The sequence below is a fragment of the Roseibacillus persicicus genome, assembly GCF_014651675.1.
GTDB classification, from domain to species: Bacteria; Verrucomicrobiota; Verrucomicrobiia; order Verrucomicrobiales; family Akkermansiaceae; genus Roseibacillus; species Roseibacillus persicicus.
In genome coordinates, this window is record NZ_BMXI01000010.1 from 57672 (window position 1) to 230599 (window position 172928).

Annotated in this window: 147 protein-coding genes and 2 tRNA genes (1 of these 149 only partly in view); 76 read left to right on the plus strand and 73 right to left on the minus strand. The window is 56.5% G+C overall.

The window, feature by feature from the left end; all coding sequences use genetic code 11:
• The 6 genes from IE099_RS12290 to IE099_RS12315 form a co-directional block, all read right to left on the minus strand.
• Positions 1–3069, minus strand: the 5' portion of a protein-coding gene (locus tag IE099_RS12290; RefSeq protein WP_189570240.1) for an error-prone DNA polymerase. It extends 411 nt beyond the left edge of the window; only the first 3069 of its 3480 coding nucleotides appear in the window; it begins with the start codon at positions 3067–3069; its stop codon lies beyond the left edge, outside the window.
• A 222-nt stretch (positions 3070–3291) separates the two neighbouring features.
• Complete coding sequence (locus tag IE099_RS12295) at positions 3292–4743, minus strand: DinB/UmuC family translesion DNA polymerase (protein WP_189570242.1); 1452 nt, start codon at positions 4741–4743, stop codon at positions 3292–3294.
• 637 nt (positions 4744–5380) lie between these two features.
• The gene (locus tag IE099_RS12300) at positions 5381–6007 is read right to left on the minus strand and encodes a hypothetical protein (protein WP_189570244.1); all 627 of its coding nucleotides are present in this window, start codon (positions 6005–6007) and stop codon (positions 5381–5383) included.
• 260 nt (positions 6008–6267) lie between these two features.
• Entirely contained in the window at positions 6268–7272 is a 1005-nt protein-coding gene (gene hemA, locus IE099_RS12305; RefSeq protein ID WP_189570246.1) for a glutamyl-tRNA reductase, read from the minus strand.
• 10 nt (positions 7273–7282) lie between these two features.
• Positions 7283–8050 carry a cytochrome c biogenesis protein CcsA gene (gene ccsA, locus IE099_RS12310; protein WP_189570248.1) on the minus strand — a complete coding sequence of 256 codons (768 nt, stop codon included), beginning with the start codon at positions 8048–8050 and terminating at the stop codon, positions 7283–7285.
• Positions 8051–8071: 21 nt separating this feature from the next.
• Entirely contained in the window at positions 8072–8275 is a 204-nt protein-coding gene (locus IE099_RS12315) for a hypothetical protein (RefSeq protein ID WP_189570250.1), read from the minus strand.
• A gap of 134 nt (positions 8276–8409) precedes the next feature.
• On the opposite strand from IE099_RS12315, the gene IE099_RS12320 reads away from it, so the two are divergent.
• From IE099_RS12320 to IE099_RS12335, 4 genes are all read left to right on the plus strand, one after another.
• Positions 8410–10350, plus strand: a complete 1941-nt coding sequence (locus tag IE099_RS12320) for a RecQ family ATP-dependent DNA helicase (protein ID WP_229809501.1) — start codon at positions 8410–8412, stop codon at positions 10348–10350.
• 342 nt (positions 10351–10692) lie between these two features.
• Positions 10693–12186, plus strand: coding sequence for a sugar transferase (locus IE099_RS12325; RefSeq protein ID WP_189570254.1), 1494 nt, complete (start codon positions 10693–10695; stop codon positions 12184–12186).
• A 334-nt stretch (positions 12187–12520) separates the two neighbouring features.
• On the plus strand, positions 12521–12721 hold the full coding sequence (gene infA / locus IE099_RS12330; protein WP_189570256.1) for a translation initiation factor IF-1: 201 nt from the start codon (positions 12521–12523) through the stop codon (positions 12719–12721).
• A 91-nt stretch (positions 12722–12812) separates the two neighbouring features.
• Entirely contained in the window at positions 12813–14627 is a 1815-nt protein-coding gene (locus IE099_RS12335; protein WP_189570258.1) for an SLC13 family permease, read from the plus strand.
• Here the strand turns inward: IE099_RS12335 and IE099_RS12340 are convergent.
• The 5 genes from IE099_RS12340 to IE099_RS12360 all read right to left on the minus strand — a co-directional run bounded on the left by IE099_RS12340 (position 14624) and on the right by IE099_RS12360 (position 18606).
• Positions 14624–15757 (minus strand): alginate lyase family protein, encoded by a 1134-nt coding sequence (locus IE099_RS12340; RefSeq protein ID WP_189570260.1) that lies wholly within the window; start codon positions 15755–15757, stop codon positions 14624–14626. The two genes, IE099_RS12335 and IE099_RS12340, sit on opposite strands and share 4 nt — an antisense overlap.
• Positions 15758–15812: 55 nt before the next feature.
• Positions 15813–16787, minus strand: a complete 975-nt coding sequence (locus IE099_RS12345) for an endonuclease/exonuclease/phosphatase family protein (RefSeq protein WP_189570263.1) — start codon at positions 16785–16787, stop codon at positions 15813–15815.
• Between the two features lie 43 nt (positions 16788–16830).
• Positions 16831–17055 carry a Sec-independent protein translocase subunit TatA/TatB gene (locus tag IE099_RS12350; RefSeq protein ID WP_189570265.1) on the minus strand — a complete coding sequence of 75 codons (225 nt, stop codon included), beginning with the start codon at positions 17053–17055 and terminating at the stop codon, positions 16831–16833.
• 115 nt (positions 17056–17170) lie between these two features.
• Positions 17171–17746 (minus strand): DinB family protein, encoded by a 576-nt coding sequence (locus tag IE099_RS12355; protein ID WP_189570267.1) that lies wholly within the window; start codon positions 17744–17746, stop codon positions 17171–17173.
• A gap of 92 nt (positions 17747–17838) precedes the next feature.
• Positions 17839–18606: a PEP-CTERM sorting domain-containing protein gene (locus IE099_RS12360; RefSeq protein WP_189570269.1), complete on the minus strand. Its 768-nt coding sequence runs from the start codon at positions 18604–18606 to the stop codon at positions 17839–17841.
• 394 nt (positions 18607–19000) lie between these two features.
• Between IE099_RS12360 and IE099_RS12365 the strand changes: the two genes are divergently transcribed.
• On the plus strand, positions 19001–19960 hold the full coding sequence (locus IE099_RS12365; RefSeq protein WP_189570271.1) for a calcium-binding protein: 960 nt from the start codon (positions 19001–19003) through the stop codon (positions 19958–19960).
• 39 nt (positions 19961–19999) lie between these two features.
• On the plus strand, positions 20000–22207 hold the full coding sequence (locus IE099_RS12370) for a right-handed parallel beta-helix repeat-containing protein (protein ID WP_189570273.1): 2208 nt from the start codon (positions 20000–20002) through the stop codon (positions 22205–22207).
• A 60-nt stretch (positions 22208–22267) separates the two neighbouring features.
• Here the strand turns inward: IE099_RS12370 and IE099_RS12375 are convergent, their stop codons facing one another.
• The gene (locus IE099_RS12375) at positions 22268–24802 is read right to left on the minus strand and encodes a M16 family metallopeptidase (protein ID WP_189570275.1); all 2535 of its coding nucleotides are present in this window, start codon (positions 24800–24802) and stop codon (positions 22268–22270) included.
• Positions 24803–24921: 119 nt separating this feature from the next.
• On the opposite strand from IE099_RS12375, the gene IE099_RS12380 reads away from it, so the two are divergent.
• Positions 24922–25338, plus strand: a complete 417-nt coding sequence (locus IE099_RS12380; protein WP_189570277.1) for a hypothetical protein — start codon at positions 24922–24924, stop codon at positions 25336–25338.
• 12 nt (positions 25339–25350) lie between these two features.
• On the opposite strand, the gene der is transcribed toward IE099_RS12380, so the two are convergent.
• The 6 genes from der to IE099_RS12410 all read right to left on the minus strand — a co-directional run bounded on the left by der (position 25351) and on the right by IE099_RS12410 (position 33521).
• Positions 25351–26727 carry a ribosome biogenesis GTPase Der gene (gene der, locus IE099_RS12385; protein WP_189570279.1) on the minus strand — a complete coding sequence of 459 codons (1377 nt, stop codon included), beginning with the start codon at positions 26725–26727 and terminating at the stop codon, positions 25351–25353.
• A 95-nt stretch (positions 26728–26822) separates the two neighbouring features.
• Positions 26823–28205: a D-alanyl-D-alanine carboxypeptidase/D-alanyl-D-alanine endopeptidase gene (gene dacB, locus IE099_RS12390; protein WP_189570281.1), complete on the minus strand. Its 1383-nt coding sequence runs from the start codon at positions 28203–28205 to the stop codon at positions 26823–26825.
• Positions 28198–28785: a CDP-diacylglycerol--glycerol-3-phosphate 3-phosphatidyltransferase gene (gene pgsA, locus IE099_RS12395; protein ID WP_189570283.1), complete on the minus strand. Its 588-nt coding sequence runs from the start codon at positions 28783–28785 to the stop codon at positions 28198–28200. Before pgsA ends, dacB begins: the two co-directional genes overlap by 8 nt.
• 153 nt (positions 28786–28938) lie before the next feature.
• Positions 28939–30255, minus strand: coding sequence for an NAD(P)/FAD-dependent oxidoreductase (locus IE099_RS12400; protein WP_189570284.1), 1317 nt, complete (start codon positions 30253–30255; stop codon positions 28939–28941).
• A gap of 67 nt (positions 30256–30322) precedes the next feature.
• Positions 30323–32533, minus strand: coding sequence for a DUF1553 domain-containing protein (locus tag IE099_RS12405; protein WP_189570286.1), 2211 nt, complete (start codon positions 32531–32533; stop codon positions 30323–30325).
• Between the two features lie 139 nt (positions 32534–32672).
• Complete coding sequence (locus tag IE099_RS12410; RefSeq protein ID WP_189570289.1) at positions 32673–33521, minus strand: RNA recognition motif domain-containing protein; 849 nt, start codon at positions 33519–33521, stop codon at positions 32673–32675.
• Between the two features lie 432 nt (positions 33522–33953).
• Here IE099_RS12410 and IE099_RS12415 point away from each other — a divergent pair, with 432 nt between their 5' ends.
• The 4 genes from IE099_RS12415 to IE099_RS12430 all read left to right on the plus strand — a co-directional run bounded on the left by IE099_RS12415 (position 33954) and on the right by IE099_RS12430 (position 37325).
• On the plus strand, positions 33954–34937 hold the full coding sequence (locus IE099_RS12415; RefSeq protein ID WP_189570291.1) for a D-alanyl-D-alanine carboxypeptidase family protein: 984 nt from the start codon (positions 33954–33956) through the stop codon (positions 34935–34937).
• A gap of 44 nt (positions 34938–34981) precedes the next feature.
• Entirely contained in the window at positions 34982–36052 is a 1071-nt protein-coding gene (locus IE099_RS12420) for a 6-phosphofructokinase (RefSeq protein ID WP_189570293.1), read from the plus strand.
• Between the two features lie 278 nt (positions 36053–36330).
• A complete protein-coding gene (locus IE099_RS12425) occupies positions 36331–36852 on the plus strand; it encodes a YetF domain-containing protein (protein ID WP_189570295.1) in 522 nt (173 codons plus the stop codon).
• A gap of 83 nt (positions 36853–36935) precedes the next feature.
• Positions 36936–37325: a type II secretion system protein GspG gene (locus tag IE099_RS12430; protein WP_194598389.1), complete on the plus strand. Its 390-nt coding sequence runs from the start codon at positions 36936–36938 to the stop codon at positions 37323–37325.
• A 285-nt stretch (positions 37326–37610) separates the two neighbouring features.
• On the opposite strand, the gene pyrE is transcribed toward IE099_RS12430, so the two are convergent.
• The gene (gene pyrE / locus IE099_RS12435) at positions 37611–38168 is read right to left on the minus strand and encodes an orotate phosphoribosyltransferase (RefSeq protein ID WP_189570299.1); all 558 of its coding nucleotides are present in this window, start codon (positions 38166–38168) and stop codon (positions 37611–37613) included.
• A 124-nt stretch (positions 38169–38292) separates the two neighbouring features.
• Here pyrE and IE099_RS12440 point away from each other — a divergent pair, with 124 nt between their 5' ends.
• Complete coding sequence (locus IE099_RS12440) at positions 38293–39006, plus strand: glycosyltransferase (protein WP_189570302.1); 714 nt, start codon at positions 38293–38295, stop codon at positions 39004–39006.
• Between the two features lie 7 nt (positions 39007–39013).
• Here IE099_RS12440 and IE099_RS12445 read toward each other — a convergent pair whose 3' ends face one another.
• Both IE099_RS12445 and IE099_RS12450 read right to left on the minus strand, forming a co-directional pair.
• Positions 39014–39379 (minus strand): hypothetical protein, encoded by a 366-nt coding sequence (locus IE099_RS12445; RefSeq protein ID WP_189570304.1) that lies wholly within the window; start codon positions 39377–39379, stop codon positions 39014–39016.
• Between the two features lie 126 nt (positions 39380–39505).
• Complete coding sequence (locus tag IE099_RS12450) at positions 39506–40705, minus strand: phosphoglycerate kinase (protein ID WP_189570306.1); 1200 nt, start codon at positions 40703–40705, stop codon at positions 39506–39508.
• Between the two features lie 163 nt (positions 40706–40868).
• Between IE099_RS12450 and IE099_RS12455 the strand changes: the two genes are divergently transcribed.
• Both IE099_RS12455 and IE099_RS12460 read left to right on the plus strand, forming a co-directional pair.
• Positions 40869–41210, plus strand: a complete 342-nt coding sequence (locus IE099_RS12455; RefSeq protein WP_189570308.1) for a hypothetical protein — start codon at positions 40869–40871, stop codon at positions 41208–41210.
• Positions 41210–41560 carry a hypothetical protein gene (locus tag IE099_RS12460; protein WP_189570310.1) on the plus strand — a complete coding sequence of 117 codons (351 nt, stop codon included), beginning with the start codon at positions 41210–41212 and terminating at the stop codon, positions 41558–41560. The genes IE099_RS12455 and IE099_RS12460 overlap by 1 nt, the downstream gene beginning before the upstream one ends.
• Here IE099_RS12460 and IE099_RS12465 read toward each other — a convergent pair.
• The 8 genes from IE099_RS12465 to IE099_RS12500 form a co-directional block, all read right to left on the minus strand.
• A complete protein-coding gene (locus IE099_RS12465; protein ID WP_189570312.1) occupies positions 41545–41997 on the minus strand; it encodes an SRPBCC family protein in 453 nt (150 codons plus the stop codon). The two genes, IE099_RS12460 and IE099_RS12465, sit on opposite strands and share 16 nt — an antisense overlap.
• Positions 41998–42036: 39 nt before the next feature.
• Positions 42037–42540: a 2-amino-4-hydroxy-6-hydroxymethyldihydropteridine diphosphokinase gene (gene folK, locus IE099_RS12470; RefSeq protein WP_189570314.1), complete on the minus strand. Its 504-nt coding sequence runs from the start codon at positions 42538–42540 to the stop codon at positions 42037–42039.
• Between the two features lie 136 nt (positions 42541–42676).
• Positions 42677–43276 (minus strand): transposase, encoded by a 600-nt coding sequence (locus IE099_RS12475; protein WP_189570316.1) that lies wholly within the window; start codon positions 43274–43276, stop codon positions 42677–42679.
• 139 nt (positions 43277–43415) lie between these two features.
• Positions 43416–44150: a 4-hydroxy-tetrahydrodipicolinate reductase gene (dapB, locus tag IE099_RS12480; RefSeq protein WP_189570318.1), complete on the minus strand. Its 735-nt coding sequence runs from the start codon at positions 44148–44150 to the stop codon at positions 43416–43418.
• 70 nt (positions 44151–44220) lie between these two features.
• On the minus strand, positions 44221–45321 hold the full coding sequence (gene alr / locus IE099_RS12485) for an alanine racemase (RefSeq protein ID WP_189570320.1): 1101 nt from the start codon (positions 45319–45321) through the stop codon (positions 44221–44223).
• 121 nt (positions 45322–45442) lie between these two features.
• Positions 45443–47128, minus strand: a complete 1686-nt coding sequence (locus IE099_RS12490) for a hypothetical protein (RefSeq protein ID WP_189570322.1) — start codon at positions 47126–47128, stop codon at positions 45443–45445.
• Positions 47129–47245: 117 nt separating this feature from the next.
• Positions 47246–48811 carry an alkaline phosphatase PhoX gene (locus tag IE099_RS12495; RefSeq protein ID WP_189570325.1) on the minus strand — a complete coding sequence of 522 codons (1566 nt, stop codon included), beginning with the start codon at positions 48809–48811 and terminating at the stop codon, positions 47246–47248.
• Positions 48812–49031: 220 nt separating this feature from the next.
• On the minus strand, positions 49032–49544 hold the full coding sequence (locus IE099_RS12500; RefSeq protein WP_189570327.1) for a PEP-CTERM sorting domain-containing protein: 513 nt from the start codon (positions 49542–49544) through the stop codon (positions 49032–49034).
• Between the two features lie 225 nt (positions 49545–49769).
• Between IE099_RS12500 and IE099_RS12505 the strand changes: the two genes are divergently transcribed.
• From IE099_RS12505 to trpB, 3 genes are all read left to right on the plus strand, one after another.
• Positions 49770–51272 carry a ligand-binding sensor domain-containing protein gene (locus IE099_RS12505; protein WP_189570329.1) on the plus strand — a complete coding sequence of 501 codons (1503 nt, stop codon included), beginning with the start codon at positions 49770–49772 and terminating at the stop codon, positions 51270–51272.
• Between the two features lie 84 nt (positions 51273–51356).
• Positions 51357–51773, plus strand: a complete 417-nt coding sequence (locus tag IE099_RS12510) for a hypothetical protein (protein WP_189570331.1) — start codon at positions 51357–51359, stop codon at positions 51771–51773.
• Between the two features lie 83 nt (positions 51774–51856).
• Complete coding sequence (gene trpB, locus IE099_RS12515; RefSeq protein WP_189570333.1) at positions 51857–53041, plus strand: tryptophan synthase subunit beta; 1185 nt, start codon at positions 51857–51859, stop codon at positions 53039–53041.
• A gap of 39 nt (positions 53042–53080) precedes the next feature.
• Here the strand turns inward: trpB and IE099_RS12520 are convergent, their stop codons facing one another.
• The 3 genes from IE099_RS12520 to IE099_RS12530 all read right to left on the minus strand — a co-directional run bounded on the left by IE099_RS12520 (position 53081) and on the right by IE099_RS12530 (position 54994).
• Complete coding sequence (locus IE099_RS12520) at positions 53081–53584, minus strand: hypothetical protein (RefSeq protein ID WP_189570335.1); 504 nt, start codon at positions 53582–53584, stop codon at positions 53081–53083.
• An 18-nt stretch (positions 53585–53602) separates the two neighbouring features.
• Positions 53603–54037: a nucleoside-diphosphate kinase gene (ndk, locus tag IE099_RS12525; RefSeq protein ID WP_189570337.1), complete on the minus strand. Its 435-nt coding sequence runs from the start codon at positions 54035–54037 to the stop codon at positions 53603–53605.
• Positions 54038–54163: 126 nt separating this feature from the next.
• The gene (locus IE099_RS12530; protein ID WP_189570339.1) at positions 54164–54994 is read right to left on the minus strand and encodes a hypothetical protein; all 831 of its coding nucleotides are present in this window, start codon (positions 54992–54994) and stop codon (positions 54164–54166) included.
• Between the two features lie 82 nt (positions 54995–55076).
• Here IE099_RS12530 and IE099_RS12535 point away from each other — a divergent pair, with 82 nt between their 5' ends.
• The 4 genes from IE099_RS12535 (at position 55077) to IE099_RS12550 (ending at position 58562) form a co-directional block, all read left to right on the plus strand.
• On the plus strand, positions 55077–55475 hold the full coding sequence (locus tag IE099_RS12535) for a DUF3147 family protein (protein WP_229809503.1): 399 nt from the start codon (positions 55077–55079) through the stop codon (positions 55473–55475).
• Positions 55476–55600: 125 nt separating this feature from the next.
• The gene (locus IE099_RS12540) at positions 55601–57721 is read left to right on the plus strand and encodes a hypothetical protein (protein ID WP_189570341.1); all 2121 of its coding nucleotides are present in this window, start codon (positions 55601–55603) and stop codon (positions 57719–57721) included.
• 20 nt (positions 57722–57741) lie between these two features.
• A complete protein-coding gene (locus tag IE099_RS12545) occupies positions 57742–58128 on the plus strand; it encodes a hypothetical protein (RefSeq protein WP_189570343.1) in 387 nt (128 codons plus the stop codon).
• The gene (locus IE099_RS12550; RefSeq protein ID WP_189570345.1) at positions 58125–58562 is read left to right on the plus strand and encodes a hypothetical protein; all 438 of its coding nucleotides are present in this window, start codon (positions 58125–58127) and stop codon (positions 58560–58562) included. Before IE099_RS12545 ends, IE099_RS12550 begins: the two co-directional genes overlap by 4 nt.
• A 35-nt stretch (positions 58563–58597) precedes the next feature.
• Here IE099_RS12550 and IE099_RS12555 read toward each other — a convergent pair whose 3' ends face one another.
• Positions 58598–60232 carry a vWA domain-containing protein gene (locus IE099_RS12555; RefSeq protein WP_189570347.1) on the minus strand — a complete coding sequence of 545 codons (1635 nt, stop codon included), beginning with the start codon at positions 60230–60232 and terminating at the stop codon, positions 58598–58600.
• Positions 60233–60302: 70 nt separating this feature from the next.
• Positions 60303–60833: a Uma2 family endonuclease gene (locus IE099_RS12560; protein ID WP_268244917.1), complete on the minus strand. Its 531-nt coding sequence runs from the start codon at positions 60831–60833 to the stop codon at positions 60303–60305.
• A 35-nt stretch (positions 60834–60868) separates the two neighbouring features.
• Between IE099_RS12560 and thrS the strand changes: the two genes are divergently transcribed.
• The 3 genes from thrS (at position 60869) to IE099_RS12575 (ending at position 64260) form a co-directional block, all read left to right on the plus strand.
• Complete coding sequence (gene thrS / locus IE099_RS12565) at positions 60869–62749, plus strand: threonine--tRNA ligase (protein WP_189570351.1); 1881 nt, start codon at positions 60869–60871, stop codon at positions 62747–62749.
• Between the two features lie 189 nt (positions 62750–62938).
• The gene (gene infC / locus IE099_RS12570) at positions 62939–63571 is read left to right on the plus strand and encodes a translation initiation factor IF-3 (RefSeq protein WP_268244919.1); all 633 of its coding nucleotides are present in this window, start codon (positions 62939–62941) and stop codon (positions 63569–63571) included.
• Between the two features lie 2 nt (positions 63572–63573).
• Positions 63574–64260: an HAD family hydrolase gene (locus IE099_RS12575; RefSeq protein WP_189570353.1), complete on the plus strand. Its 687-nt coding sequence runs from the start codon at positions 63574–63576 to the stop codon at positions 64258–64260.
• Positions 64261–64325: 65 nt separating this feature from the next.
• Here IE099_RS12575 and IE099_RS12580 read toward each other — a convergent pair whose 3' ends face one another.
• The 3 genes from IE099_RS12580 to IE099_RS12590 form a co-directional block, all read right to left on the minus strand.
• On the minus strand, positions 64326–65315 hold the full coding sequence (locus tag IE099_RS12580) for a bactofilin family protein (RefSeq protein ID WP_189570355.1): 990 nt from the start codon (positions 65313–65315) through the stop codon (positions 64326–64328).
• Between the two features lie 251 nt (positions 65316–65566).
• Positions 65567–66139 carry a bactofilin family protein gene (locus IE099_RS12585; protein ID WP_189570357.1) on the minus strand — a complete coding sequence of 191 codons (573 nt, stop codon included), beginning with the start codon at positions 66137–66139 and terminating at the stop codon, positions 65567–65569.
• 40 nt (positions 66140–66179) lie between these two features.
• Positions 66180–67142, minus strand: a complete 963-nt coding sequence (locus tag IE099_RS12590) for a tetratricopeptide repeat protein (RefSeq protein ID WP_189570360.1) — start codon at positions 67140–67142, stop codon at positions 66180–66182.
• Positions 67143–67221: 79 nt separating this feature from the next.
• Here IE099_RS12590 and lpxB point away from each other — a divergent pair, with 79 nt between their 5' ends.
• The 4 genes from lpxB to rsfS all read left to right on the plus strand — a co-directional run bounded on the left by lpxB (position 67222) and on the right by rsfS (position 69740).
• Positions 67222–68328 carry a lipid-A-disaccharide synthase gene (gene lpxB / locus IE099_RS12595; RefSeq protein ID WP_189570362.1) on the plus strand — a complete coding sequence of 369 codons (1107 nt, stop codon included), beginning with the start codon at positions 67222–67224 and terminating at the stop codon, positions 68326–68328.
• 4 nt (positions 68329–68332) lie between these two features.
• Positions 68333–69148: a hypothetical protein gene (locus IE099_RS12600; protein WP_189570364.1), complete on the plus strand. Its 816-nt coding sequence runs from the start codon at positions 68333–68335 to the stop codon at positions 69146–69148.
• A gap of 91 nt (positions 69149–69239) precedes the next feature.
• Positions 69240–69312, plus strand: a tRNA-Ala gene (locus IE099_RS12605).
• A gap of 56 nt (positions 69313–69368) precedes the next feature.
• The gene (gene rsfS, locus IE099_RS12610; RefSeq protein ID WP_189570366.1) at positions 69369–69740 is read left to right on the plus strand and encodes a ribosome silencing factor; all 372 of its coding nucleotides are present in this window, start codon (positions 69369–69371) and stop codon (positions 69738–69740) included.
• Positions 69741–69872: 132 nt separating this feature from the next.
• Here the strand turns inward: rsfS and IE099_RS12615 are convergent, their stop codons facing one another.
• The 6 genes from IE099_RS12615 to IE099_RS12640 all read right to left on the minus strand — a co-directional run bounded on the left by IE099_RS12615 (position 69873) and on the right by IE099_RS12640 (position 73447).
• On the minus strand, positions 69873–70175 hold the full coding sequence (locus IE099_RS12615; protein WP_189570368.1) for a hypothetical protein: 303 nt from the start codon (positions 70173–70175) through the stop codon (positions 69873–69875).
• Between the two features lie 30 nt (positions 70176–70205).
• A complete protein-coding gene (locus IE099_RS12620) occupies positions 70206–70592 on the minus strand; it encodes a hypothetical protein (protein ID WP_189570370.1) in 387 nt (128 codons plus the stop codon).
• Between the two features lie 79 nt (positions 70593–70671).
• Positions 70672–71250: an outer membrane protein gene (locus IE099_RS12625; RefSeq protein WP_189570372.1), complete on the minus strand. Its 579-nt coding sequence runs from the start codon at positions 71248–71250 to the stop codon at positions 70672–70674.
• A gap of 18 nt (positions 71251–71268) precedes the next feature.
• Positions 71269–71841 (minus strand): hypothetical protein, encoded by a 573-nt coding sequence (locus tag IE099_RS12630; RefSeq protein WP_189570374.1) that lies wholly within the window; start codon positions 71839–71841, stop codon positions 71269–71271.
• A gap of 37 nt (positions 71842–71878) precedes the next feature.
• Positions 71879–72754, minus strand: coding sequence for a DUF6268 family outer membrane beta-barrel protein (locus IE099_RS12635; RefSeq protein WP_189570376.1), 876 nt, complete (start codon positions 72752–72754; stop codon positions 71879–71881).
• Positions 72755–72847: 93 nt separating this feature from the next.
• Positions 72848–73447, minus strand: a complete 600-nt coding sequence (locus IE099_RS12640; protein WP_189570378.1) for a 3-isopropylmalate dehydratase small subunit — start codon at positions 73445–73447, stop codon at positions 72848–72850.
• A 138-nt stretch (positions 73448–73585) separates the two neighbouring features.
• Here IE099_RS12640 and IE099_RS12645 point away from each other — a divergent pair, with 138 nt between their 5' ends.
• The 4 genes from IE099_RS12645 to IE099_RS12660 all read left to right on the plus strand — a co-directional run bounded on the left by IE099_RS12645 (position 73586) and on the right by IE099_RS12660 (position 78943).
• Positions 73586–74275 carry a hypothetical protein gene (locus tag IE099_RS12645; RefSeq protein WP_189570380.1) on the plus strand — a complete coding sequence of 230 codons (690 nt, stop codon included), beginning with the start codon at positions 73586–73588 and terminating at the stop codon, positions 74273–74275.
• A gap of 132 nt (positions 74276–74407) precedes the next feature.
• Positions 74408–76822 (plus strand): serine/threonine protein kinase, encoded by a 2415-nt coding sequence (locus tag IE099_RS12650; RefSeq protein WP_189570382.1) that lies wholly within the window; start codon positions 74408–74410, stop codon positions 76820–76822.
• A 45-nt stretch (positions 76823–76867) separates the two neighbouring features.
• Positions 76868–78070 carry a NupC/NupG family nucleoside CNT transporter gene (locus IE099_RS12655; RefSeq protein ID WP_189570384.1) on the plus strand — a complete coding sequence of 401 codons (1203 nt, stop codon included), beginning with the start codon at positions 76868–76870 and terminating at the stop codon, positions 78068–78070.
• A gap of 69 nt (positions 78071–78139) precedes the next feature.
• Positions 78140–78943 (plus strand): TIGR00282 family metallophosphoesterase, encoded by an 804-nt coding sequence (locus IE099_RS12660; protein ID WP_189570386.1) that lies wholly within the window; start codon positions 78140–78142, stop codon positions 78941–78943.
• Between the two features lie 26 nt (positions 78944–78969).
• On the opposite strand, the gene IE099_RS12665 is transcribed toward IE099_RS12660, so the two are convergent.
• A complete protein-coding gene (locus tag IE099_RS12665) occupies positions 78970–79956 on the minus strand; it encodes a ThuA domain-containing protein (protein WP_189570388.1) in 987 nt (328 codons plus the stop codon).
• Positions 79957–80197: 241 nt separating this feature from the next.
• Between IE099_RS12665 and IE099_RS12670 the strand changes: the two genes are divergently transcribed.
• The 36 genes from IE099_RS12670 to IE099_RS12840 all read left to right on the plus strand — a co-directional run bounded on the left by IE099_RS12670 (position 80198) and on the right by IE099_RS12840 (position 116498).
• Complete coding sequence (locus tag IE099_RS12670; RefSeq protein ID WP_189570390.1) at positions 80198–82807, plus strand: DUF7133 domain-containing protein; 2610 nt, start codon at positions 80198–80200, stop codon at positions 82805–82807.
• A gap of 66 nt (positions 82808–82873) precedes the next feature.
• Positions 82874–83662: a 3-keto-disaccharide hydrolase gene (locus IE099_RS12675; protein WP_189570392.1), complete on the plus strand. Its 789-nt coding sequence runs from the start codon at positions 82874–82876 to the stop codon at positions 83660–83662.
• A gap of 74 nt (positions 83663–83736) precedes the next feature.
• Positions 83737–84231, plus strand: a complete 495-nt coding sequence (locus IE099_RS12680) for a hypothetical protein (protein ID WP_189570394.1) — start codon at positions 83737–83739, stop codon at positions 84229–84231.
• A 422-nt stretch (positions 84232–84653) separates the two neighbouring features.
• Entirely contained in the window at positions 84654–85385 is a 732-nt protein-coding gene (locus IE099_RS12685) for a hypothetical protein (protein WP_189570396.1), read from the plus strand.
• Between the two features lie 30 nt (positions 85386–85415).
• Positions 85416–86666: a transporter substrate-binding protein gene (locus tag IE099_RS12690; protein WP_229809505.1), complete on the plus strand. Its 1251-nt coding sequence runs from the start codon at positions 85416–85418 to the stop codon at positions 86664–86666.
• A gap of 200 nt (positions 86667–86866) precedes the next feature.
• Positions 86867–88555 carry an urea ABC transporter permease subunit UrtB gene (gene urtB / locus IE099_RS12695; protein ID WP_189570398.1) on the plus strand — a complete coding sequence of 563 codons (1689 nt, stop codon included), beginning with the start codon at positions 86867–86869 and terminating at the stop codon, positions 88553–88555.
• A gap of 3 nt (positions 88556–88558) precedes the next feature.
• Positions 88559–89704 (plus strand): urea ABC transporter permease subunit UrtC, encoded by a 1146-nt coding sequence (gene urtC / locus IE099_RS12700; protein ID WP_189570399.1) that lies wholly within the window; start codon positions 88559–88561, stop codon positions 89702–89704.
• Complete coding sequence (gene urtD, locus IE099_RS12705; RefSeq protein WP_189570402.1) at positions 89704–90495, plus strand: urea ABC transporter ATP-binding protein UrtD; 792 nt, start codon at positions 89704–89706, stop codon at positions 90493–90495. The genes urtC and urtD overlap by 1 nt, the downstream gene beginning before the upstream one ends.
• Positions 90492–91202, plus strand: coding sequence for an urea ABC transporter ATP-binding subunit UrtE (gene urtE / locus IE099_RS12710; protein WP_229809506.1), 711 nt, complete (start codon positions 90492–90494; stop codon positions 91200–91202). The genes urtD and urtE overlap by 4 nt, the downstream gene beginning before the upstream one ends.
• A 6-nt stretch (positions 91203–91208) precedes the next feature.
• Positions 91209–91511: an urease subunit gamma gene (locus IE099_RS12715; protein WP_189570404.1), complete on the plus strand. Its 303-nt coding sequence runs from the start codon at positions 91209–91211 to the stop codon at positions 91509–91511.
• 5 nt (positions 91512–91516) lie between these two features.
• Positions 91517–91825 (plus strand): urease subunit beta, encoded by a 309-nt coding sequence (locus tag IE099_RS12720; RefSeq protein WP_189570405.1) that lies wholly within the window; start codon positions 91517–91519, stop codon positions 91823–91825.
• 190 nt (positions 91826–92015) lie between these two features.
• Positions 92016–92981, plus strand: a complete 966-nt coding sequence (locus IE099_RS12725; RefSeq protein ID WP_345778123.1) for an ABC transporter substrate-binding protein — start codon at positions 92016–92018, stop codon at positions 92979–92981.
• Between the two features lie 83 nt (positions 92982–93064).
• Positions 93065–94522, plus strand: coding sequence for an ABC transporter permease (locus IE099_RS12730; RefSeq protein ID WP_189570408.1), 1458 nt, complete (start codon positions 93065–93067; stop codon positions 94520–94522).
• Entirely contained in the window at positions 94519–95415 is an 897-nt protein-coding gene (locus IE099_RS12735) for an ABC transporter ATP-binding protein (RefSeq protein ID WP_189570410.1), read from the plus strand. Before IE099_RS12730 ends, IE099_RS12735 begins: the two co-directional genes overlap by 4 nt.
• A gap of 4 nt (positions 95416–95419) precedes the next feature.
• On the plus strand, positions 95420–96226 hold the full coding sequence (locus tag IE099_RS12740; protein ID WP_189570412.1) for a creatininase family protein: 807 nt from the start codon (positions 95420–95422) through the stop codon (positions 96224–96226).
• Positions 96227–96248: 22 nt separating this feature from the next.
• Complete coding sequence (gene glnT / locus IE099_RS12745; protein WP_189570414.1) at positions 96249–97610, plus strand: type III glutamate--ammonia ligase; 1362 nt, start codon at positions 96249–96251, stop codon at positions 97608–97610.
• Between the two features lie 16 nt (positions 97611–97626).
• Entirely contained in the window at positions 97627–97878 is a 252-nt protein-coding gene (locus tag IE099_RS20820; protein WP_229809507.1) for a hypothetical protein, read from the plus strand.
• Positions 97879–97914: 36 nt separating this feature from the next.
• A complete protein-coding gene (locus IE099_RS20825; protein ID WP_229809508.1) occupies positions 97915–98169 on the plus strand; it encodes a carboxymuconolactone decarboxylase family protein in 255 nt (84 codons plus the stop codon).
• 57 nt (positions 98170–98226) lie between these two features.
• Positions 98227–99561: an aromatic ring-hydroxylating oxygenase subunit alpha gene (locus IE099_RS12755; protein ID WP_189570417.1), complete on the plus strand. Its 1335-nt coding sequence runs from the start codon at positions 98227–98229 to the stop codon at positions 99559–99561.
• Positions 99562–99570: 9 nt separating this feature from the next.
• Positions 99571–100329, plus strand: a complete 759-nt coding sequence (locus tag IE099_RS12760; protein WP_189570419.1) for an SDR family NAD(P)-dependent oxidoreductase — start codon at positions 99571–99573, stop codon at positions 100327–100329.
• Complete coding sequence (locus tag IE099_RS12765) at positions 100330–100989, plus strand: formylglycine-generating enzyme family protein (protein WP_189570421.1); 660 nt, start codon at positions 100330–100332, stop codon at positions 100987–100989.
• On the plus strand, positions 100989–101855 hold the full coding sequence (locus tag IE099_RS12770; protein ID WP_189570423.1) for a sugar ABC transporter substrate-binding protein: 867 nt from the start codon (positions 100989–100991) through the stop codon (positions 101853–101855). Before IE099_RS12765 ends, IE099_RS12770 begins: the two co-directional genes overlap by 1 nt.
• Positions 101855–102832, plus strand: a complete 978-nt coding sequence (locus IE099_RS12775; RefSeq protein ID WP_189570425.1) for a D-2-hydroxyacid dehydrogenase — start codon at positions 101855–101857, stop codon at positions 102830–102832. Before IE099_RS12770 ends, IE099_RS12775 begins: the two co-directional genes overlap by 1 nt.
• Complete coding sequence (locus IE099_RS12780; RefSeq protein WP_189570428.1) at positions 102829–103638, plus strand: sugar phosphate isomerase/epimerase; 810 nt, start codon at positions 102829–102831, stop codon at positions 103636–103638. The genes IE099_RS12775 and IE099_RS12780 overlap by 4 nt, the downstream gene beginning before the upstream one ends.
• 63 nt (positions 103639–103701) lie before the next feature.
• Positions 103702–104163 (plus strand): nickel-responsive transcriptional regulator NikR, encoded by a 462-nt coding sequence (gene nikR, locus IE099_RS12785; RefSeq protein WP_189570430.1) that lies wholly within the window; start codon positions 103702–103704, stop codon positions 104161–104163.
• A gap of 4 nt (positions 104164–104167) precedes the next feature.
• On the plus strand, positions 104168–104890 hold the full coding sequence (locus IE099_RS12790; RefSeq protein ID WP_189570432.1) for an urea amidolyase associated protein UAAP1: 723 nt from the start codon (positions 104168–104170) through the stop codon (positions 104888–104890).
• A 1-nt stretch (position 104891) separates the two neighbouring features.
• On the plus strand, positions 104892–105539 hold the full coding sequence (locus tag IE099_RS12795; protein ID WP_189570434.1) for an urea amidolyase associated protein UAAP2: 648 nt from the start codon (positions 104892–104894) through the stop codon (positions 105537–105539).
• Entirely contained in the window at positions 105532–109089 is a 3558-nt protein-coding gene (gene uca, locus IE099_RS12800) for an urea carboxylase (RefSeq protein ID WP_189570436.1), read from the plus strand. Before IE099_RS12795 ends, uca begins: the two co-directional genes overlap by 8 nt.
• Entirely contained in the window at positions 109089–110825 is a 1737-nt protein-coding gene (atzF, locus tag IE099_RS12805; protein WP_189570438.1) for an allophanate hydrolase, read from the plus strand. The genes uca and atzF overlap by 1 nt, the downstream gene beginning before the upstream one ends.
• A gap of 58 nt (positions 110826–110883) precedes the next feature.
• Entirely contained in the window at positions 110884–112656 is a 1773-nt protein-coding gene (ureC, locus tag IE099_RS12810) for an urease subunit alpha (RefSeq protein WP_189570440.1), read from the plus strand.
• A gap of 3 nt (positions 112657–112659) precedes the next feature.
• Positions 112660–113088 carry an urease accessory protein UreE gene (locus IE099_RS12815; RefSeq protein WP_189570442.1) on the plus strand — a complete coding sequence of 143 codons (429 nt, stop codon included), beginning with the start codon at positions 112660–112662 and terminating at the stop codon, positions 113086–113088.
• An 11-nt stretch (positions 113089–113099) separates the two neighbouring features.
• Positions 113100–113786: an urease accessory protein UreF gene (locus tag IE099_RS12820; protein ID WP_189570444.1), complete on the plus strand. Its 687-nt coding sequence runs from the start codon at positions 113100–113102 to the stop codon at positions 113784–113786.
• Positions 113783–114400, plus strand: a complete 618-nt coding sequence (ureG, locus tag IE099_RS12825; protein ID WP_189570446.1) for an urease accessory protein UreG — start codon at positions 113783–113785, stop codon at positions 114398–114400. Before IE099_RS12820 ends, ureG begins: the two co-directional genes overlap by 4 nt.
• Positions 114390–115208 carry an urease accessory protein UreD gene (locus IE099_RS12830; protein WP_189570447.1) on the plus strand — a complete coding sequence of 273 codons (819 nt, stop codon included), beginning with the start codon at positions 114390–114392 and terminating at the stop codon, positions 115206–115208. Before ureG ends, IE099_RS12830 begins: the two co-directional genes overlap by 11 nt.
• 7 nt (positions 115209–115215) lie before the next feature.
• Positions 115216–115416: a fibroblast growth factor gene (locus IE099_RS12835; RefSeq protein WP_189570449.1), complete on the plus strand. Its 201-nt coding sequence runs from the start codon at positions 115216–115218 to the stop codon at positions 115414–115416.
• Between the two features lie 116 nt (positions 115417–115532).
• The gene (locus IE099_RS12840; protein WP_189570451.1) at positions 115533–116498 is read left to right on the plus strand and encodes an alpha/beta hydrolase; all 966 of its coding nucleotides are present in this window, start codon (positions 115533–115535) and stop codon (positions 116496–116498) included.
• A gap of 35 nt (positions 116499–116533) precedes the next feature.
• Here the strand turns inward: IE099_RS12840 and IE099_RS12845 are convergent, their stop codons facing one another.
• The 11 genes from IE099_RS12845 to IE099_RS12895 form a co-directional block, all read right to left on the minus strand.
• Positions 116534–119530 carry a sulfatase-like hydrolase/transferase gene (locus IE099_RS12845; RefSeq protein ID WP_189570453.1) on the minus strand — a complete coding sequence of 999 codons (2997 nt, stop codon included), beginning with the start codon at positions 119528–119530 and terminating at the stop codon, positions 116534–116536.
• A complete protein-coding gene (locus IE099_RS12850; RefSeq protein WP_189570455.1) occupies positions 119527–122754 on the minus strand; it encodes a discoidin domain-containing protein in 3228 nt (1075 codons plus the stop codon). The genes IE099_RS12845 and IE099_RS12850 overlap by 4 nt, the downstream gene beginning before the upstream one ends.
• 4 nt (positions 122755–122758) lie before the next feature.
• Positions 122759–123268, minus strand: a complete 510-nt coding sequence (locus tag IE099_RS12855; protein ID WP_189570457.1) for a hypothetical protein — start codon at positions 123266–123268, stop codon at positions 122759–122761.
• Between the two features lie 3 nt (positions 123269–123271).
• Entirely contained in the window at positions 123272–124711 is a 1440-nt protein-coding gene (locus IE099_RS12860; RefSeq protein ID WP_189570459.1) for an SGNH/GDSL hydrolase family protein, read from the minus strand.
• Between the two features lie 4 nt (positions 124712–124715).
• Entirely contained in the window at positions 124716–127859 is a 3144-nt protein-coding gene (locus IE099_RS12865; RefSeq protein ID WP_189570462.1) for a sulfatase-like hydrolase/transferase, read from the minus strand.
• 98 nt (positions 127860–127957) lie between these two features.
• Complete coding sequence (locus IE099_RS12870; RefSeq protein ID WP_189570464.1) at positions 127958–128620, minus strand: PEP-CTERM sorting domain-containing protein; 663 nt, start codon at positions 128618–128620, stop codon at positions 127958–127960.
• A gap of 36 nt (positions 128621–128656) precedes the next feature.
• Positions 128657–131887 carry an autotransporter outer membrane beta-barrel domain-containing protein gene (locus tag IE099_RS12875; protein ID WP_189570466.1) on the minus strand — a complete coding sequence of 1077 codons (3231 nt, stop codon included), beginning with the start codon at positions 131885–131887 and terminating at the stop codon, positions 128657–128659.
• A 460-nt stretch (positions 131888–132347) separates the two neighbouring features.
• The gene (locus IE099_RS12880) at positions 132348–135551 is read right to left on the minus strand and encodes a discoidin domain-containing protein (RefSeq protein ID WP_189570468.1); all 3204 of its coding nucleotides are present in this window, start codon (positions 135549–135551) and stop codon (positions 132348–132350) included.
• 3 nt (positions 135552–135554) lie between these two features.
• A complete protein-coding gene (locus tag IE099_RS12885) occupies positions 135555–138866 on the minus strand; it encodes a DUF5107 domain-containing protein (RefSeq protein ID WP_189570469.1) in 3312 nt (1103 codons plus the stop codon).
• A 21-nt stretch (positions 138867–138887) separates the two neighbouring features.
• Complete coding sequence (locus IE099_RS12890; RefSeq protein ID WP_189570471.1) at positions 138888–140432, minus strand: solute:sodium symporter family transporter; 1545 nt, start codon at positions 140430–140432, stop codon at positions 138888–138890.
• Positions 140433–140654: 222 nt separating this feature from the next.
• On the minus strand, positions 140655–141836 hold the full coding sequence (locus tag IE099_RS12895) for a XylR family transcriptional regulator (protein WP_189570473.1): 1182 nt from the start codon (positions 141834–141836) through the stop codon (positions 140655–140657).
• Positions 141837–141975: 139 nt separating this feature from the next.
• Between IE099_RS12895 and IE099_RS12900 the strand changes: the two genes are divergently transcribed.
• A complete protein-coding gene (locus IE099_RS12900) occupies positions 141976–142623 on the plus strand; it encodes an HNH endonuclease (protein ID WP_189570475.1) in 648 nt (215 codons plus the stop codon).
• A 189-nt stretch (positions 142624–142812) separates the two neighbouring features.
• Here IE099_RS12900 and IE099_RS12905 read toward each other — a convergent pair whose 3' ends face one another.
• On the minus strand, positions 142813–144339 hold the full coding sequence (locus IE099_RS12905; RefSeq protein WP_189570477.1) for a type I restriction-modification system subunit M: 1527 nt from the start codon (positions 144337–144339) through the stop codon (positions 142813–142815).
• A gap of 72 nt (positions 144340–144411) precedes the next feature.
• A complete protein-coding gene (locus tag IE099_RS12910; RefSeq protein ID WP_189570479.1) occupies positions 144412–145827 on the minus strand; it encodes an AAA family ATPase in 1416 nt (471 codons plus the stop codon).
• A 110-nt stretch (positions 145828–145937) separates the two neighbouring features.
• Here IE099_RS12910 and IE099_RS12915 point away from each other — a divergent pair, with 110 nt between their 5' ends.
• The gene (locus IE099_RS12915; protein WP_189570481.1) at positions 145938–146129 is read left to right on the plus strand and encodes a hypothetical protein; all 192 of its coding nucleotides are present in this window, start codon (positions 145938–145940) and stop codon (positions 146127–146129) included.
• A 60-nt stretch (positions 146130–146189) separates the two neighbouring features.
• Here the strand turns inward: IE099_RS12915 and IE099_RS12920 are convergent, their stop codons facing one another.
• The 7 genes from IE099_RS12920 to IE099_RS12950 all read right to left on the minus strand — a co-directional run bounded on the left by IE099_RS12920 (position 146190) and on the right by IE099_RS12950 (position 153828).
• Complete coding sequence (locus IE099_RS12920) at positions 146190–147119, minus strand: M78 family metallopeptidase domain-containing protein (protein WP_189570483.1); 930 nt, start codon at positions 147117–147119, stop codon at positions 146190–146192.
• A 19-nt stretch (positions 147120–147138) separates the two neighbouring features.
• Positions 147139–147612 (minus strand): helix-turn-helix domain-containing protein, encoded by a 474-nt coding sequence (locus IE099_RS12925; RefSeq protein ID WP_189570485.1) that lies wholly within the window; start codon positions 147610–147612, stop codon positions 147139–147141.
• A 5-nt stretch (positions 147613–147617) separates the two neighbouring features.
• The gene (locus tag IE099_RS12930) at positions 147618–148220 is read right to left on the minus strand and encodes a GNAT family N-acetyltransferase (protein ID WP_189570487.1); all 603 of its coding nucleotides are present in this window, start codon (positions 148218–148220) and stop codon (positions 147618–147620) included.
• Positions 148217–148411 (minus strand): hypothetical protein, encoded by a 195-nt coding sequence (locus IE099_RS12935; RefSeq protein ID WP_229809509.1) that lies wholly within the window; start codon positions 148409–148411, stop codon positions 148217–148219. Before IE099_RS12935 ends, IE099_RS12930 begins: the two co-directional genes overlap by 4 nt.
• Positions 148412–148527: 116 nt before the next feature.
• Complete coding sequence (locus IE099_RS12940) at positions 148528–149904, minus strand: restriction endonuclease subunit S (RefSeq protein ID WP_189570491.1); 1377 nt, start codon at positions 149902–149904, stop codon at positions 148528–148530.
• A gap of 88 nt (positions 149905–149992) precedes the next feature.
• Positions 149993–153532 carry a DEAD/DEAH box helicase family protein gene (locus IE099_RS12945; protein ID WP_189570493.1) on the minus strand — a complete coding sequence of 1180 codons (3540 nt, stop codon included), beginning with the start codon at positions 153530–153532 and terminating at the stop codon, positions 149993–149995.
• Positions 153533–153753: 221 nt separating this feature from the next.
• Positions 153754–153828 (minus strand) — tRNA-Asn (locus IE099_RS12950).
• Positions 153829–153993: 165 nt separating this feature from the next.
• Here IE099_RS12950 and IE099_RS12955 point away from each other — a divergent pair.
• Positions 153994–155070 carry a sugar kinase gene (locus tag IE099_RS12955; RefSeq protein WP_189570495.1) on the plus strand — a complete coding sequence of 359 codons (1077 nt, stop codon included), beginning with the start codon at positions 153994–153996 and terminating at the stop codon, positions 155068–155070.
• Between the two features lie 268 nt (positions 155071–155338).
• Here the strand turns inward: IE099_RS12955 and IE099_RS12960 are convergent, their stop codons facing one another.
• Positions 155339–156448: a nucleoid-associated protein gene (locus tag IE099_RS12960; RefSeq protein ID WP_189570497.1), complete on the minus strand. Its 1110-nt coding sequence runs from the start codon at positions 156446–156448 to the stop codon at positions 155339–155341.
• A gap of 208 nt (positions 156449–156656) precedes the next feature.
• Here IE099_RS12960 and IE099_RS12965 point away from each other — a divergent pair, with 208 nt between their 5' ends.
• Positions 156657–157664 carry an NHL repeat-containing protein gene (locus IE099_RS12965; protein ID WP_189570499.1) on the plus strand — a complete coding sequence of 336 codons (1008 nt, stop codon included), beginning with the start codon at positions 156657–156659 and terminating at the stop codon, positions 157662–157664.
• Positions 157665–157772: 108 nt separating this feature from the next.
• A complete protein-coding gene (corA, locus tag IE099_RS12970; protein ID WP_189570501.1) occupies positions 157773–158831 on the plus strand; it encodes a magnesium/cobalt transporter CorA in 1059 nt (352 codons plus the stop codon).
• Here corA and IE099_RS12975 read toward each other — a convergent pair.
• The 7 genes from IE099_RS12975 to IE099_RS13005 all read right to left on the minus strand — a co-directional run bounded on the left by IE099_RS12975 (position 158809) and on the right by IE099_RS13005 (position 168400).
• Positions 158809–159294, minus strand: coding sequence for a thiol-disulfide oxidoreductase DCC family protein (locus IE099_RS12975; RefSeq protein WP_189570503.1), 486 nt, complete (start codon positions 159292–159294; stop codon positions 158809–158811). The genes corA and IE099_RS12975 overlap by 23 nt on opposite strands.
• 27 nt (positions 159295–159321) lie before the next feature.
• Positions 159322–159708, minus strand: a complete 387-nt coding sequence (locus IE099_RS12980; RefSeq protein WP_189570505.1) for a hypothetical protein — start codon at positions 159706–159708, stop codon at positions 159322–159324.
• 211 nt (positions 159709–159919) lie between these two features.
• Positions 159920–161824 (minus strand): ABC-F family ATP-binding cassette domain-containing protein, encoded by a 1905-nt coding sequence (locus tag IE099_RS12985; protein WP_189570508.1) that lies wholly within the window; start codon positions 161822–161824, stop codon positions 159920–159922.
• A gap of 64 nt (positions 161825–161888) precedes the next feature.
• On the minus strand, positions 161889–164927 hold the full coding sequence (locus IE099_RS12990) for a choice-of-anchor Q domain-containing protein (RefSeq protein ID WP_189570510.1): 3039 nt from the start codon (positions 164925–164927) through the stop codon (positions 161889–161891).
• A 151-nt stretch (positions 164928–165078) separates the two neighbouring features.
• The gene (locus tag IE099_RS12995) at positions 165079–165861 is read right to left on the minus strand and encodes a 3-keto-disaccharide hydrolase (RefSeq protein WP_189570512.1); all 783 of its coding nucleotides are present in this window, start codon (positions 165859–165861) and stop codon (positions 165079–165081) included.
• Between the two features lie 51 nt (positions 165862–165912).
• Positions 165913–166563 carry a PAQR family membrane homeostasis protein TrhA gene (trhA, locus tag IE099_RS13000; RefSeq protein ID WP_229809510.1) on the minus strand — a complete coding sequence of 217 codons (651 nt, stop codon included), beginning with the start codon at positions 166561–166563 and terminating at the stop codon, positions 165913–165915.
• Positions 166564–166654: 91 nt separating this feature from the next.
• Positions 166655–168400 carry an ankyrin repeat domain-containing protein gene (locus tag IE099_RS13005; protein WP_189570514.1) on the minus strand — a complete coding sequence of 582 codons (1746 nt, stop codon included), beginning with the start codon at positions 168398–168400 and terminating at the stop codon, positions 166655–166657.
• A gap of 128 nt (positions 168401–168528) precedes the next feature.
• On the opposite strand from IE099_RS13005, the gene IE099_RS13010 reads away from it, so the two are divergent.
• Positions 168529–169128, plus strand: a complete 600-nt coding sequence (locus IE099_RS13010; RefSeq protein ID WP_189570516.1) for an RNA polymerase sigma factor — start codon at positions 168529–168531, stop codon at positions 169126–169128.
• Positions 169129–169133: 5 nt separating this feature from the next.
• Positions 169134–171212 (plus strand): serine/threonine-protein kinase, encoded by a 2079-nt coding sequence (locus tag IE099_RS13015; RefSeq protein ID WP_189570518.1) that lies wholly within the window; start codon positions 169134–169136, stop codon positions 171210–171212.
• On the opposite strand, the gene IE099_RS13020 is transcribed toward IE099_RS13015, so the two are convergent.
• On the minus strand, positions 171204–171650 hold the full coding sequence (locus tag IE099_RS13020; RefSeq protein WP_189570520.1) for an arsenate reductase ArsC: 447 nt from the start codon (positions 171648–171650) through the stop codon (positions 171204–171206). The genes IE099_RS13015 and IE099_RS13020 overlap by 9 nt on opposite strands.
• 929 nt (positions 171651–172579) lie before the next feature.
• On the opposite strand from IE099_RS13020, the gene IE099_RS21015 reads away from it, so the two are divergent.
• Entirely contained in the window at positions 172580–172702 is a 123-nt protein-coding gene (locus IE099_RS21015) for a hypothetical protein (RefSeq protein ID WP_268244918.1), read from the plus strand.
• The last annotated feature ends 226 nt before the right edge of the window (positions 172703–172928 follow it).

The window sequence follows — 172928 nt, forward strand, 5'->3', positions numbered from 1 at the left end:
GGTTTGGCTTTGGGTTGCGAAGTCAGAGGCAATGCGTTCCCACGCGGTCATCATGGCGAGGGCTTCCGCTCCCTCTAACGCGCGCTGTTCATCGTTCGGAGTTTGGTGTGGTAGGTGCGTGAAAAGCTCGAGCTGAAGGGGGCGTTCGACTTGCCAGAGAGCATGGCGGCGGTGTTGGACGTCGGGGAGATTGTTGAGGGCACCGGTTTCGGCCAAGAGGCGGCGCTCTCTTTTGTTGAGTCGAGCTCGTTGGAGGAAGTCGGCGAGGCTGGTGAAGGGCGATTTTTCGCGTTCTGTTAGAATGCGTTCGGCGGTGGCTTGGGGGAACCCTTTTAAGCGGTGAAGTCCGAGGCGGAGGGCTTCCAGGGGGGGATTTGGGGATGACGGGATTTTGTGATTAACCGCAGAGTCGCTGAGGTCGTTGAGGTGCGCAGAGTTTGGCTTGGTTAGAGTTTTTCCAACAGGAGATGAGGAGGAGAGGCGAGGTTGGATGGATGAGGGTTTGCTTTGGTTTTTGAGTTTTTGAGTTTTTGGTTTTTGCGGGCTAGTAAGAGAACGATGTTCGATTGCTGGCTCTTCTTTCGTTTTTGGTTTTTCCGAATCCTCAATCGTTGTCTCCCAGAAGCTGTTCACCACACAGACTGGTCGCGCGCGCACCCCGTGGCGCTTGGCATCCTGCAGGAGGGTGTTGACGTTGTAGAATCCCATGGGCTGGTTGTTGATGAGTCCGGCGTAGAATTCCACCGGGTGATGGACTTTGAGCCAGCAGGAGGCATAGGCGATGAGGGCGAAGGAGATGGCATGGGATTCCGGGAAGCCATAGAGGGCGAACGACCCGATGGAATGAACGACCTTTTCCTGAACTTCCTCCTCAATGCCCTTGGCAGTCATGTTGTGGCGGAGCTTGTCGGTGACCGCTTGCATCTTTTCATCCGAGCGCTTGAAAGCCATCGCGCGGCGGAGCTCGTCGGCCTCGGTTCCCGAGAAGTCGGCGATGAGCATGGCCATGCGGAGCACTTGTTCTTGAAAGAGCGGAACGCCGAGGGTGCGCTTGAGGACGGGCTCGAAGAGGGGATGAATGTAGTCCACTTTTTCAAAGCCCTGGCGCCGATTGAGATAGGGGTGAGCGAGCTCGCCTACGATGGGGCCGGGCCGGATGATGGCCACCTCTACCGCGACATCATAAAAGCAGCGGGGGCACAGGATGGGCAGGGTGTTCATCTGGGCGCGGGACTCGACCTGAAAGGTGCCCACGGTATCGGCGGCGCACATCAGGTCGTAGGTGGCGGGATCGTCTTTCGGGATTTTCGCGATATCGATCTTCTTTCCACGCTGGTGGCAGAGCCGAATGGAGTCTTCCATCGCTGCCAGCATCCCGAGCCCTAACAGATCGATTTTGACGATGCCGAGGTCTTCGCAGTCGTCCTTGTCCCACTGCACGATGGTGCGGCCGGGCATGGTGGCGGGTTGGAGCGGGACGACGGCATCGAGCCCGTCGTCGCAGATGATCATCCCGCCGGAGTGCTGGCCGAGATGGCGGGGTAGGGATTGGAATTGCTCGAATAGATAGGCCAGGGCCTTGAAGCGGGGATGGCTTTCGGGGACCCCGGCTTCGATGATGAATTGGTGGTGGGGAGTGTGTTCGGCGATGCGTCCCTCGGGGACTTCTTTCGCGGGATCGGAAGCGCGCGGGGAGGCGTGCACATCGGAGAAGCGGTTGGCGGTTTCTTCGGAAAAGCCGAGGACTTTGGAGACTTCGCGAAAGGCCGAGCGCGAGCGGTAGGTGATGACGTTGGCGGTCATGGCGGCCCCGCGGGGAGCATACTTTTGGAAGACATATTGAATCACGGATTCGCGGCGTTCGCCCGAGGGGAAGTCGATGTCGATGTCGGGCCAGGACTTGCGGTTCTCGGAGAGGAAGCGTTCGAACAAGAGGCCGGACCCAATGGGATCGGCGGCAGTGAGTCCGAGGAGGTAGCAGACCACGGAGTTGGCCGCCGAGCCTCGTCCCTGGCAGAGGATGCCCTGCGAGTTGGCGAAGGAGACGAGGTCGTGAACGATGAGGAAGTAGCCGGAGAAGCTGAGCTTGCGAATGAGGGCAAGCTCTTGGGTCAGTTGAGCGGTGACTTTTCTACTAGATTTCCCGTAGCGGCGGGGGATGCCTTGGTGGCAAAGCTGAGTCAGCATAGCGTGGGCGGCATCGGGGTCGTCGCGATGTTCGGGGAGGAGCGAGGGGAAGCGGTAGCCGAGATTTTCGAGAGAGAACTCGAGGCGTTCGTGGAGGCGGAGGGTTTCGTGGAGGGCTTCGGCATGGTCGGGGAAGAGGGCGGCCATGGCACTGGAGGACTTGAGGTGGCGCTCGGAGTTCTGGCCCAAGAGGGTTCCGGCTTCGTCGAGGTTGGTGTGGTGCCGCAGGCAGGTGAAGACGTCGGCGATGAGCTTGTCGTGCCGGGTGGCATAGAGGGGGGCGTTGGAGGCAAGGAGGGGAATGCGATAGCGATCGGAAAGCTCGCGCAAGCAGCGGTCGAGGAGTTGGTCGTTTCGGGTGAGGTGGCGGGTGAGGACGAGGTAGAGGTTTTCGCGGCCAAAGACTTGGAGGAGGGTTTCGAGGTGGGCGCGGGCCGCTTTGTTTTTCCCTTCTAACAGATAGCGGTGCAAAGGGGTGCCGGGGTGTCCGGTGAGGGTGATGAGGTCGCGCACGCGATGGCGCGCGAGGTCGAGGTCTTCGCGAAGGAGGGTGGTGGCGAGATGATGATCGGTGAGGAGGCGGGAGAGATTTTGATAAGCGAGTCGACTGGGGCAGAGGCAGGCGAGGGTGAGAGGATGCGGGTGGGGAGAGTAGTCGGGGTGAGGAACGGATAGCTCCAGACTGGCGCCGACATGAGCCTTGAGCCCGAGGCTTTGCGCCGCCTGATGGGCGCGGGCGGAACCATGAAATCCCAAGTGATCGGGCTGGGCAAAGCCGGGTTGCCCCAGGTCTGCCACGCGTAGGGCGAGGGCTTCGGGGTGGCTTCCGCCGCGGAGAAAGGAGAAGGCGGAGAAAGCGAGGTGTTCGACGAAGGGGGGCATTGTTCAATAATCTGGATGCTGGTTTTTTGAGGGGTTTGGGGTTGTTCGTTTTTTGACGCAGAGGCTCAGAGTTGCGGAGTGAACGCAGAGATTTAGGATTTGAGATTTGAGATTTGAGATTTGAGATTTGTGTCTTGTGTCTTGTGTCTTGTGTCTTGTGTCTTGTGTCTTGTGTCTTGCTCGAACGGAGCCATTCGATTTTCGAACCATCAGTAGTGCCCATTAGTAGTATCCCTCAATTTGCCAATGATGCGGAGGCTGGTGCGTGAGGCGGGAGAGGGGGCCGCGATGGAGTTGCACGTCCCATTCGTGACCCGTCCAGCGCTGGGCGCTTTCCCACCAAGTGCTTTGCAAGATGAAGGGGCCGGAGACTTCGCGGAGGGGGCCGGGGTAGGGGCCGTCGAGGAGGACTTGCGGAGTTTTTTCCGGAGTGGTGAGAACTTGCACGGCGAGGGGCGGACGGAGTCTGCGCAGGGGAAGGGTGCTGGTGAAGAGAGCGTGGGCTGCGGTGTCGCCGGGCTTTTCCCGCGAGCGGTCAAAGAGAGATTCGGGAGGCAGAAGTTGGTAGCAATCGGGGCGAAAGCTATCAGTCGCTTGCGGCACCCCGAGGGCGTCGCGGCCGAGACAGGCGGAGAGTTGATTGAGGGTGTGGGCGAATTGGTTGGGATCGCGCAGGGCCTTTTGAAAGAGATCGTGCTGGGAGCGGGAGGGACGGGTGACGGAGGCATCAAGGGTGAGTGCGATGACCGGGGCGGGAGCGGTGAGACCGTTGAGATGGGTCTCGATAATGCGCAGGAGTTGGTCCTGATCGGTGGTGGGTTCGGGGATACGTAGGGTCGAGAGATGGTGGGTGTGATCTTCGAAATGAAGGGTGAGAAAGAGTCCGTCGGGGACGCGTTGGTGGGCTTGCAAGCGGGCGGCGAGAGTGTGGAGAAAGCGCCGGAGCAAGAGGAGCAAGGAGTCGAGGGTCTCGAGTGGGTAATCGAGGTCGAGGTGTTGGCGGTAGTCTTTGGGAGGGCGATAGAGGGTGAGGAGGCGATGATGACGACCGGTTGCGATGTCGTGCAGGAACGCGGCCTGGCCTCCGAGCCGTTCCTGCAAATCAGGACGTGGCAAAGTGGTGAAGTCGTTGATGGAACGGAGTCCCCAGGAGGCGAGAGTGTGGGCGAGGTCGTTGTGTTCAGGGCCAGGAGGGAGAAAGGTGGCAAGCAAGAGGGGGAGGGGGGCGTTCTGAAAATTTGAGCCTGCGATGACGCTGAGGTGGGCGAGGTCGGGGGTGGGGGCGATGGCTTGTTGTAGAGGGAGGCTGGTGAGGGCGGAGAGAGTCGGGGGAGTGTTTTTTTTCCAGCCTAAGAGCAGGGTGTCGGGGCGAGTGACTTCGAGGTCGGGGGAGAGGTTGCGGGCGACGTGAAGTAATTCTTGGCGAAGGAGGATTTCGTTCTCAGGTTTGGGTTCAAGGATTTGTAAGGTTGGGCAGCGGGCCAAGGCTCGTGGAGTGGGAATGCCGATGAAGAGCCCCCATTGCAGGGCCGCGGAATTGAGGCAGGTGAGCTGAGATTTTTTTGCGGCGAGATCGTGGCCGTTGCTGAGGGCCAGGGGGTGTTCCCAAGCGTCGGGTAATCCCCAAGTCGCAGCCCGGAGGGGAAGGGCGGGGAGATGGAGGGCGAGGAACATGGGGGGTGGTTGTCGGTTGTCAGTTGTCAGTTGGGCAGGAGGCAGTTTTGGTTGTTATTGGGTGATTGGGTGATTGGGTGATTGGGTGATTGGGTGATTGGGTGATTGGGTGATTGGGTTATGGACGTGGGACGTGGGACGTGGGACGTGTTTTGTTAGAATTAGAGAAAGAGGCGTTCCGTCAGCCCCAACGGGGCGAAAGAGCAAAGCCCGGGGTGAAACCCCGGGACAAAGGCTGAACCGATGATTGAGCGAGGTAGTGATCCGAAAGTTCTGAGGGGTGGACACGAAGCGAGAGGAGGTTGCGTTGGGGTTGGCAGGGTTGGGTGTTGAGAGGTCGGTCGCAGGCTGGCGCTGGGGCGGGAGTTTTTGAACAGACTTCGAGAAGGGGAATGAACTGTCGGATCATTGGCTCGTCTGGAATTTCTGGGTGGGTGAGATCTCGGGGTTGCACCCCGGGCTTTGCTCTCTCGCCCCGTTGGGGCTGGGGGAGGTTGCGGTATTTGGGCTGGGGCTGCTTGAGCTGGGGCGATTGGTCTTTGGTCTTTGGTCTTTGGTGATTGGTGATTGGTGATTGGTGATTGGTGATTGGTGATTGGTGATTGGTGATTGGTGATTGGATCTTCTTTCCCGGTTTTCATCCATGACTTGTTAGGATGGTTTGGGTTTTGAGGGGGTGGCTTTGGAGTTTGGTGAAGAGTTGGTTTCGCAGTTGGCTCAGGTCGTGGAGGGAGAAGCTGTTTTCCAATTCATATCGAGCGGCAGCGGCGGCGATGAGCGGGGCGGGAGTGAGGGCGAGAAGGGAGGTTCCCGAGCTTTCCGCCAAGGTGCGGAGGCGATACCAGGAGGAGGAGGGAATCTGACGGAGTTCGCGCAAAGGGGTGAGCGAGCAGTCGAGCAAGACGAGGGGAATGTTACCGTCGCGAACTAACAAGTCGGCGGCTTGAAGTGATTTTTTGGGATTGGCCGAACGGAGCCAGAGCAAGGGCCGTCGCGGGCGATAGGAGGCGGGGTCGAAGTGATCGCCGGGGTCGATGAGGGCGAGAGGGAGTTCGCGGTTTTCCGGTTCGTCTTCCAGTAACTGCGAAAGGAGTAAGGAGGATCCCGAAACCGAAGGTGGGGTTACCAATTCGGTAATTGTTCCCTTTGGTAACGGGGGCATTCCCCGGAGTTGGTAGCTTTCCGCTGCCGGGCGATCCTCGTGCGCAGCCGGAAAACGCTCGCGCAATTGGCGGCGCAGCTCGGAAATGGGCACGGCAGACATGTGTTCAAAAGAACATTTAAAGAGGGGGTAGTCAAGAGGATTTCAAGGGGGGAGTTGCTTTGAAATTGGACCAGGATTGATGAGATAGATTAGATTTGGGTGGCCGAATTGAGAAGGGGGCTTGGCAATAAGCTGGGGTTGTTTATTGGAGCGGTGGGGGCTGGGTTCGTTTCCGCTTGGTTAGGGCCCGGGTGTGTTGGGCCTGTGATTTCGTGACGACTGAAGTCGACACTCCGTGACGGTGTTAGGTGGGGGGCGCGCTAGAGGCCGGGTAGTTGCGTTTTGCCCAATTCTTCTTCGATGATCGCTTCGCAGATGCGGATCTGTTCTTGTCTGCGTTTGCGGGCTTCGGCGGCGAGGACCTGGAGGCCGTCGACGTCGTAAAGATAGACTTCGTCGATGTCACCGACGAGGGGATCGATGTCGCGGGGGACGGCGATGTCGACCATTAGAATGGGGCGGTATTTGCGGCGGCGGCGCACCTTTTCGATGTGCTCGGGCTTGATCACGTGGTGGGGCGCGCCGGTGGAGGAGATGATGATGTCGACCTTTTGCAAGGACTCTTCCCAATCGTCGAAGCGGATGGCAGAACCCCCCATTTCGTCGGCGAGCGCGACGGCTTTGTCGTAGGAACGGTTGGTGACGAACATGCTGTGTGCGCCGCGCGAAAGGAGGGACTGGGCCGTGGTGCGCGACATTTCGCCCGCCCCAATGACCATGACCTGGGAGTCCCGCAGGTGGCCGAAAATCTTTTCCGCCAAGTCGACCGCGACACTGCCGACCGAAGTCTGGCCTTCCTGAATGCCGGTGGAGTTGCGCACTTTTTTCCCGACCGAAAAGGCGCGCTGAAAGAGTCGGTTGAGGACCCCACCGGTGACTCCGGCTTCCAGTGCGGCGGCATAGCCTTTCTTCACTTGGCCAAAGATTTCGGTTTCGCCGAGGACCATGGAGTCCAGTCCACTGACCACGCGGCAGAGGTGGAAGGCGGCTTCGCGAGCGTGCTTTTCGTAAAAATGCTCGTCGGTGGTGAGCCCGAAGCGGGTCTGCAGGTGGTCGGCGAGGGCGACGGCGGCAGCCTCGATGGACTCGGCAGCGAGGTAGAACTCGGTGCGGTTGCAGGTCGAGATCACGACCCCTTCCGCGATGGTGTCACAGGCGACCAGCGCGGTGGATTCCTCCCCGAGGTGGGTGTTGGCGATGGAGACTTTTTCCCGTAGCTCGACGGGAGCGGTCTCGTGGTTCAGGCCCAAGCAGAAGAGTTTCATGGTCGTGCTGCTAGAGGATGCCAAAGGCGAAGATGGAGACGAGGAAGAGGACCACCGATGAGAAGGCGAGCTTGTGGGGGGGCAAACCGCGAACGTAGGCGAGGGAGACCAGAACCGCATAAGCGATCCAGACAATCGAGGCGACCACGAGGTGGACGTTGAAGCCCAAGTTCGGCGTCAGGAAGCCGGCCACGATCCCAATGGTGAGAATGACGAGGCCGATCAGCAACAGGCGTTTGGTGGAGTCGATGAGGTTGTGGACCGAGGGGAGGTTGTTGAAGAGGTTGCCGGTGAGCTTCTTCTCCTTCAGCAAGTGGTCGAGAATCACGAACATGATGCCCGAGACGGCCGCGAGGGTGAGGGAGCCGAAGGAGAGGACGGAAAGGGCGGCATGAGCCTCGCGCCAGGCATCGGTGCTTTCGACGTGCGGGGGATTGGGCGTCATGAGCTCCGGGATGAGAGCGATGAGCTGCAGAATCACCACCAGAGGGGCGGTGAAAAGGCCGAGCAGGGACAGGCGATAGGTCGGGCCGACCATCAGGTAGAAGAGAACGAGGGACCAGGAGAGAAAGGCCAGAATTTCGCCCGGGTCGGAGAGAGGGCAGGCGCCTCGCATCTCGCCCCGCAGACCGAGAGCCATCAATTGGGCGATAAAGGTGAGGCCCAGCAGGGGCAAAGTCCATCGGCTGCGGTGCCCGCCGAGAAGGGAGCGCCAGGCGTTAACAGCCGCAAAGGCAGCGAAGGCGGTAGCAAGGGCAAGAAGCCAGCGTTCGGTCATGGGTAAAGGCGCTAGGAGGGGTTAGTCGAGACTGAGGGAGGGTTTTCCCTGCGTCCGATACTGGGCGCGTCGCTCTCTTTTCTCACGAGAGTCACTGTAGTAGTGATCGTCTTTGTCGCGATCATAGCCAAAAAGACCTTCGACGGCGGATTCCGCAATGGCAGCGCAACTGGTTAGGAAAAAGGGCAGAGCCATCGAGCAGGAGAGTAAGAGAATTCTTTTCATCCGAAGGGCGAGGGAGCGAAGCTAACATGGCGCGAAGTTAGGTGCAACCGATGGAAGCGATTAGATTTCAGTCCTCACTGGTGAACTCTCTTTAGCGTTTTGGGATGGGGAGGAGGCTGCTAGGGATGGAGGTGATGACCCCTTCCTACCCCGACTATCCCACCGCATTGCGCGAGGTCTTCGGCTTTGATTCCTTGCGTGGGGGGCAGCAGGAAGTGGTGGAGACTTTGTTGGAGGGGCGCTCGGCCCTGGCGATTTTTCCCACCGGGGGTGGCAAGAGCCTGTGTTATCAGTTGCCGGCGCTGATGTGGCCGGGATTGACTCTGGTGGTCTCGCCCCTGATGGCATTGATGCGCGAGCAGGTCGATGTGTTGCGGGGACGGGGAGTGGCGGCGGAGCGGTTGGACAGCTCGCTGGATAGGGACGAAGTGCAGGAAGTCTATCGCAAGCTGGGCGCGGGGGAGATTCAGCTGCTCTACGTGGCGCCCGAGCGTTTTGCCAACGAGCGCTTCCGGAATGCGCTCAAGGGAAGCTCCATCGAGCTGCTTGCGGTGGATGAAGCCCACTGTATCTCGGAGTGGGGCCATAATTTTCGACCCGATTATCTGAAGCTGGCGGAAGCGGCGGTCCAGTTCGGGATCAAGCGTTGTCTGGCCCTCACCGCGACCGCGACCCCCGAGGTGGCCAAGGATATTCAGAGGGCCTTCGGGATTGCGAAGGAAGACGCGGTGCAGACCGGTTTTCGCCGCGAGAACCTGGCGCTCCATGTCACCCCGTGTTCCTTGGCCGAAAGAGACGAGCTGATTGCGGAAAGAGTCGCGGCCACCGAGGGCCCGGCCATTGTCTATGTGACGCTGCAGCAGACCGCCGAGATAGTCTCGGGGATTCTTCAGCGGGCGGGGATTTCCGCACGGGCCTACCATGCGGGGATGCGGGCGGAGGCTCGCGAAGAAGTTCAAAGCGGCTTCATGGAGGATAAAGTGCGTGTCGTGGTAGCCACCATCGCCTTCGGGATGGGGATCGACAAAAGCGGGATTCGTGCGGTCTTTCACTACAACCTGCCCAAGACCTTGGAGAATTATGTGCAAGAGGTCGGACGGGCGGGGCGTGATGGCCAGCCAGCCCACTGCGAGGTGCTCGCCTGTCTGAATGACCTCATCGTCTTGGAGAATTTCATCTATGGAGACACTCCCGACCAAAAGGCGATCAAGAGCGTGGCCGAACACGTTCTCCTGGTAGGGGAGCATTTTGACCTCAGTCTCTACGACCTCAGCCGCAGCTGTGACGTCAAGCCCGTGGTGATGGAGACCTTTTTGGCCTATCTCGAGCTGGAGGGCTGGATTGAGGCCTTGGGAGCCTTTTACGCTGAGCGGGCGGTGCGTTTTCTCCGTGGGCAGGCGCAGACTCTCTCCGGACACAGCCCGGAGCGGCAGGAATTCTTGCAAAAGCTCTTCGTGACTGGTCGGGAAGGCCGTAGCTGGTTGTCGTTCTCGCTGGAGGACTCGGCAAATACGCTCGGGGAGCCTGTCGACAAAATCGCCAAGACCTTCGATTGGCTCGAGTCCCATGGCGACATCATCGTGAAACCCTCCAAGGTCCGCAAACGCTACCGCCGCTTGAAGGAGGCGAATGCGACCATCGTGCGTGAGCTTGCAGAGAAAATGGCCCGAGTCTTCACCGGACGGGAAGAACGCGATGTCGCCCGCCTCGAGAGTGTCGTTGACTTTCTGGGAGAGACCGAGTGCCTCACGACCCACCTCTTGGGTTACTTCGGAGAGAAAGATGCTGAGCGTTGTGGAAAGTGTAGCGCGTGTCTCGGCCTGGCCCAGCCTTTGCCGGAGAGAGCCTATCCGGAGCTCAGTTTGGAAGATTTGGAACTGATTCAAACTCTGATGGCAGAGCGGCAGGCGGCTTTGCGAAATCCGAAACAGATGGCTCGCTTTCTGTGCGGAATTGCCAGTCCGGCGAGTGCAGGAACGGGTCTCAAGAGGCATCGAGCCTTCGGGATTTTCGCAGATTTGCCCTTTCAGGAGGTATTTCTTGCGGTGGAAGCACTTGGGAATCGACGAATATAAAGGCCGGTTTTCGCCCTTTGTTCTTCAAAGATGGGCTCCCAATCGGGGTGAGAAGGCCTCTGTTTTTTCTCGGGAGAGTTCGTGTGGTTGGCTCTTAACTCTCTGTTTTTCAGCTTATTGCTCTTCTTTTTGAGAGGAAGTTGACTGGGAGAAATTATTTAAGATTAATTAAATGTCATGATATTTAGAACCTTAATCTTATAAAATTAATAAGAGCGCGTTATTAAGAATTTATAAAAACTACTTCCCTTTCCGGATAATTTTTATAAAACAGATGTGGCCTTTGGAACGAAACACTGCTCTAAAGCGCCGAACACCCGTTCAACCCGTTCACCCTGTTTAATGAATTCTGCGAAAATTGTTCCCTTCGAGGCCGCGTGTCCCGAACCCGAGGAGAAGCCGCTCTATGAGCTTCGGTCTCGGAAGCGGCCGGGCATGGCTCATCAGAAGTTAGTCGTCACCAGCTTCATGGGCGATCTGTTGGCGATCATCCTGGCGCTTTGTGTGGGCTATCTCATCCGTTTTGAAACCGTTTTGGGCTCGATTGGAGTCGAAGACTTGAGCCTGACGTTGAAAAGTTACGTTGGGCACTTGGTCTTTGGAACCGTGGTGATGATGGCTCTGGCGATCAACTATCGTCTCTATGACCCCAAGCGCTTTTTGACCTTCCGTCCAATGGTGAAAGCGATCTTTCAGGTCTGTGTTTCCTGGTCTGTTCTTTTCCTTTCGTTGGCTCTGGTGCTGAAGATTGACCCTGCGATTAGCCGGATTTATTGCGTAGTTGCCGGCAATGCTGCGATGGTGGCCCTTTTGGGATGGCGCTATGTTTTCCACACCGTCATTCGCTCTTGTGCATGGGGCAAAGCGCTTCGCCAGAAAGTCGTATTCCTCGGATGGAACGAGGAGTGTGAGGCCGCTGTGAGCCGCATGACTGGTGGAAGCACGGAGTTGATTCAGGTCGCTGGAGTGATTCGCCCGCAGGACGGCAAGTTCGAAAGCGAGCCTCCATTCAATGTTCCGGTTCTGGGTGAGTTCGCGGACTTGCGTCAGGCGATTCGCGCTGAAGACGCTGACATGCTTATCGCCGTTAACGGGGCCGCTGACCGTGTTACTTTGATGGAGGTTTCCGAAATCTGTGGTCGCGAGTTCATCGATTTCAAGCTGGTTCCGAGTTGCTTCCAGGTTCTTGTTTCCAGCCTCAAGCTCGAGACCGTCAACGGCATGCCACTTCTCGGAGTGGGCCAGCTTCCTCTTCACCATGCCTTGAACAGCATCATCAAGCGTGCCTTCGATATCGTGGGAGCACTTGCTGGTCTCGCAATCTTTGGCCCAGTGATTGGTCTTTTCATGGCCATGGTGCGTGCCGAATCCAAGGGACCCCTCATCTACAAGCAGGTTCGCCTTGGATTGGACGGAAAGCCCTTTGAAATCCTGAAAATTCGCAGCATGAAAATCGACGCCGAGGCCAGTGGTTCTCCCGGTTGGACCGTCAAGGACGACCCTCGCTGCCTGAAGGTCGGAGCCTTCATGCGCCGTTGGAACATCGACGAGCTGCCTCAGTTCTGGAACGTTCTTCGTGGCGACATGAGCCTGGTCGGTCCTCGTCCCGAACGCCCTGAGTTGATTCAGGACTTCAAAGAAGAAATTCCGCACTACAACTTGCGCCACAACATCAAGCCAGGCCTGACCGGCTGGGCTCAAATCAACGGCCTTCGCGGTGATACCTGCCTGAAAACCCGTATCAAGTTCGACCTCCACTACATGGAGAACTGGAACTTCCTCTGGGACCTTCGCATCATGGCCCTGACCTTCTTCAAGCGCAGCGGAGCCTGTTAATCTAATCTCAAGGAACAAGTAGCAAAAAAGGGGCGGTCTGGGTAGGCCGCCCTTTTTGTGTCCGAGAAAAAATCCAGGGCCGAAGAGTTTCAAACCCAGACAACAAGGGGATTTTGCAGCTTCTCTGCCGAACTTTTCGATTGTCATTACATGGTTTTGGGGCCATCTTATCGACGCGCGCCGCTCTGGCCGCAGTTTAACTAACCAAAGGAAAATTATCGCAGGACCGCCAAGAAGACGAGGAGGGGGAGGCCGCAGACGCGGCGGAAGAGGCCGTGGAGGCCCGGGGTTTAAGAAAGACAACATCCGCGCCAAGGATGGTGAAGCTAAGGCCGTGGAGGTCGAAGGAACCGTTAGCGCGGTATTGGCTGGCACCATGTTCAAGGTGGAGTTGCCGAGCGGTCACGAAGTTCTCGCCCATATCTCGGGCAAAATGCGCAAGCGATTCATTCGTCTGGTCATCGGGGACAAAGTCAAAATGGAGATGTCTCCCTACGACACCTCCAAAGCCCGTATCGTCTACCGATTGGGTTGATAGAGGCGAGGCGGCTTCCGCTGGTCCTCACGACTTCTTCAGAATTGAACTGACGAAAAGAGCAGTTCCAGGTTAAGACTGAAGCTATCGAATGCCGCAACACTGGGAATACTGGTTTCTGGCGATCCTGATTGCGGTCGTCTTTCTTTCTTTCATCAAAGAATGGGTGGCCGTGGAGGTCGTTGCCATTCTGGGGATGTTCCTTTGCGTTGCCGTTGGCATCCTTCCATTGCAGGGGATTGCGGGGGCGTTGAGTGTCTTTTCCCACCCCGCGCCGCTGGCCATTGCCTGCATGTTTGTGCTTAGCGCCGCGCTGGAGCGAACCGGTGTGATCGAAACTCTGGGGGACTGGTTTGAGGAATTGGCAGGCAAGACGGAGAAGACGATGTTGCTCTGGCTCATTGTCATTGTCGCCTTGCTCTCCGGCTTCGTGAACAACACGCCGGTTGTAGTGGTGTTCATGCCCATCATTTTGGGAATCTGTCGGCGAAAGGAGTGGAAGGCTTCCCGCTTCCTCATTCCGCTGAGCTATGCGGCGATTGTGGGTGGGACGGTGACCATCATTGGAACTTCGACCAATCTCATCGCAGCAGGCATAGCCGAGGGACAGGGATTGGAGACCTTTGGAATGTTCGAGGTCACCAAGATGGGAGTGATCTACTGCGTCATCACTGCGGTCTATCTCTACTTTTTCGGTCGCAAGCTCCTCCCTGATCGGACGACCTTGGCCTCGCTCATCGACACCGAGAGTTCCCGCGAGTTCATCACCCATGCTTACCTCAGCAAGGGTTCTCCCTTGGTCGGGAAAGAATTTGGCGAGACTCCCTTTGCCAAGATTAAGAAGCTCAGGCTCATTGAGGTGCGCCGCAACGGTCTGCGGGTTCGTGTTCCGCTGAAGGAGATACGCTTCCGCGAGCTCGACGAATTGTTCTTCAAGGGAAGCCCGGATGGTGTGCTTGACGTCTCCAAGACCGAAGGGATCGAAGTGAAGGGGAGCCAGGATGAATTCGGGCTCGAGGGGGTTCAGACTGAGTCCGCCATGCTGATGGAGGGAATTGTGGGCCCGGAATCGACCTTGGTTGGCAAGTCTCTTTCCGAAATCAAGTTTCGCCAAAAGTTCGGGGTCATTATCCTGGCGGTGCACCGCCGCGGAAAAAACCTGCAGGAGAAGTTCGAGGATACGAAGCTGGCCTTTGGTGATACTCTCCTGGTCCAGGGATCTGCGGAAAAGATGCGGCGCCTCTTCGAGCAGCGTGACTTTGTCAACTTGAGTGCTCCGACGACCAAGGAGTTTCGGACCAAGAAGGCTCCTTGGGCCATTGGTTCTTTGCTGGTTTTCGTTCTTTTGGGGGCTCTGGGTGGCTTTGGAGTCATTGACAAGATCCCGACGGTGCAGCTGGCCCTGGGTGCGGTTATCTTTGTGATGCTAACGGGCTGCTTGGATCCCAAGGAGGCATATGAGTCCATCGACTGGCGCATCATCTTTCTGATCATGGGCATGCTGGGAATCGGTCTGGCGATGATCAACTCCGGTCTTCTGGGGGCAATCGCCACTCAGGTTGAAGCCATCTGCGGAGGGATGGATCCACGCTTGATCATCGCGTTGATCTATCTGCTGGCTGCGGTTCTCACCGAGTTGGTTAGCAACCAGGCGGTGGCGGTCTTGCTGACTCCTCTGGCAATGCAATTGGGAGTTCAAATGGGGATCGAGCCCCGGGCGCTCGTAGTTGCAGTGATGTTTGGGGCCTCGGCCAGCTTCTCGACCCCGATTGGTTATCAAACCAACACCTATGTCTTCGGGGCTGGGGGATACAAGTTTGGCGACTTTTTCCGGATAGGATTCCCGCTGGCCGTCATCCTCTGGATCACCGCCAGCTTCCTGATTCCAATTTTCTGGGGGATCTAGTTTTGAACGGCTGGGCCGGGATTGTTGGCATACATCAATGTGCACCAGGGCAGGCAGCCGCCAGCTCTGGATTCAGGACGATTTTTGAGAGCGGCTTTCTTTGTCCAAGGCGCATCGAGAGATCGGCGGTTATGATAGTGGTTATAGACCTTCTCATACATTTTGCGGAGACGGCCGCGCGAGTCGTCAGAGATTTTCTTGTAGTGATATCGACCCTCGAAGCTCTTGTAGGGCTCGTAGGGGACCTCTTCGCCCAAGTTGTATTTGGCGGTGTATTCGAAGCCCTTGAGTAATCGGTTGTCTGCTTCGCCGTAGAGGTCGACTCCTTGAAGCCATGCAGTCTCGGCGGTGTTGGCAAGGAACTCGAGACCCATTTGGGTGTGACCCTGATCGCGGCCACTTTCCTGACATTGCCCGGATTCCTTGAAATAGTTGCGGATTGCTCCATTTCCCTGACCCTTCCGGTAGTAATCGACGGCGCGGTCAAAGTATTCTTGGTCGTCGAGGTAGACGCCCATCGCGATCATAGTTTGCATCATGGAGGCATCCCAATTGCCATTCGCGGAGGGGTAGAAGTCTTGAATGATAGGATAGAAAATCTCGCGAAGCATTCTGGAGAACTGCTGCTGATTACTCTCAGGCCAACCGTCCCAAGTGTGCTTGAGTAATTCGGCGGCATTGACGAACTGATGACCTGACATCCCAACGAGGAGGCGGGCGTCCTTGTTGGAGATCGACTCGAGAGTAGACGACCAAGCGTCTAGAATCTCGGCAGCTTTCTTGGCGTGGGCGGCCTCGCCCGAAAGGGTCCATTGAAGGGCGTGGGTGTAGGCGGCGGAGCCATCGGAGGTGAAGTCGCTGGAGCCGATGTTTGGGTTGTTATAGGAGCCCCGCTCGACGTGGGGGTAGGGCTGCGGCTTCCAAGCGAGACTGGCAAAACGCGAATCCTCGAGCTCCTCCCAGGCCTGCTTCCATGGTTGTTTCTCTTCCGCGATCATGCGGCGGACAAAGTCGAGGCTATCCTGACTGTGAGCGACCCCGGGATGGGTAAAGTTGGCCTTGGCCAGAGTAGAAAACAGGAAAACGCAGAGAAGGCAGCGGATTGGGGTGATGCAGAAGCGAGCGGACATGACGGGTCGCCATGTCTACGTCTCTTCTCAAAAAATCTCGCAGGAGCCGCTCTTTTTATGGCCGAACGACAAAAAGCAGAGCGCGGTGATCGGAGGCTTCGCCCCAGCGAGGATCGTCTACGATGCCGCAGGCCTTGCCATCCAATTTGGACTTCAGGCTTTCAGAGAAAAGAACGTAGTCGAAGCGAGAATAGACGTCCTGATAGTCCCAAAAGTGGGTCCACAATTCACCGCGCGAGTCCTTGAAGTAGAAGTCCGGCATGTGAGTCTTGGAATTGCGCCTCCCACGCACGATGGAGAGGGTTTTCGAGCCAATGGTATCGTTGAAGTCGCCGTAGGCGATGAGCATGGTCTCTGGTTTCTCTCGCAGAATGGCGTCGGCGTGTTCGCGCAGAAGGCGTCCCTCCGCCTGGCGGATCAGCTCTTGGTCCGCATCTTCAATTTCGCGCTTGGACTTCAGGTGGGCTCCGAGGAATCGCAGTTCACTGCCGCCAATATCGACCGTAGCATCCAAGATTCCACGACCAATGACCCGGGACTGACCAGTCAGTTCGAAGCTGAGGTCGCTCTGCGAATCGGTCGCGACAATCGGGTAGCGGGATAGGAGCGCGAGGTGGCGGGTATCGTCGGCTCCGCCGGTGTGTTCATAGTGAGGGAGGTCGATCCCGACATTTTTGAGGCGGGTTTGTAGGTCGAGAAGGTCATCTTCTTTGCCAATCTCACAAATGCCCAGAATGTCCGGCTTTTGGCGGGCAATAATGCCGATCAGGGCGTCGATTTCTTTCTCAGGCTTGGGCAAATACGATTTGCCACGGCGCATCGTCAGATAGTTCTCCAAATTGTAGGACAAAAAGCGAACGGTCTCTTCGCCAGGCGCAGTCTCTGGAGCCGCTTCCTCAGCCTTTTCCACTTGTTCAGTGGGAGAAGCGGCGAGCTCTTTTTCGTCCGGTTTACTGATCCATTTGTCGGTTTGCCCGGACTGTTCCTTGCAGCCAACATTGGAAAAAAGCAAAAAAAACGCCCCAGCCATGAGGGGGGCGTTTTTGAAAAATGGAATCAAGGAAGAGCGCATCTTAGCTTTGGCGAGGTTCGCTTTTTGCTGGAGAATCAGATTTCTTGTCGAGATCCACATCGTCCGCAGCGCGCTTGATTTCGTCCTCGAACTCTTCACGAGCTTTCTTGAATTCGCCCATCGACTTTCCAAGTCCACGTGCAAGTTCAGGAATCTTCTTCGCTCCAAAGAGAAGAAGCACGATCACGAAAATGATCAGAATTTCAGGTCCACCTAGGTTTGGCATGTCGGTAAGTTAGCTGGGGGTTGACCAGCTTGCAAAACAATAAACGGATTCGTGGCGGTGCCCCTTTCAGGCGATTTGGTTTTAGAAAGCCAACTGCTTTCGTTCTTCGCTAGCCTCAACAAGAGGCCGGCGCGAGAATTCGCTCGATCTGCTTGCGGTGCAGGTCTTGGTGAAAGGCGATGAGCCGGAGCCAGTCGAGGGAGGTGAGTTCGCCGAACCACGGGTGATGGTGGGTGGCTTGGGAAGTGAACTCGAACTGTGCAATCTTTTTGGGAGTTTCTTCCAAATACTGTCCAAAGGAGCGCAAGCGGTCCAACCCGATGCCGCCGGACGGCTTGACGTCCTGCGTGCGGACCGGCAAGTCGAGCGGGCGATTGGATTCGAGTTTTTTGATGATGTAGAGCGCAGCCGCGGTGACGATCTGAATGTGCTCGAGGGTTTGCTCGACGGACCAGTTGCGCGAGGAGTCTTCTAATCCAGGCAATCGCTTGATGAGAACCGGCGTGGTGAAGGTCGTCAAATCCAGGTCACTCACGAGCGGGAGAATGGTTTCGCCTGATTTCTTGAAAAGCTCCAGCGAGCGAGATTTGGAGAGTCGCATCTGCAGGACTGGAAAAACCAACCGGCGAATGACGAAGGCTTCTGGTGCTGGCAGGCCTGCGCCGGGCGGGGCGAGGGTGGGTTCGCTCATTGCCAGAGTCTGGCACAGAAAGCGGTCGTTCGGCAAAAAAAATGCGCCCTCGCGTGAGGACGCATTTCTGGAAGGAGCAAATGTTTGCGATGCTATCGGCGTCGACGCAGCATGCCCAGGAAGGCGAGTCCGCCCAAAAGCGCCGTAGAGGGCTCGGGGATGACATTCAGGCGAACATCATCGACTAGAACTCGAGTGCTGCCAGAGGAGTTCCCAAGCCGCATGGTGAGATTGACGGTGCTGTAGGAGCCGGTGGAAATGTAGCTCTCGGAGATGGTGTTTGCTCCGGTGCGTGAGGTTCCGGCAAGAGACCGTGTGGTGAAGGTAATGGCCTGTTCGCTGGCCAGACCACTGTCGAGAGTGAGAGTGGCAGTGGATATGCCGCCGGCGCTGTCGGAGCCCAGCAGATAGGTCAGATCGAAGGCGTCCCCAGCTCCACCAGTGTGATTGATGGTATCTGCAACGAGGTCAATAGTGGCATTGGAGTTTCCGTTTTGAAAAGCCTGCCCGGAGCCTGTGTTGGCGGGCTCGAAGGTCGCGTCATCGAATCCGAAATTACCGTCCAAACCAAAGGCATTGTTTCCTCCACTGTAGGAGACGCGGACAAAGGTCCAGCCGGAGATCGTGATGCTTTGTCCAGTGGTAGGGGTGCCAATCAAAGCTCGATCGCGGGGAATGTTCTCGTTCACCGTAAGAGAGCTCGGATTGGTGGTAGCTCCTCCCGCATAGTTGAAGTCGCCGTTGCCTGCTCCAATTTCTGCCCCGATTAAGACCGCGCCTGACGCTTGGGGTAAGGTGGAGAGGGCGCATAGGGCCACGAAGGCGGTAAGCTGGGACTGGGTTTGTGGTTTTTTTTTCATGGTTTGATGTTTTGTAGGTCGGAGTTCTTGACCCCTGCGCCCGGGAGTGAACCGAGGTGCGCGCTGAAAAAATATTATCTCCAGCGCGAGGGTTAGGATGTCTCCTTCTAAGTAACTGACGTTCAGGTGTTTTTTTGCCCAAATTTCTTGCGGGAGATTTTTTCGTGCCCTGAGAAGTGTGCAAGAAAGATGGAGGAACGGATTTTTCTGGCTGTTAGAAACTCTTGGTCTTTTTTTGGACGATTTCGCTTTTGCGGTGGAGTAGAGAGACGGAGTGAAATTTTTACCAAGAACATTCAGCTGTGGAGCCCTCATCTTGGGGGCGGTATTTTTCGGGGGAGTGCACCAGTCTTTCGGAGAGGTTAAGCCTGGGGATCCATTTGATTATCCTGCCATGGCTTTTTATCCCGAGAGATGGGAGGCCAAGGGGCTGAATGTTCCTATGATTCCGTGGGCCAGTGAACGAGTGACCTTGGTCACTACCGAAGGCGATTTTGATCGCGAGACCTTGACGGCATTTCTTGGCCACTTGGACGACGGCTGGGCGCTCTACGAAAAGTTGACGGCTGGCAAGCCACGGCCGCTGAAGGTTCATGAGGGCAAGCCCACGATTGTCGCTCTGCCTGCCAACGACCTGAGTTGCGGCTATGGCTGTGGTTATGTGGGAGCGACCGGAATTGAGATGACCCGCTTCTACGATGGTCACTATCCGGCTTTGCAGAAGAACCCGAAAGCTGTTCCGCACGCCTACTTCTATGAAATGGGGCGGAATTTCTATACTTTCGGCGACCGGCACTCTTGTTTCACCACCGGTTTCGCGGTCTTTATGCGTTATGTGTGCGTGGAGACCCTCGGGTTGGTCGATAACGACAAGCGGACCAGGGACATCATTGTGGGAGCCGTCGATGGATACGAAAAGAGTGACTTGGACTTCGTTGAGGCATTCACCACCCATGGTGGTCTCTCGGAGAAAGTGAACCGATTGAAGGATGAAAACGGGAAGGCCATTGGTCCCACCGATCAGAATGTGATCTACGCCTCCTTGTTGCTGAAGTTGCGGAAGGAAAATGGCGGGAACGATTGGGTGGCCGCTTTCTTCAAAAATCTGCGAACCATACAACCCGAAAGAGCGAAAGATGGTGATGGCGCCCTGCGGCAGTGTGTTTCGATGTTGGTTTGCTCATCGGTCGCGGCCAAGAAGGACTTGAGCCCGCTCTTCTGTGACCGATATCGTCTGCCCTTGGACGGGGAAGCGAGAGAGGTTTTGTCAAAGGTCGACTGGTCGGCAGGGAAGGCGAATGCGGGGGAGATCATCTCTCTTCTTCCGAAAAAGTATCAACAAGGGGCGAAATAGGGGACGGGCGGCAGTAGTTTTCCCGAACTACACCGACCCATGAAAACCCCTCTATTTCTCATCCTTTCAGCTCTCACCCTTATCCCTGCGGAAGGTCGCTTCCGCGTGGGACCGGAGGTGTTTCCGAGCCTCGAAGCCGCCCGCGACCATGTGCGGAGCCTTCCCAAAACCAGTCCCATCGAGGTTCTGGTAGACGGAGGGAACTACCAGATTGACCGTCCCATCACATTCGGTCCACAAGATAGCGGGACCTCCGACGCCCCGATTACCTACCGTGCGACCGGTCCGGTGACTTTCGGTGGTTCGCAGGCGCTTTCTTTGGAGGGGCTTTCGTTGGTCAAGGAAGAGTCCGAGCTGGCCCGACTTTCCGAAGAAGCCCGTGGAAAGGTCGTGCGATTGCCCATTCGCGACGAGGTAGCGATTCGGACCTTGCAGAAGGCTTCGCCGACTTCTTGTCTTCTAACGCAGGGAGAGGAGCTTCTTCATCTTTCGCGCTTTCCCAACGTGGGCTTCGCTCACGCCAAGGAGCTGTTAGAGGCTGATGAAGGCACCCGCTTTCAGAAAAATCCGGTGATGGGGACTTGGGATGAACCCAAAGGGGCCCTGATCACTCTCCGGGAAAAGCCGGCTGGAAGTTTTTCCCAGTGGGCGAAGGAGTTGGAGGAGAGCCGCAAGGTGATGACCTACGGCTACCTTTCCGCGCAGTGGTATCGCTCCCAGCTACAAGTCCGCTCGGTGGACCCGGCGACGGGGGCCATCCGCTTCGTGCGCCAATCCCGCTACGGATTGGACGAAATGGTGCACAAGTTTCAGTCCCGTCAGGCCTACTATCATCTACTCTGCGAAATCGATGAGCCTGGAGAATGGTACTATGATTCTAGTAGCAAGGCTCTCTACCTTTGGCCGGTCGATGAGATTTCCCCCGAGACCCGTCTCGCCATCAGTGCGGGGAGCGGTTTCCTCCATTTGGAAAATGCCAGTCATCTCAGATTCCTGGGATTCAGCGCGCAAGGCTTCGCCAGTGGTCATATTGTCAAGATTGCGGGCGGAACCGACAATCTGGTTGCGGGCGGTAAGCTCTTCAACTCCACCGCTTCTGCGATTTCCGTGAATGGACAAAACAACACCGTAACCGGCTATGATGTCTTTGACGTCACTCGATTCGTAAGCTTGTCGGGAGGCGTCGCCAGTCCGACTGAGATCACTCCGGCGGGCAATGAGGTCTCGAATTGCCACTTCTATCTCGACGCTCTCAATGGAGTTTCTCCGGCGGCTGGGATTAGTGGAGTGGGGAATGTTTTTCGGAACAACCTGATGCACAATATTCCGGGGCAGGCGATTGTCTTCCGGGGAAATGATCACCTCATTGAGCGCAACGAACTTTTCAACATCGGTTTCGAAGAAGGGGATGGTGCGACCATTTATTCTGGGGCGGAGTTTTGGGGCTATGGGGTGCAGTTGAAGCACAACTTCCTTCATCACATCATGTCGACAGATGGTCTCATGACTCGTTCAGGCATCATGCTCGACGACCATCAGTCAGGAACGGAAGTCATCGAAAACATTTTCTATAAAACCGGGCATGGCTCGCTCGCCATCAACGGGGGCACCGGTCTGAAGGTGTATGGAAACATCTTTCTCCATGGGAACTATGGAGTGTGGGTGCGGATCATTGGGGATTGGAAGGGAAGGGTGAAGAACCTGGCCCGCTTTGACTCGGGGGAGCTGAAGCGTGGTGACAAGCATGATTACATTTGGCGCTGCGAGCAGGTCGTTGGAAAGGAGGGCTGGAATCAGGAGCCTTGGATCAAGTACCCCACCTTCGCCAAAGTGATGAACCAGCCCAATGAGTGGCGTTTTCTTCCAATCGAAAATGATGTGCGCGGCACCTTGGGGCATGGGATGCGCAATCAATTGACCTATCGTCATCCCCAGATTCCAGAGGACCGCTTGCAGTTCCATGATACTCGTGAGATCGAGCCACGGGAGATCTTCGCGGATGTGGACGAGTTGGACTTTTCCTACAGAGGCGAGCGCGAAGATTGGATGCCTGCGATTCCATTTGCGGAAATCGGTTTGGTGGCGGACCAGTATCGCCATGCGGTTCCTGACAAGTCGAAATACCGAAAGCTAGTGAAGGAAAGATTTGAGGAAAGGCCGTCCTCCGAACCACGCGCGAAATACGATTTCGATCACGTCAACGAGACCATCTACTGGAATAGTGGATCTGTCTTGAAAAAGCTCTGAAGAGCAGAGTTGATGAAAAAAGACCGGCTTGTCGCCAAGCCGGTTTCGATGCGAAAGCTCTTAGGCCTTGTTGTCGTCGGGCCTAACGATCGTGGTTACGGTTGTCTGGCTCAGGAGCTCCTTGGTGAAGGCATTGACTTCCTCCAGTGGGATAGACTTCAGTTTTTCCAAGCTTTCCTTCGAGTGCTCCAAGCCCAGCCCGAGAACGCTGTCCAGGGCGGCTTGACGTGCTTGTGAGGAGATCGATTGTTCATCCAAAGCGTGTCCGGAGAGTGCCGCGGTGCGGGAACGTTCCAGCTCCTCGCAGGAGAGGCCTTGTTCGCCAATCTGCTCCAGGGTGGCTACCAACTCGCGGTGGGCGAGGTCGAGTTGATCCGGCGAGGTTCCCAGGTAGGTCGCGAACATCCCGGTTCCTAGTCCATGGAATTGGCTACTAGACACATAGTAGGCCAAGCCCAATTCCTCACGAATACGGGTGAAGAGAGGTCCGGCCATGTTGGAGGTGTGCTCTTGCAAAAGCTCCGCCGCAACCGCTTGAGGAGAATCAAAGGAGAGACCGGGAACCGCCATCGCGAGAACGGCCTGTTCACGGTCAAGTCGGTGGATGTGTTCACCCGCCGCGAAGGGGATCCGTGCGATCTCGGGGGAGAAGGCGAGTTTTTCTCCTTTGGGAATGGCGGCGAGGTTTTCTTCCAAGAGAGCAAGCACCACCTCGTCTTCGGGCAAATCCCCATAAAGCGCCATGACGGTATTCTGGGCGTGGAAGGCCCGCTCGTGATGGGCTATGAGGTCGTCGCGACCGATTCCGGCAACCGATTCTTCCAAGCCGAGCTTGGGGATACCGTAATGCTGTTCGCCAAAGAGATGCTTCCGCAGGTGGTAGAATGCCATGCGGGCGGGATCTTCCTTGGCCTCTTGAATCGCTGCGATCTGAGCTGCCTTTTCCCGTTCGAGGGCTTCGGCGGGGAAGAGGGGCTGGCAGAGGCTTTCCCCTGTCAGCGAAAGGAAATCCGGCAAGTCCATACTGAGACAGAAACCCGAGAGGATGGAGGTGTTGTTGCCGGTTGAGAGCCTGAGCTTGGCACCCAGTGATTCCAGTGAGCGGTTGAACTCAAGGGCGCTCTGCTTGCTCGTGCCCTTCAGAAAGTTGCTGGCATGAAGCTGCCCCAAGCCTGCCTTGGACATGGTTTCGCTCGGAAGGCCGGCTAGGAAGGGGCTTTGTAAGAAGACTGCCGGAATCCGCTTGTCACGCTTTAGCAGGACTCGCAGGCCATTGCTGAGAGTGTGTTCCGAGATTGGCTCGGCGGCCGCGCCGGTGATGACGTGGAGATCGCGTTCGAGTTCTTTTTCAGGATCCAGGGATGTGACCGTGAGGAGTTCTTCGCGGAGATATTTGCGGGCTACGTTCTTCAGGTCGGCAAGGGTGACCTTCGAAAGAGCGGTGAGGTAATCGCGGGTCAGATCCAAGTTGCGGCCTTCGTGCCAGTTGGAGCCCAAGTCTGATGCCCGCCCCGAGGCCGTGGTGAGTGAACGGAACTGGGCAGCCGCGATTTGGCGAAACGCCTTCGAGAGATCCGCTTCGGTTAGATTCTCGATCATCGCTGGCAATTCGGCGAGAATCTCCTCCTCGGTCTGGTCCCGCTTTTCCAAATCGACTTCTGCCGAGATGGCAAAGAGCCCGGGCGGGTCCTTGGGGGTCCAAGCCCAAATCCCGATGTGGTGGGTGAGACCGCTTTCCTCGCGGAAGCGCTGATAGAGCGGACTGGAAACCCCGCCGCCGACTGCCTGGGCGAGGAGTTCCAAGGCCGGACACTCGGGATCGGCACTGGTCGGAATGGGCCAGGAAAGGGTGAGGTGGGAGACTGCGGTTGAGAAGGTCTTCCGTTCCGTGCGACGACCTAGCGCGCGGACTTCGGTGGCGTCATGGAACTCGTCCACCGGCAGATTGGGGATATCCGAGGTGAGCTCGGTGAGCTTTTCCAGAATCGCTTCGGTTTCAAAGTTACCAGAGAGAACGAGGAAGGCGTTGGACGGGCGATAGCGCGCGGCATGGTAGGCCACCATCTCGGTGTGGGTGATGGAATTGAAGCGGTCGAGATGCCCGATGACAGGGAAGCGCCGGTGATCGTGTTGGAAGGCGGTGGAGAAGAGCAGCTGGGAGGCCACGCTATCGGGGTCGTCGAGCCCCATATCGATCTCGCGTCGGATGACATCTTTCTCGGTTTCGAAGTCTTCCAGAGGGAAGGTGGGAAAGAAGACGAGTTCGGTGAGGGCCTGGAGGAAAAACTCCGTCGAGCTATCCGGTCCATCGATGTAGTAGACGGTGCGGTCGAATGAGGTGTAGGCATTCCAGTGTCCGCCCTTTTCCTGCACGGATTGGGCGAGAGTCGCACAATCAAAGGACTTGGTGCCTTTGAAGACCATGTGCTCCAGTAGGTGGGAGATTCCTCCGCCCGCGTGCTGACGCTCCCGGCGGGAGCCTGCTTCGATCCAGATTTGGGCCGAGACGACTGGCGCGCTGGCATTGGGATCGAGGATTACGGTCAGGCCGCATGGCAGAGTATGGCGGGTGGCGGAAGTGGCGGGAAAGGTCATGGAGGATCTTGGTGGGCGGGAGGCTGGACGACTTCCGGACGAAATTGAAGCCGTTTTCTTGCCGCGCTCGGCAAAGGAATCGCTTTACCTCAGGTTGGGGCCGGCCTTAAAACAATTCCGTGAAGGCATTTATCGCGTTTGTTGTTCTACTGCTGCTGGTTCTCGGTGGAGTGGGAGGCTATCTATTCTTGGGAAAGATGAACCGGATTGAACCTCGCGGGGTGGGCCTGACTCTTTCCAATCCCATTCCATCCGAGGAGATCGAGTTTCAAAAGCAGCGCTATAACGAAATTCTGGATCGCGATGAGGTTTTGCTGAATACCGTTACGAAGCATGGCTTGAAAGACTACTACGGGGTTGCCAGTGATGAGAAAGCGCTCGAACTGTTTCGCGATGACTCTTTCATCGAACTGCCCGGAGGAAAGAATCTCCATGTCTTGTTCCGTGGCAAGCGTTCGACACGGAAAGAGCGTGAATCGGCAACGCGCACTCTGGCGGAAGACTTCGTGAAAGCCGCCCAACTGATGGGGAACTAGACGGGGGAAGCCCTAACCCTTCTTATCAGGCCTCCGTCGTGAGCGAGCCGACAAGTTGAGCGGTACTCCGGGGTGGGGGTAGCGTTCGCGAATCTGGTTTTCCAAATACTGGGAGTAGTTGTCGGAAAGCAGCCTTTTGTCGTTCACGAACAAAATGATCTCCGGAACGGGAATCGCGCGGTATTTATCGTTCACGGCCGGGGTCGCATATAGGATCTTGAGTCGCTTCTTCAGCGACTTGTTCTGCGGTGGAGCGTTCTTGAGCAGGGCATCTCCGAGTAGACGATTGAGCTGTCCGGTGGTGATGTGCTTCTGGGCCTCGCGGCGGATCTCGTTGATCATCTTGAAGACCAGACCGAGGGACTGGTTCTTCATTGCGGAGACACAGGTGAAGGGCGCGTAGTGGAGAAAGAAAAGTTCGCGTTTGATGTGGTCGGTCGCCTTTTCCAAGCGCTCGTGCTTGGGGAGGTCGGGGTGATAGAGGTCCCACTTGTTGGCCACAATCAGGCAGGGCTTGTTTTCCTTCTGGATGGTGCTCGCGATTTTGCGGTCCATGGCCGTGATGCCGGCATCCAGATCGATGACCAGGAGGCAAAGGTCGGCCCGTCGGATAGAGCGCTCGCTGCGCATGGCGGAAAAGACTTCGACCGAGGTGTCCATCTTCGACCGCTGCCGCAGTCCGGCGGTGTCGATTAGGGTGTGGCGTTCGCCGTCGCGCGAGTAGGGGATGTCTACTGCGTCGCGGGTGGTGCCGGCGATGTCCGAGACGATGGTGCGCTCGTCTTTCAAAATGGCATTGATCAGCGAGGATTTGCCCGCATTAGGCCGTCCTACCACGGCGATCTTGAGTCCATCGCGTTCGGTGGATTCCGCAACTTCCTCGATCTTCTCCTGGATGGGGGAAAGGTGTTCGTCGACTAGATCGGCGAGGGCCTGAATATTACGTCCATGCTCGGCCGAGGTCCGGAGACCGGTTCCGAAGCCCAAGCGTGCGAATTCGCTGCCGTCGTCTTCTTGGGCGTCGGTGTCGGACTTGTTGATGATCAGCTCGATGGGAGTTTGGGTTTTGCGCAAGACCCGCCCGAGAGCTTCGTCGACCGAGGTCAAGCCCGAGCGGGCGTCGACGACGAAGAGAATGAGGTCCGCCGAAGCCATCGCCAATTCCGCCTCGGTCTGCACGGCATCGGAGAATGAGGCATCAGCGCCTTCACCGATTCCGCCGGTATCAATCAGCTCGCAGGGAGTCTGTGGCAGAGAAGCCGGCGCAGAAATGCGGTCCCGCGTCACACCCGGTTGGTTATGGACGATCGCGATCCGGCGACCAGCCAAGCGGTTGAAGAGGGCGGATTTGCCGACGTTGGGTCGGCCTACGATAGCAACAGTGAGCACGGTGGGAGAGGGGTTGGGGCCATGGAGCGGCCGGACCCCTAGCCTTTATCAAGGAAGACTCTTTTGTCGAACCTTTTACCGAGAGCCCCCGCCAATCACTCTTCGCATAGTTTCGCGAGAAAGCGGGAAGCAGCGCTCCGGACCGCGGAGTCGGATCCGTTGTAGTGGTTGATGAGGAGGGCAAAGGCAAATCTCTTGTTCGACTCGGTTTTCAGATAACCCGCCCAGGCCCTTACGCGTTCCATCGAGCCGGATTTGGCCATGACGCGTCCTTCCGCAGCGGTTCCCCGGCCAAAGCCACGCATGGTGCCCGTGCGGCCCGCAATGGGAAGAGAGGCTCGAAAGGTGGCGGCGTGCTCGGACTCATTGGTGAGCTTGAGAATCGCTGCCACCTGTCGCGCGGTGAGGGTGTTTTGTGGCGAAAGTCCGGAGCCGTCGTGGGCGAGGAAGCCAGTGAGGTCCACTCCCTGCTCTTTCCAATGGGTATGGAGGGCCTTCTGTGAGGACGTGGTCTTTCCCTCTGGGGTCAGCGCTTTGAATAGGCACTCCGCGTTCAAGTTGACGCTCTTCATGTTGGTCGGGACGATGATTTTCGCGAGAGAGGGGCTTTCCACCGCGAGCAAAAGGTCCTCTTCCTTTGGGGCTGTTCCCCGCTTCACTTCGATGTCATTGACGGGAAAGTCTTTCTTTTTCAGATAGGAGCGAAAGGCCGAAAGGCAGGAGAGCGCCGGATTGGGGAGGGAGCCCTTGATGGAAAACTGACCACCTGCGGGAACTGTCCCGCGGAGGGTGATGAGGTCGCGCTCCGGACCACTGTAGGCGTAGCCTTGGTCGCCGCTGCCGCTGGTTCCGGTCTTCATGTGGTTCCGGAAGGTCACCCGGGGCGGCCGGGGATAGGCCGAGAGCATCTTCGCTTCCTGTCCCACTTCGCCAGGCTGGAATGTGATCTCGAAGCTGTTTCGGTGAAAGCATAGTCCACAGGCGCCAGCCCCGTAGTAGTTGCCGATATCTCCCCAGAGCCACTGATTGGGGGTGGTGCAGTCTTCAAAGAAAGAAGGGTCGGCGATGAGCGAGCCTTCAATGCTGGTCATTCCGGCATCTAACAGGGCTTGGTGCCAGGCGGGGAACTCGGCGTCGAGACTGGTGGAAGCCAGCAAGGGGTCGCCCCCACCCATGATGATGACATCGTCGCCCGAGCGATAGAGTTTGGTGACGAAGCGGTAGTCCGGACCCAAAATTTGCAGGGCGGTCGCGGTAGTGATCGCTTTTTGCACCGACGCCGGGGTTAGGGCCTGATCGGGATTGTGCAGAACCTCGGACAAGGGATCTTCTCCTTCTTCCGGGGGATCCAGGGGGACCATGGCGAAGCCAACCGAAGCCGTCTTGAGGGCAGGCGACTTCAGAAAGTCATCCAGCGGTTCCGCGGCGCCGATTCCGTTGAGAGCGAACGAGGCGATGAATCCTAAAAGTCTATTCATGGTTGGATGGCGCTTTGCGGATGAGGGTGAGCCCCAACTGGAAGTAGGAGACCCCGGACCAGATGGTGAAGATGGAGGCGAGGACCGCAGGATAGAGAGGTGAAAAGGGGACCCACTTCAGCATCACCCAACCCAGCGCGATCATTTGGGTCACGGTGCAGACCTTGCCCGACCAGTGAGGCTTGATTTGAACGCCGGTTTGGTAGTGGTGGAGAATCCAGAGTCCCCCGACGATGATGATGTCGCGCACGACTACGAGCACAATGAACCATACCGGCAAGCGCCATCCTTCCGGTCCCCATGGAAAGACTGCCAAGGTCGTCAAGGCGAAGAGCAAGAGGCACTTGTCGGCCAAGGGATCGAGGAAGGCACCGAGCTTCGAGAATTGCTTGAGCTTTCGCGCGAGATAACCGTCGAGGGCATCGGAAACCGAGGCGATGATGAAGATGGCTACAGCAGACCAACGCAGAGTTTCGTCCGCCGCTCCATCCTTAACACTCAGGCTGTAGCAAATGGCCAGAGCGACGAAAAACGGAATACACAGAAGCCGAAAGATGGTGATGTAGGTGGGAATGGTCACCGGGAGAAGTGGTAAGGGGCGGAGCGAAATTCCTGCTCAATATGTCGATGAAAGCGAGGGAGGACAAGAGCGGGCTTTAGCCAAAGAGCTCGGGTTTCCCATGCTCCGGAGCGGAGGAGTAAGGGAAGTAGCTTGTCCAACGAGATACTCGATTCAGTCGCGGGAACCCCGGTTGACAAACACGCGGGCACCAGGCTTGTCGACGAGGTAAGCATAGGCCCACTGGAGCAAGACAAAGAGTTTTGCCCGGAATCCCACGAGGAAAGCCACGTGCACCAGAAGCCAAGAAATCCAAGCGAAAAGGCCTTTCATTCGGATTCGTTGGGTTTGCATCACCGCGACGTTCTTGCCGATGATGGCCATCGTGCCTTTGTCCCAATAGGCGAACTTCGGACGGAGAGAAACCTTGCGACCGGCGTGGGTGGTGGTCTCGAGCCGGGCCTCCTCTTTCAGGAGCTTGGCGATGTGCTTGCCCGCTTGGGCGGCGGCCGGGGACAGCCCCGGGACCTGCACTCCGTTCTTGTCCACCAGGTTGATGATATCTCCGGCCGCGAAAAGGTCGGGGTGACCGGGGATGGAAAGGTCGGGTTTGACCGAGATTCGGCCGCCGCGATCGGTCTCGACACCGATTTGCCTCGTGAGGTCGTTGGCCTGCACTCCGGCGGCCCAGATGATGGTCTCCGCCTCGATCCAATTGTCGTCCGATACCAGAGGAGAGCTGGAGCCCTCGTTGAGGTGGGCGCGGCCGGGTTGAATATCATCCACGCGCGGCCCCAGCAAGATCTCCACCCCGAGGTCTTGAAGGCGGTGTTTTGCATAGGCCGAGAGCTGGGGGTCGAAGGGCTTGAGCAACCGATCGCCGGATTGAACGAGAATGATGTTGAGCTCGGCGGGGTCGATGTTGCGAAAGTCAGAGCGCATGGCGCGACGCACCAGGTCGGAAAAGGCACCGGCCAACTCAACGCCCGTGGGACCGCCTCCGACTAGGAGGATGGTCATCAGGCGTCGTCGTTCGGCCAGATCGGTCGTGATCTCGGCACGTTCCAGAGCGGAGAGGACCCGCGCCCGAATGCGATGGGCATCTCCGAGGCTTTTGAGTCCAATGGTGTGTTCGGCCCATTCGTCTTTCCCGAAAAAAGAGGTCCTCGCCCCACAGGCCAGCACGAGATAGTCGAAGGGGTATTCCCGCCGGTCGGAATAGGCGATCTTGGCATCGGGATCGACCTTGTTGATCGAATCCATGAGGACCTTCACGTTCTCAGCTTTGGACAGAATGCCCCGCAGCGAACGGGCAATGTCCGGGGCGGCGAGGGAGGTGGTCGCCACCTGATAGAGCAGGGGCTGGAAGAGGTGATGGTTCTCGCGATCGATGAGGGTGACGCGAAATCGCGGGTCATCAGCCAGCTTTTGGGCACAGGCGAGTCCGGCAAAACCGCCACCGATGATGAGAATTTGTTTAGGGCCAGGCACGGCGGAGCATAACGTATTTTGAGAAGAAAGAAAGGGCCTGTCGTCGCACCCGTCCTGATGGCTGATTCTAGATGGCTTCCTCGACTGCGTTGATCACGGAGGAGGCTTGGGGAGGGTGCAGTAAAATCGTGCGGAGGATGCCGCGGAGGTTCCAATCCTTCACCAGAACATCACGCGCGAGATAATCCAGGAGCGCGGGGTCGGCAGGGACCTGCCACGGGTCGGAGATGTCTTTCTCGGGCAAGAGGTTCACTCCGTGAATCATTTGATAGAGCCGCGCGGCCATTACGCGGGGGGTGATTGGGTTGCGATCGTCAAAGAGCCATTGCGCGAAACCCAGGCGGTCGGGGTCCGCCGTGAGAGGGAGTGGGTAGAAGGGCAAGGTGGGACGAACTTCAGGGGAGGGAGTCGCCTCGGCCACGGGCACCAGGAGGGCGGTGTCTTGCAATGTCGCCACCTCATTGGAGGCCGAAACCGCTCGTTGGCGGTTGCTTCGGGCGGCCTGACTCTTGCTACGCAGATAGTAGTTGAAGAGCAGGTCCTCGCGCGGAAATTCGTCCCTCACCGCCTCCAGCAGGGCGCGGCCATCCCGGAGGTGCGCGATTTCGATTTCACTCAAGACATCGCGATAGACTTGTAGCTCGTCGATAACGGTGGGGGCAAGTTCCTCCATCGCCGGGAACTGAAAGCGCATTTCACCGCCCTTGGCTCGTGCGATGCCGTAGAGCTCGTCGTGCACGATGGTCAGGGGAATCGGCTTGGCATCGATCCAGAGCTGCAGTCCCTTTGCCTGCCGGGAGCCGTCGTATCCGATTGCCAAGTGATGCCAGTGGCCCGGCTGAGGCAGAGTGAGGGCGTCGACGGCCAGGCAGTTGGTGGCCGAGCCTTTTAGCAGCGCGATCTCGAGGCCCCGGGTCGAGATATCCAGGCGAAACCCTACTGGAGCACCCTGTTCTGTCTGAGCCGAAAAAAGAGCAGTGGGGTGCTCGGGCAAGTGCGAGAGCTTGAGAAAAAACGAAAGCAGGAAGGCCTGGGCCGAGGCCAGGGGGAGACCTTCAAAGACTGCTGGGGCCGCCAGCCCCATTCCTTGCACCCCTTCCGCAAGAGCGAAGGGGGCTCGCAGTCTCGCCACGGGAGCAGGACTGTGGTCACCGGGCTCCGCTTCATCGAAGGCGAAAGCCACCGCGAGGTCGGGAATCTCGACCGCAGGCGTTTCTTCCGCAAACCACGCGGCAAAGTTCGCGGTTGCAGTTTCCGGGGCGGTCTCTGTGGCCGCCCACGCATCGGGCTCTTTGGTGAGAGCCTCTTTGAGCGCTTCGCGTTGTATCGGGGTGTGCACGGGGAGGAAGGGGGGATTGGCAATCTCGCCCCGGGCAGCAGGAGGGAAGTCGGGTAGGAACAGCGGCAAAGTCTCACTCGCATTGGCCCAGAGATCATTGGGGCTGTCAGGTCGGGTCAGGTCGATTGCCAGGAGACCGTGCGCAACCCGTGCCGCGAGGGAATCAAGGCCCGCACGATGGGGCAGGCGGACCCAAGCGGTCGCGATCGTTCCCTGCTGGCCAGCTTCCGAAATCAGGTCGCCCGCTAAAGAATCGGTGAAGAAGTCGTTGAGGGAAAAGCTGGGGTTGCTGATTTGCGTCTCCAGCCAACGCAGATAGGGCGCGAAAGGTCCTTTCGGTGAAACCGGGCTGGCACCCGATAGGAGCAAGAGACGGGTTCCGAAGTTTTGACCGAAGTCGCGGTGGCGCATCATGCTGTCGATCAGGTCGCCCCGTGCCGGCTGGTGCTGCTTGCAGTATGCCATTTCCGCAGCGGTGGCCTCGCGCCCAAAGAGAGAACGGGCGAGAAAGGCCAGCTCGCTGTCGGTTACGGGTTCGCCGGGTTTGAGAGAGGGAGGAATCAGGGAGGTGGAGGGGTCGGTCAGCGGAAGGGCCGCCCAGTGACCCTCCGTGGGAGTACCTTGCTTGATCCAGCGCCACAGGATTGCCTGCTCGCTATTGGGAAGCGCCACGGGATGGTTCTCGACGATCTTTTCCCAGAGGCGGGACTTTTTCGGGCTATTGTCGCTGGTCACCGAAGCGACTCCCGACGGCCGATCCAGGCGGAGCCCGCCATCTGCTCTTTCTGCCCCATGGCACTGGAGACACTCGCGGGTGAGCAGCGGCCGGATGTGTTGATTGAAGGAGATGGTCTGCGGGACCGAGGGATCTCCGGCCCACGGGTCTTTCTCCCGACAGGAGGTCAGGCAGAGCAGACTGAGTAAGAATAACCAACGCACGGAAAGAGAGGGAAGCAGGCTCGGGCCGGGGAGAGAAGGGGGCTTTGAGTCAGTGTGTCCGCTTGGTCTCAACGAAAAAACCTCCCCCAGCGTGAGCCAGAGGAGGTTTTTTTGAGAAATGACAAGAGTGGGAAGCCCCTTACTCCTTGTCGGGGGCCAGAGAGTGAACTTCCTCTTCAGCGGGGACCTCGGCCGGGGCCTCGGTTGCTGCAGGCTTGGCTTCCTCTTGGGCCTGTGGTTGGGGGGAGTCTCCTCCCTCTACCTTCTTCTTCGCTCCATCATTGGGTCCCTTGGAGCGTGCTCCATTGACGATGAGCTTGCGTCCCATGAAGGGCTGGTCATGGAGGACCTCCACCGCGCGTTCGGCTTCTTCCATATTGGCCATGTTGACAAAGCCGTAGCCCTTGGACTTGTGGGTGTGGCGGTTGTAGACCAATTCCACTTTCCGCACCGATCCTACGCCTTTGAAGAGTTCTTCCAGATCATACTCGGTGGTGTCATAGGACAGATTGCCCACGTAGAGTCGGGGAGTCTCCACCTTGGTGGGGGGCGCCGGCTTGCGCTCGCGACGAGGCTTTTGACCGCTCTTCTTGGCGGTGCCGCCTTTTTGGTCGACCCGTCCGCCGCCTGCCACGCGTCCGGACTTCTTAGCTGCGGTTTTTTTCGCGGGGCCGCGCTGGTTGCCTCCGGCGGGCTTTGCGGTTGGCTCCTTGTAGATACCGATCGCTTTCAGGATTTTCTGCCAAAAGGTCAGCGGTTTGGGCTTTGCGCGGCGACCTCGGGAGGGCTGCAGCTCATTGCGCTGTTGGCTCGGGCTTCGGTCTCCTCCGCCATTCCCACCGCCGCCATTGCGATTGCGGTTCTTTCCGTTTCCGTTGCGGCCGTTGCCATTGCGGTTGCGTTGACCTCCATTCCCGCCACTGCGGTTTCGGTTCCGGTTCCCGCCATTGCGGTTCCGACTGTTTCGATTTTCGTTTTGTTCAGACATTGTCTTGTTTCGGTTCGTTCGTTCGAACCGGGAAGACTGCCTCAGGACAAGCTAGGAAAAGGCGTAGCCGTCGAATCCCCACTGGCCCCGGATGCCCCACAGGACCTCCGGGTGCGGTTCTTTCGGCGGAAGAATTTCCAGAAAATTGGCAGCGATCCCGGCGAACGGATCGTGGGTATGTCGTTGACCTATTGGGTGCGAATCCAGCAGTTCCCGCTGCGACTTTCTCCCCGACTGGGGGCGCGGGCATCCTGACAGATAGAAACGACTCCAGCGGAGCAAAAGTGCTTGGGTAGTCGTTATTTTGCATCAATCTTAGTCTTCCGACAGCGCGACGCTAGGCCAAGAACGCTCACCCGGCAAGGGTGTAATCGGCGCGGGGAGGCATCATTTTTCTTGCGAAAAAATGCTGGTAACCTTGCATTCGCCCCGATGAAAAAAGTTTTTCAAGTGTGCACATTGGGACTGCTGGCCCTCTTGACCTGCAGCTGTGCCGGCCTGGGTGGAAGCAGAATGGGGGGCGGACCGGACTCCGGTGGCGAGGCCTACATTGCGGTGGAGGCTCACTCGGGGAAAATCCTAGCCAACCGGAATTCCCGTGCCACCCGTTCGGTGGCGAGTCTCAGTCAAGTCGCCACTGCGGTTGTCGCCTTCGATTGGTCCACCGCGACGGGAATCAGCCTGGCGCAACAAGCGATCGTGCCTCCGGATGTCGCCACTTTGACCGGCCCCAACCCGATGGGCCTGCAACCCGGTGACCAGATTGCTCTGCGCGACGCCCTTTATTCCATGCTGATGGGCTCGGATACCGCCTCTGCTCAGACCGTAGCCGTCTTCATTGGCAACGAGCTTCAGCAGAGACGTGGTTCTCGCTACGGTTCCGTCAGTGGGACCTTCGTCAATGAGATGAATGAGCTCGCCCGCGCTCTGGGCATGTCCCGCACCCGCTTTGCCAACGCCCACGGCAGCGACGGGGGAACCTCAACTGCCGAGGACATGGCTCGCCTCGCCATCTATGCCATGCGTCATCCTGGCATGGCCTTTTACACCAAGCAAAAGTCCCGTCAGATCGGATTTCAGCGGGCCGGGCAGGCGGTTAGCTTTCGGGTCTCCAACACCAATCAACTGGTTGGCACGCAGCGTATCGATGGACTGAAGGCAGGCCAAACCCCACTCTCGGGACCCTGCATCATGATTTCCGCCGAACGGGATTCCATTGTGGAAAAGCTTCCCGATGGACAAGCACGCATCACTCCGCAACGAATGATCGTCGTAGTGCTCAACAGTGCTGAGCGCGAAGGGCGGGCGCTAGGGCTGCTCAACGCCGGCTGGGCTGGTTATGATCAGTGGCGCACGATGGGGGGCGCTGCCATCAGTCAACCAGAAGAAATCCTTTCCGTACCCAATCTTCAATGATTGGATGCGGTCTCACACCAAACTTTTACACAAAATAGCAAAACATGCGCATTGGAATTCTAAATAGCGGAGGCGACTGCCCTGGGTTGAACGCGGTCATTCACGGAGTCGTTGGAGCTGCCAGCGAGAGAGGTTGGGAAACGGTTGGATTCCGTGACGGCTTCGAAGGTCTTTTGCCTCCCGGCGACTTCAAGTTTCTCAAACGTTCCGACACCGCTGGCATCCTGAAGCTGGGCGGAACCATTCTTGGGACCACCAACAAGGGTAACTTTGCGGCGAAAGTCGGTGCCGGCGATGTCGCCAAAGTGCCGCAAGAAATCATTGATAAGGCCAAGAAGACCCTCGACCAGCTCGAAATCGGGGCCCTTGTCATTGTGGGGGGGGACGGCTCTCTCACGACCGCGCATCAGCTCTTCGAAGATGGCTGGCCCGTTATCGGCGTGCCCAAAACCATTGATAACGACCTACAGGCCACGGCGATGACCTTCGGTTTTGACAGTGCCGTGACTTCCGTCGTGGATGGGCTCGACCGTCTCAACACCACTGCCTCCAGCCACAAGCGCGTCATGGTCCTCGAGGTCATGGGTCGTCATGCCGGTTGGATCGCCCTTTGGGGTGGCATGGCTGGCGGTGCGGACGTGGTCCTTCTTCCCGAGATGCCCTTCAGCATGGAGAAGGTCGCCGACTTCATCAAGCTACGCGAAGCTCAGGGTCATCACAGCTCCCTCATAGTGGTAGCCGAAGGAGCCAAGATGCCCGAAGGCCTAATTGCCAAGGAGAACGAGCACGGCGGCGAACTCCGGCTCGGTGGAATTGGAGCCATGGTTGCCGAACAAGTGGAAAAATTGACCGGCAAAGAGACCCGCTCCTGCACCCTCGGACACCTCCAGCGGGGCGGGGGACCAACCGCTCTCGACCGCATCCTCGGATTGCGTTTCGGCGTGATGGCAGTGAAGCTCGCCAGCGAAGGCAACTTCGGCCAAATGGTGAGTTATCAATCCTACCACGTGGGCTCCGTCCCCATCCTGGACGCCGTGCACAAAATCCGGACCGTTGACCCCGACGGCGAGGTCGTCAACGCTGCCAAGGCGATCGGCATCTGCTTCGGTCAATAGGCGAAACCCAATCTTTCGCCAGAAATCATTTCCAAGGCCGACGGATTCACCCCGCGGCCTTTTTTGTGCACTCCAGTCTCAACCAAATGAGTGGGGGAGTGGTGCCGAACAATGCAAAATACCAAAGGGTCTGTGGCAAAGGCTTACTGGCGCTTGACTGGAATGAAAGCAGTGGTAGGGGTGACAAAGGCGCGCTGAGTTGATGAGATTGAGTGGGCTGGAATGTCATTCAAGATGCAGCTGAAAATTCAATCGAGAACCAGTCTCCTAGTATCACTATGTTCGTAGAGGAACCAACTATAGATTTATTCGTGCGCGGATTTGCCCTTACTGCGTTGGGGATGCTCTGGGTGGTCGTCTTGGTGCGAATCAATGGACTGAGGTCGTTTTCGAAGATGACCAACTTTGATTTTGTGATGACTGTGGCGGTTGGGTCTTTGCTTGCAGGGGCAAGCCAGTCGACGAGTTGGGAATCCTTCGGCCAAATCTGTGCCGCGATGACCGGTCTCTTTCTCGTTCAATATACAACCGCTCGCCTCCGGCAAGCTTCCGACCGCTTCGAAAACCTGATGCAGAACGAACCAGTCATTTTGATGCGTGATGGTCAAATTATTGAAGAGGCTCTTTCCCGGACCCGGGTGGCGCGAAGTGACTTGTTCGCAAAACTCCGTGAAGCGAATGTGCTCAATCTGTCCAAAGTTCGAGCTGTGGTTCTCGAAACAACAGGAGACATCTCTGTTCTTCATGGAGATGAGTGTGCGGAGAACCTCTTGTCTGGAACCAAGCGCATCGACCAATAGGACTCGGTTGCCATGATGGGCGAATGAGAGTTTTCTGATGAATAGTGCCGACAGTTCATGTGGTCTACTCCGTTTTAGAGTCAATGAATGCTCAAGAAATTGTTTTTGCGCAGTGCCTCTGTCTCCCTGGATTCTTGTTTGATGGCTGTCGGTCGGATGTGACTGCAAATGAGATGTCCGAAATGCTGGTTGGGGGAGTTTCCGCAAAGGTGAGAGAATACGAACTCTTGTGTGGTGAACTTCCTTCCGAGGAAGATGGTTTGTCGGCCTTAGTGACGAGACCAGAATCCTTGGCTGAGGATGCGAAATGGATGCAGCTGTATCCTGAAGTTCCCACAGACCCTTGGGGTGCGCCTGTTAGGTATTTTGTCGATGAGGAGCTTCCACAAGGATTTGGAGTCTATGTCTGTGGTCGCGATGGAATCACTCGTTCGAGGGGGAACGACCCGGATGACAGCAACAATTGGGACTAAGTGGGTCCCCGATGATGGGGTGGAGTTGCGACGGTCTCCCGGCAACGGGAAATACGAACTGGTAACGTGGCTTCAAGCGGCGACTGGGCTCCCAGTCACGGTGGAGACCAACCCGGGCTAGCCCTTGTGGTGTTTCATTTCGAAGATCGGATTTTCTGCCTCAGCCTGCTTTGTTGCTGAGGAAGGGGTGATTGTTCTTCTGCAGTTGTGCGGACCACCCGGGGCTGTTCTTTCGAGCTATGCTGACTTGGAATTGGGGACGTTACGATAAAGGTAGGTGCCCTTTTATTGAATCAATTCTGCTTTGCCGTAGACGCTGACGACTTCCACGCCGCGTGCTTCGATGACTTCTTTGGCGCCTTCCTGACGGTCGACGAGGATGAGGACGAAGGCGACTTTGCCTCCTTCGGCTTCAATTGCGTCCATGGCCTTGATAGTGGAGCCGCCGGTAGTAGCGGTGTCTTCTACTAGAATGATAGTATCTCCCGAATTGAAGTTGCCTTCGACTCGTTTGCCGGTGCCGTATTTCTTGGCTTCCTTTCTTACCGAGAACATTTGGAGAGGATTGTTCTGGCGGGAGGACTCCATGGCGATGGCGAGAGAAATAGGATCGGCACCCATGGTCATGCCTCCGATGGCAACCGGCTTTTCAGAGAGTTCGGCAATCATTTCCGTCACTGCAGCATAGCCGACTTCACCGACGAGAATGGCTCCGCGGCAGTCCATGGTGGTGACCCGGCAGTCCACATAGAAGTCACTCTTTTTACCGGAGGCGAGGGTGAAGTCACCGGTTCGGATGGATTTTTTTTGGAGAATGGCTTTGAGCTCGTCGCGTGCGGTCATGGGGCCAGTCAATCGTTCGGTCTGGGCGAGGGCCAACAAAATTTTCGGTCGGGAGACGAATTTTGTTTGAGGCCGGCGGCGGGGGCGCGGGTTGCTTCTGGATGAAGTCGGGCTAGTCTTGGACATGGCTGAAATCTCGATTGTCATTCCGGCGCACAATGAGGAGCGCTTTCTCCCGAAGTGTCTGGCGGCCTTTCGCAGAGCAGAGGCTTATGCCGGGATCTCGATTGAAGTGATTGTGGTGCTCAACCGTTGCAGCGACGGCACTGCCAAGTTGGCGGAAAAGGCTGGCGCGGTCTTGGTCCATGAAGATGAGGCGAATTTATCGAAGATACGAAATGCGGGGGCGGCGGTTGCGTCGGCTCCGGTGCTCTTGACTTGTGATGCCGATAGCGTGCCGCACGAGCGGGTTCTGGCGGTCATCTTGCGCCGGCTCCAGTCAGGGAAAGTGGTCGGGGGAGGGTGTCTCACCTTGCCGGAGCGTTGGTCGCTGGGGATTGTCTGCAGTGTGGGTGCGGTGATGCCGTATTTGATTTGGCATGGGGTGTCCTTTGGTTTGTTCTGGTGTCGCACCGAGGACTTTCGGGCGATTGGAGGCTTCAATGAAGCGCTGGCGTCCATTGAGGATCTGGATTTCGCCAAGCGCTTGAAAGCTTTGGGGAAGCAAAGGGGGCAAAGATTTGGGACTGTGCTGCGGGCTCCTTTGGTGACCTCGTGTCGCAAATTTGATCAGTTTGGCGACTGGTATCTCTTCCTGAATCCGCGTTTCGTGTGGAGGGTATTTCGAGGGACGGATCGCGCGGCAGCGGATCAGTTCTGGTATGAGGTGGGGAGGTAGGGCTCTGTTAGAGAGGACCCTCGGCCCACTTCAGGTCACGGGGCTCGGCGGCGAGGTCGGGCCAGATGGCCTTGGTCAAGAGCATGGACCCGGTGACTGTGATGATGGTAACGAGAATAACGGCCAGAAAGGGCATTACGAGCTTGGCTGCAAAGCGGAGACCACCGAGAAAGCCCTTTTCATCCTCATCTTTTTCCAGAACGCGGATTCGAATCTGGTTTTGAACAATCGCAGAAATCAGACCAATGAAGAGGCCGGCAATTCCCAAGAGGGGCCAGGCCCACCATGGCGCACGAAAGGTATAGCCGCCAGCGACAGCTCCTCCCAACCCTGCGATTAGGGTGAGGACAACAGCGACATTCAGACTACTCACGGTGGGGAGCCTAAGGAAATTGAGAAAATAGCGGTAGATCCTTTTCTGCCATGACTGTTTCAGACACCAAAAAAACCGATCAACGGACGGGCCGCTGATCGGTTGGAGATCTGAGGGAGGGCGAGACTATGCTTCGCTGAGCGCGGCTACGCCTGGGAGTTCCTTGCCTTCGAGGAGTTCGAGGCTGGCACCGCCTCCGGTCGAAATGAAGGTCATGTCGTCCGCAACGCCGAACTTGACCGCGGCCGTAACCGAGTCCCCGCCACCGACGATGCTGAGGGAGTCGCTAGCAGCCACTGCTTCAGCAAGCTCCTTGGTTCCGTTGGCGAAGCTGTCGATTTCGAAGACGCCCATTGGACCGTTCCAGAGAATGGTTTTGGCTTCGGCGACCACTTTCTTGAATTCCTCAATCGCGACCGAACCGATATCGATTCCTTCCCAGTCGTCGGGGATTTCTCCGCCTTCGGCATAGGGGGCGATGTTCTTGGTCTCGGCCCCGTTCTTGAATTCCTGGGTGATGAGGGTGTCGGCGGGGAGGAGGAACTTGACGCCTTTTTCCTCGGCCTTCTTCAGAATGTCAAGGGCGAGCTCCTGCTTGTCGTCTTCCACGAGGCTCATGCCTACCTTGTGGCCCTGGGCCTTGCGGAAGGTGTAGGCCATGGCGCCACCGATGAGGAAGGTGTCGGCCTTGTCGAGCAGGGCGGTGATGACCTGAATCTTGTCGCTGACTTTAGCTCCGCCCATGATGACGAGGAGGGGACGCTCCGGGTTGCCGACCTTGCCGACGAGGTATTCGAGCTCACGCTCCATGAGGAAGCCCATGGCGCTCTGGCTGACGTGGTGGGTGACGCCCTCGGTTGAGGCGTGGGCGCGGTGAGCGGTGCCGAATGCGTCATTGACGAACACTTCGGCGGTTGCGGCGAGGGCTTCGGCGAAAGAAGCGTCATTGTCGGTCTCAGCCGCGTGGAAGCGGGTGTTTTCCAAAAGGAGGATGTCGCCATTGCCGAGGGCGGCGCGAGCGCTGGTGGCAGCTTCGCCAATGCAGTCGCTGGCGAAAGCAACCTCGCAACCGAGCAACTCGCTCAGGCGGGTGGCGACGGGCTGGAGAGAATACTTGCTGTTCGGCTCACCCTTGGGGCGACCCATGTGCGAGCAGAGGACCAGCTTGACTCCCATTTCCTTGAGATGCTGGATGGAAGGGAGGGCGGCCCGAATGCGGGTGTCGTCCGTGATCTCACCAGCATCATTCAAAGGGACGTTGAAATCTGCCCGCATCAAAACTTCCTTTCCTGCCGCGTCTAGATCGCGAATCGATAGTTTGTTCATCAGGGCGTGGTATCGCCCCAGCTCCGCCTGACTGTCAAGAGTGGGTTCGTTTCAAACCGGTCGTCGGTTAGGAACTCCTTAATATTACGTGGTCTTCATGGTTTGAACATCCGTTGTTCAATCTGATTGTGATGACCCAGCTTTGTCGATTTAGTGTCATTTAATGTTACCTCAATTTGCAGACTATCTGGAAGTGTTCGGCTCCGATGAGCGCTTTTTCGTCTTTGCAAGTTCGTCCTTTGTTCTCGCCCTGGTGATTTGCCTGTTTCTGAAAGGGGCGTGTCCTGCCACTCGGCTGCTTTTGCTCAGTGCTGCTTTCTTGATCGCTTTCGCCTTTGTGGTCCTGGCTCCTCTGGCCGCCCTATCCACCGTTCAGCAGACTGCAGAGCTGAGTCCGGTGAATTTGAATTTTAACTTTGGCTTTTTGGCCCTCGGGCTGGGATTGATGCTGAAGTTCCGCGACCTGCCCAAGAGCAAAACCCCAACCCCCGTAGAAAACGACTAATGGAACATCTTTTGAATTCGGGTAACCTCGCTGGTATCTGTGGGCTCCTGCTGATGGTGGGAGTTGGTTTTCGCCTGGTGCGGCATGGGCATCGGGGAGGGTGGTTCCTATCGATGGGCGCGAGTTTGATTTGTTTCTCCATTATCTTCCGCCTCTATCTGGAGCCACTTTTGGAGAAGCCTTTGCATCTCACCTTCGGGCGTTCGTTGATTACCATCGTCACGATGACTCCGACGATGACCCTTTCGCTGGGATTCATTCTGATTCCGCTGGGGCTCCTAATGGTGGCGGCCCGGCAACAGGCTGAGCAGAAGATGATCCCGGTGCGGAACCGCTACTCGGAGAAGTAGTCGGTGAGGACCTGCTTGCGGTGCTCGAAGATTGCGAGGGTCCTGGGTTTGACGAATAGGGCTTTCACCGGAGCGGAAAAGGGCTCGAACGGAGCCTTCCAATGAACCTCGTCGCGAATGAGAACCCCTCCCTCGGTCTCTTCGAATGAATGACGATGGTGCCAGAAGCGATAGGGGCCGAAGCGTTGCTCATCGACAAAAGAAAAGCCCTCGTCCACCGCTTTGATCTCGGTGACCCAAGGGATGGCGAGGAAAGGAGCGAGCTGGAGGCGGTGAATAATGATTGCGCCAGGGTAAATGGCACCGTCGGGACAGCTGGCGGTTGAAAAGCCGAGTTCGTCAGGGGTGATCTTGTCGAGATTGAGCGGGTGGGAGAAAAATTCCCAAGCTTCGGCACGGGAGATGGGGAGAAACTGTTCCTGAACGATGTGTTCCATGGTGAGGCAGTCTCGCCCTGAAACGCTGAAATGCAACGACTACCATTTCTCCTGCAAGAGGATGGGGGGGAGCTCCGGGGACTCGCAGAGCTCCAATAGAAAGGATACAGGATTGGCGTGTGTGGGCGGCACGAGTGTGGGGGCGAGGTCGCGGAGGGGAAAAAGTACGAAAAGTCGTTCGTGGAGTCGGGGGTGGGGCAGGGTCAGTTCACTTGTCGCACGGATTTCCTCGTCGCAGATCAGTAAATCGATGTCGACTGGGCGGGGGGAGTTGCGGGCCCGTGTATCTTGGGATTCGCGACCTAGTTCTTGTTCGATTTCCTGGCTCTTCGTGAGAAGTTCCTCGGGAGAGAGAGCGGTCTCAAAGGCGATTGCGGTGTTGAGAAAGGCTGGGGAATCAGGAGGGCAGTCGAAGGGATCGGTTTCGTAGAGACCTGCTGATTGGATCGGGTTGAGCGCGAGGGAAGACAGGAGTTCTCGAGCTTGCCGCAGGTTGGCAAGCCGGTCGCCAAGATTGGAGCCGAGGGCGAGGAAGACTTTCATAGCGGATTCGGAGCGTGGCTTTGTAAGCCGCTGGGGTTGATATCGTGAGTGGGGTGGTGGAGACGTGGGTCTGAAGCTTAGAAGAGGTCTGTCTTTGACGGGGATCTATGCGGCTTACAAAGCCACGCTCCGTAGTCTAGGGCCTCTGGTAGATTTTGTATGTTTGGGGAGGGAGTTTTTTGGGATTTCGTTCGATGTAGCTGCGAGCCCAAAGGAAATGATCATGATTTCGGATGAGTCGGTCCCAGTATTCTGGTTGCCAGAGCGACCCTGTGGTTTTGTTGCGTTTGTTGATTTCGCGGGCGGAGAAGCGCTTCCAAGAGTGGATCACCTGGGAAATAGATTCATTCTCGAAGAGAGAAAAGAGGATGTGCACGTGGTTGGGCATGACGATGAAGCTATCGATGAGATATCGTTTTTCGTCAAAGTGTCGGAAGGCATTTGCCACTATTGATGAGTTCTCAGGATCTCTAAGGCAGCAGCATCCATGTCCAGCATCGAGCCATTCGTCAACTTTGCTCCCGAAAAATCGATGGAACTCCTCTTCCTGTCGCTCATTCCAAGGTTTGGGATTGTGATGAAGCCATGCTTCGCGATGTTCTTTTAGTTCGGATAGAAGGTGTTTTGGAAGCGAGTCCGAAAGGCGGTAAGTGACAAAGGTCCAAACCTGTTCTTGCTGCCAGTGAGGAAGTTTATGAGAGGTTTGGAGCTTCTCTTTCTCAGGTTCGTAGAACATGTCAGGAGCGTGGCTTTGTAAGCCGCTGGGGTTGATGTCGTGAGTGGGGTGGTGGAGACGTGGGTCTGAAGCTTAGAAGAGGTCTGTCTTTGACGGGGGGTTCTTGACGGGGCTCTATGCGGCTTACAAAGCCACGCTCCTAAGATAGTCCGAGGACATCTTGCATCGAGTAGAGGCCGGCGGGCTTGCCTTGCAGCCAGAGAGCGGCGCGCACTGCACCGGAGGCGAAGGTCATGCGGGAAGAGGCTTTGTGGGTGAGCTCAACTCTTTCGCCATCGGCGGCAAACATTACGGTATGATCTCCGACAACATCACCTCCGCGCAGGGTGTGCATGCCGATCCGGCCTTGGGGACGGGGGCCGGTTTCGCCAACTCGCCCGTGGTCGATGTCGTTGTTGTAAGAGGTGTTGGTTTCTTCGTTGAGGATTTCCAACAGGGTGCGGGCGGTTCCGGAGGGGGCGTCGACCTTGTGGCGGTGGTGCATCTCCGTGACCTCGATGTCGAAGGTCTCGTTGCCCAGAATGCGGGCCGCGTGGCGGGTGAGCCAGAAGAGGGTATTGACGCCGACCGAGTAGTTGGAGGCAAAGACAATGGGGAGAGTTTCCGCAGCTTTGGCAATGGCCGCGCGTTGCTCGTCACTGTGGCCGGTGGTGCCGATGACGAGTGGAGTGCCCGCGGCGAGGGCTTTTTCGAGAAGGTCGTCGGTCAGCGAGGGCAGGGTGAAGTCGATCACGCCCTCCGAGCCCTGCAGCGCGGCCACGAGGTCCTCGCCCTTGTCGTGCGAGGAATGAAGCTCGGCATTGGCCTCTGCCTCGATGGCTGCGATTACCGATTGGCCCATGCGGCCGGAACGTCCTGTGACTGTCAAGTTCATGGCTTCCTTCTAGCGGGGATTTGAGAATCTAAAAACGAAAAATCCAAAAACGAAGACCCTGCGAAAGGCGCTAGGTGGAGTAGATGCGGGTGACCCGCGGGGTGATGCGGGTGAGGACTTCCCAAGGGATGGTGTCAGCCCATTGCGCCACCTGGGTGACGGACAGGTTGGGTCCAAAGAGCTCGACCTCGTCTCCCGGTTGGCAGTCGGGCAGATGGGAGACGTCGGCCATGATTTGGTCCATCGTGACTCTGCCGAGAATTGGGGCCGCCTTTCCGTTGATAAGGATATGGGCTCCTTTGCCAGAGATATTGCGGGGATAGCCGTCACCATAACCGACCCCGATGGTGGCAACGGCACTGTCTTTCTCCAAAATACTAGTGCGACCGTAGCTGACGCCGTGGCCCTTGGGCAAGTTGCGGACGAGCGAGACCCGGGACTTGAGGGTCATCACCGGTTGCAGTTGGTCTTGCCATTCCGCGAGAGGGGAAACGCCATACATGAGGAGCCCGGGGCGAACCAGATTGGTGGTGGTGGAGCGGTAGTCGAGAAGGCCTGCGCTATTGGCGAGATGGACATGGAAGTTCTCGCGTTGCGCAAAGTGCTCCCGGACGAGATGGTCGAAGGCCGCGAACTGGCTTTTGGTAAAGTCCTCATCCTCGTCGGCAGAAGGAAGATGGGAGCCGATTCCTTTGAGTTCTATCGACTTGTTCTGCGGTAGTGCGAGGTGATTGAGGGCGGAGGGGATCTGGTCGGGTAGAAAGCCTCCCCGACCCATCCCGGTGTCGACCGACAGATGGGCTGTTAGGCTGCGGTTGTGCTTCGCGCAGAGGCGGACGAAGTCGTCAATCTCACTCAAAGAGGAAAGGCAAGGCGTCCATCCGCATTGCACGATTTCCTCCCGCTCTTCGGGAAAGGTGGCTCCCAATAGGTAGATGGGAGTTTGGATTCCAGCATCGGACAATTGTCGTGCTTCGTAGACGTTGGCGACTCCGAAGTAGGGCAGGCCCTTGCTATCGAGATGGCGCGCAAAGTTGACCAAGCCATGTCCGTATGCCCCCGCCTTGAGGATCGCCATCGTTTGTTGCCCCGAGTGCTGGCGGGCAAAGGATAGATTGTGGTCGAGGGCCTGAAGGTTGATCTCGGCGCAAGCGCGGGGGGGGGATGGCATTTCTGGGCGGCAGTGGTTCGATTCGGAGTCGAAGCTTAACCACGGAACCGCCAAGGTCACGGAGTATCAAAGGGCTGACGAGATTAGTCGAGCCCGGGCGGTGGAAGTCAACCAGGCGGCGCTATTTTCGCGAAAGGGAGGGCGGCCTGTTCCAGTCGAGGAGAATATTCCAGCGATACTGCTTGTCGGCAGGGAGGGACTCGGTGGTCTCGTTGTCGACCTGTTGAAAGACGTTCTTGGGCGGGACGACGGTGGCGTCCTTGCCGTAGATGTAGTCCTGGTCCTCGACGATGCACTTGTATGCCTTGTTGAGCATGAGGGCCCGCTCCCGCGAGGGGGTGATGAGCTCGTAGACATCTTTGGCTTGCGCGATTTTCTCATGGTCGACGGAGCCATCGGGCTTGAACCAGCGTTCCAGCATTTCGGGATTGTGGCGGAATTCGCTGCCTCCTCCCACGCGCTCCAGATAGGTTGCGATTTCGCCTTTTTGTTCTCCTTGGGTCGGTACGTCGGGCATGCCTTTCAGGTCGAGGTAGCCCCAGCCGGCGGCACCGTCGACTTTGCGGGGAAAGCTGAAGGTCTTGTCGATGGTGGAACCGATGGAGTTGTGGCAGCCCATGCAGGAGAAGTTCTCCTCGTGGGTGAGGGCGCGGAGACGTCCGTTGTAGCTTTCGATGAAACCCGAAATCGACCAGCCATTGCCGTTGTCGAGACCGTGTTCCCGCAGGTTCATGTAGGCGGGCAAATTGCCGGCTTCTTTCTCGAAGCCTTCCAGTTCGTATTGACGGCCGTAGACGGGCTTGCTGTAGGCGCGCCATTTTTTCATATAGCGCACTTCCTTCATCCGGGTGGAGGGCTGGATTTGTCCTTCATCGTCGATTCCAAGATAGCGAACGGTGTGGAGGAATTCCGTGCCGGCTGGGTAAAGGTGGGTCTCGATTCGGTCCTTGGAAGCGGAGCCCACATACTGGTTGATGCGGGTGACTTTGTGAATGGTGGTCAGCTCGCCGTCTCCATTGAGGTCTTCGCCTACCGCTTTTTCATCGACGGGGAGGCAGGTGATTTCGGAGAGGCCCTTGAGGTTGGCTTCCACGATGGCGAGATTGGCGCGGTAGGTGTCGGCGCAGGGCGAGCCTTCCAGATTGGAGCGAAAGGGTTCCGCGAGGCGAATCATGACGTCGTCAGTCGCTCCATTGGTGGGCCAAAAAGTGGAGGGAAAAGGTTTGTATTGAAAGGCCACCCATTGACTGCCGTCCTTGGCAAACCCCTGTTCATCGAAGGCTTCCGCACCAAGCTGAAGATTCGCGAGCTCGGGAATCCAGCCTTTGAACTCGGCCTCTTTCAAGCGACCGGCAAGCTCGCTGTAGTTGTCTTCGTTGACGTAATTGGTGATCTCCTCGTCGGTGATCTTTTCCACCCGACTGCTTCGGTCCTCGAAGAGATTTTTCCAGTGATTGGCCAGTCCGACATCGGAGAAGCTATAATCGGCCTGAAGGTCGTCGTCGTTCATCACATTTTCCCGGCCGGGAATAGCTGCTTGGTGGCAGACGTAGCAGGCGTTGTAGGTTTGGTCGTGGCGGGTGTAGCACTGGGGTGGAATGACGGCCTCGCGGTTGGACATGTTGCCGCGAGGAAGTCCTTCGGGAGCGGGAGGAATCACCGCGTCGGTCTCACGGAGCTGGGCGATGAGTTCCTCGTGGACGGGGAGGGACGCAGTCTTGTCCGAAGAGTGTTTGGGTGAATTGTTTGCCAGAGAGTAGGCCACGAGCAAAGAGGAGAGGAAAAAAAGCGGTTTTCGCGGAGTCATATCGGCAGAAAGTGAAAAGGTGAAAAATTGGGAAAGGGTAGGGTGAAACAGGGAAATGCGGGGAAGAGCACGAAGCCCCTCCCCGCATACATCGAGCAGCTATGGGAAAGCAGATGACTACTTGGCGCTGGCGTGCGCGTAACGAAGCTGGTTGAGGAACTGCTCGTTAGGAATGTTGGTTAGGTTGAACATCCACACGGCATCACCCAGACCGTTGGGGACGTTGGAGAGGTTGGTGCTGTCGGGGTGCTGAACCGCGATCACGAACTCCTCGGGATAAGCTGGGTTGAAGACCATTCCTGTCGCTTCGGAACCATCGACACGGAGGCTGAGGAAGTGGTCGTAGGACTCGGCCACGCCATCGTTGTCGGTGTCGCGAGCGAACCAGATGTCACCACCAGTTGTGCTGCCATTGGGAGCGTCTTCGATGATGTAGATGTTGCCGAGAGCATCCTGCGCGAGGTTGTCGGGAGAGCTCATGGTTCCAGTGGTCGGTTCGAAGCCGAGGTTCTTCGGAGTGCCGTCATTGTTGCCGTTGACGAAGGTGCGGACGATGGTTTTGTCCATGGAGGTGTGGGCAGGAGTCCAGACCCAACGACGTCCTACGCGGTTCCAGCGAGCGGGAACGGTGGTTTCCAAGATCTCGATGGTGTAGACGGTTTTCTCGGAAGTAGCGGCGAAGTAGACCACCTCATTGCCGTTGGCGAGGGTGCCGATTTCCATGTCCTCGGGGCGGCCATACGGGGTCGCGTTGACGTCGTCCGCTGCAGGGCGCCCGCCGCGACAAGTTGGATCGGTGCGAGGATCGGAGGTCGGGCCATTGCGGAAGGGATCCGTCACACCGGGAAGAGGAGTGCCATAGGTGTCGGTCAAAGGAACCCAGGTAGCGGCTCCTACGCGGGTCGCGCTGGCATTGGCTCCCTCGTTGTAGTTCAACTCGGCATTCCCGCCGGTCGAAGCGAAGTCATCGACTGAGAGAGCAAAGGTCTGGCCAGTGGTGTAGACACCAGGAGTGCTCATGACGAATTTGTAGAGCGACCCTGAATTGTACTCGTCGACGAAGTAGACGGTGTCGTTGTATTTCTTGGAGAAGGAGATTCCTTCGTGAGCCACGTTGGCGATGCTGTCGAGCTCGCGGATCTCGATTTCCTCGGGCTCGGCATAGGGGTTCATGATCTCGATGATCCGGCCTTCAGCAGTCCACTCTTCCCCGGCGATGACGGTGCCGTTGGGAGTGAAGCGGCAGGGGTCGAAAGCACCGTAGTCATTGCTCCAGTCGCCGACGGATCCACGATTGTCCCCGCTGAAGAGAATTTGGCTCTCGCAGCTGTAGAGGTTGAGGCGGGTGACGCCGGCGCCATAGGGCGATTCGTGTGGAATGAACAGGAAGTTGCCCGAAGGATCGTAGTCGATCATGTCGAACATGGAGGCCGAGGTGCCCGCGCCAGGCGCACGCACGATGCTCTGACCGGGGCTGAGGACCGCGTCCTCAACCTCACGGAGGCTCAGAATATTCTTCTGGTGGATTCCTTCGGGGGCGACCCAAGGCTGGCTGAGCTCCTCGATGGAATTGGGAGTGGTTACAGGTGCTGATTCAGTCAAGGGAGTGAACCAGGTGTCGGTGCCAGCTTGCGCGGAAGTGGCGTAGGCGGCGAGTGCGAATGATATAGATAGCTTTTTCATCTTCTTTGGTTTCGCTGAAGAAAGGATGGTGAGATGCCTTTGTTTCAACGCTTCTACGAGTTATACTTTCGGGTGGGGTTTTGAAGGGTGAAAAGGTGACGAGTCCGTGACTCGGTGACAGCTTCGTTTCGAAAAAAGAGTTCCGGTTTTTTGAAGCGAAAAAAAGCCGTCTCCGCAGCGGGAGACGGCCTCATTGGAAGGTCGATTGGAGAGTCGGTGCCTAGCGGCGACGATAGAGAGTGGCAAGTCCCAAGCTGCCAAGAAGCAGGAGGGCGGAGCTGGGCTCGGGGACGACTGTGGCAGTCAGGGTTGCAGGGTAAGAGGGTTGACCGCTGGCTGCAGGCGCGATGTCGATCATGAATTCGACGATGCCGGGGGCATTGATGGTGATCGGATTGCTGGTTGTAGGTAACTCGCTGGCAATGAATGTGAAAGCCAGTTCGCCGGTTGGGGCGAAAGAAATCACAGGGAAGAAGCCAAACTCGGATTCGTCCAGCTGGGTGAAGGTCTGTCCGAAGACCTCGAGGGTGAAGGTGGCATCGGGAGAGAAGAGGTCATTGGGCGCCCCGTTGATGAGAAGGCTTTCGTCATAAGTAAGTGTTCCCGTGGCAGAGGAGCCATCGTAGGGAGTGCCGGTGCCAACCACTGGAGCCGTGAAGTCAAAGGTGGTGACGGCTTGGGTCGTGGCGAGAGAAAATCCGAGTGCGGCTGAAATGAGAGCAGTGAGTTTCATGAGATGGTTTCTAGTTCCGCGAGGGTTCTGGCTAGGCATCGAAAATAAATCGATAAAATATAGAGTTCGAGAGGTGACGATTTCGTCAGGAGAGATGATGGTTTTTATCCTTGTAAGAAGCCGAAGGGAAATTGGGCGATTGGAGGAGGCGGTATTTCTCGCAAGCGAGGAAAAATTTTTCCAAAAAGTTGGTAATGTCTTCCCAGAGTCAGGCTAGTCCCTGATATGATGGACAAACGCGTGGCGAAATTTGGGGTAATTGGCATGGTGGCTTCGGTCTGCTTGGCGCCAATTGGAGAGTCAGCCTTCCTGCCGGAGGATGTGCACTGGTTCTACAAGATGGGAGGACCTCGGCCCGAGCCTTTTGCTTTTGCGCAGCAAGGACGCTATCTCTACACAGGCGGCATCTTTACCGATACAGATGGACTGACTAATGGGAAGAATCTGGTTCGATTTGATATGGTCACCGAGGCTTGGCAGGAACTCCCTGGCTTGAGTCCTGAAATCAATGGCAGTGTGAGAGCGCTGCATGCCGGAGACGACGGCCGAATCTATGTCGGGGGCAACTTTTCCAATGTGGCTGAGGTGCCGTCTTCGCGGGTCGCTGCCTACGATCCCCAGACTGGAACCTTTGAGGGGCTGGTCGGAGGAGTGGGGGACCTCGTGTCAGTCGGGCAGGAGAATGGACCGACCAATGGCGATGTGCGGGCGATCCTAAAGGTGGATGATTTGGTCTATGTGGGAGGATTCTACACTGGGCCTTCCGGGTCGCCGGCCAATGAGAAATACATTCGAGCCTTCAATCTGGATACCAACACTTGGCTGCGACTAGGCGATGGATTGGATGGGCAGGTGAACGCGCTCAAGTTGCTACCGGATGGCAGCATTCTGGCTGGAGGAGAGTTCAGTGAAGGTCTAGCCCGTTGGGACGGGGTGTCATGGGCCGCCTACGGGGGCGGGGTCGGGGGAGAAGGGGTCGTGCGCGACATTGAACTGACTTCTTCCGGACGAGTTTACATCGGGGGCAGCTTCAATGAAGTCGGGTCGGGAGCGAATCAGATTTCGGCCAATTTTATAGCCTACTATGAACCTAGTAGTAACAGCTGGAACGACATGGCGGGAGGCTTCGACGACGAATACATCCAGTCCAATAACACAAACTTCTCTGCAGATGGGGTCTATGACTTGGCGTTGGCGGGCGATGGAACCCTCTATGTTGGCGGGGACTTTCAAGCCGATGTTACCCGGACTAATACGAATCTCGACCATGTGGCTTGTTGGGATAGCACCGGCACCTGGCAGTCTTTGGGCTCAGGTGCCGGTACTAGCGGAAGTCAGATCGTCAATTGCGTTGCAGTGGGGCCGCGTGGCGAGGTCTATGTGGGCGGGACCTTTTCCGAAGGTTATCGCAATGCTTCCTCCGCGAACTCACAGTTTGCAGTTTGGGATTCGACGATTGACTTTCGTGGCGAAGCGTCGGAGCGCAACTATGACTACGTTCCCGGAGCACGAAACAATACGACGGTGGAATTTGTCCCCGGCGCTTCTCCAAAATTCCAATTTGAGAGTCGTCCCGGGACGGATTATCGTCTGGAAGTGACCACTGATTTGGCTTCTTCGCTCTGGACCCCGACCGGGCCAACGGTGGCGGGTGATGGCGGGGTGAAAACTCTGGACGTGACGATGAGTGGGGAAGCAGAGTTCTACCGCCTGCGAGCAATAGACTAGTCAGGTGGAGCCACGAAATGAAGTGGGGGAGGCGATTTTCGAAAATAATCTGAATAGAAGACCAGCTTCGACCGTCCTCCCGTCATGGCCAACAATCGTCACCATCCGCTATTGCTCGCTTTTCTTTCCGCATTCTTCCTTGCTGGTTCGCTGGTGGGGTCGGAACTTACCCGTAGTCCGCTCAATCCGCCGGCCACTCCGTCTAAAGATCTGGCGGTAGAATTGCTTAGCCTTCGGGATGAGCGGTTTGCCAAGGACTACACCGTGGCGCTCATTGTGCCGGGCGAGGCGAAGTTCAAGGACATCACAGTCAGCAATGCGGCCAGCGTCACCTACTTTGGCCCTGAGATTGAGAATGGGAAAAAGAAGCGGCAGCTTCTTTCCGAGACGTTCCTCTGGAATGAGGAGTATGGCTGGTTCCTCTACGAATTCGGCGAGCGTCTGAGTCTGACGACCGTCTTCATCTGGAGCGAGTTGAAAGGGGAAGTCGAAATCGACTGACCCCGATCTTTATGCGTTTCGATTGATTTTGGGTTTTGCCTTTTCCAAAGACGTGGCATCTTGCGCGCGTGACTTTGGAAGAGATGAAAGCATTGCCGGATACCACCGGTCATTATGGTGATTTCGGTGGAATGTTCGTGCCCGAGACGCTGATGGCTCCCCTGCGGGAGCTGTCGGAGGAATACGCGAAGGCGAAGGCTGATCCAGAGTTTCAGAAGGAACTTGATGGCTTGCTGAAGGATTTTTGTGGGCGCGAAACTCCTCTCTATTTTGCCGAACGCCTGACGGAAAAGCTCGGAGGCGCGAAAATTTATCTCAAGCGGGAGGATCTTCTCCATACTGGAGCGCACAAGATCAACAATGCTCTCGGGCAAGTGCTGATTGCCAAGCGGCTCGGCAAGACCCGCATCATCGCGGAGACCGGCGCGGGCCAGCACGGGGTAGCGACCGCCACGGTCTGCGCCCGGTTCGGCATGGAATGTGTGGTCTACATGGGCGCGGTGGATATGGAGCGGCAGGCGCTCAACGTGGCTCGCATGGAATTAATGGGCGCGGAGGTCCGCGGGGTCGAGGCGGGGCAGCGGACGCTGAAGGAAGCGGTCAACGAGGCCATGCGCGACTGGGTCGCTTCAGTGGAGAACACCCACTACATCATTGGCTCCGCCCTGGGGTCGCATCCTTTTCCGATGATGGTGCGGGACTTTCACCTCGTGATCGGCCGCGAAGCTCGCAAACAGATTTTGGAGAAAGAAGGCCGCTTGCCGGACCTGTTGGTAGCTTGCGTGGGGGGAGGATCGAATGCGATCGGACTTTTCCACCCCTTCCTCGATGCGCCGGACGTGCGCATGGTGGGTGTGGAAGCTGGTGGCGATGGCATCATCCCGGAACGTCATGCGGCACGCTTCCAAGGTGGCAAGCTGGGAGTGCTCCAGGGAACCAAGACATGGTTGCTGGCCAACGATGATGGTCAAATCGAGCTCACCCACTCGGTGAGTGCGGGTCTCGACTACGCTGCGGTGGGGCCGGAACACGCTTTTCTTCAGCACGAAGGTCGGGTGGAATACACCTACGCCACCGACGACGAAGCCTTGGCTGCCTTTAAGGAGTTGGCCCAGACCGAGGGGATTCTTCCCGCGTTGGAGACCAGCCACGCCATTGCCTACGGGATCAAGATTGCGGGGAGTCTGCCGAAGAGCGACATCATCGTGATCAACTGCTCTGGCAGGGGAGACAAGGATGTCGCGACTGCGGCGAAGCATCTGCTTTAGCACTGCACTTCGAGGAAATTCTCGCAGGCTTTTTCGGGTCTACTTCGTCGAGGTGGTCCACCCCGTCTCGCTCGCTGAATAGTTCATCTGATGAGGGGGGATGCTCACGAATCCCTCTTGAGAGACTGACTCCAGGGTTACTTCTAGAGCACCTCTGTTTTGGACGATTTTGACGGCTCCTGTGACAACGAAGCTCTTCTGTTTGGGCGAATACCTGAGGTCTTCGCCTGTAATGACAGTGCCGTCGGGGCTAATCACCTTGAGAGCGCCTTCCGCACTGCTCGGGGTGATACGCGTGGCCGAAATCTTAAAGCCGAAGTCGCGGAGGTGCTGGAGAGAGAAGTTTGTCTGGTTTAGTGGCTGATTGCTTCGGCCTCCGTTTTTTTCCTGAGAGTAGAAGCCCGCAGCTTTTTGATTGGCGGGGTCTTTCTGTCGGGACTTACTTAGGGTAAGGGGAAAAGCTTCTCGTTTGAGAAAGGTCAGGAATACTGCGGCTAGACACAAAAAAACCGCGACTACGGAGTAGGCACGGTTTTTTGACATTTGAGAATCGGTTGAAACTTAGGCAAACACTTCGCCTTCGCCGAAGAAGCGCTTGATCTCAGCGGCGGCTGCTTCCGTGCTGTCGGAGGCGTGACAAACGTTGCGCATCTTGGAGTCTCCGGATTTGTCGCCGAAGTCGCCACGGATAGTTCCGGCGGCAGCTGCGGTGGAGTCGGTTGGTCCGAGGAGGTCGCGCACCTTGGCGATGACGTCTTCGCCTGCGAGGGCGAGGGCGATCACGGGAGTCTCCTGCATGAAGCCACGCACCTCAGGGAAGAATGGCTTGTCAGCGATGTGGGAGTAGTGCTCGGCGAGAATCTCGTCGGAAAGGGTCATCATCTTGATGCCTTTGATCTGGAAGCCAGCAGCCTCGTAGCGAGCAAGGACAGTTCCGACATTGCCCTTCGCTACTGCGTCGGGCTTGAAAAGGATAAGTGTGGTTTCTTGTGCCATGTGATGCGGGAGGTAGCGGGAAAATGTCCTGCTGGCAAGGCTGGGATCCCCGATTTTTTACGATTCTGCCGCGATGAACGGACCCGGCGCGAGTGATTGCACCGCGCGGTTCCTCTCGTCCGATTCCTACAATGGCTGGGCGTAGGTCGCGCAACGGTTTTGCCAACCGGCGTGCCAGCGCTGGTCCTTTCCGCCGGAATTGGCGACTCGGCGAGCCATCACGCGCATGGCGGCTTGGGAGAATTCCACTGCGGCTGCCTTGCCGGTGGCGGTGCCATTCATCTCCTGGAGGACCTGAAGGAGTCCCCAGCCCTGACCATTGTAGCGCTCGTTGGGGTTGATGCCTTCGCCCTTGAAGTTCACGTAGTCGATGAGCGCATATTGGCCACTCGCGCTGGTGGCGGTGCGATTGTAGTTGGCCTGCACCCTGGCGGCGTCGCTGCCGGCTGCTTTGAGGATCTTGGGAAGGGAGGCCCGAGACTTGGCGATGATGAAATCGGTTTGCAGAGAGACATTGCTCGCGAGCCAGTCACGCAGGGAGGTCATCGCCGCGCTATTGAATTCGCGCTGGAAGGCGATGCGGGTGGGCCATGGACATCCCCGGTTGGAGGCGATGGCCGGGGGATTGGCGCCGCGCTGTTTGGCGAAGGCGATGAACTGGGGAAAGGATTCGGTATAGGGGCCAGTGGTGCCGGTAGGATACCAGATGAAGTGACCGATCCCGAGGGAAGGGAAGGCTTCGCCCGCATTCCACGCGGTGAGGCCATTGCGTGAGCCGCCGGACTCGTTTTGCCAGATTTTTTGGCCGATGGCTGCTTTTTGCGCAGCACTCAAAGAGCTTTGTGAAGTGGCCACCGCGGCCGGGCGATTTCCGGTTGGGGACTGGCCCATGCGGGGCTCGTCGACGGGGGTGCAGGCCGCGAGACTGGCGAGGGGGAGGAGGAAAAGAGCTTTCATCGTTTGAACAGTAGCAGAAGGAAATCTGCCTGTAGAGTCAAGACGGCTTGAGGACAGTCATTATTCAGCTAGATTCCTGCCCATGAAGATTGATTGGGCGGCACTGGGCCGTGAATTGACGACGTGGAGTTGGATGGACGGGGCCAAGCTTTTTCTAAGTGCCCTGATTATCGTGCTGGTCACCAAGGTGCAGGTCGTGAACGACAAACTCTCGGCCCTCTTAATTGCACTGCCTCTGACCTCATTGTTAGCAATGATTTGGATGAATGCCGAAAAGCAAAGCAATGAGCGCATTGCCAATCATGCGGAGGGGACCTTCTGGTTCGTGCTGCCGACTCTACCTATGTTTTTGGTTTTACCCTGGATGTTGCGCAAGGGCTGGAGCTTTGGGTGGTCTTTGGCGGCCAATTGCCTGCTCACTGCCATTCTTTTTTGGGTCACCGTCTGGTTTCTACGCAAGGCTGGGCTCAAGGTGATTTAGGTTTATCGCCTAGTCTGCCAATTCGCAGGCGATATCATCTCTTTCTCTGGGCAGTTATAATCTGCCTTTAAATTTCGAAGGCGAAGTTCTTGTCCTTGGGGGTGGGACTGCTATGCCTCAATGCGATGAAAAAATTAGCATTTTCGCTATGGGGGGGGCTTTTCTTAACCTTGTGTTCCGGGGCGCAGGGGGACGACAACACGTTTGCTAAATATCTGCCTGGCGATAGCGCGGTCTATTTCGAGGCGTTCAACGAGCAAGGGGTTTTGCCTGATTCTTTGGTGGGGCTAGTCCTCAACCAAGCAACGATTACGCTCGATGAAGCGGGGAATGCGGAAAACGAGGAGATTCCGGAAGAAATGGAAAACTTCTCCGAGCTGATTAGTAGCCTCGGAAACCATATCGCAATTGGGATTGGGAACGAGGCCAATGGTTTCGTGCGTGAGAGCGGCAAAGTGTTCCAAGAGTTCAGTGGAGTGTTGGCGGGGGCCCAACTGGATATGTTGCTTTCTTTTGTGGATACTTTGCAAGAGAGCGGAGAGTTCTCTCCTGAGGCGATAGAAGACTTGGACGATCCGGGAGAATTTTTTCAAGGAATCAACAAGTTTGAGTTAAGTGGTTTGCTGGATACTTTGGCCGAGGAAGGCCAGTTGGCGATGCCGTCCGCATACCTAGCCGTCAAGCCGTCAGCTGAAGGGATGGCCGAAGGTTGGACCTCCTTGAATGAATTACTGGAGTTGGCCCTGGAGGAGGAGGGAATGGAGCGAGTGGTGACAGCTGGCAAGTGGCCTGCCAAGGGCTTTGCGCTCGCGGGCGACGAGACTATGGCCAGCGAACTCGAGGAGTGGTGGCAGAATGCGAGCGAGGACGAGCGCGGACCTTTGGATGAAAAGCGTTTTGAAAAGCTGAAGACCGCCTTGGCCAACTTCAAGCTCACCGTGATGTGGGCGAAGGTAGATGGTTGGCTGGTCTTCTATCTGGGGAATGGGAAGGAGGGATTCCGCTTGGTTGAGGATGTTGCGGACTCGGTTGCCGCCGATGGCAAGTTGGCCGAGTTGACCGAAAACGGCAGCAAGGGTTCGGGTTGGATGCGGTGGCGAGTGAGTGAGGACTTTCTGAATGGGCTTCCGGTTTGGTTAAATGATTCTCCATCCGTGAGAGCCCAGGCGATAGCGATGTCCAAGCATGTCGAGCTGAAGAAGCAAAAGGAGATGACGGATGCGCTCTACGAAATGGCGAAGACCCGGAGTTTGCTTTCCCGTCGTGAGGTGACCGGGGACTGGTATGGTGTCGGGTGGCTGGAGGACGGAGTGCGAATCGAGACCGTAGGCGGAATGCGTATGCCCGGGGTGGACTATGAAACAGAGTGGACTCTGGGCGGAGGGGCCGCGGCAGCGGGAACCTTTTTCAAGGCCCATTGGGTCGCGGACAAGTCGCGCGTGCGGTGGAATTGGGAGCAGGGGGAAGCGATCGTCGAACTGGTTGCGGCAGGATTAGCGGAGTGGATGCCGGAGGAGTTGCCACTTTCCCGTGACTTTGTGACTGAGGGGGTCTCCTCTTGGGCCAAAGAGATGATGTCTCTGGGCAAAGAGATGCAATTGGAGGGCTTGGGTGGTGAACGGGTAGTGGCTATCGATTTGTTAGGAGAGATGCCTCAAGTGCCGGACGCGCCCAGCGCGGTGCTTCGCGATGGTCGCATTCCAAGAGTTCTGATGGCTTATACCGTGGAGGACCGGCCCAAGGTCGAAGAGTCAGGAAAGGCGATGTGGGCGAGCACGGAAAATCTTTTCAAGAAGTTGGAGGCTGAGTTGGGAGAGGGGATTCCCTTGCCCGGGGTGATGACGAGTGAGGACGAGGGATTGAATTCGTCTTTCATCTTACTTCCTTTCTCGAACGATGATTTCGTCTTGAATGCAGGTTTGAATGATGAGGTATTCATTCAAGGAACCTCCCGCACACAGGCCCGTCTCTTTGAGTTGGGGCGCAAGCGGAAGGGAGAGAAGATGACTGGCTACCTCTTCGAAATGGATCTCAAGCGAGGGGGCAATTATCTCAAACTCTGGAATCAGTTGAGCGACTCGGCTTTGCTTCCCTTTGGGCAAGCGGAGATGCTCTTGGATGATGCGGGTCTGGGCGGTGAGGAAAAGCTGGAAGACCAAATGGCAAAGGTCGGGAAGCTGCGTTACCACCATCGGGAAGAGGGCGGCGAATTGCGCTCCTCCTTCGTTCTGGAAATTGCCAAGTAGCAGGAGAAAGAGAAGCGGTTATGGACGAAGAGACTATCTACAAGATTCTATTCTTTTTTGTGGTCGTTGCATCGGGCGTCTTTATGGCGAGCGGCATGAAGGCTGATTCCGGTCAATCGACTTGGGCCACCAAGTGTCAGCTCTTCGGGGGGCTGGGGCTCTTTGGCCTCATGGGGCTTGTCTTTTTGCTGGTTATCGGAGAGGAGTTTTTTGACGAAGCGGGAAGTATCGCGCTCGCCTGCGGGGTCGCGGCGTCAGCTTTGGTCTTCACCATTGGCCTCTTTGGATTCTGTGCGCGTTACGGGGCGACTTGCCGGAGAGTGACCCAGTTGGAGGAAATCGAGAGCGCTTTGGAAGCCGCAGTAGCTCACTCCCAGGCTCAAGACAGGGGAATGGGGAGTCAATGAACACTCAGATTATTTTTTCGATCCTCGTGTTGCTCGGGTTCATTATCGTTCCCATCGTGCCACCCTTGCTGATTCTGCGTGGACAGCGCTTTTGGGCTCCTTGGTTGATGTTGGGGTCTGTTGGTCTTTTTATTTTGGCGGCGGGGACGAATCTTGGGCTTCAATATTACTTTAGCCAGCAGATCCAAAAGATTACGGCTGCTTCAGCGACGGGGGCTCTCATCATGGATTCGCCTGAATGGGGGAAAATCTTCGCGCAAATGAGGCTGACTGCTGTTCTTTGTGGGGGAACCAGCGTCCTTTCGCTTCTCACTTATAGTGCGGGCTTGTGGGGTGTTGCTTCGCGATGGGGAGCACTTTCGCGACGAGCCAAGAGCTTGGAGGCCGTGACCGCGAACTTGGCGCAACGTCGCGAAGGGGTTGCGAGTCGCTGAGCAGGCTGTCCTCGCGGGCGAGCTGTTTCTGCAGGCTACGAACTGGCTCGTTTCAACTCGGAGAATTTCGCTTTTTTGACGAGTGAGATTAACTCCTTGCGCATGCCATTCGGATCGTAGTTCAGGCCTGGTCGGGCCCATTGCAATACGTTCTCCCGAGTGGCGCTTCCTTTGTGGCCGGAGTCACGGAGAAGCATTCCGAAGGCGGCGACCGAGGAGGCGAACTGGAATTCGCCCGAGGCTTCGCGAAAGGTCTTTCCGGTGTCCACGATGGGCACGGTTTGCAGCTGGCTGCGGGTTGATTTGGGGGCTTTGTGGCGAATCTTCAGGGTGAAGAGTTTGCCGGTCGCTTGCTCTCTGGGTTCGATTTCGTAGAGGGCGGTGACGCGGTGTCCGGCCCCCATCTCGCCGGCATCCTTGCGGTCGTTGCTGAAGTCGACGTTGGTGAGGAGCCGGGTTTCGTAGCCGATGAGACGGTAGCTTTTGACCTTTGTGGGATCGAAGACCACCTGAATCTTCACGTCCTTGGCCACGGTTTGCAGCGTGGCGCCCAGTTCGGTGACGAGAACTTTTTTGGCTTCTAACAAGGAGTCGATGTAGGCGGCCTGACCATTCCCGTTCTGGGCGAGGGTCTGCATGGTGTCGTCGCGATGATTGTTCATTCCGAATCCCAGCGCGGTGAGATAGATTCCGCTTTGGGCCTCTTTCTTGATGAAGGTTTTCAATTCGTCTTGATCGCTGAGACCGACGTTGAAGTCTCCGTCGGTGGCGAGAATAATGCGATTGATTTTCTCGGGGCTAAACTCGCTTCGCGCAATGCGGTAAGCTCTCTTCAAGCCCCCTTCGCCATTGGTCGATCCCGCAGTCTCCAGGTCGTCCAGGGTGCGGAGAATCTTGTTGCGTTCCGAACAAGAGGTGGACTTTAAAGCCACTCTATCATCTCCAGCGTAGGTCACGATGGCCACCCGATCGCGGTCATCGAGTTGGTCGAGTAGGAGACGGAAGGATTTCTTGAGAAGGGGAAGCTTGTTGGGATTATCCATCGAGCCCGAGATATCGAGGAGAAAGACCAGATTGGCTGGGGGACGCTCAATCGCGGGAACTTCCGCCGCACGGAGACCGATTAGGGCTATCCGGTTGTTAGCCCGCCAGGGGCACGCGGCAACTTCTGCGGCGATGGCGAAAGGAGCATCGCCCTTTGGCAGGGGATAGTTGTAGTCAAAGTAGTTCACCATTTCCTCAATTCGAATGGCGTCCGCAGGGGGGGCCTGCTTGCGCTTCACGAAATTGCGCAGGTTGGAGTAGGAAGAAGTGTCCACATCAACGGAGAAGGTGGAGGTCGATTCTTTGTTGGCTTCGATGAAGGGGTTTTCCTGAATCTTGGGATATGAGCCTCTCTCCGGAGAATCCAAGGGAACTCCCATCGAACCGATGAAGTCGCCGCCGTGCCGGTTGGGATTGTTGAGGATGGCATCGATACTATTTCTTGAGACCGCATAGTCACCTGACCGCAGACCAGAAGTGATCGTCCCTCCTACTGTTATCGAGGGAGCCGGAGCCACCGATGCGGGCACTGGAACGCTGGCCGGGGTGTAGCCTCCCGTGGTTCCATTTTGCGAACAGCTGGTGGCGAAGAGTATGGCAACAAGAGGAAGGCGCTGAAAGTTCATGGCTAGAGAACTAGCATTTAACGAAGCTGTGAAAAGCTGAAAATTTAGCATTTTCGAGTTGGGTTCTTTCTCAGCTTTTAGTCGGGGTGATCCGATCGTAGAGGCGAGTCATCGGCAGTGAAACGTCAATCTCGGGGAGGGGAATTTCAGTTTCGAGGGATTTGAAAACCTCTATCGTAAACTCGCCGGAGGAGTTGCGACGATGAAGTGTGACGTGAGGGAAATCGGGTTCGATTAGAAGAATCGCTCGGAGAGAAGGAAGGGAGAGGTAGGCCTCAAGTTTTTCTCCCAAGTCGACTCGGCGGGTTGAAGGCGAGAGAATCTCGGCAACAACGATGGGATTGTCCAAGTAAGTAGAATCTCCTTCAATCTGATCGCATGAGACCATTGCGTCAGGGTAATAGAATCGAGTCTGAGACTTGAGGTCGATTCGGACCTTAAAGTCGCAATTGAAGGGGCGGTATCTCTTTCCACTCAGTTTTGCATAAAGCTCGCCAGTCAAATTGATTCCCAAGGTAGAGTGATTTGCGCTTCCTGTCCTTGCTGGTTCCTCGTGACCTAGAGCCCTTGAAAGGCCAGCTTTCGCGCTTCGGGCTTGCAAGAGAGGCGGTGGAATGGTTTTTCGGCGGGAGCAAGATGGCAGACGAGAAACAGCGGAAAACTTTGGAAGAACGGCATGGCATGTCGGACTTGGAGCGATTGCGGCATTCCTGCGCCCACGTGTTGGCGACCGCGATCGCGCGAATTTGGCCTGATGTGCAGTTCGCAGCGGGGCCTCCGGTCGACGGAGGGTTCTACTATGATATGCAGTTGGAGCACCGCATCTCGCCCGATGACTTTGAACAGATCGAGGCGGAGATGAAGAAGATCGTGAAGGAGAATCAGACCTTCGAACGCATCGTGGTTTCCCGTGACGAGGCTATGGCCATGGCCAAGAGCGGTCGGTTGGCGGCGAATGGCGAGCGCGAGGTGGAGTCGATTTTCAAGGTGGATTTGCTCAATAGCATTCCCGACGGGGAAGAGATTTCGATCTTCAAGAACGGCGACTTTTGGGACCTTTGTGCCGGACCTCACGTGGGACGGACTGGCAACTGCAAGGCCCACAAGCTGATGAGCGTCGCCAGTGCCTTTTACAAAGGGGACAAGGACAATCCCCAGCTTCAGCGAGTTTATGGAACTTGTTTCCCGAACAAGACCCAGCTCAATGAGCACCTCGAGCGCCTGGAGGAGGCCAAGAAGCGTGACCACCGCAAACTGGGTCGCGAGATGGGTCTCTTCACTTTCGACGAAATGGTGGGGCAGGGGCTTCCGCTGTGGAAGCCGAAGGGTGGTCTCGTGCGTCGCGAGTTGCAGAACTTCATTACGGCGGAGCTCGACAAGCAAGGTTACTCGCAGGTCTTCACTCCGCATATAGGTAAGCTGGACCTCTACCGCACCAGCGGACACTTTCCCTACTACGAGGACAGCCAGTTCCCGCCCATGGCCGACCGTGATGTCTGGCAGAAACTGGCGGAGGAAAAATCCGATTGCGGAACTTTGCTGAACGGTCTGCGCGATGGCGAGATTGACGGCTTCATGCTGAAGCCCATGAACTGCCCGCACCACATCAAGATCTACGCCAGCGACCGTCACAGTTACCGCGACCTGCCGATCCGTCTGGCGGAGTTCGGCACGGTTTATCGCTGGGAGCAAAGTGGCGAGCTCGGGGGACTGACCCGCGTGCGGAGCTTCACCCAGGACGACGCCCACCTTTTCTGCACGCCCGACCAAGTGGCGGCAGAGATTCAGGGATGTCTGGGACTCGTGAAGACCGTCCTCGGCACTCTCGGGATGGAGGATTACACCGTGCGCCTTTCGCTGCGCGACCCGGATTCCGACAAATACATCGGCGACCCGGCGAATTGGGACAAGGCTGAAGATGCCTTGCGCGAAGCGGTCAAGGTGATGGGAGTCGAGGCCATCGAGGAGCCGGGAGAAGCGGCCTTCTACGGGCCGAAAATCGACTTCGTGGTCAAAGACGTCATCGGTCGCGAGTGGCAGCTAGGCACCGTGCAGGTGGACTACAACTTGCCCGAGCGCTTTGACCTTTCCTACATCGGAAGCGATAACAAGCCGCACCGCCCTGTCATGATCCACCGCGCGCCCTTCGGTTCGCTGGAGCGCTTCACCGGATTGCTCATCGAGCACTTCGAAGGGAAGTTCCCGACGTGGTTGGCGCCGGAGCAAGTTCGCGTTTTGCCCATCTCCCAGCAGTTCAATGAGGAGGCGGAAAAGATAGTGGAAAAGCTCGCTGAGATTGGCGTTCGGGTGAAGCTGGACGGCAGCGGCGACAAGGTGGGGGCCAAGATTCGCCTTGCGAGGCTGGATCGAGTGCCTTATATGTTGGTCCTAGGTGCACGCGAGGTTGAGAATAATCAAGTGAGTGTGCGCCACCGGGACCGCGAGGACCTCGGAACCCAATCGGTGGATGACTTTGTTGCAAGTATACAAAAAGAAATTTCTGAACGGTCACTTTGACCGTGTCGTCCACTTTTGCGCTCAACGATGAACACTCTATTGTTAATCGGGTAGCCTTTCGAAATCCTGCAGGGTTACGTTTTTCTTAAAAAGAGGAACATATCCTGCGGTTTCAACAACTGAACCAAAACCACAAAAGCCATAGCTAAGAAAAAGAGACCGAAAAGACAGCGGAGAGAAATCATCCGGATTAACGACAAGATCCGCGCCAACCGGGTGCGAGTACTTGCCCCCGATGGAGCTCAGCTGGGAGTGATGGACCTGCGCGATGCCGTGAAGGCGGCGAAAGAACGGGGTCTAACTTTGGTGGAAGTGGCAGGAAAAGTAGATCCTCCGGTCTGCCAAATCGTTGACTACGGCAAGTGGCGCTACGATCAGTCCAAGCGGAAGAAGAAAAAGGATACCACCACCAAGATGAAGGAGGTGAAGTTCCGCGTCCGGACCGAAGAGCACGACTACAATATCAAGATGGGTCGCCTCGAGGAGTTCTTGGATTCTGGTTTCAAAGTTCGGGTTCAGCTGCAATTCCGTGGTCGCGAAAACGCGCACAAGGAGTTGGGTGTGGAAGTTCTCAAGAAGGTTAAAGAAGATGCCAAGCTGATGGGCAACTGCGACCAAGAGCCCCGGATTGCGGGACGAGCGGTCAATATGGTGCTTTCTCCCTTGCCGAAAGGGCAGCGCAAGCGCCGCTTCAAGCTCATCCACGGTGACCTCATCGATCCTGATGAAGACTACGAGGATGAGGATGAAGATTTCGAAGATGACGACCACGCTGACGACGATCACGCGGAGGACGCCGATCACTCCGACGACGAGGATTAGTCATGGCCGCGAGCGACCGGCTCTTACTTTTCGACATTGACGGCACTCTGGTTGATACCGGAGGGGCCGGAATGGCGGCCTTGGTGGATGCCACCCGTGAGATCTTTGGAGACGATGGTCCTCAACTGGATTTGGCGGGGGCCACCGATAGCGGCTTGTTGAAAAACATCTATCGGGCCTTTGGTCGCGAAGAGGATGAGGTGACCACCGCGCGCTTCTTTGACCTTTATCTCGCTCGACTGGAGCTCAATCTGCAGGACGCTTGCTTCGGCGGGCGGGTCTTGGATGGGGTAATCGAGATCCTGAAGGAGGTCGAGGCGGCGAAAGTCAGCAAAGGTCTTCTAACCGGGAACATCGCTGCCGGTGCCGAGGTGAAAATGAGGCACTATGGGATGGATGGGCACTTCGCCTTTGGCGCCTACGGCGACGATCATCACGATCGCAATTTGCTGGGGCCTATCGCTCTTGAGCGGGCGAAAAGTCTCTTGAGGCGAGAGTTCGATGCGAGCGAGACCATCGTGGTGGGGGACACGCCGAAGGATATTTGGTGCGCTCAAGCGTTTGGCGCCAAGTCGATCTGCGTGGCCACCGGCAGTTTCACCGCTGAGGAGTTGGAAAAAGAGGGAGCGGATGTCGTCTTTGAGGATTTTTCAGAAGTAGAACCGGTTCTATCCCAGCTGTTAGGGTAGCCCAGTCGATTTTCAAATTCACGGTGCCTCTTGCCGGCGAAAAAACTTGGCAATCACCCTAGGCTCTAAAGCAATCCTGTCATCTGGATGTTGCCGGTGTGGCGGGCACCTTCTTCGATGGAGAGGGAGGCTACGGTGAGATCTCCGTCGAGAGTAGCGCGCTTCTTGAGGGTGAGTTTTTTACAGGCGACTGAGCCGGTGACATGGCCATCGATGATGACTTCGCGGGCGGTGACGGTGCTCATGAAATCCACCTCGGCGCGGCGCTCGATGATCACTCGGTCGCTGGTTACAGGGCCATTGATTTTGCCCGTTTTCCGCACGATGAAGTCGCCCGAACACTCGGCTCCTCCCTGGATTTCTCCTTCAATGGTGAGATTGTGGCACTGGATGGTGATGCCGGTGATGTAGCCCTTCTTGTGAACAAAGACGTTGCCCCGCGTTTGGATGCGCGAGTTCACTTGATCCTTGATGTCGTAATGCTTGAGGCCGATGTAGGCGCCACAATGAGGACAAAGGGCTGAGGTCGAATCGGCTAAGATTTCATGTTCCTGGTCGCACTCAAAGCACCTCACGCTGCGTTTCTTCTCGCGATTGATGAGCGGGACGATGGCAGGCTTGGAGGGTTCAGGAGGGGCTGCGGCCGGACGGTAGCGTTCGGTCGGAGGAGGGGTTGGGACAGGTTTAGCTGCTTCGACCGGAGTGCGCTCTTCCGACTCCTGAGGAGGGAGGGGGGCCGGCTTGGGAGGGGGAGGCGGAGCCTTCGGTTTGTTAGGTTTCCTGCGAAGCGGGTTGCGAGGTCCAGTCTGCGGGATGCTTGCGGCGGGAGCAGCTTCCTTATTCGGCGAAGTGGCCGGGACAGGGGGGAGTGGTGTTTTGGGACCGGGCTTCTCCTTGGCTGGTGCTTCGTTTGTTGGCGGAAGAGTAGTTAGGCTGGGCTTGGAAGCTGGTTTCGCTGCCGGTTGGCTGCTCTTTTTTACTTCAGGCTTCGGTTGGGTCGCCTTCTTCGACTGAGTGGGGCGGGCGGTTGGTGGAGAAGTCTCCGTCTTTGGCAAGGCTCTGCTTGCTTCCGTGTTTGGGAGGTAACGAGGCTGCTCGTGATTGACTGAAGGCGAGATGGCCTGCCCTTTTTCGATCTTGAGGTAGCTATGACAGCCCCGGCAGTTGGTCGACTGCACCAACGAAGACTCCCGCTGTGTATGCCCACAATTGGGACAGCTGAGATCAATGAATTCAGGAGCTCGACGTTTACCGAACAGAGAGGTGGGGCGGATGGTGGTTGAGGCGCTCTGCGAGCGCCATATCCTTAAGCGCTTTTAGCGACTTCCTTTTGTTGGCCGTTGGATTGCGGCTTGCTGGCACCCTGCTGGGGAGCCTTGGTCGAATTGGCAGGCTTGGCGCTTGGCTGGCTGGAGGGAGCTCCAACTTCAGACTTACCTACAAAGATTGCGCCCGCTTCCATCGTGAGGATAGCGGCCTTGATGTCGCCGACGACTTCGGAACCCGCACGGAGTTCGACCGTGGAGGTTGCGGTGATGTTGCCGTGGACCTTGCCTTGGATAACTACGGAGCCGACTTTGACTTCAGCTCGGATGCGAGCATTTTCCTGGATGGTCAATGCGCCGGTAGAGGTGATTTCACCCTCAACTTTGCCGTCGACGATCAACTCGTCCTTGAAGCGGATCGAGCCCTTGATCTCCACATCGGATGAGAGGCGGTTACGATGTCCACCACCGGATTGCGGCTGGGGTGCAGCAGCGGGTCGCTGAGGTGCAGCGGCAGGCTGGGCTGCTTGTGGAGCTTGCGGGCGATTGGGGAGGTGCGGGGGCTTGTCCGCATTCGCATTCGCTTCGTCGTTATTGATGATCTTTTGAAACATTTGGTTAATAGAATAAATTTAGAATTCAGGTGTCAACGCCTTACTCTGCATCCGTGCCCAATTCTTCGGTCTCATTGGAAGCGTCGCCGTCGGTCTCGGAAGTGGAACTTTCTTCCTCTTTTTGTGTCTCGTCAACTGGAGCTTCGAAGGTGGGAGTTTCTCCTTCCGGAGAGGAGGGGGGAGTGGACTCGGCTGGAGTTTCTTCCGCGGGAGTTTCGACCGCTGGCGCAGCGGGTGCGGGAGGGGTTACGGGGGAAGCGACTGGAGGTGCGATCGGTGTGGTGAAAGATGATGGCATTCCGCTTTCCGCTCCGGGAGCAGTGGGCTCGGGTGCTGGTGGCGGAGAAACTTTTTCGGGGGCGTCAACTCCAACTAGGTTGAGGCGGGTGACGGCAATTCCCTGGTCGGCGTATTCCTGATAGTCGTCAATCTTGCGCTGGTAGTATTCCTTTGCCTTTTCTTCTTCGCCGGCAGCCTTGGCGATATCGCCGAGGGCGATGAGCGAGAGAGGATGCAAGTATTTGGCGGAGCTGTCGGCTACGATCGCTTCGTAGCTTGCTTTGGCTTCCTCGACTTTCCCTTGTTTGAGGAGGATGCTGGCGAGGGAGAATTTCGCCTGCATGGCGGCGGGGTGATCGCTGTCGCTGGCGAGGGACTTGAGGGTCTCGATCGCTTCGCTTTCTTTTCCTTCTTCCCAGAGCTGTCCAGCCATGAGGATTTGGGCGGAACCGGAGGCAGCACTGCCGGGATAATCGGCAGCGACTTTCTTGTAATCAGCAGGGCTCTCGGCTTGGGAGAGGGCGTTGCCGGCTTCGCGGTGCTTGGCCTCCTTCAGCTGGCTGGTGATAACAAAGGCGGCAACCGCGACCACGATGAGAAGAGCGAGAAGAATCAGCTTCTTCATGTTCTTCTCCATGAATTGATCGAATTTTGAGGGGCCGTGCTCAATTTCGCCGAGCGGCGAGGGAGTGGCGTCTGAGATGGACTTTGATTCTTCCGACATGCGAGGTGTGGAATTAACGTGTCAGAGGACAGGACGCAAGCTCTTGTCGGTGCGTGTTTACAGGTTATTGTCGCCGTGGATGGCGTTGATTTATCTGGTAGCAGGGGAAGTGAGTGGTGATTTGCACGGGGCGGAGTTGGTCTCGGCGCTGAAAAGTGGCGGCAAACATGAGTTTGCAGGCTGGGGCGGTCCTCGCATGGCGGAAGTGGGGGGCACGCGCGATTGGGTGGAAAAGGCGGGGGTGATGGGGGTCTGGGATGTCTTGAAGCAGTATTCATGGTTCAAAGCCAGGTTTCGTGAAGCTATGGAGGAAATCGAGCGATTGAAGCCGGCAGTCCTCGTGCTCATTGATTACCCGGGCTTCAATCTTCGCTTGGCGAAGGCTGTGCGGGCGCGTTTTCCCGAGGTCCGAATTTTGCAATATGTTTGTCCGCAGGTTTGGGCTTGGAAGCAGAGTCGCATTCCGAAAATGGCCAAATGGCTGGATCAGGTCGTCTGTCTTTTCCCCTTTGAGGTCGAGGTGCTGGCGAAGGGTGGGTGCCCGGGTATCTATTTGGGTCATCCCATTGTGGAGGAGTTGCGGGAGAAGGAGGAGGACCTTGTCCGTGAGGAGAATCTCATCGGCCTTTTTCCCGGTAGCCGGGGACGTGAGGTGGATCGGCTCTTTCCGGTTCTGGTTGAGGCGAGTCGCCTTCTGCGAAGAAGTCATCCAGAGCTGCGCTTCGAGGTTCCCGCGATTTCGGAAAAGCTTGCCGAGACCATGAGGGGCATGCTGGGGGAGGGGGACGACATCACAATCAAGGTCGGATCCAGCCAGAACCTGATGCAGCGGGCGACTTGTGCGGTGATGGCCAGTGGAACCGCGACGCTGGAAGCTGCTTGGTTTGGGCTGCCGTATTGTGTGATTTATCGGGTGGCTCCCTTGACCTGGCAGGTGGCCAAGATGGTGGTGAAGGTGGAGCACATTGGGATCGTCAATATTCTAGCTGGTCGTCAGGTGGTGCCAGAGTATCTCCAGCATGACTTGAGCGCTGAAAAGCTGGCGCAGTGGGTAGTTGGTCAGATGGAAGACCCGGCAGGCAGGGAGAATCTGAGTCAGGACTTGCTTGCGGTTGCGGCAGAGCTGGGCGATGGAGGGGTGCATCAGCGGGTCGCCGGTGAGGTGGAGAAATTACTAGAAATATAGTAGGATGAAGGAAGCAAAGGAAAATGTGGAGAAAGCCAAGAGTCCTTGGATTTGGAAGGCTGCGGTGGTGGCTCTGCCAACGGGATTGTTGCTATCCATTGTCATCGCCGTCGCGCTGCGTATCAATCGTGGTCCTGACAATGGGATGTTGAATCTCAGCTATACAGCTGCCGAGTTGAATGTGGCCAACTTGCGCGATGCTGTGGGCAAGGCCGAGGATCTCATTGGAGTGCGGGACTTTGATACTCCGGCTGGTCAAAAGGCGATGCAGATGATGACTGCCTTTATCGAAGGCTCCATTGGTCCCAACAATATGGGGTATCAGGTGTATACCGACGAAGGAGAAGTGAGTGGTGGTCGAATTTGGAAGAACTACTGGATCGATAGTAGCAAGGAAAGGGGGGATGGCACGGTCTTGGTTGCATGTGAGTATGGTGCGGAGGATAGTTCGGCTACGGTGGCGGCGCTCATCAGTCTGGCCGAGTGGCTGCGTGGTCGCACCTTCGAGCGGCGGGTTCGGGTCGCCTTTTGTCGAGACCTGGAGTTGACAGACTTGCAGGCGGACTTTTCTGACAAGGGACGGAATACGGTGATTAGGGTTGGGCCCCTGGGGCAGGGAACCGAAGGATTGCTCAAGACCGGAGGGGCTACCAAAGACGCCAGCGTTCCGGCCTACTATGAAATCGTGGGCAACCCCGGGGTTTCCTCCGCAGCTGATTGGAAGATGACTACCGCGTGGGAAGAGTATGAGAGTCAAGTTCGGGCGCTTTGCGAGGAAGTGCGCGACGAGGCAGTTGAGAAGGTTGTGGTGGAGCGATAGAAAAGCCGACCTGAAAAAAAACTCGTTACCGAGTAAAACAAGGCTTGCACGCCTGACGAGTCTCGGGTAACGCTCTGCGCCCGCAAGTGAAGGGGCATTAGCTCAGTTGGTAGAGCACCTGCATGGCATGCAGGGGGTCAGCGGTTCGAATCCGCTATGCTCCACTTTTCCGAATACGTTTTTCGCAAAAGAGGATTCTTGCGGAAAATCATTCTCACTTGTGAACCCCGCAGAATCCAAAGGTCTGGCTCTCGCCATCGAATGTGCGAAAGCTGCTGAAGAAATCCAGGCAGAAGATATTCGTATCCTCGACGTGCGTGGGATTTCGACCCTGACTAATTATATGGTAATCTGCTCAGGGAGTTCCATGCCCCACTTGAAGGCGATTCTTCGTGAGGTGAACAAGGGCGTTGTCTCTCGCACAGGCGATATGCCGTCTCACAGCGAGGGCAAGGCTGTCACCCGGTGGGTGGTGCTCGATTACTTCGATGTGATGGTGCATATCCTACACCAGGAGATGCGCGAAACCTACGCTCTGGAAGAGTTGTGGGGGGACGCCAAAGAGGTTTCCTGGGCCACCGTCGAGGAGTAGTTAGTCGATTTGTAGTGAGAGTCTATCTCTCTTCGGAATCGCTATCTTGAAAAGGCTGAATGGTTCCCACCAAAAAAAGCGAACCCTCTGTCGAAGGTCCGCAATAGGTGAAAAGGTGTGGGCGAGATTGCTTTACTCGGACGCCTCTTCTGCGATTTCTTTAATTTTGGCAAAAGCGGCATCACCAACGTGGGTGCCTGCCACGACCGTGTTTCCGTCGCCATCAATGAGATGGTATTCGGGCACTGAATTCGTGGTCTTGTAGGCGCTCAGACCGCTTTTTTCCGCATCTTCGGGAAGGACCGTAAGCCAGGGAAAGGACTCTTTGGCGGCCCATTTTTCAGCTTTTTCGGCCCCGTCATCCCCGTTTTCCAGAGAGATATGAATGAATTCGACGTTGGGAAGGTCGGCGATGTGTTTCTTGTATTTTTCCACTAACTGTGGAGCTCCCGCGCGGCAGGGGGGTCACCAGGAAGCGGAGAAATAGAGGAGGTAATACTCCGGCGCTTTGGTCATGGAAACGCTCTCGAATTTTTTCCCATCGAGGCGGCTGAGGACTTTGTCGGTGAGCTTTTTGCCAATCTTTTGGTCTTCCAGGGATTCAGCAGGGGAAGGGGCCTCTTTCTTGGTCTGCCACTCTTGAATGTAGGCTCGATCGTCTTCCGAGAGCTTGTCTTGGGAGAAGATGAGGTTTTGTCCGCCAGCGAGCACGGTCACTTTGCCAGTGGCTTCGTCGAAGTTTTTGAGGTCGCCCTCAAAGGTCCGGGTTCCATCGGCGCTGGTCCAGGTGCGGGCCGAGGCCCAACCCAAACTCGCCAGAAGGCACCCCATAAGGAGGTATTTGCGTTTCATATCATTCAGTTAACGGGTGGCACCGGAGCCTTTGTTCATTAAAGGGTTCATGCCACTTTCCACCCGATTCTGACAGAAACTAGAATTGGAGACCAACGCCAATTTCAAATGCCCAGGAATCCTCAGTCACAAACTGGTCTCCCAAGAGCGAAAAATCCTCCCGCATGAGGTAGCGGGCGCCTGCTTGCATGAGGAATCCGTTTTGAAAGTCCGCGCGGAGGCCCATGAAGACTTGCGCAACAAAGTTTGTGTCGGAATCCAGTTCGATATCAAAACGGTCGTCTACCGTCACGATTTCAGCTCCGATACCCGCTCCCGCGTATACCGAGATGGGGCCGAAGAGCTTGGCTTCCAGCTCATAGTTGGCAGTGATGTTGATGAAGGTAACGTCGCCGTCCTCGAAAACGGTTCCTCCAGGGGTGTTGAAGGAGAGGGTGGCGTCGTCCGTGTGCCCTAGAATTTCCAAGAAGGCGGTGTGGGAAAAAGCGTCGTCCTCGTAGAAGGTTCCTCGAAATTGGCCGAAGAGGTAGGCTTTCTCCGGATCTTCCAGATAGCCTCCCCCGAGCATCAATCCTCCGGAGACATTCGAGAGTTGGGCTTGTGCCGAGCTTGCGAAGGCGACTCCGGCGATGATAGCGGTAGTAATCGTTTTTTTCATGTTGTTGAGAGTTTGGTTCTAGTTGCTCTTGCGATAGGAATCCGGGCGAACCGAGACTGACCGCGAAGGGGGGCGCGAGTGATGGTGACGATTATAATGCCGTCCGGAATGCCAATAGCCTCCATAGCCAACCGCAGAGCCAACCACGACAGTGCCGCCAGGGCCGGGATTGGGGCTTTCGGCATCGGCTGGGAGAAGTTTGCGGAAGCGGTCCTGAAAAAGTTGGCGGGCATCCTCGGCGGGGACTACCCGGACTGAATTCAGCTTTCTCACATTCGGATAGTTGGCTCCGGGCTCTGCGTAGATGGTGCTGTTCGCCGCTCCTTTGAGAAAGCCGGACAGAGTGGAGCCGGAGGTAAGAAAGAAGCGGTTTCCAGAGGCATAATTGACCTGTAAGACCGCACCGTCCTCCAGCAGAACATCACTATCAATCAGTGAGCCGACGGCATGTTGGCCGGGCTCAAAGACGCGGTCCTGATCCACAAGCCGCGAGGTCGAGCAGCTGATCAAAAGGAGTGGAGCAACCAGGATGGAGAGAATAGCGGGAAATCGCACGGTCGGTGAAACGATAATTGCGGTGAGAATATTCATCCTCTTTCTCCTTTGTCTGAAGGCGATTGGAAAACAATCAAAAGCGGAGGGAGCCTTCCAAGCCAAACACGAGGCTGGAGTCGTAATCTTCTTCCGTGAGGGTATCGCCAGACTCGTTCTGGAGCTCCAGTTCGCCACCTATGGTCATCCCCAGATGACCTGTTAGGCTGAAATTTTCGCTGAAGCGGTAGGTCGCGGCCAGGGCCACGCGGCTTTGGCGGGTTTCGCCCACTCCGTTGGCGGCAGCAAGAGAGTCTTCATCGAGTCTTTGTTGGTCCCGCTGATAGAGGTAGACGAGAGAGAGGCTCAAGTCATCCCGAAGGTCCCAGCGCAAGGTGGCCCCCGGCCCCAAGTTGAATCCTTCGGGCGGGATTGTAGAGAGGGTCAGGGTGTCGGTGATTTGCCAATCGAGCACGAGGATTGGAAAGACGCTCAAGTCATCCTCAAGCTGCGTGCTAAATCCCGCTCCCAATCCAATGGAAAGGTTGTCGCTGTAGCGATACCAAGCTGCCCCCAAGCCGCCATACCTCAAGGATTCCCCCCAGTCGGCTCCACTTTCGGCATTGGTTCCAACATAAGAGAGAGCAAGCCAAGTCCAATCGTTGGCGAGGTCTTGTTTGGCGATCAGGCCAATGCGGGCGCGATGAATGTCCCCCCATGGCTCCGTGGTGCGATCGTCGAACTCGAAGCTATCGAACCGGTAGCTTCCACTGACTCCAATGATGGTGTCTTCACCGAGGAAGAGAGGAGCGCTCAGACGAGTGCGAACACTGCTGCGGGAGAAGCTGCCTCCGCCATCCAAGTCGGAAGAGAGCTGATGCTCACCACCCAGAAGAAAAGGGGCGGGGGCGAGTTGTCCGTGTGCGGCGGTAAGGGAAGTCAACAAGGAAGCAAAGAGGGCGGTGCGTAACATGACGCGCCAAGTTGAACCCTGTTGCCAATCAGTCGAGGAGTTTTTCAGGCTGTCGGGCAATAATTTTTGCCCTCCTTCTCGAAATCCTCTGTTCTAAATGTAGGCGAGGTTAGCCGCAGTGTTTTCAATCGCCTCATTGTTTTCTAGCAACTCGGCCAAGGGATCGTATTTGGCAGTTGTGAGGGCGCTGCGCGCTGAATCCGGAAGGGTGATGGGGAAAGAGATATCGGCGTAGTGAACCTTTTGAGCGTCAATATCGATGGTGATCCGCGTTTCGGGGGCCTTGGAGACCAACTCGGCGAGGGCGGCAATATCGGCGGCACTGGCGCAGACACAAGGCATACCAAGGGTGGTGGAGTTCCCGAAGAAAATCTCAGCAAAAGACTCGGCAATGACCGCGCGGTAACCAGAGCGGTAGATGCTCTGGGGAGCGTGTTCGCGGGAAGAACCGCATCCGAAGTTGGAGCCGGAAAGAATGATGTTCGCTCCGTCGAAGCGGCTGTCGTTGAGAGGATGGTCGGTCTTTTCGCCTGTCTCGGGGTTGACTTTGACGTCATAGAACATGCCCTCGGCGAGGTCGTCGAAGGTTACGCACTTCATAAAGCGGGCGGGGATGATGCGGTCTGTATCAATATCATGACCGAGAACAGGAACAGCAGTACCGACGACTTGAGAGATTGCAGGAAGAGACATGGACGCGGGAGCGATAAGAGGTTTTCGGCTTTTGAGCAAGCCTGCTTTGTCGCGAAACGGCTTGCAGATAGGGCCGGAACGGGGTGGGCCGGAATATTTTCGCTCGTGAAATGATTGGGTCGAGATATGGTCGGCGGGGTGAAGGTTCGGTCCCTGTGTTTCTTCTCGTGCTTAGCTTTTGCCTCGGTCGGAGTCTCGGAAGAAAGAACCTTTCGGACGATTCATCAGACGGTTTCGTTTGAAGGTGAAGCGGTCGGTTTCGATCCCGACGCCAATACTGTCACCATCCGTCGGGAAGGCGGTCGGGAGGTGAAGTATCAGTTAAGTTTTCTTAGCAAAGAGGATCAGTCCTACATTCAGAAGCATCGTGAAACGCTCATACTGGCCGCTTCAATTCAGATTGGTCTGACAGAGGTTGCGGGAGAGGCGAAGGCAGCCGAAGCGAAGGATGGGGAGGCGACCAAGCCGGTCGGATTCACGATTTCTGTTCAGAATTCTGCCGAGGTGGTGAGGAAAGGACTGAACGCGGAGTATACTCTCTATTATCGCAAAGGATTGAAGGCCGGCATGGGGCCGATTTTGCAAAAAAGCGGCAGGATCAGCTTGGGTGACATTCATCCCGGGAAGTCCGTATCTGCCTCCACGGCGGCAGTTGATTTAGCTCGGGAGGAGGAATTGGGCGATGATTGTTGTAGCGGTCGCGTCATGCCGGGAGGGGGCTGGCCGGATATGCTGTTGGGATGCAAAATCGAGCTCAAAGTCGACGGAGAGGTGGTTAAAGCTTACTACAGCAAAGGAAATCTCCCTGCTTTGCTCGCGGAGGAATGACCCTGCCTAAGGTCATTGCGCCGCTCTCCGAAGGGGAGAAAGGGGCTTGATTGCTGGTTTCTCGGCAGAATGAGAAAACTTTGCTTTGATGTTTTCCCGTGTTTTTTGAAGAGTCCCACGGGTTCCAATATAATGAGCGACGAGCGATACGAAATTCGGGGGAAAATTGGTCAAGGAGGGGTTGGTGCTGTTTACCGGGCATTCGACCGCAATTTGAATCGTGAGGTTGCGATTAAAAGAGTTCTCACTGAGGAGGGGTTTGACCCGAAGAATAGTGAGGACGAGGCCACCAAAGCTCTCCTGAAGGAAGCGACCGCCCTGTGTTCGGTCCAGCATCCGCACATTGTGACCGTTTATGATGCGGGGGTGGACGATGATGGTCCCTATGTTGTGATGGAACTGCTTTCCGGTCGCACTCTCGACGAGATGGTCGAGCGCGGGACGATGACGTGGCCGGACTTTCGGGAAACGGCCATTCAGAGTCTGGAGGCACTGATTGCAGCCCAAGAGCTGGATCTCGTTCATCGCGACATCAAGCCCTCCAACGTGATGGTCACCTGGTTGCCGTCCGGAAAGTTTCAGGTCAAGCTGGTGGATTTCGGTCTCGCCAAGTTCTCGGCCAAGCCTTCTCTGCAGACCATTGACCATGGAGATGCCGTATTTGGCTCCATACACTTCATGGCGCCCGAGCAATTCGAGCGCATTCATCTGGACCAGCGGACTGATATCTACTCGCTGGGTTGTGTCTTTTTCTTTTGCCTGACAGGGCAGTATCCCTTCGATGGAGAAACCGCTCCCATGGTGATGGCCGCGCACCTCCAGAACACCTTTACCCCACTGCAGACCTATCGTCCTGACTTGCCGGACTGGGTTTGTCAATGGGTGGAGTGGCACATCGCCCGGCAACCGGATGATCGTCCGCGCGATGCGCGTGAGGCTCTGGAGCGCTTTCTGGCCTTCGAGCAACCGGTCTCCCAGACTGCGCCAGTGGCAGTGCAGGCCGTCTCCGCCGCCAGTTTGCAAAGTCCGATGTCGCCTCAGCCGATCGATCCCAACCTGCCTCCCAGTCGTTTGACTGGTCCAGTGCCGCTACATGCAGTGGCCTCCATGCAGGCATCCCAACCGGAAGCGGCCCCCGTGCCCGCACCCCAGGGAGTGCGTCTAATTACCGGTGCTCCCATCCCCGCGAACGAAGTGCCAACGCGGACTGATGCGGGGAATAGCGCTGCCCCTGGTCCTGTCGTCCCGCAACCCATCACCCCTCCAGAAGGGGCCAAGCCTTCGGTCGAAACTGGAGCGCAGATGGTCCGAGAACTGACCGGACCAGTCCCGGTTCACGCCACGAGTCCGATTTCCGATTCCCCGCCGTTCCAACAGCCTGGAGCCGCCCAATCCGTCCCCCAAGCATCATCCCTCGATCCCACCATGTCAGATTCCCCCCAAGTCAATATTCCGAAAAAAGGTTCCCAGAACAACGGTATCAAGGTTGCCATCGCAGCGGTCCTTTTGGTCGCCATTGTGTTCGCCACCATCTTTTTGATCGATGCTGCCGGTAACAGTAAAAAGAAAGAAGAGCTGCAAGGGCTTATGAACCTGGCGGCGGATCCAACCACCAGAGAGATTCCTATCACGGAGGAAAACTTGGAAGGATTTCTCGCTGCTGCGGCCAGCATCGACTTTGATACTGAAAAGGGCGCGGTCTACCAGACCCTCTATCTATCGAAGGCCAGTGATGGAACCGATATTGATCGCCGCATTGCGGAATTTGCCGCCACGGAGAAGATCAGCGAGCAGATTCGAAGCAAGTTGTTTCAGGTCCTTGGGAAGCGTGGGAATGAGTCGTCCATTCCTTTCCTGGTGAAATATGCCAATGAAGGAGGCGACGAGAATTCGGTCGTTGCTGCCATTGACGCGACGGGGGAAAATCTTTCTTCGCGGTATCTCACTGACTTTTACAAGATCATCGCAAATTCAAAGTCAGCCAACGTGCGGTCTGCCGCGGAACGGGCGATCAAGCGCCACCTGGTTTCGCAGACCAGCAACACGGCGGCGGCGAAGGATTTGCTGAAAGCCTTTGAGAACACCCTGGAACCAACCGTCAGGGAAGCCTACCTTCGTCTTCTCGGCGCGACCGGGACAGAGGAAGCCGAAGAGGCAGTGGAAATTGCGCTGAATTCGGAAGAGAATACCCTGAAGGTCTCGGGTTATGCCGCCCTCGCCAACTGGCGGGACGATTCCATGTTCGAGCGTCACTTCAGCGCCCTCCAGTCCGAGAATACCCGCTTCCTTCGCACTCACGCATTCGATTCCATGATCGCCTTCCTCAAGGGGGGAGCGGACTTCGACGAAGATAGAGAGGAAAAGATGTGGACCCAGCTTTCCAAGGACCTGCGCGATGAGCGGGAAAAGAAGGAATTCATCAGCACTCTGGCCCGGGGATCGGAAGATTGGGCCATTGCTTTGATTGAGCCTTTCACCACGGACGAGAACGAAAGGACTTCCTTTTTGGCAGAAAAAGCGCTCGAAGCGATGGAACGGCGCAAATAGTGCTCCACATTCCGACGGAATGGAGGTCCTTTAGAATCGTATCGTATGACTGGACTTCTAGGGATCGCTGTTTTGCTCGGGTTGGGCTACTTGTTTTCGAAAGATCGGAAGGCCATTAAATGGCGAGCGGTGGGGGGCGCCTTTGCGATCCAGTTTCTCATCGCGGTCATCGTTCTCTTTGTCCCATGGGGGAGGGCCGCCTTACGCTGGATGAGCGAATTCGTCAGCGCCATCATCGGGGCGGGGCAGGAGGGGATAGATTTTCTTTTTGGCAATTTGGGGAATGGCTCCATCGGGTTCTTCTTTTTCATCAATGTCTTGCCCGTCATCATTTTCTTCAGCTCGCTCATTGCGGTGCTCTATTATTTGGGTGTGATGAATTGGGTCATCACTCTGTTGGGAGGCCTCGTGAGCAAGCTTCTCGGGACCAGTCATGCGGAATCCCTCTCGGCTACGGCCAATGTCTTTGTCGGTCAGACCGAGGCACCGCTTGTCGTCCGTCCTTACATTTCGGGTATGACCCGTTCGGAGCTCTTTGCGGTCATGGTGGGAGGACTGGCAAGCATCGCCGGCTCGGTGATGGCTGGATATGCCAGCATGGGGGTGGAGCTGAACTACCTCATCGCCGCGTCCTTCATGTCTGCGCCCGGTGGCTTGTTGTTTGCCAAGCTGCTGCTGCCTGAGACCGAGCAGCCGGTCCGCAAGGTGGAGGTCTACAAGGATGACGAGCGTCCAGCCAACGTCTTCGACGCTGCCGCGCAGGGGGCATCCAGCGGATTGAATCTGGCGCTCAATGTGGGTGCGATGTTGTTGGCTTTCATCGGGTTAATTGCGGTCATCAACCTGGGATTTGCCGAGGTGGGTTCGTGGTTTCAGGCCACTTGGTCGCTGGAAGGGCTCTTCGGCTGGGTCTTTGCGCCGGTAGTCTGGTTGATGGGGGTTCCATGGCACGAGGCTGCCAACGGCGGGAGCTTGATTGGCACGAAACTGGTCGCCAATGAGTTCATCGCCTTCAAGTCCTTGGAGGGCTTTCAGGAAGCTGAAGCGATTTCGGGGCGTTCCCATGGTATTCTGACCTTCGCGCTTTGCGGTTTCGCCAACCTTTCTTCCATTGCCATTTTGCTGGGTGGACTCGGTGTGATGGCTCCCAACCGGCGTCCGGAAATTGCTAGGCTGGGGCTGTTCGCGGTCTATGCCGCAACCTGCTCCAATCTCATGAGCGCCTCGATCGCCAGTCTCTTTCTCTAACATTACGCTCACGGGTTAGCATTGCGAATCCCGCCGCAATGCGGTTTGCTTTCTTCCATGGGCGAGGTGATGAGAATTTTTTTCTTGGGTGATATCGTGGGTGAACCAGGGCGCGAGGCGATTTACAAACGGTTGCCCAGTCTTCGCAAGGAGGAGGACATCGACTTTGTGATTGCCAATGGGGAAAACATCGCCGGAGGCAGGGGGATCACTCCCAAGCTGTCCATCGATCTTCTTCGGGCTGGGATCGCAGTCGTGACGACGGGAGATCATGTTTGGGACCAGAAAGAGATCGTGGATTACTTTCCCACGGAACCGAGACTGCTTCGACCAATCAACTGGCCGGAAGGCACCACCGGTTCGGGAAGCGTGGTCTTGGAAACGGCAAAGGGGAAAGTGGGAGTGATCAATGCGCAAGGTCGCGTCTTTATCCAGCCTCCGCTGGAAGATCCATTCACCCGCACCGAGCGGGAAGTCCAACGGCTGCGCGAAGATGGGGTGAAGGTGATTTTCGTCGATTTTCACGCCGAGGCCACGAGCGAGAAGATTGCCTTCGGGCATCATCTCGACGGAAAAGTCTCCGCTGTTGCCGGGACCCATACCCACGTGCAAACTGCCGATGAACGAATTCTCCCCGGAGGCACCGCCGTGATTACGGATGCCGGAATGTGCGGGCCCCACTACTCGGTTCTCGGACGGGCAGTCGACAGCGTGGTCTGGCGTTTCCGCACCGGTATGCCGACCCGCTTTCCGATTGCGAAAGGACCGGTCGAGCTTGGAGGCCTCATCGTCGATGTGGATACCGAGACAGGGCAAGCGCTTGCCGTGAAGCGCTTTCGCGAAATCATCGACGAGGCTACGCCCGCAACTTAGGTTCAGCGATTTGCCGGACTGGGGCTCTATTTCTTCGGCAGATTGGGCAAGTCGATTTCCGCGCTGGGGGTGGTGTCCGCCTTCAAATCGCCGAGGGCGAACTGTAGTCCGGCTAAGTAGTGTTTGAGAACCAGAGGGTTCCAGTAGACCTCGTCGTTGTGGCCGAGGCTGCTATAGAATACCCTGCCTTTCCCCACCGATTGAACCCAAGAGACCGGGAGATCTCCCTTCTCCCGCTTTGGTTTCCCTTTAGGTTTATCGCTTTGTTCCGGGTCTAGGTTCAGGAGGATGCGAAGTTTGTCCCGGGTGGCGGTGCCTTCCGCAAATTGATAGATCTCGTCCTGAATTTGGAATTGCTCCATGCCCTCAAAGACAGGCTTGATGACGGCATGTTCGGGATCTTCGACCACGATGGTGACGTTCGAGCGGGCGTTCCACGGATGGCCGTCGAAAACTCCGCCAATGGTCTCGGTATAGCGATGGTTGCCTTTGCAAGAGTCGGTGGCGGCGTGGATGCCTGCCAGTCCGCCTCCTTGTTCGACGTAGCTGACCAGGTTCTCGACCAAGCGATCGTTCTGTTCCTGCAGTTGCTTCCACTGCTCATCGCTAAACTTTTTGCGCTGGGATTTGGCGTTGGGCATAAAGACGTCGCCAGTGGTGTTGAACATTAGAACGGTGTCAAAAGTCTGGAGGGCTTCGGGCTCGAAGTTCTTCAGGTCATCGCTTACGACCGCTTCGTAAGCTCCAGTGCTCTCACCGAGCCTTTCGAGGGCGACTTTGCCGACTGGTATACAGCCATGGCGGAATCCGGAGGTGGCGCTGTAGACGAGTAATCGCCGTTTGGCCGTGGGCTCGACAATGGGTTGATCCGGAAGAGCATTTTCAATTGCAGAGAGGCTCGATTCTTTGGGAGCTGGCTCATCGTGGCTAGGGTTCCAGTCTACGGTTTGGGCTTGGAGGGGAAGGAGGAGGGAGGGGAGAGTGAGGAGCAGGCTGATGCGGGTGATTTTCATGGATATTTTTTGAGTCAAAGACTGTTTAGTGAACGTCTGAACTGCAGAGGAGTTTGCAAACATTAGCTCGCGAGCGGGAGCGGTAGACGTCGAGACGGGGGACTTAAAGGGCTTGTGCCGATTTTCGTCAAATGGTTGCGGAGAAACGCCTAGGGGAAAGGAAGAGGAGTGACAGAACCGTGCCGAAATTCGCGTTTTTCTAGTCCATTTTCTCGACAGAGAATTCAACCACTTTAGTCATTTGAATAAGAACACAATTTCTCTCACCGGTCTTGCTCTATCGCTTCTGTCTCCTTGGACTTTCGCCGAGACCGTAGCTACCGGCGGCAATCCCGCTGGAACCGAAATCTATCAGCGCGGTTACTTGAGCCAGGAACAGGCCCTCGAATCCATCGAACTCCAAGAAGGATATTCCCTGAAGCTCGTTCTCTCCGACCCCGATATTAAAGAGCCCGTCGCGATGGCTTGGGACGGCAATGGGGTGCTGTATGTGGTCGAGATGCGCACCTACATGCAGGACGCGGATGCCACTGGAGAGCAAAAGCCCACCTCACGAATTTCGCGCCACGAGGATGTGGATGGGGACGGAATCTACGAGAAGCATTCGGTCTTCGTCGACAACTTGCTCTTGCCCCGCTTTGTTCTTCCCTTGGACGATCGGATCTTGGTGGGAATTACCAACACGAAAGACCTTTGGACCTATCGGGATACGGATGGCGACGGGGTGGCGGACGAGGACGTCAAGGTCTTCGAAGGAGGCCCGCGCGGTGGCAATATGGAGCATCAGGCCTCGGGCATGATATGGAATATTGATAACTGGCTCTACTGCACCTACGAGCCCTATCGCTTGCGTTTTGTGAACGGCAAAATGGAAAAAGAGGTTTTGCCCAAGGGCGAAGGTCAATGGGGATTGGGGAAAGATAATGTGGGGCGAATTTTTTATTCGAGAGCCGGTGGTGAACGTCCCGCAATCTCATTTCAACAGCCCATGATCTATGGCCCTCTCGAATTGGATCCGAAGCTCCAGGAGGCGCCCGGATTCCGCAATGTCTACCCGATCGCGGCAGTCCCGGATGTGCAGGGCGGATTGCGCCGAGTTGGCGAGCATGGTGGTCTCAACCAGTTCACCGGAGGGGGCGGACAGTCCATCTATCGTGGCGACCGCTTGCCGGAGGATTTGCAGGGCAACCTCATCCTTCCCGAGCCTGTAGGCCGTCTGATTCGCCGGGCGAAAGTCACCCGCGAAGATGGCTACAGCGTGGTGAGTAATTATTATGAGGAGGACGAGTTCGTTCGTTCGACTGACGTGAACTTCCGTCCGCTCTGGTCGGCGACTTCACCCGATGGCGCGATCATGCTTATCGATATGCACCGGGGAATCATTCAGCAGGGCAACTGGACCCGTCCGGGCTCCTACCTGAGGGGGGTGATCGACGAATGGGGATTGGCTGAGAATGTTGGGAAGGGGCGCATCTATCGCTTGGAGCACACTTCATACGAGCCTGATGTGAAGCCTCGGATGTTAGACCAATCTACTAGCGAGCTAGTAGCCCACCTCTCGCACCCCAATGGTTGGTGGCGCGATACCGCCCAAAAGTTGATTGTTCTTCGCGAAGATGGGGCTTCGACTATTCCTGCGCTGGAGAAGCTGGCTCGGGAAGGACGCTCCGAGCTGGGTCGTCTGCATGCGCTCTGGACCTTGGAAGGTCTGTCGGCCGCCAAGCCTGAGTTGCTCTTGGACGCACTGAACGACTCGTCCTCAATCGTTCGCGTGGCAGCTGTGCGAATCTCCGAGCCCTATCTCAGCAGGGACCACGAAGTCTTGGCCGGAGCGATCCTGGGGAACTCTTACTTGCCCAAGGATATCGAGATGCAGTTGCAGGTATACAATTCTATCGCTTACTCAGCGACAACCCAAGCCAAGTTGGTTGAGTTTTCCGCAAAGCTTGAAAAGGCCAAGGCGGAGCACCCGGTCTTCAAGCGCCTGGCCGGAATGCATCGCGAAGTGGCGACTGCTAGAGCAGCTTCGGCGGCGATGCGAGCCCGCAACAAGTCCTTCGGTGAAGCGATGGATAGAGGGAAGGTTGCTTACGAGCAGCTCTGCTTTGCATGTCATGGCGCGGATGGCAAAGGGGTGCCGATGCCAGGCGCGGCCGGCCAGCTCTTGGCTCCCTCTTTCGTAGGAAACCCACGCGTCGTGGGTTCGGATCACACTCCAATCCGCACTCTCCTTCATGGCCTGACAGGCGATCTGGATGGGAAGGAATATGAAGGTCTCATGGTAGGGATGGGCAATAATTCCGATGAGTGGATAGCTGATGTCGTGACCTATGTGCGCAATTCATTTGGGAACGAAGCCCCGCAAACAAGTCCCAAGACTGTTGCCGGTTTGCGTTCCCTGCACAGCAAGAGAACAGAGCCGTGGACCCAATCCGAGTTGGAAGCCATCGCACCCAAACCTTTGTCCCGAGAAGGGTGGAAACTGACAGCCAGTCATAATCAGGAGTCCTTGCCGGAAGCCATCGATGGGAAAGGCAAAACCCGCTACACGACAGGAGTCTCCCAGAAGAAGGGAATGTGGGTTCAGGTGGAGCTGCCCGAGTCGACTTGGCTCTCGGGCGTTAAGCTCGACTATGGCCCGTCCAAAAATGATGGGCCGGAGTATTACGCTCTTTACCTCTCTGAAGATGGCAAGAATTGGAAAAAGCCGGTAGCGGTAGGCAAGGCCCTTCAAAACAAGACCGACATCTTCTTTGCTCCCCAGAAAGCCCGCTTCGCAAAGATTGAAATTACGAACGCGACCACTCGTCTCTACTGGTCTATTCACGAGCTGGAGTTGCTGGGAAATTGAGATTGTTGGGTTGCAGTGTGAGAAGATCGGTATTGCGCTGAGACCCACAAGCTGGTTCTGTAAAGCGTGATTAGTTCATCTCTTGTTCTTCTCGTTTCGAGTTGGGTTGCCGCCACCGGTGAGGAAGTTTCGTTGTTCAACGGAAAGGACTTTGAGGGGTGGCGACTCATCACGCGGAAGAGTGAAGCAGGGCTGGGCGAGAAGGTTTTTTCCATCACCAAGGAAGAGGAGATCCACGTTTACCGGGATTTTCCGGACGGGTATCAGCTCGACGAGGGGAAGGATGAGACACACGCCATCATGCTCACTGACAGGTCGTTCGAGAATTACCGCTTCAGCTGGGAGTATAGGTGGGGAGCGAAGAAGCTGAATAACTTTGGCAAGTATCAATACGATGCTGGCATGTTCTATCACGTGCAGAAGGGCAAAGTTTGGCCTCAGGGATTCGAGTATCAGATCCGTTACGATCACCGTTCAGAGAAGAATCACACTGGAGACGTTTGGAACTGCGGGGTGGGTTTCGAGTGGAGCAAAGGACCAAAGAATTCCTGGCTTTCCGAAGAGGAAGGAGGACGCCCGACTCCTCATGGGGGAGGAGAGCATTTAGCGAAGGCGGATGCTAAATTCCATGCGCTCGACGGGGAGTGGAATCAGTGTGAGGTCGTCGTGATGGGAAAGGATTTTGCGATTCATAAATTGAATGGTGAAGTGGTGAATGTGATCACCAGGTTGGCCTTTTCATCGGGGCCAATCGCAATGCAGGCGGAAACCGCCGAGATCTTTTATCGGAATATGCGAATCGAAGAGTTCGAGAAGCCACGGTCTATGGATGAGTTCCTCGTGCAGAAGGATTGAAGCAGGCGAAGGAGCATCAAGAGAGCGAATGGAGTAGAGTCGGCCGATTAAAGTGCGTCCAGTATTGGAAGATCATGAAATTCCTGCCCTTTCTGTTAATCGGATTCACTTCAGTGGTTTTCGGTTCTGAACCGATTGTTGAAATTGATACAATCGGTGAACTTGCGAGCAGCGTCGACAGAAGGGTTGTTCTGGAAGGAGTTTACCTCAATCCGGGGAAAGGATTTCGAAGTGTTGATTGTGGCTTCATGCGGCTGAGGATTCGGGATCACAGCTTCATGACCGAGTCAAAGGGAGGGGTCTCGATCGAAGAAATCAAAAGCGGGCAGAAAATAAGATTCGAGGCTGTCGTTCGGTTTTTTAAAGGGAGAAAATCGCCCGTGAAGAACCATCCTGTGGTTCAGGAAGAACGACCGCCAAAACAGACCATCGACGGTGTGGATTACTACGTCTATCCGCCATCATACAGTATCGCTGAGGCCAAATTAATAGAGGTCGTCGAATCCGACGAAGAAGTTCACCTCCAGGTAGTTCCCAACCCGAAGTCGGAGGAGAAGGCCGAGCCTTAATTCCGATTCACTAGTCCAGTCCACTCGTTCAGCGCAGCCAACGAGCGTCTCCGCTGCTGAGAGGCGAGATGGGTGCTTGAACGAGAGGGAGGGAACTAAGGCTGCGGAAGCTCTCCGATAGTGTGGCTCAGCTGGACTGAACCGATGGAGGTCTCCGGGCCTGCCTTTCCCAACTAGACCTGACTTCATTCTAATGGTCCGCCACAAAGTCTTCTTTCCGAGAGCCCGGAGAAATCTTTTCGACTGTCGAAAAGCATAACTGGAAAGTGCAATCGAAATCGGAATTGCTTAATAATTCCTCGAATGATTTTAGTGATTTTGATTAGTCAAGTGTTTTTTTTGACGTCGTGATGCTTTGGCACACCAACTGCCCTGTCTCTTATTATCCGGACGAGTGTTCCGTAATAATAGACCAAACTACGATGAAAAAAACTATCAGTATCCTTGCCTTAGTCGGTGTCGCCGCAACATCTGGAAATGCACTTGCTGGGGACCTCAGTGCTACCCTCGCGCTTGATGCGAACTCACACTTTATCTCTTATGGTTTTGATGTTTGGGGTGGAGGGGATGAACCCGACTTTATCTTCAACCCTTCGTTGAATATTGATTATGCGGTTAACGATACCTTGACTCTGAATGCGGGGATTTGGATGGATGTGAACAATCAGACTGGTTCTTTCGAGACAGTCGAAACCGATATCTGGGTTGGCGCGAGCTATGACCTGGGATTTGGCTCGATTAGTGCGACTTTCCAGAACTGGCAGTATGGTGGAACCTCGGAGGAAATCCTGGACGTAGGTCTCTCATTCGATACGATCTTGAGCCCATCCATCACTCTCCACAAGCGCTTGGGAGCAGGTGCTAGCGGCGGAAACGAGGGGCTTTTCGTAGTGGGTGGAATCAGCCACGATTTTGAGCTGTCATCGTCTTTGAGCTTGGGTCTGTCTTCATCTTTGGGGATTGCAGCCACCGAGTTTCATACTGATGAGACCGGATTTGGTTTCGCTTCCTTCGGGGCGAGTTTGACCTATGCGGTGTCCGAAACGGTATCTGTTTACGGAAGTTTGACCTACTATATCACTGATGATGAGGTGGTAGGCAACGCAACCGATGATTTCCTCACTTTCGGAACCGGCATTTCTTTCAGCTTCTAAATCCGGAGTTCAAGCTCACCAATCAAAGGTATGAAAAAATTCACAAGCGCCCTCGTGGCAGCGACCCTCGGTTTCGGGGGGATCGCGGCGGCGGAAGATACAGTTAAGGTCGGAGTGCTTCACTCATTGAGTGGCACGATGGCGATCTCGGAGACTTCTCTTCGTGACATTTTGTTGTTCACCTTCGACGAAATCAATGCCGCTGGTGGCGTGATGGGTAAGAAGATTGAACCGGTTGTCGTGGACGGAGCTTCCGATTGGCCTCTCTTTGCAGAAAAGGCGGAACAGCTTCTTGCTCAGGACAAAACGGCGGTGACTTTCGGCTGTTGGACCTCGGTTTCACGAAAGTCCGTGCTTCCCGTATATGAGAAATACAACGGACTGTTGTTCTACCCGGTGCAATATGAAGGTGAGGAGATGTCGCCAAATATCTTCTATACAGCGGAGGCGGTAAACCAGCAGGCGATTCCCGCGGTCGACTTTCTCTTGGAAGATGGGTATAAGAAGTTCTATCTGATTGGAACCGATTATGTTTATCCCCAAACGACAAACCTGGTTCTCTTCGAGTATCTTCTTTCGAAGGGGATTCCTGTCGAGAATATTGGTGGGGGACTCCGCAAGGACGCGGATGGAGAGGTGATTTCCGCTGGTAATTACACTCCTTTCGGTCACAGCGATTTCCAGCAGATTGTCGCAGACATCAAGAAGTTCTCCGCTTCGGGTGACGCGTGCGTGATCAACACGATTAATGGCGATGCCAATGTTCCTTTTTTCAAGGAGTTTGCGGCTTCCGGCCTGACTTCCGAGGATTGCCCGGTGGTTTCTTTCTCGCTCTCAGAAGATGAGTTCCGCTCTCTGCCAGCCAAGGATTTGGTTGGTCACTTGGGCTGCTGGACCTACTTCATGTCCAATGAGTCTGAGGCGAACAAGAAGTTCATTGCCGACTTCCAGGCGTGGTTGCAGAAGACTGAGGTGCCCGGTATCGTGAAAGAGAACCGGGTCACTTGTTCTCCCATGGTCCTCTCCTACAACGGAGTGTATCTCTGGAAGGCTGCGGTGGAAAAGGCCAAGTCTTTTGAGCCGGAGAAAGTCATGGCTGCCCTGAAGTCCGGAGTCAGCTTCGATGGCCCGGGTGGCACAGTGACTTCCCAGTCGAATCATCATCTCACTAAGAACGTTTATATTGGAGAAACGCTCGAGAATGGACAGTTTTCAGTCATCAAGTCGTTCGACAATGTAGTAGGTGAGCCCTTTTTGAAGGGAACATTTATGAAAAAGTAGTAGTCTGTCTGGTAAACGAACTCTGCACGATTCAGAGCCTACTCTTTGCCGGATTTGATGCTGATTTGACCCCTGTTGATCACGTTCGCGTGTGAGGCAGGGGTTATCTCTTTCGAGATAAGAGTGATGATGAATTTTACTAATGAAAAACAAGGTTTGGCATCATTGATGCTGACTCAGGGTTGGGGGTTAATCACGATTTGAAACGTTTACTATTCATTGTGGCGCATCTGGTGCTGGTGGCGTCCGCAGTTTCGCAAGAAATACGGGATCCAATAGTGCCAACGACTGAGAATGAGGAAGCAGCGTCGATGGATCAGAGGCTAAGCAAGCTCTCGACGCGAGCTCTTCTTATTCAGGTCATTTTGTCGACGGGCGAGTCCCAGACTGCAGCCATCGATGTCATTCGGGAGCGGGGGGAACCGATTATCAGTGAAGTGGTCGAAGCTTGGCGGATCGGACGAATTTCGACTCTTGGGGAAGGGGAAGAGGTTCAGGTTTTGATTCAGGTTTCGGAAGGCCAGTACGAAGACCTTTTAACGGGCAGCGCGCTGACTCCTTCTGGAGAGCCGAAGATCAATCGGGCGACCCGGAGTCTACGTAAGGTTCTCAAACGCATTGTGGACTTGCTGGATCTAAAGTCCCCGGACATGTCGAAGCGGATTGCCGCTGCTGAGAAGCTCGGTCTCAGTCAAAATGAAGAATATCTGCCGGAACTACGTGAGCTTGTTCCCAAGCAAAGTGACAAGAAGGTCAAAGCGGCATTTCAGGAGGCAGTGTGGATTTCGGAGCTCAAGAATGGCAGAATCGACGAGAAGATTTCAGCGGTTACGAGCTTGGGTGAGGTGAAGAGTTATCCCGCCCGGGACTTCATCGAGGCGCTTCTGAAAGAGTCGCGCGAGGCAAAAGTCGAGCGGTTGGATGAATTGGAAGCGGTAGCGGAGATCGCACTGAAGAAGATCGATGACCACCAGAAGTTGGTGGAGGTTGCGAGCACCTTGGTCCGAGGTCTAAGCACCGGGTCTGTTCTGCTGTTAGTCTCCTACGGGCTGGCAATTACCTTTGGCCAGATGGGTGTGATTAATATGGCGCACGGGGAGTTTATTGCGATTGGGGGGTATACAACCTACGTAGTGCAGAATTTCTTTGTTGGTGTCTTCGGGGTGGAGTCGGCGGGATTCGGTTGGTATTTCATTGCAGCTCTGCCTGCGGCCTTTGTGGTCTCGGCTCTTTGCGGAGCGATTTTGGAGAAAGGCTTGATTCAGTTTCTCTACAAGCGGCCGTTGGAGTCCTTGCTCGCGACGTGGGGGGTGTCCATGGTTCTTCAGCAGGTGTTTCGTCTTTGGTTTGGGGCGGCGAATGTCGCGGTGGCTTCTCCCGAGTGGTTGTCGGGAAGTTATGAGCTGGCAGGGATCTCTCTTTCCTACAATCGGATCTCTCTCATTGTCTTTGCGTTGATTGTTGTTCTGGTGACCTGGTTGTTGTTAGCCAAGACCAATTGGGGACTTCATGTGCGGGCTACGATGCAGAATCGTCAGATGTCATCTTGTCTTGGGGTTCCGTCGTCGCGGGTCAATATGCTAACTTTTGCGTTTGGTTCGGGCTTGGCCGGTTTAGCTGGGGCCTTTTTGTCGCAGATCGGCAATGTTGGGCCCTCGATGGGGCAAACTTATATTGTGGATAGCTTCATGGTGGTAGTTGTCGGAGGAGTTGGCAACTTGTTGGGAGCGGCTCTTTCCTCAATGGGAATTGGAATGTTGGACCAAGGGCTGCAGCCTGTTTTGGGGCCGGTGATGGGAAAAATCACGGTTCTCTTCGGGATTATTCTATTTTTGCAATTTAAGCCCGGTGGCTTGTTTGCCGCACGCTCGAGAAGCCTTGATGATTAGACTATGAGTGGACGAAATTCATTATCGAGTCTCGCCAAACCGTTCGATAGTCGGACGGAGTGGGTGACATTCTTTCTCTTGGCTGCTTTCGTAATTATTTTTCCCATTCTAAGCCAGATGGGGATGATTTCCTCGTTTCAGGTAGGGGTGTGGGGCAAGTATCTTTGCTACGCGGTTCTAGCCATGAGCTTGAATATTCTTTGGGGGTATACCGGATTGTTATGTCTCGGGCAGTGTCTTTTCTTCGCCTTGGGGGGATATGCCTTTGGGATGTATTTAATGCTGATGATTGGGGAGGACCCGGTCTACAAGACTGCCTTACCCGACTTCATGGACTTCCAGGGATACAAGGAACTGCCTTGGCACTGGAAGCCATTCTACAATCCGTTTTTCGCTGTCTTCGCGGTGGTAGCGGTCCCCGGGGTGGTGGCCTTTATCTTCGGTGCTCTGGCCTTTCGCTCGCGGATCAAGGGGGTCTACTTTTCTATTTTGACCCAGGCATTGACCTACGCGGCGACCCTTCTCTTCTTTCGCAACGAGTTTACCTTCGGGGGGAATAATGGCTTTACTGATTTTAAGTTTATCTTCGGTGCGGACATTCGGGAAGAGTCTACCACCTTGGCTCTGTTTGTCGCTTCGGGGATCCTCTTGTTAGTGGTTTACTGGGGGTTGGCCTGGCTACTCAAAACAAAGTTCGGTAAAGTCCAGCGGGCGATTCGCGATTCGGAAAACCGGGTTCGCTTTTCCGGATATTCGTCCACCCACTACAAGGTCTTCATCTTTGTGCTGAGCGCAATCATTGCGGGGTTGGCGGGAGCGCTCTATGTTCCGCAGGCTGGGATTATCAATCCTGAGGAGATGAAGCCCTCGAAGGGGCTCGACATCGTGGTCTGGGTCGCGGTGGGCGGGCGCGGAACAAAGTTTGGCCCTGTGATTGGAGCGATTCTCATCAGCTTGCTGAAGAGCTGGAGCACACGTGCCTTTCCTGAATATTGGCTAATCATCCTCGGGCTGGTCTTTGTTTTCGTAGTCCTCTTTATGCCGGATGGAATCGTGGGATTATTTGAAAAAGCAAAAGCCTATCTGCGGGCGCGCAAGGGAGGGGAGTCGGACTCCGGAAGCTCTAACATTCCAGTAGAGGCAAAGTAATGGCAGTTCTTTATCGTGATACAGACCTGACTCTGTCGGCGGAAGGTGTGAGTAAATCCTTTGATGGTTTCAAGGCCATCAACGACCTCAATTTCTACCTGGGGGACGGGGAGTTGCGCACGGTCATCGGTCCCAATGGCGCTGGTAAGAGCACCTTCATGGATCTCATTACCGGTCGCACCACGCCTGACGTGGGTTCTCTGACTTTCCATCAACCAGATGGCCATGATGTCGATTTGTGCAAACTGCGGGAGTATCAGATTAATCGTCTCGGCATTGCGCGCAAGTTCCAGACCCCGAGCGTCTATACCCAGCACACGGTGCGGGATAATATTCTCCTTTCCCTTAACCGTGATCGTGGGGTTCTGAGGGCGCTTTTTTATTCCGAGACACAACAGGACAGGGATGAGATCGATGAGGTGCTGGAGATTATTCGCCTGGGCGACCGGCGTGATGAGCTGGCGGGCAGTTTATCCCATGGTCAGAAGCAGTGGCTGGAGATCGGCATGCTACTGGCGCAAAAGCCGAGGGTACTTCTCGTCGACGAACCTGCAGCCGGGATGAGTGACGAAGAGACCGAGCGCACCGGTGAGTTGCTACTGAGTCTGGAGGGCAAGCATAGCGTAGTGGTGGTGGAGCATGATATGGAGTTTGTGCGACAGATTGCGCGAAAGGTTACGGTGCTTCATCAAGGGCATGTTCTGAAGGAGGGGTCCTTCGATGAGGTGGCAGGTGATCCCACTGTGAAAGAAGTTTATTTGGGAAGGCAAAAACACACCGACGCCGCATGATGACCGAACCGCAATTGACTCTAGAGGGAGTCCAAGTCTCCTACGACGAATCACTCATTCTTCGAGGTGTGGACATCTCTGCCCCGAAGAATTCCGTGGTGTCTCTTCTGGGCCGCAATGGAGTGGGGAAGACGACCGCGCTGAAATCCATCATGGGGATTGTGCCATTGACTGCGGGCGAGATCACCTTCGAAGGAAACTCGCTCACAGGCAAAAATACGGAGAAACGTTCACGGTCCGGGATTGGCTATGTGCCCCAGGGGCGCGATATTTTTCCCAATCTCAGTGTCTGGGAAAATCTCAAGGTTAGCATCAGTGTTCACGGACAGGCGGCGCGGGATCGCTTGGACGAGGTCTATGAGCTTTTCCCGGTTCTCGCTGAAATGAAGGAACGAAAGGGTGGCGTTCTCTCAGGTGGCCAGCAGCAGCAACTCGCCATTGGTCGAGCTCTTTTGACCAATCCCAGTTTGCTGATTCTGGATGAGCCAACGGAGGGGATTCAACCCTCGATTATTGACCAAATCGAAGACGCCATTTTGCACCTCAAAAAGACCAGCGAAATGACCATTCTCCTGGTGGAGCAGTATCTTGATTTTGCAAAATCAGTTTCCGACCATTTTTACATTATGGAGCGTGGGTCAGTCGTGGAAAGGGGAGAGATTGCGCTTCTCTCCGATGAACTTGTCGCGCAGTATCTCAGTGTTTAGAAGCCTATGCACCTCACTCCCAGAGAACGAGAAAAACTGATGGTTGTCGTCGCGGCCGATTTGGCGCGTCGTCGTCAGGCCCGCGGATTGAAGCTGAATTATCCTGAGGCCGTTGCAATCATCACCTACGAGGTATTCGAGGGTGCCCGCGATGGCAAAAGTGTCTCGCAATTGATGGATGAAGGAACGCGCATCCTAACGCGCGACGACGTGATGGAGGGCGTTGCAGAGATGATACACGAGGTCCAAGTTGAGGCCACCTTTCCGGACGGGACCAAGCTGGTGACCGTCCACAACCCAGTCCAATAGCGAAGATGAAGCCGGGAGAATTGATTGTGAAGAAGGGGGACTCCCTCCTGGCCAACGAAGGGCTTGCGACCTTGCGGTTGGAAGTTGCGAACACGGGAGATCGGCCCATTCAGGTGGGCAGCCACTTCCATTTCTTTGAGGTGAATTCCAAGTTGGCCTTTGATCGGGAAGCAGCTCGTGGATTTCGTCTGAATATAGCTGCTGGCACAGCGGTGCGATTTGAGCCCGGGGACGAAAAAGAAGTCGAGCTTGTTGCCCTGGCCGGTAATCGAGAGGTCTGGGGCTTGAATGGCAAGGTGAACGGTCCGTTGTAGTTCGTGCGGCCGGAATTTCCGGGGACGGCTGCTGCTCCAGGTGGAGTGGAGGAGGGGGAGCAGAAAAGATGCACGTCGGTAGGTGAGCTTTGTTCGAGGTGGCACGTTGGTTGCTGACTGCCTGTAGTACGATATTGGAAAATCTTAATATCGGTCACTGAACAAACTCAAAAACACTACCATGAAATTGATGAAAACAATGCTCTGCGGAGCACTCGCAATGGGCCTCAGTGGCTTTGCGCCAGCCGACACTCTGAAGATCGGCTATAGTGATTGGCCCGGTTGGGTTGCCTGGGAAATCGGAATCAAGAAAGGTTGGTTCAAGGAGGCGGGAGTGGATGTGGAGTTCGAGTGGATGGACTATGTGGCCTCGATGGAAGCCTATGGTGCTGGCCAGATTGATGCCGTTTGTATGACCAACGGTGATGCCCTGGTCACTGGAGCAACAGCGAAGCCGTCAGTTTGTATTGTGATCAATGATTATTCCAATGGCAACGATATGGTTGTTGGCCAGCCCGGGATTGAATCGATGAAAGACATGAAGGGTAAGAAGATCGCCTTGGAAGAGGGCTTCGTGCCGCACCTTCTTGTTTTGAAGGGGCTGGAAGCTGCGGGGATGTCCGAGTCCGATATTGAGATTGTGAATACTCCCACTGACGAGACTCCCAGTGTGCTTGCTTCCAAGAAAGTGGATGCCATCTGTGCGTGGCAACCGAGCTCTGGAACCGCATTGAAGGAGGTGGAAGGCTCCAAGCCAATCTATACTTCCGCAGAAGCTCCGGGCCTGATTTATGACTGTCTGTTTGTTAGCCCCGAGACCCTCAAGAGCAATCGTGAGGATTGGGTGAAGGTTGCCAAGGTGTGGTATAAGATCGTCGATTTCCTCAAAGATGAGGATAACATCGATGAAGCTTTGGAAATTCTTTCCGGTCGGGTCAATGTGAAGCCTGACGAGTATGAGCCATTCCTCGATGGCACCTACATCATGACTATGGAAGAGGCTCTCAAGGTGTGGGAAGAAGGGGAAGGATTGAAGTCTATTTATGGCTCCACCAAGATCTCCGACGACTTCAACGTCAAGTATGAGGTCTACGAGAAGCCTCTCGAGATCGGCGTCTATCTCGACCCGAGTATCACAAAAGAAATCGCGAAGTAGGGTCTCTGCCCCCAATGATTTTTTCACAGGGGTCGGGAGTGTTTGATGAGATCTTCCGGCCCCTTCTTTTCTCACAATAGATGATGAGCAAACGAACGAAACCTCGTGAACCATGGTTTGCGGTCGGCAAGCCACTCAGTGGCTATCAGGCTGCGATCCCAATGGCGCTTTCGTTTGTGATTCCGATTCTCATCTGGTGTTTTGCGGCTTATGCCCCGTTTCTCTGGCATGTTGATTATCGCATCACCATGACCTCCGAGCCATCTGACAAAGAGGCTTTTCCGGCTACCTATGTGGTCGACGATACGATGGAGGAGAGCTTCTTCGAGAGCTTCCAGGATTCCATCAGACAGGATAACAAGATCTTAAAAGAGCAACGTGAGGCTGGGACCGTCGAAGTTGCCAGTGCGCGGGCAGGCCGCCGGGCAAATCAAAAGGTTCTCAAAAATTTCGAACCGGTCATGCGGGCGAACGGTTGGTTCACAACCGAGAAAACGGAGGAGAATGTGAGCGCCTATTTCAAAGCCTACTTCGCAGCCACTTACGAGACGTGGGGCAAGTTGGCTGCGGGAGAGTTGAAGCCGGCTTCGGGTACTCTTTCGAGAGAGAACCTGGCGATCGTAAAGGACAATTGGGCGCTCTTGAGTTCGGTCTCGCCAACCTATGATTCCGGTAACTTTCTAAGCGAACCCATCTACCGGCTGATTCCCGAGGGTAAGAAAGTGGTGGGGCGTCCAGCCTATCTTCCGGCACCGCACGAGGTTGTCGTGAGGGGGTGGCAGGATTTTCGCGGGGAATCAGAACTGGGTGAACTGAATGTCTGGGAGAAGTATGCATCCTCCCTGCGGGTGGTAATTAGTGGCTTCTTGCTCTGCGTTTTGATCGGAATTCCGTTGGCTCTTCTGGCGGGGACTTTCTCGTTCTTCGCCAGGCTCTTCGAGCCTTTCACTGATTTTTTCCGCTACATGCCAGCCCCGGCCTTCGGGACGGTTTTAATGGCCATCTTTGGCGTGGATCAGCAACCCAAAATTGCGCTCGTGTTTCTCGGCACTTTTCCGCAATTGATTCTGATGGTGGCCAACACCACTCGGCTGTTGGAGCAGCCTATGCTGGATGCGGCGCAGACCCTTGGGGCCCGCAAGGGACAGTTGGTCTGGCGGGTGGTGGTGCCGGGGATCCTTCCCAGTCTCTACAACGATCTGCGCATCCTATTGGGCTGGGCTTGGACCTGGCTGGTCGTTGCGGAGTTGATTGGGACAAAGAGTGGCCTGACTGAAATCATTGATACCCAGGGGCGCCGTTTCCACTTCGATCACGTGTATCCCATTATCCTTTTGATTGGTCTAACAGGTTTTCTAACCGATCAGGTTTTGGCCAACCTGCGGGACATCTTTTTTCCTTGGGCCACAGAGGGTAAGAAGTCTCCCTTGGCCCGTCTTTTCCGATGGGTTGGCAGCCGGGTGCAAGCTTGGCGCGATGTCGATCCCCCCGTTGCGCCTGTGACTGTTGAAGCCTCAACCGAAGGAGAATCTCACCCATGAACGAGCAGATCGAACTACCCAGCTACCTCGAGCAATCACCGGAGGTCGCCGCTCGCTTTCAACGGATTCAGGCGCGCCCGGAGGTGCTCAAGGTTGCCAATATGGGGAGGGTCTTCGACTCTAACAAAGGGCCGGTGCAGGCGCTCAATGACATCAACTTTTCAGTAAGGCGTCGTGAGTTCGTGTGTGTGATTGGCCAGTCCGGATGTGGCAAGTCGACCTTGATTCGTATTCTGGCGGGGCTCGACCAGCCGACGTCCGGGCAAGTTCTCTGTGACGGGGAGCCGGTAACTGGGCCGGGGAAAGATAGGGGAATGGTCTTTCAGGGCTATACCTTGTTTCCATGGTTGACGGTGAAGCAGAATGTGATGTTCGGGCCTGCGATGGAAGGGCGCAAGGGGCAGGCGGCTGAATCCGAGGCTCTGCAGTGGATCGAGATGGTGGGCTTGGAGAAATTCGCGGAATCCTATCCAAGCGAACTTTCGGGGGGCATGAAGCAGCGGGTGGCTATTGCCCGAGCGATGGCGAATCAGCCACGTATTCTATTGATGGACGAGCCCTTTGGCGCGCTTGACGCTCAGACTCGGGCGCAAATGCAGCAGCATCTTTTGCAGATCTGGCGAGCCGTTGATGCGACCATTTTGTTCATCACTCACGACTTGGATGAGGCCGTTTTGCTGGCGGATCGGATATTGGTTCTGGGGGCGAATCCAAGCCGGGTGCAGGAGGTGATTGAGGTTCCCGTGCCACGGCCTCGCACACTTGACCAGTGCCTTTCCCCCTCATTTCTGGCGACCAAGAAGAGACTGGAAGAGCTCATTCATCCCCAGACCGAGCGGAAGGCTTCGTTCAAGATTCCGCGTTTGGTAGCCGCTGACGACGACGTGCTCTAAGGTGATGAAAGATTCTCTCTATCAAGACCCCACTGTGTCTCAGTCCTGCCGACTGGAAAGGCTTTCGTGGACGGAAATTGCCGAGTTGCAGAAGAAAACCAACTGCCTTCTGGTTCCGGTTGGGGCGACCGAGCAACATGGTCCTCATTTGCCGATCAACACCGATTCAGTGATTGCGGAGAAGGTTTGTGATTACGCCTCGGGCAAGACCGGGGTGCCGGTGCTTCCAGTGATGGCTTACAGTGTCTCGGCGGGGCATACCACGAAGTGGACCGGAACGTTCTCGATGAGTCACGCGACCTTCATTGAGGCGATTAAGGATTTGGTGGGCTTTGCGGTAGAAACTGGGTGGCGGCGGGTTGTTCTTTTAAATGCGCACATGGGGAATGATGCTTCGCTACGAGTTGCGGTCGATGTGCTGCGGGTCAAGTATCTGGGGCAATTGCAGATTGTGGTCGTTAATTCCTTCACCCTGAGTGACGAGATTTGGCAATACTTTATCAGCGACGCAGCTGACCTCCACGCCAATAAGGGTGAGACAGATCTCATGTTACATCTTGCGCCGGATACGGTGCGGATGGAGGTGGTGGAAGACGATCCCGACCGCACCACGGCGACCGTTTTTAGCTACCCTGTCTCTCAGACCAGCCTCAATGGTGTTACCGGGAATCCGAGTGAGGGGAGTGCTGCACAGGGAGCCTGGCTTTTTGAGATGATGGGGGAGGCTCTGGCTTCCCTGCTGGAAAGGGCGCTTGAGGAAGAGCCTCCCTTGCCGAAGTCCGCCTGGGAGGGGACCGGTTTTTCTTTCTAACAAAACTAATACTTTTAAAACTATGAAAACGGACGAAGAGATTCTAGCCATTCAGGCCGACCTGAAGGCCCGGGGAGTGAAATATTGTGTGGGCGCCTACGTGGATATTCATGGTGTGCAGAAGGGGAAATTTGTCCCCATTGACCACTTCCTTCACTTCGCCCATGGGTCGGAGCTTTACACGGGCTATGCCCTCGATGGTCTGGGGCAAGGGCCGAGTGATGATGAGATTTCTTCGGTGCCGGACTTGGATCACATCATTCAATTGCCCTGGCAAAAGGAAGTGGCGTGGATGCCGGCGGACAATGCCTTTCAAGGGAAACCGTATGAGGTCAATACCCGCGTGGCTTTGAAAAAGCAGCTCGCTGCCGCCGCAGAGATGGGTTTGGGGATGAATTTGGGAATCGAGTGCGAGCTCTTTATTCTCAAGCAAGAGGAGGATGGTTCCCTAGCGATTCCGAACTCCGACGACAATCTCACCAAAGCTTGCTATGACGTGAAGCGCTTCATGGATAGGTATGAGTGGATCGACAAGATTTCCACCACGATCAACGATCTGGGCTGGGACCTCTACAGTCTCGATCACGAGGATGCCAATTCCCAGTTCGAGTTCGACTTTCAATACGCGGATGCTCTCACGATGTGTGATCGCTTCATCTTCTTCCGGTATATGGCCAAGCAATACGCGGCTGAGGAGGGTCTGATCGCAACGTTTATGCCCAAGCCTTTTGCGGACAAGACGGGAACGGGCGCGCACTTCAATATGTCCATGTTTGACTTGGAGAGCGGCGAGAATCTGTTCAAGCGTGATCCGGCTGATGATCCGAGAGGGTTGGGAATTAGCGAAATGGCCTATCACTTTGTGGGTGGAATTCTGAAGCACGGTCCGGCCCTGTGCGCAACCTTCGCGCCTACCGTGAATAGTTATAAGCGGCTTGTTCGGAGGGGGCTGATGCCCTATTACTCGTGGGCTCCGGTTTTCAATAGTTTTGGTCGAAATAATCGGACGAACTCCATGCGGGTGCCGATGGGTGGGGGGCGCGTGGAAAGTCGCAATGCGGACGCGGCCTGTAATCCGTATCTGGCAGCGGCCTTGGCCTTGGCAGCTGGGCTGGAGGGGATCAGGGAGAAGATTGATCCGGGTCAGGCGCAAGAGGACAATCTCTATGAATTGTCTCATGAAGAATTGAAAGAACGGGGGATTTCCGAGCTTCCGCAAACTTTGAAGGAAGCGGTGGCGGCCTTTGCAGGTGACCCCTTTGTTGAGCAGGCTCTGGGCAGCGAGTTGCGCCAGGAGTTCATTACTTACAAGAGTGAGGAGTGGTTGCAATACCACCAGCGGGTTTCCCAGTGGGAGATCGAACAATACGCGCGGCTTTATTAGTCACCTCAGCACTGCGATGAAAAGCGAACGCCGCGATTTTCCGGTTCATTATCTTGCGACTGCTCCAGGGGAGTCGCGGCCCTTGTTGGCGAAGACCGAAAAGGCTTTTGGGATGATTCCCAACCTCGAGCGAACGATGGCGGAAGCGCCGGTTCTGTTAGAGGGTTATGGTCAGCTTTGGGAGTCTTTTGGGAAGAGTTCTTTTTCTGCGATTGAACAACAGGTGGTGATGCAGGCGGTGAATGTGCGCCATGCCTGTGACTACTGAGTGCCGTGGCACACTTTTCTGGCGCGTGACGTCGGAATGTCTGAGGAGGATGTTCAAGCCTTGGAGGCTGGGCGGCCTTTGACTGACGCTCGCTTGGAGGCGTTGCGTTGCTTTACGAATGCCTTGGTGGACGGTCGGGGTCATGTTTCCGAGGAGGAGTGGAGTGCTTTCGTGGATGCGGGTTGGGGTCATCAGCAGGCTTTGGAAGTTGTTTTTGCAGTTGGGATGAAGGTGATGAGTAATTTCACGAATGCGCTGGCGGGTGTTCCGCTGGATGAGGCGGTGAAATAGAGGCGGCATGGAAGTTGCTCGCTCGGAGTGTGAACTATTTCTCGAATCGTAATAAAAATGAGACTGACTGAAGAACGGGTGAGAGAGGCGTGTGCCATGGGGACCAAGAGACCTGCTGTGGGGGGTGCTCAGTCGAATTTGGAAGAATTGTTGGCTCAGATTGAGGAGTCGGCGGACCTTCCGCTTCCGCAGGCCATGTCTCTGCCTTCCGCAGCCTATACTTCAGAGGAGTTCTTTCAGTGGGAGAATGAAGAGGTGTTTCGCAAGGAGTGGCTTTGCGTGGGCCACGTTTCGCAGATTCCGTTGGCGGGGGATTTTCTGAATTTGGATCTTTTGGGCGAGCCTCTCATTGTGGTGCGTGGCAAGGACGAACAAGTGCGTGTACTCTCACGGGTTTGTCCTCATCGGGCGATGGACATCATGCCAGAGGGTTTTGGGTATGATGGTCACGGGATTGGGGATCGACGCGAGGAAGGGGGGCCGGATTGTGGTCATGCGCGGCTGTTTCTTTGTCGTTACCATTCGTGGACTTTTGAACTGGATGGGGGACTGAAGGCCTGTCCTGAGATGCAGGAGGCGGAGGATTTTTGTCGAGATGAGGTGGGCTTGAAGGAATTCCGAAGTGAAGTTTGGGAAGGGTTTGTCTTTGTGAATCTGGATGGGGAGGCACCCATCAGTGTCGGGGAGCAATTGGCAGGATTGCAGGAGAAGGTAGCGAAGTGGAACTGCGGGGAGATGGTGGTGGTGAACGCGCAGGAGTGGGATTGTCCTTTCAATTGGAAGGTGATGATTGAGAACTTTATGGAGAGCTATCATCATGCGGGCGCGCATGCAAAGTCTCTCCAGACGATGATGCCGGCTAAGGACACTTGGACGGAGGAGGAGAAGGCTCACTACATCCGATGCCATTTGCCGATGAAGGAAAAGGTGCGCAAGGAGATTGCGGAACAGGAGGCGAAAGGTGGTCAATGGGATGCTTTTCCTAAGATTGAAGGGCTGAGTGATGAGGAGCGGCATGAGTGGGGTCTTCATCTTGGGTTCCCGACCTTTATGTTTGTGGTGCTCGCGGACTGCGCGATTTGGTATCGCTTGCAGCCAGAGTCGGCGGGACGCTGCAAGTTGGTGACGACCATGCTGGTGCCTGGCGAGACGGTTAAGGAGGAGGGTTTTGCCGAGATGTTAGAGCGGGGCGTGCGGGAGGCGACGGAATTTCATTTGGAAGATATGGAGGTCTGCACGGCGGTGCAGCGGGGGCATTATTCGCGAGTGACGAAGCCCGGTCGCTTGAGTCACTTGGAGATGCCGGTGTGGTTGATTCAACGCTATCTGGCCGCGCGTTCGCGGGGAACGTGGCCCACTCAAGATAGGGAGCCGGCGCAGAGCCAGAAGTGAAAAGGGGATATGAACGCGGCGAACTTCGAGGGTAAGGTGGTGGTGGTGACGGGGGGCGCTTCGGGGATTGGGGCGGCGATTTGTGAGGTTTTTCAAGAAGCGGGAGCGAAGGTTTGGTGTGCGGATTTGGAGTTGGCGGATGGCAAAGGATGGGAGTCGCGGGTTTGTGATGTTTCGGATGAAACGCAGGTGACGGCTTTCTTTGAGGAGGTCTTTGCGGAAGAAGGTCGTTTGGATGTGGTGGTGAATAATGCGGGGATTCAGCCGCTGGGAGTCAGTATTGCGGAGACCACGCCAGAGTTGATGAACAAGACGCTGGAGGTGAATGTGTCGGGAGCTTTGTGGGGGGTGAAGCAGGCTGCGGCCCGGATGACGGCGGGGGGAAGCGTGGTGAATTTGGCTTCCTTTGTGGGAACTCTGGGAGTGCCGGATGGGATGGCCTATGCGGTGTCGAAGGCGGGAGTAGCTCATCTGACGAAGTGCGCGGCGCTTGAGTTGGCAGGGAAGGGGATTCGGGTGAATGCGGTGGCGCCGGGGACGATTCGCACGCCGGCGGTGGAGGGGATTCCGGATAACCCGGAGATTCCCTTTGTGGAAGGTCGCACGCCGTTGGGGAGGTTGGGGGAGCCGGAGGAAGTGGCTCGGGTGGTGTTGTTTTTGGCTTCGGAGGCGGCGTCTTATATTACGGGGGCGATTGTGCCGGTGGATGGAGGAATCTCGGCTGGATGGGAGCGATATGAACTCAAGTTGGGGGACTTTCCGTTGTAGATGAGAGAGATTTCGGAATTGGTGCCATTGCCTGCGGGCGAGTTTTGGATGGGTGGGGAGCAAGATGATAAGTTCGTCACCGACGTGGAGCGGCCTCGTCATCGGGTGACGATTTCGGCAGGGACTTCGCTGGGTCGGTTTCCGGTCACAGAGGGAGAGTTGTTAGGAAATGGAAAAAGGATTCCTGCAGTGGGGATTTGTTGGGAAGAGGCCAAGGAATTTGCGCAGTGGGTGGGTGAGCAGGCAGGCGGGCGGGGGCGTTTGGCAACGGAGGCGGAATGGGAGTGGGCTGCGCGGGCTGGGCAGACGGTGGCAAGGACTCCCACTGCGGAGGAGGCTAATTTTCTCTATAGTGAAGATGGGGAGAAGGTGGGAGAGGGGGCGCTGAGCGAGGTGGGGAGGTATTCTCTGAATGAGTTTGGGTATGGAGATTTGTTTGGGAATGTTTTGGAGTGGGTGGAGGACTGTTGGCGGCCGAGTTATGAAGGCGCTCCCAAGGATGGGAGTGCTTGGGTGGGGTCAGGAACCCGGAAGGTGGTTCGGGGAGGGGCTTGGGACCACTTGCCGCGATTGCTGAGGGCGAGTTGGCGTGATGGGATGCTAGCGGAGGCTCGTCAGGATAATCTGGGTTTTCGAGTGGCAGTCGATTTTCGAAAGTGATGAAGGTTGATTTTGTTCCGTTTCTGCCACCCGGGTTGCATCCTGGGATGGATGCTTTGGCTCGAGGCTTGGCGAGAGGGGTTTCTGAGCGAGGGGGAGAGCTGCGGTTACGGACTGGGACGATGGGGGAATCCGTGCGGGCGAGTATTGGGGAGGGGGTGGATGCGATTTATCTCTTTGTGACCGATCCGTTGGAGGCTGAGGAGGAGGTGAAGGAAGCGCTGGCGGAGGGGATTCGAGTGATGACCTTTCATCTGCCGGCCTACGAGGTGACGGCTTCGGTGTTGGTGCCGAATTTCTATCAGGGCGTGGAGCTTGCGACTCAATTGGCGAGGAGGCTTGAGAAGAGGGCTCGCGTAGCGATTTTGGGTGGGCCGGAGATTCTCGATGACGAGGAGCTTGTGCTGGGATGTCTTGATGGTGCGCGACGAGCGGGCTTGGAGGTATTGAATGATCCTTTTGCAAGCCAGTATCGCAATTTGGAGGATGTGAAGGGGGTTTCGGGTGCGGTTGTTGAGCGGTTGATGGGGGACCTTTATCCTTTTGATGGTTTGATTGTTTTCAATGATGAGACCCTTCATGATGTGGTGGCTTATCTGAAGGAGAAGAGTCTCGCGGGGAGCTTTCCCATTGTTTCGCGCAATGGCAGTCCGGCGGCGATTGAGTGTATTCGGCAGGGTCTGTCGACTGCGACTCTTGATTATCATTTGCCTGAGATTGGAGCGTTAGGCGCTGGTCTGTTAGATGGCGGGGGGGCGCTTGTGATGGCTCCGGCGGGTCAGGTTTATGATTCCTCGAATCTGGAAATGGCCATTTCGTGGGAGGTGCGGGCTCCATTCGATATTTCTTTGAATGTTATTTCTTGATGAAAAAATCAGTTGTTATTCTTGATTTGGGCACGGTTTACCTCACCGAGAGCCAGCAGGCTTGGCTGGCAAGGATGGGGGAGGCTGTGATTTACGACCGTACTTCGTCGGAGGAGATGCTGGATCGACTTCATGGGGTGGAGATTGCGTTGACGACCAAATGTCCCTTTGATGCGGCGCTGCTCGATCAGCTTCCGGATTTAAAGTATATTGGGGTGTTAGGAACGGGTTACGATATGATTGATGTCGCGGCTGCCCGTGAGGGCGGGATTACCGTTGCCAGTGTGCCGACTTATTGCACCGCCGCGACGGCACAGCATGTTTTCGCGCTTTTGCTGGCGATGACGAATCATGTCGGTTCGTTATCGACGGGAGTTCGGCAAGGGCGATGGTGTGAGGCGGATGATTTTTCCTATTGGGATAAGCCGTTGGAAGAGTTGGAGGGAATGAGCCTAGGAATTGTGGGCTTTGGGCGCATTGGTCGGAAGGTGGCGAAGTTGGGGGATGCCTTTGGGATGGAGGTCATTGTTCGGTCTCGGTCGGGAGAGGAGTTTCGAGAGGGCTATGTGGCGAGACCGCTAAATGAGTTGTTGGGCATGAGCGATGTGGTGACCTTGCATTGTCCCCTGACCTCCGAGACGCATCAACTGATGAATGAGGAGCGGCTCGCGTTGATGAAGAAGGGGAGTCGGCTTATTAATGCGGGTCGTGGCAAGTTGGTGGATGAAGCGGCATTGGCGGAGGCGTTGAGGTCGGGTCATCTTCGGTCTGCGGCCGTCGACGTTTTGAGTTCCGAGCCGCCGAGTCCTGATAATCCGCTTTTGAACGCATCTAACTGTATCGTGACGCCTCATGTGGCTTGGGCGACCACGGCGTCGATTGGGAGGCTGTTAGATGCGGTGTTGGACAACCTTGAAAGCTATTTGAAGGGAGAGCCGAAGAACGAGGTGCTCGACTTTGAGAAGGAGGAAGGATGATGAAACTTCGAACTTTTCAAACTCTGTGGGGATGGGAGGGGAGTGCGGAGGAGGCTTTGTTGGCAGCTCGTGGTAGAGGCTTTGATGGTTTGGAAGGACGGATGCGAGAGGGGTGGGAGGATATCTTTTGCGAGAGCGATTATATTGCCGAAATCGTGACTGGGGATGATTATGCGCCAAAGATTCGAAAGGGAATCAGAGAACATGGGGATGACTTGCGCCGAGGAATCGAAGCGAGTTTGAGAGGGAAACCCCGTTTTGCGAATGTGCTGGCGGGGTGCGACTGGTGGTCTTTTGCGGACAAGGTGGCTTTTGGAGAGATGTTTCTCGAGATGGAGAAGGAGTATCAGTTGCCGCTGTCGTTGGAGACTCATCGCAGCCGGATAACCTTTCATCCTTGGGTCACGCGAGACCTGTTGGCTGAGCTGCCCGAGTTGATGCTGACTTGTGATTTTAGTCATTGGTGTTGTGTGACGGAGCGGTTGGTGATGGATGAGGAGCCAGAACTATTACGGCTCTTAGCTTCCCGCTGTCGGCATGTGCACGCTCGAGTGGGCTACGACCAGGGGCCACAGGTTCCGGCTCCCAGATTGGAAAAGTATCGCGAGGAATTGGAGGCGCATCTGCGTTGGTGGAAAAGCTTGTGGGATTTCTTGAAACTGCATGAGCGAGATGAGTTCACGATGACCCCTGAGTTCGGACCCGATGGCTATCAGCAATCGAGTCCAGAGTCCGGAGAGGTCTTTGCTCCGCTGGGGGAGATCAATAGCTGGATGGGAGACTGTCTCCGGGCGGTCTTTCGCTAGCCGGAATCAGGTTGGTATGATTAATGCTGGATTTCGTATTACGCGTCAACTAGCGTAATCACCATGGCAGAGCGGGAACAAGTAGACCGAATTAGCTTATCGTTACCGGCAGGGTTGCTGGAGAGATTTGATATGCTGGTAGATGAAAGAGGCTTCGATAGTCGTTCGCAGGCGGTAGGGGAACTGATCTCGCGCGAGCTGGATCGTTACTCGGCTTCGCAGGGGCGGCAGATCATGACGGGGACCATTGTATTGGTCTACGGCCATACCAACGGTGATCTGAAGCGACGCTTGGCCGATATTCAATACGACCACATCGCGGAGGTGATTGGGTCTCTGCACATCTTACTCGAGAAAGAGCATACCATGGAGGTGGTGATTGTGCAGGGGAAGGCCAACAAGTTGCGAAAAATTGCCAATGAGTTGATTACGTGCAAAGGGGTGACCAGTGGGTCGATGACCCTGACCTCGTCGCTGATGCCGCCGGTGCAATATCCGGCAGAGGTGGATGATCTCACCGTATAATGCCATGGACTCAAATATCATTTATCAAGAAAAGCTGACTGGCGCGGGGATGTGGTCCAAGGTTATCGGTCGAGGCAAAGTCTTGCGCCTGACGGATCTGGAAGGAGGGGCCAATGTCGGGATGTTACTCTACAACGCGCTGGAGCGAACCGAACGCTACAACATGCCGGATACCTTGAAGGGGCAGCAGGTCTTTTACCTGACTGAAGGAGTCTGTCTGCATTCCGATATGGGAAGGTTGCTGGGCTCGGTGGTGCGGGATACCATGGGCTGGCATGATACCGTCTGCGGAGTGACCAACGAGGGAGTGGTGCGGGAGAAGTATGGCGAGTTGAGCTATCAAGAGGGAAAAAACGATTTTTACCGAAGTGGCTTCGAGTGCTTCCTGATTGAGTTGTCCAAGTGGGGACTGAGCGAACGCGACTTGGTTCCGAATATCAATTGGTTCAGCAAAGTCGTCTCGAATGAGGAGGGGGGGCTTTCCTTTGTGCCAGGAGCTTCATCGGCAGGTGCCGTGGTCGAGATTCGTTTCGAGCTCGATACTCTAGTGGTGCTGAACACTTGTCAGCATCCCTTGGACCCTGATCCAAACTATGCACCCAAACCAGTTTTGATGGAGGTCTTTCCTGCCGAACCGGTGGGTGAAGACGATCCTTGCCTGAACTCTCATCCGGAGAACGGACGCGCGATGGAGAACACCGTGAACTACAACACCCTACGATTCTAAGATGAAACAGGTCGCAAGCAATTTGAATCCAGATCAAGCGGTGATGCGCGAGGTTATTGGAGCGGGAGACTATTGGTGGGAAGTGGTGAAAGCAGGTCAGGTGATTCGAATCATTGATTCCGAAGGCAATCAGGCCGCCGATACTCTCTTTTATTCGGCCTTGGATTCAGCTGAACGCTACAGCGCGGCGGATACTATCCAGCGGCAGGGAGCTCTTTATCTGACGGCTGGTTCGACGCTCTACTCGAATCTAGGAAGCGAGATGTTAGAGATCATAGCAGATACCTGTGGTCGGCATGATACCGTGGGAGGAGCCTGTTCACGGGAGAGCAATACGATGCGCTATTCATTGGAAAAGGAGCCGATGCATGCTTGTCGCGATAGCTTCATCCGGGGCGTGCAGGAGATGGGCGGAGACAAGCGGGATGTGACCTGCAATATTAATTTTTTCATGAACGTGCCAGTGACTCCTGAGGGAGGGCTACGATTCGAGGATGGGATTTCAGCGCCGGGTCGCTATGTGGAGTTGAAGGCGCTGATGGATGTGATCATTCTGATTTCCAATTGCCCTCAGCTCAACAATCCTTGTAACGGGTGGAATCCGACGCCGATAGAGGTCGTGATTTGGGAGGGAGGCGACGATGTTTAAGAAGGTTCTCATTTCCAATCGCGGTGAAATTGCGCTCCGCATTAGCCGTACCCTCCGAAAGATGGGGATTCAGGTGGTGGCTGTTTATTCCGAGGCTGACCGCAGCGCGCCACATGTTTTGGAGGCGGATGAGGCCTATCTCTTGGGCCCCAGTCCGGTGTCGGAGAGTTATCTCAATGTTGAACGTCTGTTGGCGGTCATTGCTGAGAGCGGCGCTGAGGCTGTTCATCCCGGTTATGGTCTTCTGAGTGAGAATTCGGCTTTTGCCGATCAGGTGGAGGCTGCTGGCTGTGTCTGGCTGGGGCCTACTGGCCAGCAGATGGAGCAATTCGGAAAGAAGCATGCCGCGCGTGAGTTGGCGGAACGGACCGGAGTGCCTCTTTGTCCGGGGACAGATTTGCTGGTTTCGGTAGGTGCTGCGGTGGAAGCGGCGGAGGAACTGGGCTATCCCGTAATGCTGAAAAGTACTGCCGGTGGAGGGGGGATCGGAATGCAGGTCTGCGCGAATCGGGGTGAGTTGGAGGCCGCTTTCGCAACCGTGGTCAGGTTGGCGGAAAGCAACTTTGGCGAAGCCGGGGTCTTTCTCGAGCGCTATGTGGTTGATGCCCGGCATATTGAGATTCAGATTTTTGGCGATGGAGCAGGCAAGGTGGTGAGTTTAGGTGACCGGGATTGTTCGGCGCAGAGACGGAATCAAAAAGTGATCGAGGAGACCCCGGCGCCCGGGATTAGTTCTGAGCAGCGGGCTGAAGTGACAGCGGCGGCAGTGAGCCTGGGGAGTGGAGTGAACTACCGTTCTGCGGGAACTGTGGAGTTCATCTATGATACCAAGCGGCAGGAGTTTTATTTCTTGGAAATGAACTGCCGTCTTCAGGTCGAGCACGGCGTGACCGAGCTGGTGACGGGGGTTGATATCGTGGAATGGATGGTGCTGCTCGGAGCGGGAGACAGTCCTATCGCAAATGTGGAAACCGTTCCTTGCAAGGGGGCGGCGATTGAGGCGCGAATCTATGCCGAGGATCCTGGCAAAGACTATCGGCCGAGTTCGGGGATGATCACCGAGGCAATCTTTCCGCATGGGGTACGCTGTGATACTTGGATTTCCGCCGGAACAGAGGTGAGTGCTTTCTATGATCCACTGCTGGCGAAGGTCCAGAGTTATGGGAAAGACCGGGATGAAGCGGTAGCGATTTTGGCGCAGGCGATCTCTGAAACTCGCATCGGAGGAGTGCGCACCAATTTGGCCCTGGTGGGTGAGATTCTGGAAAGTTCAGCCTTCCGTGAGGGAGGGGTAACAACCCGCTGGTTGCCAACGCTGACCTATGCCCCAAGGACCTTCGAGGTCTTGCGAGGAGGAACCATGACAACCGTGCAGGACTGGCCTGGACGCTTGGGCTACTGGGATGTGGGAGTGCCGCCCTCGGGGCCCATGGATTCTGTTGCCTTTCGCTTGGCTAACCGCTTGGTGGGGAACGCAGAGGGAACTGCCGGTTTGGAGATCACGATGGCAGGACCAAGTTTGCGATTTGGTTGCGGGGCGACGGTGGCTCTCACTGGGGCGGAGATGCAGGCGACCTTGGATGGCGAACCGGTAGAATTCTGGAAAACCTTCAAGGTGGAGGCCGGTCAGACACTGGATATTGGAGCTTCAAAGGATGCGGGTTGTCGAAGTTATCTCGCGATTGCCGGCGGGATTGATGTGCCAGAGTATTTGGGGAGCCGTGCCACCTTCACCCTCGGGCAATTCGGCGGGCACAGTGGTCGGGCGTTGGTGGCTGGCGATGTGTTGGATATCTTTGAGGAAGGATCGGGTCAGGCTGAGAAAGTTGAGCCTTTGGTCTACCCGAATCATTGGGAGATCGCGGTGCTATATGGTCCCCATGGTGCGCCGGACTTCTTCACGGAGGAGGATATTGAAACTTTCTTCGCTACGGATTGGGAAGTGCATTTCAACTCAGCGCGCACCGGGGTCCGCTTGATTGGGCCGAAGCCCAAGTGGGCCCGTCCCGATGGCGGGGAAGCCGGATTGCATCCTTCGAATATTCATGACAATGCCTATGGCATCGGGGCGGTCGATTTCACTGGAGACATGCCGGTCATCTTGGGGCCGGATGGACCGAGCCTGGGTGGATTTGTCTGCCCTGCAACCATCATCGAAGCTGATGTCTGGAAGATGGGGCAGCTGCGCCCGGGCGATACCATTCGTTTCTTGCCTGTCTCCATGGCGGAGGCCGACCGGCTGCGCGGCGAACCAATTGGTCAAGCTGTGGTGGCACCCGATTCGATCGAGTGTGAGAACCCGGTCATCGCGACTACCGAAGTGGACGCCGTGCCGGTTGTGGTGAGGCGAACCGCCGATGAATATGTCTTGTTAGAGATTGGGGAGATGGAACTCGACTTGCGGCTGCGCTTTCGGGTTCACCTTCTTTATGAATGGTTGAAGAAGGAGCCGCGCTCCGGCTTTGTCGATCTCACGCCCGGGATTCGCTCCCTGCAGGTTCACTACAATCCAGGCGCAACCTCGGAGGGTGAAGTGGTGGCCCTTTTGTTCAAAGGGTTGCAGGAATCGCCGCCGCTGGCCGAGGCCGAGGTGAGCTCGCGGGTGGTTCACTTGCCGCTTTCCTGGGATGATCCAAGCACCCAGTTGGCGATTGAGCGCTATGCCTCCGGGGTTCGTCCCGATGCTCCCTGGTGTCCGAGCAACATCGAGTTCATCCGGCGAATCAATGGCCTCGACTCCATTGATGAGGTGAAGGAAATTGTCTACGACGCCGATTATCTGGTGATGGGATTGGGCGATGTCTATCTGGGGGCTCCGGTGGCGACTCCTTTGGACCCACGGCATCGTTTGGTCACGACCAAATACAATCCGGCACGGACGTGGACTCCTGAGAACGCGGTTGGAATTGGTGGAGCCTATTTGTGCATTTATGGGATGGAAGGTCCGGGAGGATATCAGTTTGTGGGGCGAACGGTGCCGATCTGGAATCGCTATCAGTCCACACCGGTTTTTGTGGAAGGAAAGCCCTGGATGCTGCGCTTCTTTGACCGGATCAAGTGGTATGAAGTTTCGGCTGATGAGCTGATGACCTTGCGAGAACAGGTTTTGACTGGTCAGTTCGTGCCGAAGGTCGAGGAAGGTCGTTTCAACCTCGGTGAGTATATTGACTTTCTAGAAAGAGAAGCGGATTCCATTGCGGACTTCAGGACCCATCAGCGAGCGGCCTTCCAAGAAGAGCGCGAGCGTTGGGAGGCGGCGGGGTTGAATGTGGTAGATGCCGAAGAGGTCATCGAGGCCAGTGCGGAAGTGGTTGTGCCAGAAGGCTGCGTGTTGGTGGAAGCTCCCATGGCAGGCAGCGTCTGGAAGATCGAGGCTGAAGAGGGTGATACGGTTTCCGCTGAGGAGACGGTGGTCATTCTCGAAGCGATGAAGATGGAGATGGCGGTTCCCTCGGTGGGGGCTGGAAAGGTGGAACAGGTTTTAGTGACAGCGGGTGGTCAAGTGAAAGCTGGCGACGGGCTGATGATTGTGAGAGTGGAGGCAAGTTGATGAAGACGATAAGGGATTACCGCGAAGCGTATCAAGAAGGGCAGTCAGCAAGCGAAGTCTTGCGCCCGGTTTGGGAAATTGAGGCCGAGGCTGTTTTCATCCGTAAGGCGACTTGGGCGGAAGTGGACGAGCAGATTGCGGCCCTGGGTCCTCCTGAGGAGTGTCCCTTGTGGGGGATTCCTTTCTTGGTGAAAGATAATATCGATGTGGCGGGATGGGAGACCACGGCTGCGTGCCCGGACTATGCCTACGTTGCCGAAGAAGATTCAGCAGTGGTTGCGCTTTTGCGAAAGGCGGGGGCCATTTGTTTGGGAAAGACGAATCTCGATCAGTTCGCCACAGGATTGGTGGGGGTGCGCACACCCTATGGAGTTCCAAAGAACCCTTTCGACGAGGGTTACTTGCCCGGGGGCTCCAGTTGTGGTTCGGCAGTAGGGGTGGCGCTCGGAATGGCGGCGTTTTCTCTGGGCACTGATACCGCCGGGTCTGGAAGGGTCCCCGCGGCATTCAACGAACTGGTAGGGCTGAAACCTACGCGGGGTTTTCTTTCTACTAGAGGAGTCGTAGATGCCTGCAAGTCTCTCGACTGCGTTTCCATATTTGCCAATAGCTGTGGGGATGCGGACGAGGTTTTGCGAGTGGCGGCGAAATTAGATTCGGAGGAGGCCTGGAGCCGGGAGGTGCCTGCGGAGTGGCCTCGCATCGGGCGGCAGTTTCAATTCGGAGTTCCAGCCCTTTCCCAATTGGAATTTTTTGGATGGGACGAGGCTGCGGATCTTTTCACCAATGCGGTGGCGGAGCTCGAGGAAATGGGAGGGACTGCGGTCGAGATCGATTTGGAGCCGTTTGTGGAGGCTGCCAAGTTGCTCTATGAGGGGCCGTGGGTCACGGAGAGATTCGTCGCCATCGAGGAATTCTTGAAAGACAAGCCAGACTCGGTTTGGCCAGTCACGCGTGGAATCATCGCAGGGGGCGAGAAGCCCTTGGCGTCTGATTTCTTCAAAGCCAGTTACCGTTTGGCCGACTGCAAGCGTCGCGCCGATCAGGCGATGGACGGTTTGGATTTTGTGGTGCTTCCGACGACTCCGCGGAACTTTACTTTGGAGGAAGTGGAAGCCGAACCGGTGCTGCGCAATTCGCAATTGGGAACCTATACGAACTTCATGAACTTGCTGGATTACTCGGCTTTGGCCTTGCCTGCAGGACGATATCAGGGGCGCTTGCCGTGGGGAATTACGCTCTTTGCTCAGGCGGGGCTTGACCGGGGTTTGTTGGAGTTGGGTGCGCTCTACGAAGAACATATCGGGAGAGATGAAGCGCCCTATTTCGGGGATGACTGGGATGAGGTGGCGGTTGCGGTTTGCGGGGCTCACTTGGAAGGTATGCCGCTGAACTGGCAGCTGACCGAGCGCGGAGGGCGCTTCGAGTTCGCGGGTAAGACAGCGGACTGTTACCGGATGTATCTGATTCCTGCAGGGGATGGTTTGCCTGAGCGTCCGGCCTTGGTGCGAGTGGCGGAAGGGGAGGGTGCGGCTATTGACTTGGAGGTCTGGTCTTTGACCAAGAATGCCTTTGGAGAATTCGTTGCGGGGATTCCGGCACCCTTGGGTATGGGGAAGGTGAAGTTGGAAGACGGGAGTGAAGTTCCGGGCTTCATTGCGGAAGCACGCGCTAGCATAGAAGCGCGAGACTTGACCGAATTCGGAGGTTGGCGCGGATGGGTGGCCTCGAAATAGTCAATTGCGGGATTTATTCCAAAGGCCCGATGGATTAGAAGCTGCTTAGGAAAACGTTATGCCACTGAGAATATCGAGACAGACCTACGCCGAGCACTACGGACCCACTGTGGGTGACCAGGTGCGATTGGGTGACACCGAGTTGTTTATCGAGGTTGAGCGGGACTTCATTGCGGAGGCCGCTGGCTATGGCAATGAGGTCAAGTTCGGTGGCGGGAAAGTGATTCGCGATGGCATGGGGCAATCGTCGACCGCGCTGGATGCCGAGTCGCTCGATCTGGTCATCACCAATGCCACCATCATCGATGCTGAGTTGGGGATTATCAAGGCGGACATCGGGGTGCGGGGCGGTCGCATCGTGGGGATCGGGCACGCGGGAAATCCGGGGATTCAGGACGGAATCGGTTCCTTGATTGCGGACCCCGCGACGGGAGAATTCGATTCCATGATCATTGGGGCGGGCACCGAGGCTATTGCGGGGGAAGGGGCCTTGGTGACAGCGGGTGGAATCGATGCCCACATTCACTTTATCTGTCCCCAACAAATCGACGAAGCTCTCGCCAGCGGGGTGACCACGATGTTGGGCGGCGGAACCGGTCCCGCAACGGGAACGAACGCCACCACCTGCACCCCGGGCAAGTGGAATATCCACCGCATGATCGAGGCCGCGGATGAGTATCCCATGAACTTGGGATTTTTAGGTAAAGGCAATTGTGCGACGCCGGAGCCTTTGCGCGAACAGATTTTGGCCGGAGCGATTGGATTGAAGCTGCACGAGGACTGGGGGACGACCCCGGCCGCGATTGATGTCTGTCTCTCGGTAGCCGACGAACTCGATGTGCAGGTGGCGATTCACACCGATACGCTCAATGAGTCGGGCTTTGTGGAAGATACTATTGCCGCGATCGGAGACCGGACGATTCACACCTATCACTCCGAGGGCGCGGGTGGGGGCCATGCTCCCGATATCATGAAGGTGTGCTCCTTCTCCAACGTGCTGCCGTCTTCGACCAATCCGACCCGACCGTTCACGGTCAACACGCTCGACGAGCACCTCGACATGTTGATGGTTTGCCATCACCTCGACTCCAAGATTCCCGAGGACGTCGCTTTCGCTGAGTCCCGCATCCGTCCCCAGACTATCGCGGCGGAGGACATTCTTCACGACCGGGGAGCCATCTCCATGATTGCCTCCGACAGTCAGGCCATGGGCCGGGTGGGGGAGGTGGTCTCGCGCACGTGGCAGACGGCGCACAAGATGAAGGTGCAGTTTGGAGCCCTGAGCGACGAAAGCGGAGAGCATCCGGCGGCAGACAACTTTCGGGCACTGCGTTATGTTGCCAAATACACCATCAACCCGGCTCTGACCCACGGAATGGCAGGGGAAGTGGGCTCTTTGATGGTCGGGAAGCTGGCGGACATCGTGCTTTGGAAGCCGGCCTTCTTTGGGGTTAAACCGGAGTTGATTCTCAAGGGCGGAATGATCGCGATGGCCAATATGGGTGACCCCAATGCCTCCATTCCCACCCCGCAGCCGACTTTCTATCGACCGATGTTTGGCGCGCAAGGAAAGGCGAAGTTTCGCACTTGCGTAACCTTCGTGAGCCAAGCTTCTTTGGACGCAGGATTGGAGAGCGAGCTTTCCGTCGGCAAGAAGCTGGTCGCGGTTAAAGAGACGCGTTCAGTGAAGAAAGAGGACATGCTCTTCAACGCGAGTTGCCCCCGCATCGAGATCGATCCGGAGAGCTATACCGTGATGGCGGATGGAGAGATTTTGACTTGTGAACCCTTGGAAGAAGTCCCTCTCGGACGCCGTTACTTCCTCTTCTAAAAGATGTCGAAAGCTATTCTGTTAGACCAAATTGCGGAGGAAGAAGTGGCGGACGCGGTCGCGCTCCCTGTCGCTCGCATTGTACTGTGGACGCGGCGTTGGCGGGGGACGGCGAAGGATGGCACGGTAGTGGCGGTTGCGTTGGAGAAGGCCGCCGCCAATGGCAATATTCTGCTGGGAGGCGGGCGGGCTTTTCGCATTGAGCAGATGGAGGAGGAAGTGGTGGCCATCGCCATGCCGCAGGACCCTTCCATGGCGGCCAAGATTGGATGGTATCTGGGAAATCGGCATCTTCCCATCGAGGTGCGCTCGACCGAAATTTTATTGGAGCTCTTTCCTACCCTAACAGATTCGCTGGACCGAATCGGAATCGCCTATCAGGTCCGCACCGATCTCTTGAACTGTCGCCCGCACTCGGAGCACACCCACTGAATGAGCGCAAGATGAGCACCACCAAACCAGATACCAGTTGGCTCGGTCTCGTGCTGCCCTTTGCCGATACCGCTGCACCGGTCGGGGGCTACGCGCATTCCTACGGGTTGGAAGGGCTGGTTCAAGATGGGGCGGTGAGAACCTTGGAGGAGTTTCGCCTGTTCCTGCGCCGCGACGTGTGGGCCTCCCTGCAGAAGGTCGATCTTCCTCTCATGGAGCTGACCTACGCTGCGGCAGAGTGCGAAGACTGGAGCGAAGTGCGAGCTATTGATGAGCTGGCGTGGGCGCTGCGTCCGACGCGGCAATTGCGGGAGGCAGCAGGCAAAGTGGGGCGCCAGCAGTGGCGGCTTTTTCAAAGAACGTGGGGCAAGGATGAGGAAGAACCGGATTGCTTTACAAGCTATCAAGCACCGGTGGTTGCGGGGGTGGTTTTTTCGGCACGCGGAGTTCCCTGTGAGGGTGGGGTTCGCATTCTGGCCTACCAAACCTATTCCGCCCTGTTGCAATCGGCGCTCAAGCTCCTGCCGGTGGGGCCCATGGCGGTGCAGGAATTGCTCCATGAGATGATGCTTTTGTTAGAAAGCCGCGAACAGGATTCGAGGCCGGTGCGGAAGGAGGATTTGGGAACTTTTAATCCCTTGTGGGATATCGCGGCCAGTCGCCATGAACGGGCGGAGGCGCGACTCTTTTTATCATGAAAAAGAAAGCAGTGAGAGTGGGCATCGGAGGACCGGTAGGTTCGGGGAAATCGACCCTTTGTCTGGAGCTTTGCCGTCGCTATGGCGAAAGCAAGAACATGGCGGTGATCACCAATGATATCTACACTCGAGAGGATGCGCGCATGTTGATTCGGGAGGGTGCCTTGCCCGAGGAACGAATCGTCGGAGTGGAGACCGGGGGCTGTCCGCACACTGCCATTCGCGATGATATTTCCATGAACCTCGATGCGGTGGAAGAGCTGGAAAAGCGACTTAAGGGATTGGAGTTGATTTTGATTGAAAGCGGAGGGGACAACCTGACCGCGACCTTTTCGCCCGAGTTGGTGGACATCTTCATCTACGTGATTGATGTCACCGAGGGCGATGACATTCCGCGCAAGGGTGGGCCGGCCATCGCAGGTTCCGATTTGCTCCTGGTCAACAAGGTGACGCTCGCACCCTATGTGGGGGCCAATGTCGAGCAGATGAAGGCAGACTGTCTATCCAAGCGAGGCGAACGGCCCTTTATTTTTTCCGATCTGAAAGCGGGCGAGGGGAAGGAAGCGCTCTTCAACTGGTTCGATCGCGAGGTTCTCTTTACTGATGTCGGGTAGTATCCAGAGCGCGATGGACTTGCGCTTTCGTCACGACGAGTCGCGTGACGTCACCATCTTGGCCGAACGGCGGGCAGGGGGATTGTGCCATGTGAGCAAGCCGTATTGGAATGGGCGGACCCTCGCCCTGCATTTGGTAAATCCCACGGCGGGGATTTTCGGAGGGGATGAATTGCAGATGCGGATCGAGGTCGAAAAGAACGCGCGGGCGACGCTGAGTTGCCCGAGCGCGAACCGCTTTCACGCGATGAGAAATGCCTCCGCACGCATCGAGCAGGACTTTGTCGTGGGCGAAGGGGCGTGGTTGGACTTTCGGCCCGAGTGGGTCATCCCGCAGCAGGGTAGCGAGGTGGAGTTGAACACGCGCATCGAGGTGGCGGAGGGTGGACGGTTGGTCTTCGGCGACCTGCTGGCCCCGGGTCGCGTCGCGCATGGCGAGGGGCTGGACTTCCGGTTTTTCGGCACTCGCTTCGAGCTCCGGGTGGGTGGTCGTCTGGTGGTGCAAGAGCGGATGGAACTCGAGCCTTCTCGAGGAGCGTGGCCTTTCGAAGTTTCCGGTTGGAAGCATTGCTTCTATGGTGCTTGGTGGCTGGTCAATTGCCCTTTGGGAGCGGAAGAAATTGCTCGCATCGAAAGCCTACAAAATGAGGGCCTGAAAATCGGGGTGAGTGAACTGGATGACCAGGTGATGGTGATACGCTTGTTGGCGGCACGGAGCTTGCTGCTGAAGACGTCCAGCGAAGCTTTGCGTGAAGAGCTTGCCTTGCTTTTTCCATTGCTTTCGAGGGAGGAACGGTTGTTAACTTGAACCACAAATGAATAAAATGTTTTCAAAAATCAGCGTCGGAGTGATGAGTTTGCAAATGGCCTTGGTAACTGTAGCCAGCGCCCACCCTGGACCTGCAGGTCACACCCATGATGACGAGTGGCCTTTTGGGGCTGTTGCTTTATTGGGTGTTGCGATGGGGGTTGTCGTCGTGTTCGGCGTTCGATTGGCCATGAGTAAGAAAGGGTAAGGTCGCTTCGACCTTTTCTGGATGTGAGCACCACCGCTTGGAGGGCGGGGTAGACTGTCCCTCGTCGGTTGGCGACGAGTGATCCAGCCAATGGTTCCAAACCTGTCGCATCCAAGATGAAAAAGAATATTTCCGCGCAAATCCTGTTCCGAGCGGTGATCGGGTTCGCAGGGTTCGCCTCCTTGCTCGCTGCCGACGAGGCAAAGCCGCAACCCCTTTGGAAAAAGGGCATTTACCACGAGTCGGTTCCGGAGCCGACGAACGAGAACGTGCGTTATGGCCCCGAGCATCGCAACGTCCTGGATTTCTGGAAAGCTCCTTCCGATAAGCCGACCCCGGTCGTGATCTCGATTCATGGCGGGGGCTGGAACGGGGGAGACAAGGTGCAGTTGCATAGCTTCGTCGATTCCGCCAAGCTCTTGGAATCGGGGATCTCAGTAGCCGCGATCAACTATCGTTTGATCAAGCACTGCCGCGACCTGGACCCTCCGGTGCAAGGACCGCTTTCAGATGCGGCGCGCGCGGTGCAGTTCATTCGCAGTCGGGCGGAGGACTGGAATATCGACAAGACCCGCATCGCGGCCACCGGTGGTTCGGCGGGGGCCTGCACCAGTCTCTGGCTGGCCTATCACGATGACCTCGCGGATCCGACTGCCCGGGACCCGGTCGCCCGGGAGTCCACCCGCTTGATGTGTGTGGCCGCCATCCGCGCACAAACCACTCTCGATCCCAAGCAGATGAAAAGCTGGATTCCAAACAGCAAGTATGGCGCGCACGCCTTTGGTCTGGAGGGTTTCGAAAAGTTTCTCGCCGAGCGGGACCGGTTGCTTCCGGTTATCAATCAGTATTCCCCGGTCGCGCTTTTGGATGCGGGGGACGCCGATACCTATTTGTTCTATCCCATTGTTCCCCCGGCGGGGAAAGTGGAAAGGGACCCAACCCACTCGGCAGTCTTTGGGGTTGAGCTCCAGAAACACTGTTTGGAAAAAGGAGTTCCTTGCGAGCTGGTCTACCCCGGCGCTCCCGAGGTCAGGCACGAAGACGCAACCGCATATCTCATCGACCGGCTCAAATCGAAGTGAGCAGACTCTGTTAGGATTCTTGAGGGTGTCAGGGTTCAGTTCTGATTACTCGCTTCCCAAGCTTCGAAGAGAGCCCGAAGCTCCGCCTTCAGGGCGATGATTTCGGGATCGTTGCTACTCGCCTGATTGGAGCTCTCTGATGGGTCAGTCGCGAGATTGATGAGTCCTTCTCGCCCCAGCAGTCTCGGATTGAAGGTGATTTGTGAGGTTGTGATGTTGATCCCTTTGTCGGAGAAAAGAAGCTTCCAGTCGCCCCGTCTAACCGCCCAGTAGTCGTTGAACCGCCAGAAGAGTGTCCGGTCTGTTTTCAGGATGGGCCGGTTTTCCCGCAGGGGGCTCAAGAGGGGAAAACCGCGTAGTTGGGGAGCTTCTTCCACGCCAGCTGCCTCCAACAGGGTGGGGACCACATCCAACGTGGAGACGATCTCGTCATAGACCTGGTTGGCGGGCAGGACCTCAGGCCAGCTCATGAGCATGGGCACCCGAATGCCTCCCTCGAACATATTGTATTTCGAGCCGGAAAGCGGTTGGTTGTTGGCTCCAGTCAAGGCTTCGCCACCGTTGTCGGAGAAATAGACGATGAGCGTGTTGTTCAATTGGCCGGTGCTTTCCAGCGAATCTAACAAACGTCCGATCTGGTCATCAAAGGCCTTCAAGTGGGCGCGGTAATACTTGCGCATATCCGCATCAGAGATTGGTCCGATGGGAGCTGGTCTACTATATTCGTAGTAGTAGGTGTTGTAGTTGGCAGGGTTGCCGGGCACGTTGGTTGTTGGGTCGTAGATGGGGAGTTCCGCTACGCCTACCTCGTCGAGGTAGCTCTTGGGAACCTGGTGGATCAGAGCGTGCACCGAGGCGTGGGAGAGGTAGAGGAAGAAGGGTTCGCTCTCCGCTTCTTGCTCTTCCACAAAGTCGATGGCGCGATCCGTGAATTCTTGCGTCTGCCAGATCCCGTCAGCGAGGGTCTCGTAGTTGGTGGGGGCCTCGCTGTTGAGAAACTGTCCCAGGTGGGCGCTGGCCTCACCCGGCCAAGCTGGGATTGAAGAGTCGGTAATGGCTTGGGAGTGGAGGAAGAAGTCGTGGGCGTGGGCGTTGAAGCCGAAGAACTCGTCAAAACCATGGTTGCCAGGATACTCGCGGCCTGTTGGGTAGAAGAGGTTCTGGCCAAAGTCGTTCTTGCCAATCATGGCCGTGGTGTATCCGGCTTCGTCCAAGTATTCCGCGAGATGTTTGGAAGTGGCGGGCAGCCCGGGGACCCATCCGCCGGACGGATCCCATTCGTTCTGATATCTTCCTGTTAGGAATCCGGTGCGAGAGGGACTGCAGACCGGGCTGGTGGTGTATGCTTGGGTGAAGCGAACACCGCTGGCCGCGATTCGGTCTAGATTGGGAGTGGCGATATCCGGTTGAGAATGCGCGTAGGCCGAGAGATCAGCGTAACCGTGGTCGTCTCCTACGATCATCACGATGTTGGGCTTCACGGGAGAGCCTTTGGTTGCTGTGACTTGATAGAATCCACGCTCCGCAGGTGGTGTGCTGTCGGTGAGAGAGAGTTTGCTGTCGAAGGGGAGGGGGGAACGGCTGTCGACGGTGGTGGAGGTGTGCGAGGACTCGAGATCGGATAGTCTTTGGAGCTCATAGCCACGTAACTTCTTACCCGTGACCACCGTGCTGACGCCGTCGTCGGTGACCTCAATCGAATCAACCTGCAGATAGTCGTTCGCGTTTCCGCGGTCGGTCCCCGCTTCCGCTTCTTCCAAGTCGCTCGAACCATCACCGTCGGTGTCGTGATTGCTGGTTCGGATTTCCTCAATGGCTTCCTTATCCAGCAGTCCCTGATAGATGCGAAGGTCATCAACGAACCCGTCAAAGGGGCGGTCTAGCGCACGGGATCGACCTGCGACCAAATCGTTGGCGAGGCTTTCCCCTGGGGTCACGGCGCCGAAGTCTTCCAGCAATCCATCGACGAAGAGTTGAATACTCCCGAGGGTATTCGCGTGCGTCACGGTGAGGTGGTGCCATTTATCGTCAGTGAGAAGTGAGCGCGAAAAGAGGGTCTTGCTTCCAACGGTGAAGGCAACCCGTTCGCCCACGAGGGAAACCCCCATCCCACCGTTGCCATTCGAAGCATCAAGCAGGACGCTGCCGTCTCTCCAACTCAGTGTGGTTCCCTCTGTCCCCAGCTCCGGGGTGCGAAACCAGAAAGACAGCGAGTAGCTAATCGGGAGTTCCATGGGAATGGTGAGTCCTCCGTCTTGAGTCTGAAAAGACTGCCCGACCCCAAAGCCCGACCCATACGAGAGCTCCACATCGGGAATGGCGCCTGTTCCGGGAGCGAGCGAGTCTTCGCTATTGCCTTCCGCCTGGTAGGAGGCGAGCAAGGCAAGCGGAAGATCCAACTCACCCTCACGATAGGCGGTGAGGGTGACATCATCGATGATGGTGTATTCATCCCGGTCGCCCGTATTGAGTAGCCGCAATTTTACGGAGTTCCCGATCCAAGGGCTTCCCGCCAGCACGGGATCGGAGATGAAGGTGAGGTCCTGATAGGTGCCAGTTGCGGTCAGGTAGCGAAGGCTCGATAGCAATCGCCTGGAAAAGCCCGTGCTCGAATTGGGGTCTTCGATTGGGTTTCCATTGCTATCGACGACCTCCAGGATGCACTGCAGGGCGTCTTCACTGATATCCAGATTGAAACCAGATCGGGCGGCTAACTTGACGCTAAAGACGTCTCCTTCTGCCACAGTCCACTCAGCCGCTGGAATGGTCTGGGCGGGGTGGATGCGTGTTCCGGAGCCTTGATATCCATTGACGAAACCGCGCAAGCTGCCGCTCTTGGGGTTTGTGGGGAGCACCAGATCGATTGCGTCGGCTTCCGGAAAATAGCTTTCCCAAAAGGGCGTAGTCGCGAAGGAATTACTGTCCACATCTTCGAATCCACCATTCCGAACCGTAGGAGATATGAGGACGGTCTGAGCCAACGTCGCGGAGCTGAACGCGGATAGGAAGAGAGTCGTTGCGAGGGAGTTCATTGGTCGTTGATTTCTTTCTTGGGAAGGAGGGGTTCGAGGTCTGCGAGTGAGGAAAAGGGGCCATTGTGGCTATTGAGCACGCGAAGGCTGAGCGATTGGCCGGTGAAAGGCTTTGTGAAAACAAGAGGGAACTCGGTGGAATTGAGGGGGACGGTCGCCCTCGCCAACTCTTCCCCATCGGGTGATAGCGCGACCACCTCCTTGAGTTGGCCGTTGGGATTGCCATCCTGACGTTGGGTTAGAACGAGTCCTGCGAGAGTGACCTCATCGGCGAAGTGAAGCTTCAGGGTATGCGGGTGTGGCTGAGATTTTCGCGAAAATTCGGTGTGCCAGATCTTCTTGTTAGAGCCGTCTGTTAGGTGTTCGGCGGGAAAGTTGGGTTCGGCACTGGAGGCCGAAATGGTGAGCCCGAGTTGCTGGGCCAGGGTGGGTTGCCTCAGGAGTTGGTAGACTGCGTCAGGAGTGAGTGAATGCTTGGGCTGGAAGTCTTCGCTCTCGAAGTAGCGGACCAAAGAGTGACGCAATTGGCGGGCGGCGGGGCGTTGGTCCAAGTCGCTTTTGAGGTCGAGTCCGCAGGCGAGCAATCGACCGCTTCCGACTTGGGCCTCGAAGACGAAGCCCAGTCGTCGGGCAGTGAACCAATCATCGATGAGCTCCACCACCGGCTTGATCTCGGGATGGGCTTTAAGGATGAAGGGGCGAGCATTCTTCTGAATTTCCCACCATTGCCAGTTGGAGTGGGTGTCAGTCGGAAAGTAGCGGAAGGCTGGATGCTGCGGGTCGAGCGAAAGGCCGAGAGTATGGGGGGCTTGCCAAGTGGTGTAGGCCGTGTTCCAGAAAATCGGGGAGAAGCCCTGAAGAAGGGGGTGCTCGGGATCATCCCCGATTTGGTCTGCGGGGGGCATGAAAAAGACATCTTTGCCGTCGGCGAGGGCCCGCACGGTCTCTTCCCAGTTGTCGATGATCAAGGGCTCTTCGGCCTCGGCCAAGTTGGCGGGATAGACAAAGAGATCCCAGCTGTTTGAAATTTCGGTGCCCGAAATCCCGACGGTGAAGGTGAGCTTGGTAGGGGCCTCCATTTCGCTGAGCGAGGTCTCCATCGTTCCCAATTGATGCAGCTGATAGGGAGCCAGCGATTGCCTCGGGAGTTTGCCGGAAGAAAGAACCGCTTCTCCCTTCTTGAGAGTCCAGTAAGGTTGGCAATTGTTCAAGGGGAGGGGCGCAAAGTGTGAGAGCTCGAGTTCCGCAGTCAGTTTCTCATCGTTGCGAAAGACCATTTGGGGGAGGCGGGCGAGCGCCACCGTAGGCTGGCAAAACTGGCGGAACTCTTGGGCGGTGACATAGGGCTTGGGGTCCCAAAAGACATCGACAACTCCGACCGGAGCCGTCCCTTGACCCGAGAAGTCCTGCAGTCCCAAAAGCTGGAAACCACCCAAGCCCGGGGTCCGGAGAGCGGCTTCGATATCGTGTTTGTATGCGAGGACCTGCAGACGTCCGGAGTCGTGCAAGAAGGTTTCCGCTTCCTCTCCCAAGCCATTCTTTTTCGCGAGGTCGCGAAAGATTTCATAGTTCTTGGATTTGAAAAATCCGTCGAATTTTTCGATGATCTTGAAGTCGGGGTAGGCGCACCATTGGCCTGACTCGTGGGCTACAATCGGTGCATCAGGCCGATTTCTAACAATCTGTGAAAAGTCGAAAGAGGTCGAGGGCGCGATGGCATTCAGTCGCGAACGCAAGCCCTCTCCCCATTGTTGAAGGCGGGGATTGGGGATGGAGTGAAAGTCTGAACCCGGCATCGCAGTCCAACCGGAGCCGGTAGTGTAGAGGCGTCGCTTGTCCTCTTGCTGCCACTTGGCCACCCATTGTTGCAACCATTTGGCATGGTTGGGGCCGTGCGGCTCGTTGCCGTGGGCAATGAGGAGGAAGCTGGGATGATTCCCAAAGTGCTCGATCATACGCGCGGTCTCCCGCTGTGACCACTCGTCGAGAGGGCGTCCGCTGCCGATGAAGGAATCGTTGTGTGACCAAGTGGAGACCTCCGGCTGGAGGTAGACTCCAACCTCGTCTGCTGCTTGGAAGGCCGCTTTGGGCGGACACCAGGAGTGAAACCGAATGTGGTTGAGCCCATATTCGCGGCAGGTTTCCATCACCTTTTTCCACGAAGGGAGATCTGTGGGGGGATGCCCGGTCTTGGGAAAGATAGCGCAGTCCAGCGCCCCCCGGAGATAGAGCGGTCGTCCATTGATGGTGAAACCTCCGTTCTGAGAGGAGACTTCGCGAAACCCAAAAGTTTCCTTATGAACGTCGATCGTTTTTTCCTCATTCAGGAGGGCTACGGAAACCTCGTAAAGTGCGGGATTGAATTCATCCCAAAGCTCGACTTTGCCTGAGAATTCGAGGTCAAGTTTAAGACTGAGTTCACCGTCCTCGTTGAGAGGAATATTTGCAACTTTCTTTGGCTCTTCCGTATTGTTCTTGGCGGTAACGGTTGTCACCACCTTCATGCCTTTCTCCGCGCGGCCCAGGATAGTGAGGGAAAAGCTCCCGTCGATTCTGGGGTCAACGCGAATCGTCTGAAGATGATTTTCGGGGATGAATTCCAGTTTGAGCTCGCCCACCACTCCATTCCAATTGCCTTGGGTGTGGTCGGTGACACTGTGCGCCGCGGTGCCGGGGTGAACAGGTTGGAGGCGGTTGTCGATGCGCAGAGTCAAGGAGTGCTCGCCCGGGGGAAGGTGTCCGAGTGAGAGTTCTTGGGGCGTGCCCAAGGCTTCTCCGGCGGCTTTCTTTTCGCCATCAACCCAGACGGTGGTTTGCCAATGGGCTCGCTCGAGATGAAGGCGGTAGCTGCCTTTTTGATCGCTGGCAGGGACGGTGAAGGTTTTCTGATACCAGGCCGGACCGACGTAGTAGCGGGGAGGCTGGAGAAAGAAGGGGAACTTGAAGTTGTCAGCTGCCTGATACTCCGCAAACATCTCACGATAGATCCATCCGCCTCCTGTCCATCGGGTGTTAATGTTGGGAGGCTCTCCGAAACCCTGTGCCGTCATCATCCCTGGCAACTGGAGATGATCTTTGAAAGAGACTTTGCCGGGATCAGAGAGGTCTATTTCCCCGGCGGTGGGGAGATGGAACTTCCATTCACCCGCCAAGTCGATTTCTTGTGCTGGGATAGAAGTCAATGAGGCTGCTAGAGATGCGATAAGAGTAAGCGGGCGAAACATGGAGTTATTCTTCGAGAAGTTTGAGGGCTTCTTTGAGCGCTTTACCAAACTCGTTGCCCATCGAGGCGTCTTGCCAAGCCATCGTTCCATCCGGATTGAAGACTGCAGCGTGGGGCATTCCCTCGTGGTAGATTGGTAGCCAGCCGTGCTTGCGGACGATGATGCTGGGGTGAATGCGTTCGAGCTCTTTAAGTATATCGGCGTCCTTTTGTTCGTTCTGACGGTGAATGAGGACGATGACCAGCTTGGTCTTGTCGCGTTCGGCCTTTTTCGCAATGCGGTTGAGGTCCTTGAGACGGGCGAGGCAGTCTTGGTTCGTGATGCCAAATTCCTCAACGACTACGACGTGCCCGGCCAGCTTTTCTTTGTCGAGTTGTGGCCGTTTGTCCCCCTCAAGAGCCTCGCCCCAATTGACGGTCGAGATTGGGTGTTTGGTAATATCCTTTGGAATTTCAACTGCCGAGAGGGAAACCATGGAAAGGAGAAGGCTGAGAATGAAGGGGAAAACTTTCATGAACTACTGGGGATAGGTGACTGCCATGCGGTAGAAGCGGCGCTGGTGGAGGGAAAGAGAATCAGAGAGCTCGGCCGCCTCCGTCTGGGCGAGGGGGCCGAGGTTGTCGACGGTTTGCCAAGATTCAGCCAACAGGCTTTGCGAAGCTTCAAGGGCATATTCGTGTCCTCTAAGGGCGAGCACAGGAAAGGTGATCGTCTGGTCGTTGACTTCGAATGCCGGTGCCGATAGGCGGGCTCCCGCGCCGTTGTCGACCTGCTGATACTCGAAGGAAACAAAGCTAGCCTGATTTGCCGCGTTGGCACCAGAAAAGCTAAACTCGAGATTGTTCCCATAGGAGACTGCTGGATTGGCGAAGGTGATTGCGCGCACTTCCCCGTTGTCCCAAGGCAACGACAGCGTGAGGACCTTGTTGACCGCATCCCAATTGCTCACGCCAGCTGCGCCATTGACGGTGGCAATCGAAACTCCGGGATCATCGGCGAGTCCGGTGATATGGATATCACTCGTGGTCCAGCGCAGCGAAAAGCCGTGGAGCTGGGTGTCGGCGGCGAGGTTGACCTGCAGGGTCTCATCGCCGTCATAGGAATTCACCTTGTTGCCGGAGCCTCCGCTGTCGCCAAAGAAGTTTCCCTGACCGCTGAAGGTGTTGGTGGTGGTGAAAGTGACCAAGCCATCCTCGGTGGTGAAGGTGTTGGTTGATCCATCGATGGGAAAGTCTGAAGTCCCGACGCTAGTCAAGTCGCTCAATCCACGTAGATAGGTCTCATAGATCTCATCGGCCGCGAGTTGGTGACCGGTTAGATTGGGATGATTGCCTTGGCTGAGGAGAGCGCCCTCCGCAGTTCCAGCGTCCAACTCTTCCTGCCAAGCGGCCGAGACATCGGCGAGCATCACATCTTCTTCTTCCGCGAGAGTGCGGATCAGTTCAGCCCGAATTGTCAGGGGATCATCGGGATCGGTGAAGTCGGCATTGCTAGCCCCGGTAGGAGTAATGAGAACCAAAGGGATGCCGGCGTTCTTGGCGCTTGCTATCATACTGCGCCAAGCGGTCTCGACATCGGCAATGGGGAGAGGCCGGTCATTGAGCGCGTAGTCAATGAAGATGAGGTCCGGACGGTGGGGGAGGACATCAGTCTCGAATCGGGCCGCGCCCGCCACCGCATTCTCTCCGCCGATTGACGTGGTGATCACGTTGAACACCGCCGACTGATAGCGCTCGGCCATTGCGACGCGAAAGAGATGGGGGTAGGACTCGAAGGGCTTGACGCGGGGGGTGAGGTGATAGCCTGAGGGAACACTGTGCCCGTGGAAGACGATGTTGACGGTCCGGTTGTTCGGCCAGACTTTTTGCAACTCAGCATCAATGGCCACCGTGTCGTCAGCATACAAGAGGGGGAGGCAGACGATAGTGCCCAAAAGAAGAGGGATAGGAACCTTCATAAATTTACGGGAATTCTGTTATCACTCGATAGAACCGGCGACCGAAAAGGCCGTCCGAGTCGCTAAGTGGGAGCGAGTCGTCGATTGTTGTCCAGGAGTCTGGCTCCAAGTTGTTAGACGCCTCCAGGCGGTATCGTCTTTCGGCTGCAGGCGTGAACTGGAAGGAGAAGGTCCCATCATTCATGTCAAAGGTAGGCGAGAAAAAGGAGGTAGACTCCCCGGCGTCAGTTCCTTGAATCGCTTCATCGAGGTCGGATTGACCGTCACCGTCAGCATCGTTGTTAGGAGTCACCAAGGGAAGAGGGGGCTCTTCAGCAAGGGTGTTGACGTTACGGGGATAGTTCGCATCCAAGTTTTCCAATCCTTGGGACAGGAGCCAGGACATGACTGCATGCCGGTCGGCCTCCGAAGCGGTTAGGCTGTTGGTTTCGCTAGGATTATTGGCGAGGTTATACAGTTCCCACGACTTGTTGGCGTAGGTGTAGATCAACTTCCAGTCGCCCATTCGGATGGCAGAGTAGGGTTCGCCGATTTGGTTTGCGGGTGACCAATGCGGATAGTGGAAGGTGACCGGGTGTTCGCGTTTGAAGGGCTGGCCTGTTAGAAGAGGACTGAGGTCCTGTCCGCTGACATCGTGACCTGCCGGCGTGGGCACTCCTGCTTGACTGAGGAGGGTGGGGAAGAGGTCGTGGGTGACGATGGGCTCGGGGCTGATTCCCTGGGTGACGGTTCCGGGCATCCAGAAGATCCAGGGCTCGCGAATACCACCCTCGTAGCTGCCCCCTTTTCCATCTCGCAAAGGTCGGTTGGAGGTGGCGGAAAGCAACCCGCCATTGTCGGCGGTAAGAACGACCAGGGTATTGTCGGCAATGGAATCGTCGGTGAGAGGATCGCCATCAGGGTCTTCGAGGGTGTCGAGAATCGCTCCGAGTGAACGGTCGACGTGTTCAATCATGGCCGCGTAGGTGGGATTGTCCTGGCCTTGCCAATCCATGCCGGGATTGTTTGCCAATTTGTCCTGATACTTTGCCACGGTGGCGGCTGGGGCTTGGATCGGGGTGTGGACTGCGTAGTGCGAGAGATACATCGCGAAGGCGGTGTCGCTCGCCGCAGCATCTTTGATTTGCTCGACTGCTTGCTCGGTTAGAACGTCGGTGAGGTAGCTGCCCTCAGGGGCGACTTCGGGTCCAAGGTTGGGGAGGGCCGAGAAGCCATTGGCAGAGGCGAAGTAGCGCTCGGGAGCCGGAGGGGTGCCAAACTGATTGCCTCCAATGTTGACGTCAAAGCCGTGATTGAGAGGCTCGGCTTCGGGTTCGGTCCCGGAGCCCAAATGCCATTTTCCAACATGGATAGCGCGATAGCCACAGTCCGAGAGAACTCCTGGCCAGTTGGGCAGGTCGGTGGGCAATTTTTTGACCCACTCGGCTTCCCGCACGACCTGACCGGCATCGCCGCTGCCGGTGATCCAATCAGTCAACTTGTTCAATGCCGGGGCTTGTCCAGACATCAGGGCGCCGCGAGTGGGGGAGCAGACGGGCGTCGAGGCATAGCCGTTGGGGAAGTAGAGTCCCTGCTGAGCCATGCGGTTCATGTTGGGAGTCTCATAAAACACCGAGCCGGTGCTGGCTCCGTTCTGCTCCCAATCCGCCCAACCAAAGTCGTCCAGGAAGAAGACCACGATATTCGGGTAGGGCTGATCACCGATTGCGATAGTGAGGCTTTCGCTATCGGTAATGGGAACCTCATCACTCGCGGTGAGCGTGTAGGTTGTTTTTTCCGTTGGGGTCACTGTTATCGAAGTTTGACCGGTCACATCCAGACCTCCGGGTTCAAGGATTAGACTTGTGGCATTTTCAGTGGTCCAGCTGAGTGTCACCTCGGAGCCTGCGGGAATACGGTTCTGCGGCGAGGCTTCGAAGGCGAGAATCGTCGGGCGAGGAGGGGCCTCAGCCAGCTCGGCGATGTTTCTTCCGCCGATGGCACTGTCGTAGATACGGAACTCGTCGATCAAGCCGTCGAACCCAAGAGCTGCGCCAGGCGTCGCCGAGGAGCCAATCGCAAAGAGTGCGGCCGCAGTGTCGAGGGTCACGGTTGTCGCGCCACCGGCTTGGGGGGTGAGGAGAGAACCGTCTAGAAAGATGTCCACATCGGCGAAGGTGCTGGCATCCGCATTCACGCGAATGGCCACGTGGTGCCAACCGGCATCGGTTCCGTCGAAGTCGTAGTTACTTCCGTAGGTAATGAAGCCTCCGAAGTGTCGCAGTCTGATTCCGCCTCCTTCCAAGCCGACATCAAAAGCTCGTCCTGCGCTTCCCGCGCCATAGCCGAAGAGTTTGCTTTGCCCGGTGCTGGAAGACTGGTTGAACCAGAGGGAAAAGGTTCTCGCACTCGTGCCGCTCGGAACCACGCCGGAAGGAATGGTGACAATCCCGTCGGGATCGTCGTCAGCAGCAAACCCGAAGGATTGCTCAAAGAGACCGGACTGCGAAATTGTCGGTGCACTGGCCGAGCTGACCAGCGTGCCGGTGTGATTGTTAGGGGAGAGGTCGGTTAGGCTGGAACCCGAAACCGTGGCGTCGTCGAAGCTGTAGTGAACCAGTGGATCGGGGAGGGGAAGGGCTGGCTCTTGGTAGGAGAACTGGGTAAAGGTCGCCTGACCTTCACCGAAGCTGAAGACGAGGGTCGCTCCTTCCGAGGCGCTCGCATTGGCAAACGAGACCAGGCGCTCAGTGCCTGCGTCCCAAGGGGTGGTGAGGGTCAACTCCTTCAGCGACTCGTTCCAACTGGCGCTCCCTCCCGTCAATCCGATTGTGGTGCCAGGATCGGAGGCAAAGCCGGTGATGGTGATCGTGGTGGTCGTCCACCGGAGGGTGAAGTCTGAGAGGCTCGTGCCCGGATCGAGCTCAATCGTGAGCTCTTCATCATCATTGTAGGCGTTGACCAGATTGGCAGTCGCCCCAGCGCCGCCATCCCCCATGAAGTTTCCAGTCCCGCTGAAAAAGTTGGTGGTGGAAAAAGTGAGGAGAGAGTCCGCTGTGGTGTATGTGGCCGTGACTCCATCGTTCGGGAAGCTGGTCACAGGAAGAGTCACTGCACCCAGTTGGCCGACAAGAGAGAGTTTCAGAAGGTAGGGAAATAATGGCTTCATGTGTTTGGAGAGATTTGTGGGATGGGAAAAGCCCTGCAACCAAGTCCGCTACCGGACAGATTGTTGCAGGGCTTTTTTGGATTGCCTAGAGAATGGAATTAACGGCGACGACGTAACAGAGCGAGACCGCCAAAGGCTAACAAGGCCATTGAGCTAGGCTCCGGAATGGTGTCGTATGTAATTGAGCCGATAGGGAGCTGTGCTCCTGCCTGAGTCGTGTCAGAGATAGTCAAAAGGAGAGTCTCTCCTGCGCTTGCCGCCGGATCGAAGCTGATGACGGTAGCTGTCGAGAAAAGAGCTCCGGGCAGGTTCAGCCGAACGGTGTCGACTCCGTCCCAAACAGCGAACAGGCTCGCGTCTGAGACCGAAAAGGTCACTCCGGGATCCGAATTGAATCCGGAAATGAAGACTCCGTCAGATGCTCCTCCATCGGCACGTGCAAAGTTGTAGGCAATTTGGGTGAGGCCGACGGTAGGGGCGAAGACCATCGTCAACTCTTCGCCATTGTCATTGGTTGCATCCGTGTCGGAATCATCGAAGGCGTTGTTATTACTTCCTCCGGGAATGCCCAGAAAGTTGGCGTTCCCGCCGAATGTGGCGGGCGCTCCTCCAATCGAGGGAGTGAGTGTGACGTCACCATTGGCGAACGAAGTGTTAGTGGTGACTCCTCCGTGGATATCGCTGGGGGTGAGCGTGGTTGCGGCACTGGCAAGGCCGCAAGACGCTATCGCGACGAAGGCTGTATATGGTAATTTTTGCATCTGTTTCAGGTTTGTTACTGGTTTATCTGGTCGTTGTTATTGGGCACTCACGCGGTAGAAGGCTTTGCCTGCTGGCGCGGAGGGATCGGATACTGGAGTCGTTCCAGCGCTGGCTGTGAAGCTCGCGCCCACCGAGGTCCAGTCGCCGTCTAGGGTTAAACTGCGTTCCAGCTGATATTCACCAGCTGTATTGGTGGTGAAGTCTGCGGTGAAGGTCGTGCCGGTCCGGGCTGGATTTTCCAGAACAAGGACAGGGCCGCTTTCCGCTTCCACAATTTGCACTCCAAAGATTCCGAGGGTGAAGTTGTTCGCATTCACGGTCGTCGTGACGTCGAAGCTTTCCCCACTCAGACCACGGAAAACCGCGTAATTTGCTTGGGGGAAACCATTGGCGGTATCGCTTGTCTCCAGATAGGAACCCGGCTCTCCAGCTGCGGGAACCACTGCGGTGGTGAATGAGTAGGTCGTGCCTGCTGCCGCGATGGTGCCTCTACGTCCATTGACCTCCGAACCAAAGTAAACGTAGGCATCATAGGTGCCGTAGGGAATACCTGTTAGGGATACAGTGGCGTCGGGATTGTCTCCGGCTTCGAGAGAGCGACCGAAGATGAAGGAGTTGAAGAGACGTCCGTAGGGAGTTTGATTGTCGGGAAAGGTCGACCACGCTCCAGAACCTGCTGCAAAGTCGACACCGACTCCGGTCGCTCCATTGCCAATCACATTGCCGGATGAGTCGATGATTTGGCCGGCATTGGGCGTGCCAATTTTGGCAATGTCGCCGCTTGCCGCAGCAATATTGTTATCCAAGTCGATGGAGCGGTTCCAGTTCATCTGCTCCACTCCGGGAGCTCCCGCAAACATGGAAGTAGTGAAGTCCACGTTGCCTCCTGTTCCGGTAACCGAATTGAAGGCGATCGCAAAGCCATTGGGATTCGGGCCTCCTGGAGAGGAGATCGAGAAGGGATCGCTTCCGTTGGCCATCTCGTAGGCTGTGGAATATCCGTCGCCGTCCGCGTCCAAATCGAACACCAAAGGATTGGTACCGGTGTCGGAGGCACTCACGAAGACGCCCGTTCCAGTCTCGACTCCATCGAGCAATCCGTCTCCATCGGTGTCTGCGATGCGCGGATCGGTTCCGGGATCGGAGGCATCGACGAAGATACCTGTGTCGCTTTCGACATTATCGTTGTAGCCGTCTCCGTCGGTGTCCGGCAGAGTGGGATTGGTGCCATTGTAGTATTCGTCAATGTTGCTGATGGTATCGTTGTCGAAGTCACCATTGGCTCCCTGGGTAGGGGAGGTTGGCGATCCGTCATTGGGGTCGAGGCCGACCTCCAACTCATAGACGTCTCCCATCCCGTCTCCATCGCTGTCGATTGATTCGACAATCTGGATAGCTGCAATTCCGCCGTTGTCGACTACTCGAAGGAGCTCGATCGTTGCGTTCGGGCCTTCGAGTCCTTGAAAGACAACATGGGTTGCTTCTGGATAGTTTTCGGAAGAGTTGTCTGCAAAGTTGCTCCGGTCGAGAGAACGCGACCAGACGGGATCCTCGCCGTTCTGGTAAATCCGAGTAGTGCTTAGGGTATACTCGTTGACAACTGAGATGGGAGTGGCCTCAACCTCGCCGACAATGACCCGTCCTACACTTCCGGAGAAAGCGACCGGGTAAACGACGATGTCATAGCGGGGATAGGGAATATCTTCCAGAAAGATCGACATTGTGAGGTCGTTGGGGTCGGCGAAGAGGTATCCCGATAGGAGGCCTCCAATGGTCTGCTCTTGGTTGAACAACAGGCTGAAACTACCCGATGAATCTGAGGTGAAGAGCATGTCGGGGATCTCGTTCCCATTGCTATCGGCCAGTCGTCCCGGAATCGGCGCCGTTACGCTTTCTTCCAGTACGTTGCCGGTAGCGGCGGGAAGAATATTCCAGTTCTTCTGCTCATAGCCCGGGGCTCCCGCAACCATGCTGGAGGTGAGGTTGACGCCGGGTGCCTGTCCGTCTGGGGAGCTGAAGGTGATGCCGATCGAGTTGCGGCCACTGGGGCTCAAGGGCGCATCATCGGGGTCATTGGGCGCTGTACCATTGGCCACTTCGTAGCCATCGTAGAAGCCATCGCCATCGGTATCGACGAGGAGAGGATCCGCATTGTTGACGATCTCGTCCCCATCATTCAGTCCATCGCCATCGGTATCCGGGTTGTTGGGATCCGTGGAGGCATTGAATTCATCCAGATTGGAGAGGTTGTCGCCATCGGGATCGCCCGAGTCCCCTTGGGAAAGGTCGCCAAAGTTGTCAATCTCCCATTGATTGGGGAGGTTGTCGCCGTCGTCGACTGAGGTGACTACGGTCTGGGAGCTCACCGAAGATCCCCCGCCGGAGACCGTTACCCGGTAGGTGCCGTTGGCGGTTGGGCCTGCGGTAAAGGAATAAATTGGGCTGGTGGCGTCACCGGGAGCGGTCACAAAGCCACTTCCCATGTTGACTTCCCAAAGATAACTGGGAGTGGGAAAGGCCCCTGGTTCCAAGGTGATGGAAAGTTCGGAAACAACTCCTTCAAAGGTGCTCGTCTCAGCCGGAAGACCTTCCGCGATGACGGGTGGGTTGGCGGGCACGTCATCTTCATAGGAGAAACTGGTGATTGCCAGTTGTGCTCCAGCCTGGGTCGTATCGGTGACCGCCATGGTGAGAGTTTGCCCCGCGCTCGCTGCCGGGTTGGCCAAGGTGAGAGTGCCGTCCGCATCAACGAATCCGTTGGTGATCTGGAGCTTCAAAGTGCCGGTCGCGGCATCGTAGCTCGTGCTTAGGGTCCCGGCTCCCGAAGTACTTGCCGCCGGATCAGCTGAGAATCCTGAGATGATCACGCCGTCATTGGGCCCGGGGCCATCAGCTCGGGAGAAATCCCAACTGATGCTGGTAAGTCCGGCATTGGCCTCAAATTCCATCTGCAACTTTTCCTCATTTCCATTGGCCGGGTCGGTGTCGGGGTCGTTGAAGGCATTGTCGTTCGTTCCTGCACCATCGATTCCCAGGCGAACAGCGGAAGCGTTGAAGGTCGACGGCGCGTTGCCGATAAACGGAGTCAGTGTCACATGGCTATCCGTATAACTGGCTGTCGTCGTGTCCTGATTGTTAATCGTTCCTGGGGTCAGGGTGATCTCTGCCGAGAAGCTCGAAGAGCTTGTGAGGAGTAGACCTAGCGTTGCTACGAGCAGTGAGTGGCTGCGGAGCTCTCTTCTGAAGGGATTGAATTGAATTTTCATGGAATAGGAATCGATTCTCTTTGAGGCGTAAAGAGCTATTGGTGAAGGAAAAAACAATCGACTGGATTGTTGAGATAAGCATGCAAGGAGATGCTCAGAGGGCAATTGTCGTACTTGGCAATTCTGTTGTCCGAAAGAGGGGTGGCGTTGTTTTAGAGAGAATTCTTAAGAAGGGTGACGAGGTGTAGTTGTCCTATTTTAAAAGACTTGTGAGAAATGGGGCTGTTTGGGGATCGGATGCGGGTTTGCTCGAGTTCGTTCTTTCTGCGGGGGGATTTCAGGGTCTTTAGGAGGAATGGCGACCTTGAATTTCGCCGCGGATGTTTCTGATTTTTTTTTGAGAAAACCCATCCGAGAGGCGCTCGTCGGCGTTTTTGAGGCTTTTTGGTGGTTTCTGGCGATTATTGGAGAAGTCGGAACTCGGTTTTGCCTCACGGGCCTGCTGGGGATCAGGCAGGAACTAGTCGTTGAATCCTGGAATGATTCCCAGGTTGCGGGCGTCTCCGGGTGGGGCGTAGATGGGCGCGAGTTCGGCGCACGAAACATAGGGGCTACCGGCTTGTTCGCTGTGGGCTAGGAGACGGAGATGTTGCGTCTTGATCGGCTGGGGAAAGGTGATGGTTTGGATTTCGCCGTTGTTCGGGAAGGTCGCTTTGGAACCATAGTTCTTCCAGTTCGTTCCGTCGCGAGAGACTTGGATTTGGTAGCTCTTGATTCGGCCATTGGGATTGCCTTGGCGGGGCGTGTATCGCAGGCCCGATAGAACTTTTTCGCTGAGAAGGTCGAGGGCCAGGCTGGCTGGCAGCTTGGCTGACTGATCCCAGGGAGTGTGCCAGATCGTTTGCGCGTTGCCATCACCTGCGTGTCTCGCCGGGAAATCGGGGTGAGCTATGCTGGCGTGCATTTCAAATTCCTTATCACCGATGAGCGCTTGCAGCTCGGGCACCGTCAGACGACCAGTGGGCGCGAATTCGGAGGAAGAAAGATAGCGATGGAGGCTGCGCTCCAACTGCCGGGCCACGAGTCCTCGGGAGCCATTGACCTTGGCGTTCAGATCGAGGGTGCAGACCAGCAGGCTGCCCGCGCCGACTTTGGCCTCAAAGATTGCCGCTGGCTGCGCGTTGCGATTGAACTTGTCGACGAATCTGAAGGGGGCTTCGAGCGTGCTCTCAACACTGCTCAGGTCGACCGCCGTTGATTCCGCAGTGAGCTCCCACCACTGCCAGTTGGTGTGGGTATCGGTGGGGAAGTCTTTCCAAAGAGGGTGGTAGCTTTGGATGGAGGCTCCCAGGGTGCCGGGCTGGTTGGGGAAGTGGAGTGGTGACCAAAAGACCGGAATGAAGCGGGCGGGGATGGCCGCCTTCACTGCGCCCGGGAGAGGCTGGAGAAGCACCCGCTTTCCTGCCGCCAGGTCGGCGAGACAAGTCTCGTTCACTCCTCGATGGATGACGAAGGGGGCGCCGACAACCGCTGGGGTTTCTGCCGGATAGACCCAGATCGGCCACGAGTTTCGGATGTTCATGTCGGAGGAATATTCCACCACCAACTCCAACTCACCGGCGGTCGAGAGAGAAGCAAGGTCGGCTTCGAAGGTGCCGATGGGGATGCCATTGCCGAGGGGATAAGTATTCGGGTCAAACGTCTTGTTAGCGAGAACTTCGCCTTCTTGGGTTTTGAGGCTCACCTGGAACCGTCCACTCGAGAGGGGAGCGGTGCCGAAGTTGGCTAACTCCAGTTTCGCTTGAAAGGTCTCGCTGTTTTCCCACACGAATTTGTCGATGCGGGTCAAGGGCACCACTGGGGCGCAGAACTGCCGAAATTCTTCCGGAGTGATGAGCCCTTTCGAATCCCAAAAGGCATCTAACAATCCCACCGTGGCAGTGCTCTGCCCGGGGAAGTCCTGCAACTGGAGAAGCTGGATTCCGGACAGGTCCTTGGTCCGCAGGGCGCGCTCGATGTCTTCTTTGTAAAGTAGGGCTGCCAGTTTTCCCGAGTCGCGGGTCAGTCGTTCGGCTTCCGCGAGCAAGCCTTTTGAGGTGAGGTCGGCCTTGATCGCTTCCATGGCCGTTGAGCGTAGCGGAGTCTCTTCGTATTTGGGCAGTTCCGCCAAGTTGGGATAGACCACATATTGCCCCACCTCATGGGTCACGAGGGGAATCTGGAGACAGGAAAGACCCTCCGCATAGTCGCTGTTGCTCGAGGGAAAGGTGTTGTTGAGAAAGCCTTGCCCCCGCACCCAACCGGACTGGGTGCGCTGGGAGATGAAGAAGTCATCTTCTTTGCCGGGGAGGAGGCCCCGTGGCGAGAAGGCGTAGCTGGTGGAGGTGAAGAGTAGATCCGGAGCGAGTCCGCGGAAGTGAGCCAGAAGCGCGTCCATGCTGGTGAGCTTGCCCTTGAGCTCGTTCCCGAGGGAGAACATGACAAAGCTGGGGTGACTGCCATACTCGCGGATGATGCGCTCTCCTTCGGCCTGGAAAAAGGCATCGACTTCAGGAAGCTCTCCCATCTTGAAAGTCCAATTGGGTAATTCGACTTGCAAGTAGATTCCGTGGCGGTCGGCGGCCTCGAAGGCTACCTGGGGAGGACACCAAGAGTGAAAGCGCAGGTGGTTCAGCCCATACTCTTTGCTGACTCGCATGATCTTTTCCCATTGGGGACCCTCGGCGTCAGGGTGTCCGGTCTGGGGAAAGATTGCACACTCCAGATTGCCTCTCAGAAAAGTGCGTTGACCATTGATGAGCAAATGCCGTCCCTCGGCCTGAAAGCTCCTGGGGGCGAAGGGGATAGAGAATCGAGTGTCTCCGAGTTTGCTAGTCAGGGTCCAGGCTCCGGGCGAGAATTCCGACCAGAGCGGCCAGTCCTTCAGGGGAATGCTCTCCTGGTGAATGGTGACTCCGGGCTTTGCCTGCACTTGGCTTTGCTTTGAGCGGGGGGCCGTGCCATTGAGTTGCGGAGGATGTGCGGTCAGTTGGAGAGGCAGGGTGACCGCTTGGTCGGTGGTATTCGTGACCTCCACGGTGCAGACGACTTCTTCCTTTTCGAGATCGAAGCGGGGAGAGAGGTGACTCACCCTGACCTTGGGGAGGGCCTCCAGTTTCAACTCGCCAATGACCCCGTTCCAGATGGTTTGCGTTTCCGGGGTGTAGGCGTGCCCAATGGCTCCAATCTCAACCTTCTGACGATTGTCGATGCGAAGGGTGAGCTCGTGGGTCTGCCCCGGGGTGAGGTGCTTGCTGAGGTCGTAGCGGTGGGGGACACTTAATGAGAGTTGAGGGTCACCGACTTGTTTGCCGTCAATCCAGACGCGAGATTCCCAGAGCACGCGCTCGAGGGTGAGCTGATAGTCTTTGCCCGCCCAGTCGGCAGGGATGGAGACCTCGCGCTGATACCAGGCCGGCCCGATGTGGGGATGGCGCTGGTGCAGGTGCTGCATCGCGGGCTTCTCGAGGTTCAAGGCAAGCGAGAGAGGCTCTCCTTTGCCTTGCGCGGCGGTGGAGCCCGGCAGCTTGATGGAATCCGGAAAGCGCCAAGTGGAAGGTCCGGCTGCCAACCCCAAATCCTGGGGATCGAGCGCGAACTTCCATTCGCCCGCGAGCGACAGACTCTCGTCTGCGGATGCGAGGAGCTGGCTGGCAATGAATAGGGTCAGAAGGCGGTGCAACATGGTCTAGCGGGTAACAGGCTCTAACATTTCGCGCTGCAGATCGGCAGCCCGTTGTTCGCAGAGGGTGAACGCGAGGGTCTTCTCCAGCGCCTTGGCGGCCAATTCCTCTTCTTGCAGACCATGGTGGGCGAGCGCAAGAAGGAGGTTGTTCTCGGCATCTCTTCGCTCCTGAAGATTCTCTTCAAAGACTAACAGATTGGGGAGAGAGGTGGCGAAGTAGTCGATCTTGGCCTCGGTTGCGAGTCCCTCTTGGGCGAACTGGGCGAGTGCCTGGAAGAGTTGGCGTGCTTCTTCTGTTCGACCAAGTTGTTGCAGCGAAAGGCCACGGAAGTAGCTGAGCGGAGAATGCGCGGTCACGGCCATTTCACTGAAGTCACCGACCTCAGCGGCTGATAACTCAAAGTGCTTTTTCGCCTTCGCGCTCTCCTCGAGGGCCTGATAGGCTCGACCCAACCAGTAGTTGATGTCGGCCTTGGCTTGAAGAAGGTGATACTTTTCCCCGAGGGAATCCGGGGTCTCGGTGGCGAGTTGGAACTGGCGCAGAGCTTCCTTGGCTTGGCCTTTTTCCAAGGCTTCTTGTCCGAGGAGCAGACGGGCTGTGGTGTATTGGCGCAGGACCTGGCCTTCACCGCCTTCCCAAGGGTGGAAAGGACGGGTCATGACGAGGTCGAGTGCTTCCTGAGGACGATTGAGGAGGTTGTAAAGAGAAGCCAAAGCCACGGTGACATCGTCGCGCGTGAGAACCAGTTCGCGGCGTTCCTCCAGAAACGCGAGGCGCTCCTCGAGGGGCTCGTTCAGCCTTTGGCAAAGTTGGTCGAACTCCAGCACCAAACGCGCATCCTGAGGGTCCAGGGCGATGGCGTGCAGGTAGCTCTCGCGCGCTTCCTCCCGCTCCTGTCGAACGTTCCAAAGCGCGAGCCCCAGATTGCGGTGGGCTTGCGGGTTGTCGGCTTGGGCGGCCAGTTTCCAAGCGGCCAGCGCATCGGTATGGCGACCCAGATCGTAGTAGGTATTGCCCAATCCGTAGGAGGCGAGAGGGTCGCCGCCAGGCTGATTCTGCGCCCACTCCAAGATGGCTCGTTCTTCTGCCCGGGAGGGGAAGAAGTGCTTTGAGGCTTGCCCTTGGGCCGCCACCAAGTCCGCCGGGTCGCGGGTGAGCCACGCCTTCAGGTATTGGGTCATCTGACTCGTGGCGAGGGGATTGGGGACCGCGCATTCCTGCTTGGCCTTTTCATGATGAAGCTCGATCAGCCCCAGAGCTTCTTCGGTGAATCCGGCTTCGCAATAGTCGAAGGCGAGGTCTAGAATGGTCTGGGCGTCATTGCGGGTCGTGGTCAAAAATTCCTCCGGTTGTGCGCCCATCAAATGCAAGAGGTGAGCGCTCCAGTGGTCGAGTGGGTCGATCTCGCGCAAGTCGGTAAGCACTTTTCGAGCTTCTTCGGTCTTTCCTTTCTTAAAAGTGAGAAGCGCTATTAGGTTCTTGGATTTGTTATTGTCGCGGTTGGTAGCGAGAGACTCGTCGAGATGGGTGAGGGCGGTGTTGAAGTCGCCTTTCAAACAGTCGAGCGTTGCCAACTGATAGAAGGCACTGCTGCGCCACTCGCTGTTCCAAGTGGCTTTGTAGAAGTGGCTGTAGGCTCCGGTGGGATCGCCGAGCTGTCGCAGAACGATCCCCTGATAATAATGGGCTTCGCCAGTCACGGGATTGGGGTGGCGGAAGGTGAGGCGGCCAATGGCCTTTTCGAGATGACCGTGGGCTTCCGTGAAGAGTCCTTTGCGAAGGAGTCTTTTCCCGAGCGCGAGATTGGCGCGCGCATCGTCGGGATCGATGGCCAAGCAACGCTCGTAGTAGGGCTCCGGCTTGCGGGTCGGGTGGCGATAGAGTTCGAGGTGCTCCCCGGTGAAGAAGAGTTCGTCCGCCGAGGAGATTTCATCAGCTTGAGGGGGCTCGGTCGCTTGGGCGCGGTCACGGGTCAGGGTGCTTTCGTCAACCGGGCGATAGTCTATCACCAGTTGCCCTTCGCGGTCGCGTAGGGTGAGATAGAGTTCATGGGCTTGTTCGCCTTCGAACTGATGCTGGTCGTTCTTCCAGACCTCGCCGGGTTGCAGGGTGATGTCGAAGCGGGCCACCTCGGCATCCAGGCGCGTGAGAACGAGTTCGCCCTCGAAGCTTTCGGAGACATTGAGGCCAAGCGCAATCTTTCGGTCGTCCCCGATGTTCAGGCTCACAGCGGCCTTTTGGTTCGCGGCATGGGCAGGTCCGATGCCCTGAATCGGCCACCAGAATTGCGAGAACGTCTTTGTCTCGTAGGGAAGCAGATAGGTGAAGTCCGGCTGGTTGTCGGTGTAGACCCCAGCCATCAGTTCGACGTAGGGGCCATTGGTGTCGGTCAATTCCCGGTCCCAAGCGTGGCCGAACTCGTGGTCTCCCCAAGTCCATTGCTTCTTCCCGGGGGCGATGTGTCGGTTTGCCACGTGGACGAATCCGCCGTCGGCTTTGAAGTCGTAGCCGCCAAAGAAATCGGCCAAGGTCTGGCACACCATGTAACTGGTGGGCACGGGAATATTGCGATACCAGGAGAGGTCGTTCGCGCCCGGCCGGTTCTGGTAATCCACCCCATAGTAAGGATTGTTCGCGACGGGGAAGGAGGAAAGCGCGCGCACCGCGTGGTCGGCCACATAGTTGACGTCAGGCGGGAAGAAGGACTGATACTGGTCGTGAACCAGTGCCGCGACATTGGCCCACCATAGGAAGGTCTGGGTCAGGGGAGTGCGGTTGTAGAGTCGAGCGCGCAACTCAATGAGCGACGAACCCGGGCGAATACGGATCCCATGCATCCCCTTGAGACGGTTGAGAGGATCGTGCTCCGACATCCAGATGGTAGCGGCTCCATCGGCCTCGTTTTCGATATGGACATCCGTCGGCATGAAGGTGCTGGGACGGTGATGCTGGGGCCAGTTGAACTCGACCCCGCCTGAGATCCAAGGACCCGCGAGTCCGACCAAGGCAGGTTTGATCACATCCTGGCGATAAAAGAAATCGTAGTCTTGATTGGTCTTGTCCTGACCCAGGAAAATGCGGCCCCCGATTTCCGGAAGCATCACGAGGCGAATGAAATCGTTCTCCAGGCGGGCCGACTGGTAGGTTTTGTCGATCGGCTCATCATAGACTTTGTCGATGAAAGGCACGGGATAGACTTTCCCGGAAGATCCCTGATAGACGCGTTTGTCAAAAAAGACCGGATTCTTCTCGGGCTCACCGACGGGATAGGTCGGGATGGTCAAGGATTCGAGAGCAGCAGTAACTGAAGACATAATTGAAGAGAGGTAAAAAAGTTAACGGAAAATCCAAAAGAAGAGGGCGACGGCACAGATGACCAAGCCGCCTGCAATCTTCACGACAGGTTCGGTTTTAAGGGCAACCTCTTCCCGGACCGGCAATCTGCGAGCTTCGGGAAGGGGGGAGACAATGGTGAGAACGAGCATAACGAGTGAAACGCCCACGAACGCGATGAGGACCTGATGCAGGAAAAAGAGCTCGTGTTGCTTTTGGGTCAGCTGCAGCAAACCATAGAAGAGGGGGCCGAGTACGAGCGCCAGCACGCCGGCCAGGGGCGGGGCTTTGGGCAAAAGGAAGGCACCTAAAAATGCGGCCACCACACCCGGCCAGATATAGCCTTGGAATTGTTGGATGAAGGCGAAGACCCCATTGAACTCGGGACGGGCCAGTTGGGGCGCAATCACGGAGGCGATGGCCACCACCACCACGGTAAAGATGCGTCCCAAGGCCACCAGTTGCTTCTCGCTCGCCTGACGGTTGATCATGTTGCGATAGATATCCATCGTCGCAATGGTGGAGGACGAGTTGAGCAAGGAAGCGAGGGTCGAGGTCACCGCCCCCGCGATGGCGGCGTAGATGAGTCCGCTAATCCCGGGTGGAATGAGCTTTTTAATGAGGGTCGGGAAGGCCGCGTCGGTATTCGCGAGGTCATCGCCATAGAGTTGATTGGCCATCAGCCCGGGCATCACAATGGCGAAGGGCACCAGAAGCCAAAGCGCGCCGGCAAAGATCATCCCGAGTTGACCGTCCTTCAGGGTCTTGGCCGCCAAATTGCGCTGCACGATGAATTGGTTGAGACCGCAGTAGTAGATCATCACAATCCACATTCCCGAGAGCAAGCCAGTCCATGGCAGGTCCTTGTTATCCGCAGGGAGAAACATGTGCAGCTGGTCCGCGTTTTCTTTGGAAAAAGCACCCCAACCGCCAATGGCCTTGAGCCCGAAAAAGAAGACCAGCAACCCGCCCGCAATCAAGGCTAGTCCCTGCACCAGGTCCGCCCAAGCAATGGCCTTGAGCCCGCCAAAGGTCGAGTAGATCATCCCCACCAGTCCGATGAGAATCACCCCCTGCCAGAGCTCGATACCCACGATGGCCTCGAGGGTGACGCCGCCGGAATAGAGCACCGCCGGGAGCATCACCACCGCGTAGATGATGACTGTTAGAATCGCCATGATGCTGCGGGCAGTGGCGTTGTAGCGGTATTCGAGAAACTCCGGCATGGTGTAGATCCCCGCTCGCAGGAATCTGGGCAAGAGCGTCATGGAAACGATCACGATGAAGACCGAGCCCAGCAATTGCCAGGAGCTGACCGCCAGTCCGACCCCACCCGCCGCTGACCCTGCCATGCCGACCATCTGCTCTGTGGAGATATTGGCCGCCACGATCGAGATCCCGATCAAGGGCCAGGTCAGGCTGCGTCCTCCGAGGAAGAAGTCGGAGGAATCTTCGGAGGCACCTTTGGCACGACGGCTTTTGTAAACCGAAAGGCCGATGACCACGACGAAGAAGAGGATGAAGGAAACGATGGACAGGGTGTGCATAAATAGGAATGAGCTGGAGTTGAGAGGCCCGAACTCCGGCTCAGTCGAAGAAGTCTGGTCGGAGATGGGGAAGCTTCCAATTGTCGGATATGACAACAAGGTTGTCTTATTTCTCTTACCACAAGTGACAGAGAGGCATGGAGTTGTTGCCGCGCCCTCATCTCAAGCGCACCTCGACCGTCCCTTTGTCTAGGGCGATAGCTTTCAGGCGGTCCGTCGGGACTAGAGGAGCGGAGGCTCTCCCGCGGAACGAAACTCGGTCGGCGTTTGCTTTTCCGCGTTCTTAAAGGCGCGGCAAAAGTGAGCAGTGGTCGCGAATCCCGAGGCCTCGGCGATCTTGTGCAACGGCCACCGCGTCTGCTGCAGGAGACACCGCGCCCGTCGAATGCGCGCCGCCGTGATCTCATCCCGAATGCTGTGGCCCAGAATTTCGCGGAAGCGGCTTTCCACCGTATTACGCGAACGTCCCACGTGCTTCAGAACGTCTTCAACTTGGGTCCGTTGGTCTGTTAGTCTCCTGATGAAGCGGAGAGCTTTCACGAAAATTTCGTCCTCGCTGGCAATCAGGTCGGTGCTGGTCCGCTCTTTGATTCCGATAGGATCGATTAGGGCAGAGTGGGAGGGGAGGGTCTCGCCCTTGATCAAGCGATGCAGCCAGGCGGAGCCAGTGTAGCCGAGCAGCCGGGTATCGGGCTCGATGCTGGAGAGACTGGGGTTGGCGAAGCGGCAGATGATTTTATCATTGTCCACCCCCATGATTGCCAAGTCGTCGGGAATCTTGCGACCCACCGCAGCCGCAGCCGTGGTTAGCTGTTGGGCCCGCACATCATTGCAGGCGAGAATGGCTGTCCCCTTGGGGAGGTTGGAGACCCACTCGCGAATCGAATCCGAGCCTTGGGGATGCAGACCTTCCCGAGTGGCGACGTCCTGATTTTCGAAATTGGCTGGGGCTTCATAGACCGAGCAGGGAAAGCCCAGCTTCTTGAGCAAAGCGACGAAGGCCTTCTCGCGTTGGTCCGAAAACCAAAGACCATGGAAGCCGCAGTAGGCAAATTGGGTAAAGGCCGCATTGAGGTAGAACTCCACCGCCATCTTGGCGATCCCATCCGGGTTGGTATCGAGCCAGGGGATGTCCGGATGCTGCATTCGGCCATAGAGATCGACCACGGGGCAGGGGGCCTTGGCCAACAGTTCGGCGAGCTCCGGATTGAAAGCGCGACAAAGAATGCCATCGCCTTCCCAAGTCTGAATCCACTCCGGGATGCCCCCCCGCAAATCCCGTTCCTGCACGGTAAAGCTCCAAGGTCCGTGAGCGCGAGAGTAGTCAGCAATGCCATGGAAGATTCCCCGGCCATAGGCACGGGACGTTTCGATAAGGACTGCGATTCGGAGTTGCTCGGACACTGGTGGACTTAATACGAGAGTAACGGCTCTCCTTTTCTCGTAAAATAGGCTATTCGCGTCAATGCAGTTGTCTCAGATGTCAGTTTTTCGCGGGCAGATTGTCCATGACAGCGGGAAATTTCCTCACATGATACCGTTCGTGAAGAGAGGGAAACGCAGTGCTCGTGAGGTCTATCAGCCGCCGGGAGGAGAAAGCATTGGAGCGAGAGCTTCCGCGATGCGGTCTGCCTTCGTTCGCTCTTTGATTCCAAACGTTCCGCCCTCAGAGCGCGAGTTGGCCGACGCCTTTTCCTTGCTCAAGCTCGACGCAGACGATCTCCGATGCGTCTATTGCGGAGACCCCTCCACCGAGTGGGACCATTTCTTTCCCGTGATGCGGAAGGGCCGGCCCACAGGCTATCTGACCCGGATTCAAAATCTCGTCCCGGCGTGCGGAAAGTGTAATCAGTCAAAGGGGAATCGTGATTGGAAAGACTGGATGACGAGCGCCGCGCCACTCAGTCCGACCACCCGCGGGGTGTCTAAGCTGAGTCAGAGAATCAGACGACTGCAGGCTTTCGAAGCCTGGGGCGCGGAGGCAGTTGTTGATTTTGAAACCGTGTTGGGTAGCGATGCCATGAAGCAACACAACGACTACCTCAGACAGATTCTGAGCCTCATGAATGAGGCCGAAGCTCACTCCAAGGCTCTTCGAACCGCGCTGCTCGACGAACTTCCGTATGTGATCCAGGAAAAGAAGCTCTCGCTCTGGACGAGGTTTTGGCGGCTGGTTTTTGGCGGCCGTTGAATGAGTTTGTTAGGTATCTCGCGCGTTGCATTCTGCTTCTGTGCGGCAAGGCTGGAAGCCCGCGCACCATCTGAAGAGGGTGATCTTAACTTTGTGGGGTAGGCAGCCGCGACTGAATATCGATGCCATTTGCTAGTTTCCAAATCCTCGCCGAGCTTGGCTCGGAATTTCAGAAACAGGGGATGAGCACTACATCACTTTGGACGAATCGAGAGAATCTTCCACCGCACGGAACTCTTCCAAGGCGACTTCGAGGGACGCCACGATGTCGGCGGCGAGTTCGGCGGGTGGGGGGAGGTTCTCGGTGTCTTCGAGGGATTCGTCTTTCAGCCAAAAGATGTCGAGGTTGGCTTTGTCGCGGGCCACGATTTCGTCGTAGCTGAACTTCTTGAAGCGGTCGCTCTCCTTGCGCTTGGCGAGGTTTTTCGGATTGTAGACTTTGATGAAGTCGGTGAGGTCCTTGGTAGCCAGCGGGTTGGTCTTGAGGGTGAAGTGTTGGTTGGTGCGCAGGTCGTAGATCCAGAGGTCTTTTGTCCACGGTGTTTCGCTCGCTTCTTTGCGTTCAAAGAAGAGGACGTTGGCCTTCACCCCTTGGGCGTAGAAGATGCCGGTGGGGAGGCGCAGGATGGTGTGGACGTTGCAGCGTTTCAGGAGTTCGCGGCGGATGGTTTCGCCGGCCCCACCTTCGAAGAGGACGTTATCAGGAAGGACGACCGCCGCGCTGCCGCCGACTTTGAGCTCGCTGACGATGTGTTGTAGGAAGTTGAGCTGCTTGTTGCTGGTGGTGGCCCAGAACTGGTCGCGCTCGTATTCCTGCTTCTCGGTGGAGATTTTGCCATCATCGCCCACGATGGTGTAGCCGCCTTTTTTGCCAAAGGGTGGGTTGGCGAGGATGAGGTCGAACTTGGTGCCGCTCGGTTGAGCAAGGGCGTCGGCTTCGGTGATGGGGGAGTTGAAAAAAGTAGCCGAGGCATCTTGCCTCTGATCTTCGGAACTGAGGCTAGAAGCCTCCGCCACTCTACCTCCTCCGATGCCGTGCAGGTAGAGATTCATCGCACACAGACTGACCACCCCGGGCACGATATCGTTGCCACGCAGGGCGGTGGTCTTGAGATGTCTCATCTCCGGTTTGCTCAGCTTGTTGTGCTTGGTGATGTAGTCGTGGGCCGCCAGGAGGAAGCCCCCAGTGCCGCAGGCGGGGTCGCCGATGATTTGGCCGGGGGCGGGCTGCATCACGTCCACGATGGCGCGGATGAGCGGACGCGGGGTGAAGTATTGGCCCGCACCTTTGTCGGAGGAGCTTGCAGTCTTCTCTAACAACCCTTCATAGATGGCTCCCTTGATATCGACATCCATCCCAGACCAATCCTCGTCCGCAATCATCTTGATCACGCGCTGCAGGTCGGAGGGGTTGGAGATTTTGTTTTGGGCCTTGCGGAAGATGATGCCGACGAGGCCGGGTGCCTTGCCAAGGTTTTCGAGGGTGTGGCGGTAGTGGATTTCGAGCTTGTCGCCGGTCTCGGCAGCCAGTTTGGACCAGCGATAGTCTTCGGGGATGGGGTTGTCGTAACCTAGCTCGGTCATCTCATCGGCCAGCTTGAGAAAGAGGAGGTAGGTGATCTGCTCCACGTAGTCGCCGTAACCGACCCCCGCGTTCTTGAGGACGTGGGCGTAGTTCCAGACTTTGGAGACGATGGAGGCGGAGTTATCGGTCATAATTGAAAGAGAAGGTGGTTTTATAAGTGGCCATAAGTGCGTTTTTTTGGGAGATGTGGCCACTTATAGGATTTATTTGAAGAGGCATTCGGTCGTGATGGCGGTGTCGGCAATTTCCTGAGAATAAGCGTTTTCAGTGAGGCCATAGGTGGTGAGAAAGGTGAGGAAGACGTTCTTGTTGGTGCCCGTCACTTCGCGAAAGACTTGCCCTTTGCGACGGAGCTCCTCCGCGTAGTTTTTCTTGATGGTGAAGGGCCCTTCCGAGAACTTAATTTCGATTAAGTTGATGCTGCGATCCGCTCGATCAATGAGGAGATCGACTTGCGCGCCTTGCGGCCAGGTCTTGTTCGCACGGTGAACCCAGCTGCAATGCTCGGTCTCGATTTGACTGATTCCGAGTTCGCTATTGATCTGCCGGATATGCTTATGGGCGATGGACTCGAGGGCGTAGCCACTCCATGCCCGCCAAGCTGGCGTCTGAAATTTTTTGGCAAAGCTTCCGGTGCTTCGCTTCCCATCCATCCACTTGAGGTAGAAAAGGGAATACTCATCGGCCAAGCGGTAGACGGTGTCCCGACTCGTATTCTTGAAGGGGTGTTGGAGACTGATGAAGCCTGCCTCCTCGAGCTCGGTGAGAGTCTGGGTCAGTCGGCCACCTGACTTGTAGGCACTGGTCAGGTCCTTGCGGGTCAGTCCTTGCGGATGTTTCGCCAGCTCACGCACGATCTCGATATGGCGCTCCGAGCTGTCAAAGAGGGAAGTGTAAAGGCGATCGAACTCATCACGGAGGAGACCTGTGGGATGGAAGCAGCTGGCATCAATGGCTTGCACTGCCGACTGTCCGGCTTGGACTTCCTTGAGATAGTGGGGGACCCCACCCATGACCATCGCCAGCGTGAGCTGATCGTAGTGAGTGAGCTTGACCCCACGTGAACGCAGAAAGTGAGAGCTTTCCGCGAGGGTGAAGGGTTCGAGTTTGATGCGGGCCGTCACCCGATTGTGAAGACCGCCTTTGTGGTCAATCACCTTGGCAATCATCCACGAGGCGGCCGAGCCACAGATGACGAGGATGAAGCGCGGGTCCTTTCTCAGAAAGCTGTTCCAGAAGTAATCGAGAGCCTGCAGGAAGCGCGAACGCGGGCTCGCTAGCCACGGCAATTCATCGAGAAAGACGACATACTTTCCCTTTCCTCGGAGCGTTCTGAGGTGGTCGGTGAGTTGCTGAAAGGCCTCCTGCCAAGACCCCGGGCATACCCGATTCTTCCGGCTGCGGTCACTGAGAGCGTGGTGAAAGTTTGCGAGCTGTTCCTTCAGGGTGCCGTCCTTCTGCCCGTTCAATTGGAAGCAAAGCTCCTTTTTGAAATGTTGCTCAATGAGAAAAGTCTTCCCGATGCGTCGACGGCCATAGAGGGCCAGGAATTCAGCTTCCTTGCTCTTCAGCAGGAGGTTGAGATTCTTGATTTCCTGTTCCCGACCGACTAGCTTCATGGTCTATAAGTGGCCATAAGTGCTCAAAAAATGGACTTGTGGCCACTTAAAAGTGTTTCCGAAAGACGCTTTCTTTCTCGAGAATGGTAGTTTTCTCAAGTGGGAAAACAATGGTTTTTAGGAAATCTGAGGGAGTTGGCGGAGTGAGCGGCTGCCAGCTTGGACCAGCGGTAGTCTTCCGAGATGGGGTTGTCGTCACCCAGCTCGGTCATTTCATCGGCGGGCTTGAGGAAAAGCAGGTAGGTGATTTACTCGACGTAGTCGCCGAACCGACCCCCGCGTCCTTGGGGACGTGGGCGTAGTTCCAAACTTTAGAGACGATGGTGGCGGAGTTGTCGGCCATGTGTTTTTGAAATTATTGTTTAAGGAGAGCCGAATCCACCAAAGGCGGAAACAATGGCCGGAACCTCTCCCTGATGAACACCGAGGGTTAAGGCGTCGTAACCGTTATAGAAGGTCTCGAAATGAAAATTGTGGGTCGTGCCATTCTTGTCGGTGAGAAGGATTTCTCCGTTCCCAAGTGGTCCTCGATTTCCCCAACAGTAAGCTTTGATTTCGTCTTCGAGTTTTTTGAGAGAGGGATCAGGAAATTTTCTTTCGAATTCAGGAGAGAGAATCAGGTGCCTGAAGTTTGACTGTTCGTTGTGAAAGCTCTTGGGATGTTGTCCAATCATTCCAATGAGGGGGTTCTCTTCGCCAGAATGCTCAATGACTCGCCAGAGTGTTGTAGTGAGGGTGTTCCCATACCGTTTCTTGAGTGCCATTACAGTCTTGATTGAGGGATCGCAGTCGCGACACTCTTCTGCGAAGCGGTTACCCAGAAAGAGGAGACTACCACCCGCAAAGTTCGCTTCCGCCTCCATTTTACTATGAACCGTAACGGTTGGGGTGAGTTCATCGTCTCCTAGCATCATTTCCTGATGCCAAGGCAGAATGGAGTGCCCAATCTCGTGCGCTTGGAGCCAACGGTGTTTCGGCTTTGGAATCGTATCATCGACTAGGATGCGCTTCTGGTCCGGAATATAAAGAGCTCGCAGGTCGAACTTTTTGATGGCATCGCAGAGGAGAGTCGGGCGTCGTAGTAGCTGCTTCCCAGCTCGTTTCATTCGACTGAAGGTCTTTCTGAGGAGTCCTTCTGATTCGCTTGTGAAGTAGCCAGAGTCTAATTCTAACAGTAGACAGACATCATTGAGGTCTAGCGGTGGTTCGGGGTTGCCCAGCTCTTCAAGAATACGATCTGCGATGGACTTGATGTCCCGACGCAGTCGTGGTTTGAGGATGCGAGCTTTCATTACTATAGTTTACCTTAGGTTAATTTGTTAGAGCGCCGACAAATGCTTCCAAAGCCTGCCGTTCTACATCAGAGAGTTCCGCAAGGGGTTCCGAGCTTGCCGCAAAACGGATCGCTTCCTCTCTTAAATGAGGGGTGTGGGATTTGGTGAGTCCAGCGAGCTCCATCATTTTACCCGATGGAACTCCGAAGATAGACGCTAGCTTGTAGACGGCATCGGCCTCGGGCTCACAGTGGGGATCACGTTCGATTTCCAGCACTTCTTCCGTGTCGATTCCGGCTTCGTTGGCGAGCTTTTCGGGATTCCAGCCGTTGTTACGTCGCCAAAGAGAGACAAATTGGCCAAAGGCAATCCGAGTATCAAAGGCGGTGATTCTTTCAGTGGTGTGGGGTTCGGTGGCGCTGTGGGTGGGAGGGACACCTGCACCCACCTCCGCAATGCCTTCAATTTCGGCGCTGCGTTCAAACCACTCTTTTGGGTATTCGAGTTTCATGGTTACTAGTGGTTGCGGCGGAAATTTTCCGCCTGTGTTTCGGTCATTTCGCAGTAAGTGAGATTCTGGTGTGACGAGTCCGGGCCCAAAACGGTGAACCCGCATTTGTCTCGGTAAAATCCCTCTGCTTTGGGAAGAGAATGGAGGCCAAGTCGTCCTTTATAGCCGATGTCCAAACTGGTTTGAATTGCGGCGAGGATGAAGGTTCGTCCCACTCCCCGGTATTTGGGCGGGTCTTGGAGTTCGGGTCGGTTCCAGGGAGCGGTCGCCACGAATTGGACGTAGACAATGGGCTTTCCAAATTGGTCGAGGAGACGAGCTGAAGTGATATCGTTGGTGAGCATGAGGCCTTGAAGTTCTCCCTCGCAAACGAGGGCAAAGGACTGATATCCCAGAAGAGAGCGCCAGCTGTTCGCCTTGTGCTTCCAGTTCCAGTGCGAATCCTCTGGCGTATCTGACAAGGGAAGGTTTGTTCGGTGGGCTCGCATCAAAGGGGCCCAACTGGTATCCCAGAGGGCGAGATGGTCGTCGGTGACTTCATCAAATAATGAGGCCTCGACGACTTCGTTCGTGTCAGAATCCAGAAGGTAGACCTGAGACTCATTCATAGGATCACAAGTTCACTTTTTTCATTGGTTGCCTCGTCTTCGACCAAGAGCTTCTTTCCCGGCTCGACGCGCACGTCGATAGTCTGGAGTAGGCGAAGCGCTAGTTTCATCACCGCTGTTTTGCTCAGGTCCTTCTTTTCCGCGAGCTGTTCAAGAACGGCCATTTCCTGAGCCGTCAGATTGAGGGTCATCGTTCGTTTAGTGCTCACGAAGGAAAGATGCTCCAAATTAAATAATAATCAATTTAAAAATAGCTAAAAAATAGCCATTTATTGTGTAACTGTTTCCTGCGGACTGAATTTGGAGGTCAAAGTTTTCCGGAGAAGGCGGTGGCGAGGGTGGATTGGCGGAGGCGGGTGGCGCGGGTGAGTTGGCGGTCGAGTTCGGCTTCGAGGTGGTCGATGGCGGTGGTTCGGGCTTCGACTTCGGCGACGATTTGATGTTGTTCGGGGAGGGGTGGAAGTGGGAGAGCCAAGGATTCCACATCGCCCACGCGGAGGTGTTGAACTCCGACTCCGACTTGCTTTTCGCCATATTGAGATTGGAAATTGTGTGAGCGGATCACCGTGAGGAGATAGGACGGTAAGAGCAGATCATGGAAAGTGCGAAAGAGCATCATTCGCTGCCCCATGCATAAGCGTGTGTTTTCAGGTATAATTGCAGCCTCTCCTGCTGGCGCCTCTCTCGTGAACAGAATATCCCCAGGTTCTGGAGTGCAACGTTGAGACCAATGGGCTGCTGTCTCTTTGTTCACAAACTTCATCTTAGGCCAGGCCAACTTTCCGTTTCGGACATTTGTGGTTCGAATCAGCGGGATTCCTGAATTCTCGTATGGCGGCGTCTTGTTGTGGCAGTCTACGACAAATTGGCAACTCGTCAGGAGGCTCGTGAATTTCCAACTCGGAGGAGTAGTCCAATTCGGAGGTGTCGTGAATTTGTGCCGTTTGTGCTTCGATACATGGCGTTTCACTTCCGAGTTCTCGCTTTCAGCTCTAAAGAGTGCAGCGCGTGTCTCTGAGATCCGATTGATCAACTCTTCCGCCGGTTCGGTGTCGGGGTGTTGTTCGCGCCAGTCTTGGGTGAGTTGGCCGGTGACGGCGGCGGCGAGGACGGATTGGCGGTAGCGTTGGAGTTGGGCTTTGGCGTGGCGCAAGGCGGCGACGCCGGCGTCGAGCCGCGAAAAGAGTTCCTCAATCCGCGCCACGATGCGGCGTTGTTCGGGGAGGGGTGGTAGAAGCAGCGGGACGGGTTTAAAGTTCCGTGACGAGATTCCGGTGACTGTTGTGCCGGTTCCTCGACCTGAAATCCGTCCCTGAAACTCTGGGGACATGATCTGGTACTTGAGAAACCTTGGGTGAAGTTCGTCGTGGTCTGTACGCAAAACCATAACGCGCTGTGCCAAGCAGAACTTCTGATCCGGAACGTCGGCAACATGCCCGAGCGGAGCTTCCGTCGTGAAGAGCAGATCTCCGACCTTCGGAATTCCACGCGTCATGTATTGCTCGTAGGTGTCCTCGGTTACGTAGCGCAACTTCTCCCAAACGATTTTCCCGTCGCGGACGTTCGCGGAACGAAGATGGGGAATGCCCGTCTCGGAATACGGTGGGGTGCGGCCACGATAGTCGATGATGATCAAGGCATCGGCTACCGTAGATCGTTTCCAGCCTTTAGGAAGTTCACTCATGCCGCTAACACCTCGTTAACTTCTTTCCTCCTACGCTCTTCGATCTTCGGCGGACAAGCAATGATTTGAAATGGAAGGTTGATTGTCATCAGGCGACTAGGACTTCATTGAGTTCTTCGATAAGGGGTTTTGGATCTTGGCCAAAGACGCGTTTGGCGACGGCGAGGGGGACGCCTTCATCGGAGTCGACGCTTTGCCAGGCTTCGAGGTAGTCGCTCTGGTCGTCGGTGGCGAAGGCTCCGTTGAGGGCGATGTAATCCCGGATTACGGAAAGCCATTTGATTTGGCTTTCCGTAAACCGGGGAGTTGTGAGTGGTGAATTTTGAGTGGTGACTTCTGAACGAGCGGCTTCGCCCGGGGTGGGGTTTTGTTGCTGGGTGAGCCAGGCTTGGAAGCGTTGTTCGACGAGTTCGGGGAAGGGGGCGAGTGGGGTGGTCGCGGGATCGACGGTGTGGCGAACAAGGGTGATGAGATTGGTGAGGGTCTTGACGGGGTTGCGGGTGAGCGGGCGTTTTTCGAGGTGCTCGTAGGCGGACCAGACTTCGGCGGGCGCGATGTGGTAGGGCGGCCGGGCGACGGCATCGGCGAGGGCCTTGAGCTCTTCGTAGACGAGGTGGCGCTTGGCGTGGGGCTTGTTGTAGAGGATTTGCAGAGCGGTGATTTCGTCTTGGTTATCGTCGAGGAAGGTCTTCCACGAGGTGACCAACTGGCGAGCTTTTTCCTCGTCGTAGCCTGCGGAAATGACTTCGTCGCCGCTGAGGTGGTCAATGGTGACCTCGCGGTCGCGGCGCTTTTTCTCCAAGAGGTCGCGGTAGGCGGGATTGCTGGCTACCGGAGCGACTGCTTGGTTAGCGAGAGTAGCTGCTGCGTCCCGCTGCAGATCTTCCCAACGGGGGCTGAGGCAAGATGCCTCAGCTACTTTGTGGGCCCGGATGTATTCGCGGAATTTGTTCAGGCTGGCTTCGGAGCGCACGATGTGGTCCCAAGACTCCTTTTGCCAAACGGTGGGAGCGGTGGCGAGTTCCTGCGCAATCGGTAGCTTGAGAAGCTCCTTGGCGGTGAAACTTTTCCAAGAATGAAGAATTTCGCTCAGGGAGTGGTCCCCCTGCGGAGCGACGAGAATGTGCACGTGGTTGGCGGCGACGACGAACTCGTCGAGCTGATAGCGATCGCCATCGAAGTGGGTGATGGCATTGCACACGAGTTGATTGGCGGCTGCGTCCTTGAGAATCATGGAGCCGTAGCCGAGGTCGAGCCATTGCTGCAGGCGTTGCGGGAAGCGCTCGTGATACTCGGCCTTTTGTTCGGCGGTGTGGGGTTCTGGATTCTGTTTGAGCCAGAGCTCTTTTTCGCTGGCGAAGATCTTGAGTTTTTCCTGTGGAAGAGAGTCCGCGAGTCGGAAGGTGACAAAGTAGATGACCCCGTCCTGATACCAATGAGGGAGAGAGGCTCCTTGGGTTTTGATGGTCTCGGCTTCTTGGTTGAAGAAGTTGAAGGTTGTGGCTGCTTCTTGTTGGAGTTTTTCTGCTTCGGGGGAACTGAGGCGAGACGCCTCAGCTACTTTCTCGATAGTATCGGGGTCGGTGGCTTGCAAGAGATGGGAGGCGAGTTGCTTGAGGGAGAGGCCGCCGGTGGCTTGCAATTCCCCCTTGTCGGAATCGCTGAGGGAGCGGTCGAGTCGAGCCAGACGGTTGGCAAGGCTGGTGAGGGTGTCTTCGTCGTGCAGGCCGAGGGCGACGCTTTGCAAGAGCTTGTCGAAGGGGACGGTGGGCTTGCGCTCGAGGGGGCGGGAGTCGGTCTTGTCGGACTCGGTGACGCCGACGGCATCGACGAGGACGAAGCGGGTCTTGCTGCCGGCATCGGGGGTGACGATGGCGAGGTCGGTGGCGTCGATGGTGCGGGTGCCGCGGCCTTTCATCTGCTCGAAGTAGAGCTGGGAGCGAACGTCGCGCAGAAAGAGAAGGCACTCGAGGGGCTTGATGTCGGTGCCGGTGGCAATCATGTCGACGGTGACCGCGATGCGGAACTCGGGTGCGGTGCGGAAGGCCTTGATGATGTCTTCGGGCTTGCCGCCGGCCTTGTAGGTGACCTTTTTGCAGAAGTCATTGCCCTTGCCGAACTCCTCGCGAACAAGGTTGACGATGTCTTCGGCATGCTCGTCGGTCTTGGCGAAGATGAGAGTCTTGGGCACCCAGTCGCCACTGCGGCCGGGGAAGAGGTCGGTGAAGAGTTTTTCCCGAAAGGTGCGAATGACGGTGCGAATCTGGTCGGGAACAACGACAGAGCGGTCGAGCTGGGTCTTGGCGATGGTTTGTTCCTCGTCTTGGATAGCCCAGCGCTTTTCGCGGGTGAGGCGATCGCGCTTCTGGTAGTCAAAGCCGGCATCGAGGGTGGTGCCTTCTTCGGAGATTTTGGTTTTGATGCGATAGATATCGTAGCCGACGTTGACGCCATCGGCGACGGCCTGGACGTGGGGGTATTCGGTGACGAGATTGCGGTCGAAGAAGCCGAGCGTGGCCTTGGAGGGGGTGGCGGTGAGACCGATGAGGAAGGCGTCGAAGTAGTCGAGGACTTGCCGCCAGAGATTGTAAATGGAGCGGTGGCATTCGTCGATGATCACGAAGTCGAAGGTCTCGATCGGGATGCGTGGATTGTAGGTGACGGGAAGAGTAGCAGAGCCATCTAGGCTTTGATCAGCTAAAGAGCTTTGGCTCTGATCTTTGGAGGAAAACTGCGGCGGGACGCCACAGCCACTATTGAACTCGTAGCCTGAAATCTCGTCGGCGTCTTCGTCGAGTTCGGTTCCCTTGAGTTGTGAGAAGAGGCGCTGAATGGTGGAGACGGTGACTTTGCAGACGGGATCAATGCCGCCGGGACCAAGCATCTGGACGTTGTAGAGGTCGGTGAACTTGCGGCCGTCGTCGGGGGTGGTGAATTGCTGAAATTCGTTGATGGTCTGGCGGCCAAGGTTGCCACGGTCGACTAGGAAGAGAATGCGTTGGGCGCCGGCGTGCTTGATGAGACGATAAGCCTGCGTGACGGCGGTGTAGGTCTTGCCGGAGCCGGTGGCCATCTGCAGGAGGGCGCGCGGACGGTTGTCGGCGAGGGATTTTTCGAGACCCGTGATGGCGGAGACTTGGCAATCGCGCAGGGGAGCGATGACGAGAGGGTGGTTCGCGGGCAGAGTTTGCAGTCGCTCGCGGAGGGTGTCGGGTTGTTGGACGAGGGCGAGCAGGTGCTCGGGGGTGTGAAAGGCGAAGACGGAACGGGAACGAGAGTCGGGATCGCGCTGGTCGCGGAAATTGGTTTCGACGCCAGTGGACTCGTAAGTGAAGGGAAGAGGATCGGCCCAGCGCTGGGGAATCCACTTCCTGGCGTGAGAATAGCGGTTCGATTGTTCAGCGACGGAGCTGAGGGTGGTGCCTTCTTTCTTGGCCTCCACAATGCCGAGGGCTTTGCCGTCTACAAAGAGAATATAGTCAGCGGGACCGCCTTGAGACCGGACTTCGCGGATGGCGACGCCACGGGAAGCTGAGAGGTTGAGTTGGGAGAGGTCCTGAATAGTCCAGCCAGCGGCGCTGAGTTGAGCGTCGATGTTCTCGCGGGCGATGGATTCGGGGGTCGGCAAGATCTAGCAGGTTTCTGTTAGATATGTGTTACCGAATGTTTAAGAAGAAGGGAAGGCAATACAGAGTGACGTATGCAGAGTAGAAAACTTCTGAGAGGGCCGATTGGGTTGAAACGAGCCCAGATTAGTGAGAAAAGTGATCGCGGTAATCTCAAGTGAGAGTTTTCTAGAAGAAACGGTGCGAGACCGGGATTCCGTAGTGCCAATTCAAGAAGTGAAAATGGCTCCGGCGGTAGGATTCGAACCTACGACCTAGTGGTTAACAGCCACCCGCTCTACCGCTGAGCTACGCCGGAATTTAAGAACCGTAAGGGAGTTTTCCCTCGCGGGCGGCGACTCTCCACAGGAAGGGCACTTTTCGCAAGAAAAATCTGCCCCAAAGGCACACTTTTCAGCGAGTTTTTTTCGGTCGCTTTTTTGACTTGAACAATGGGGCGCAAAGTCGCCTTTTCGGGGCACGTATGATCGACCTGAAGAAAGATGCCAAATACGCCCTTGTGATACCGACGAGTATGGGCACTCGCCTGACTCCTGTGAATGGCCAGCCGTTCCATTGCAGTGACACTTTCAAGATGCAGGCGACGAGTGCGGAGTCCAATGTGGGCGCGGTTTCGTCTTATCTGGGTCTGCCGGTGAAGGTTTTGACCGCCTTCGTGAAGGGAAGCCCTGTTTCTCGTTTCATTAAGGACAACTTGGCGAGCCGCCACATGGACTATGAAGGACCGGAGTTCGATGCCGGTGGTCCCTGGGGTCTTCGTCACCAGATCAACTTGGCGGATAGCGGGGCGGGTTCCCGTGGGCCGCGCGTGGCGAATGACCGTGCGGGTGAGGTGGGTCGCAAGCTGGCGGCCGAGCACTTTGACCTCGACCGCATTTTTGGCGAAGAGGGGGCGCAGTTCATCCACCTCTCGGGTTTGATTGCGGCGCTTTCTCCTGAGACCAGCCAGTTCTGTTTGGAAGTGGCGCGCAAGGCGAAGGAGCATGGCACTTGCATCGGTTTCGACCTCAATCACCGCGCCAGCCTTTGGGAAGGCCGCGAAGAGGAATTGGCGAAAGTGTTCCACGAGATCGCAAGCCTGTCCGACGTGTTGGTGGGCAACGAAGAGGACTTCCAGCTTTGCCTCGGCATCGAAGGACCGCCTCCAGGTGGTGAAGGCATTGCCGGCAAGATTGATGGCTTCAAGGAAATGATTGGTCGGGTGAAAAAGGAATTCCCGAACACCTCCGTCTTCGCAACGACCTTGCGGGAAGTGGTCAGCGTGAATCTTCACCAGTGGGGCGCGATTGTCTCTGCCGGTGACGAGTGGCATGTGATGGAGCCTCGCGAAATCGGCGTGCTCGACCGCATCGGAGGAGGAGACGGTTTCGTTGGCGGTTTGCTCTACGGCATCCTGCGCGAGTGGCCTATGGAAAAGGCGGCGCAGTTCGGTTGGGCCAGCGGTGCCTTGGCGGCGACTCTTCTAACAGACTACGGTCAGCCTGCGGATGAAGAGCAGGTGTGGAGCATCTGGGAAGGCAACGCCCGCGTGAAGAGATAGTTGCGACGCGGTTGAACTTTCGCCCAGAGAACGTCTCCAGCGTTCGAACATTTGAATGCCCTGTTTTTTGAAGGGCTAAGAAGCCAAGGAACTCTCATTCCTTGGCTTCTTTGGTTTGTTCGCTTTGCTTTTTTGAAAAGGGTCGGGGTTGCTTGGCGTGGGTTGAGGAAAGGCGCCAGAGAAGAACGGAACTCCCTTCGCCCAGTTGCTCATATTGGTGCGCACAGATTCCGGGATAGTCTTCAAGGACAGGAATGTCCTTGCTCTGTTATTGGGTCTCTTTGTTGAAGTAGACCTTGATGTAGTTCATCTTCTTCTCTTCATCGTAGCCCTTTTCCATCACCTTGTCGGGGTTGGCGACGACTTTGGGTTTGAGACGAATCTCGACCCCGGAATCGAGCTTCATGATGGATTTCATGAGCTTCTTGGCCTTGGAGACGTCCTTTTGTGAGATGTCGAAGCCTTCCGCGATGGCCACTCCGCTTTCTTCCTCGAGCTGCTTCTTCTTTTCGCGGAACGCGGCCTTTGCTTCGGGGGTGCGCAGGGCCTGTTCCTCGAACTCGGCCATGCTGAAGTGATTCTTGTTGTCGAAGTAGGCGAGCGCCTCTTTGGCGGCGGCATTGACCTCCCAGGGTGGGGAAGCCTCGGCGTCGTCGCGGGGTGTTTCGGCGTTGCTGGCGGCAGCGGATGCGGCGGCACTCTCGGCTACCGCGCTGACCGCCATTTCGGCAACTTTCTTGGAAAGGAGAGCGTTGTCCGGAATGGCGATGACGTTGAGAAAGTCTTTCACCCAAAAGCGGCTCTCGGAGCTGCCGCGGTCAAAGGTGAGGACGTAGAATCCTTTGCGGGAAAATTGGTTCACGATCAGGCAGCCCTTGTCGATTTTCTCGGGGTTGATGCCGTGCTCGGTGCTGAGTTGCAGGTCGCCGTCTTGCGCGGAGATGCTGAGGAAGGGGGACACGCTCTCCGACTTGAGAATGCAAATCGCGTCCACCGTTTCTTCCCCGGCTTGAATCCCCTCGATGCGGGAGATGCACAGGTCGCCGGACTTGATGTTGGGGTGGGTGGACTTGGTGTGAAGGCGGGTGGAGATTTGGCAGCCCTGCTCGAGGAGTTTTTCCGGGTTTTCGAAGATGGCGGCGGCGCAGTTGTTGATTTCGTGCTGCTCCAGCGAGCTGTGGTGATGGAATTTTTGCCCCACGAGGCTGAAGCTCTTGAAAGGGCGCAGGAAAATGCTGGAGAGGGTGGGTTGGTCCTCGGGGTCGACTTCGAAGACATGCTTGGAGGTTTGCAGGGGCTCGTCGCGGGAGGGGTTGCCGACCTTGGCGAGAACGAGTCCGGCGATGGTGGCGTTGGAGAAGTCGAGTTTGATAGTCACGGGGTCTGCATAGAGTGGAGGGCAGGGAGCGGGCAATTCATTTCGTCTTTCTGCGGAATCGAAGCAAGGAACAGGGTTCAATTTTGTGTTCTGTCCGGTTTCCTTCTGTCATTGGGAGGGATTTGCGGGGTAAAAAAGCTCCGCCGCAGGCGTATCCTTGCGGAGAATCGCTCGGAATCATTTCGAGCGCCGTGAAAAGACATTTACGATGAAGAACAAAGTTTTAGCAGTATTGGTAGCCGGCAGCGCGATGGCCGCTGGGCACGCGGATCATGAACACCGGCCTGCGGGCAAGGTGGTCACCTCCGTGCAAAAGACCGGCAATGGTCAGTTCCAGTTTGAGACCGTGCCCGGCTTCGCCGCGATGCCCGAGGGCGTGAACGTTGGACCCACCCACGGCGGAGTAGCGGTCGATAGCGCGGGCCACGTCTATGTCAGCACCGAGGCTGATCATGGGGTGGTCAAGTTCACGAAGGAAGGGGAGTTCGTGAAGAGCTTTGGGCCTGAGACCAAGGCGCTGCATTCTCTCGCGATGGCCAAGGAAGGGGATTCGGAGGTTCTCATCGGAGCCGCGGTTTCCGCTGAAAAAGTGCTGAAGCTCGATCTGGATGGAAAGGTGTTGCTGACGATTCCCAACGAGGGAACGGGCGAGATCAAAGGCGGCTTCAAGGGCGTTACCGGAGTAACGGTCGGGCCCGAGGGCAACTTCTATGTGGTCTGTGGTTATGGCTCGAACCTGATCCACAAATTCGATGCCAGCGGAAAGCTTCTCAAGACTGCGGGCGGACGGGGCAAAGATGATGGCAAGTTCACCACCTGTCACGGAATCACCCTCGATACCCGTAGCGGCGAGCCTTTGCTGCTGGTGTGCGATCGCGAGAACCGTCGTCTCGTTCATCTCGACCTCGACTTCAACTTCAAGGGTGTTCACTCCGAGCACCTGCGCCGCCCTTGCGCGGTTTCGATTCGGGGCGATTACGCGGCGGTTGCGGAGCTGGAAGGACGCGTGACTGTTCTCGGAAAGAACGGGGAGCCTCTTTCTTTCCTCGGAGACCAGCCTGACAAAAATCTCTGGGCCAAAAAGCCTGTTCCCGAGGCCCAGCTTTACGATGGTCTCTTCACCTCTCCCCACGGCCTGAGCTGGGACAACGAGGGCAACATCATCGTTCAGGACTGGAACGTCACTGGCCGGGTGACCAAGCTGAAAAAGCTTTAGTCATCTATCCGCGCTGCTCTCGAAAGGAGCGCTCAAAGAATTTTAAGACCATTGCGTTTCCACGAGAGGCGCAGTGGTTTTTTTGTATTTGTTTGTTAGCTTGTGGCCATGTCCCTGAAGCATCAGCTCACCCAATCCACCTTTGAAAGCATCCTAACTGATCTGGAGTGGATAGAAGGGCGCGCGAGTGCGCCAGCCGGGGTTCTCACCCAATATTGCCCGAAGAATGTCGATCGCCAGCCCGTGTCGGGAGTGGCGGACCTGCGGGACAAAAGTTGCGATGGCATCACTTGGCTGAACTGGAGCGGGCTGGGGGAGACCTCCAAGATGGCCAAGCTCTTCGAGCACTACGGAATCCACCCGCTCACTGCCGAGGATATCCTCAACTGCGAAAGCCGTTCCAAGCTGGAGGAGTCGTCGGAGAGTCTCTTTGTGGTGATGAAAATTCCCGTTTCCATGGAAGAGGTGGGAGTGATTGAGGCGGTGCATTTCTGCCTTTTTTGGCAGGGCAATACCGTACTGACCTTCTCAGAGATTCCGCTCAAATTTCTAACCGATCTGGACCGTCGGCTGGATGATCCCAAGCGCAAGATTCGTAGTCATGGCGTGGACTACCTGGTGTGGGCTCTGCTCGATCTGGTCACCGATCACAGCCTGCGCTTCGTCGAGCACCTCAGTGATCGAGTGGAGGAGATCGAGGATCAGCTCATTGATGACGAGGTGGAGATCGAGATGGAGACCATCCACGAAATCAAAAACGAAGTCACCCAGACCTATCGCTTGATTCGTCCCTGTCGCGAAATCACCGCCCAGCTCAGCAGTTCGGACTCTGTAGCGATGGGGGAAAACACTGCCCGCTACTTTCGCGACCTCCACGACCACGCCGCCGAAGCCGTGGAACAGGTCGACCACTTGCGGGATAAAACCGCGAGCTTGCGGGAGCTCTACTTCACCCTCATGAGCCATCGCATGAACGGGGTGATGAAGGTCCTGACCTCGCTCTCCGCCATCTTCCTACCCTTGACCTTTCTAGCCGGAATCTACGGGATGAACTTTGCCCACATGCCCGAATTGGGACTGCGCTGGGCCTACCCGGTCTTCCTCGTCTTTCTGGTCAGCTTGGCGGTGGTGCTGGCGATTTACTTTAAGAAAAAGGGCTGGTTGTAGTGTTCCGGGAGCGGAGCTTGGCGCGTTGTAAGTTGCCGGGGGCGCAGGCGTCGGTGGAGCAGCTTGGTTGGTAGGCTGCGACAATCGAGCCGAGTTCTTCGGGCCGAAGACGAAGCAATTGTGAGACCTTGAAGCGATTCTCCGAGAGCAAGTGGCAGGTTCTTTCCACCATGGGACGAAGGCTGGGGGCGGCCAGGAGGAACGCGAACTTGCGGTAGTCCTTGAGCGCCCAGAGGCAGGTCAGCCAAGCGGGCGGGCCCTGCCACCAGCGCCCGTCATCGGCGAGCACGACAATCTCCGCACCTGCATCGAGTTCGGCAATGAGGGGGAAGCGAGTGCGGGCTTCCTCGCTATCATAGGCGACGAATTCAATGGTGAGATAAGCTTTTTGCGAAAGCAGCCAGCGGTGAAAGTTGTGGCAAAGTCCGCAGCCGGGGTCGTGGAAGATGGTGAGAGTTTGCATGCGATAATATCCTGTTAGAATGAGTTGTTAGATTCGCCCCTGGGGTGGGATAGGAGGAGCGACCGTTTCCAATTCCAGCTTTTTGCGCGTGCGGGTGAAGAGGAAGATGTTGAAGAAGTGCATGCCGCCCAGCACGAGGAGAACAAAGCCCAGTTTGCCCGCGAGGGCCTCGAAGACATCCTGGGCCTGGGTGACCTCTTGGTTGAGTTTGAGGTAGAGGGCCACGAAGCCGATGTTGATGAGGTAAAAGCCCACCACGAGGAGGTGGTTGACGCTGTCGGCCATCGCTTCGTCCTCGCGGAAACACTTCACGAGGAAGATACGGCCATTCTTGTGCAGGGTGCGCGCGACCCAAATGGTGAGCGGGATGGCGATGCAGAGATAGAGGCTGTAGGTGAGGATGAGTGGATTCATTTCTTTGTTTTCTTTTGGTTGTTACCGCTGGACTGGTTCTCAGTTCAACTGTTTCAGTAATTACTGAAAACTCAGGAATAAAGCAAGAGGATTTTAAAACAGAGAGTTCCTTCTTTGATCGAATCTGCAGGCGCAAACGCCGGAGCCTCGGTCCGAGGCTCGGATGAATGGGCCTTACTCTGCCGCGCTCTTCTAAAGCTAAAAGAGCCTTTTAGTCGGTCAGCCCGAGCTCGGCCTTGCGGGCTTCGAGCTCTTCCCAGCGGGTGTAGAGAGCGGCGACGGCTTCCTTGGCGGCATCAAGCTTCGCGGTCTCCGCAGGGAGCTTGTCGAAGTTCTCGGCTTGGAAGGTGGCATCGCTGAGACGGGTTTCGATTTCTTCCACCACCCCTTCGGCTTCGAGGATGCGATCTTCGATGGTCTCGAGGTCCGAGCGCTCGCGGTTGGAGAGAGGCTTGGGTCTTTTTCCGGAGGGGGCAGCGGCTTTCTTGGCAGCGCTACTAGATTTCTCGTAGGCGGCCAATTGCAGGCGCTCGGCGGTTTCGCGGGCCTTTCTTTTTTCCAAGTAGTAGGAGTAATTGCCGGGCTGGACCACCACGCCGCTGTCCTCGAAGGCCACGATCTGGTCGCAGATTCGGTCGAGGAAGTAACGGTCGTGGGAGACGGTGATGACGGTGCCCTTGAAGGCCGCCAAGGCTTCCTCCAGCATGCGGAGGGAGGGGAGGTCGAGGTCGTTGGTGGGCTCATCGAGCACGATGAGGTTGCCGCCGTTTTTGAGGACTTTGGCCAGCATCAGGCGGGCCCGTTCGCCACCGGAAAGAAGGTCGACGCGCTCGTTGATGCGGTCATCGCTGAAGAGGAAGCGCTTGAGGTAGGCGCGGGCGGAGAGGGTTTCTTCGCCAAAGAGAATCTTGTCGTTGCCGTTGGAGATTTCGTCGAGCAGCGAGCCCGTGCCGTCGAGCTGCATACGCGATTGGTCGATGTAGTTCACCTTCACCCGCTTGCCGAGGACCGCGTGTCCGGCGGAGGGTTTGATTTGGTCGAGGCACAGCTTCAGGAGGGTGGTCTTGCCGGTGCCGTTGCGGCCCACGATTCCGGTTGTCTGGCCGGGGCGGAATTGCAGATCGAGATTGCGGAACAGCCAGCGCGGGGCGTCTTCGGTGCCGACATTGACCCCGGCTTTTTCCAGTTCAATCACCACGTTTCCAAGGCCGGGAGGCGGAGGAATGAGGAGGTCCATCTCGCCCTCTTCCACGGGGGCGTCCTGGTCCTTGACCTCGTAGAAGGCATCCAGTCGACTGCGGGATTTGGTGGTGCGGGCTTTCACTCCGGCACGCACCCATTCCAGCTCTTCCTTGAGAAACTTCTGGCGCTTCTTTTCGGTGTTGCTGGCGATGTCCTGGCGAATGGCCTTGGACTCGAGAAAGGCGGTGTAGTTGCCGGGGTGGGAGTAGGCTTTGCCGTTGTCGATCTCGATGATGCGGGTGGCAATGGTATCGAGAAAGTAGCGGTCGTGGGTCACGAAGATCACCGCGCCGGTGAAGCTGCGCAGGGTGCTTTCCAGCCAGCTGATGGACTCGGCGTCCAAGTGGTTGGTGGGCTCGTCTAACAGCAGCAGGTCGGGTTGGCGGACGAGGGCACGGCAGAGGGCAACGCGACGCTTTTCTCCACCGGAAAGAGAGGTGATGGGGGAGTCGAGGGGCGGGGCGCCGAGAGCCTCTGCCGTGGTCTTGATGCGCAGATCGAGGTTCCAGCCATCGGCGTGATCGATGAGGTGGAGGAGGTCGGCGAGCTCGCTCTCCGTGCCATCGCCCGCTTCGTATCGCGTGATGGCTTCCGCGAGGTCGGCGACCCCGGTGGTGATGTTTTCGAGAACGGTGAGATTGGGGTCGAGCTCGAATTCCTGCGGCAAGTAGCCCACGCGCAGTTCGCGCCGCAGCGCGATGTCGCCGGTGTCGGGCTCGGATTCGCGGGAAAGAATTTTCAGCAGCGAGGTTTTGCCGCATCCATTGCGACCCACCATCCCGACCTTTTCCCCCGCTTCGACTGCCAGAGTGACGCCATCGAGGAGATTTTGGTGGCCGTAGGAGAGAGTGAGTTCGTTTGCGGAAAGGAGCACGGCCTAGACTTGGAGAGAGCGGCGGTCTGAGACCAGACTTTTCTGGTGTGGAGGGAAGCGTTTTTTACTGCTGGGGGGCGTAGACTGCTTCGAAGCGGTAGAACGCTTTGGGGGAGGGAGGAGCCAGGTCTTCGAGGTGAAAGTGGCTGTCGATATTCACGTCGAGCGGGACGCCGCTCGTTTGGCCCGGGTTGTTGAAGCGATAGATCTCGGTGAAATCTCCATCGAGAGAAGTGGACCGGTAGAGGCGCCATGAGGTTCCCCCCGGCGAGTCGAAATTGAACCCGAAGGAGACCTCGGGGTTGCCGTTGGGGCGCTGAATGATACTGATATTGCGGGGATTCTCTGGATCCGCCACCTCGGGGTTAGTTCCGAGCGCGAGTTCGGCTCCGTAGCGACTGCCATCGGCGTCGTCGTCGGTGAACCACAGGCGGGCGAGGTCTGTAATTTCGCCTTCGTAGGCTCCGATGTCGATGGGGCCGACCATGCGGGGATTTCCGAGGATGTCGGTCTCAAACGGGTTGTAAAAACCGTCCCCTTCATCGAGGGCCGGGGAATCCTCCTTGAGCCCGAGGTCGGCGAAAGCCACCGAAGGGGCGCTGGCTGCGTCGATGGGAATCAAGAAGAGAGGATCATTCGCCGGGTCGGTGCCATCGAGGTTGGTGGCGTTGCCCAAATCGCTGCCATCGTAATACTCGATGAGGCAATTGGAGAAACCGGTGTTCGAGCTGTTGAGGTCCGAGAAAAGAGTTCCCGTGGAGGGTGGGCCATCCCCGCGCAAGTTCCCCCACGCAAGGACGTTGTTGAAGCGGGTGATGTCGGATTGCCGGTGAATGGCACTTCCACTTTCGGTAAAGTTTCCTTGGAAACTGCAATTGGTGAACTCGCCATATCCTGTTGCCAGTCCGAGCGCACCCATGAATTGCCCGCGGTTGGCGAGGAAAGCGCAATTGTAGTAGCGCGAAGTTGAACGACTGGAATAAAGCGCCCCCGCGGAGGTGACGGCACTGTTTCCTTGGAAAAGGCAGTTGAGAACCAGAGAGGCAGAATTGCTCTCAAAAAATGCCCCTCCGGTGCTGGCCGTGTTTTCTAGAAAGAGGCAATCCTGAAGGTAAGTGCTGGCGAAGTTCATGGCGATGGCCCCGCCGAAGGTTGCGGAATGGTTTTTCTGGAAGAGGCAGTTGGTGAAGGAGACTTGCGCGGTTGTGCTACTGGCGTAGACCCCACCTCCATCCCGGCCAACTCCGGTAGAGCCATCGGCGCGTCCGGCTTCAATTGTGACTCCGTCGAAGTGGTCGAAGCTGGAGGATTGGCTGGCGGCAATGACGTTGTAGGCATTTCCGGACGTGTCCCCGCCATCCTGGTCGTTCTGGTCAATATCGCCGGAAAGGATGGTGCGATGGGCTTGAGGATCGCGGGCGCTGAGAGGGGGATCTCCCTGCGCGGGGAATCCGCCGAGGATGAGGTGCCCGCGTTTCGGGGTGAAGGATGCGCTTCGGGAGTCACTATCAGTCGCTCCGGACTCGTCGGGATAATAGGTTCCCGCCGCGACGTGAAGGCGGCGTCCCCCGGCAGATTGATTGAGGGCGTCTTGCAGCTTCGGGTAGGCGTTGGCCCACGATGAACCATCGGATGTGCCACCCCCGACGGCGGCGTTGACGTAGACTGGTCCCTGCTGTTCAAAGGCTCCCAAATCGACGGTGCCGACGATGCGCGGGTTTCCAAAAAAGTCGCCGCTATTGAGGGCCTCGCTATCGAGACCGGCATCGACGAGAGGAGAGTTCCCCGCGAGCCGAAGATCGCCTCCCACATTCCAGGGCGCGATTTGAGGGTTGAGAGGGGTGATGAAGAGGGGGGCGTTGGCCGGGGAAGTGCCCTCGAGGTTGCCGGTGCCCATCAGGGTCGAGGCCGACCAGTTTTCAACCAGGCAGTGGTAGAAGGCCGGGGTCGCGGCTCCATTTTTTCCCCAGGAGGATTCGGGGGACGAAGGGTCGCGTTCGGAGGCATTTTGCCAAATGATGGAGTTATAGAATTCAGGCGCGGAGTCGTTGCTATAGAAAGCCCCACCTTCCTTGAAAGAGTGATTGCCCTGAAAGGTGCAGTTGCGAATTCTGGGTGAAGATTCTTCCAAGAGAAGGGCCCCTCCTTCGTCATTGGCTTGATTGCTGAGGAAGAAGCAGTCCTGGAAAGTGCCTCCTGTGGATGAGAGCGAGATGGCTCCTCCACCATCATTTGCAGTCAGAGCTTGAAAGGAAGATGCGGTGAGGTTGAGAGTGCCGACTTCGACCCGGATAGCTCCTCCCTTGTTATTGGCGGAGCCGTTGCGAAAGGAGCACTGGACCACTTTAGAGAGGGTTCCGTTGGTGTAGAGAGAGCCTCCATCGGCGGCGAAATTGATTGAAAAGTCGCATTCCTGATAGCTCACGCTCGAGCGGTCACTGGCGATGGCTCCCCCGGCAGTGGTGGCGTTGTTCTGGGCGAATTCGCAGGATTGATAGGAGACCGAGAAAGAGTCGTCATGGTAAGCCGCCCCTCCAGTAGCGGAAGTGTTTTCATCGAAATCCGTGCGGGTGAAAGTGGGGGAAGAGCTCTCGCTGTAGTGGGCCCCGCCTGCCAGCGTGGCGCTATTCTCAACGAACCGGCAGACCGAAAAGTCCGGGGAGGAGTAGAAGCTGTAGACCGCACCTCCCCGCGGGGCGGTGCACTTTTCGAATTGGCAAGCAACGAACTCGGCTGCAGAGCCGTCGATGAAGATTGCTCCCCCTTTCTGAGCGTGGGAGCCCTTTTCAAAAATCAGCGACCTGAATTCCGTATCTGAATCGTCGAGTGAAAAGAGGCGGGAATTGCCATCCGCGGAAATGGTTACGCGGCCTCCGCTCGGGGAAGCGTCGATGATGAGGCTTTTGTCGCTAATCGCAATCTCCCCCGAGGTGAGCGTGATGGTTCCATTCGCGAGACCCGAGGCGAAGGTGATGGTTTCGCCATCGGCCGCGCTCGCGATCGTCGCACGGAGGGAGCCGGGGCCGGAATCATTGCTGTTGGTGACTTCGGCGGCAAAAAGAAAAGGAGAGCAACAGGCCAGGGCTAGGAAAAGTGTTTTCAAGGTCTAGAGGGGAAGGCCTAAAAGAGGACACTGTTAGAGCGTCTTATCAAGAAAATAGAGAGCGGGCCGGGCTGGTGGCTCTTTGCTGGAAAATAGAAAGCCCCAGCAAGAATGCTGGGGCCTGCGAAGAAAGGATCAGATGGATGGGAGACTACTGCTGGTCGTATTCGCCCAAATCGCGGACCCAGATGTTGCGGAACTCGATGGGGTCGTTGTGCCACTGCAGGTTGATGGGGCCCTTGGCGGGGTGATTCTCAGGATAGCTGGTCGTGGTCTGGTGCTTGGTTGGTCCCTGGATTTTGTAGGAAGCCTGCACCACCACGCCGTTGAAGAGGACGGTGATTTCGGCGGGCTTGACCACCTTGCCGTCTTCCGAAACGGGGGCCTTGAAGATGATGTCGTAGCTTTGCCACTCGCCCTGTGGAGTGGCGGGATTCACGAGGGGTGGGGTCTGGCCGTAGACCGCGCCTGCTTGTCCGTCGGGATAGGTGACGTTGGTGTGGCTTTCTCCGATTTGAATTTCATATCGCCCCATCAGGAAGATGCCGGAATTGCCTCCCTTTTGTCCCATGACTTCCCGGTCGGCGGGGACGCGATATTCGATGTGGACCTGGCAATCGCCGAATTCCTCTTTGGTTGAGAGGGTGCCTCTGGAGGCGATCAGGATGCCGTCTTCCACTCTCCAATTGCCTTTCCAGGCCTCGGTATTGGTGCCGTCGAACAGGACCTTGGCGTCGGAGGGCGCCTTGACCGAAACGCAGCCGCCGGACTCGACCTTGCGAGGCTGGGGACGGGTGGTGTCGTGGACGGTGTATTCCGAGCCCGGGATCAGGGGGGCGTTGGGATAGAGTTTCTTCGTGGTCTGTTCGCCATGATGGTCGGCGAAGAGAAGGCCTGCGGGCAGAAGAGCGAGAAGTGCGATTTTGGTTTTCATCGTTGAGTAAAGAGACTGTCTCTCGCGAAAAAATCTTTCACCCCAAGAGCGCTAACGCAAGATATAGAGAATAACTGACAGAGCGTGGCAAGTGGAACCCGCGAGCACAAAGAGGTGCCAGATGGCGTGGTTGTAGGGCAGCTTGTTCCAAGCAAAGAAAATGACCCCGAAGGTGTAGGAGAGCCCGCCTGCAACCAGGAGCCAGAGGCCCGCCGGGGGAAGCTCGCGAATGACGGCGGGGAGGATGGAGACGATGAGCCAGCCCATCACGATATAGAGTGCGGTCGAGGCCCAGTGTTCGCGGTTACCGCGCATGAGGGCCTTGGTAAGGATTCCGCCGATGGCCAGAAACCAAATCACCCCGAAGATGCTCCAACCCAAGGGACCTCGAATGGCGACCAGGGTGAGGGGGGTGTAGGAACCGGCAATGAGCAGGTAGATTGCCGAGTGATCAAAGACTTGGAACAGCTCCTTGATCTTATGCCCCGAGAAGCTGTGGTAAAGCGTCGAGGACAGATAGAGCGTAATCATGGAAGTTCCGAACACGATGCCCGAGACCAGGGCCCAAGTGTCCTTTGCCACGAGAATCATAAAAACCAGGCAGGTGATGGACGCGGCAACTCCCAGGCCGTGGGTGATGGCCGAAGCCAGCTCTTCGCGAGGGGTGTCGCACAGGGGAGAGCGAGATTTGTTTGGGCTCACGGCGGAGACCTTAGTCGCTCGACAGGATTTGGCAAGCCACCGGGAGAGGGTGCGCTTGCTTGGAAAAAACGGGCCGGCCTCTTTGCTCTGATTAAGGCTGGATCGTCACGCGGTCACCGAGTTCGGTCTCTTTCCAAAAGAATTGGGCGGTGGAGCGAGGGAGGCGGATGCAACCGTGGGAGGCAAAGCGGGAATAGGTATTACCCTCATGGAAACCGATGGCCTTGCAGGAAAAGCGTTGGAAATAGGGCATGGGGGCCTCGTCGTAGATGTTTGAGCGCTTGTGCCGGGTCTTGTCCGTAATGACGAATTCCCCGGTATCGGTGCGAAAGCCCCTCATCCCGGAGGAGATGCGCGAGGTCTTCATCACCTTGCCGTTCTTGTAGTAGGTGACTTTCTGCTCCGAGAGATCGATGACGAATTTGCGCACCTGATCCTCGTCGCGATAGGACACCCCGATGAGCAACTGCTGCATTTTCACATCACCATTCGCGGCCGCCATTTGGATGGGGTAGACGCCCTTGGTGGTGCCGGCGAAGCGGTCCATGCCCAGTTCCAGAAGCAGCTCGGTGACCGGGAGGTTCCTGAGCATGACGGCAGCCATCAGGGGATTGAGTCCAGTCTCGTTGCGGCAATACCAATCGAAGAGTCCCTTGCGCTCGAACAGGTCGCGAAATTCTTCGCTCACCGGGTCAGCCATCACCACGTCGAGGTTGGGCCGATTGTCGTGGCGGAGGAGGGCCGTGATGGCCTCATCGTTTCGGTGGGCGAGGGCGTAGAACAGTGCGGGCTGTCCCTCGTTGCAGAACTGGTTGGCATCCGCTCCTGCGGAAAGAAGGGCCGTCAGGAGTGCGGGCTTGTTCTGACGGATGGCGTAGAGGAGGGGAGTTTCGCCGCGAGGCCCGACTTCTTCCACGGGCGAACCTTTGCCCAACAGGTTCTCGATCGCGGCCACGTTGTTGTGCTGGATGGCGAGCCACAGGCAGTCGGAGACGTCGGTCACCCTTGGCAGGATGAGCTCCAAGCCCGGGCGGAAATCACTTTCCAGGGCCGCTTGAATCGGGCGTTGGCCCTTGCTGTTGGCTTTCTCCGGATCAGCTCCGGAGACCAGCAGGGTCGCGAGGACGCGGGCTGCGGCCGAGGGCTTGAGCTTCCAGTCCTGATGCTTGTCCAGCACCGCGGAGAGAGCGGGCTCTCCGAAAATGAGTCCATTGGGGTCGGCTCCTCGCTCAATCAGTTGGCACGCCAGCTCGGGTTGTCCGCTTTGCAGGGCCAGCGCGAGAGAGCTCTGGCCTTCCAAGTCCGGGGAATCAGGATTGGCTCCATGACGAAGCAGGAAAGACATGTCTCCCTGGCGTTTGGCGTGGTGGTAGCCCGGGAGAGCGAGTTCACCATTGGGGAGGGTGAAGTTGGGGCTCGCTCCTTCTTCAATGAACTTGGTGGCGATTTCGTGAAAACCCCGGTCCAGCGCGAGGGAAAGCGGGGTGTTGCCCTCTTGGTCGCGGGCATCCAGATCGTAGCCTTCCTCGCGCAGCAGGGGCAGGGCCGAGATGTGTCCGCCATCCAATGCCAGATGGAGGGCGGTACGCCCCTTGTCATCCGGGGTGTTGAAGTCGCATTGAGCCCGCGCGAGGACTTTGAGGAGGGCGCGGTCGCCCGCGGCGGCTGCCTGACGAACGCTGGCCGCAGTGGGAGGGATTGAGCGCTTCTCGAGCTCGCGCAAGGCCACCTGGGGATCGGCGAAAAACCCCTTCTTATAGAGATATCCCCCTACGGTTCCGGCTAGGAGGAGGAAGAAGAGGCAGAAGATGAGTGAAGTCTTGAAAAAGCGCATCATGGGGGTGCGAATTGGGGCTTGGCTCAGGGAAAGATACCCAAAGAGGGTCAAACAGTCACCTTTCTTTGCGTTCTGAAGCGACTTACGGATTGGTTTCTGGTCCGGAAAACGCTACGACCTCCCTCAGGATGTCCGCGCCAGAAACTAGGGTCAGCTTGATCAGACGAGTGCGCGATGTGCACGACGAGGGAGCTTGGACCGAGTTCGTATCTCTTTATACCCCTGTTGTTTACGCGTTCGCGCGAAGTCGGGGGATTCGGGAGGCCGATGCTGAAGACATCACGCAAGAGGTCTTTCGCTCCTTGGCCAAAGCCTTGCCCAAGTTTCAGCTCGACCAGACCATCGGCACCTTCCGCAACTGGCTGTTCACCGTGACGCGTTCCAAGCTAAACAATCATTTGGTGAAATCGCGGAAAATCCCGGTCCCGACCGAAAATCTCCCGGATCAGGGTGATGTCTCGGACTGGGAGAATCTCTATATGAAAGAACTTTTCCGGCACGCCTGCGAGCGGGTGGAAGAGGTGGTGGAGAAATCCAGTTGGCAGGCCTTTTGGCGCACTGCGGTTGATTTGGAAGCTCCGGAAAAAGTAGCGGCCGAGCTGGAACTGTCGGTGGCAAATGTCTACCAGAAGCGCTCCCGGGTAGCAGCCCGCCTGCGCGAAGCCATTCGATTGGCCGATGATGAAGTTTTGTCAGGAAAGGGGCAGGGAGCCGGTATACCAATTTGATTGAGATGAGTGATCCGTTGATAGATTTGGGACCCTTCCTTGAGCAAGCGAGGAAGAATAGCCGGGAGTTCCTCCCTCCCGATTATCTGACGGTGAGGTTGATTAGCGCTCGGGGGGGAGCTCTGGAGCCCGCCGTATCCCCATTGCCCGAAGCCGAGGAACTGCCCCGTCATTTTGGCCCCTACATCTTGGAGGCAATTCTGGGTCGGGGTGGGGCCGGGACGGTCTATCGGGGGTATGACCCCGAATTGGAGCGATTGGTTGCGATTAAGATTCTCGACACCCGCCTGGCGATGGAGCGCGATGCGGGGGTGCGCTTTCTGAGGGAAGCGCGTGCGATGGCGAAGCTGGCGGATGACAATTTGATGCCCCTGCTCGCCGTGCATCAGGACACACCGGCTCCGTGTTTCACCATGCCGCTGCTGGCGGGCGAGACTCTACAGGATCGGATTGAACGTCTGGGGCCCTTGTCTGTTACGGAAACCATCACCTTGGCTATGCAGGTCGGTCAGGGCTTGGCGACCGCGCATGAGGCGGACCTCGTCCATCGGGATCTAAAGCCTTCCAATATTTTTCTAGAGGAAATCGAGGGGGGAACCCGTGCCCGGCTGATGGATTTCGGGCTCGTCAAGTCTCGGGAAGATTTCGCGATGACTCGGGAAGGCGAATTTGCCGGGACGCCAGCCTTCATGGCTCCCGAGCAGATTGATGGATTGGTGTTGGATGGCCGCGCCGACCTCTATGGATTGGGAGCGACTCTCTTCATGGCATTGACCGGGAAGCCACCATTCGAGGCGAGAACGCTCACGGCCACACTGAAGCGGGCGGCGGTGGAAGAGGCACCTGCACTCTCACCGCTCGTGCCCGATGTGCCCTCATGGTTCGCCGCCCTCGTGGCTGATTTGTTGGAAAAGGATCCCGAGAAGAGGCCGCAGAGCGCGCATTCAGTCCTTTCGCGACTCAGGGAGCGCAAGAGCAAGGCCACATCCACCGGGCTCTTGGCACAGAATCGATGGTTGATAGCGGCTGGTTGTGCGGCGGTCGGTCTATCGGTTTTGCTTTGGTGGACGGCTTCGATTTTTGGGGTGTTTGAACCGCAGGAGGAGTTCGCCTTTGACACCGCGCTCTCGTCCCTCAAGTCCGGTGACGAGTGGCAAGTGCCCGCCGGCACCCATGTGGTGGAAAGCCTCGATCTCGGTGGCAAAGATTTGCGGGTGGTAGGATCGCCGGAAGGAACGCGGCTGGTCTTTATCAATCTCACAGAGGCCGCCTTTCGCAATGCGGGCAACTTGGAGCTCGAAAACCTGACCATCGATTGTAGCCGGGCAGGGGAGGGGGAAAGTACTTCCCTAGTAGAGAGCTCCGGCTCGGCGGTCACCCTGGTGAATTGCCGAATCGATCAAAGAAAGTCCTCCGGCAACTTCCCCGACCGGATGACCCTCATCGAAGTCCCGGCTGACTCCCAGACCACGATCAAGGGGTGCGAGATTTATACCTTTCAGTCGATCACCTGGCAGATGCGGGGGGGAGCCAACCTGTTGGTGGAGGATTCGCTGGTGGTTTCGCCAGGCCTGACTTTTTCCAACACCGAGCTCCAGAGCTCCGGGGAGATCGTGATTCGGAGGTCAACTTGCATCAATCAAATCGGGTTTTCCCATCTGGTGGCAGTCGAAGGTTCACCCCCGATTCATCTGCGCTGCGAGGACTCCATTTTCGAATCGAGTCACGCCCTGATTTGGTTGCCACTGGGCACGGAGGAGACTTTGCGGGGAGGAATCGATTATGAGGGACGCAAGCTCCTCCTCATGTTGGACCGGGGAATCGTGAACACTGGAGCGCGTCCCCGGATCAAGGCACGCCGGCTGGGTATTCTCGATTCCTGGCACAAGTCGGATTGGAACGACTTTTGGTCCGACCAGCAAGAAGACGTGCGCCTTGTAGAGGGGTCCCTCATCGAGCGAGCCAAGGCTAGCGAACGGGCCACCAAAGAGATGAATGCTTTTCTACTGAATGTTCCGGACGGGAGCGGGCACCTGGGAATCGACCCCAAGGAAGTGGGCCCTCGGCTGAGTGCTTCAAAGTGATTCGCTCAGACCTTCGGCATAGGCCTTGAAGACGAGGGTGATTTGATCGCGAATGCGTCGAAACTCGGCGAGCTTTTCCTCTTGGGTGCCGACGGCGTGAGCCGGGTCATCGAAGCCCCAGTGGTGGCGGTGGACCTGGCCGGGGAAGAGGGGGCAGGTTTCCGCCGCATCGCCGCAAACCGTAATCACGGTGTCGACGCCATGCTCCAGAAACTCGTTCCAGCTCTTCGAGGTGTGATCCGTTAGATCATAGCCAGTCTCAGCCATCACTTGAATGGCTAGAGGATGAACTTCACCTGAAGGGTGCGAGCCTGCGCTTGAGACTTGGGCGAGCTTTCCCAGTTCCTTCTTGAGCACCGCCTCGGCCATGTGGCTGCGACAGGAATTGCCGGTGCAAAGAATGAGGATGTGGCGGCGATGTTTTTCGGGAAGAGTCATACTGTATTCTCATGCCTCCACCCCCGCTCGCAAAGAGTAGAATGAGCCTCTCCCGTCATGATTCTGTCACTTGAGAGGTCTTGCCAAACTCATCAAAAGTCCCGGCGCAATCCTTTCTGCGGAAATCGTAATCAATGCGAACCGCAACTCGCGCAGCTGGTTCGGTTGCACACTGGGGAAGAGGTGTCCAAGGCGTTTCCAGAAGTTCGGGCGCAAGAAGCGAGTGCAAGAGTAGCAGCGGCGGCAAAAGCGATGAGAATGGTTTTCATAAGTATAGACTGTCCGAATGGAATTGAGATTCCAAGCTGACTCCTCTGGGAGCCTTTGTGAACCAATTTATTCCCAGGAAGTTGAAGCTGATCCCAGCGATAGCTCATTCGGGTTGCTATCGTCTCGGGGAAAAGGGGAAGTCTCAGAAAAAGGCGGGCTCGATGTTCTACAAATTCATGGCTCTAGCCGGAGAGAGGTACGTCGTCCACTAACCGGTCTTTCACACTAGAGAAGCTCTCATCTGGCATTTGGGAAAAAGCGCGGAGCGAGAGAGTGAGTCGACCATCAGCAGTGAGACTTCCAGAGATGTGCTTGTTTCCACCATTGGTTTGTTAGACTCCGACGCCTCTTATGAATTTTGAAAATCTCGCGCCGTGGTAAGTTGATTTTTGAGAGGGGAGAGGGCATCACTGGGGTTCCGTGCGCCAGTGGTTCGTTTCGGTCCAAAGCGATGTTTCTATCTGTGGAAGAAAGAGTTCCTCTTCTTCATCCCCGAATTCAAACTGCCGATCTGCGAAACGATTGGTCACATGATCAATCGCCGGGGAATGATGAGCATCCTTCCGAGGAGAGCCAGCGGGGTTGAGCCATGAGGGGCGCTTGAAAGGGAGAATTCGACGGAGCGCGGCTTTCTCAATAATTTGTCTGTCCAGTTAGTCGTGAAGCCCAAATTGCTGGGGGTGGGGACTCTTGATTTCGACAAAATTGATTCCGTCTACGAGCGAGCTCAGCCCGCTATCGACCAGTTCGAAGAGGAACTTGGTCGCTTGCTCGAACTCTAAGGCTCGCGGCAATAGGCTAAGGGGAAAAAGAGAATGTTCAGAGGCGTGGACTGACCCCTTTTTTTCCCCTGCAATAGGCTAAGGGGAAAAAGAGAATGTTCAGAGGCGTGGACTGACCCGAATGGCACTGCATTAAGCCACATTTCGTTGATTTTTAGGGACGGAAAGCTGGTCACGAAAACGTAGTTTTTGTGTGAATAATAACCCGCTTCTGACCAACTTTCCG

Bases quoted from the DNA above. Each gene is read 5' to 3' on its own strand.
- IE099_RS12295 (WP_189570242.1), bottom strand. From the start codon at position 4,743: ATGTTCCTCGCCCTCCATCTCCCCGCCCTTCCCCTCCGGGCTGCGACT.
- IE099_RS12300 (WP_189570244.1), bottom strand. From the start codon at position 6,007: ATGTCTGCCGTGCCCATTTCCGAGCTGCGCCGCCAATTGCGCGAGCGT.
- hemA (WP_189570246.1), bottom strand. From the start codon at position 7,272: ATGAAACTCTTCTGCTTGGGCCTGAACCACGAGACCGCTCCCGTCGAG.
- ccsA (WP_189570248.1), bottom strand. From the start codon at position 8,050: ATGACCGAACGCTGGCTTCTTGCCCTTGCTACCGCCTTCGCTGCCTTT.
- IE099_RS12315 (WP_189570250.1), bottom strand. From the start codon at position 8,275: ATGAAAAGAATTCTCTTACTCTCCTGCTCGATGGCTCTGCCCTTTTTC.
- IE099_RS12320 (WP_229809501.1), top strand. From the start codon at position 8,410: ATGACCCCTTCCTACCCCGACTATCCCACCGCATTGCGCGAGGTCTTC.
- IE099_RS12325 (WP_189570254.1), top strand. From the start codon at position 10,693: ATGAATTCTGCGAAAATTGTTCCCTTCGAGGCCGCGTGTCCCGAACCC.
- IE099_RS12335 (WP_189570258.1), top strand. From the start codon at position 12,813: ATGCCGCAACACTGGGAATACTGGTTTCTGGCGATCCTGATTGCGGTC.
- IE099_RS12340 (WP_189570260.1), bottom strand. From the start codon at position 15,757: ATGTCCGCTCGCTTCTGCATCACCCCAATCCGCTGCCTTCTCTGCGTT.
- IE099_RS12345 (WP_189570263.1), bottom strand. From the start codon at position 16,787: ATGGCTGGGGCGTTTTTTTTGCTTTTTTCCAATGTTGGCTGCAAGGAA.
- IE099_RS12350 (WP_189570265.1), bottom strand. From the start codon at position 17,055: ATGCCAAACCTAGGTGGACCTGAAATTCTGATCATTTTCGTGATCGTG.
- IE099_RS12355 (WP_189570267.1), bottom strand. From the start codon at position 17,746: ATGAGCGAACCCACCCTCGCCCCGCCCGGCGCAGGCCTGCCAGCACCA.
- IE099_RS12360 (WP_189570269.1), bottom strand. From the start codon at position 18,606: ATGAAAAAAAAACCACAAACCCAGTCCCAGCTTACCGCCTTCGTGGCC.
- IE099_RS12365 (WP_189570271.1), top strand. From the start codon at position 19,001: ATGGCTTTTTATCCCGAGAGATGGGAGGCCAAGGGGCTGAATGTTCCT.
- IE099_RS12370 (WP_189570273.1), top strand. From the start codon at position 20,000: ATGAAAACCCCTCTATTTCTCATCCTTTCAGCTCTCACCCTTATCCCT.
- IE099_RS12375 (WP_189570275.1), bottom strand. From the start codon at position 24,802: ATGACCTTTCCCGCCACTTCCGCCACCCGCCATACTCTGCCATGCGGC.
- dacB (WP_189570281.1), bottom strand. From the start codon at position 28,205: ATGAATAGACTTTTAGGATTCATCGCCTCGTTCGCTCTCAACGGAATC.
- IE099_RS12410 (WP_189570289.1), bottom strand. From the start codon at position 33,521: ATGTCTGAACAAAACGAAAATCGAAACAGTCGGAACCGCAATGGCGGG.
- IE099_RS12415 (WP_189570291.1), top strand. From the start codon at position 33,954: ATGAAAAAAGTTTTTCAAGTGTGCACATTGGGACTGCTGGCCCTCTTG.
- IE099_RS12420 (WP_189570293.1), top strand. From the start codon at position 34,982: ATGCGCATTGGAATTCTAAATAGCGGAGGCGACTGCCCTGGGTTGAAC.
- IE099_RS12425 (WP_189570295.1), top strand. From the start codon at position 36,331: ATGTTCGTAGAGGAACCAACTATAGATTTATTCGTGCGCGGATTTGCC.
- IE099_RS12430 (WP_194598389.1), top strand. From the start codon at position 36,936: ATGAATGCTCAAGAAATTGTTTTTGCGCAGTGCCTCTGTCTCCCTGGA.
- pyrE (WP_189570299.1), bottom strand. From the start codon at position 38,168: ATGACCGCACGCGACGAGCTCAAAGCCATTCTCCAAAAAAAATCCATC.
- IE099_RS12440 (WP_189570302.1), top strand. From the start codon at position 38,293: ATGGCTGAAATCTCGATTGTCATTCCGGCGCACAATGAGGAGCGCTTT.
- IE099_RS12450 (WP_189570306.1), bottom strand. From the start codon at position 40,705: ATGAACAAACTATCGATTCGCGATCTAGACGCGGCAGGAAAGGAAGTT.
- IE099_RS12455 (WP_189570308.1), top strand. From the start codon at position 40,869: ATGTTACCTCAATTTGCAGACTATCTGGAAGTGTTCGGCTCCGATGAG.
- IE099_RS12460 (WP_189570310.1), top strand. From the start codon at position 41,210: ATGGAACATCTTTTGAATTCGGGTAACCTCGCTGGTATCTGTGGGCTC.
- IE099_RS12465 (WP_189570312.1), bottom strand. From the start codon at position 41,997: ATGGAACACATCGTTCAGGAACAGTTTCTCCCCATCTCCCGTGCCGAA.
- folK (WP_189570314.1), bottom strand. From the start codon at position 42,540: ATGAAAGTCTTCCTCGCCCTCGGCTCCAATCTTGGCGACCGGCTTGCC.
- IE099_RS12475 (WP_189570316.1), bottom strand. From the start codon at position 43,276: ATGTTCTACGAACCTGAGAAAGAGAAGCTCCAAACCTCTCATAAACTT.
- dapB (WP_189570318.1), bottom strand. From the start codon at position 44,150: ATGAACTTGACAGTCACAGGACGTTCCGGCCGCATGGGCCAATCGGTA.
- alr (WP_189570320.1), bottom strand. From the start codon at position 45,321: ATGCCATCCCCCCCCCGCGCTTGCGCCGAGATCAACCTTCAGGCCCTC.
- IE099_RS12490 (WP_189570322.1), bottom strand. From the start codon at position 47,128: ATGACTCCGCGAAAACCGCTTTTTTTCCTCTCCTCTTTGCTCGTGGCC.
- IE099_RS12495 (WP_189570325.1), bottom strand. From the start codon at position 48,811: ATGAAAAAGCTATCTATATCATTCGCACTCGCCGCCTACGCCACTTCC.
- IE099_RS12500 (WP_189570327.1), bottom strand. From the start codon at position 49,544: ATGAAACTCACTGCTCTCATTTCAGCCGCACTCGGATTTTCTCTCGCC.
- IE099_RS12505 (WP_189570329.1), top strand. From the start codon at position 49,770: ATGATGGACAAACGCGTGGCGAAATTTGGGGTAATTGGCATGGTGGCT.
- IE099_RS12510 (WP_189570331.1), top strand. From the start codon at position 51,357: ATGGCCAACAATCGTCACCATCCGCTATTGCTCGCTTTTCTTTCCGCA.
- trpB (WP_189570333.1), top strand. From the start codon at position 51,857: ATGAAAGCATTGCCGGATACCACCGGTCATTATGGTGATTTCGGTGGA.
- IE099_RS12520 (WP_189570335.1), bottom strand. From the start codon at position 53,584: ATGTCAAAAAACCGTGCCTACTCCGTAGTCGCGGTTTTTTTGTGTCTA.
- ndk (WP_189570337.1), bottom strand. From the start codon at position 54,037: ATGGCACAAGAAACCACACTTATCCTTTTCAAGCCCGACGCAGTAGCG.
- IE099_RS12530 (WP_189570339.1), bottom strand. From the start codon at position 54,994: ATGAAAGCTCTTTTCCTCCTCCCCCTCGCCAGTCTCGCGGCCTGCACC.
- IE099_RS12535 (WP_229809503.1), top strand. From the start codon at position 55,077: ATGAAGATTGATTGGGCGGCACTGGGCCGTGAATTGACGACGTGGAGT.
- IE099_RS12540 (WP_189570341.1), top strand. From the start codon at position 55,601: ATGAAAAAATTAGCATTTTCGCTATGGGGGGGGCTTTTCTTAACCTTG.
- IE099_RS12545 (WP_189570343.1), top strand. From the start codon at position 57,742: ATGGACGAAGAGACTATCTACAAGATTCTATTCTTTTTTGTGGTCGTT.
- IE099_RS12550 (WP_189570345.1), top strand. From the start codon at position 58,125: ATGAACACTCAGATTATTTTTTCGATCCTCGTGTTGCTCGGGTTCATT.
- IE099_RS12555 (WP_189570347.1), bottom strand. From the start codon at position 60,232: ATGAACTTTCAGCGCCTTCCTCTTGTTGCCATACTCTTCGCCACCAGC.
- thrS (WP_189570351.1), top strand. From the start codon at position 60,869: ATGGCAGACGAGAAACAGCGGAAAACTTTGGAAGAACGGCATGGCATG.
- IE099_RS12575 (WP_189570353.1), top strand. From the start codon at position 63,574: ATGGCCGCGAGCGACCGGCTCTTACTTTTCGACATTGACGGCACTCTG.
- IE099_RS12585 (WP_189570357.1), bottom strand. From the start codon at position 66,139: ATGTTTCAAAAGATCATCAATAACGACGAAGCGAATGCGAATGCGGAC.
- IE099_RS12590 (WP_189570360.1), bottom strand. From the start codon at position 67,142: ATGTCGGAAGAATCAAAGTCCATCTCAGACGCCACTCCCTCGCCGCTC.
- lpxB (WP_189570362.1), top strand. From the start codon at position 67,222: ATGGCGTTGATTTATCTGGTAGCAGGGGAAGTGAGTGGTGATTTGCAC.
- IE099_RS12600 (WP_189570364.1), top strand. From the start codon at position 68,333: ATGAAGGAAGCAAAGGAAAATGTGGAGAAAGCCAAGAGTCCTTGGATT.
- IE099_RS12620 (WP_189570370.1), bottom strand. From the start codon at position 70,592: ATGAAACGCAAATACCTCCTTATGGGGTGCCTTCTGGCGAGTTTGGGT.
- IE099_RS12625 (WP_189570372.1), bottom strand. From the start codon at position 71,250: ATGAAAAAAACGATTACTACCGCTATCATCGCCGGAGTCGCCTTCGCA.
- IE099_RS12630 (WP_189570374.1), bottom strand. From the start codon at position 71,841: ATGAATATTCTCACCGCAATTATCGTTTCACCGACCGTGCGATTTCCC.
- IE099_RS12635 (WP_189570376.1), bottom strand. From the start codon at position 72,754: ATGTTACGCACCGCCCTCTTTGCTTCCTTGTTGACTTCCCTTACCGCC.
- IE099_RS12640 (WP_189570378.1), bottom strand. From the start codon at position 73,447: ATGTCTCTTCCTGCAATCTCTCAAGTCGTCGGTACTGCTGTTCCTGTT.
- IE099_RS12650 (WP_189570382.1), top strand. From the start codon at position 74,408: ATGAGCGACGAGCGATACGAAATTCGGGGGAAAATTGGTCAAGGAGGG.
- IE099_RS12655 (WP_189570384.1), top strand. From the start codon at position 76,868: ATGACTGGACTTCTAGGGATCGCTGTTTTGCTCGGGTTGGGCTACTTG.
- IE099_RS12660 (WP_189570386.1), top strand. From the start codon at position 78,140: ATGAGAATTTTTTTCTTGGGTGATATCGTGGGTGAACCAGGGCGCGAG.
- IE099_RS12665 (WP_189570388.1), bottom strand. From the start codon at position 79,956: ATGAAAATCACCCGCATCAGCCTGCTCCTCACTCTCCCCTCCCTCCTC.
- IE099_RS12680 (WP_189570394.1), top strand. From the start codon at position 83,737: ATGAAATTCCTGCCCTTTCTGTTAATCGGATTCACTTCAGTGGTTTTC.
- IE099_RS12685 (WP_189570396.1), top strand. From the start codon at position 84,654: ATGAAAAAAACTATCAGTATCCTTGCCTTAGTCGGTGTCGCCGCAACA.
- IE099_RS12690 (WP_229809505.1), top strand. From the start codon at position 85,416: ATGAAAAAATTCACAAGCGCCCTCGTGGCAGCGACCCTCGGTTTCGGG.
- urtC (WP_189570399.1), top strand. From the start codon at position 88,559: ATGAGTGGACGAAATTCATTATCGAGTCTCGCCAAACCGTTCGATAGT.
- urtD (WP_189570402.1), top strand. From the start codon at position 89,704: ATGGCAGTTCTTTATCGTGATACAGACCTGACTCTGTCGGCGGAAGGT.
- urtE (WP_229809506.1), top strand. From the start codon at position 90,492: ATGATGACCGAACCGCAATTGACTCTAGAGGGAGTCCAAGTCTCCTAC.
- IE099_RS12715 (WP_189570404.1), top strand. From the start codon at position 91,209: ATGCACCTCACTCCCAGAGAACGAGAAAAACTGATGGTTGTCGTCGCG.
- IE099_RS12720 (WP_189570405.1), top strand. From the start codon at position 91,517: ATGAAGCCGGGAGAATTGATTGTGAAGAAGGGGGACTCCCTCCTGGCC.
- IE099_RS12725 (WP_345778123.1), top strand. From the start codon at position 92,016: ATGAAAACAATGCTCTGCGGAGCACTCGCAATGGGCCTCAGTGGCTTT.
- IE099_RS12730 (WP_189570408.1), top strand. From the start codon at position 93,065: ATGAGCAAACGAACGAAACCTCGTGAACCATGGTTTGCGGTCGGCAAG.
- IE099_RS12735 (WP_189570410.1), top strand. From the start codon at position 94,519: ATGAACGAGCAGATCGAACTACCCAGCTACCTCGAGCAATCACCGGAG.
- IE099_RS12740 (WP_189570412.1), top strand. From the start codon at position 95,420: ATGAAAGATTCTCTCTATCAAGACCCCACTGTGTCTCAGTCCTGCCGA.
- glnT (WP_189570414.1), top strand. From the start codon at position 96,249: ATGAAAACGGACGAAGAGATTCTAGCCATTCAGGCCGACCTGAAGGCC.
- IE099_RS20820 (WP_229809507.1), top strand. From the start codon at position 97,627: ATGAAAAGCGAACGCCGCGATTTTCCGGTTCATTATCTTGCGACTGCT.
- IE099_RS20825 (WP_229809508.1), top strand. From the start codon at position 97,915: ATGTCTGAGGAGGATGTTCAAGCCTTGGAGGCTGGGCGGCCTTTGACT.
- IE099_RS12755 (WP_189570417.1), top strand. From the start codon at position 98,227: ATGAGACTGACTGAAGAACGGGTGAGAGAGGCGTGTGCCATGGGGACC.
- IE099_RS12760 (WP_189570419.1), top strand. From the start codon at position 99,571: ATGAACGCGGCGAACTTCGAGGGTAAGGTGGTGGTGGTGACGGGGGGC.
- IE099_RS12765 (WP_189570421.1), top strand. From the start codon at position 100,330: ATGAGAGAGATTTCGGAATTGGTGCCATTGCCTGCGGGCGAGTTTTGG.
- IE099_RS12770 (WP_189570423.1), top strand. From the start codon at position 100,989: ATGAAGGTTGATTTTGTTCCGTTTCTGCCACCCGGGTTGCATCCTGGG.
- IE099_RS12775 (WP_189570425.1), top strand. From the start codon at position 101,855: ATGAAAAAATCAGTTGTTATTCTTGATTTGGGCACGGTTTACCTCACC.
- IE099_RS12780 (WP_189570428.1), top strand. From the start codon at position 102,829: ATGATGAAACTTCGAACTTTTCAAACTCTGTGGGGATGGGAGGGGAGT.
- nikR (WP_189570430.1), top strand. From the start codon at position 103,702: ATGGCAGAGCGGGAACAAGTAGACCGAATTAGCTTATCGTTACCGGCA.
- IE099_RS12790 (WP_189570432.1), top strand. From the start codon at position 104,168: ATGGACTCAAATATCATTTATCAAGAAAAGCTGACTGGCGCGGGGATG.
- IE099_RS12795 (WP_189570434.1), top strand. From the start codon at position 104,892: ATGAAACAGGTCGCAAGCAATTTGAATCCAGATCAAGCGGTGATGCGC.
- uca (WP_189570436.1), top strand. From the start codon at position 105,532: ATGTTTAAGAAGGTTCTCATTTCCAATCGCGGTGAAATTGCGCTCCGC.
- atzF (WP_189570438.1), top strand. From the start codon at position 109,089: ATGAAGACGATAAGGGATTACCGCGAAGCGTATCAAGAAGGGCAGTCA.
- ureC (WP_189570440.1), top strand. From the start codon at position 110,884: ATGCCACTGAGAATATCGAGACAGACCTACGCCGAGCACTACGGACCC.
- IE099_RS12815 (WP_189570442.1), top strand. From the start codon at position 112,660: ATGTCGAAAGCTATTCTGTTAGACCAAATTGCGGAGGAAGAAGTGGCG.
- IE099_RS12820 (WP_189570444.1), top strand. From the start codon at position 113,100: ATGAGCACCACCAAACCAGATACCAGTTGGCTCGGTCTCGTGCTGCCC.
- ureG (WP_189570446.1), top strand. From the start codon at position 113,783: ATGAAAAAGAAAGCAGTGAGAGTGGGCATCGGAGGACCGGTAGGTTCG.
- IE099_RS12830 (WP_189570447.1), top strand. From the start codon at position 114,390: ATGTCGGGTAGTATCCAGAGCGCGATGGACTTGCGCTTTCGTCACGAC.
- IE099_RS12835 (WP_189570449.1), top strand. From the start codon at position 115,216: ATGAATAAAATGTTTTCAAAAATCAGCGTCGGAGTGATGAGTTTGCAA.
- IE099_RS12840 (WP_189570451.1), top strand. From the start codon at position 115,533: ATGAAAAAGAATATTTCCGCGCAAATCCTGTTCCGAGCGGTGATCGGG.
- IE099_RS12845 (WP_189570453.1), bottom strand. From the start codon at position 119,530: ATGAACTCCCTCGCAACGACTCTCTTCCTATCCGCGTTCAGCTCCGCG.
- IE099_RS12850 (WP_189570455.1), bottom strand. From the start codon at position 122,754: ATGTTTCGCCCGCTTACTCTTATCGCATCTCTAGCAGCCTCATTGACT.
- IE099_RS12855 (WP_189570457.1), bottom strand. From the start codon at position 123,268: ATGAAAGTTTTCCCCTTCATTCTCAGCCTTCTCCTTTCCATGGTTTCC.
- IE099_RS12860 (WP_189570459.1), bottom strand. From the start codon at position 124,711: ATGAAGGTTCCTATCCCTCTTCTTTTGGGCACTATCGTCTGCCTCCCC.
- IE099_RS12865 (WP_189570462.1), bottom strand. From the start codon at position 127,859: ATGAAGCCATTATTTCCCTACCTTCTGAAACTCTCTCTTGTCGGCCAA.
- IE099_RS12870 (WP_189570464.1), bottom strand. From the start codon at position 128,620: ATGCAAAAATTACCATATACAGCCTTCGTCGCGATAGCGTCTTGCGGC.
- IE099_RS12875 (WP_189570466.1), bottom strand. From the start codon at position 131,887: ATGAAAATTCAATTCAATCCCTTCAGAAGAGAGCTCCGCAGCCACTCA.
- IE099_RS12880 (WP_189570468.1), bottom strand. From the start codon at position 135,551: ATGTTGCACCGCCTTCTGACCCTATTCATTGCCAGCCAGCTCCTCGCA.
- IE099_RS12885 (WP_189570469.1), bottom strand. From the start codon at position 138,866: ATGTCTTCAGTTACTGCTGCTCTCGAATCCTTGACCATCCCGACCTAT.
- IE099_RS12890 (WP_189570471.1), bottom strand. From the start codon at position 140,432: ATGCACACCCTGTCCATCGTTTCCTTCATCCTCTTCTTCGTCGTGGTC.
- IE099_RS12905 (WP_189570477.1), bottom strand. From the start codon at position 144,339: ATGACCGATAACTCCGCCTCCATCGTCTCCAAAGTCTGGAACTACGCC.
- IE099_RS12910 (WP_189570479.1), bottom strand. From the start codon at position 145,827: ATGAAGCTAGTCGGTCGGGAACAGGAAATCAAGAATCTCAACCTCCTG.
- IE099_RS12915 (WP_189570481.1), top strand. From the start codon at position 145,938: ATGGTTTTTAGGAAATCTGAGGGAGTTGGCGGAGTGAGCGGCTGCCAG.
- IE099_RS12920 (WP_189570483.1), bottom strand. From the start codon at position 147,119: ATGAAAGCTCGCATCCTCAAACCACGACTGCGTCGGGACATCAAGTCC.
- IE099_RS12925 (WP_189570485.1), bottom strand. From the start codon at position 147,612: ATGAAACTCGAATACCCAAAAGAGTGGTTTGAACGCAGCGCCGAAATT.
- IE099_RS12930 (WP_189570487.1), bottom strand. From the start codon at position 148,220: ATGAATGAGTCTCAGGTCTACCTTCTGGATTCTGACACGAACGAAGTC.
- IE099_RS12935 (WP_229809509.1), bottom strand. From the start codon at position 148,411: ATGACCCTCAATCTGACGGCTCAGGAAATGGCCGTTCTTGAACAGCTC.
- IE099_RS12940 (WP_189570491.1), bottom strand. From the start codon at position 149,904: ATGAGTGAACTTCCTAAAGGCTGGAAACGATCTACGGTAGCCGATGCC.
- IE099_RS12955 (WP_189570495.1), top strand. From the start codon at position 153,994: ATGATCGACCTGAAGAAAGATGCCAAATACGCCCTTGTGATACCGACG.
- IE099_RS12965 (WP_189570499.1), top strand. From the start codon at position 156,657: ATGAAGAACAAAGTTTTAGCAGTATTGGTAGCCGGCAGCGCGATGGCC.
- corA (WP_189570501.1), top strand. From the start codon at position 157,773: ATGTCCCTGAAGCATCAGCTCACCCAATCCACCTTTGAAAGCATCCTA.
- IE099_RS12975 (WP_189570503.1), bottom strand. From the start codon at position 159,294: ATGCAAACTCTCACCATCTTCCACGACCCCGGCTGCGGACTTTGCCAC.
- IE099_RS12980 (WP_189570505.1), bottom strand. From the start codon at position 159,708: ATGAATCCACTCATCCTCACCTACAGCCTCTATCTCTGCATCGCCATC.
- IE099_RS12995 (WP_189570512.1), bottom strand. From the start codon at position 165,861: ATGAAAACCAAAATCGCACTTCTCGCTCTTCTGCCCGCAGGCCTTCTC.
- IE099_RS13005 (WP_189570514.1), bottom strand. From the start codon at position 168,400: ATGATGCGCTTTTTCAAGACTTCACTCATCTTCTGCCTCTTCTTCCTC.
- IE099_RS13010 (WP_189570516.1), top strand. From the start codon at position 168,529: ATGTCCGCGCCAGAAACTAGGGTCAGCTTGATCAGACGAGTGCGCGAT.
- IE099_RS13015 (WP_189570518.1), top strand. From the start codon at position 169,134: ATGAGTGATCCGTTGATAGATTTGGGACCCTTCCTTGAGCAAGCGAGG.
- IE099_RS13020 (WP_189570520.1), bottom strand. From the start codon at position 171,650: ATGACTCTTCCCGAAAAACATCGCCGCCACATCCTCATTCTTTGCACC.